The sequence below is a fragment of the Leifsonia sp. AG29 genome (assembly GCF_009765225.1).
Classification (GTDB): Bacteria; Actinomycetota; Actinomycetes; order Actinomycetales; family Microbacteriaceae; genus Leifsonia.
In genome coordinates, this window is sequence record NZ_VMSF01000001.1 from 2,717,889 (window position 1) to 2,942,966 (window position 225,078).

General features: G+C 69.5%; 221 protein-coding genes, 3 tRNA genes and 1 pseudogene (2 of these 225 running past the window's edge). 98 read left to right on the top strand and 127 right to left on the bottom strand.

The genetic code is table 11. The features are described 5' to 3' along the window. Positions 1-159 carry the end of a DNA repair protein RadA gene (gene radA, locus FPT20_RS13160; RefSeq protein ID WP_158865965.1) on the top strand. It extends 1,203 nt beyond the left edge of the window, so only the last 159 of its 1,362 coding nucleotides appear in the window; the start codon falls outside the window, past its left edge; it ends in the stop codon at positions 157-159. Positions 160-201: 42 nt separating this feature from the next. Here radA and FPT20_RS13165 read toward each other — a convergent pair whose 3' ends face one another. The 4 genes from FPT20_RS13165 to FPT20_RS13180 form a co-directional block, all read right to left on the bottom strand. Continuing rightward, positions 202-936: a hypothetical protein gene (locus tag FPT20_RS13165; protein WP_158865966.1), complete on the bottom strand. Its 735-nt coding sequence runs from the start codon at positions 934-936 to the stop codon at positions 202-204. 62 nt (positions 937-998) lie between these two features. Next, a complete protein-coding gene (locus FPT20_RS13170) occupies positions 999-1,511 on the bottom strand; it encodes an amino-acid N-acetyltransferase (protein WP_158865967.1) in 513 nt (170 codons plus the stop codon). 77 nt (positions 1,512-1,588) lie between these two features. Beyond that, positions 1,589-4,114 carry an ATP-dependent Clp protease ATP-binding subunit gene (locus FPT20_RS13175; protein WP_158865969.1) on the bottom strand — a complete coding sequence of 842 codons (2,526 nt, stop codon included), beginning with the start codon at positions 4,112-4,114 and terminating at the stop codon, positions 1,589-1,591. 124 nt (positions 4,115-4,238) lie between these two features. After that, the gene (locus FPT20_RS13180) at positions 4,239-4,670 is read right to left on the bottom strand and encodes a hypothetical protein (RefSeq protein ID WP_233265520.1); all 432 of its coding nucleotides are present in this window, start codon (positions 4,668-4,670) and stop codon (positions 4,239-4,241) included. A 57-nt stretch (positions 4,671-4,727) separates the two neighbouring features. Between FPT20_RS13180 and FPT20_RS13185 the strand changes: the two genes are divergently transcribed. Further along, positions 4,728-5,705 (top strand): pirin family protein, encoded by a 978-nt coding sequence (locus tag FPT20_RS13185; protein WP_158865971.1) that lies wholly within the window; start codon positions 4,728-4,730, stop codon positions 5,703-5,705. 444 nt (positions 5,706-6,149) lie between these two features. On the opposite strand, the gene cls is transcribed toward FPT20_RS13185, so the two are convergent. From cls to tilS, 15 genes are all read right to left on the bottom strand, one after another. Further along, complete coding sequence (cls, locus tag FPT20_RS13190; RefSeq protein WP_158865973.1) at positions 6,150-7,613, bottom strand: cardiolipin synthase; 1,464 nt, start codon at positions 7,611-7,613, stop codon at positions 6,150-6,152. Between the two features lie 71 nt (positions 7,614-7,684). Then, a complete protein-coding gene (locus FPT20_RS17840) occupies positions 7,685-7,858 on the bottom strand; it encodes a hypothetical protein (protein WP_199245782.1) in 174 nt (57 codons plus the stop codon). A 41-nt stretch (positions 7,859-7,899) separates the two neighbouring features. Beyond that, positions 7,900-9,429, bottom strand: a complete 1,530-nt coding sequence (gene lysS / locus FPT20_RS13195; RefSeq protein WP_158865975.1) for a lysine--tRNA ligase — start codon at positions 9,427-9,429, stop codon at positions 7,900-7,902. Between the two features lie 33 nt (positions 9,430-9,462). Then, positions 9,463-10,338, bottom strand: coding sequence for a pantoate--beta-alanine ligase (gene panC, locus FPT20_RS13200; protein WP_158865976.1), 876 nt, complete (start codon positions 10,336-10,338; stop codon positions 9,463-9,465). A 53-nt stretch (positions 10,339-10,391) separates the two neighbouring features. Then, positions 10,392-11,228, bottom strand: a complete 837-nt coding sequence (locus FPT20_RS13205; protein ID WP_158868168.1) for a Rossmann-like and DUF2520 domain-containing protein — start codon at positions 11,226-11,228, stop codon at positions 10,392-10,394. 2 nt (positions 11,229-11,230) lie between these two features. Continuing rightward, the gene (locus tag FPT20_RS13210; RefSeq protein ID WP_158865984.1) at positions 11,231-12,916 is read right to left on the bottom strand and encodes a PH domain-containing protein; all 1,686 of its coding nucleotides are present in this window, start codon (positions 12,914-12,916) and stop codon (positions 11,231-11,233) included. Next, entirely contained in the window at positions 12,913-13,398 is a 486-nt protein-coding gene (locus FPT20_RS13215; protein ID WP_158865986.1) for a PH domain-containing protein, read from the bottom strand. The genes FPT20_RS13210 and FPT20_RS13215 overlap by 4 nt, the downstream gene beginning before the upstream one ends. Next, the gene (locus FPT20_RS13220; RefSeq protein WP_158865988.1) at positions 13,382-13,864 is read right to left on the bottom strand and encodes a DUF3180 domain-containing protein; all 483 of its coding nucleotides are present in this window, start codon (positions 13,862-13,864) and stop codon (positions 13,382-13,384) included. Before FPT20_RS13220 ends, FPT20_RS13215 begins: the two co-directional genes overlap by 17 nt. Then, complete coding sequence (gene folK, locus FPT20_RS13225) at positions 13,861-14,406, bottom strand: 2-amino-4-hydroxy-6-hydroxymethyldihydropteridine diphosphokinase (protein ID WP_158865990.1); 546 nt, start codon at positions 14,404-14,406, stop codon at positions 13,861-13,863. The genes FPT20_RS13220 and folK overlap by 4 nt, the downstream gene beginning before the upstream one ends. Continuing rightward, positions 14,403-14,810, bottom strand: coding sequence for a dihydroneopterin aldolase (gene folB, locus FPT20_RS13230; protein ID WP_233265521.1), 408 nt, complete (start codon positions 14,808-14,810; stop codon positions 14,403-14,405). The genes folK and folB overlap by 4 nt, the downstream gene beginning before the upstream one ends. Next, a complete protein-coding gene (folP, locus tag FPT20_RS13235; protein ID WP_158865992.1) occupies positions 14,803-15,606 on the bottom strand; it encodes a dihydropteroate synthase in 804 nt (267 codons plus the stop codon). Before folP ends, folB begins: the two co-directional genes overlap by 8 nt. Beyond that, a complete protein-coding gene (folE, locus tag FPT20_RS13240) occupies positions 15,603-16,181 on the bottom strand; it encodes a GTP cyclohydrolase I FolE (RefSeq protein WP_158865994.1) in 579 nt (192 codons plus the stop codon). The genes folP and folE overlap by 4 nt, the downstream gene beginning before the upstream one ends. Before the next feature lie 13 nt (positions 16,182-16,194). After that, positions 16,195-18,198 (bottom strand): ATP-dependent zinc metalloprotease FtsH, encoded by a 2,004-nt coding sequence (ftsH, locus tag FPT20_RS13245; RefSeq protein ID WP_158865996.1) that lies wholly within the window; start codon positions 18,196-18,198, stop codon positions 16,195-16,197. A 100-nt stretch (positions 18,199-18,298) separates the two neighbouring features. Then, positions 18,299-18,850 (bottom strand): hypoxanthine phosphoribosyltransferase, encoded by a 552-nt coding sequence (hpt, locus tag FPT20_RS13250; protein WP_158865998.1) that lies wholly within the window; start codon positions 18,848-18,850, stop codon positions 18,299-18,301. 15 nt (positions 18,851-18,865) lie between these two features. Continuing rightward, positions 18,866-19,957, bottom strand: coding sequence for a tRNA lysidine(34) synthetase TilS (tilS, locus tag FPT20_RS13255; RefSeq protein ID WP_158866001.1), 1,092 nt, complete (start codon positions 19,955-19,957; stop codon positions 18,866-18,868). 43 nt (positions 19,958-20,000) lie between these two features. Between tilS and FPT20_RS13260 the strand changes: the two genes are divergently transcribed. Beyond that, positions 20,001-20,492: an inorganic diphosphatase gene (locus FPT20_RS13260; RefSeq protein WP_158866003.1), complete on the top strand. Its 492-nt coding sequence runs from the start codon at positions 20,001-20,003 to the stop codon at positions 20,490-20,492. Positions 20,493-20,574: 82 nt separating this feature from the next. On the opposite strand, the gene FPT20_RS13265 is transcribed toward FPT20_RS13260, so the two are convergent. Together FPT20_RS13265 and FPT20_RS13270 are read right to left on the bottom strand one after the other, a co-directional pair. Beyond that, positions 20,575-21,924, bottom strand: a complete 1,350-nt coding sequence (locus FPT20_RS13265) for a C40 family peptidase (RefSeq protein ID WP_158866005.1) — start codon at positions 21,922-21,924, stop codon at positions 20,575-20,577. After that, the gene (locus FPT20_RS13270; RefSeq protein WP_158866007.1) at positions 21,917-23,218 is read right to left on the bottom strand and encodes a M23 family metallopeptidase; all 1,302 of its coding nucleotides are present in this window, start codon (positions 23,216-23,218) and stop codon (positions 21,917-21,919) included. Before FPT20_RS13270 ends, FPT20_RS13265 begins: the two co-directional genes overlap by 8 nt. Positions 23,219-23,570: 352 nt before the next feature. Between FPT20_RS13270 and FPT20_RS13275 the strand changes: the two genes are divergently transcribed. The 3 genes from FPT20_RS13275 to FPT20_RS13285 all read left to right on the top strand — a co-directional run bounded on the left by FPT20_RS13275 (position 23,571) and on the right by FPT20_RS13285 (position 23,928). Beyond that, positions 23,571-23,643: transfer RNA gene (locus FPT20_RS13275), tRNA-Glu, on the top strand. 41 nt (positions 23,644-23,684) lie between these two features. Beyond that, positions 23,685-23,761 (top strand) — tRNA-Asp (locus FPT20_RS13280). 91 nt (positions 23,762-23,852) lie between these two features. Then, positions 23,853-23,928: transfer RNA gene (locus FPT20_RS13285), tRNA-Phe, on the top strand. Between the two features lie 72 nt (positions 23,929-24,000). Here FPT20_RS13285 and FPT20_RS17845 read toward each other — a convergent pair. Both FPT20_RS17845 and FPT20_RS17850 read right to left on the bottom strand, forming a co-directional pair. Beyond that, positions 24,001-24,390, bottom strand: a pseudogene (locus tag FPT20_RS17845) (tyrosine-type recombinase/integrase); the annotation flags it as partial. A 21-nt stretch (positions 24,391-24,411) separates the two neighbouring features. Next, positions 24,412-25,101: a tyrosine-type recombinase/integrase gene (locus FPT20_RS17850; RefSeq protein WP_199245784.1), complete on the bottom strand. Its 690-nt coding sequence runs from the start codon at positions 25,099-25,101 to the stop codon at positions 24,412-24,414. Positions 25,102-25,265: 164 nt separating this feature from the next. Between FPT20_RS17850 and FPT20_RS13295 the strand changes: the two genes are divergently transcribed. The 4 genes from FPT20_RS13295 to FPT20_RS13310 are packed head-to-tail and all read left to right on the top strand — an operon-like array spanning position 25,266 to position 30,279. Further along, positions 25,266-25,475, top strand: coding sequence for a heavy-metal-associated domain-containing protein (locus tag FPT20_RS13295; protein WP_158866009.1), 210 nt, complete (start codon positions 25,266-25,268; stop codon positions 25,473-25,475). Positions 25,476-25,525: 50 nt separating this feature from the next. Then, positions 25,526-27,838, top strand: coding sequence for a heavy metal translocating P-type ATPase (locus tag FPT20_RS13300; protein ID WP_158866011.1), 2,313 nt, complete (start codon positions 25,526-25,528; stop codon positions 27,836-27,838). After that, complete coding sequence (locus FPT20_RS13305) at positions 27,835-29,943, top strand: heavy metal translocating P-type ATPase (RefSeq protein WP_158866013.1); 2,109 nt, start codon at positions 27,835-27,837, stop codon at positions 29,941-29,943. Before FPT20_RS13300 ends, FPT20_RS13305 begins: the two co-directional genes overlap by 4 nt. 33 nt (positions 29,944-29,976) lie before the next feature. Further along, complete coding sequence (locus FPT20_RS13310; protein ID WP_158866015.1) at positions 29,977-30,279, top strand: metal-sensitive transcriptional regulator; 303 nt, start codon at positions 29,977-29,979, stop codon at positions 30,277-30,279. Between the two features lie 19 nt (positions 30,280-30,298). Here the strand turns inward: FPT20_RS13310 and FPT20_RS13315 are convergent, their stop codons facing one another. After that, positions 30,299-30,592, bottom strand: a complete 294-nt coding sequence (locus FPT20_RS13315) for an SHOCT domain-containing protein (protein ID WP_233265522.1) — start codon at positions 30,590-30,592, stop codon at positions 30,299-30,301. 96 nt (positions 30,593-30,688) lie between these two features. Between FPT20_RS13315 and FPT20_RS13320 the strand changes: the two genes are divergently transcribed. Both FPT20_RS13320 and FPT20_RS13325 read left to right on the top strand, forming a co-directional pair. After that, the gene (locus tag FPT20_RS13320) at positions 30,689-31,156 is read left to right on the top strand and encodes a DUF6153 family protein (protein WP_158866017.1); all 468 of its coding nucleotides are present in this window, start codon (positions 30,689-30,691) and stop codon (positions 31,154-31,156) included. Between the two features lie 86 nt (positions 31,157-31,242). After that, the gene (locus tag FPT20_RS13325; RefSeq protein ID WP_158866019.1) at positions 31,243-31,851 is read left to right on the top strand and encodes a DUF305 domain-containing protein; all 609 of its coding nucleotides are present in this window, start codon (positions 31,243-31,245) and stop codon (positions 31,849-31,851) included. A gap of 166 nt (positions 31,852-32,017) precedes the next feature. Here the strand turns inward: FPT20_RS13325 and FPT20_RS13330 are convergent, their stop codons facing one another. Continuing rightward, positions 32,018-32,191: a hypothetical protein gene (locus tag FPT20_RS13330; RefSeq protein WP_158866021.1), complete on the bottom strand. Its 174-nt coding sequence runs from the start codon at positions 32,189-32,191 to the stop codon at positions 32,018-32,020. A 478-nt stretch (positions 32,192-32,669) separates the two neighbouring features. On the opposite strand from FPT20_RS13330, the gene FPT20_RS13335 reads away from it, so the two are divergent. Beyond that, positions 32,670-34,094, top strand: coding sequence for an MFS transporter (locus tag FPT20_RS13335; protein ID WP_158866023.1), 1,425 nt, complete (start codon positions 32,670-32,672; stop codon positions 34,092-34,094). Between the two features lie 60 nt (positions 34,095-34,154). Here FPT20_RS13335 and FPT20_RS13340 read toward each other — a convergent pair whose 3' ends face one another. Continuing rightward, positions 34,155-34,646 carry a MarR family winged helix-turn-helix transcriptional regulator gene (locus FPT20_RS13340; RefSeq protein WP_158866025.1) on the bottom strand — a complete coding sequence of 164 codons (492 nt, stop codon included), beginning with the start codon at positions 34,644-34,646 and terminating at the stop codon, positions 34,155-34,157. 39 nt (positions 34,647-34,685) lie between these two features. Here FPT20_RS13340 and FPT20_RS13345 point away from each other — a divergent pair, with 39 nt between their 5' ends. The 3 genes from FPT20_RS13345 (at position 34,686) to FPT20_RS13355 (ending at position 36,463) form a co-directional block, all read left to right on the top strand. Next, positions 34,686-35,600 carry a DMT family transporter gene (locus FPT20_RS13345; RefSeq protein ID WP_158866027.1) on the top strand — a complete coding sequence of 305 codons (915 nt, stop codon included), beginning with the start codon at positions 34,686-34,688 and terminating at the stop codon, positions 35,598-35,600. 284 nt (positions 35,601-35,884) lie between these two features. After that, positions 35,885-36,118 (top strand): DUF305 domain-containing protein, encoded by a 234-nt coding sequence (locus FPT20_RS13350; protein ID WP_158866029.1) that lies wholly within the window; start codon positions 35,885-35,887, stop codon positions 36,116-36,118. 204 nt (positions 36,119-36,322) lie between these two features. Further along, the gene (locus FPT20_RS13355; RefSeq protein ID WP_158866031.1) at positions 36,323-36,463 is read left to right on the top strand and encodes a hypothetical protein; all 141 of its coding nucleotides are present in this window, start codon (positions 36,323-36,325) and stop codon (positions 36,461-36,463) included. Between the two features lie 54 nt (positions 36,464-36,517). Here the strand turns inward: FPT20_RS13355 and FPT20_RS13360 are convergent, their stop codons facing one another. Both FPT20_RS13360 and FPT20_RS13365 read right to left on the bottom strand, forming a co-directional pair. Next, positions 36,518-37,387, bottom strand: coding sequence for a hypothetical protein (locus FPT20_RS13360; RefSeq protein ID WP_158866033.1), 870 nt, complete (start codon positions 37,385-37,387; stop codon positions 36,518-36,520). Between the two features lie 22 nt (positions 37,388-37,409). Continuing rightward, positions 37,410-38,348 (bottom strand): DMT family transporter, encoded by a 939-nt coding sequence (locus FPT20_RS13365; RefSeq protein WP_233265524.1) that lies wholly within the window; start codon positions 38,346-38,348, stop codon positions 37,410-37,412. An 82-nt stretch (positions 38,349-38,430) separates the two neighbouring features. Here FPT20_RS13365 and FPT20_RS13370 point away from each other — a divergent pair, with 82 nt between their 5' ends. After that, positions 38,431-39,369, top strand: a complete 939-nt coding sequence (locus FPT20_RS13370) for a LysR family transcriptional regulator (RefSeq protein ID WP_158866035.1) — start codon at positions 38,431-38,433, stop codon at positions 39,367-39,369. On the opposite strand, the gene FPT20_RS13375 is transcribed toward FPT20_RS13370, so the two are convergent. Both FPT20_RS13375 and FPT20_RS13380 read right to left on the bottom strand, forming a co-directional pair. Next, the gene (locus tag FPT20_RS13375) at positions 39,300-39,971 is read right to left on the bottom strand and encodes a hypothetical protein (protein WP_158866037.1); all 672 of its coding nucleotides are present in this window, start codon (positions 39,969-39,971) and stop codon (positions 39,300-39,302) included. The two genes, FPT20_RS13370 and FPT20_RS13375, sit on opposite strands and share 70 nt — an antisense overlap. Positions 39,972-40,096: 125 nt before the next feature. Next, the gene (locus FPT20_RS13380) at positions 40,097-41,488 is read right to left on the bottom strand and encodes an MFS transporter (protein ID WP_158866039.1); all 1,392 of its coding nucleotides are present in this window, start codon (positions 41,486-41,488) and stop codon (positions 40,097-40,099) included. A 37-nt stretch (positions 41,489-41,525) separates the two neighbouring features. On the opposite strand from FPT20_RS13380, the gene soxR reads away from it, so the two are divergent. The 4 genes from soxR to FPT20_RS18240 all read left to right on the top strand — a co-directional run bounded on the left by soxR (position 41,526) and on the right by FPT20_RS18240 (position 44,160). After that, positions 41,526-41,984, top strand: coding sequence for a redox-sensitive transcriptional activator SoxR (soxR, locus tag FPT20_RS13385; RefSeq protein ID WP_158866041.1), 459 nt, complete (start codon positions 41,526-41,528; stop codon positions 41,982-41,984). A gap of 758 nt (positions 41,985-42,742) precedes the next feature. Continuing rightward, the gene (locus tag FPT20_RS13390) at positions 42,743-43,006 is read left to right on the top strand and encodes a hypothetical protein (protein WP_158866043.1); all 264 of its coding nucleotides are present in this window, start codon (positions 42,743-42,745) and stop codon (positions 43,004-43,006) included. A gap of 174 nt (positions 43,007-43,180) precedes the next feature. Next, on the top strand, positions 43,181-43,981 hold the full coding sequence (locus tag FPT20_RS13395) for an inositol monophosphatase family protein (RefSeq protein WP_158866045.1): 801 nt from the start codon (positions 43,181-43,183) through the stop codon (positions 43,979-43,981). Further along, positions 43,978-44,160 (top strand): hypothetical protein, encoded by a 183-nt coding sequence (locus FPT20_RS18240; RefSeq protein ID WP_199245786.1) that lies wholly within the window; start codon positions 43,978-43,980, stop codon positions 44,158-44,160. Before FPT20_RS13395 ends, FPT20_RS18240 begins: the two co-directional genes overlap by 4 nt. On the opposite strand, the gene FPT20_RS13405 is transcribed toward FPT20_RS18240, so the two are convergent. Beyond that, positions 44,135-45,070 carry an AraC family transcriptional regulator gene (locus FPT20_RS13405; protein ID WP_158866047.1) on the bottom strand — a complete coding sequence of 312 codons (936 nt, stop codon included), beginning with the start codon at positions 45,068-45,070 and terminating at the stop codon, positions 44,135-44,137. The two genes, FPT20_RS18240 and FPT20_RS13405, sit on opposite strands and share 26 nt — an antisense overlap. Before the next feature lie 81 nt (positions 45,071-45,151). Between FPT20_RS13405 and FPT20_RS13410 the strand changes: the two genes are divergently transcribed. Beyond that, the gene (locus FPT20_RS13410; RefSeq protein WP_158866049.1) at positions 45,152-45,970 is read left to right on the top strand and encodes an NAD(P)H-binding protein; all 819 of its coding nucleotides are present in this window, start codon (positions 45,152-45,154) and stop codon (positions 45,968-45,970) included. Here FPT20_RS13410 and FPT20_RS13415 read toward each other — a convergent pair. After that, positions 45,961-46,500, bottom strand: a complete 540-nt coding sequence (locus FPT20_RS13415; RefSeq protein WP_158866051.1) for a TetR/AcrR family transcriptional regulator — start codon at positions 46,498-46,500, stop codon at positions 45,961-45,963. The two genes, FPT20_RS13410 and FPT20_RS13415, sit on opposite strands and share 10 nt — an antisense overlap. An 87-nt stretch (positions 46,501-46,587) precedes the next feature. Between FPT20_RS13415 and FPT20_RS13420 the strand changes: the two genes are divergently transcribed. Then, complete coding sequence (locus FPT20_RS13420; protein WP_158866053.1) at positions 46,588-48,084, top strand: MFS transporter; 1,497 nt, start codon at positions 46,588-46,590, stop codon at positions 48,082-48,084. Between the two features lie 228 nt (positions 48,085-48,312). Then, positions 48,313-49,047 carry a hypothetical protein gene (locus tag FPT20_RS13425; protein WP_158866055.1) on the top strand — a complete coding sequence of 245 codons (735 nt, stop codon included), beginning with the start codon at positions 48,313-48,315 and terminating at the stop codon, positions 49,045-49,047. Between the two features lie 32 nt (positions 49,048-49,079). On the opposite strand, the gene FPT20_RS13430 is transcribed toward FPT20_RS13425, so the two are convergent. Further along, the gene (locus FPT20_RS13430) at positions 49,080-49,352 is read right to left on the bottom strand and encodes a hypothetical protein (protein ID WP_158866057.1); all 273 of its coding nucleotides are present in this window, start codon (positions 49,350-49,352) and stop codon (positions 49,080-49,082) included. 272 nt (positions 49,353-49,624) lie between these two features. Between FPT20_RS13430 and FPT20_RS13435 the strand changes: the two genes are divergently transcribed. From FPT20_RS13435 to FPT20_RS13445, 3 genes are read left to right on the top strand one after another with little or no spacing between them, the layout of a single operon-like run. Beyond that, positions 49,625-51,505: a glycoside hydrolase family 15 protein gene (locus FPT20_RS13435; protein ID WP_158866059.1), complete on the top strand. Its 1,881-nt coding sequence runs from the start codon at positions 49,625-49,627 to the stop codon at positions 51,503-51,505. Continuing rightward, complete coding sequence (zwf, locus tag FPT20_RS13440; RefSeq protein ID WP_158866061.1) at positions 51,502-52,926, top strand: glucose-6-phosphate dehydrogenase; 1,425 nt, start codon at positions 51,502-51,504, stop codon at positions 52,924-52,926. The genes FPT20_RS13435 and zwf overlap by 4 nt, the downstream gene beginning before the upstream one ends. Positions 52,927-52,970: 44 nt before the next feature. Beyond that, positions 52,971-54,716, top strand: coding sequence for an FAD-dependent oxidoreductase (locus FPT20_RS13445; protein WP_158866063.1), 1,746 nt, complete (start codon positions 52,971-52,973; stop codon positions 54,714-54,716). A gap of 55 nt (positions 54,717-54,771) precedes the next feature. Here the strand turns inward: FPT20_RS13445 and FPT20_RS17860 are convergent, their stop codons facing one another. Then, positions 54,772-54,939, bottom strand: a complete 168-nt coding sequence (locus FPT20_RS17860) for a hypothetical protein (protein WP_199245788.1) — start codon at positions 54,937-54,939, stop codon at positions 54,772-54,774. A gap of 191 nt (positions 54,940-55,130) precedes the next feature. Between FPT20_RS17860 and FPT20_RS13450 the strand changes: the two genes are divergently transcribed. Continuing rightward, positions 55,131-55,799, top strand: a complete 669-nt coding sequence (locus FPT20_RS13450; RefSeq protein WP_158866065.1) for a GAP family protein — start codon at positions 55,131-55,133, stop codon at positions 55,797-55,799. Positions 55,800-56,032: 233 nt separating this feature from the next. Further along, positions 56,033-56,455, top strand: coding sequence for a DUF7144 family membrane protein (locus FPT20_RS13460; RefSeq protein WP_158866069.1), 423 nt, complete (start codon positions 56,033-56,035; stop codon positions 56,453-56,455). 69 nt (positions 56,456-56,524) lie between these two features. On the opposite strand, the gene FPT20_RS13465 is transcribed toward FPT20_RS13460, so the two are convergent. The 3 genes from FPT20_RS13465 to FPT20_RS13475 all read right to left on the bottom strand — a co-directional run bounded on the left by FPT20_RS13465 (position 56,525) and on the right by FPT20_RS13475 (position 57,740). Continuing rightward, positions 56,525-57,007, bottom strand: a complete 483-nt coding sequence (locus tag FPT20_RS13465; RefSeq protein WP_158866071.1) for a cupin domain-containing protein — start codon at positions 57,005-57,007, stop codon at positions 56,525-56,527. 98 nt (positions 57,008-57,105) lie between these two features. Then, positions 57,106-57,324, bottom strand: a complete 219-nt coding sequence (locus FPT20_RS13470; protein ID WP_158866073.1) for a helix-turn-helix transcriptional regulator — start codon at positions 57,322-57,324, stop codon at positions 57,106-57,108. Beyond that, a complete protein-coding gene (locus tag FPT20_RS13475) occupies positions 57,324-57,740 on the bottom strand; it encodes a hypothetical protein (RefSeq protein ID WP_158866075.1) in 417 nt (138 codons plus the stop codon). The genes FPT20_RS13470 and FPT20_RS13475 overlap by 1 nt, the downstream gene beginning before the upstream one ends. A 163-nt stretch (positions 57,741-57,903) precedes the next feature. Here FPT20_RS13475 and FPT20_RS13480 point away from each other — a divergent pair, with 163 nt between their 5' ends. After that, positions 57,904-58,965: a sodium:calcium antiporter gene (locus FPT20_RS13480; RefSeq protein WP_233265526.1), complete on the top strand. Its 1,062-nt coding sequence runs from the start codon at positions 57,904-57,906 to the stop codon at positions 58,963-58,965. A 24-nt stretch (positions 58,966-58,989) separates the two neighbouring features. On the opposite strand, the gene FPT20_RS13485 is transcribed toward FPT20_RS13480, so the two are convergent. Both FPT20_RS13485 and FPT20_RS13490 read right to left on the bottom strand, forming a co-directional pair. Then, positions 58,990-59,871: an aldo/keto reductase gene (locus tag FPT20_RS13485; protein WP_158866079.1), complete on the bottom strand. Its 882-nt coding sequence runs from the start codon at positions 59,869-59,871 to the stop codon at positions 58,990-58,992. Positions 59,872-59,949: 78 nt separating this feature from the next. Further along, entirely contained in the window at positions 59,950-61,413 is a 1,464-nt protein-coding gene (locus FPT20_RS13490) for an MFS transporter (RefSeq protein WP_158866081.1), read from the bottom strand. A 101-nt stretch (positions 61,414-61,514) separates the two neighbouring features. Between FPT20_RS13490 and FPT20_RS13495 the strand changes: the two genes are divergently transcribed. Together FPT20_RS13495 and FPT20_RS13500 are read left to right on the top strand one after the other, a co-directional pair. Next, entirely contained in the window at positions 61,515-62,399 is an 885-nt protein-coding gene (locus tag FPT20_RS13495; protein ID WP_158866083.1) for a helix-turn-helix transcriptional regulator, read from the top strand. After that, positions 62,396-63,163, top strand: a complete 768-nt coding sequence (locus tag FPT20_RS13500) for an SDR family oxidoreductase (protein ID WP_158866085.1) — start codon at positions 62,396-62,398, stop codon at positions 63,161-63,163. The genes FPT20_RS13495 and FPT20_RS13500 overlap by 4 nt, the downstream gene beginning before the upstream one ends. A gap of 6 nt (positions 63,164-63,169) precedes the next feature. Here the strand turns inward: FPT20_RS13500 and FPT20_RS13505 are convergent, their stop codons facing one another. The 6 genes from FPT20_RS13505 to FPT20_RS13530 form a co-directional block, all read right to left on the bottom strand. Continuing rightward, on the bottom strand, positions 63,170-65,440 hold the full coding sequence (locus FPT20_RS13505; protein ID WP_158866087.1) for a glycoside hydrolase family 3 N-terminal domain-containing protein: 2,271 nt from the start codon (positions 65,438-65,440) through the stop codon (positions 63,170-63,172). Then, positions 65,437-66,471 (bottom strand): ABC transporter permease, encoded by a 1,035-nt coding sequence (locus FPT20_RS13510; protein ID WP_158866089.1) that lies wholly within the window; start codon positions 66,469-66,471, stop codon positions 65,437-65,439. Before FPT20_RS13510 ends, FPT20_RS13505 begins: the two co-directional genes overlap by 4 nt. A 2-nt stretch (positions 66,472-66,473) precedes the next feature. After that, a complete protein-coding gene (locus FPT20_RS13515) occupies positions 66,474-67,544 on the bottom strand; it encodes an ABC transporter permease (RefSeq protein ID WP_233265527.1) in 1,071 nt (356 codons plus the stop codon). After that, entirely contained in the window at positions 67,541-68,353 is an 813-nt protein-coding gene (locus tag FPT20_RS13520; RefSeq protein WP_158866091.1) for an ABC transporter ATP-binding protein, read from the bottom strand. The genes FPT20_RS13515 and FPT20_RS13520 overlap by 4 nt, the downstream gene beginning before the upstream one ends. Continuing rightward, positions 68,350-69,174: an ABC transporter ATP-binding protein gene (locus tag FPT20_RS13525; RefSeq protein ID WP_158866093.1), complete on the bottom strand. Its 825-nt coding sequence runs from the start codon at positions 69,172-69,174 to the stop codon at positions 68,350-68,352. The genes FPT20_RS13520 and FPT20_RS13525 overlap by 4 nt, the downstream gene beginning before the upstream one ends. A gap of 94 nt (positions 69,175-69,268) precedes the next feature. After that, entirely contained in the window at positions 69,269-70,945 is a 1,677-nt protein-coding gene (locus FPT20_RS13530; RefSeq protein ID WP_158866095.1) for an ABC transporter substrate-binding protein, read from the bottom strand. 159 nt (positions 70,946-71,104) lie between these two features. Here FPT20_RS13530 and FPT20_RS13535 point away from each other — a divergent pair, with 159 nt between their 5' ends. Then, positions 71,105-71,776, top strand: a complete 672-nt coding sequence (locus FPT20_RS13535) for a TetR/AcrR family transcriptional regulator (RefSeq protein ID WP_158866098.1) — start codon at positions 71,105-71,107, stop codon at positions 71,774-71,776. A 14-nt stretch (positions 71,777-71,790) separates the two neighbouring features. On the opposite strand, the gene FPT20_RS13540 is transcribed toward FPT20_RS13535, so the two are convergent. Further along, on the bottom strand, positions 71,791-72,816 hold the full coding sequence (locus FPT20_RS13540) for a PrsW family glutamic-type intramembrane protease (protein WP_233265528.1): 1,026 nt from the start codon (positions 72,814-72,816) through the stop codon (positions 71,791-71,793). 100 nt (positions 72,817-72,916) lie between these two features. On the opposite strand from FPT20_RS13540, the gene FPT20_RS13545 reads away from it, so the two are divergent. Further along, positions 72,917-73,663, top strand: a complete 747-nt coding sequence (locus FPT20_RS13545) for a DUF4190 domain-containing protein (protein ID WP_158866100.1) — start codon at positions 72,917-72,919, stop codon at positions 73,661-73,663. A gap of 161 nt (positions 73,664-73,824) precedes the next feature. Then, positions 73,825-74,682: an MIP/aquaporin family protein gene (locus FPT20_RS13550; RefSeq protein WP_158866102.1), complete on the top strand. Its 858-nt coding sequence runs from the start codon at positions 73,825-73,827 to the stop codon at positions 74,680-74,682. Positions 74,683-74,725: 43 nt separating this feature from the next. On the opposite strand, the gene FPT20_RS13555 is transcribed toward FPT20_RS13550, so the two are convergent. Next, positions 74,726-75,280: a CGNR zinc finger domain-containing protein gene (locus FPT20_RS13555; RefSeq protein ID WP_199245790.1), complete on the bottom strand. Its 555-nt coding sequence runs from the start codon at positions 75,278-75,280 to the stop codon at positions 74,726-74,728. Between the two features lie 69 nt (positions 75,281-75,349). Between FPT20_RS13555 and FPT20_RS13560 the strand changes: the two genes are divergently transcribed. Beyond that, positions 75,350-76,312, top strand: a complete 963-nt coding sequence (locus tag FPT20_RS13560) for a DMT family transporter (RefSeq protein ID WP_158866104.1) — start codon at positions 75,350-75,352, stop codon at positions 76,310-76,312. 27 nt (positions 76,313-76,339) lie between these two features. Continuing rightward, on the top strand, positions 76,340-77,308 hold the full coding sequence (locus tag FPT20_RS13565; RefSeq protein WP_158866107.1) for a magnesium transporter CorA family protein: 969 nt from the start codon (positions 76,340-76,342) through the stop codon (positions 77,306-77,308). Between the two features lie 22 nt (positions 77,309-77,330). On the opposite strand, the gene FPT20_RS13570 is transcribed toward FPT20_RS13565, so the two are convergent. From FPT20_RS13570 to FPT20_RS13605, 8 genes are all read right to left on the bottom strand, one after another. After that, on the bottom strand, positions 77,331-77,564 hold the full coding sequence (locus FPT20_RS13570) for a ferredoxin (RefSeq protein WP_158866109.1): 234 nt from the start codon (positions 77,562-77,564) through the stop codon (positions 77,331-77,333). Further along, the gene (locus FPT20_RS13575) at positions 77,561-78,808 is read right to left on the bottom strand and encodes an NADH-ubiquinone oxidoreductase-F iron-sulfur binding region domain-containing protein (protein WP_158866111.1); all 1,248 of its coding nucleotides are present in this window, start codon (positions 78,806-78,808) and stop codon (positions 77,561-77,563) included. The genes FPT20_RS13570 and FPT20_RS13575 overlap by 4 nt, the downstream gene beginning before the upstream one ends. After that, the gene (locus tag FPT20_RS13580; RefSeq protein WP_158866113.1) at positions 78,805-79,377 is read right to left on the bottom strand and encodes a ferric reductase-like transmembrane domain-containing protein; all 573 of its coding nucleotides are present in this window, start codon (positions 79,375-79,377) and stop codon (positions 78,805-78,807) included. Before FPT20_RS13580 ends, FPT20_RS13575 begins: the two co-directional genes overlap by 4 nt. Positions 79,378-79,410: 33 nt before the next feature. Continuing rightward, a complete protein-coding gene (locus FPT20_RS17865) occupies positions 79,411-79,761 on the bottom strand; it encodes a hypothetical protein (protein ID WP_199245792.1) in 351 nt (116 codons plus the stop codon). A gap of 184 nt (positions 79,762-79,945) precedes the next feature. Beyond that, positions 79,946-80,611 (bottom strand): DedA family protein, encoded by a 666-nt coding sequence (locus tag FPT20_RS13590; RefSeq protein ID WP_158866115.1) that lies wholly within the window; start codon positions 80,609-80,611, stop codon positions 79,946-79,948. 112 nt (positions 80,612-80,723) lie between these two features. Beyond that, positions 80,724-81,818 carry an ABC transporter substrate-binding protein gene (locus FPT20_RS13595; RefSeq protein WP_158866117.1) on the bottom strand — a complete coding sequence of 365 codons (1,095 nt, stop codon included), beginning with the start codon at positions 81,816-81,818 and terminating at the stop codon, positions 80,724-80,726. Positions 81,819-81,886: 68 nt separating this feature from the next. Next, entirely contained in the window at positions 81,887-82,798 is a 912-nt protein-coding gene (locus FPT20_RS13600; protein ID WP_233265657.1) for an ABC transporter permease, read from the bottom strand. Positions 82,799-82,803: 5 nt separating this feature from the next. Further along, the gene (locus FPT20_RS13605) at positions 82,804-83,658 is read right to left on the bottom strand and encodes an ABC transporter ATP-binding protein (RefSeq protein WP_158866119.1); all 855 of its coding nucleotides are present in this window, start codon (positions 83,656-83,658) and stop codon (positions 82,804-82,806) included. Between the two features lie 162 nt (positions 83,659-83,820). Here FPT20_RS13605 and FPT20_RS13610 point away from each other — a divergent pair, with 162 nt between their 5' ends. The 6 genes from FPT20_RS13610 (at position 83,821) to mgrA (ending at position 89,661) form a co-directional block, all read left to right on the top strand. After that, positions 83,821-85,425: a sensor histidine kinase gene (locus tag FPT20_RS13610; protein ID WP_158866121.1), complete on the top strand. Its 1,605-nt coding sequence runs from the start codon at positions 83,821-83,823 to the stop codon at positions 85,423-85,425. Continuing rightward, positions 85,422-86,111, top strand: a complete 690-nt coding sequence (locus tag FPT20_RS13615; protein ID WP_158866123.1) for a response regulator — start codon at positions 85,422-85,424, stop codon at positions 86,109-86,111. Before FPT20_RS13610 ends, FPT20_RS13615 begins: the two co-directional genes overlap by 4 nt. A gap of 106 nt (positions 86,112-86,217) precedes the next feature. Next, positions 86,218-87,870: an MFS transporter gene (locus tag FPT20_RS13620; RefSeq protein ID WP_158866125.1), complete on the top strand. Its 1,653-nt coding sequence runs from the start codon at positions 86,218-86,220 to the stop codon at positions 87,868-87,870. Between the two features lie 90 nt (positions 87,871-87,960). Further along, positions 87,961-88,206 carry a hypothetical protein gene (locus FPT20_RS13625; protein WP_158866127.1) on the top strand — a complete coding sequence of 82 codons (246 nt, stop codon included), beginning with the start codon at positions 87,961-87,963 and terminating at the stop codon, positions 88,204-88,206. 93 nt (positions 88,207-88,299) lie between these two features. Next, a complete protein-coding gene (locus FPT20_RS17870; protein WP_199245796.1) occupies positions 88,300-88,458 on the top strand; it encodes a hypothetical protein in 159 nt (52 codons plus the stop codon). 165 nt (positions 88,459-88,623) lie between these two features. After that, complete coding sequence (gene mgrA / locus FPT20_RS13630; RefSeq protein ID WP_158866129.1) at positions 88,624-89,661, top strand: L-glyceraldehyde 3-phosphate reductase; 1,038 nt, start codon at positions 88,624-88,626, stop codon at positions 89,659-89,661. 283 nt (positions 89,662-89,944) lie between these two features. Here the strand turns inward: mgrA and FPT20_RS13635 are convergent, their stop codons facing one another. Then, the gene (locus FPT20_RS13635; RefSeq protein ID WP_158866131.1) at positions 89,945-90,637 is read right to left on the bottom strand and encodes a hypothetical protein; all 693 of its coding nucleotides are present in this window, start codon (positions 90,635-90,637) and stop codon (positions 89,945-89,947) included. Positions 90,638-91,277: 640 nt separating this feature from the next. Here FPT20_RS13635 and FPT20_RS13640 point away from each other — a divergent pair. The 3 genes from FPT20_RS13640 to FPT20_RS13650 all read left to right on the top strand — a co-directional run bounded on the left by FPT20_RS13640 (position 91,278) and on the right by FPT20_RS13650 (position 95,563). Continuing rightward, entirely contained in the window at positions 91,278-92,924 is a 1,647-nt protein-coding gene (locus FPT20_RS13640; protein WP_158866133.1) for a glycosyltransferase family 39 protein, read from the top strand. A gap of 38 nt (positions 92,925-92,962) precedes the next feature. Further along, positions 92,963-93,685 (top strand): SOS response-associated peptidase, encoded by a 723-nt coding sequence (locus FPT20_RS13645; protein ID WP_158866135.1) that lies wholly within the window; start codon positions 92,963-92,965, stop codon positions 93,683-93,685. Between the two features lie 282 nt (positions 93,686-93,967). Next, the gene (locus FPT20_RS13650; protein WP_158866137.1) at positions 93,968-95,563 is read left to right on the top strand and encodes a DUF4082 domain-containing protein; all 1,596 of its coding nucleotides are present in this window, start codon (positions 93,968-93,970) and stop codon (positions 95,561-95,563) included. A gap of 60 nt (positions 95,564-95,623) precedes the next feature. Here the strand turns inward: FPT20_RS13650 and FPT20_RS13655 are convergent, their stop codons facing one another. Next, positions 95,624-96,493 (bottom strand): hypothetical protein, encoded by an 870-nt coding sequence (locus FPT20_RS13655; RefSeq protein WP_158866139.1) that lies wholly within the window; start codon positions 96,491-96,493, stop codon positions 95,624-95,626. A gap of 91 nt (positions 96,494-96,584) precedes the next feature. Here FPT20_RS13655 and FPT20_RS13660 point away from each other — a divergent pair, with 91 nt between their 5' ends. Together FPT20_RS13660 and FPT20_RS13665 are read left to right on the top strand one after the other, a co-directional pair. Next, entirely contained in the window at positions 96,585-97,487 is a 903-nt protein-coding gene (locus tag FPT20_RS13660) for a glycosyltransferase (protein WP_199245798.1), read from the top strand. After that, positions 97,484-98,137, top strand: a complete 654-nt coding sequence (locus FPT20_RS13665) for a polysaccharide deacetylase family protein (protein ID WP_199245800.1) — start codon at positions 97,484-97,486, stop codon at positions 98,135-98,137. The genes FPT20_RS13660 and FPT20_RS13665 overlap by 4 nt, the downstream gene beginning before the upstream one ends. Here the strand turns inward: FPT20_RS13665 and FPT20_RS13670 are convergent. After that, positions 98,121-98,816: a hypothetical protein gene (locus tag FPT20_RS13670; RefSeq protein ID WP_199245802.1), complete on the bottom strand. Its 696-nt coding sequence runs from the start codon at positions 98,814-98,816 to the stop codon at positions 98,121-98,123. The genes FPT20_RS13665 and FPT20_RS13670 overlap by 17 nt on opposite strands. A gap of 79 nt (positions 98,817-98,895) precedes the next feature. Between FPT20_RS13670 and FPT20_RS13675 the strand changes: the two genes are divergently transcribed. The 4 genes from FPT20_RS13675 to FPT20_RS13690 are packed head-to-tail and all read left to right on the top strand — an operon-like array spanning position 98,896 to position 103,241. Then, positions 98,896-99,807: a hypothetical protein gene (locus FPT20_RS13675; protein WP_158866141.1), complete on the top strand. Its 912-nt coding sequence runs from the start codon at positions 98,896-98,898 to the stop codon at positions 99,805-99,807. Next, on the top strand, positions 99,804-101,117 hold the full coding sequence (locus tag FPT20_RS13680; RefSeq protein ID WP_158866143.1) for an O-antigen ligase family protein: 1,314 nt from the start codon (positions 99,804-99,806) through the stop codon (positions 101,115-101,117). The genes FPT20_RS13675 and FPT20_RS13680 overlap by 4 nt, the downstream gene beginning before the upstream one ends. Before the next feature lie 5 nt (positions 101,118-101,122). After that, the gene (locus tag FPT20_RS13685) at positions 101,123-102,022 is read left to right on the top strand and encodes a glycosyltransferase family 2 protein (RefSeq protein WP_158866145.1); all 900 of its coding nucleotides are present in this window, start codon (positions 101,123-101,125) and stop codon (positions 102,020-102,022) included. Between the two features lie 28 nt (positions 102,023-102,050). Next, a complete protein-coding gene (locus FPT20_RS13690; protein WP_233265529.1) occupies positions 102,051-103,241 on the top strand; it encodes a glycosyltransferase family 4 protein in 1,191 nt (396 codons plus the stop codon). Here FPT20_RS13690 and FPT20_RS13695 read toward each other — a convergent pair. The 20 genes from FPT20_RS13695 to FPT20_RS13790 all read right to left on the bottom strand — a co-directional run bounded on the left by FPT20_RS13695 (position 103,211) and on the right by FPT20_RS13790 (position 129,742). Then, the gene (locus FPT20_RS13695; RefSeq protein WP_158866149.1) at positions 103,211-104,959 is read right to left on the bottom strand and encodes a hypothetical protein; all 1,749 of its coding nucleotides are present in this window, start codon (positions 104,957-104,959) and stop codon (positions 103,211-103,213) included. The genes FPT20_RS13690 and FPT20_RS13695 overlap by 31 nt on opposite strands. Positions 104,960-104,963: 4 nt before the next feature. Continuing rightward, positions 104,964-105,218: an acyl carrier protein gene (locus FPT20_RS13700; RefSeq protein ID WP_158866151.1), complete on the bottom strand. Its 255-nt coding sequence runs from the start codon at positions 105,216-105,218 to the stop codon at positions 104,964-104,966. Between the two features lie 32 nt (positions 105,219-105,250). After that, on the bottom strand, positions 105,251-106,477 hold the full coding sequence (locus FPT20_RS13705; protein WP_158866153.1) for a pyridoxal-dependent decarboxylase, exosortase A system-associated: 1,227 nt from the start codon (positions 106,475-106,477) through the stop codon (positions 105,251-105,253). Then, complete coding sequence (locus FPT20_RS13710; RefSeq protein ID WP_158866155.1) at positions 106,474-108,042, bottom strand: acyl-CoA ligase (AMP-forming), exosortase A system-associated; 1,569 nt, start codon at positions 108,040-108,042, stop codon at positions 106,474-106,476. Before FPT20_RS13710 ends, FPT20_RS13705 begins: the two co-directional genes overlap by 4 nt. Further along, positions 108,039-109,388 (bottom strand): glycosyltransferase family 4 protein, encoded by a 1,350-nt coding sequence (locus FPT20_RS13715; RefSeq protein ID WP_158866157.1) that lies wholly within the window; start codon positions 109,386-109,388, stop codon positions 108,039-108,041. The genes FPT20_RS13710 and FPT20_RS13715 overlap by 4 nt, the downstream gene beginning before the upstream one ends. Beyond that, positions 109,385-110,647 (bottom strand): rhamnosyltransferase WsaF family glycosyltransferase, encoded by a 1,263-nt coding sequence (locus tag FPT20_RS13720; protein WP_158866159.1) that lies wholly within the window; start codon positions 110,645-110,647, stop codon positions 109,385-109,387. The genes FPT20_RS13715 and FPT20_RS13720 overlap by 4 nt, the downstream gene beginning before the upstream one ends. 15 nt (positions 110,648-110,662) lie before the next feature. Beyond that, on the bottom strand, positions 110,663-111,856 hold the full coding sequence (locus tag FPT20_RS13725) for a glycosyltransferase family 2 protein (protein ID WP_158866161.1): 1,194 nt from the start codon (positions 111,854-111,856) through the stop codon (positions 110,663-110,665). After that, positions 111,853-113,295, bottom strand: coding sequence for an oligosaccharide flippase family protein (locus tag FPT20_RS13730; protein WP_158866163.1), 1,443 nt, complete (start codon positions 113,293-113,295; stop codon positions 111,853-111,855). Before FPT20_RS13730 ends, FPT20_RS13725 begins: the two co-directional genes overlap by 4 nt. A gap of 14 nt (positions 113,296-113,309) precedes the next feature. Further along, a complete protein-coding gene (locus tag FPT20_RS13735; protein WP_158866165.1) occupies positions 113,310-114,362 on the bottom strand; it encodes a glycosyltransferase family 2 protein in 1,053 nt (350 codons plus the stop codon). Positions 114,363-114,512: 150 nt separating this feature from the next. Beyond that, positions 114,513-115,523 (bottom strand): hypothetical protein, encoded by a 1,011-nt coding sequence (locus FPT20_RS13740; protein ID WP_158866167.1) that lies wholly within the window; start codon positions 115,521-115,523, stop codon positions 114,513-114,515. A gap of 94 nt (positions 115,524-115,617) precedes the next feature. Beyond that, the gene (locus FPT20_RS13745) at positions 115,618-116,310 is read right to left on the bottom strand and encodes a hypothetical protein (RefSeq protein WP_158866169.1); all 693 of its coding nucleotides are present in this window, start codon (positions 116,308-116,310) and stop codon (positions 115,618-115,620) included. After that, positions 116,307-116,951 (bottom strand): acyltransferase, encoded by a 645-nt coding sequence (locus FPT20_RS13750; RefSeq protein WP_158866171.1) that lies wholly within the window; start codon positions 116,949-116,951, stop codon positions 116,307-116,309. The genes FPT20_RS13745 and FPT20_RS13750 overlap by 4 nt, the downstream gene beginning before the upstream one ends. A gap of 48 nt (positions 116,952-116,999) precedes the next feature. Further along, on the bottom strand, positions 117,000-118,535 hold the full coding sequence (locus tag FPT20_RS13755; RefSeq protein ID WP_158866173.1) for a sugar transferase: 1,536 nt from the start codon (positions 118,533-118,535) through the stop codon (positions 117,000-117,002). Between the two features lie 339 nt (positions 118,536-118,874). Further along, positions 118,875-120,074 carry an L-2-hydroxyglutarate oxidase gene (lhgO, locus tag FPT20_RS13760; RefSeq protein WP_325064803.1) on the bottom strand — a complete coding sequence of 400 codons (1,200 nt, stop codon included), beginning with the start codon at positions 120,072-120,074 and terminating at the stop codon, positions 118,875-118,877. Between the two features lie 115 nt (positions 120,075-120,189). Beyond that, positions 120,190-121,311 (bottom strand): DegT/DnrJ/EryC1/StrS family aminotransferase, encoded by a 1,122-nt coding sequence (locus FPT20_RS13765; protein WP_158866177.1) that lies wholly within the window; start codon positions 121,309-121,311, stop codon positions 120,190-120,192. After that, positions 121,308-121,937 carry an acetyltransferase gene (locus FPT20_RS13770; protein WP_158866179.1) on the bottom strand — a complete coding sequence of 210 codons (630 nt, stop codon included), beginning with the start codon at positions 121,935-121,937 and terminating at the stop codon, positions 121,308-121,310. The genes FPT20_RS13765 and FPT20_RS13770 overlap by 4 nt, the downstream gene beginning before the upstream one ends. Beyond that, entirely contained in the window at positions 121,934-123,067 is a 1,134-nt protein-coding gene (locus tag FPT20_RS13775; protein ID WP_158868188.1) for a DegT/DnrJ/EryC1/StrS family aminotransferase, read from the bottom strand. Before FPT20_RS13775 ends, FPT20_RS13770 begins: the two co-directional genes overlap by 4 nt. A gap of 14 nt (positions 123,068-123,081) precedes the next feature. Then, complete coding sequence (locus FPT20_RS13780) at positions 123,082-124,077, bottom strand: NAD-dependent epimerase/dehydratase family protein (RefSeq protein WP_158866181.1); 996 nt, start codon at positions 124,075-124,077, stop codon at positions 123,082-123,084. Continuing rightward, positions 124,074-125,156 carry a Gfo/Idh/MocA family protein gene (locus FPT20_RS13785; protein WP_158866183.1) on the bottom strand — a complete coding sequence of 361 codons (1,083 nt, stop codon included), beginning with the start codon at positions 125,154-125,156 and terminating at the stop codon, positions 124,074-124,076. Before FPT20_RS13785 ends, FPT20_RS13780 begins: the two co-directional genes overlap by 4 nt. Positions 125,157-125,227: 71 nt before the next feature. Then, entirely contained in the window at positions 125,228-129,742 is a 4,515-nt protein-coding gene (locus tag FPT20_RS13790) for a DUF4082 domain-containing protein (protein WP_158866186.1), read from the bottom strand. 135 nt (positions 129,743-129,877) lie between these two features. On the opposite strand from FPT20_RS13790, the gene FPT20_RS13795 reads away from it, so the two are divergent. Then, positions 129,878-130,870 (top strand): malate dehydrogenase, encoded by a 993-nt coding sequence (locus tag FPT20_RS13795; protein WP_233265530.1) that lies wholly within the window; start codon positions 129,878-129,880, stop codon positions 130,868-130,870. Between the two features lie 153 nt (positions 130,871-131,023). Continuing rightward, positions 131,024-131,977, top strand: a complete 954-nt coding sequence (gene pip / locus FPT20_RS13800; RefSeq protein ID WP_158866189.1) for a prolyl aminopeptidase — start codon at positions 131,024-131,026, stop codon at positions 131,975-131,977. 400 nt (positions 131,978-132,377) lie between these two features. On the opposite strand, the gene FPT20_RS13805 is transcribed toward pip, so the two are convergent. From FPT20_RS13805 to recQ, 4 genes are all read right to left on the bottom strand, one after another. Then, on the bottom strand, positions 132,378-134,498 hold the full coding sequence (locus FPT20_RS13805) for an acyl-CoA dehydrogenase family protein (protein WP_158866191.1): 2,121 nt from the start codon (positions 134,496-134,498) through the stop codon (positions 132,378-132,380). 310 nt (positions 134,499-134,808) lie between these two features. After that, positions 134,809-135,294, bottom strand: coding sequence for a DapH/DapD/GlmU-related protein (locus FPT20_RS13810; protein WP_233265531.1), 486 nt, complete (start codon positions 135,292-135,294; stop codon positions 134,809-134,811). Positions 135,295-135,463: 169 nt separating this feature from the next. Beyond that, complete coding sequence (locus FPT20_RS13815) at positions 135,464-137,299, bottom strand: glycoside hydrolase family 3 N-terminal domain-containing protein (protein WP_158868195.1); 1,836 nt, start codon at positions 137,297-137,299, stop codon at positions 135,464-135,466. 64 nt (positions 137,300-137,363) lie between these two features. Then, positions 137,364-139,325: a DNA helicase RecQ gene (recQ, locus tag FPT20_RS13820; protein ID WP_158866193.1), complete on the bottom strand. Its 1,962-nt coding sequence runs from the start codon at positions 139,323-139,325 to the stop codon at positions 137,364-137,366. A gap of 126 nt (positions 139,326-139,451) precedes the next feature. Between recQ and FPT20_RS13825 the strand changes: the two genes are divergently transcribed. Both FPT20_RS13825 and FPT20_RS13830 read left to right on the top strand, forming a co-directional pair. Next, positions 139,452-140,015, top strand: a complete 564-nt coding sequence (locus tag FPT20_RS13825; RefSeq protein WP_233265532.1) for a dihydrofolate reductase family protein — start codon at positions 139,452-139,454, stop codon at positions 140,013-140,015. Continuing rightward, complete coding sequence (locus FPT20_RS13830) at positions 140,015-140,884, top strand: DMT family transporter (RefSeq protein WP_158866197.1); 870 nt, start codon at positions 140,015-140,017, stop codon at positions 140,882-140,884. The genes FPT20_RS13825 and FPT20_RS13830 overlap by 1 nt, the downstream gene beginning before the upstream one ends. 49 nt (positions 140,885-140,933) lie before the next feature. Here the strand turns inward: FPT20_RS13830 and FPT20_RS13835 are convergent, their stop codons facing one another. The 4 genes from FPT20_RS13835 to FPT20_RS13850 form a co-directional block, all read right to left on the bottom strand. Further along, a complete protein-coding gene (locus FPT20_RS13835; RefSeq protein ID WP_158866199.1) occupies positions 140,934-141,404 on the bottom strand; it encodes a MarR family winged helix-turn-helix transcriptional regulator in 471 nt (156 codons plus the stop codon). After that, on the bottom strand, positions 141,388-143,130 hold the full coding sequence (locus tag FPT20_RS13840) for an MFS transporter (protein ID WP_158866201.1): 1,743 nt from the start codon (positions 143,128-143,130) through the stop codon (positions 141,388-141,390). The genes FPT20_RS13835 and FPT20_RS13840 overlap by 17 nt, the downstream gene beginning before the upstream one ends. A gap of 256 nt (positions 143,131-143,386) precedes the next feature. Further along, the gene (locus tag FPT20_RS13845; RefSeq protein WP_158866204.1) at positions 143,387-143,944 is read right to left on the bottom strand and encodes a hypothetical protein; all 558 of its coding nucleotides are present in this window, start codon (positions 143,942-143,944) and stop codon (positions 143,387-143,389) included. A gap of 221 nt (positions 143,945-144,165) precedes the next feature. Beyond that, positions 144,166-145,161 (bottom strand): ABC transporter permease, encoded by a 996-nt coding sequence (locus FPT20_RS13850; RefSeq protein ID WP_158866206.1) that lies wholly within the window; start codon positions 145,159-145,161, stop codon positions 144,166-144,168. A gap of 30 nt (positions 145,162-145,191) precedes the next feature. Here FPT20_RS13850 and FPT20_RS13855 point away from each other — a divergent pair, with 30 nt between their 5' ends. Continuing rightward, positions 145,192-145,662 carry a winged helix-turn-helix transcriptional regulator gene (locus FPT20_RS13855; protein WP_158866208.1) on the top strand — a complete coding sequence of 157 codons (471 nt, stop codon included), beginning with the start codon at positions 145,192-145,194 and terminating at the stop codon, positions 145,660-145,662. A 200-nt stretch (positions 145,663-145,862) separates the two neighbouring features. Here the strand turns inward: FPT20_RS13855 and FPT20_RS13860 are convergent, their stop codons facing one another. Then, positions 145,863-146,534, bottom strand: coding sequence for a TetR/AcrR family transcriptional regulator (locus FPT20_RS13860; protein ID WP_158866210.1), 672 nt, complete (start codon positions 146,532-146,534; stop codon positions 145,863-145,865). Between the two features lie 53 nt (positions 146,535-146,587). On the opposite strand from FPT20_RS13860, the gene FPT20_RS13865 reads away from it, so the two are divergent. Together FPT20_RS13865 and FPT20_RS13870 are read left to right on the top strand one after the other, a co-directional pair. Further along, positions 146,588-147,172, top strand: coding sequence for a carbonic anhydrase (locus FPT20_RS13865; RefSeq protein WP_158866212.1), 585 nt, complete (start codon positions 146,588-146,590; stop codon positions 147,170-147,172). Then, a complete protein-coding gene (locus FPT20_RS13870) occupies positions 147,169-148,218 on the top strand; it encodes an NmrA family NAD(P)-binding protein (RefSeq protein ID WP_158866214.1) in 1,050 nt (349 codons plus the stop codon). Before FPT20_RS13865 ends, FPT20_RS13870 begins: the two co-directional genes overlap by 4 nt. Positions 148,219-148,513: 295 nt before the next feature. Here FPT20_RS13870 and FPT20_RS13875 read toward each other — a convergent pair whose 3' ends face one another. After that, a complete protein-coding gene (locus FPT20_RS13875; protein ID WP_233265533.1) occupies positions 148,514-149,068 on the bottom strand; it encodes a gluconokinase in 555 nt (184 codons plus the stop codon). Positions 149,069-149,074: 6 nt separating this feature from the next. On the opposite strand from FPT20_RS13875, the gene FPT20_RS13880 reads away from it, so the two are divergent. Continuing rightward, the gene (locus tag FPT20_RS13880; protein WP_158866216.1) at positions 149,075-149,362 is read left to right on the top strand and encodes a hypothetical protein; all 288 of its coding nucleotides are present in this window, start codon (positions 149,075-149,077) and stop codon (positions 149,360-149,362) included. Between the two features lie 54 nt (positions 149,363-149,416). Here the strand turns inward: FPT20_RS13880 and FPT20_RS13885 are convergent, their stop codons facing one another. The 7 genes from FPT20_RS13885 to FPT20_RS13915 form a co-directional block, all read right to left on the bottom strand. Beyond that, the gene (locus tag FPT20_RS13885) at positions 149,417-150,289 is read right to left on the bottom strand and encodes an EamA family transporter (protein ID WP_158866218.1); all 873 of its coding nucleotides are present in this window, start codon (positions 150,287-150,289) and stop codon (positions 149,417-149,419) included. A 33-nt stretch (positions 150,290-150,322) separates the two neighbouring features. Next, entirely contained in the window at positions 150,323-151,156 is an 834-nt protein-coding gene (locus FPT20_RS13890) for an aldo/keto reductase (RefSeq protein ID WP_158866220.1), read from the bottom strand. A 4-nt stretch (positions 151,157-151,160) separates the two neighbouring features. After that, positions 151,161-152,222 (bottom strand): zinc-dependent alcohol dehydrogenase, encoded by a 1,062-nt coding sequence (locus FPT20_RS13895; protein ID WP_442786493.1) that lies wholly within the window; start codon positions 152,220-152,222, stop codon positions 151,161-151,163. Positions 152,223-152,237: 15 nt separating this feature from the next. After that, entirely contained in the window at positions 152,238-154,337 is a 2,100-nt protein-coding gene (locus tag FPT20_RS13900; RefSeq protein WP_158866224.1) for an alpha-galactosidase, read from the bottom strand. Continuing rightward, positions 154,334-155,161, bottom strand: a complete 828-nt coding sequence (locus FPT20_RS13905) for a carbohydrate ABC transporter permease (protein WP_158866226.1) — start codon at positions 155,159-155,161, stop codon at positions 154,334-154,336. The genes FPT20_RS13900 and FPT20_RS13905 overlap by 4 nt, the downstream gene beginning before the upstream one ends. Next, the gene (locus FPT20_RS13910; RefSeq protein ID WP_158866228.1) at positions 155,161-155,949 is read right to left on the bottom strand and encodes a carbohydrate ABC transporter permease; all 789 of its coding nucleotides are present in this window, start codon (positions 155,947-155,949) and stop codon (positions 155,161-155,163) included. The genes FPT20_RS13905 and FPT20_RS13910 overlap by 1 nt, the downstream gene beginning before the upstream one ends. A 218-nt stretch (positions 155,950-156,167) precedes the next feature. Next, entirely contained in the window at positions 156,168-157,439 is a 1,272-nt protein-coding gene (locus FPT20_RS13915; protein WP_158866230.1) for a sugar ABC transporter substrate-binding protein, read from the bottom strand. Positions 157,440-157,528: 89 nt separating this feature from the next. Between FPT20_RS13915 and FPT20_RS13920 the strand changes: the two genes are divergently transcribed. After that, positions 157,529-158,338, top strand: coding sequence for a FadR/GntR family transcriptional regulator (locus tag FPT20_RS13920; protein ID WP_199245805.1), 810 nt, complete (start codon positions 157,529-157,531; stop codon positions 158,336-158,338). Positions 158,339-158,346: 8 nt separating this feature from the next. Here FPT20_RS13920 and FPT20_RS13925 read toward each other — a convergent pair whose 3' ends face one another. Together FPT20_RS13925 and FPT20_RS13930 are read right to left on the bottom strand one after the other, a co-directional pair. Further along, entirely contained in the window at positions 158,347-159,840 is a 1,494-nt protein-coding gene (locus FPT20_RS13925; protein WP_233265534.1) for an aldehyde dehydrogenase (NADP(+)), read from the bottom strand. Further along, positions 159,837-160,760, bottom strand: a complete 924-nt coding sequence (locus FPT20_RS13930; protein ID WP_158866232.1) for a dihydrodipicolinate synthase family protein — start codon at positions 160,758-160,760, stop codon at positions 159,837-159,839. The genes FPT20_RS13925 and FPT20_RS13930 overlap by 4 nt, the downstream gene beginning before the upstream one ends. Positions 160,761-160,820: 60 nt before the next feature. On the opposite strand from FPT20_RS13930, the gene dgoD reads away from it, so the two are divergent. Together dgoD and FPT20_RS13940 are read left to right on the top strand one after the other, a co-directional pair. Then, complete coding sequence (gene dgoD / locus FPT20_RS13935) at positions 160,821-162,062, top strand: galactonate dehydratase (protein ID WP_199245807.1); 1,242 nt, start codon at positions 160,821-160,823, stop codon at positions 162,060-162,062. Continuing rightward, positions 162,059-162,931 carry an SMP-30/gluconolactonase/LRE family protein gene (locus tag FPT20_RS13940; protein WP_233265535.1) on the top strand — a complete coding sequence of 291 codons (873 nt, stop codon included), beginning with the start codon at positions 162,059-162,061 and terminating at the stop codon, positions 162,929-162,931. Before dgoD ends, FPT20_RS13940 begins: the two co-directional genes overlap by 4 nt. A gap of 219 nt (positions 162,932-163,150) precedes the next feature. Here the strand turns inward: FPT20_RS13940 and FPT20_RS17875 are convergent, their stop codons facing one another. Genes FPT20_RS17875 through FPT20_RS13950 form a run of 3 tightly spaced genes read right to left on the bottom strand, consistent with a single transcriptional unit; the run spans position 163,151 to position 164,254 of the window. Next, positions 163,151-163,321 carry a hypothetical protein gene (locus FPT20_RS17875; RefSeq protein WP_199246067.1) on the bottom strand — a complete coding sequence of 57 codons (171 nt, stop codon included), beginning with the start codon at positions 163,319-163,321 and terminating at the stop codon, positions 163,151-163,153. Further along, positions 163,239-163,649 carry a TetR/AcrR family transcriptional regulator gene (locus FPT20_RS18245; protein ID WP_442786494.1) on the bottom strand — a complete coding sequence of 137 codons (411 nt, stop codon included), beginning with the start codon at positions 163,647-163,649 and terminating at the stop codon, positions 163,239-163,241. The genes FPT20_RS17875 and FPT20_RS18245 overlap by 83 nt, the downstream gene beginning before the upstream one ends. Continuing rightward, complete coding sequence (locus FPT20_RS13950; RefSeq protein WP_325064795.1) at positions 163,646-164,254, bottom strand: TetR/AcrR family transcriptional regulator; 609 nt, start codon at positions 164,252-164,254, stop codon at positions 163,646-163,648. Before FPT20_RS13950 ends, FPT20_RS18245 begins: the two co-directional genes overlap by 4 nt. A 41-nt stretch (positions 164,255-164,295) precedes the next feature. Here FPT20_RS13950 and FPT20_RS13955 point away from each other — a divergent pair, with 41 nt between their 5' ends. The 6 genes from FPT20_RS13955 to FPT20_RS13980 all read left to right on the top strand — a co-directional run bounded on the left by FPT20_RS13955 (position 164,296) and on the right by FPT20_RS13980 (position 167,761). After that, a complete protein-coding gene (locus FPT20_RS13955; protein WP_158866238.1) occupies positions 164,296-164,844 on the top strand; it encodes an SRPBCC family protein in 549 nt (182 codons plus the stop codon). Further along, complete coding sequence (locus tag FPT20_RS13960; protein ID WP_158866240.1) at positions 164,841-165,566, top strand: SDR family NAD(P)-dependent oxidoreductase; 726 nt, start codon at positions 164,841-164,843, stop codon at positions 165,564-165,566. The genes FPT20_RS13955 and FPT20_RS13960 overlap by 4 nt, the downstream gene beginning before the upstream one ends. A gap of 11 nt (positions 165,567-165,577) precedes the next feature. Then, a complete protein-coding gene (locus FPT20_RS13965; RefSeq protein WP_158866242.1) occupies positions 165,578-165,979 on the top strand; it encodes a hypothetical protein in 402 nt (133 codons plus the stop codon). A gap of 144 nt (positions 165,980-166,123) precedes the next feature. Next, positions 166,124-166,960 (top strand): alpha/beta fold hydrolase, encoded by an 837-nt coding sequence (locus tag FPT20_RS13970; RefSeq protein WP_158866244.1) that lies wholly within the window; start codon positions 166,124-166,126, stop codon positions 166,958-166,960. Between the two features lie 43 nt (positions 166,961-167,003). Further along, positions 167,004-167,546 carry a TetR-like C-terminal domain-containing protein gene (locus FPT20_RS13975; RefSeq protein ID WP_199245809.1) on the top strand — a complete coding sequence of 181 codons (543 nt, stop codon included), beginning with the start codon at positions 167,004-167,006 and terminating at the stop codon, positions 167,544-167,546. 50 nt (positions 167,547-167,596) lie between these two features. Beyond that, complete coding sequence (locus tag FPT20_RS13980; protein WP_158866248.1) at positions 167,597-167,761, top strand: hypothetical protein; 165 nt, start codon at positions 167,597-167,599, stop codon at positions 167,759-167,761. A 405-nt stretch (positions 167,762-168,166) separates the two neighbouring features. On the opposite strand, the gene FPT20_RS13985 is transcribed toward FPT20_RS13980, so the two are convergent. Together FPT20_RS13985 and FPT20_RS13990 are read right to left on the bottom strand one after the other, a co-directional pair. Beyond that, positions 168,167-168,733 carry an SDR family NAD(P)-dependent oxidoreductase gene (locus FPT20_RS13985; protein ID WP_158866250.1) on the bottom strand — a complete coding sequence of 189 codons (567 nt, stop codon included), beginning with the start codon at positions 168,731-168,733 and terminating at the stop codon, positions 168,167-168,169. A 15-nt stretch (positions 168,734-168,748) separates the two neighbouring features. Next, positions 168,749-169,384 carry a TetR/AcrR family transcriptional regulator gene (locus tag FPT20_RS13990; protein ID WP_158866252.1) on the bottom strand — a complete coding sequence of 212 codons (636 nt, stop codon included), beginning with the start codon at positions 169,382-169,384 and terminating at the stop codon, positions 168,749-168,751. A gap of 54 nt (positions 169,385-169,438) precedes the next feature. On the opposite strand from FPT20_RS13990, the gene FPT20_RS13995 reads away from it, so the two are divergent. The 4 genes from FPT20_RS13995 (at position 169,439) to FPT20_RS14010 (ending at position 175,004) form a co-directional block, all read left to right on the top strand. Next, positions 169,439-170,470 carry an MFS transporter gene (locus FPT20_RS13995; protein WP_158866254.1) on the top strand — a complete coding sequence of 344 codons (1,032 nt, stop codon included), beginning with the start codon at positions 169,439-169,441 and terminating at the stop codon, positions 170,468-170,470. A gap of 38 nt (positions 170,471-170,508) precedes the next feature. After that, the gene (locus tag FPT20_RS14000) at positions 170,509-171,024 is read left to right on the top strand and encodes a hypothetical protein (RefSeq protein WP_158866256.1); all 516 of its coding nucleotides are present in this window, start codon (positions 170,509-170,511) and stop codon (positions 171,022-171,024) included. Between the two features lie 420 nt (positions 171,025-171,444). Continuing rightward, the gene (locus FPT20_RS14005; RefSeq protein WP_233265536.1) at positions 171,445-172,287 is read left to right on the top strand and encodes an FAD binding domain-containing protein; all 843 of its coding nucleotides are present in this window, start codon (positions 171,445-171,447) and stop codon (positions 172,285-172,287) included. Beyond that, positions 172,284-175,004, top strand: a complete 2,721-nt coding sequence (locus FPT20_RS14010) for a molybdopterin-dependent oxidoreductase (protein WP_233265537.1) — start codon at positions 172,284-172,286, stop codon at positions 175,002-175,004. The genes FPT20_RS14005 and FPT20_RS14010 overlap by 4 nt, the downstream gene beginning before the upstream one ends. On the opposite strand, the gene FPT20_RS14015 is transcribed toward FPT20_RS14010, so the two are convergent. Next, entirely contained in the window at positions 174,944-176,080 is a 1,137-nt protein-coding gene (locus FPT20_RS14015; RefSeq protein WP_158866258.1) for an XdhC family protein, read from the bottom strand. The two genes, FPT20_RS14010 and FPT20_RS14015, sit on opposite strands and share 61 nt — an antisense overlap. Positions 176,081-176,163: 83 nt before the next feature. Between FPT20_RS14015 and FPT20_RS14020 the strand changes: the two genes are divergently transcribed. Further along, entirely contained in the window at positions 176,164-177,480 is a 1,317-nt protein-coding gene (locus FPT20_RS14020) for an amidohydrolase family protein (RefSeq protein ID WP_158866260.1), read from the top strand. Position 177,481: 1 nt separating this feature from the next. Here the strand turns inward: FPT20_RS14020 and FPT20_RS14025 are convergent, their stop codons facing one another. After that, positions 177,482-178,456, bottom strand: a complete 975-nt coding sequence (locus FPT20_RS14025; protein ID WP_158866263.1) for a PDR/VanB family oxidoreductase — start codon at positions 178,454-178,456, stop codon at positions 177,482-177,484. Beyond that, positions 178,453-179,097, bottom strand: a complete 645-nt coding sequence (locus tag FPT20_RS14030) for a helix-turn-helix domain-containing protein (RefSeq protein WP_158866265.1) — start codon at positions 179,095-179,097, stop codon at positions 178,453-178,455. Before FPT20_RS14030 ends, FPT20_RS14025 begins: the two co-directional genes overlap by 4 nt. A gap of 200 nt (positions 179,098-179,297) precedes the next feature. Between FPT20_RS14030 and FPT20_RS14035 the strand changes: the two genes are divergently transcribed. From FPT20_RS14035 to FPT20_RS14085, 11 genes are read left to right on the top strand one after another with little or no spacing between them, the layout of a single operon-like run. Next, complete coding sequence (locus FPT20_RS14035; protein ID WP_158866267.1) at positions 179,298-180,563, top strand: amidohydrolase family protein; 1,266 nt, start codon at positions 179,298-179,300, stop codon at positions 180,561-180,563. A gap of 8 nt (positions 180,564-180,571) precedes the next feature. Continuing rightward, positions 180,572-181,342, top strand: a complete 771-nt coding sequence (locus FPT20_RS14040; protein WP_158866270.1) for an ABC transporter ATP-binding protein — start codon at positions 180,572-180,574, stop codon at positions 181,340-181,342. Further along, positions 181,342-182,226, top strand: a complete 885-nt coding sequence (locus FPT20_RS14045; RefSeq protein WP_199245811.1) for an ABC transporter permease — start codon at positions 181,342-181,344, stop codon at positions 182,224-182,226. The genes FPT20_RS14040 and FPT20_RS14045 overlap by 1 nt, the downstream gene beginning before the upstream one ends. A 58-nt stretch (positions 182,227-182,284) precedes the next feature. After that, the gene (locus tag FPT20_RS14050) at positions 182,285-183,460 is read left to right on the top strand and encodes an ABC transporter substrate-binding protein (protein ID WP_158866273.1); all 1,176 of its coding nucleotides are present in this window, start codon (positions 182,285-182,287) and stop codon (positions 183,458-183,460) included. Between the two features lie 4 nt (positions 183,461-183,464). Next, the gene (locus FPT20_RS14055; RefSeq protein WP_158866276.1) at positions 183,465-184,229 is read left to right on the top strand and encodes an SDR family NAD(P)-dependent oxidoreductase; all 765 of its coding nucleotides are present in this window, start codon (positions 183,465-183,467) and stop codon (positions 184,227-184,229) included. A 23-nt stretch (positions 184,230-184,252) separates the two neighbouring features. Then, complete coding sequence (locus tag FPT20_RS14060; RefSeq protein WP_158866279.1) at positions 184,253-185,596, top strand: FAD-binding oxidoreductase; 1,344 nt, start codon at positions 184,253-184,255, stop codon at positions 185,594-185,596. Further along, the gene (locus FPT20_RS14065; protein WP_199246068.1) at positions 185,593-186,390 is read left to right on the top strand and encodes a creatininase family protein; all 798 of its coding nucleotides are present in this window, start codon (positions 185,593-185,595) and stop codon (positions 186,388-186,390) included. Before FPT20_RS14060 ends, FPT20_RS14065 begins: the two co-directional genes overlap by 4 nt. After that, entirely contained in the window at positions 186,387-187,007 is a 621-nt protein-coding gene (locus tag FPT20_RS14070; protein ID WP_158866284.1) for a pyridoxine/pyridoxamine 5'-phosphate oxidase, read from the top strand. The genes FPT20_RS14065 and FPT20_RS14070 overlap by 4 nt, the downstream gene beginning before the upstream one ends. Before the next feature lie 7 nt (positions 187,008-187,014). Continuing rightward, entirely contained in the window at positions 187,015-188,334 is a 1,320-nt protein-coding gene (gene allB / locus FPT20_RS14075; protein WP_158866286.1) for an allantoinase AllB, read from the top strand. After that, positions 188,331-189,269: a factor-independent urate hydroxylase gene (gene pucL, locus FPT20_RS14080; protein WP_158866289.1), complete on the top strand. Its 939-nt coding sequence runs from the start codon at positions 188,331-188,333 to the stop codon at positions 189,267-189,269. The genes allB and pucL overlap by 4 nt, the downstream gene beginning before the upstream one ends. Further along, positions 189,266-189,745, top strand: coding sequence for a nucleoside deaminase (locus FPT20_RS14085; protein ID WP_158866292.1), 480 nt, complete (start codon positions 189,266-189,268; stop codon positions 189,743-189,745). Before pucL ends, FPT20_RS14085 begins: the two co-directional genes overlap by 4 nt. A gap of 4 nt (positions 189,746-189,749) precedes the next feature. On the opposite strand, the gene uraD is transcribed toward FPT20_RS14085, so the two are convergent. Further along, positions 189,750-190,562 carry a 2-oxo-4-hydroxy-4-carboxy-5-ureidoimidazoline decarboxylase gene (gene uraD / locus FPT20_RS18250; protein ID WP_158866294.1) on the bottom strand — a complete coding sequence of 271 codons (813 nt, stop codon included), beginning with the start codon at positions 190,560-190,562 and terminating at the stop codon, positions 189,750-189,752. A gap of 41 nt (positions 190,563-190,603) precedes the next feature. Here uraD and FPT20_RS14095 point away from each other — a divergent pair, with 41 nt between their 5' ends. After that, positions 190,604-191,194 carry a nucleotidyltransferase family protein gene (locus FPT20_RS14095; protein WP_158866296.1) on the top strand — a complete coding sequence of 197 codons (591 nt, stop codon included), beginning with the start codon at positions 190,604-190,606 and terminating at the stop codon, positions 191,192-191,194. 223 nt (positions 191,195-191,417) lie between these two features. Continuing rightward, the gene (locus FPT20_RS14100) at positions 191,418-192,269 is read left to right on the top strand and encodes a MurR/RpiR family transcriptional regulator (protein ID WP_158866298.1); all 852 of its coding nucleotides are present in this window, start codon (positions 191,418-191,420) and stop codon (positions 192,267-192,269) included. On the opposite strand, the gene FPT20_RS14105 is transcribed toward FPT20_RS14100, so the two are convergent. Then, positions 192,239-193,534: an allantoate amidohydrolase gene (locus FPT20_RS14105; protein WP_158866300.1), complete on the bottom strand. Its 1,296-nt coding sequence runs from the start codon at positions 193,532-193,534 to the stop codon at positions 192,239-192,241. The genes FPT20_RS14100 and FPT20_RS14105 overlap by 31 nt on opposite strands. Next, a complete protein-coding gene (locus tag FPT20_RS14110; protein ID WP_442786495.1) occupies positions 193,531-194,673 on the bottom strand; it encodes a pyridoxal-phosphate-dependent aminotransferase family protein in 1,143 nt (380 codons plus the stop codon). The genes FPT20_RS14105 and FPT20_RS14110 overlap by 4 nt, the downstream gene beginning before the upstream one ends. Before the next feature lie 188 nt (positions 194,674-194,861). On the opposite strand from FPT20_RS14110, the gene FPT20_RS14115 reads away from it, so the two are divergent. Genes FPT20_RS14115 through FPT20_RS14125 form a run of 3 tightly spaced genes read left to right on the top strand, consistent with a single transcriptional unit; the run spans position 194,862 to position 198,173 of the window. Beyond that, positions 194,862-195,908 carry an acetamidase/formamidase family protein gene (locus FPT20_RS14115; RefSeq protein WP_158866304.1) on the top strand — a complete coding sequence of 349 codons (1,047 nt, stop codon included), beginning with the start codon at positions 194,862-194,864 and terminating at the stop codon, positions 195,906-195,908. Further along, the gene (locus FPT20_RS14120) at positions 195,901-197,463 is read left to right on the top strand and encodes an AtzH-like domain-containing protein (protein WP_158866307.1); all 1,563 of its coding nucleotides are present in this window, start codon (positions 195,901-195,903) and stop codon (positions 197,461-197,463) included. Before FPT20_RS14115 ends, FPT20_RS14120 begins: the two co-directional genes overlap by 8 nt. Beyond that, complete coding sequence (locus FPT20_RS14125) at positions 197,460-198,173, top strand: YoaK family protein (RefSeq protein WP_233265538.1); 714 nt, start codon at positions 197,460-197,462, stop codon at positions 198,171-198,173. Before FPT20_RS14120 ends, FPT20_RS14125 begins: the two co-directional genes overlap by 4 nt. Positions 198,174-198,375: 202 nt before the next feature. Here the strand turns inward: FPT20_RS14125 and FPT20_RS14130 are convergent, their stop codons facing one another. The 4 genes from FPT20_RS14130 to FPT20_RS14145 are packed head-to-tail and all read right to left on the bottom strand — an operon-like array spanning position 198,376 to position 203,463. After that, a complete protein-coding gene (locus tag FPT20_RS14130; protein ID WP_158866309.1) occupies positions 198,376-199,119 on the bottom strand; it encodes a FadR/GntR family transcriptional regulator in 744 nt (247 codons plus the stop codon). Between the two features lie 44 nt (positions 199,120-199,163). Continuing rightward, positions 199,164-200,384, bottom strand: coding sequence for a D-mannonate dehydratase ManD (gene manD / locus FPT20_RS14135; protein ID WP_158866312.1), 1,221 nt, complete (start codon positions 200,382-200,384; stop codon positions 199,164-199,166). Further along, positions 200,381-202,690 carry an alpha-amylase family glycosyl hydrolase gene (locus tag FPT20_RS14140; protein ID WP_158866315.1) on the bottom strand — a complete coding sequence of 770 codons (2,310 nt, stop codon included), beginning with the start codon at positions 202,688-202,690 and terminating at the stop codon, positions 200,381-200,383. Before FPT20_RS14140 ends, manD begins: the two co-directional genes overlap by 4 nt. After that, entirely contained in the window at positions 202,687-203,463 is a 777-nt protein-coding gene (locus tag FPT20_RS14145; RefSeq protein ID WP_199245813.1) for an SDR family NAD(P)-dependent oxidoreductase, read from the bottom strand. Before FPT20_RS14145 ends, FPT20_RS14140 begins: the two co-directional genes overlap by 4 nt. A 142-nt stretch (positions 203,464-203,605) precedes the next feature. Here FPT20_RS14145 and FPT20_RS14150 point away from each other — a divergent pair, with 142 nt between their 5' ends. Beyond that, entirely contained in the window at positions 203,606-204,244 is a 639-nt protein-coding gene (locus tag FPT20_RS14150) for a bifunctional 4-hydroxy-2-oxoglutarate aldolase/2-dehydro-3-deoxy-phosphogluconate aldolase (RefSeq protein ID WP_158866317.1), read from the top strand. Next, positions 204,241-205,191, top strand: a complete 951-nt coding sequence (locus tag FPT20_RS14155) for a sugar kinase (protein ID WP_158866320.1) — start codon at positions 204,241-204,243, stop codon at positions 205,189-205,191. The genes FPT20_RS14150 and FPT20_RS14155 overlap by 4 nt, the downstream gene beginning before the upstream one ends. Here the strand turns inward: FPT20_RS14155 and FPT20_RS14160 are convergent. Genes FPT20_RS14160 through FPT20_RS14180 form a run of 5 tightly spaced genes read right to left on the bottom strand, consistent with a single transcriptional unit; the run spans position 205,181 to position 209,106 of the window. Continuing rightward, positions 205,181-205,873, bottom strand: coding sequence for a DUF1275 family protein (locus tag FPT20_RS14160; RefSeq protein WP_233265539.1), 693 nt, complete (start codon positions 205,871-205,873; stop codon positions 205,181-205,183). The genes FPT20_RS14155 and FPT20_RS14160 overlap by 11 nt on opposite strands. Beyond that, a complete protein-coding gene (locus tag FPT20_RS14165) occupies positions 205,870-206,691 on the bottom strand; it encodes an SDR family NAD(P)-dependent oxidoreductase (RefSeq protein ID WP_158866323.1) in 822 nt (273 codons plus the stop codon). The genes FPT20_RS14160 and FPT20_RS14165 overlap by 4 nt, the downstream gene beginning before the upstream one ends. 21 nt (positions 206,692-206,712) lie before the next feature. Beyond that, complete coding sequence (locus tag FPT20_RS14170; protein ID WP_199245815.1) at positions 206,713-207,867, bottom strand: diaminopropionate ammonia-lyase; 1,155 nt, start codon at positions 207,865-207,867, stop codon at positions 206,713-206,715. Between the two features lie 52 nt (positions 207,868-207,919). Continuing rightward, on the bottom strand, positions 207,920-208,666 hold the full coding sequence (locus tag FPT20_RS14175; protein WP_158866328.1) for an SDR family NAD(P)-dependent oxidoreductase: 747 nt from the start codon (positions 208,664-208,666) through the stop codon (positions 207,920-207,922). Continuing rightward, on the bottom strand, positions 208,663-209,106 hold the full coding sequence (locus FPT20_RS14180) for a GlcG/HbpS family heme-binding protein (RefSeq protein ID WP_158866331.1): 444 nt from the start codon (positions 209,104-209,106) through the stop codon (positions 208,663-208,665). The genes FPT20_RS14175 and FPT20_RS14180 overlap by 4 nt, the downstream gene beginning before the upstream one ends. A 35-nt stretch (positions 209,107-209,141) precedes the next feature. Here FPT20_RS14180 and FPT20_RS14185 point away from each other — a divergent pair, with 35 nt between their 5' ends. The 3 genes from FPT20_RS14185 to FPT20_RS14195 are packed head-to-tail and all read left to right on the top strand — an operon-like array spanning position 209,142 to position 212,504. After that, positions 209,142-210,584 (top strand): gamma-glutamyltransferase, encoded by a 1,443-nt coding sequence (locus FPT20_RS14185; RefSeq protein ID WP_158866334.1) that lies wholly within the window; start codon positions 209,142-209,144, stop codon positions 210,582-210,584. Continuing rightward, positions 210,581-211,816, top strand: coding sequence for a M20 family metallopeptidase (locus FPT20_RS14190; RefSeq protein WP_158866337.1), 1,236 nt, complete (start codon positions 210,581-210,583; stop codon positions 211,814-211,816). Before FPT20_RS14185 ends, FPT20_RS14190 begins: the two co-directional genes overlap by 4 nt. A 1-nt stretch (position 211,817) precedes the next feature. Further along, a complete protein-coding gene (locus FPT20_RS14195; protein WP_158866340.1) occupies positions 211,818-212,504 on the top strand; it encodes a GntR family transcriptional regulator in 687 nt (228 codons plus the stop codon). Between the two features lie 33 nt (positions 212,505-212,537). Here the strand turns inward: FPT20_RS14195 and FPT20_RS14200 are convergent, their stop codons facing one another. The 3 genes from FPT20_RS14200 to FPT20_RS14210 form a co-directional block, all read right to left on the bottom strand. Further along, positions 212,538-214,037, bottom strand: coding sequence for a flavin-containing monooxygenase (locus FPT20_RS14200; RefSeq protein ID WP_158866343.1), 1,500 nt, complete (start codon positions 214,035-214,037; stop codon positions 212,538-212,540). A gap of 115 nt (positions 214,038-214,152) precedes the next feature. Then, positions 214,153-214,980 carry an SDR family NAD(P)-dependent oxidoreductase gene (locus tag FPT20_RS14205; RefSeq protein WP_158866346.1) on the bottom strand — a complete coding sequence of 276 codons (828 nt, stop codon included), beginning with the start codon at positions 214,978-214,980 and terminating at the stop codon, positions 214,153-214,155. Between the two features lie 10 nt (positions 214,981-214,990). Next, on the bottom strand, positions 214,991-216,772 hold the full coding sequence (locus FPT20_RS14210) for a glycoside hydrolase family 3 protein (protein WP_158866349.1): 1,782 nt from the start codon (positions 216,770-216,772) through the stop codon (positions 214,991-214,993). 67 nt (positions 216,773-216,839) lie between these two features. Here FPT20_RS14210 and FPT20_RS14215 point away from each other — a divergent pair, with 67 nt between their 5' ends. Further along, positions 216,840-218,102, top strand: a complete 1,263-nt coding sequence (locus tag FPT20_RS14215) for an MFS transporter (RefSeq protein WP_158866351.1) — start codon at positions 216,840-216,842, stop codon at positions 218,100-218,102. 58 nt (positions 218,103-218,160) lie between these two features. Here the strand turns inward: FPT20_RS14215 and FPT20_RS14220 are convergent, their stop codons facing one another. The 3 genes from FPT20_RS14220 to FPT20_RS14230 are packed head-to-tail and all read right to left on the bottom strand — an operon-like array spanning position 218,161 to position 220,489. After that, a complete protein-coding gene (locus tag FPT20_RS14220) occupies positions 218,161-218,670 on the bottom strand; it encodes a hypothetical protein (protein ID WP_158866354.1) in 510 nt (169 codons plus the stop codon). After that, entirely contained in the window at positions 218,667-219,533 is an 867-nt protein-coding gene (locus FPT20_RS14225) for an SDR family NAD(P)-dependent oxidoreductase (protein WP_158866357.1), read from the bottom strand. Before FPT20_RS14225 ends, FPT20_RS14220 begins: the two co-directional genes overlap by 4 nt. After that, a complete protein-coding gene (locus tag FPT20_RS14230) occupies positions 219,530-220,489 on the bottom strand; it encodes an oxidoreductase (protein ID WP_158866360.1) in 960 nt (319 codons plus the stop codon). Before FPT20_RS14230 ends, FPT20_RS14225 begins: the two co-directional genes overlap by 4 nt. Before the next feature lie 153 nt (positions 220,490-220,642). Between FPT20_RS14230 and FPT20_RS14235 the strand changes: the two genes are divergently transcribed. Together FPT20_RS14235 and FPT20_RS14240 are read left to right on the top strand one after the other, a co-directional pair. Then, complete coding sequence (locus FPT20_RS14235; protein WP_158866363.1) at positions 220,643-221,275, top strand: TetR/AcrR family transcriptional regulator; 633 nt, start codon at positions 220,643-220,645, stop codon at positions 221,273-221,275. A gap of 59 nt (positions 221,276-221,334) precedes the next feature. After that, positions 221,335-222,225, top strand: coding sequence for an N-acyl homoserine lactonase family protein (locus tag FPT20_RS14240; protein ID WP_158866366.1), 891 nt, complete (start codon positions 221,335-221,337; stop codon positions 222,223-222,225). Positions 222,226-222,348: 123 nt separating this feature from the next. On the opposite strand, the gene FPT20_RS14245 is transcribed toward FPT20_RS14240, so the two are convergent. The 4 genes from FPT20_RS14245 to FPT20_RS14260 form a co-directional block, all read right to left on the bottom strand. Beyond that, positions 222,349-223,110, bottom strand: coding sequence for an aldo/keto reductase (locus FPT20_RS14245; protein ID WP_233265540.1), 762 nt, complete (start codon positions 223,108-223,110; stop codon positions 222,349-222,351). 68 nt (positions 223,111-223,178) lie between these two features. Continuing rightward, entirely contained in the window at positions 223,179-224,087 is a 909-nt protein-coding gene (locus FPT20_RS14250) for a carbohydrate ABC transporter permease (protein ID WP_199245819.1), read from the bottom strand. Then, positions 224,087-224,998, bottom strand: a complete 912-nt coding sequence (locus FPT20_RS14255; RefSeq protein ID WP_158866369.1) for a carbohydrate ABC transporter permease — start codon at positions 224,996-224,998, stop codon at positions 224,087-224,089. Before FPT20_RS14255 ends, FPT20_RS14250 begins: the two co-directional genes overlap by 1 nt. Next, positions 224,998-225,078, bottom strand: partial view of an ABC transporter substrate-binding protein gene (locus tag FPT20_RS14260; protein WP_199245827.1) — the end only. The gene runs 1,179 nt beyond the window's last position; 81 of the gene's 1,260 nt are visible here — the last part of the coding sequence; its start codon lies beyond the right edge, outside the window — the gene reads right to left on this strand; it ends in the stop codon at positions 224,998-225,000. The genes FPT20_RS14255 and FPT20_RS14260 overlap by 1 nt, the downstream gene beginning before the upstream one ends.

Genomic DNA, 225,078 nt, shown 5'->3' on the forward strand with positions numbered 1-225,078 from the left:
CGCCCCGTCAGCAGCGGCCGCCAGCGCACCGCAGAAGCCGCCCGCCTCGGGTTCGCTACGCGCGTCGACGACCGCAGCGCCAGCATCCGAGAGGCCCTCCGCCTCGCGTTCTCGGCCGCCTCCACCGAGCGGGAGCGAGAACTCGACGCCGCGTTCTGAGCCTGCCCTCACGTGCTGAAGCGGCGGCTGCTGTGGCGCCCGCTACTTCAGGATGAACTGCTTGGTGTTCGTCGACTGCACGCCGCCCACCGCCGTCTTCAAGTGATACGAAGCGCCGCCCGCGGGCACCTGCGGACGCTGCGCCTGGCACGTCGACGGGCTCGACCGCGTCCGGTCCCACGTGATCGGAGTCTGCGACGAGATCGTCTTTCCGGGCTGCAGCAGCACCAGCGCGTCAGACCGATCCGTCTGGCAATCCGTCGACTGCCAGTAGACGTCCGAACCGCTCGTGATCGTGAACGCCTGCTGGCCCGTCCCCGCATTCACCGTGCACGCCGACGAACCGGTGTTCGTGATCGCGATCGACAAGAGCGGCAACTGCCCGGCCGAATACGAATCCTTGTCGGTGACCGCATCGACGCGCACATCCGACGGGTTGCACTTCGAGTCGCCCGAAGCCGACCCCGAGCCCGCCTTCGACCCGGACGCCGAACCCGACTGACCACCGCTCGACGACGCCGCAGGAGCAGGAGAACCCGAGGTGCCGGCGGACGCCGGCGCCGAAGCAGCAGCCGAGGGTCGCGAAGAAGCCGTCGGAGCCGGCGAACTCGAGCCGGTGTGCGCGGGAGAGACCGGCTCGCCGCTGGACGCCCCCGGCCGCAGGAACAGGAGGACGACGATCGCGACGACCGCGATCAGACCGATCAGGACGACGAGCCGACGGCGCCAGTAGACGCTGCTCGGCTGCGGGCCGACAGGGCGCTTGAACGTCGACATGGCCGCAGCTTAACCAGGGCCGCGTCAGCCGCTCGAAGGCGCGCGGACCGGCCGTCCCCCTTTCAGAGGACCTTCAGCATCCTCGTGTTGCCGAGAGTGTTCGGCTTCACCCGAGCGAGGTCGAGGAACTCGGCGACGCCCTCGTCGTGGGAGCGGAGGAGCTCCGCGTAGACCTTCGGATCGATGGTCTCCGAGCCCATGTCCTCGAAGCCGTTGCGCTGGAAGAAGTCCACCTCGAACGTCAGGCAGAACAACCGGCTGAGCCCGAGCTCCCGCGCGTCGTCCTCCAACCGCGCCAGCAATGCCCGACCCACACCGCGACCGAGCCAGGCGTCGGTGACGGCGAGCGTGCGCACCTCACCGAGGTCGCTCCACATCACATGCAGCGCGCCGCACCCGATCAGCCGGCCGGTCTCGTCGACCGCGACCCGGAACTCCTGCACCGACTCGTAGAACGTCACCGTCTCTTTGCCGAGAAGGATCCGGCGGTGCACGAGCGGCTCCACGAGCTCCTGGATCTGCGCGACGTCACCGGTGCGCGCGCGGCGGATGCTGAAACCGGGTTCGCCACTCACCGCTCCAGCCTACAAGCCGGAGGGCCGGCCTCCCGTCACGGGAGGCCGGCCCTCAGGTCGGTGCGCGAACGCGGCGATCAGTCGCCCGATGCCGCCAGATCCGGCGTCGCCGGGCCGGTGCCGATCGCGGCCGTCGCGTTGATGCCGGCGCCGATCGGCTCCTTGCGGGCCGTCGTGGTGAACACGAAGTCGTTGTCGGCGAAGTCGACGTGGACGTGGTCGCCGGCGTTCAGCTCGCCGTGGAGGATCTTCTCGCTCAGACGGTCCTCGATCTCGTGCTGCACCGCGCGGCGGAGCGGGCGTGCGCCGAGCGTCGGGTCGAACCCGACCTCGATCAGCCGCTCCTTCGCCGGGACGGTCAACTCGATCGTCATGTCACGGTCGAGCAGACGGGTCGAGAGGCGCTTGATGAACAGGTCGACGATCTGCAGCAGCTCGGCCTTGTTGAGCTGCGGGAACACGATGATCTCGTCGACACGGTTCAGGAACTCCGGCTTGAAGTTCTTCTTGAGCTCCTCGTAGACCTTGCCGCGCATCCGGTCGTACCCGGTCTGCGTGTCGCCCTCGATCTGGAAGCCCACCGGGCCTCCCGAGATGTCCTTCGTCCCGAGGTTCGTGGTCATGATGATCACGGTGTTCTTGAAGTCGACCACCCGGCCCTGACCGTCGGTCAGACGACCCTCCTCCAGGATCTGGAGCAGCGAGTTGAAGATGTCGGGGTGCGCCTTCTCGATCTCGTCGAAGAGCACGACGCTGAACGGCTTGCGGCGGACCTTCTCGGTGAGCTGGCCGCCCTCCTCGAAGCCGACGAACCCGGGAGGGGCGCCGAACAGCCGCGAGACGGTGTGCTTCTCGCCGTACTCCGACATGTCGAGCGAGATCATCGCCGACTCGTCGTCGAACAGGAACTCGGCGAGCGCCTTCGCGAGCTCGGTCTTACCGACACCGGTGGGCCCGGCGAAGATGAACGAGCCAGAGGGACGCTTCGGGTCCTTGAGGCCGGCGCGGGTGCGGCGGATCGTCTTCGAGAGGGCCGCGATGGCCTCCTCCTGACCGATGACGCGCTCGTGCAGAGCCTTCTCCATGTAGACGAGGCGGGCCGACTCCTCCTCGGTGAGCTTGAACACCGGGATGCCGGTCGCCTGGGCGAGCACCTCGGCGATCAGGCCCTCGTCGACCTCGGCCGTCGTCTTCACGTCGCCCGAGCGCCACTGCTTCTCGAGGCGGAGCCGCTCGCCGAGGAGGTTCTTCTCCTCGTCGCGGAGGCTCGCGGCCTTCTCGAAGTCCTGGTCCTCGATGGCGGCCTCCTTCTGGGAGCGCACGTTCGCGATCTTGTCGTCGAACTCACGCAGCTCCGGCGGGGCCGACAGGATCGACAGGCGCAGGCGGGCGCCGGCCTCGTCGATCAGGTCGATCGCCTTGTCCGGGAGGAAGCGGTCCTGGATGTACCGGTCGGCCAGGTTCGCCGCGGCGACGATCGCGCCGTCGGTGATCGACACCTTGTGGTGCGCCTCGTAGCGGTCGCGCAGGCCCTTCAGGATGTTGATCGCGTGAGGGAGGGACGGCTCGGCCACCTGGATGGGCTGGAACCGGCGCTCGAGCGCCGCGTCCTTTTCGAAGTGCTTGCGGTACTCGTCGAGGGTGGTCGCGCCGATGGTCTGCAGCTCGCCGCGCGCGAGGAGCGGCTTGAGGATGCTGGCCGCGTCGATCGCGCCCTCCGCGGCGCCCGCGCCGACGAGCGTGTGGATCTCGTCGATGAAGGTGATGATGTCGCCGCGGGTGCGGATCTCCTTGGTGACCTTCTTCAGGCGCTCCTCGAAGTCACCGCGGTAGCGGGAGCCGGCGATGAGCGAGCCGAGGTCGAGCGTGTAGAGCTGCTTGTCCTTCAGCGTCTCGGGGACGTCGCCGCGGACGATCGCCTGGGCCAGCCCCTCCACGACAGCGGTCTTGCCGACGCCCGGCTCGCCGATCAGGACGGGGTTGTTCTTCGAGCGGCGCGACAGGATCTGCATGACGCGCTCGATCTCCTTCTCGCGCCCGATGACCGGGTCGAGCTTGTTGTCGCGAGCGGCCTGCGTGAGGTTGCGGCCGAACTGGTCGAGGATCTGGCTGCCGGCCTGCGCGGTCGCCTGATCGTTGCCTCCGACCTGAACCTGCTCCTTGCCCTGGTAGCCCGAGAGCAGCTGGATGACCTGCTGGCGCACCCGGTTGAGGTCGGCGCCGAGCTTCACGAGCACCTGGGCGGCGACGCCCTCGCCCTCGCGGATCAGGCCGAGGAGGATGTGCTCGGTGCCGATGTAGTTGTGGCCGAGCTGCAGGGCCTCGCGGAGGCTGAGCTCCAGCACCTTCTTCGCGCGGGGAGTGAACGGGATGTGGCCGGTGGGCTGCTGCTGCCCCTGGCCGATGATGTCCTGGACCTGCTCGCGGACGGCGTCCAGCGAGATGCCCAGCGACTCGAGCGCCTTGGCGGCGACACCCTCCCCCTCATGGATCAGGCCGAGCAGGATGTGCTCCGTCCCGATGTAGTTGTGGTTGAGCATCTTGGCCTCTTCTTGGGCCAGAACGACGACGCGGCGGGCTCGGTCGGTGAATCTCTCGAACATGTCTACTCCTCCGACGCGGGTGCAGGGGTCGCGTCGATACAAAGAGAGTAACCACCCCTCCGGCCCCCGTCGTGCCCTGTTCGCCCTGGGCGTTACAGTGTTTCGCCGCCCGGATCCGCAGGGCTCAGCCCGGGAGGCCGGGGAGGGTCAGCGTGCTGTCCGGGAGGTCAATCGTGACCTGCGCTGTCGTCTTCACGCCGCTCGGCGTCGCGAACACGGTCGTGTGCGGCACGTAGTCCCGGGTGCACACGCCGCCGGGTGCGGGAGCGAGCGTCGCCTTGAGCGAGCTCTTCCCCTCCACGCTGATCGACTGGACTTTCGGAGGGCACGTTGAGCTGCCGTAGAGCACGATCCCGAAGTGCTGGCCGGCGTCGAGCCAGGACGCCCAGGAGGAGCCTCCCGCACTGCTCGCCGGAGCCTGGACCCCCTTCGGCTCGCCCGCGTAGTCGTCGGTCGGCCTGACCTGGCTGCTCGTGCAGCCCGTGAGCACGAGACCCGCGAACGCGACGACCAGCGCCCCGGACGCGACGGTCGGGAGGCGGTGTCGGCGGGTCACCCGACCATTCTAGGAAGAGGCGGCCACCCCGGGCTGACCGGCGCCTAGGATGCCGCTATGAGCAACCTGGAGCGCGAGCCGGCCGAGGTCGTCGCGGGGGGCGACCTCCTGACCCGTCCGGACGTCGAGATCCTCGAGCCGCGCGAGGTTCCGCTGGGTGGCCCGCGCGCCATGACCGTGCGACGGACGCTCCCCCAGCGCCGGCGCTCGCTCATCGGCGGCTGGTGCTTCATCGACCACTACGGCCCCGACGACGTCTCGGCGACGGGAGGGATGCGGGTCCCGCCGCACCCGCACACCGGCCTGCAGACGGTCAGCTGGCTGTTCGAGGGCGAGGTCGACCACCGCGACAGCGTCGGGACGCACGCCCTGGTCCGGCCCGGCGAGCTCAACCTCATGACGGCCGGGCGCGGGATCAGCCACTCGGAGGTCTCCACGCCGGCCACCTCGCGCCTCCACGGGGTGCAGCTATGGGTCGCGCTGCCGTCGTCGTCGCGGGACGTGCCTCCCTTCTTCGAGCACCACGCGCCGCGCCCGGCCCTGTTGGGCGGGGCGACCGTGCTGACCTTCATCGGGGCGTTGGCCGGAAGCGGCACGGAGGCGACGGTGTTCTCGCCGCTCGTCGGAGCCGAGATCGTGGCGCCGGCAGGGACCTCGCTCGAGATCCCGCTCGACGAGTCGTTCGAGCACGGCGTGTTGGTCGACGCCGGCGACGTCGAGCTGGAGGGGGTGGCCGTGCCGGTGTCGCATCTCGCGTACCTGGCGCCCGGCCGGTCGTCGGCGACCGTAGTCGTGGGCGACTCGCCTGCGCGCCTGGTGTTGCTCGGCGGTGAGCCGCTCGGTGAGCAGATCGTCATGTGGTGGAACTTCATCGGGCGCAGCCACGACGACATCGTCCGGTCGCGGGAGCAGTGGCAGCAGGAGGTCATCGCCGCGGAGGACCCGGCCGGGCGCTTCGGGACGGTCGACGGCTACGACGGGCGGCCGCTGCCGGCGCCGGAGTTGCCGACAGTGCGGTTGCGGCCGCGCGGCTGACCGGGGCGGCGGCACGGGCGGGCGCGCTGGGCGCCTTGCGTCGCCGGGCCTCGCCTCGCCTCCCCTCGCGCTTGCCTCGCCGGGCCTCTCGCTCGCCTCGCCGCGCCAGGCCTCGATTCGTGCCGAATGTCGTTTCGGCACGGCGCGTCGGCGACATTCGTGCCGAATGTCGCCTTCACGCGAGCCGGCCCCGCACCTCCCCCTTGCCACATTCGTGCCGAATGTCGTTTCGGCACGGCGCGTCGGCGACATTCGTGCTGAATGTGGCCCTCCCGGAAACCGACCCCGCACCTCCCGCCCACCACATTCGTGCCGAATGTCGTTTCGGCACGGCACGTCGGCAACATTCGTGACGAATGTCGCCACGGCGGGACGCGGGCCCGCACCTGCCCTCACCACATTCGGCACGAATGCAGCACCGGGAGGGGCGAAGACGGCCGCGGGTTACTGCAGCGCCGAGGTCAGCCGCGCGAGGTTGTCGAGCACGGTGGACCGCAGCGGCTGCTTCATCCATTCCTCGAGGGTGAGTTCGCGGCTCTCCTTGCGGTAGCCGTCCTCCACCGCGCGCATCTCTTTGACGAAGGAGGCGCCGCGCACCATGAGCACGACCTCCATGTTGAGCTGGAACGACCGCATGTCCATGTTGCTCGAGCCGATGACCGCGACATCGTCGTCGATGGTGAAGTGCTTGGCGTGAAGGATGTACGGCGCCTTGTACATCCAGATCCGCACCCCGGCGCGGAGCAGCGCCTCGTAGTACGAGCGCTGCGCGTGGTAGACGAGAGCCTGGTCGCCGATCTCCGACACGAAGAGGTCGACCGCGATGCCCCGCTGCACGGCCGAGGTGATCGCCATGAGCATCGACTCGTCGGGGACGAAGTACGGGGAGGTGATGACGATCCGCTCCTGCGCGTAGTACAGCAGGGCGAGGAAGAGGCGCAGGTTGTTCTCACCGGCGAATCCGGGTCCGGACGGCACGACCTGCGCATCGAGCTCGTAAGGCTCCACCTCATCGGTGATGGGCTCGGTCTCGCGGCGGAGCAGCTCGTCCGTCTCGCTGTACCAGTCGGTGATGAAGATGGCGTTGAGACCGGCGACGATCGGCCCCTCCAGCCGGACGATGAGCTCCTTCCACTTGAGCCCGCGCCGGATGTTCGACTTCTTGTTGTAGCTGCGATCGATCACGTTCTGCGACCCCATGAAGGCGACGCGGCCGTCCACGATGAGGAGCTTGCGGTGGTTCCGGAGGTCGGGCCGCTGATATTTTCCCTGGAACGGCTTCACCGGCAGCATCAGATGCCAGATGGCACCCATCGCGGTGAGCCGCCGGAGAGTGCGCTTGTAGTCGGGCGTCCGCCGGGAGGCGATGTGGTCGAGGAGGACGCGCACGGTCACGCCGCGCTTCACAGCCTCCTCGAGCGCGTCGAAGAACGGGCCTGTCGTCTTGTCGAGCGTGAGGATGTAGAACTCGACGTGCACATAGCGGCGCGCCTTCGCGATCTCGGCGGCCATCGCATCGAGCGACGCCTGGTAGTCGCCGTTCAGCGACGCGCGGTTGCCGCCCACGAGCGGCATGGCGCCGAGCTTGCGGTTCAGCTCGACGACGCCCTCGAGCCACGGCGGCCAGGGGTGGTCGCGGCGCACTCGCTCCATGCCCTCGGTGCTGTCGATGATGAAGCGGTTGATCTCGTCCTGCTTCTCGCGCCGCTTCTTCGGCAGCTTGTAACTGCCGATCAGGAGGAAGAACAGCACGCCGATGTACGGGATCAGGAAGATGGCCAGCAGCCAGGCCGTCGCCGAGCTCGGCTTGCGGTTGCGCGGCACGACGATGATGGCGATGACGCGGATCACGAAGTCGATGAGGAGGAGCACGACGACGATGGCGGTGGACAGGAACCCGGGGTCCATCGTTCGCGCATCCCCTCGACCGGCCGACGAGGAGCGCGACTGCGTCCTCTGGAGCTACCGTATCGGTTGCGTCAGGGCTTCGGCGCCAGACCGCGGCGTGCCCGCTCCTCCGCCTCGATCCGGCTGTAGGCCTTGCGCTCCGAGCGGTCGGCACGGACGATGGCGCGCATGATCGCCCAGAACAGCAGCCCGACAAGCACGGTCGGCGCGAGCGCCCAGACGATTCCGCCGATCACATCACCCATAACGCGCCCATCGTAGCGCCCGCCCCTGAGAGCGCGCCGCCCTACTTGACCAGCGGGAAGAGGATCGTCTCGCGGATGCCGAGCCCGGTGAGCGCCATGAGGAGGCGGTCGATGCCCATGCCCATGCCTCCCGTCGGCGGCATACCGAACTCGAGCGCCCGCAGGAACTCCTCGTCGAGCCGCATGGCCTCGTTGTCGCCGGCCGCGGCGAGCTTCGCCTGCTCGACGAAGCGCTCGCGCTGCACGACGGGGTCGACGAGCTCCGAGTAGCCGGTGGCCAGCTCGAAGCCGCGCGTGTAGAGGTCCCACTTCTCGACGACGCCGTCGCGCGAGCGGTGGGCGCGGACCAGGGGGCTCGTGTCGACGGGGAAGTCCATCACGAACGTGGGCCGCACGAGGCCCGACTTCACGTGGTGCTCCCACAGCTCCTCGACGTACTTGCCGGCGAGCGGGTGCTCGATCTCGATCCCCGCGTCGGCGGCCAGCTCGCGCAGGCGGGTGATCGGCGTCTGCGGTGTGATCTCCTCGCCGATCGCCTCCGACAGGCTGTCGTACATGCGGATGCGGTCCCACTCGCCGCCGAGGTCGTACTCGGTGCCGTCGGCCCAGGTGACGACGTGCGAGCCGGAGATGGCGACGGCGGCGTCCTGGATGAGCGTCTGGGTGAGGTCGGCGATCGAGTTGTAGTCGCCGTAGGCCTGGTAGGCCTCGAGCATCGCGAACTCGGGCGAGTGCGTCGAGTCGGCGCCCTCGTTGCGGAAGTTGCGGTTGATCTCGAAGACGCGCTCGATGCCTCCGACGACGGCTCGTTTGAGGTACAGCTCGGGCGCGATGCGCAGGTACAGCTCGGTGTCGAACGCGTTGGAGTGGGTGACGAACGGCCGGGCGGAGGCGCCTCCGTGCATCACCTGCAGCATCGGCGTCTCGACCTCGACGAAGCCCCGCTCGGCGAACGTGCGGCGGAGGGACGCCACCGCGGCGGCGCGATCGAGCACGGTCTTGCGAGCCTGCTCGCGCGCGATGAGGTCGAGGTACCGCGCACGCACTCGTGTCTCTTCGCTGAGCTCGTTGTGGAGGTTCGGCAACGGAAGCAGCGCCTTCGAGGCGATCCGCCACGACTCGGCCATGACCGACAGCTCGCCGCGGCGGCTCGAAACGACCTCGCCGAAGACGAACACGTGGTCACCGAGGTCGACCAGCTCCTTCCAGGCGGCGAGCGACTCCTCGCCGACGGCGGCCAGCGACACCATCACCTGGAGGCGCGAACCGTCGCCCGACTGCAGCACCGCGAAGCACAGCTTGCCGGTGTTGCGGAGGTGCACCACGCGGCCGGCGATCCCGACCCTCTCGCCCGACGCCTCATCGGCCTGGAGCGCTCCCCACTTCTCGCGGACGGCGGGGATGGTGGTCGTGACGGGCACGTCGACCGGGTACGCCCCTCCGGCCGCGCTCTGCGCCTCGGCGAGGAGGCGCTCGCGCTTGGCCAGCCGGACCGCCTTCTGCTCGCTGATCTCGTCTTCGCTCGGCTCGAGGTCGGCGAGGTCGGTCGCGGGGGTCTGCGCGTCGGTCATCGATGTCTTTCCGTTCGGCGGTGGGGCACGGTGCTACGCGATCGTGAGGCGCTCGTTGTCGATGAGCCGGGTCGACCCGACGCGGGCGGCGACCAGCAGGAGGGCTGGTCCGCGATAGCCGGGGGCCACCTCGCGGAACGACGCCGGATCCACGATCACGAGATAGTCCAGCCTAACGGCTGGCTCGTCGTCGATGCGCTCCCAGGCGGCGGCGAGCACTGCCTCCACGCCGTCTCCGGCCGCGGCGGCGCCCGCAGCGAGCGCCTGGGACAGCACCACCGCGGCGCGGCGGTCGTCACCCTCCAGGTAGCGGTTGCGGCTCGACAGCGCGAGCCCGTCGGCCTCCCGGACCGTCTCGACGACGGCGATGGTGATCGGGAGGTCGAGGTCATCGACCATGCGCCCGATCACGTGCACCTGCTGGGCGTCCTTCTGGCCGAACACGGCCACGTCGGGCTGGACGATGTTGAACAGCTTCGCGACGACGGTCAGCACGCCGTCGAAGTGGCCGGGGCGGGAGGCTCCCTCGAAGCGGGTGCCCGCCTCCCCCGCGGTGATGCGGGTCGCCGGTTCGCCGTTCGGGTACATCTCGGAGGCGCTCGGCGCGAACACGACATCGGCGAGCCCCTCGAGCGCCGCGACGTCGTGGTCGAGCGTGCGCGGGTAGCGGTCGAGGTCTTCGGCGGGGCCGAACTGCAGCGGGTTCACGAAGACGGAGACGACGACGAAGCCGCCCAGGTCGCGGGCCTGGCTGACCAGGCGCAGGTGCCCGTCGTGGAGAGCGCCCATCGTCGGCACGAGCACGACCCGGCCGACCGGCGCGTCGGCGGGGCCATCCTGCAGGGCCGCCCGCCGTTCCGCGGCGATGCGCTCGCGCAGCTCGGCGATGGTGGTCACGACGACTGGCATGGGGTCCCTCCTGCGCTGCCGCCCGCGTGGGGGTGCGAACGGCCGTGTCCAGGCTACTCGCCGCGCAGGTACCAGCCGCGCCCGTCGTCGCCCGGGTCGGCGGCGTCGGGGTCGTCGTCGTGCAGCGCCTCCATCACCTCGACCTCGAGCGGCGTCGTCGCGCCGGCGCGCGTGAGGGCGTTGTCGACGGCCGAGCGGACCAGCGACGAGAGGAACGAGCCCGGGTTCTCGACGCCGATCGAGCGGAGGATGTCGGTCGACTGGTCGACGATCGAGCGCGAGAAGGCGGTCGCCGTGGCGATGGCCTCGGCGTACGCGGGCCTGTCCTGCTCGGCGACGACGATCGGCTCCCCGCCCATCTCGACGACGAGCGCCTGCGCGATGGGGAGCACGGCGGCCGGGGCGGTGACGGCGAAGTAGCTCTCGGCCAGCCGGGAGAGGTCGAGGCTCGTGCCCGTGAACTCGACGGCGGGATGGACCGCCAGCGGGATCGCCCCCGCCTCCGCCGCCGGCCGCAGGACGTCGACTCCGAAGCCGGGCGCCGTGTGCAGCACGATCTGGCCCGGCTGCCACGTGCCCGTCGCCGCGAGCCCGGCCACGAGCGCGGGCAGTTCGGCATCGGGGACCGCGAGCAGCACGAGCTCGCTCCGTTCGACCAGGGTCGGGACATCCAGGATGGGCACGCCGGGCAGCATCGCCTCGGCGCGCTGACGGCTCGCGGCGGACACCGCGGAGACGCCCACCAGCGCGTGCCCCGCTCCCGCCAGAGCGAGGCCGAGCACCGGGCCGACACGACCCGCGCCGACGATGCCGAGCCCGAGTCGCCCCGAACGGCGGTGCGGAGGGACCGCCGGCACGCCCGGCGGGAGGGGAGGAACGGGGGGTCGCATGCTCATCGGTCGTGCCCTTCCGGGTCGGTCGAGGGCCGCGCGCCGTGCAGCCCTTCCGCCGCCGGAGCGCTGCCCCAGCGATGGCTGCGGTCGGCGCCCGCCGCAACGATCGCCCGCTCGGAGACGCGCTCGAACAGGTCGACGCTGCGCTTGGCGTCGATGGCCGCGAGCCGCGGCCGGACCGGGCCCGACACGGTGTGGAAGCGCGCACCCGCGAGCGACAGGGCGGCGTCGAGCGGCCCCTGCTCGAGTTCGAGGCTCTGGAGGCGCGCCAGCGGCACGATCGCGAGGCTCCGCCACACGAAACCGCGACGGAGGAGCACCGCATCGTCGAGCAGCACGAAGCCGGTGCGCCTCCACGAGAGGGGCCGGATCCAGACGGCTCGGCGCGGACTGCCCACGAAACCGTCCCGGCCGCGTGACGTCATCCCGGCCTCGATCAGCCGCCGGTTCTCCTCCGTCGCGAAGGCCGGGAGGATCAGCTCGAGGACTCGCGCCACGTCGGCCTTGTCGCCGACAGGCAGCATGGTCGTGTTGGGCTGGCCCGCGGCTCCCTTCTCGCGCGAGTGGCCCGCGGTGTCGATCCGGATCTGCCACCAGCCGAAGGGCCGCCAGAGGAGGGGCTGCAGCACCTCCACAGCATGGATGCGGCCGGGCGGCAGGGTCTCGTTGCTCGTGCTGAACAGACCGAATCCCACGCGGACGCCGTCGGGGGTGCCCGCGATCGAGTAGCGCAGGGACTTCGTGAAGCGGCGGACATAGAAGCTCGCCGAGCCCAGCAGGCCCGGGAGGACGACCACGAGCAGCCAGATCGCGCCGCTCGCCGCGCCCCAGATGAGGATCGCCACGACGAACGCGACGAAGACCGTGAACCCGCTCAGGATGAGCGACCCCATGAGCCTCAGCGGAGGGATCCGCACGACCGATTCAGGAGGGGCGGCGTTCGGGTCGAGCTCGGGAGCGAGGAACTCGTTGACGCGGCGCGTGACGAGGTCGCCGACCGCTCCGGCCGCGCCGGAGTTCACAGCGGCTCCCGCGGGCGCCGCGACACCGCCCTCGGGCGGCCCGACGAGACCGGCGGACTCTGCCTCCGCCTCCCGAGCCGCCTCGGCGGCTTCCGCAGCCCGCACTCCGGAGGCCAGTCTCAGCACGTCGGACCTCAGCCCGTCGGCGAGCGCCGACCCGAGGTACGCGAGCTGCACGTTCGCGTCGTGACCGGCCACCGAGATATCCAGCTTGGCGGCACCGAAGATACGGGCGAGGAGCGGGCGGACGACGTTGATGCCCTGGATCCGGTCGAGGCGCGCCTTGCGCTGCGTGCGGAACAGCACGCCGCTGCGCACCTCCACGGCGTCGCCGGTGATGCGGAAGCTGTGCATCCGCCAGGAGACGTAGAAGAGCGCGAGGACGAGCGACAGCACGACGGCCAGCGCGAGCAGCGCCCAGCCCTCCCAGCCGCGGTTGTAGATCGCGTCGATGGGGTCGCCGCCGAGGTCCGGCGCGCCGATGAAGAAGTTCACGATCCGCTCGCGCAGGTTGCTCAGCACGAAGCCGAGCACGGCGATGAAGAAGATCCCGCCGCGCAGAAGGGGCGTCGCCGGGTGGAGGCGGTGCCACTCGCCGTCGGTGAACCGCTCCGCCGCCCTCTCCTCCGCCGACAGGGGGCCGCCGGGGATCCGCGTGGTCACAGCCCCGCCCGTCTGCTCTCCGCCAGCTCGACGAGCCGGTCCCGCAGCTCCGCGGCCTCCGGCTCCGGGAGACCGGGAACCATGACGCCGGTCGAGGCCGCGGCGGTCACGAACTTCAGATCGGCGAGACCCAGGAGGCGGCTGACCGGGCCGCGGTTGATGTCGATGAGCTGCATGCGGCCGTAGGGCACCGACACGAACCGCTGGAACATGATGCCGCGGCGGAACAGGAGGTCGTCCTCACGGAGGCGGTAGCCGATCGAACGCGCCCGGCGCGGTGCGATGACCAGCGCGATCACCGACACGACGACCACCGCGGCGAGGAGGATCCAGCCCCAGGTCCAGCCGGCCACGAGCCAGAGGAACAGCGACGCGGCGGCGAGCACCAGCCCGCTGATGATCGTGCTCACGATGACGACCACCACGTACTTCGGCGAGACGCGCCTCCACTCGCCGACGGTCAGGTCAATGCGTTCCGGCACGGACGCTCTCCCGGTGGTCGTCGTCGCCGTCGTCGGGCGGCAGGGTGCAGAAGAGCTCGGCGACGAGGCCCGCGATGAGCAGCACGATCGCGCCAGCCGTGCTGAGCGCCGTCAGCAGGATGGCGTTGCCGCCGGGGATGACGTCGCGGGTGAGCAGGTACGCGAGGAGGCCCGCCCCGGCCCCGGTGAGCAGGGCGCCGCTCAGGCTGCACGCCTTCGCGAGCACCACGATGCGCATCGCCTGGAACGGGTCGATCCGCTTGGTGCTGCGGCCGCGGACGGCGCGGCGGATCGGCACGGCGAAGGCGACGAGAATGATCGACACCGCCAGCAGGGTGATCGGCAGCGTGAGCGGTGGGATGAACACGGCCGCGCCGAGGCTGGAGGCGGTGAGCTCGGCGAGGAAGCCGACCACGAGCCCGAGGACGACGAGTCCGATGACCGTCGTCGGCCTGGTGCGGTTCACGATGTCGCCCTCTCGTCCCACCGGCGGACCGGATCGGTAGCCCGGGCCGCGAGCTCGGCGACCCGGCCGTACCCGGCGAGGGTCGCCTCCGGGTCGACATCGAGCCACGGGACGAGCACGAAGGCGCGCTCGTGGGCGCGAGGGTGCGGCAGGGTCACGCGCGGGTCGCTGGACTCACGGCCGTCGTAGTCGACGATGTCGATGTCGATCGTGCGGTCGCCCCAGCGCTCGGCGCGCTCCCGGCCGAGCCGGTCCTCCACGCGGTTCACGGCCGCGAGCAGCCCGAGCGGGTCGAGCAGCGTGTGGATGCGGGCGACCGCGTTGAGGTACGCAGGCGCCTCGTGGTCGATGCCGCCCACGCGCAGGGCGGGTGTCTCGTAGAGCGGCGAGACCGCCTCGACGGAGATGGCCGGCTCGCGCTCGAGCTCGGCGACGGCGGCACGGATCGTCGCAGCCCGGTCGCCGAGGTTGCTGCCGAAGGCGAGCACGGCCGGAACTCCGACCCGCATGCGGCGCGGACGCGGCACGACACCGCCGCTCATGACCGGCCCCGGACGATCCGGACGGCGACGTCGCCGAACGGGACCGAGATCGGCGCCTGCGGTTTGTGCACGGTCACCTCGACGCTGTGGACGGGAGGGTGTGCGAGCACGACGCCCGCGACACGCTCGGCGACGGTCTCGATGAGGTCGACCGGGTCGCGCTCGACCGCCGCCACGACCTCTTCGGCAAGCTCGCCGTAGTGGACCGTGGCCGCGAGGTCGTCCCCGGAGGCGGCGGGGCGCAGGTCGAGCCGGGCGGTCACGTCGATCACGAACTCCTGGCCGTTCTCGCGCTCGAAGTCGAAGACGCCGTGGTTCGCCCGCACCCGCAGGCCCGTCAGGACGACGGCGTCGACGGGGGCTTCGGCCGGCTCGGCGGCGAGGGAGGGCATGGGGTCAGTCATCCCGACCAGCTTGCCACGCGCGGACGACGTCGATCGCGATGCGCGTCGACGGCACGTCGTGCACGCGCACCGCCCAGGCGCCCGCCTGCGCGGCGAGGGCTGAGACCACCGCCGTCGGCGCGTCGCGATCCACCGCCGGTGCCCCCTCGGGGAGGAGAGCACCCAGAAACCGCTTGCGCGAGGCGCCGATGAGCACGGGGAAGCCGAGCCGTTCGATCTCGGGGAGCCCGGCGAGCACCTGCCAGTTGTGACGGGCGTTCTTCGAGAATCCGATGCCGGGATCGAGGATGAGCCGGTCGGGGTCGATGCCGTGCTGCAGGAGGCGCGTGACCCGCTGCGAGAGCTCGCGCCGCACCTCGGCGACCGTGTGCTCGTAGACCGCCTTCGAGTCGGCCGCGTCGAGCCTCCCGCGCCAGTGCATGACGACGTACTGGAGGCCCGTCTCGAGGACGGCGTCGGGCATCGTCTCGTCGGCCAGGCCGCCCGAGACGTCGTTGATGATGGCGGCCCCGGCCTCGGCGGCGGCACGCGCGGTCGCGGCGTTCATGGTGTCGACGCTCACGGTGATCCCGCGGGAGGCGAGCTCGGCGATGACCGGGACGACCCGGGCGCGCTCCTCCTCGGGGGCGACGTACAGGGCGCCCGGCCGCGTCGACTCGCCGCCGACGTCGATGATGTCCGCGCCCTCGGCGACGAGCTGGAGGCCGTGCTCGACCGCCGCCTCAGGCTCTAGCCAGAGCCCGCCGTCGCTGAACGAGTCCGGTGTCACATTGAGGACACCCATGATGAGCGTCACGCCACGCCCCGCCCGATGAGGGTGATGAGCTCGGCACGCGCGGCCGGCTCGGTGTAGGCGCCGCGAGCGGCGACGGTGACGGTGGTGGAGCCGCTCTGCCGCGCGCCACGCGTGGTGACGCAGGCGTGGGAGGCGTCGAGGACGACCAGCACGCCGCGAGCGGCCGTGGCCGCCACGAGGGTGTCGGCGATCTGCTCGGTCAGGCGCTCCTGGACCTGCGGCCGGGAGGCGAGCGTCTCGATCATCCGCGGGATGCGGCCCAGGCCGACCACGGTGTCACCGGGCAGGTAGGCGACGTGCGCCGTGCCGATGAACGGCAGGAGGTGGTGCTCGCACACGGACCGGAACTCGATGTCGCGCAGGAGAACCGTCTCGGCCGTGAGACCGTCCTCGAGCGGCACCGGGTCGCCGAGGTCGTCAGCCGCGTCGCGGCCGATTCCGGAGAAGAACTCCGCGTAGGCCTCGGCGACGCGCGCGGGCGTCGTCTCCAGCCCCGGACGCGCCGGATCCTCGCCGATGGCGGCGAGGATCTCGGCGACGGCCGCGGCGATACGGTCCCGGTCGACGGCGCTCATGGGCGCGGCGGCCCTAGGCGGTCGCCGGCCGCGGCTTGATGGCGGGCGACCGCTTCGGCTTGGGCGACGGCGGCTCGGAGTCGACGCCTCCGTCGACCGCGCCGGCGTCGATCGGCGCCTTCGGGAAAGCGATCGGAGGGAGGTCGGAGATCGGTCGCTTGTCGCTCGAGAGCCACTGCGGGCGCTCCGGGAGCTTCTCCACGTCGGCGAAGATCTCGGCGATCTGGTTGTGGTCGAGGGTCTCGTGCTCGAGGAGGGACGCGGCCAGGCGGTCGAGGATCGCCCGGTTGTTGTTGAGCACCTCCCACGCCTCGTCGTGAGCCTTCTCGATGAGCGCACGCACCTCGGCGTCGACGCGCTCGGCGATGCGCTCCGAGTAGTCGCGCTGGTGGCCCATGTCGCGGCCGAGGAACATCTCGCCGTTGGCCTGGCCGAGTTTCACCGAGCCGATGTCGGCGCTCATGCCGTACTCGGTGACCATCTTGCGGGCGATGGAGGTCGCCTTCTCGATGTCGTTGGAGGCGCCGGTGGTCGGGTCGTGGAAGACGATCTCCTCCGCGACGCGGCCGCCCATGGCGTAGGTCAGCTGGTCGAGCAGCTCGTTGCGGGTGACGGAGTACTTGTCCTCCAGCGGCATGACCATCGTGTAGCCGAGGGCCCGGCCGCGCGGCAGGATCGTGATCTTCGTCACCGGGTCGGTGTGGCGCATCGCGGCGGCCGCGAGCGCGTGGCCGCCCTCGTGGTACGCGGTGATGAGCTTCTCCTGGTCCTTCATGACCCGGGTGCGCTTCTGCGGACCGGCGATCACGCGGTCGACGGCCTCGTCGAGGGCGCGGTTGTCGATCAGCTGGGCGTTGGAGCGCGCTGTGAGGAGCGCGGCCTCGTTGAGCACGTTGGCGAGGTCGGCACCGGTGAAGCCCGGGGTCTTGCGCGCCAGCACCTCGAGATCGACGGAGGCGGCGAGCGGCTTGCCGCGGCCGTGCACCTCGAGGATCTTCTTGCGGCCGAGCATGTCGGGGGCGTCGACGCCGATCTGCCGGTCGAAGCGGCCCGGGCGCAGCAGCGCGGGGTCGAGGATGTCGGGGCGGTTCGTCGCCGCGATGAGGATCACGTTGGTCTTGGGGTCGAAGCCGTCCATCTCGACGAGGAGCTGGTTCAGCGTCTGCTCGCGCTCGTCGTGACCGCCTCCGAGTCCGGCGCCGCGGTGGCGGCCGACGGCGTCGATCTCGTCGATGAAGATGATGGCCGGCGAGTTCTCCTTGGCCTGCTGGAACAGGTCGCGGACGCGGCTCGCGCCGACGCCGACGAACATCTCGACGAAGTCCGAACCGGAGATCGAGTAGAACGGGACGCCCGCCTCCCCCGCGACGGCGCGGGCGAGCAGCGTCTTGCCGGTGCCGGGAGGACCGTACAGGAGGACGCCCTTGGGGATGCGGGCGCCGACCGCCTGGAACTTGGCCGGCTCCTTCAGGAAGTCCTTGATCTCCTGCAGCTCCTCGATGGCCTCGTCGGAGCCCGCGACGTCGTCGAAGGTGACCTTCGGGGTCTCCTTCGTGACGAGCTTCGCCCGCGACTTGCCGAACTGCATGACCTTGTTGCCGCCGCCCTGCATGCCCGAGATCATGATCCAGAAGAAGACGCCGATGAGCAGCGCCGGGATCAGGAAGCCGAGGATGTTGACGAACCAGTTGGGCTGCGGCACCACGTCGTCATAGCCCTTGGCGAGGTTGGCGTTGTCGACCGCCTTGACGATGTCGGCGCCGCGCGGGGTCACGTAGTAGAACTGCACCTGCGTGCCCAGGTCTCCGTCGGCCTGCTTCAGGGTGAGGTCGACGCGGTTCTCACCGTCGACGATCTTCGCGCTGGAGACCTTGTCCTGGGCCAGGAGGTCGAGCCCCTGCTGGGTGGTGACGCTCTTGAAACCGGACGCCGTGATCAGGCTCGAGCCGATCCACACCGCGATGATCGCGAGAACGACGTACAGGATCGGTCCGCGGAAGATCTTCTTGACGTTCATGGTGCGACCACAGTACCGCCTGGGCGCTGTGGGAGCGCTGCGTGTTCGCTCTGGGCGCTCTGGGCGCGAGGCGGCCCGCTGAGGCGGCCTTCCGAGGCGGTCAGCTGTAGACGGCCGGGGCCAGGATCCCGACCCCGCGGAGGGTCCGGTAGCGCTCCGCGTAGTCGAGGCCGTAGCCGACCACGAACTTGTTCGGGATATCGAAGCCGACGTACTTGACGTCGATCTCGACCCGCGCCGCCTCGGGCTTGCGCAGCAGCGTGAAGATCTCGATCGACTCGGGGCCGCGGCTGCGGAGGTTGGAGAGCAGCCACGACAGGGTGAGGCCGGAGTCGATGATGTCCTCGACGATGAGGACCGTCTTGCCGCTCAGGTCGGTGTCCAGGTCTTTGAGGATGCGCACCACGCCGCTCGACTGGGTGCCGCTGCCGTAGGAGCTGACGGCCATCCAGTCCATCGTCACGGGGAGCTTGAGCTCGCGCGACAGGTCGGCCATCACCATCACGGCGCCCTTCAGCACACCGATGAGGAGGACGTCCTTCCCGGCGTAGTCGCTCTCGATCTGGCGGGCGAGCTCGGCGATGCGCGAGGCTATCTGCTCCTCGGTGATCAGAATCTCGGTGAGGTCGGCCTGAACGTCCGTGAGTTCCATGGGGTGGCGCTGTCCTTAGGAGGTGTGGGGATGGGCCGGATCGGGTCGGAATTCGAGCAGCCCGTTCCGCCTGACCACTCTAACGCCTGGCAGATCGACGGGTCCCTGCCCGTGCCAGTCGGTGATGAGCGCCGCGACGGCGAGCGTGTGCGTGCGCGAGAGCGAGACCCCGAACTCGGTCGAGACGACCAGGCGGATGATCCGCTGGCGGAGGGCGGGAGGGTCCGCGGCCAGCCCGCGGACGTCGAGCGTCACCGCCCCGTCCTCGGCCTGGCTGACGAGCTCGAGCGCCCACTCGAGGGCGAGGCCGTCGAGCGCTTCGTCGTCCTCGCGGAGCTGCTCGGCGGTGCGGGCGAGCGCCTCCGCAACGCCCGGTCCGAGCTCGCGCTCGAGCACGGGCAGCACCTGATGGCGCACGCGCACGCGCGTATAAGAGAGGTCGTCGTTGTGCGGGTCGTCCCACGGCTCCAACCCGCTGTCGGCGCAGAACGCGCGGGTGGTGGCCCGGCGGAGGCCGAGGAAGGGGCGGAGCAGGCGGCCCGTGTCGGGAAGCATGCCTTGCAGGCTCGACGGGCCGGAGCCCCTCGCGAGGCCGAGGAGCACGGTCTCGGCCTGGTCGTCCAGCGTGTGGGCGAGCAGGATGCGGTCGGCTCCCGTCGCTGCCGACGCGCGGTCGAAGGCGGCGTGGCGGGCGGCACGCGCGGCCGCCTCCGGGCCCCCGCGCGCCTCCACGGAGACGCGTTCGACGATGACCGGCTCGAGCCCGAGCGACCCGGCCTGGGCGGCGGCGCGCTCGGCCACCTCGGCCGACCCCTCCTGCAGACCGTGGTCGACGATCACCGCGCCGGCGCGGTAGCCCGCACGCGGCGCTTCGAACGCCGTCGCGGCTGCGAGAGCGAGCGAGTCGGCGCCTCCGCTCAGCCCGACGAGCACGAGCGCTCCGGGAGCAAGGGGCCCGGGCCGGGCCGGCCCGTGGTCGTCACGGGGGTCGACGGCCGGCAGCGCGGAGGCCGCGGCGAGCGCCGTGCGGACCGCGCGACGCGCGTCGGCGATGGCCGGAGTCAGGCGCGGACGGCGCTGAGCTGCCGGGGAACCGTTGGGGGCCACCTAGTAACGTTAGACCGAGTTCACGACCACAAAGGAGCACGGCATGGCCGAATACGACGTCGTCATCGAGATCCCCAAGGGGAGCCGCAACAAGTACGAGGTGGACCACGAGACCGGTCGCGTGTACCTCGACCGCGTGCTGTTCACGAGCTTCGTGTACCCGACCGACTACGGCTTCTTCGAGAACACCCTGGGCGACGACGGCGACCCGCTGGACGCGCTGGTGCTGCTCGAGTACCCGGTCTTCCCGGGCGTGGGCGTCAAGGTGCGGCCCGTCGGCGTGCTCAACATGAACGACGAGGCCGGCGGCGACGCGAAGATCATCGCGGTGCCCTACAAGGACCCGCGCTGGCAGCACATCCAGGACGTCGCCGACATCCCCGAGCAGACCCGCAAGGAGATCGAGCACTTCTTCGCCCGCTACAAGGACCTCGAGCCGGGCAAGTTCGTCAACATCGAGGGCTGGGGCGACGCCGCCGAGGCGGAGCGCATCGTCGAGGCCGCGATCGCGAAGCTCGCCGCCGAGGGGCACTGACCCGTCCCCCTCCCGGTACACGGAACGCCCCCGATCGCTCGGGGGCGTTCTCGTTTCCGCACCGGTGCTGAGCGGAAGCGGGTCAGGCGGAGGGTCGCGCGACCATCCCCCACGGGCTGCCCCACACGGACTGGATCTTCACGACATCGCCCTCGGTCGGCGCAGCGATCATCATGCCGCCGCCGATGTAGATGCCCACGTGGTAGAAGCTTCCCGGCCCGCTGCCCCAGAAGATGAGATCACCGGGCTGCTTGCTCCAGTAGGAGACCAGCTGTCCACGGTTCGCCGCCGTGTAGTACTGGCTGTTCACCGAGTGCGAGCCGATGTAGACGCCGGCGTAGGCGTACGCCTTCATGGTGAGACCGGAGCAGTCGTAGCCGACCGGGCCCTCGCCGCCGAAGATGTACGGCTTGCCGAGCTGCGCCCGCGCGTACGAGATCGCAGACTGCACGACGTTGCCGTTGGGAGCGGCGGGGGCGCTGCCGCCGCCGCTCGACGAGGAGGAGGACGAGCCTCCGCTCCCGGCCTGCTGCGCCTGTTGCGCCGCCTGCTGCTGCGCCGCCTGCTGCTGGGCCTGCTGTGCTGCCGCTGCCGCGGCCGCTGCCGCCCGCTGCTGCGCCTCCTCGGCGGCCTTGCGCGCCGCCTCCTGCTGTGCCCTGATCTGCTCGCCCTGCAGGTACGCGGCCTCCACCTGAACGGAGGTGTTCTTGAGCGACGCGAGCTGTGCGACGAGCTCGGTCGACTTGGCCTGCTGAGTGGCCAGGGCGGCCTGCGCCTTCGCCTGGGCGTCCTTCGCCGCAGCGAGCGCGGCGGTGGCTTCGTCCGCGAGCTTGGAGCGTTCCGCCTTGGCGACCTTCGCCTGTTCGCTCAGGGATGCGGCGGTGTTCTTATCGCGGGTGGCCTGATCGTAGACGGCCTTCGACTGCTCGGTGAGCTTGCTCATCGTTCCGAGCTGGAACAGGAGCTTGTCGGCGTCGGAGCCGGAGCCTCCGCCCTTAAGCATGAGCTCGGTCGTGAGGTCGTTGCCTCCCCCCGATTTCGCCAGGTGCGACGCGAGCAGGCCGGCGCGCATCTGCGACGTCTTCGCCTTGTCGGAGGCGGCTGCCGCCTGCTTCTGGAGGTCGTCGGACTTGGCTGTGGCCTGGTCGAGCGCGTCCTTGGCCTGGAAGTAGGCCTCCGCCGCCTTCTCGGCATCGACGCGCGCCTGGTCGACGGAGGTCTGGAGGCCGCCGATCAGGGCCGTGATGTCGTCGATCATCTTCTGCTGGTTGGCGACGTTGGCCTTCGCCTGCTGCACGTCGTTCCAGGAGGGGTAATCGACCGCCTGGGCGGGGGTGACGATGCCGATGGAGGCGGTGACCGCCCCCATCACGCCCGCCCCGATCGCGATGCCGGGGTGGACGCGGGAGGTCTTCTCGTTCGCGTTAGCCAAGGGGTGCCTGCCTGTCTCTCATGAACGGGATCCCGTCGATCTTGGTCCCGTTGATGCGCACCTCGAAGTGGAGGTGGCAGCCGGTGGACGCGCCGGTCGAGCCGACCCGCGCGATGGGCTGGCCGGCGCCGACGCTCTGGCCGATGCCGACGAGGATGCCGCCGTTGCGGATGTGCGCGTAGCCCGTGTTCACACCGCCGCCGTTGTCGAGGAGGATGAAGTTGCCGTAGCTCCCGTCGGGGCCGGCGTAGATCACGGTGCCGTCGTGGGCGGCGTAGATCGGGGAGTTGCAGCCCGCGCCGATGTCGATCCCCATGTGGTAGGTGCTTCCGACGCCGTTGCCGGGCGACGCCCGCGGGCCGAAGCCGTCGGTGATGGGGCCGGCCGCGGGGACCGCCCAGCCCTGAGGGCCGACGTAGCCGCCGGGGAGGCCGCCCGCGCCCCGAGCGGCCGCTGCTGCTGCGGCTGCGGCTGCTGCCGCGGCGACACCCGCCTCGTAGCCGGCGACCGTCTGCGCGGTCTTGTCCTGCAGCGCCTTCAGCTGGGCCTGCATGATGACGATCTGCTTCTGCTGTTCGGCGAGCTTGTCCTGTGCAGCCTTGGCGGCCTCCACCGCGGCCTGCAGCGCCGCTTGCGCGGCGACGCGGAGCTTCTCCCGCTCCGCCTTCGCCACCTCGGCTTGGTCGGAGAGGGACTTGGCGGTGTTCTGCGCCGTCTTCGCGTCGGTGTAGACCTTGTCGGACTGCTGGACCAGCTTCGACATGCTGCCCAGATCGGAGAGGAGCTTGTCGGGGGAGGTCTTGCCTGCGCCGTTGCCCGAGAGGAAGAGGTTGGCGGTCAGGTTGCGCCCGCCCGTGCGATAGAGCTGCGCGGCCAGCTTGCCGGCCTGCGCGCTCGCGGTGTCGGCCTTCAGCTTGCTCTCTGCGGCGCGCTTCTCGAGGTCGAGCGCGCGCATGGAGGCGTCGTCGAACTTCGCCTCGGCGGCCTGGAGCTCCGCTCCCCGCTGCTCGGCCGCAGCCTGCGTGGACGCCACCTCTCCGTTCAGCTGCGTGATCAGGCCGTTGATGCGATCCACGGTGGCTGACGCGGCAGCCTCGTTCGACTTGGCGTTCTGGACGTCCTGCCAGCTCGGGTAGGCGTCCGCGTAAGCGGGCGCGGCGACCGACCCGGCGGCGACGATGGCGGCGAGAGCAAGGGAGGCGATGCCTCCGCGGAGCCCGGCCTGGAGAGTCCGACGGGTCGCCGGGAGACCGTCGCCGCTCGACGGTGTCCTGGTGCTCGTGTGCCGTCTCATCGCTTCCTCGACCCGCTCACTTCTGCATCGTCAGTCACACAAGTCACACGGGTCCCGTAGTCAACAGTTGCCACTGTAGCAACAGCGACCCCGTCTGCCCAGGTCGGCGGGGAGGGATCGAACGGAGGGAACGGCGCGCGGCTCGCGCGGGCGGCCGGGGGTGACCGCCTGCCCGGAGACTACGATCGCCTCCCCCGCATGCGGCGGATTTCCGGTGGCCCGTCGCCCGATTGGAGGCGTCCCCTGACCCCGGGCGCGCCCGGGCTGCGCCTCGGATTGGCATTCTTCGCGGGATATCCGTATGCTTGACCGTCGGTGGTCATCGGAAAGCGAAAGCGATTCGGGACGATCCGGCCCCATCGTTTAGCGGCCTAGGACGCCGCCCTTTCACGGCGGTAGCACGGGTTCGAATCCCGTTGGGGTCACGTCCAACGGTGTCCACTACAATTCAAGAGCAACACAATCAGGCCCTGTAGCGCAGTCGGTTAGCGTGCCGCCCTGTCACGGCGGAGGTCGCGGGTTCAAGTCCCGTCAGGGTCGCCACGGCGAGAAGCCCTTCCCCACGGAAGGGCTTCTCGCTCAACCGGCCACCTGTGGTCGGTGCCGCTCATGCGGCACAGCCGGAAACGGCAACGGCTCTGTAGCTCAGTTGGTAGAGCGTTCGACTGAAAATCGAAAGGTCACCGGATCGATGCCGGTCGGAGCCACCAAGAAACCCCCGGTCCTATTCGGAATCCGGGGGTTTTTTGTTTGCTCGTCGAGGCGGTCGAAATGCCGTCTGACTACGTTTTGACTACAACTGATTTCGCAGCCTGGGCATCGAGCGCGTTCGCAACGTCGTCAAGGTCATCGTCGAAGAGGTCGGCGTATACATCGAGAGTCATCGCGGCCGAGGCGTGGCCGAGCATCCTCTGGACCGACTTCACGTTCGCGCCGGCTGACACGGCGAGTGATGCGGCGGTGTGCCTGAGGTCGTGGAGGGTGAGCCGCGGAAAAGTGTCGTCCTTCTCCATGCATCGTGCGACGGCAGCGTTGAAGACGCGGTTCCGATAGTTGCCGGCCCGAAGAACCCCACCGTCTGCGCCAGTGAAGACCGGTTCCTCCGGATCCCGCCCGGCGCAGCGCGCTTCGAGCGGTGGAGTCAGCAGGTCGGGGAATGGTACCGACCGTCGCTCGTGGTTCTTCGGCGTTCCCTAGATGATCACACCTCGGGGCTCCGAGACGGCGCGGGCTACATCGAGCCGACGGCGAACGAAGTCGACCCGGTTAATCCGAAGGCCGGCCATCTCGCCCCAGCGGAGCCCCGTGTAGGCGAGAAACAGGACGACATCACCTTGGTCACCGCATTCCGTCGCCAGCGCACGCACTTGCGAGTGTGTCAGATAGCCATGCTCGCGCGATGCCAGCCTCGGTAGTTGAATCCCGTCCGACGGGTTAAGGGTGAGGCGTCCATCACGGATCGCGTACTTCAGCACGCCAGCCAGCACGAGATGTATCTGCCGCACCATCGAGGGGCCGAGGGTGGTCGAGAGCTCTCCCACCCACGTTTGGACGTCGCTGTGGCGCACATCCACCAGTCGGGTGTTACCCCAGCGAGGAAGAACGTACTTGTCGAGATGGAAGCGGTAGCCCGAGCGAGTCGTCGGTTTCACCTGCACCTGGGCACGAAACCACTCCTCGGCCACGAGCGAAACCGGAGTGCTTGCCTTCGTAGGGTCGACCCACTCACCCTTGGCTTGCGAGACGTTGACGGATGAGAGGAAGAACTCAGCGGCGCGCTTCGTGGTGAAACCGCGCTTCATCGTGTTGCGATGGTCAGGCGTCCGGTATTGAACTCGATATCGCTTGCCCGCCGCGGTCTCGTAGGGCTCAATCGATCCCATGTCCGACACCCCCTAAACGAATGAGTCGATTATCCGCCGGGCTACTGACAAGAACCTGTCGCCCCTCTATCGGGTTGTTTCGACAATCCCGGAATACCTTCTGGGGGTATACGTGTTATCGTGATTGTTATACCCATTGGGGGTATACAACGAGAGGATCGACGATGAGCGAGAACGTGTACCAGGTGACCGGGATGACCTGCGGCCACTGCGAGATGTCCGTACGCGAAGAAGTCGAGCAGGTGGCGGGCGTGACCGCCCTCACTGTGAGCGCGCAGACCGGGAAGCTGGTCGTCACCTCGGCCGAGCCGATCGACGACTCTGCCGTGCTGGCCGCCGTCGAAGAGGCCGGGTACTCCGCTGTGCGCGCCTAAAGACCCAGCACAGCGACCCGCGCACAACGCACTCTGATCGAGGAGGTTCAATGAGCATCACGACCCCGGCTGATGAGCCGAACACCGCAGTAGAGCTGGAAATCGGCGGGATGACCTGTGCCTCCTGCGCGATGCGGGTCGAGAAGAAGCTGAACAAACTCGATGGCGTCACCGCGACGGTCAACTACGCTACCGAGAAGGCGAAGGTGACCGCTCCTCGCGGGTACGAGGTCGCCGCGCTGATCGCGGAAGTGGAGAAGGCGGGCTACACCGCCGCCGTGCCCGCGCCGCCGGCTCCTCCTGCCGAGCTGGCTGCTGCGGAACCGGTCGACGCGGAGCTCGCTTCCTTGCGCACGCGATTGCTGATCTCGGCGGTGCTGACCGTGCCGGTGGTTGTCCTGGCGATGGTCCCGGTGCTCCAGTTCACGTATTGGCAGTGGGCCTCCCTGACGCTCGCGGCGCCGGTCGTGGTTTGGGGTGCGTGGCCGTTCCACAAGGCGGCGTGGACGAACCTCCGGCACGGTGCGGCGACGATGGACACCCTCATCTCCTTGGGTGTGACAGCCGCCTTCCTCTGGTCGCTGTACGCGCTGTTCCTCGGCACGGCGGGTATGCCCGGTATGACACACGCTTTCGAGTTGACGCTCGCGCCCTCGGACGGCGCGTCGAACATCTACCTGGAGGTGGCCTCCGGGGTGACGGTGTTCATCCTCGCCGGGCGCTACTTCGAGAAGCGGGCGAAGCGGCGGGCGGGAGCGGCCCTGCGCGCACTGCTGGAGCTGGGCGCGAAGGAGGTCGCGGTGCTCCGCGACGGGGTGGAGTCGCGGATCCCCGTCGAGAAGCTGCGGGTGGGTGATGAGTTCGTGGTCCGCCCTGGGGAGAAGATCGCGACCGACGGCGTCGTCGTCTCCGGCAGCTCGGCTGTCGATGCGTCGATGCTCACCGGCGAGTCGGTGCCCGTCGAGGTCGTCGCCGGCGACGCGGTGGCCGGTGCCACCGTCAACGCGGGCGGGCGCTTGGTCGTCCGGGCGACCCGCGTCGGATCCGAGACGCAGCTGGCACAGATGGCTCGGCTCGTGGAGGACGCACAGACCGGCAAGGCGGAGGTGCAACGGCTGGCAGACCGGGTCTCGGCCGTCTTCGTGCCGATCGTTATCGCGATCGCTATCGTGACCCTCGCAGCCTGGCTGATCGCCGGGTACCCGGTCGCCGCCGCCTTCACCGCTGCGGTCGCCGTCCTCGTGATCGCCTGCCCCTGCGCACTTGGACTGGCCACGCCGACCGCCCTGCTGGTCGGCACCGGACGCGGAGCCCAGCTGGGAGTCCTCATCACCGGACCCGAAGTCCTCGAGTCCACTCGCACTGTCGACACCGTCGTGCTCGACAAGACCGGCACGGTCACCACCGGCCGCATGACCCTCGTCGAGACGATCGCAGAGGCCTGCACCGACCGTGACGAGCTGCTGCGGCTCGCCGGAGCGCTCGAACACGCCTCCGAGCACCCGATCGCGCAGGCGATCGCCAAGGCCGCGACCGAGCAGGCCGGCGCTCTCCCGCCCGTCGACGAGTTCCAGAACATCGAAGGCCGAGGCGTTCAGGGCGTCGTCGAGGGGCACGCTGTGCTCGTCGGCCGCGAACCACTCTTGGCAGACTGGTCGCTCGCACTCAGCCCGGAACTCGCCGCCCGCAAAGCGGCGGCCGAAGCCGGAGGCAAGACGGTCGTGACCGTCGCGTGGGACGGCCAGACCCGCGGCATCCTCATCGTGGCCGACACGCTCAAACCAACCAGCGCCGAAGCGGTCGCCGACCTCCGGAAACTGGGACTGACGCCCATCCTCCTCACCGGCGACAACCAGGCCGTCGCCGAGCGGATCGCCGCTGAGGCGGGCATCGACCGGGTCATCGCCGAGGTCCTCCCACAGGACAAGGTGGCTGTGATCGCCGGGCTGCAGAAGGAGGGACGAATCGTCGCGATGGTCGGCGACGGCGTCAACGACGCACCCGCCCTCGCGCAGGCCGACCTCGGCCTGGCGATGGGGACCGGCACCGACGCGGCCATCCAGGCCTCGGACATCACCCTGGTGCGCGGCGACCTGCGCGGCGCGGTCGACGCCATCCGGCTCTCCCGGAAGACCCTCCGGACGATCAAGTCGAACCTGTTCTGGGCCTTCGCCTACAACGTCGCCGCCATCCCGATCGCTGCCCTCGGGCTGCTGAATCCGATGCTCGCCGGGGCGGCAATGGCCGCCTCCAGTGTGTTCGTCGTCGGCAACAGCCTGCGCCTGCGCAGCTTCACCAGCATCGTGCCGAGCACGGTGTCACACTCGAACAAGAGCATTCGCACAACGGAAGTGACCTCATGACCGACCCGCACGCTCACCACCAGCACACCGAGACCGCCGAACCCGCGGCTCACGACGCGCACACCGCCGACCACGCCGCCATGGATCACAGCAGCATGGACCACGACGGCCATGCCGGCCATTCGGGCCACGGCGACCACGTCGGGCAGTTCCGGCGTTTGTTCTGGATCAACCTGATCATCGCCCTCCCGGTCGTCGCGACCTCGCAGATGTTCGCGATGATCCTCGGCTACACCGTGCCGGGCTGGGCGCTCTGGATCGCGCCCGTTCTCGGCACCGTCATGTACGTCTGGGGCGGCTGGCCGTTCCTCAGCGGCGCCTACAGCGAGCTGAAGAGCCGCACGCCGGGCATGATGCTGCTGATCGGGCTGGCGATCACCGTGGCGTTCTTCGCCTCCTGGGGAGCCACCCTCGGCCTGCTCGACCACGAGCTGGAGTTCTGGTGGGAGCTCGCCCTCCTGATCGTGATCATGCTGCTCGGGCACTGGATCGAGATGCGCTCCCTCGCACAGACCAGTTCGGCGCTCGACTCCCTCGCCGCTCTCCTCCCCGACGAGGCGGAGCGGGTCGAGGGTGACACCACCGTGAAGGTCGCTCCCGCGGATCTCCGTGTTGGGGATGTGGTGCTCATCCGGCCCGGCGGCAGCGTTCCCGCCGACGGCCGGATCGTGGACGGTCGCGCGGAAATCGACGAGTCGATGGTGACCGGCGAATCCCGCCCGGTCTCCCGCGGCGATGGGGACGCGGTGACCGCCGGGACGGTGGCGGTCGATTCCGGCCTCCGGGTCGAGGTCACCGCCGTCGGCGACGACACGGCCCTCGCCGGAATCCAGCGCTTGGTCACGGAGGCGCAGAACTCCTCCTCCCGCGCTCAGCGCATCGCGGACCGTGCCGCCGCACTGTTGTTCTGGTTCGCCCTCGGCGCCGCGATCATCACCGCGATCGTCTGGACCCTCGTCGGCAGCCCCGACGACGCGGTGGTGCGCACCATAACGGTGCTCGTGATCGCCTGCCCGCACGCGCTCGGGCTCGCCATCCCGCTGGTCGTCTCCATCGCGACCGAGCGCGCCGCCCGCGGCGGTGTGCTGGTGAAAGACCGGCTCGCGCTGGAGAGCATGCGAACCGTCGACACCGTCCTGTTCGACAAGACCGGCACCCTCACCAAGGGCGAGCCGACCGTCACCGCGATCGCACCCGTCGGCACGCTGACGGAGGACGAGGTCCTCGCCCTCGCCGCCGCAGCCGAGGCCGACAGCGAGCACCCGTTGGCTACGGCTATGGTCCGCGCCGCACGCGAGCGCGAGCTGACCCTGCCGACCGCCTCCGGCTTCACATCCTCTCCGGCTGTCGGCGTGACCGCAACGGTCGACGGAGCAGAGATCCGCGTCGGCGGCCCCCGCCTGCTCGAAGAAGCAGGAGCTGCGGAGGTCTACGAGGCAGACGTGTGGCGGAGCGAAGGAGCGATCATCCTCCATGTCCTCCGCGACGGCACCCTCGTCGGCGGGCTGAAGCTCGCCGACGAGATCCGCCCGGAATCCCGGGAGGCCGTTGACCTTCTCCACAAGCTGGGCATCCAAGTCGTGATGATCACCGGCGACGCCGAAGCGGTCGCGAACGCGGTCGCCGCCGAACTCGGCATCGACCGCACCTACGCGCACGTGCGCCCGGAGGACAAATCCAGCACGGTCGCCGAACTCCAGAAGGAAGGCAGGAAGGTGGCGATGGTCGGCGACGGCGTCAACGACGCACCCGCCCTCGCCCAAGCCGACGTCGGCATCGCGATCGGCGCCGGAACCGACGTCGCAATCGCCTCCGCAGGTGTCATCCTGGCCAGCTCCGACCCCCGCAGCGTGCTCTCGGTCATCGAACTCTCCCGCGCGAGCTACCGCAAGATGAAGCAGAACCTGTGGTGGGCCGCCGGCTACAACCTGATCTCGGTGCCGCTGGCCGCCGGCGTGCTCGCCCCGATCGGCTTCGTACTGCCGATGTCCGTCGGTGCGATCCTCATGTCGCTGTCGACCGTCGTGGTCGCCCTCAACGCCCAACTGCTCCGCCGGCTCGACCTCGCCCCCGAGGTCAGCACCCGCGGCATCCTCACCCGCTGAGGCCGTCCTTCTCCCACTCATGAAAGGCCCCCGATGACCGAGCACGACCACACCGAATACGGCTACATCACCGACAAGGACAAGTACCTCAACCGCCTGAAGCGCATCGAAGGCCAGGCGCGGGGGATCTCACGAATGGTGGACGAGGAGCAGTACTGCATCGACATCCTCACCCAGATCAGCGCTCTCACCAGCGCCCTGCAAGCCGTCGCCGTCGGCCTCCTCGACGACCACCTCAAGCACTGCGTCGTGGACGCCGCACGACTCGGCGGCGACGAGGCGGACATCAAGATCAAAGAGGCGAGCGACGCAATCGCCCGCCTCGTGCGCTCCTGAACCCATCCCCGGCCGGGGCCTAACCGCCTGACCGCCCGAGCTCGTCCCGTCGCCGGATGTACTCCTCGTGATCGATCTCACCCCGGGCATACCGCTCATCGAGGATCGCCCTCGCCGAGGTATTCGGCGGAGGAACGGTGCCGGCACCGCCAGACGGGAGGCGCCGGGTCAGCGTGACGACCAGCACGACGACCACTGCGATGATCAACAGCGGAACCAGCAGCCACACGATCCACCAGGCCCCCGCGCCGCCCATCATCCAGCCGTGCATGAACGCCTCCTCCGTCGAGTTCTGCGACCAGCGTGAGCTCACTGCGAGGCGGTACAGCGGGCACAAAGTCCCGTCCACATTAAACCCCCGGTGGGTATTCAGGCTGCGCCGCTAGCTTGGTACTCAGAAGGAGGACGCATGCTCGACGACTGCCTCTCCGCGCACACCCGCACGTGGCGCTGCGTGCTCGTCCTCCTCGTCGCGGTCGCCGGCATCGTCACCGGGATCCTGGCCATGCACGTGTTCAGCACACCCGTGAGCCCACCGCATGCGATGGCTGCGTCCCACGCAGAGGCCGGCATGAGCGACGCCGGACAGAGGCACGTGGTCGACGCACAGCCGGCGACGCAAGCCGCATCGACCTCGGCATCGGGGATGACCGGCGGGTGCGCCGCCGGTGGCTGCGACCCCACGCATGACATGACCGCGATGGTGTGCACCTTGGCCCTCCTGGGAGCGACGATCCTGCTGATCGGGTCCGCTCTGACCCGCGCCGCGCTCGGCATGGGTCGGCGCGCTGCACCCGCCACCCTGATCCGGTCGCTCGCCCGCACCATCTGGGCGCCCCCACCCTCCCTTCTGGCTTTTTCCGTCGATCGCAGATGACGCACGGCGCACCACTCCGCGCACGCGCGGCGGTGCCTCACCATGCCCCCATCCGCACATCCACACGACGAAAGACACCGAAACCCATGAACACCAGACTGATCGCTCTCACCTCCGGCGCCCTCCTGACCGCCGCCGCCCTGGCCGGCTGCACCGCAACCTCCTCGGACGACGACGCGCGCATGGGGAACATGCCCGGCATGGACCACAGCGACACGCGCACCGACACCTCCACGTCGGACCACAACCAAGCCGACATCGCCTTCGCGACGATGATGGTCCCCCATCACCAGCAGGCCATCGAGATGTCCGACACCCTGCTGGCCAAGCCGGGCGTCGACGCCCGGGTGACCGAGCTCGCGCAGAAGATCAAGGCCGCTCAGCAGCCGGAGATCGACACGATGAACGGCTGGCTCGACGCCTGGGGGCAGAAGTCCGACATGGGCGGCATGGACATGGGCGGCGACGGCATGATGTCGCAGCACGACATGGACACGCTGAAGAACGCCTCCGGCGCTGATGCGGCACAGCTGTTCCTCACCCAGATGATCGAGCACCACCAGGGCGCCATCACGATGGCCACGACCGAGACCGAGAAGGGGAAGTCGACCGACGCCGTCGCGCTGGCGAAGAAGATCGTCGCCGCGCAGACCGCCGAGATCGCCACCATGCGGCAGCTCCTCGCCAGCCTCTGACCGGCGGGTCGCACCGAACGCGGGCGCCGTCACGCCTCACCGCGTGGCGGCGCCCCGCGTCTGCGCCTCCAGTGTGACCTGACTGGATGCGCGCGATGCGGGTGCCTCAGCGTGGAAACCTGCGCGCTCCCGAACCGCGGTATCGGCCATGCGCTGGTTCACCACATCAGTCGGCATCGGCGCTGTGATCGCGCAGCGTCCCGGGGGCATGGAGGACTCGGATGAGGGTGCTGGAATTGCGGGAGAGCATCTCGACGCTTAGTAATCCGGCGTCGCCGAGGAAGATCCTCGCCTTGGCAGCCTCCTCGCGTGACACGCGGGCGCGTGCAGCGAGGTCCAAGGCGCTCAGGGTGGTTACCCCCATCCGGCCGGGCCGAGCGCGCCTCCGCGCTCGCGACCCGAATGACCTGATGCGCGGTGATGCCGAGGCCTACGAGTGCGGCCGCCTGAGACGGAGCCCGCAGCACTGAGTCGACGGCCTGGAGCCATGACTCCGTCGAAGGGAAATCAGGAATGGACACGGAGCTCCTCGCAGCGTTCCCGCGATCGCCTCAGACATGCGTTCCTCCTACGGGGCCGCTCTGTGCACGTTCACAGTTGGCGGCATAACGGGGCACGAATGCCAGAGCCCCCGCCGTCGCGCGGTCGCGCTTCGGGGGGCTCGTTTCCGATGCGGGTCGAGCCGAACCGAGCGTATCCACCACCTCGAACCGGCGTCAAGCTTAGGGCCCTAACTATTTTCACCCGCCCCAGGGAATACCCTGGTGGCGTATCGTGTATACCCATAGGGGGTACCTGTATCGAAAGGAATGTGCACCATGTCAACACACTCGTCGAGTTCACGTCGCTGGCTCGGATTGACGCTCATCGCAGCGGCCCAATTCGTCGTCATCATGGACACCTCGATCATCGGGGTCGCCCTCCCGGGCATCCAGCGCGACCTGGGATTCACGCCCGAATCCCTGTCGTGGGTGTTCAACGCCTACGTGATCGCGTTCGGCGGCCTGCTCCTTCTCGGCGGACGCCTCGCCGATATCTTCGGAGCGCGGAAGATCTTCGCGCTCGGCTGGGTGACCCTCATCGCCGGCTCGGCGATCGCCGGCGCGGCGACGAACGTCGGCGTCGAGATCGGCGGCCGAGCGCTCCAGGGCGCCGGCGCCGCACTGATCGCCCCGGCCGCCCTCGCGCTGCTCATGACCGTGTTCGGCACCACCGCGGACCTGCCTCGGGCGTTCGCGGTCTACGGCGCGGCGGCTCCGATCGGCGGCACGGCGGGCGTCTTCCTCGGAGGGGTGCTGACCGAAGTCGCCTCGTGGCCCTGGGTTTACTACATCACCATCCCGATCGCGGTGCTCGTGCTCGCTCTCACCGCCACGGCGCTCCCCCGCACGCCGAAGCGGTCGTCAGGTTCGATCGACCTCGCGGGCGCTCTGACGGCGACCGGCGGACTCGCGGCGCTCGTCTACGCAGTCGTACGGGCACCCGAGGAAGGCTGGAGCGCGGGCACCACACTGGTCACCCTCGGAGCGGGAATCGCTCTCCTGATCACCTTCTTCATCATCCAGTCCCGCTCACGGATGCCCTTGCTCCGACTGGGCCTTCTGCGCTCCCGGCTTATCGCGGCAGCGAACACCGCGCAGTTGCTCCTCGGAGCGGCGTGGGTCTCTATGTGGTTCTTCCTCAACCTCTACATCCAGCAGGTGCTCGGGGCCGGGGCCTTCGTCGCCGGAGCGGCCCTCCTGCCGATGACCGGGCTCATCGTGCTGGGGATGGTGCTGCTGGCGCCGCGTCTCCAGCGGCGACTGAGCACCCAGACGATGGTGTCGTCTGGCCTGGCGCTCCTGGGCGCCGCGCTCGTGTGGCTCTCCTTCGCCCGGCCGGATGGGAGCTACCTCGTCGACGTGGTCCCGGCATCCCTGCTCGCAGCGCTCGGCATGTCTCTGGCATTCGTCCCCTCCCTGGGCACGGCGATCAGCGCCGCCCTACCCGCGGAGGCGGGGGTCGCGTCCGGCCTTGTGAGCACCAGTTACCAGATCGGCTCGGCGATCGGACTGGCGGGCTTCACGGCGCTTGCTGTCGCCGTCACGGGAACCGAGACGGACCTCGCCGCGCTGACCCGCGGCTACTCGGCCGCCTTCCTCGGCGCAGGGCTTCTCGCCCTGGTCGCCGCCATCGTGTCGGCCATCGCGCTGCGCACCCCTCACCGCGCGCAGGAGCCGCTCGCGGCGGAGGAGCCCGCCTGACTCGGTTGACTTCAGCGGCCCGGCCGCCCGCCGGGGCGGCCGGGGCGGTGGATCACCCACTCACTCGAAGTGCGCCAGCCACTCCCGGAGGATCCGCTCGAGCGCCCTCCGATCGCGAGGGCCGACCAGCTCCAGCAGCCGGTGCTCGTTCGCGATGTGATCGGTGAACGCCGCGTCGATGACTTCGCGCCCGCGCTGCGTCAGCGACACCACCCTCGCGCGACCATCCTGCACACTGGGACGCCGCGTGACCAGCCCATCCCGTTCGAGCCTGTCCAGGCGCTTCGACATCCCCCCTGTCGTGACCATGGTCCAGTCGGCCAGCTCTCCGGCGCTCCGCTCGAAAGGCTCCCCGGCTCGCCGCAGGGTCGCCAGCACGTCGAAGTCGGCCTCTGAGAGACCATGACGCCGGTATACGGCGCTCAGCTCCTCCGTCAGGCGAGCCGCGAGTCGGTGCAACCGGCCGAAAACGGCCTGGGGCGCCACATCCAAGTCGGGACGCTCTCGGGCCCATTCGGCGGCGATCCTCGCCACACGATCCATTTCCCTCATATCGGGAATATACCTTGCTAGAAAGCCATTTTACCTTCCATGGAAGATATTCGCAGATGGCTTCCCCTCGCTGCGTTCGCGCCGATCGCCTGGGGAAGCACCTACTTCGTCACCCGGGAGTTCCTCCCCGACGCTCCGCTGTGGGGCGCGACCATCCGAGCTCTGCCCGCCGGGCTGCTCCTTCTGGCCCTGGTACGCAAGCGCCCCCGGGGGTCCTGGTGGTGGAGATCCGCCGTACTGGGGACGCTCAACGTCGGTGCCTTCTTCGTGCTTATCTACGCGGCGGCACATCTGCTGCCCACGAGCATCGCGTCCACGATCATGGCGTTTTCACCCGTCGCCCTCGCCATCATCGCGTGGCCCCTCGTACACGAACGACCCAACGGGTTGCGGTTAAGTGGCGCCGCGGTCGGCGTCGCAGGGGTGATTCTGATGTTGTGGGGTGGCACGAACACGGTGAACGTAGCCGGCATCGCCGCCTCCGCAACAGCGATGGTCATGTCCGCGGTCGGCTTTATCCTCGCCAAACGATGGAACCCCGAAGTCGGGGCGCTCGCCTCCACCGCGTGGCAGCTGACAGCAGGCGGGCTGCTCCTGCTCCCGGTCGCCGCGATCCTCGAGGGGCCGCCGCCAGCCATGGACGCGACAACGATCGGCGCCTATGCCTACCTCACCCTGGTGGCGACGGCTCTGGCGTACGTCGCATGGTTCACCGCCCTTGCGCATCTGCGGGCGGATTCCGTCGGGCTGGTGGGCCTCCTCAATCCTGCCGCCGGCGTGCTGCTCGGCGTCGTCGTCGCGGGCGATATCCTCGATGCCCGCCAGTGGGCAGGACTGGCGGTCGTCCTCCTCGGAGTGGCCGCACCATTCGCTGCGAAGCTCGTCCCCTGGCCACGGCAGGGCCTAGGTCGCTTTCGAGCGCCAGAGCATCGCCGCGAGCCCGGAGTCGGATGAAAGGCTGCGGATTGCGTGTCCCAACCCGCCCGGGCCGTGCCCGACACTCACCTCACCGAAGGGGACAGGTACCTCGGCGCCCTGCAGTGCGTCGAAGCGCGTATTCGCGTCGTATGTTCCCGATCCTTCACACGAAAACAGACCCGAAATGAGAACCAGAATGGTGACTCTCGCCACCGGTGCCCTTCTGAGTGCGCTGGTCGGATGCTCCGACGGTTCAGCCGACGACCGAATGCCGAATCCGGCTTCCCGCGCTCACACGTCTCAGATGGACATCTCGGAACATGGACGGCATGACGAGCCAAGCGGACATGGACGCCCTCCATAGCGCCACCGGCGACGGGGCTTCGGCTCTCTTCCTCCTGCAGATGATTCAACATCACAGCGGTACCGTCGCCATGGCCACGACCGAGATCGAAAAGGGGCGCTCGCCCGACGAGGTCGCGTTGGCGTGCAGCCTCGTCGCCGCGCGGACCGCCGAAGTCGCCGTGATGAGGGGACTCCTCGCGGATCTCTGAAGCGATCCGGTCGCTCCAGACGCGGGCATCGTCACGCCGCCTCCCGATTCGAGGCGCCCCCCACCCCTCCGATACTCAGACTGCGTCGCCGGCCTTCATAGCGGGGCGCGTCATGGACGGCCTGGCCCTTCACATCCTGGTCAACGATATTGCGACGATGCTGGGGCGTCGAGGACATCGCCGAGCACTGCACCCACGGCCAGAATGGTGGTCGAAGCCATAGCCGTCGTCGACATCGTGGCCGGCCTAGCCGGACTCGACACCATCGCATACAGCATCGGCTCGATCACTGGATGGGCCAACGAATACTTCAGGGTCATCCGCGACGCAGCCGCGCGTGTGTGACGATAGCGCACACGCTCGCAGAGATCGTCGTGGAGCGCGGTTAGCCGCTCCGTCTCATTGAACTAGGTGGCTTGCCGCGAATTGCTGGACCCGTTCGCGCGTCGTTACCGGGTCCTCGTCAGCCGTGCGGATCCGGAGAGTCGGGATGCCGAGTTCTGGGAGGAGTCGGAGTTCCATCCAGCGGCGCATGCGCACGAATTCGATGTAGCCTTCGAGGCCGGCGAGGCCTTGTCGGCGACCGTAGCCTTGACCCGTGTGGTAGTCGATGACATGTTCGACCCACCAATTGGGGCGCTCGGATGCGGCGCGACGCAGCACGGGTTCGGGGTCTCCCGGGTCCAGATAGACCACGATCGGGTTGCGAGTCCGCACCGTATCGATCAGGCGGCGCACGTGGACGGCGAGCTCCAGTGCGGGACGGTCCAACCGGGCGATGAAGGCGCAGGCCGGGTTCTGCATCAGGACACACTCCCAGATCTGCACTCCCGCGTCGCGGCGACCGGCACCGTAGTCTCTCCAGCTCTCCAAGAGAACTTCGGCGTGGGTGGCTGAATCGATGTCGCCGTCGTAGACGTCGGCGCGGCGCAGTTCCGCGGCGACCGGTTCCGAGACGTCCAGCCGATCGACGTTTCGGACCAGCCAGCCCGACGACCGCGGCTCGGCCCTCGCCTGGACGAGCCGCCCGGACTCGGGATCGAGCTTGAAGAGTCGCTGGAGGGCCTCGTCGGACATCAGCGAGACATTCTCGACATCGACCGGATGGTTCGGGCGCCCCTCCGGCCAGTGATCGACGTCCGCGCCGCGGCTCGACAGCCACTCCGCTAACGCGCGGGCGTTGGTGGACTTGCCCGAACCCGGCACCCCTTCGAACAAGACGATTCCGTCCGCTCGCTTGAGGGCGGGGCCGGAGGACGACACACGCACGGGCACCCTTTTTCCCATCACGTCACAGCTCTCCCGTCATCCCTGTCCGCGCTCCGACAGACCTGTCGAGCCGAGGCGTCCGCGACCGCCGGTGGCGACGCTCGATCCCCTGACCCGCGTAGCTGGCCGCCACGACGAGGGCGGCTCCGGCAATTCCCGCGCCGCCGATGCTCTCTCCGGCCAGAGCGACGCCGATGAGCAGAGCCCAGACGGGCTCGGTCCCCATCAGGATGCTCGCGCGTGATGCGGAGGTGCGGCGGACGGCCCAGAGTTGCACCACGAAGGCGAACACCGAACACAGCAACCCGAGGAAGAGCACGTCGAACCACGCTCGCAGGGTGAGCTGCATGACAGCCGCCGGGAGGGCGTCGCCCGCCCCCACCCCGAACACCGTAGCGCACACCGTCATCTGCACCAACACCACTCCGAGGCTGCCGGCCGAGTCGCTGCGGAGCAGCCCAGCGCTGGCCGTGACGTGCACGGCACGCACCACGGCGGCCGAGATCACCAGCAGGTCTCCGACGCTCGGAGGCCGGAGGCCCCCGTTCGAGACCAGCAGGCCGACGCCGACGATCGCGGCGAACGCGGCGACGAAGTACTGTGCCGGGAGCCAGGTGCGGGAGGCGAGTCCCTCGAGGAAGGGCGTGAGAATCAGCGACAGACTGATCAGAACGCCCGCGTTGGTCGCCGAGGTCCCGTGCACGCCCGCCGTCTCCAACGCGATGACGGCCGCCTGCGACAAACCGAGGCCGAGTGCGACGACGAGCGCTCGGCCCCGCGGCAGCTGCTCCCTGCGGAACAGCACGACGAGGCCCAGGGCCACCGCAGCCACCAGGAACCGCAGCGCCAAGGTGGCGGGCACGCCGACGGCGGCGGTGAGGTCCTTCGCGGCCAGGAAGCTGCCTCCCCACACCATCGCGACCCCGATCAGGAGCGCGTCGACGAAGAACTCAGGGCGCATCCGGGACATCATGCGACCAGTCTCAACAGTGAGACCATGAAGAACAATGAGCGGTTGCTATACCGACGTGTAAGAATCTCTTATGGATCCGTGGCGTCTGCGATTGCTCAGAGAGCTCGGAGACCGGGGAAGCGTCTCCGCGGTGGCCGCGGCACTGCACATCACCCCCTCGGCCGTCTCGCAGCAACTCGCCGCCCTTCAGGCCGGCATCCCCGTCCCCCTGACGGAGAAACGAGGCCGTGCTCTCGCTCTCACGCCGGCCGGCGAAGCCCTGGCCGCCGCATCGAGGCGCGTCGAGGAGTCCCTCGCCGCCGCCCAGGATGCGGTCGCCTCGTTTCTCGACGACGACCGAGAGCCCATCAGCGTCACGGCATTCCACAGCGCAGGGCTTGCCCTCTTCGGCCGCCTCCTCGCCGAGCTGGATGCCGACCTCACCGTGAAGCTCACCGACGCCGACGTGGCGCAGCACGACTTCCCGCGCCTGACCGCGGACTTCGACCTCGTCATCGCTCACCGGCTGGCGCACGCGCCGGAATGGCCGACGGAGCGTCTGGCCGTCATCCCGCTGTTCACGGAGCCGTTCGACATCGCGATGCGGGAGGACCACCCGCTCGCCGGACACGCCTCGATCCGCCCGCAGGACCTCGCGCACGAACACTGGATCTCAGCGCACGAAGGGTTCCCGCTCGCGGGAGTCGTCGAACACCTGGGAGCGCTCGCCGGACGGCCTCCGCGGATCGATCACCGGGTCAACGAGTTCTTCGTCGCGGCCGAGATCGTGCGCACGAGCCGTGCGATCGCGGTGATGCCGCGGCTGACCGCTGCTCCCCTCGCGGTGAACGGACTCGTGCTCCGCCCGCTCGAGGGAACGACGGTCGTGCGCCACGTCGACGTCCTCGCGCGGCTCGACTCCGTCGCACGAGCCCGGACCCGCCGCGTGATCGCCGCGCTTCACCGCGCCGCGGAGCCGGCGCCTCCCGGAGCGGATGTGCGGCGCTCGCGCAGCACTCCGATGCCGTAGACCACGGCGCCCGCGAGGTAGAGCAGCCCGTGAGCGACCCGCAGCGGCTGGCCCACGAAGAACTGCGGAACGAGCAGCACCAACGCCACCGCCACGAGGACCGAGCCGAGCAGCGACACGCTCCTCGGTCGGGTCGTGAAGATTCCGACCACCGCGCCGACGGCCACGCACAGCGCCCCCGTCAGGAACACGAGAAGACCGACCCCGCCGCGCACGTCGGATGCCAGCGCGACCAGCCGAGCCGCCGTCGCCGGGGACGACCCCTGCGCGGCCACCCCCAGCGCGTGCAACCCGTACGCCTCGGCCCCGTAGAACGGGAAGATCAGACAGACACCCACCACTTGGAGGAGCCAGGCGACCCTGGCCGAAACCGGCCGTCGCCACGCCTCGGCATACGTTCCCGTGGCGGCGATCAGCAAAGCAGCGAACGCGACGATCGCACTGAGATGCGCGACCAGCCACAACGCCGAGCCGAAGGCGCGAGCGCCCTCCAAGCCGGTCTCACTCGAGAAGGGTCGCAACGCCGGGTACAGGGCGAAGGCCGCCCCGGACACGATCCACGCCGCCCCGGTCGCGCCCCGCGACATCAATCTCACACTCATGCCTGGCCTCTCCACTCCATCGATCCGGACCGGCCCAGGGCCGATCGGTTCTGCTCGTCCAGCCGCACCGGCGCAGCCGACCCTATCTGTGCGCACGCTCGAACGCTGCGCCGAAAGTCCCGCGCTCACCGGCGGACCCTCGGGCCGACCAACCAGGCGAGCACCACCAGTACGACGGTCGGAGCGATCGCTGCGGCGAACCGCCAGCCGCCGGCCGTCGCGCCGACCCCCGTGAAGATCGCGGACGCGACAACGAGGGCGATCGGCGAGAACACCGCGTCCGCGATCGCTCCGGCCGAGCTGTTGAAGCCCTGGTCGGTGTCCGTCGAGTACCGCAGCGTGAGCACTTCGAGACGCGGGTAGAGAATGCCCATCCCTGCGCCCGCAAATCCCCATCCGGCCACCACCACGACCGGGGCGAGGCCACCGACCGCCACCGCGACGAGTACCGCGAGCGCGATGGTCAGCCCGCCGAGACCGAGCCGCGCACACACCGCGTCGGTGAGCGACGGCGAGCGGCCCTGCCACCAGGACGCGGCCGCCCAACTGAGGCCTCCCGCGGTCAGAGCCAATCCGGCGACGGCGGGCGAGAATTCGAACTGGGATACGAGCAGCAGGGGCACATACACCTCCGCGGCGAAGAAGGTGCCCGCCATGAGCGCCCGAAGCAGGATCACGCTCGGCAAGCCTCGGCGGCCGGTCAGCGTTCCGGACGGCAGCAGCGGCATGAGCGCGACAACGACGGCCACGAAAGCGACCGCGGAGACGATCCACAGAAGCCCCCCGTGGACCCACTGCGAGCCGGACGCGAGCACCAGGATCGCTACAGCCAAGGCGAAGGCCCACATCAGCCGGCGACGACCGCCCGCTGAGCGCGTCCCTCCCGGACCGTCGATGCCTCGGACCGCCGTGGCAACCATGCACGACGCGACCACGGCCAGAACGAGCGCACCGACGAAGACCCATCGCCACCCGATGGTCTCGGCCAGCAGCCCGGCGAGGAACGGTCCCACGAGCGACGGGACCACCCAAGCGGCCGCGAATCCTGCGAAGATCTTCGGGTGCAGCCGCGACGGGTACCGGCGCGCGACGACGACATAGAACGAGACCGTCAGCGCGCCCCCGCCCAGACCGTGGAGGAGGCGCCCCGCGATGAACACGGGCATCGCGGGAGCGGCGGCGACCAGCGCCGACCCTCCCGCAAACAACGCGATCGCCACGAGGAGGATCCCGCGGGGTGACCGCAGGTCGCACCACGCGCCGGCGAAGGCCATCCCGACGATGCTGATCGCCAGCGGACCGGCGAAGGTGAAACCGTAGAGTGTCGCTCCGTCCAGCTGGCGGCTCACGAGCGGCATGATCGTCGTCACGCCGAGCGACTCGAAGGCGGAGATCGCGACGAGCAGGCACATTCCGATCGTGGCCCACCGGAAGCGGGCACCGAGAATCCCCTCCGGCTCGGCGGCGCTACCGAGGGGTGTGGGTTCGAACGAGGTGTCGGCTGCGGAAAGAGGCATGGACCGACCGTAAGACCTCAACTAATGTTGAGGTCAAATGTCGTCTGCAACCGCCATCCTCACCGTCGGCGAGGTCGCCGCCCGGAGCGGCGTCGCCGTCTCGACACTCCACTTCTACGAGCGGGAACGCCTCATCGCCAGCGAACGCACGCCGGGCAATCAGCGCCGCTACCGCCGCGACGTCCTCCGGCGGATCGCTTTCGTCCGCGTCTCACAGCGCGTCGGCATCCCCCTTGCCGACATCCGGACCGCGCTCGACTCCCTCCCGGAGGGGCGGACGCCGACCAAGAAGGACTGGGCGCGGCTCTCCCGCCTCTGGCGCGACGAGCTCGACGAGCGGATCCGGCAGCTGGAGCATCTCCGCTCCGACTTGACCGACTGCATGGGATGCGGCTGCCTCAGCCTTCGCACCTGCTCCCTCCAGAACCGGCAGGACAGGCTCGGCGCGAACGGGCCCGGCCCCCAGCGATGGGTGCCGGCCGGCAACGGGGGCTAGCCCCGACCAGCGGTCCAGCCCAGCGCGCCTCACGGGACAACACACTCGCGCCCGTCCACTCGCGAGCTCCTCATCGCGGAGCGATGGCCAGCGACGGTTGCCGTCCTAGCCTGGACGGATCACACCGGCCTCACGGAGCACGGTGAAGTGGTGGCTGGCCCAGACTCGAGAAGCAACGCCCCCGTCGAAGACAGTGCACTCACACTCCCGAACATCGAGTGTCTATGAGCGCTTCGCGAGGCAAACGCTGCGGGGCAAGCCGGCACAGGCGAACTGACGATCAGAGGAGACGACACGATGAAGCACGAACGACGAACCCAATAATCGAAAGATCACACTTCAGCAAGAAAGATCAACGCCGATGGAGAGCTAGAGCCGAGTAGGAGACAGCGAAAGCGAATGCACGCAGGCACTTTAAGTGGACCACTCCTCGACGCCCGTGATGACGGCGGTCACGTGTAAACCAGGTTGCGTGGTGAATCGGGGGTTAATCCACTACGCGACGCGGAACACGCGCGGCGGCGACAAGCGAACCAGACTGGAGCGATCCGACACGGAAGACGGTCGGCGAGAAGCCGCGAAACGGCACGCCGCCGACGCGCTAGCGAGGCTGCACTTCAAATGGGGCTCGGCGCGCCGACGCCCTCGATCGGCGGCAGACGTTCCCAGATGGGGAAGTCCCCCCGGAGAGCTCCCAGCCATTGTCTAGGCTTGGCTACTAGGCTACTTTGGTACCACCCCAACGAGAGACTGGAACAATGTCCGCCACCCAGAGTCCCGTAAAGGTCGATGCGACCACCGACCGGCTTATCAGCGACGCTGCACACTTCCTCGGTCGAACGAAGAAGGACATCGTCAGCGACGCTGTCCGCGAATACGTTGAGGTGCACCGCGACGAACTGAACGCGGCGATCAAGGAGTCGTTGTCGCGCTTCGACGGATCGAAGTCTGCCGCAGTGTCGGTATTGACCGGCATGAGCGCAGCCGAGCTCGAGGAGCTTGGCGGACTCCCGACCGAGTAACCCGTGGCCGACACTTCGCCCGTTCGCCCGACCAGGAGGGCACTCTCGGATCTGCGTATCGATGTGCTGCCGATGAGCGATTGTCCGCCGGACCGCTGACGAGAAGGTCTCGTCCCTTCCGCAGCCCTGCGAATCCCCGATTCTGAGGGAGCCGCGGTGTGAAAGCATGCCGCTATGACGTCAGACGCACCTTCGATCCTCCCCGGCATCCAGGACGACGAACTCATCCTCGGCATGGCCTCCGCCGCACGCGCCGTCGGCACAGCGCTCGCGCAATCCGCGCCCCCGCGGCCTCCCCGGGATTGGGAGGAGTTCCGCGCCTCGTTCGCCGCCGTCGACGACCCTGCGGCCGAAATGCTGCGGGGCCAACTCGAAAAGGTATCGCCTGGGCTGGACTGGATCGATGGCGACACGAGCGAGGGGCGGTCAGGCTGGTTCGCCGACGTGACCGATGGCGCTGTCCAATACCTGCAGGGCCTCCCCCACTGGTGCGTGACCGTCAGCCTGCTCGACCAGGGTCGCGTCCTGGCTACCGTGCTCGACGCCGTCGAGCGGGACCAGACCTTCACCTCGAATGGCGCACGTGCCGCGCTCAACGGGCGTTCCATCTCCCCATCCGGCAAGACCGACCTGGGCGTCTGCATCGTCGCGGTGAACCACCCGCCTTTCGCCGCATCACAGCAGGGGGTGCCCGAGAAGACGGGCAGCACTGTGACGGCTCTCCTCCATGAGGTGGGCGCGGTCCGCGGGTTCGGGCCGACGTCGTGGCAGATCGCCGAGACTGCCGCTGGACGAATCGACGCCTTCGTCCAGCACGGTCAGGACGAGGAGAACCTGCTCGGCGCCGCGGCGCTCGCGCAGCTCGCAGGCGCTCTGGTGACAGACGTTCACGGGGAGCCGTGGCACAGGGGTTCCGACTCGATCCTCGTCGCTCCCCCGCAACTCCATCCCCTTCTCATCGACCTCCTCTCGTGACGCCACCAGCATCTCTCGGGAGGTGGAGCCGCGCGGAGGCGCAGGGCGCGGCGCGGTCCGCCGCCGAGGCGATCGCGATGCCCGCGTCCGCGGTCGCCGGCGCGATCGGCTACGCCATCTCCCAGCCGGACGACGTCGATGGGAACGAGATCGTCATCCGCCCGACGCACCAGGGCTGACGACCTCGGCGACATCCTCACCGCGCGCCCGCTGCCTCCAGCGACCGGGCGCGAGCCCGTGGTGGCGGCGGAAGGCGGTGGCGAAGGCGAACGGATTGCTGTAGCCCACCGCCGTCGCGATCTCGCCCAACGTTGCGTCCGTGTGACGCAGCGCCTCCTCGGCCCGTTCCATCCGCACGGTCGTGAGGTAGGTGGCGGGCGGTACGCCGACCTGCCGGCTGAACCGGCCCGCGAACCCGGAGCGCGACATCCGTGCGACCCTGGCCAGCTCGGGCAGGGTCCACGGATCGGCCGGCCGGGCGTGGATCGCCTCGAGCACCCGGCGCAGGTCGGGGTCACCGAGCGCTGTGAACCACCCCGGAGCGGTCCCGGCCGAGTGCAGCCACCAGGCGCGCAGCGCATACACCAGGTTGGTGTCGAGCAACCGGTCGAGGAGAGCTTGCTGGCCGGGCGTCTCGCGCGCGGCCTCCTCGGCGAGCAGCTGGATGGCCAGCCGGTGCGTCGGCTCCTGCCACGACGGCGGGATCACCACCGGCCGCGGGAGGTCGGCGAGCACGGCGGCCGCGACGCTCCCTTCGAGCGTGTAGGCGCCGCAGAGCACGGTCGCCGAGGGGCCGGTCTCGGCGACGGTGCCCGCGACCCGGGCGTCGCGGATGGCCTCGCGCCGCGCCCCGGGCTCGCTCACGATCGCATACTCCGTGCCCGACGTCATCAGCAGCACCGCGTGCTGCTCCAGCTCGACCGGCTGCTCGCCCTCCCGTTCCAGCCACGCGCGCCCGTCCAGCAGGATGTGCGCCGTGAGCACCCGGGAGCCGCCGAACAGCAGACCCCACGGTTCGACGCGCCTGAGCACCGAGAAGACCGCACCCCTGGCCCGGGCGCGTTCGAGCACATCGCTGAGGACGTCCATCCACCGATCTTAGACGATCGCGTATCGATCAGGGCAGAATGGACATTTCCCGTCCGCGTCGCCGCGACTAGCGTCATCGACATGTCAACACTCCTCCTCCTCGGCGGCACCGGGAAGACCGGCCGCCGTCTCGCCGAACGACTCGAAGCCCAGGGCCACACCGCCCGCGCCGTGGGCCGCAGCACCACCCCCCGATTCGACTGGCGCGACGAGAGCACGTGGGCGCCGGCGCTGCAGGATGTGGACGGCGTCTTCATCGTCGGCCCCGGCTCCGCCTCCGACTGGAGCCCACTCCTCGAGCGCTTCCTGGCGACTGCCGCCGAGCAGCACGTCCGACATGCGGTGCTCCTCTCTGCACGCGGCGTCGAGTTCCTCCCCGACGGCGCCGTCGCACGAGCCGAGGCTGCGCTGAGCCGGAGCCCGCTCGGGTGGACCATCCTCCGGCCGAGCCATTTCGCCCAGAACTTCACCGAGGCCATGTTCGTTCCCGACGACGACGGCGCCTTCTACGCCCCGGTCGCCGACGGCCGAGAGCCGTTCATCGATGTGGACGATATCGCCGACGTCGCCGCGGTCGCGCTGACCACTGACGAGTACGGCGGTCGCGTCCTCGAGCTCTCGGGCCCCCACGCGATCGACTTCGAGGAGGCCGCGCGCATCCTCACCGAGGTAACAGGTCGCACGGTGCGCTACGTCTCCGAATCCGACGACGCGCACATCGCGCGCCTGCGCGCCCAGGGACTGCCCGAGGGCTACATCGAATGGCGGATGGCGATGCTCCGCGGGATCGCCTCCGGCTCGGACGCCTACCTCAGCCACGATGTCGAAGCAGTGCTCGGACGGCCGGCGACGTCGTTCGAGGAGTGGGCGCGGCGCGAGGTGCCGTCGCCTCAGCGCTGAGTCCGGAGTCCGTCGAGGCACACCCCGACGATCCGATCGAGTTGCCCCTCGTGCGGATAGTCCGCGAGGCCGATTCCGCTCAGCATGCGAAGGATGTCGTCGGCCGTCACGTCGGGGCGCACCTCGCCGTCCGCCTGCGCGGCCGCCAGCAGCGGTTCGACGGTCGCATAGATGCGGCGCCTGGCTGCATAGACGATCTCCGTGTCATGCGCCATCTCTTCGGCGAACGCTCGCTTTCCGATGATGAAGTCCACGAATCGACGCAGCCAGTCACTGAGGGCCTGGAGCGGGGAGGCCGCCGCGCTCGACGTCGGCGCGAGCAACTGATCGACCTGGTCCGAGTAGACGGCCTCGAACAAGGCCGCTCGGGTCGGAAATCGCCGGTACAGCGTGGCGCTCCCGACCCCTGCGCGCCGAGCCACCTCCTCGAACGATGCCGAGGCGCCGGCTTCGGCGAAGACCGCCGTCGCCGCTTCGACGATGCGTTCGTGGTTCCGACGCGCGTCGGCGCGGAGCGGACGATCGGACACCTCTACCTCATTCCTGGAATAAGTGGGGAGGTCACTCCGTTTGTGCTATAACCGGAGGGATCCCCCCACTAATCCTAAGGAGTGCACATGCCTTCCACAACGTCGGCGCCCAGATGGCGCCGTACCACGGTGCTCGCCCTCATCATGGGCGCGCAACTCATGATGGTCCTGGACACCTCGATCGTCACCACTGCCCTACCGCACCTGGTCGCGGACCTGGGCTTCTCCCCCACGTCGTTGTCGTGGGTACAGAACGCGTACGTGCTCGCTTTCGGCGGCCTGCTGCTCCTCGGCGCGCGTGTGGGCGACCTGGCCGGGCGCCGGCGCGTCTTCGTGATCGCCGTCGCAGTGTTCGCCCTCGCCTCACTGCTCGCCGGGCTCTCGTTCAACGTGCCGAGCCTGCTCGCCGCTCGCGTCCTGCAGGGCGCGGCCTCGGCGTTCGCCATCCCGTCAACCCTGGCACTTCTGGTGGGCGCGTACCCCGAGCCGGAGCAGCGCAGCCGCGCGATCGCCACCTACAGCGCGGTCATCGGGGCAGGGGCGAGCGTCGGAATCATCGTCGGCGGCGTCTTCACCGATCTGCTCTCGTGGCGCTGGGGCCTTCTCATCAACGTTCCCATCGGCCTCCTCGTCGTCCTGCTCGCGCCGCGCTTCCTCACCGAGACCGCTCGTCGACGCGGCAGCTTCGACCTGGTTGGCGCTCTGACGATCACGGTCGCGATGACCGCGCTCGTCTGGGGTCTGATCGAGTCGGGCACACTCGGCTGGACCTCGCCGATCGTCCTCGGCAGCCTGACCCTTGCGGCCGCGCTGGTCGCGGTCTTCGTGCTCGTGGAACGGCGGAGCCCGGAGCCGATCGTCCCCCTCGGGCTGTTCTCGAGCGCGACCCGCTCCGGCGCCTACATCGCCCGGATCCTCATCGTGGGTGCGATGTTCTCGACGTTCTACTTCCTCAGCCAGTACCTGCAGGAGGTGCTGCACTTCAGCGCCCTGCTCGCGGGCTTGAGCTTCATCCCGCTCACCGGCATGTTCTTCGCCACCGTCTACATCGTTCGGCCGCTCGTGCGCCGCATCGGACAGGAGCGGCTCCTGATCGCGTCCCTGGTGGTCGCTCTGGTCGGTATGGGATGGGTGTCCACCGTCGGCGCGGACACGGCGTTCCTTCCGTGGGTGCTCCTGCCCCTGTTGGTCCTCGGAATCGGTCAGGGCATCGCCATCATCCTGCTCACGCAACTCGGCATGGCGGACGTGCCCGACGCGCAGGCCGGCGCCGGCTCAGGCCTGGTCAACACCGCCCACCAACTCGGCGGCTCCGTCGGCCTCGCGGTTCTCGCCAGCGTCTTCGTCGCCATCACCGACCACCATGCCGGTGTCGCCGCTCAGGTCACCGGCTTCCAGACCGTGTTCCGTGTCGCGGACGGCTTCTACGCGCTCGCCATCCTCGTCAGCGCAGTCATGCTCGTCGCCGCGCGGAGGTCCCGCGCCGGCTCCACCGCCGGTGCGACTGCGGCGGCCGCCGCGAGCCGGCTCCCGGTCAATCCAGCCGGCGTTCAAGCACCGGTCGGGGCCAGTCGCCGACAGTGAACTGATGGGCGGGCGCGCCTCCGCCCGCTTCCGCTAATCGGTGAGGACGTGCCTCTCCCGCTGCCGGGGCAGCCGGCTCGTACCGGACCTGTAGCCGGGGCGCACCCAGCGCAGGCGCCCCTTCCGGTCGAACCGTCTCCGTACCGCCGCCTTACATTCCTCGAACACGGCACTCGCAGGCTGAGGAGTGTCAGGAAACCCCTGACGTCTCGCCCTGAACGGAGAACCATGTCCCACCGATCTGTCACCATCGCGACCGTGGCCTCGGCCGGCGTCGTCGCCTACGCGGCGCTGGTCGGCGCACCCGCATTCGCGGACACGACCGCGACGCCCACGCCGACCCCGACCTCCTCGCACGCCCCGAAGTCCCTCGCCGACATCCAGGCCGCGGGCGCGAAGGCCACCTCGGATCGCGAAACCAAGCTGACCGCCGCGATCAGCAAGGTCACGGACGACAAGTACCTGACCTCGTCCGACCGGTCGACCCTCCTCGGGACGCTGAACGCCGACCTCGCGGCCATGAAGTCCTCGGCCTCCACGATCGCCGCAGACACCACCGCGACGCAGGCCGCGGCCGACCTCAAAGAGGTCTACAGCAAGTACCGCGTCTACGCCGTCGCGCTGCGCCAGGCTCACCTCGTTTCGGAAGCCGACCGGCTCACCGGAACCACGCTGCCCGCACTGACCAAGGAGCAGTCGAACCTGTCGGCCCTCCTGTCCGGCAAGGACAAGGGCAAGTCGACCGACGCCCTCCAGTCGGCTCTGAAGGACATGTCGTCGCAGATCTCGACCGCGTCGCACGATGAGAGCGGCGCCGCCTCCGCGGCCCTCGCCGTCACGCCGAGCGCCTACGACGCGAACCACTCGGTCCTCTCGTCCGTGGAGTCGTCCTCCAAGGCCGCCGCCGCCGCGGTCAAGAAGGCTCACGCCGACGCCAAGGAGGTCCGCCAGGCGCTGAAGTAGACCGACAGGTCGGGGTGCGCGGCCCCCGCGGCTCATGCGCCGCGGGGGTCCTCTCCCGCGGCGAGCCCCAAGAGCGCGGTGACCGCCTCATCGACGGTTCCCGCATCGATGTCTCGGATGCCCCCGCAGGGCCGAGGTTTCCAGAAGCACTCGATGCTGAACTGCGATTTGCGCCGGCTGACCGAGCCGACGAGCGCGGCTTCATCGCCGAAGTCCTCGAACAGGTTCCATACGGGGTCGGGTTCGATCTCCCAGAGCTCGTAGGCGTGGCCGTCGCGCTCAAATGCGCGTTCCGGTCCGGACATGGTCCCCCTCCGTCCACAGCGCGAGTTCGGGAGGGATGCTCGGAGGTTGGGGCGCGGATTTCTGCGGCGACCGGGTCATGGGGTCCGACTCACACAGTCTCTCGAACACGATTCTAGGCCTGTGGGGAGAGAGAAGATACTAGCCAGGCTAGGCAAATAGACCACGACGTCGCGCTGCGTTCCTACTCCCCGTCCGCCCTGCCTCCACAGGACCTTCGCCCCGCCCTCCCGAGCCCTCCCCTGCGACCCTGCAGAGGACGACGGAGGCAAACATGCGTGACGATTATCCGGACATCAGCGGCCATGGGATCATCGGCGACCTGCAGACCGCGGCGCTCATCGACTCGGAGGGGACGGTCGACTGGTTCTGCTGTCCGAGGTTCGATTCGCCGAGCGTCTTCGCGTCGTTGCTCGACGCCGAGCAGGGCGGCTTCTTCCGGATCCGACCGGCCGATGAGGGCTACGTCACGCGGCAGCTCTATCTGCCCAACACGGCCATCCTGATCACGCGCTTCCTCACGGAGGCCGGAGTCGGCGAGGTCATCGACTTCATGCCCGTGGCCGGCAAGACGGCGACCGAGCGGCACGAACTGGTGCGCATGGTCCGGGTGGTGCGCGGTTCCATGCGCTTCGTCGCCGAGATCCAGCCGCGGTTCGACTACGGGCGAGCGCCGCACACCATCGAGGCCAGAGAGAACGGCGCGGTGTTCACCTCCGAGTCCCTCACCCTCACGATGCACCGGATCGGCGACGCGGTCCTGCATGGCACCGAGCGCGCGGGCCATGCGGAGGTGCTGGAGCACGGAGTACGCGTCACCATCTCCCTGGACGCGGGCGAGATGACCGGGGTGGTGCTGGAATCGGGCGGGGTCGAGCCTCGGCAGATCTCCTTCGACGAGCTGCGCCAGACGTTCGAGGAGACCCGCAGCTACTGGCGCAACTGGAACTCCCGCTCGACGTACACCGGGCGATGGCGCGAGATGGTGTCCCGCTCGGCGATGACGCTCAAGCTCATGACCTACGCGCCGACCGGCGCGCTCGTCGCGGCGCCGACCTCGGCCCTCCCCGAGCAGGTGGGCGGCGAGCGCAACTGGGACTATCGCTTCACTTGGGTGCGGGACGCGTCGTTCTCGGTCTACGCGCTGCTCGGCCTGGGGTACACCGATGAGGCCGAAGCGTTCGTGGGCTGGTTGATGGACCGCATCCGGGAGAGCGTCGGGACCGGATCCGGACCGCTGAAGATCATGTACCGGGTCGACGGTTCCTCGGACCTTGTCGAGGAGACGCTGGACAAGCTCGAGGGCTATCGGGGCTCGAGCCCCGTGCACGTCGGGAACGGCGCAGCCGATCAGCTCCAGCTCGACATCTACGGGGAGGCGATGGACGCGATCCACGTCGCGGACACCCACGGACTGGAGCTGCCGCACCAGGGCTGGGCCCAGATCGTCGACATGCTGAACTGGGTCTGCGAGAACTGGGACCAGCCCGAGGAGGGCATCTGGGAGACCCGGGGAGGACGGCAGGATTTCACCTACGGCCGGTTCATGTGCTGGGTCGCTCTCGACCGCGGAGTGCGGCTGGCGCGGGGGCACGGCCGGCCGGCACCCCTCTCCGCCTGGATCGAGCAGCGTGATCGGATCTACGACCAGGTGATGACCCGAGGATGGCATCCGGATCGCGGCGCCTTCGTGCAGCATTACGACACCGACGTGCTCGACGCCTCCCTCCTGCTGATGCCGCTGATGGGATTCGTCGCGCCGCGCGACCCGATGTGGCTCTCGACGCTCGACGCAATGGAGGGCGAGCTCGTCTCGGACAGCCTGGTGTACCGCTACGACCCGGCCGCGTCGCCGGACGGGTTGCGCGGCTCCGAGGGCACGTTCACCCTCTGCTCCTTCTTCTACGTGGACGCCCTCGCACGGGCGGGGCGTCTCGACGAGGCTGAGCTCGTCTTCGAGAAGGCGCTCACCTACTCGAACCATCTGGGCCTGTACTCCGAGGAGATCGGTCTGACCGGCGAGCAGCTCGGCAACTTCCCGCAGGCCTTCAGCCACCTCGCTCTGATCAACGCCGCCGTCAACCTGGATTATCAGCTCGACCACGGCTCAGGCGATGTGGAGGCGGTGCTCCACAAGGGACGGCGAGCGGAATGACCGCCGGCACGGGCGCTCGGGGCGACGCGCTGGTCGTCTTCGGGATCACGGGTGACCTCGCTCGGGTGATGACCTTCCGATCCCTCTACCGGCTTGAGAAGCGCGGAATGCTCGACTTCCCGATCATCGGCGTGGCCTTCGACGACTGGACCATCGACCGTCTCATCCGCCGTGTCCGCGAATCCGTCGCCGCGACGGGAGAGGTGATCGACCCGGTCGTTCTCGAGCGGCTTTGCGGGCGGCTGAGCTATGTGCACGGTGATTTCGCCGACGAGGGCACCTACGAGCGAGTCGCCACGGCCGTCGGCACAGCGACCGCTCCTGTCTATTACCTCGAGACTCCGCCCGGCCTGTTCGGGACGGTCGTGGAGGGGCTCGCGAATGCGGGCCTCGCCGCGCGAGGCCGATTCGTGATCGAGAAGCCTTTCGGACACGATCTCGCGTCGGCCCGGGATCTCGCCGCCGACCTGCATCAGTACGTCGACGAGTCGCAGCTGTACCGGATCGACCACTACCTCGGGAAGATGGGGCTCGAGGAGATCATCTACCTTCGGTTCGCGAACGCGATGCTCGAGCCCGTGTGGAACCGCAATTACATCGACTGCGTGCAGATCACCATGGCCGAAGACTTCGGCATCGCGGGGCGCGGAGGCTTCTACGAACCGGTCGGAGCGCTGCGCGACGTCGTCGTGAACCACCTCATGCAGCTGCTCGCTGCCGTGGCGATGGAGGCGCCGTCCCACGGCGACGTCGGCACCTTCAAGGACATGCAGACCTCGGTCTTCCGCTCGATGGTGGACGCCGACCCCGCACGATATGTGCGCGGTCAGTTCTCGGGATACCGCGAGGTAGACGGGGTCGCGGCCGATTCCACCACCGAGACCTTCTGCGCGCTCGAGCTGCAGATCGAGAACTGGCGTTGGTCGGGCGTCCCCTTCTTCATCCGCACCGGCAAGCTGCTGCCCGTCACCCAGACCGAGGTGCGGCTGGTGTTCAAGCACCCGCCCCGGCTCGGGTTCGGGCTGCGACGCACCGACAGCGAACCCGACCAGTTCGTGATCCGGCTCGACCCCACCACGGGCCTCCGCATCGTGCTGAACGCGCAGCGCGCGGACGCCGAGACGCCCAGTCCGGTGGAGTTCGATATGGAATTCGCGGCGGAAGGCGGCGAGGGCCCGACCCCGTACGAAGTGCTTCTGCTCGCTGCGATCGAGGGCCGCGCGGGACGCTTCGGCCGCCAGGACACGGTCGAGGAGGCGTGGCGCGTCATGCAGCCGCTCATCGACGCCCCGCCGCCCGTGCAGACGTACGCGACCGGGACATGGGGACCAGACGGATCCGCTGCGCTCGTGGCCGAGCACGGCGGATGGCGCAACCCCTGGATCCCACAGCCCGGCGCGCCAGAAGCGCCTGTGCGGTGACCGATGTTGAACGACGAAGTACTGACTGAGCGAGGAGAAGTCCGATGAAGGTCATCATCGTGGGTGGAGTGGCGGGCGGCGCTTCCTGCGCCGCACGTCTGCGGCGGTTGGACGAGGATTCCGAGATCATCATGGTCGAGAAGGGGCCGTACGTGTCGTTCGCGAACTGCGGACTGCCGTACCACGTCGGCGACGTGATCGAGCACGAGTCGGATCTGCTCGTAGCGAGCGAGCGATTGTTCCGCGAGCATTTCCGCGTGGATTGCCGCACCGGGTGCGAGGCGGTCCGCGTCGATCCTGAGGCCAAGACCATCGACCTGCGGGATTCCGCCACCGGCCAGGTGACGACCGAGTCGTACGACAAGCTGGTTCTGGCACCGGGGGCTCGGTCGATAAGACCCCCGATCCCCGGCATCGACCTGGATGGAATCTTCCAGGTCCGAACGGTGCCCGACGCGCGGGAGATCCGGCAGTGGATCGAGCGCGGGACCAGCTTGCTCGCCGGCATGGAGAAGTACTCCGGATTCCAGACCGTTCGGCCCAAGATGCACGCCGTCGTCGTGGGCGGAGGATTCATCGGCCTCGAGATGGCCGAGAACCTCGTCGCTCGAGGATTCGATGTCACGGTCATCGAACTGGCCGATCAGGTGCTCGGCCCTCTCGATCCCGAGTACGGCAACCTCGTGCGCGACTTCCTCGAGTTGCACGGCGTCCATGTCGTGGTCGGGGACGCGGTGGCGCGGTTCGACCGGAATGACGGGGGCGAGGCGATGACCGTCACGACTCAGTCAGGCTCGTCCCACCCCGCCGATCTCGTGATCCTGTCCCTCGGCGTCCGTCCGGACACCGAGCTCGCACGCCAGGCCGGCCTCGACATCGGCGAGCGCGGCGGCATCCGGGTCGACGAGCACATGCGCACCAGCGACCCCGACATCTTCGCGGTCGGCGACGCCGTCGAGGTGCGCGACTTCGTGACCGGGGAGTGGAGCCTCATCGCCCTCGCGGGACCGGCGAACCGGCAGGCGCGGATCGCGGCCGACGTCATCGCAGGACGCGACTCGGCATTCCGAGGCACGCAAGGCACCTCGATCGTGGGGCTGTTCGGCGACGCGATCGCCTGGACGGGCGCGAGTGAGAAGACCCTGAGGAGGCTCGGAGACAGCGACTACGAGAAGGTCTACCTCTACCCGAATTCCCACGCCGGGTACTACCCCGGGGCGAGACCCATCGCGATGAAGCTCATCTTCCGCAAGTCCGATGGGCGCGTGCTCGGCGCGCAGGCCGCCGGTGAGGACGGGGTGGACAAACGCATCAGCCACATCGCTCTGGCGATCCAACTCGGGGCGACCGTGTACGACCTCGAGCAGGCGGAACTGTGCTACTCGCCGCCGTACGGAAGCGCGAAGGACCCGATCAACTTCGCCGGTATGGTGGCGGCCGATGTGCTGCGCGGCGACTTGCCGGTGAGCCACTGGGAGTCCATCGGAGAAGGATTCGTGCTCGACGTGCGCGAGCGTCCCGAGCTGGCGGTCGAGAGCGTGCCGGGAGCGCTGAACATCCCTGTGGGCCAGCTCCGCGAGCGAATCGACGAGGTGCCCCGCGACCGGCCGGTGAACGTGGTGTGCCGCTCCGGACAGCGCGCCTACACCGCCTCCCGCATGCTGCGCCAGCGCGGTATCGATGCCCGTGTGATCTCGGGTGGCATGCTCTCGCGGGCGATCGTGAACGTCCCGCGCGGCGACCGCGGAGGGCGCGGCGCTGACCGCACCGCTCCGGTTCAGAGTGCGTAGCGGCCCCGGGCTCTGCCAGGGCGTCGATGGTGACGAACAGGACCGTCGGCCTGTGTCAGACGGACTTCTTCCTCCGCGCGCTCCGCCGGACGAAACCGAAGACGAGCGTGCCGATGAAGAGGATGATGCCGATGATCGCGAGCCAGAGCAGACCTTTGATGGCGAACCCGACGACGGCGAGCACGGCCCACACCACGAGAAGGATCACGATCACTGTCAACATGATGCTCACGGTACGCGCGAAACGGTCCGCTGGTGGCCATCGCGGCAAGATCGGGATCTCTCTGCCGCGCAGCAGTCGGCACGATCGCTCGAGCCGTGCCTGTTCGCGCCCGGCATCGCTGCCGTAGCCTCGGGGCAACACGGCTCGGCGCGGACGCGGTGTCGCTACGGGCTTCCGGCGGAAGGGGTCGAATGCTGGGCGTCATCGGGCAGCTGCTGCCGTTGGCGATCGCGGTCGCGCTGAGTTCCGTCCCGATCTTGGCCGCGCTGGTGCTGCTTCTGGAGGCGAAGCGGCCGCTGGTGCCGACCCTGTTCGTCGTCGGCTACCTGGTCGGCCTGGTGGTGATCACCTCGCTGTTCGCGATCTTCCTGCACGCCGTGCCGGCCGACACGTCCACCGGTGCCCCACCGGTCGTGGGCGTCCTGGAGATCGTTGCAGGCATCGCCCTGCTCGTCTATGCGGGGATCGAGGTGCGGCGGCGGCGACGGAAACCGGAGCGCGAATCGCTCCCGCGCTGGATGGTGGCCCTCGGCCGGATGCGACCGGCGGCCGCGCTGGGACTCGGCCTCGCTCTCACCGTCCGGCCCAAGTCCATCCTGCTCGCCATCGCCGCGGGACTGGTGATCGGGCCGGCTCAACTCCCCGCCGCGCAGGATGCCGTCGCCATCGCTGTGTTCGTGGTCATCGGGGCGAGCTCCGTCGGCGGCCCGGCGCTGTTCGCCGTGGCCAGACCGGACGCGGCGCGACCGGCGCTCTCCGCCGCGCAAGGGTGGCTGCTCCGCAACGACACCACGGTCGCGATCGTGGTCGCGGCGGTGATCGGGACCGTCATCCTGGGCAACGGCCTCACCCGCCTCTGACCCAGGCGCAGCTGGTCTGGCCGAACCCCGAACTCTTCATCGACTCCCCCGATCCGCAGCTCAGGAGCGGGATCGGCGTCAACCTCGACCCCGCGCGCCGCTGACCGCTCCGGCGACAGCCGGGACCTTTCATCGGCTGACCTGGGTCTTTGGTCCCTGCCCGCACGTGCCCGCGAGCGCGACCATGGGGGTGCGGCCACCAGGTCGTGAACGGCGGGTTGAAGGAGATCATCATGGCCGGAACGAACATGAATACACGACGTGAGCCGACCGAGGTCACGGGGTGGACGGGATGGATCGCGTTCGCCTCCTTCGTCATGATGCTGAGCGGAGCGCTCAGCCTGCTCACGGGCTTCTTCGCCGTGATCCGCAACAACTGGACCATGTGGAACAACAACGGCGCGCCCTTCGGCACGACCTACTGGTGGGGCTGGTGGACGATGATCGTCGGCGTGGTCGTCATCGCGATCGGCGCAGCGCTGATGCGCGGGAGCATGTTCGCGCGGACGGTGGCGGTCTTCGTCGCCGGCGGCAGCCTGATCAGCCAGTTCCTCTCGCTGAACGTGGCCCCGTTCTGGTCCCTCACGATCATCGCCATCGATGTCGTGGTCATCTGGGCCGTCATGATGCACGGGCGGGAGTTGCGCGACGCCTGATCCCGCCGCTCCTCCGATCACGGCAGACCGATCACGGCCGCCGCTGCACCTGCAGCGGCGGCCGTGATCTTAGTTCGCGTCCGCTGCGTGCCGGTCGGGCTCGCCTTCGCCTGATTGAACGGTCCACGCCGGCGGCTCGTCCGCCCCGGACGACTCGTCCCGCGCCGCGTCCGCGCTGGTCCGCTGGACCACTCCGGCCGCGTGGTGCGGCGGCGCGTAGACCGTGTAGAGCCGCAGCGGTCCGTCGCCGGTGTTGATGACGTCATGCCAGGTGCCGGCGGGGACCTGGATGGACCAGCCGTCGGTGACGTCCTTCTCGAAGTCGAGCCGGTCCTCGGCGGGGCCCATGACCGCGCGCCCGCGTCCGTCGTCGACGCGGAGGAACTGATCCGTCGCCGGGTGGCACTCCAGACCGATCGATTCTCCGACGGGAATGGTCATCAGCGTGACCTGCAGATACTCGCCGGTCCACGCGACCGTTCGGTAGGTCTCGTTGTCCGTGGTGGCGCGTTCGATATCGAACGCGTCGGGTCGTGGCCCGATGTCATTCATGGGCGTTCTCCTGTCTCTCGTGGTGAACACCGCACCGCACGCGCCCACCCGCCGGTCAGAGGCGAAGGTCCCCCTCCCCCCGATTCCGCCGGCCAGCCTCAGCGACGGAAGGGCCCGTTGTGATCAGGTCCGGGGCTGAAGAGCTCCTCGATGGGCTTGCCGAATACGGCGGAGATCCGGAACGCGAGCGGGAGGGACGGGTCGTATTTTCCGGTCTCGATCGCGACGACGGTCTGACGTGAGACGCCGAGGCGCTCGGCGAGCGCCGCCTGGGTCCAGCCGCGCGCCTCCCGCTCGGTTCGAACGAGGTTGTCCATCAGGCGGTGGGTGCACCGACGAGGAGATTGGTGACCTCCCACGACAGCACGCCCACCACGGCGATCAGCCACCCGCCGTTCGGCACGGGGAGGCCGGTCGAACCGAGCGTCCCCAGGGTCACGGCCGCGACGGTCGAGACGGTGAAACCGACGGCCAGACCCGGGAAGAAGAGCTTGCGCTGGTATTCGTCCATCTCGCGGACGCGTCGCGCGACGATGACGACCATCCAGATCAGCGGGAGGATCGGCAGAAGCGCCCAGAGCACGCGCCACGAACCCGAGGCGTGGCCCCAGAAGTACAGCGCGACGTTGGTGAGCAGGAGGAGCGCGGCCGCCGCCCAGAGCTGCACCCGGAACCGCCGCCGACGGCGGAGTTCGGTCGGCGACTCGTCACGTGTGTCAAGTTTCTTTGTCACGTTTCGAGGGTAGGCGCGGTCCACCCAAAGAGTCAAGGTTCCTTTACATGGTGCATTCTCGGCCGATTGCGCAGATGCAACAGTTGCATATCGCACATATCGGTATTGAGTGGAAGGGGCCCCGGGCGTTCCGTGGGCCCCTGAAGGAATGGAGGTGCACGGCGTGCCACTGTGGCTGCTCCTGGTTCTGTTCGTCGTCGGCGCGGCGGTGATCTGGGTCGCGGGGGTGTACCTCTCCAAGACCACGGACGTTCTCGACGACCGGCTGCATCTCGGCAGCGCGTTCGGCGGCCTGATCGTGCTCGCGGTCGCGACCAATCTGCCCGAGATCGCCATCACGGTGAGCGCGGCCGCCTCCGGTTCCCTGGAGGTGGCTGCGGGGAACATCCTGGGCGGCATCGCCCTGCAGACCGTCGTGATCGCCGTCCTCGACATCTTCGGCCGGCGCAGACACGGGGTGAAACCGCTCACCTACCGGGCGGCGTCCCTCGGGCTGGTGCTCGAGGCGATCGTCGTCGTGGCGGTTCTCGCGGTGGTGATCGGAGGGAGCCAGCTGCCGCCCGGTCTGGTGTTCGCCCGGCTCAGCCCGGACGTGGTCCTCATCGCGGTCATCTGGGTCGTCGGACTCCTCCTGGTCCGGCGGGCGGACAAGAGCCTCCCCTGGCACGAGGACGGCGCAGCACCGGACACGAACACTCCTCATCCGCGCGGCCACCAGATCCGCAAGCACGAGGATTCCGATCGGATGAGCACAGCGAAGGCGGCGATCATCTTCGCGATCGCCGCCCTCGCGACGCTCGTCGCCGGCGTGACCGTCGAGCAGGCGGGCGACGCGGCCTTCGGACAGCTGGGGCTCTCGGGCGTCCTCTTCGGCGCCACCGTCCTCGCGTTGGCGACGTCCCTCCCCGAGATCTCCACAGGCCTGCAGGCGGTCCGTCAGGGAAACGACAACCTGGCGATCTCGGACATCTTCGGCGGCAATGCGTTCCTCCCGGTCCTCTTCCTGATCGCGACCCTGATCTCTGGAAAGTCCGTCCTGCCTCAGGCGAACGCGTCGGACGTGTTTCTCACGGCTGTCGCGGCCCTCCTGACCCTCGTCTTCGCCGTCGGCCTGATCTTCCGACCGCACAAGCGAGTGGCCGGAATGGGCGTCGATTCGCTGACCGTGATCGTTCTCTATCTGATCGGGGTCGGGGGACTCGTGGCGATCGCCACCGGCGGCTGACCCGCGCGATGATCTCTCCCCTTCTCACGCCTCCGGGATGACCATCGCGAACCGCTCGGTCCGCATCTGGTCGGGGTCGGGGCCGTTTCGCACGCCCGTGTCGAGGTCGTCGATCCGCGCCAGGTCGTCGGCGGTGAGCTCGAAGTCGAACACATCGAAGTTCTCCGCGATGCGCTTCGGGTTCACCGACTTCGGGATGGCCGAGCGTCCCTCCTGAAGGTGCCAGCGCAGCATCACCTGCGCCGGGGTCTTGCCGTGCGCCCCGGCGATCCCGGCGATCGTCGCATCCTGCATGACGTTCTTGCGCTCCTCCCCCCATCCCGGGTAGAAGGTGATCCCGCCGATCGGCGACCACGCCTGGGTCAGGATGCCGCTGGCGGCATCCGCGGCCTGGACATCCGGCTGGGTGAAGTAGGGGTGCAGCTCGATCTGGTTGACGGCGGGGACGACGTCGGTCTCGGCGAGCAGCCGCTCCAGGTGGTGCGGCATGAAGTTGCTGACACCGATCGAACGGACGCGCCCGTCAGCGAGGAGCGCCTCCAGAGCCTTGTAGGCGGCGATCGTCTTGTCGAAGACACCGGGCGCGGGCTGGTGCAGGATGAGCAGGTCGAGCCGCTCGACGCCGAGCTTGCCGACGGCCTTCTCCCACGCGTGGAGGGTCTCGTCGTAGCCGTAGTCGGACACCCAGACCTTCGTCTCGATGAACACGTCGTCGCGCGGCAGGCCCGAGCGGCGGATGCCCTCCCCGACCTCGCGCTCGTTGCCGTAGGCGGCGGCGGTGTCGATGTGGCGGTAGCCGGTGGCGAGGGCCGCCTCGACCGCAGCGGTGGTCTCCTCCGGCGGTGACTGGAAGACGCCGAGGCCGAGAGCCGGCATCGTGATGCCGTTGTTGAGAGTGAGTTCCATGACCATGCCTTTCACGGTAGGAGCGTCCGCGGAGAACAGGGAGGCCACGTCAGTACCTCCCTGAACGCAGGACGCGGTTCAGTCGGCGACGGGGACGCGGCGAACGGATCCCGTGGTGGCCGGCGCAGCGCTGCGTCGGGCGGCGAGGTCGGCCGGGACGATCAGCACGAGCGAGACGATCAGGCTCAGCAGCAGGAGCACGCTGCCGGCCGTCAACGCCAGTCCGACCTGCGCCGTCATCGTGGCCGCCGCCGATCCCCCGGCCGGCGCTGTCGCCGCCGCAGCGACGGCGATGCCCAGGCCGAGGCAGGTCCCCACCTGGTGAAAGGTGTTGACCAGTCCGGAGGCGGCGCCGGCATCCGCGGCGGGTGCTCCGATGATCCCGAACGAGGTCAGCGGCGCGAAGGCGAGCCCCTGGCCGGCGCCGATGAGCACCATGGGCAGCGCCACGGCCAGCCAGTAACCGGCGCCGGCCTCCGCACGGCTCAGCCAGAACATCCCGGCGAGCGTCAGCACGATGCCGGCGACGAGCGGCACCGAGCTCGGCAACCGCCGCGCCAGCCGGGGGATGCTCATCGCGACGGCGAAGTTCACGGCCGTCATCGGCAGGAAGCCCAGCCCGGCCTGCAACGGGTCGAAACCGAGCACGTCCTGCATCAGCTGCGTGGTGAAGAAGAAGAACCCGATCATCGCGCCCAGGTACAGGAAGCGCGACAGGTACGCGCCGGTGCGGCGACGACTGGCGAACAGCCGTAGCGGCATGATCGGCTGCGCCGCTCGCGCCTCGATGAGCACGAACCCGACGAGCAGGAGCACCCCTGCGGTGAGCGAGCCGATGGTCACCGGGGAGAGCCAGCCGGCGTCCGCGCTGTCGATGATGCCGAACACCAGCGCTCCCACCCCGAGCGTGGCGGTCGCCGCACCGGCGACATCGAAGCGGCCGCGGGAACGACCCGTCTCCACCAGGAAGCGGGGCGCGAGGACGATCATCGCCGCGCCGATCGGGACGTTCACGAAGAACCCCGCCCGCCACGAGATCCAGTGGGCCAAGGCGCCGCCGATGACCAGGCCGAGGCTTGCCCCGATCCCCGCGGTCGCGCCGTACCAGGCGACCGCGCGGGTGCGCTCCCGTCCCTCCGGGAAGCTCGCCGTGAGCAGCGACAGGGATGTCGGGGCGACGATCGCGGCCCCGATGCCCTGGATCGCGCGGCCGGCGATCGCCCACCACGCGGTCGGCGAGCATCCGATCGCCAGTGATGCGAGCGCGAAGACCACCAGTCCGAACACGAACACGCGACGCCGGCCGAGCAGGTCGCCGGCCCGGGCGCCGAGCAGGAGGAGCCCGCCGAAGACGAGCGTGTACGCGTCCTGCACCCACGACAGCTCGCCGGTCGACAGGCGCAGATCGGCCTGCAGACTCGGGAGCGCGGTGAAGATCACCGAGTTGTCCAGCAGGATCATGAAGTAGCTGATCAGCACGATCGCGAGAATCGCGGCCGGGTGTGCGGGGAGGTTCGAGGAGCGGTTCGACGTGGGAGGCATACCTCCATGCAACGGCGTAGGCCGCCCGCTCGGGAGTCCCGGGCGTTCCAGGTAATGGGAGGCCCTCCCTCCCTCGCGGCGCGCAGCGTAGCGTCGAGGTCATGAGCAACAGCGATGATGTGCGGGAGTTCCTCACCTCTCGCCGCGCCCGGATCACCCCCGACCAGGCGGGCCTCCCCGCCTACGGCGGAAACCGTCGCGTGACGGGGCTGCGGCGGGAGGAGGTCGCGATGCTCGCCGGCCTCAGCGTCGATTACTACACGCGGCTCGAGCGCGGAAACCTCTCGGGTGCTTCCGACAGCGTCCTCGAGTCGCTCGCCCGTGCCCTGCACCTCGACGACGCCGAGACCTCGCACCTCTACGACCTGGCGCGGGCGGCGGATGTCGCACCGCGCGTCCGTCGGCGCCAGAGCCCCAAGAGCGTGCGGCCCAGCCTGCAGCGGGTCATCGACGCCATCACCACGGCGCCGGCCTGGGTGCGCAACGACCGCGGCGACGTGCTCGCCGTCAACGAGCTCGGACGCGCCCTCTACCTCGACCTCATGGCCGAGGAGGTGCAGCCGCCCAACAACTCCCGGTTCACCTTCCTCAACCCGAAAGCGCGTGAGTTCTACTCCGACTGGGAGCGGGCGGCCGACGACATCGTCGCGATCCTGCGTCAGGCCGCGGGCCGCAACCCCTACGACAAGGACCTCACCGACCTCGTCGGCGAGCTCAGCACCCGCAGCGAGGAGTTCCGGACGCGGTGGGCGCGCCACGACGTGCGTCACCACCGGACGGGTCGCAAGCGCATCCATCACCCGATCGTCGGCGACCTCGACCTCGCCTTCGAAGCGCTCGAGCTGCCCGGCGAACCGGGTCTGCGTGTCAACGTCTACACGGCGGACCCGGGGACACCCTCCGAGGACGCGCTGAAGCTCCTCGCGAGCTGGGCCGCGACGCAGCGGCAGGCATCCGCGGCCGAGTCCGACCTGGAGAAGTCATGAACGACCGCCCCACCAGCGTCCTCATCGTCGGCGCCACCGGCAGCGTCGGTCGCTACGCCGTCGCCGAAGCCCTCCGGCAGGGCTACCGCGTTCGCGCGCTCGTCCGCGATGGCGCCCGTGGCCGCCGCCTGGGCGACGACGTGGAGCTCGTACTCGGCGACCTGACGCGTCCGGACACGCTCACCGCCGCAGTCGACGGAGTCGACGGGGTCGTCTTCGTCCACGGCACCACCACCCGCGAGAGCGACGTGCGAGACGTGGACTACGCCGGCGTCGCGAACATCCTGAAGGCGCTCGGCGGCCGCCGGGTGCGGATCGCCCTGATGACGGCGATCGGAACCACGCGGCCAGGGGTCCCTTACGCCGAGTGGAAGCTCCGCGGCGAGCGGCTCGTACGTGCCAGCGGCAACCCGTATACGGTCGTTCGGCCCGGGTGGTTCGACTACAACGACGACGGGCAGCGCCGGATCGTGATGCTCCAGGGCGACACCCGGCAGTCGGGCACCCCGCGCGACGGCGTCATCGCCCGCGACGAGATCGCCCGCGTCCTCATCGATTCCCTCAGCAGCCAGGCCGCCGACCGCAAGACATTCGAACTCGTCGCCGAGACCGGTCCGGAGCAGCGCGACCTCACAGGTGTCTTCGCCGCTCTCGAGACGGACGCGGCCGGTTCCCTCGACGGTGCGACGGACGCCGCCGTGCTCCCGCTCGACCGCGAACCGGAGACCTTCCTCCGCGACCTGGACGCGATCGGCACCCGCTGACCAGGTTCAGGCACGCACCTCGAATCCCGCCGCCAGGAGATCACTCGGGCGCGACGACGGGCCGACCAGCAGTTCGAACGCGCCCGGTTCGACGATTCGGTTCCCGGCCGAGTCCACGATCGTGCACTCCGTGACCGGGAGGGTCAGGCGCACCCGAGCGCTCTCACCCGGCTCCAGGTCCACCTGACGGTGCGACTTCAGCTCGCGGTCGGTCCAGCTCACGCTCGTGACGGTGTCGCGCACGTAGACCTGGACGGTCTCGCGCACCGGACGACCTCCGGTGTTCCTCACGGTGACCTCGGCTTCGATGTCGTCGCCGACGCCGAGTTGCGTCCGTGCCAGGGCGAGGTCGGAGTATTCGACCGTCGAATACGACAGCCCCTCCCCGAACGCCCACGCGGGCGCCTGGCTGAGGTCGGCATAGCGGTCGCCGTGCTGACCCCGGATCTGGTTGTAGTACGTCGGCTGCTGGCCGACATGGCGCGCGAAGGAGATCGGGAGGCGTCCGGAGGGCTCGATGCGGCCGGTGAGCAGTTCGGCCAGCGCCTGGCCGCCCCGCATGCCGGGGTTCGCGGCCCAGATCACGGCCGCGGCACGGGCGACCGACGGAGGGAGGACGAGCGGCTTCGACGCCAGCAGGATCACGACGACAGGCTTTCCGGTCGCGATCATCGCATCGAGCAGAGCGTTCTGGCCGCCGATCAGTTCGAGCGTGGCGGTGGAACGACCCTCGCCGACCAGCTCGATCCGGTCGCCGACGACGGCGACGACCACGTCGGATGCCGCAGCGGCGGCTACGGCCTCGGCGATCAGTCGCTCATCGGGGGCGCACGGCACCACCACCGGAGGTCTCGGCTGGCCGTCGGGGAAGGTGGCCCCGCGAGGATCGTCCTCGAGCGTCAGGATGTCGGCTCCGCGGGCGTACCGCACGGTGATGCCGTCCACGGCACGGAGCCCGTCGAGGACGGTGGTGATCATCTCGCGCGGCTGGCCGTCCAGCCAGCCGGCCTGGCCCGACCCTCCGGCCCAGTCCCCGAGCTGGGTCTGCGCATCGTCGGCCAGCGGGCCGACCAGCGCGACTCGGACCGGCGCGCCCATCTCGAGCGGCAGCGTCCCGTCGTTCTCCAACAGCACGATCGACCGTCGTGCGGCTTCGAGGTTGAGCGCCGCGTGCCCGGCGCTGCCGACCACGGTGCCCAGCTCGGCCGCCGGCAGGCGCGGGTCCTCGAAGAGTCCGAGCTCGAACTTGAGCGTCAGGATCCGCCCGACAGCCGCGTCGAAGGCGTCCTCGGCGAGCATTCCCCGGGCGACCGCCTCCAGCGCGCCCTCGAAGAAGAGGGGCGTGGTCATGACCATGTCATTCCCCGCCCGGACGGCGGCCGCGGCGGCGTGCGTGTGGTCGGGCTGCACCTTCTGCTCCCAGACCATGCGGCCCACGTTGTCCCAGTCGGTGATGAGCGTGCCGGTGTATCCCCACTCTCCGCGGAGCACGTCGCTCAGAAGCCAGTCGTTGACGGTGATCGGCACGCCGTCCGTGCTCTGGTACCCGAGCATGAAGGTGCGGCATCCTTCCCGGGCCACGCGCTCGAACGGCGGCAGGAACCAGCTCCGGAGCTTCCGCCGCGAGATGTCGGCCTCGCTCGCGTCGCGGCCGCCCTGCGTCTCCGAATATCCGGCGAAGTGCTTGGCCGTCGCGAGGATCGCGGTCGGGTCGTCGAGCCCCTCCCCCTGATAGCCGCGGACCATCGCGCTCGCGAGCTCCCCGATCAAGTAAGGGTCTTCGCCGAACGTCTCGCTGACGCGTCCCCAGCGGAGGTCCCGGGCGATGCACAGGACGGGCGAGAAGGTCCAGTGCACGCCGGTGACGGCGACCTCCTCGGCGGTCGCGCGCGCGACGCGCTCGACGAGGTCGGCGTCCCACGACGCGGCGAGACCCAGCTGCGTCGGATAGATCGTGGCGCCGGGCCAGAACGAATGCCCGTGGATGCAGTCCTCGCCGACGAGGAGCGGGATCCGCAGCCGCGTCTCGGCCGTGAGCCGGTTCGCCTCCAGGATGCGCTCGGGCGACGTGTGGAGGATCGAGCCGACATGGCGCCGCAGGATGTGGTCGCGGAGGTCATCGCGTGCGTCGAGCTGGAGCATCTGCCCGACCTTCTCCTCCACCGTCATGCGGGCGAGGAGGTCGGCGACGCGCTCGGCGGTCGAGAGCGTCGGGTCCTGGTAGGGGAGCACCTCCTTCGGGGTTCCGGTCGTGGTGTCGGTGAGGATCGAGGTCATGCGGTGGTGCTCTCCGGTGAGGTGTCGGCCGGTACGGCCGCGGGGGATTCGGTGCGCACCTGGGTGACGGCGGTGGTGAGGTTCATGCCCTTGCGCTTCATGGCGCGGGCGCGCTCGCCGGCCGAGCGCAGGCGCGGGTTGACGTATTCGTCGATGCCGAAGTTGATGAGGGCCAGCGAGACGCCGAGCAGCGCGATGCACAGACCGGCGGGCACGTACCACCACCAGTAGTCCGGGAACGCGTTGTTCTGCTGCGCCCAGAAGAGGATGGTTCCCCAGTTGAGGTTCGACACCGGGATCACGCCGATGAAGGCCAGCGTGGTCAACCCCAGGACGGCGGCCGTCATCGTGCCGACGAAGCTGGAGGCGATGATCGCCATCAGGTTCGGCAGCATCTCGACGAGGATGATGCGGTGCAGCGGCTCGCCGTTGGCCCGTGCGGCCTGGATGAAGTCGCGGTTGCGCAGCGACATGGTCTGAGCCCGCAGCACGCGCGCGCCCCACGCCCAGCCGGTGAGGCCGAGGACCGCGGCGATGAGCGCCAGCGGCGGGTCGTCGAACTGCGACGCGACGATGATCATCAGCGGGAGCCCCGGGATCACGAGGAAGACGTTCGACAGGGCCGAGAGCGACTCGCTCTTCCAGCCGCGCAGGTAGCCCGCGGTCACGCCGACCACGATCGCCACGACCGTGGCCATGATCGTCGCGAGGAAGCCGACGACGAGCACGCCCCGCGTGCCGTAGACGAGCTGGCTGAAGACGTCCTGGCCGATGTGCGTCGTGCCGAGGAGGTGGGTGAACGACGGCGGCTGCAGCGTCTCGTCGAGGTGCTGCGCGTTCGGGTCGTAGGGGGCGATCAGCGGGGCGAAGATCGCGACGAGCACGAACACGCCCAGGATGATCAGGCCGGCGGCCGACTTGCGGTTGCTGAACATCGCCAGCGACGCCTTGAGCTGCGACCAGAAGGTCGCCCGCGTCTCGGTGCTCTTCGCCGGCACGGCCTTCAGGTGGAAGGTGGAGGGAGTGGTCATGGTCAGGCCTCCGTCTGACGGGTGCGCGGGTCGAGGATGGCGTAGGCGATGTCGGCGATGATGTTCGCGATCAGCACCGCCAGCACGAGGACGAGGAAGATGCCCTGCATCAGCGCGTAGTCCTTCGCGTTGGTCGCGTTGAGCAGCAGCAGGCCGATGCCCGGGTAGGAGAAGACCATCTCCATCACGATGGTGCCGCTCACGATGAAGCCGAGCGCCAGGGCGAAGCTCTGGATCTGCGGGAGCACCGCGTTGCGAGCCGCGTAGCGCCACAGCACGCGCCGGTTCGGCATGCCCTTCGCCTGCGCGACGGTGATGTAGTCCTCGTCGAGCACGGTGAGCATCATGTTGCGCATGCCGAGCACCCAGCCGCCGAGCGAGACGATCACGATCGTCGCCATCGGGAGGGCCGCGTGCGAGACGACCTGGCCGATGAAGTCGCCGTTCCAGCCCGGGTCGACGCCCAGCTCGTAGGCATGCCCCGCAGGGAACCAGCCGAGGGTGGTCGAGAAGATCGCGATGAGGATGAGACCGAACCAGAAGTAGGGGATGGTCCCGAGGAAGGTCGTGATCGGCACGAGCACATCGAGCCGGCCGCCGCGCTTCCAGCCGATGACCGCGCCGAGTGCCGTGCCGATGAGGAACGACACGATGGTGGCGAAGCCGACGAGTCCGAGCGTCCACGGGAGGGCCGAGGCGATCGCGTCGCCCACGGGCGCCATGCCGGTGGAGATCGAGACGCCCAGGTTGCCGTGGAGCAGCATGTTCCAGTAGTCGAGGTACTGGTGCCAGAGCGGCACGGACGTGTCCACTCCGAACAGCAGCCGCAACGCCTTCTCTGCCTCCGGGGTCAGCTGTCCCTGGCTGCGGGCCATGTACGAGGAGACCGCGTCGCCCTTCATCATGCGCGGCAGGAAGAAGTTGATCGTGATGGCCGCCCAGAGCATGAACGCGTAGAACGCCGTGCGGCCTCCGATGAACCGCCACGGGATGCGCGCGCGGCCGCGCTCGGCGCGAGTGGCGGTCGTGCCGACGAGCGTCGGGTCGGCGGGGGTCGTCGCTTCGGCGCTCACAGCGCACCTCCTGCGGTCGGGGCGGTCAGCGCCCGGAAGTGGTTCTCCGGGTCGGGGGACGCGGCGCGGAGCTCGCGCGTGTAGGGGTCGCGCGGACGGAGGATGACGTCGTCGGCGGCCCCGTGCTCGACGATCCGGCCCTGGTTCAGCACGATGATCTCGTCGCTGAAGTGGCGGGCGGTCGCGAGGTCGTGGGTGATGTAGAGCACGCCGAGCCCCTCCTCCCGCTGGAGGTCGGCGAGGAGGTTGAGCACGCCGAGGCGGATCGACACGTCGAGCATCGACACCGGTTCGTCGGCGACGAGCAGCGCCGGCCGCGAGGCGAGCGCCCGCGCGATGGCTACGCGCTGCCGTTGGCCGCCGGAGAGCTCGTGCGGACGACGGTCGATCACGGCGTCGGCGTCGAGCCGGACGCGGTTCAGCAGGCGCCGCACCTCGGCGTCGACCTCGGCGCGCGGCACGACGCGGTCGAGCCGGAGCGGGCGCTCGATGTGGTGGCGGATCGAGTGCGAGGGGTTGAGCGAGGCGAACGGGTCCTGGAAGACCATGCGCAGCTGCTGGCGGTACCGCCGCAGCCGTTTGCCGCTCCGCGGGACCGGTGAGCCGTCGAGCAGCACCTCGCCGCGCGTCGGCGTCTCGAGCTGCGTGAGGATCTTCGCGATCGTCGACTTGCCGCTGCCCGACTGGCCCACGAGTCCGATGGTCTGGCGCGGGCCCAGCGTGAAGCTGACGTCGTCGAGCGCCTTGAGCTGCCCGGAGCCGCGGACGTTGTAGATCTTGGTGACGTTCTTGAACTCGAGCGTGGTCATCGGACGACCACTCCTCTCTCTCCCGTGAGCCGGGGAAACGACTGCAGCAGCTTCTGCGTGTACTCGTGCTGCGGGTCGGTCCAGATCTGCTCCGCCGTGGCGAGCTCGACGATCTCGCCCTCGCGCATGATCGCGATCCGGTCGCTGATCTCCAGCAGCAGCGGGAGGTCGTGGGTGATGAAGACCACCGAGAAGCCGAAATCGTGACGCAGCTGCGAGATCTGCTTGAGGATCTCGCGCTGCACGAGCACGTCGAGCGCGGTGGTGGGCTCGTCCATGACCATGAGCTGCGGACGCAGGGCGAGCGCCATGGCGATCATGACGCGCTGCCTCATGCCGCCGGAGAGTTCGTGCGGGTAGGAGCGCACCCGCTGGGCGCCCACCTTCACGATCTCGAGGAGTTCCACCACGGCGGCCTTGCGCTCGGCGCGGCTCATCCCGGGGCGGTGCACGAGGAAGACGTCCTCGAGCTGCGCGCCGATGGTCGCCACCGGATTGAGGGCGTTCATCGCGCCCTGAAAGACCATCGAGATCTTGTCCCAGCGGAAGCGGCGCATCTGCTCGGCGTCGAGCGCGTTGACGTCGACGTCCTCACCGCTCTCGTCGTGGAACACGACGCTGCCGGTGGTGATCACCGCCGGGGGCTTGAGGAGGCGCTGCACGCCGTAGGCGAGCGTCGTCTTGCCGCAGCCGCTCTCGCCGGCCAAGCCGACGATCTCGCCGCGCTTGATGTCGAGGGTGACGTTCTTGACCGCCGCGACCGGCGGGTCGACGTCGTACACGACCGAGAAGTCGCGCACGGAGAGCAGGGAGTCTGTCATCGGGGTGTCGCTTTCGTCCTGTCCGCGGATCGCCCGGGGCGGGCGCGGGCTCGAAGGAGCCTCCGCCCGCCCCGGACGGTTGAAGGGCTGACGCTTACTTGCCCGCGGGCTTCAGCTTCATCAGGACCTGAACAGCCGACGGCTGGGTCGGATCGGCGGTCGCGTACTGGTCCTGCTCGCTCGGCCAGCCGGTGAACTTCCGGGTGTTGTACTGGGCCAGCTGCGGGTGGGTGCCGATCGCGATCGCCGGGACCTGCTCGACGAAGATCTTCTGCAGCTTCTCGAGAGCGGCCGAACGGGCGCTGTCGTCGGACGCCGCGGCGTACTCCTTGAGCAGGGCGGTCGCCTCCGGGTTGTTGTAGCGCCCGAAGTTATCCGAGACCTTGCCGTCGGCGGCCTGGTCGAGGTAGCTGCCGTTCATGACGTCGTCGTAGATGTGCCACGGGTTCGAGCCCGAGCCGGTCCAGTGGAGGGCGGCGTCGAAGTTGCCCGAGGCGACGTTGGCGAACCAGGTGTCGGCGTCCGGCGTGGCGACCTTGGCGTCGGCACCGAGCGTGGTCTTGATCTGCGTGGCGACCAGCTGGATGCCGGTGACGTAGTCGTTCCAGCCCTGCGGGTCCTGCAGGGTGAACGAGACCGGCTTGCCCGACGGATCCGTCAGGGCGCCGTTGTTCCAGGTGTAGCCCGCGTCGCTGAGCACCTTCTTGGCGCCGTCGACGTCGATCTTGAAGGTCTGGTCCTTGTACTCGGAGGCGATGTACTGGTCACCCGTCGGCTGCGGGATGCCGGTCACGTTGGTGAGCTCGGGGCCGGCGTTGCCCCGGGCCTTCTCGGCGTGCGCCTTGCGGTCGACGACCATGTTGACCGCCTTGCGGAACGCGACGTCGTTGAAGGGGGCCTTGGTGGTGTTGACGACGATCATGTCCGGGCTGAGGACGTTGGCGCCCCAGAAGACGTTGTGCTTCGGGTCCTTGTCGACGTAGTTCTTCTTGTAGTCGGTGATGAAGATCTGAGCCCAGTCGGTCTCGCCGCTCTGCAGAGCGCGCAGCAGGCCGGTGTTGTCGTTGTACTCGAGGTACTTGAGCTGGGCCACCGGCACCTTGCCGCCCCAGTAGTCGGTGCGCGCGTTCAGCACGACGCCCTGCGACGAGAAGCTCTTGATCGTGTACGGGCCGGTGCCGACCGCGTTCTTGACCGCGTCCTTGGTGGGGTCGGAGATGCCCTTCCACAGGTGCTCGGGGACCATCGCGACCTGGAGCACGTCGCCCTGCTTGACGAACTTCGACTCGCCGAACGTGAGGACGACGTTGTCCCCGTCCTTCTTGATGTCGGAGAGCTTGAGGCCGCCGAGGTCGAGCGCCGGGGTGTTCTTGATGAGGGTGTACGTGAAGACGATGTCGTCGGCGGTGAACGGCTTGCCGTCGCTCCACTTGACGCCCTTGCGCGGGGTGACCGTCAGCTGCGTGTAGTCGGAGTTCCACTCGACCTTCGACGCGAGCCACGGGGTGGTCTCGTTCTTGCCGACCGGGTTCACGATCGCGAGGGGCTCGTAGATCATCCGGTCGTAGCCGAGCGACATGCCGGAGCCGGTCGTGATGAAGGGGTTGTTGATCTCGGTCGCCAGGATGGCCGCGCCATCCGGCTTCGCCACGGTGAGCGACCCGCTCGAACCGCTCGCGGCGGCCGACCCGCTCGACGAGCAGCCCGTCAGCGCCAGGGCGCTCATGGCCGCGATCGCGGATGCCGTGATCAGGTATTTCCTAAGCCTCATTGCTTCTCCTTCGTGGCGGACACATGCGGCGTGCCCTGGGTGGTGCTGCGGAATTGCGGTGCCTTGCTTACCCGTCAGAAAGTGACGAGCTGGTGTGAGGTTACTGGCTGGTAAGCTCGCACGCAACCAGCCCGAGTGAGAAGCACCACGGAAGAGCCCATGAGCAGCGGCACCACCCACCCGCGCCCCGAGACGGAGCGCAAGCGCAAGGAGATCCTGCAGGCAGCGATCGAGACGTTCGGGACGAAGGGCTCCGTGAACGGGACGCTCGCCGACGTCGCCGAGCAGGTGGGCATGACCCATGCAGGCGTCCTCCACCACTTCGGATCGAAGCAGAACCTGCTGCTCGAGATGCTCGAGTTCCGCGACCGCGACGACGTCGCGCACCTCGCCAGACGCCGCATCCCTGACGGCCCGGCCCTGTTCGCGCACCTGGTCGCCACCGCGCAGCGCAACGCCCTGCGCCCCGGGATCGTGCAGGTCTACACCGTGCTCTCCGCGGAGTCCGTCACGGACGACCACCCGGCGAAGAGCTTCTTCGAGGACCGGTACCGCGTGCTCCGCGGCGAGGTCGACGCCGCCTTTCGGGAGCTCTGCGCCCAGGAGGACGTGACGGACACTGCTGCGATCGAGAAGGCATCGGCGTCGATCCTGGCCGTCATGGACGGCCTGCAACTCCAGTGGCTGCTCGACCCCACGGCGGTCGACCTCGCTGAGGCGAGCGAATTCGCCATCCAGGCGATCGTGAACGGCGTTCTGCACCCGGGCCCGGGACTGTCTTCGTACCTTCCCGACGCCCGATCGGCGAGTGGCGGATCAACCGCCTCCTGAACCTCACCGACCGCTCACGTCGGTCTGACGGTCCGCCGGATCCGCCGGGCGACCAGGAGCCACACCGCCCCGCTCGCCGCCATGAAGAGCAGCGTGAAGGCGATGACGAGGAGGCCGCGCACCGCCGCCGGCCACGACACCGTGTCCATGAGACCGACGAACCCGTCGTAACCGCCGTGCGCGACCACCACCCCGAGGAACGCCAGCACGGCGCCGACCGTCAGCCGGAATCGGCCGGCGCGCGCCCCTGCGAACACCGCCGCGGCGAGGACCGCGGTGAAGACGGGGTGGAGGAACGGCCCGGTGATCTCGCGCATGACCGTCACCTGGATGAAGGAGCCCAACCCGTTGCCCTTGGCGGCCTCTCCCCGCGCATAAGCCTCGAGGAGGTAGCCGAGGTTCTCGACGACGCTGAAGCCGAGCCCCACCGCCCCGCCGACGAAGAGGCCGACGCGCGCGTCCTTCACGGGAAGCCGGAGCGAGAGGAGCACGACCGCCGCGATCTTGACCGTCTCCTCCACCACCCCGGCCAGGAGGAGCGCGAGCTCGCTCGGGTGCGTGGCGGTCCCTCCTCCCAGCACGTCGATGAGCGAGTTCACCGGACCGGCGATGAGCGTCGCGGCCAGTCCGCCGAGGGCACCGATGAGCAGCATGCGCGGCGCCGAGAGCCCGTCATCGACTCGCAGCTTGTACGACATGGTGTAGAGGAGAGCGAGTGCGGTGGTGGCCGCTCCGGTCAGCAGCAGGAACGGCGAGAGCACCGCAACCTTGTCGTGCATGGCAGGAGGCGCGATCGCGGACAGGAGGAAGCCGGTGGCGAAGAGCCAGACCCAGATGCCGGCGCTGCCCGCCACGATGATCCAGGCCCCGAACCGGCCGAGCCAGCGACGCGCCGGACGGGGCGGCCGCACGGGCTGCACCGGGACGACCGGGTAGGTGTAGGCGGTCCACTGCACGCCGCTCCACCAGCGGACGAACCGCGCGTCCTGCGGATCGGGGTACCAGCCGCTCGGCGGCGTCAGGGGCGGGGCGTAGGTCACCTCGTCAGCATAGGAACTCCCGGCTTTCAGCGACTCACCCCAGAACGCGCCACAGAGCGCGGACCCGGCATTGGCCCGCGATGCGCCATAATCACGAACGATGTCGACTCTTCCGCCGCCCCCGCCCGAGCCGCCGGTCCATCCGGAGGGATCCTGGCCTCCGCCGCAGCCGGCGCAATACGCGGCGCCCGCCTACCCCGCGCCCGGTCAGCCGGCGCAGGCGTATCCTCCTCCCCCTTACCCCTACCCGGCCCCGCCCCGCACCAATACGCTCGCTCTGATCGGGTTCATCGGTTCGTTCTTCGTCAGTCTGGTCGGAATCATCTGCGGGCACCTGGCGCTCAGCCAGATCCGGAGGACCGGTGAGGGCGGCCGCGGGCTCGCGCTCGCCGGGCTCATCATCGGCTACGTCTCTGTGACGCTGGGCCTCCTCGTCGCGGTCTTCGTCATCCTCGTTGCGGCGATCGGGGCTGCCAGCGGCTCCTCGGGCGCAGTCGTCCCGCGGAGCGCCCCCGTCTCGAGCGACGACACCGCGACGGTCTCGAGCATGACCACCGCGCTGGGGTCCTCGCTCGACTCGATCGGCTCCTCGATGGTGGGATCGCCCGGATCGGCGCGGGACGAGCTGAGTGCCGCGTCGGAGGCGTTCAAGACGAGCGAGACGAACATCCGGGATTACTCTCTGCAGAGCGATGCGCAGACGGTCTCCGAAGACCTCGACTACTTCAGCGGCGACCTCGCGGATTACCAGTACGCGAGCGCCGGCAGTCGCGATGCGTCGCAGATCAAGACCGACCTCGCCCAGCTGAAGGACGACCTCCAGACGCTCACCGACGACGTGCGCTGAGGTCGAGGCTCGAACCCTCCCCTGCGAGCGTTCGGATATAGCCAGAGAGGCTTGTTCGAGAGCACCATGTAGCCGCCGCCGGCGGAACGCACGACGGCCCGCGGGGCAGCACGAAGAGGATCCCAGTCGCCCCTGCGGCGGCTGATCGGGAGGAGCCTCTCATGACCGAACCATCCACACGGGCGCGCCACGAAGGGGCGCCCCGCGTCGACCTCGCCGACATCGTAGCGGGGCGCGTCAACCACGAGCCCGAGACCGCCGCCACCGCGGTCGCCCGCTTCCACGACCCCGAGCTCGAGTGGCGCCGGCTGTTCTCCGAGGTCTTCGGGACCTTCCTCCTCGTCCTCGCCGCTGCGGGCGGCGGGATGATGGGCGCGCTCTTCCCGGGCTCGGTGTCCCGCGCCGCGGCCGTGACGGCGCCCGCCCTCACCGTGCTCGCGGTGATCCTCTTCATGGGGAAGGTCTCCGGCGCCCACCTGAACCCCGCGGTGTCCGTGGCGTTCGCACTCCGCGGCGACTTCCCCTGGATCCGGGTCCCCGGCTACATCGTCGCGCAGCTGCTCGGCGCGACTCTGGCCGCCGGGCTCCTCCGCGTGGTCCTGGGCGTCTCCGCCTCGAACGGCTCGAACTACCCCACGTCCGCCCTGCCGGAGTGGGCGTCGCTGGTGATGGAGCTGGTGCTCACCTTCGGCCTGGTCTCCGTCATCCTGGGCACCGCCTCCGGGGCTCAGAACATCGGCACCGTCGGAGCGTTCGGCGTCGGCGGCTACATCGCGCTGGCGGGGCTCTGGGGCTCTCCCGTCTCGGGCGCGTCGATGAATCCCGCCCGGACCTTCGGGCCCGACCTGATCTCGGCCGACTTCCGCGGCTACTGGATCTATATCCTCGGGCCGCTGGCAGGGGCGATCCTCGCGGTCATCACGGCTTATGCGCTGCGCGGTCGCGGAGGGGGCCGCTCCGGATCGGAGGCGGCGCAGGGCGCGATCGACACCCAGGTGGCGCGGCCGGACAAATCCTGAGGACGTGCCGGGCGAGACCCGCGCGTCGGACAGGGACGCCGGGTTACGCCTCCTGCTCCTTGCGGGCGCGGAAGGCGATCATGTTGACGCGGTTCCCGCAGCGCACGCTGCAGAAGCGCTTGGAGCCGTTGCGGGAGAGGTCGAGCAGGAGCCCGTCGCAGTCGTCCGCGGCGCACACCCGGAGGCGCCCGGTCTCGCCGGAGCGGATGACGTCGACGAGGGCGAGCGCGATCTCGACCCGGATGCGCTCGGCGAGCGGGGCGTCCTGCGCGGTCGCGTGCAGGTGCCAGTCGAAGCCGTCATGCCGCATGAGGTACGGGAGCGCCCGCGCCTCCGCGAGCATCGCGTTGACCTCGAGGGCGGCGGCGTCCCGATCGAGCGTCCAGGCCTTGTGGAGGCGCCCCCGCGTCTCGATGACGTCGCGCAGCTCCCGCTCATCGCCGTCGACCCGTCCGGAGTAGCGGTTCTCGGTGAGCAGCGCCAGGAGCTGCTCCGGGGTCGCGAGCTCGTCCTCCCCGCTCCGCGAGGCGCCCGGCGCCGTGTTGCACAGCACCACGGCGAACTCCAGAGCATCCACCGTGTCAGGGGCAAAATGCAAGTTGACTCCTTACTCCGAGCGGCGGTAGCGTCAGGACCATCATCCCGCTCGACCCTGACAGGTGACCCCATGACCCACCGGCACCCGGCGACGCTCGGCCTCCTCATCGCTGTGCTCGCCGCCGCGACGTTCGGCATGTCGGGTGCGTTCATCAAGCCGCTCCTGGAGAGCGGCTGGTCGCCCGTCGCCGCGGTCACCGCCCGCGCCCTCATCGGCGGCCTCGTCCTGCTCCCCGTCGCGCTGCTGTCGCTGCGTGGCCGGTGGGCGGCCGTCTGGAGGGGGCGCTGGCGGCTGCTGGGGATGGCTCTCGTCGGCGTCGCCGGCACCCAGGTGCTGTACTTCGGCGCCATCCAGCGCATCCCGGTCAGCACGGGGATCCTCGTCGAGTACCTCGCACCGGTGCTCCTGGTCGGGCTCGTCTGGGCACGCACACGCCGGGTTCCTCGCGCGGTCGTCCTCGTGGGCTCGGTTGTCGCGATGGTCGGGCTGGTAATGGTCGTGGCGCCCGGAAGCGGAGTCGCCCTCGATCCGCTCGGGCTCCTTCTGGCCGTTCTCGCCATGACGGGGTGCGCGGCGTTCTACGTCATCGCGGCGCGGCCGAGCGACGGCCTGCCTCCCGTCGCACTCGCTTCCGGCGGCCTGCTGGTCGGTGCCCTGGCGCTGGCGGCCGTAGCCGCGACCGGCCTGCTTCCGGTCACGGTCAGCTTCTCGGACGTTCCCCTGTTCGGGCAGTCGGTGTCCTGGTGGGTGCCTCTGGCCATCGTGGGCGTCTTCGCGACGGCGATCGCGTACGCGGCGAGCATCACGGCGACCGAGCTGCTCGGATCCCGGCTCGCCTCGTTCACCGGGCTCCTGGAGGTGGTGGCTGCGACCGTCTACGCCTGGCTGCTGCTCGGCGAACGGCTTGGCCCGCTCCAGCTCCTCGGCGGGGTGCTCATCGTCGGCGGCATCGCCCTGGTGAGAGCCGAACGCCCGGAGGCCGAGGCGCTCGAGGACGCCGATCCCGTGGCTCCGGCGCGCGCGAAGGTGTGACGCATCGCCTCCGAATAGCATGGCCGGATGATCCGCACGCGTCTCTACCGCGGCGGCGAGCTCGTCCTCTCGGACTACCCCCTCGCCGACGTCTCCGACTACATCGAGGACGATGAGGCCACGATCTGGGTCGACTTCCTCGACCCGACCCTGGCGGACCTCGCCGCGCTCGAGGAGGAGCTCAGCCTCCACCCCCTGGCCGTCGAGGACGCCGTGCACGAGCATCAGCGCCCGAAGCTCGACAAGTACGACTCGCACCTCTTCCTCTCCGCGTACGGCGTCTCGCTCGACGAGGCGACCGGGGAGCTCTCGACCCGCGAGGTCAAGGCGTTCATCACGCCGCGCGCGCTCGTCACGGTGCACGGCGAGGAGTTCGACATCGGCGCCGTCGAGGCCCACTGGGACAAGCAGCCGGACCTGATGTCGCGCGGCGTCTCCTTCCTCCTCTGGGGCCTTCTCGACACCGTGGTCGACGGCCACTTCGAGGCGGTGCAGCAGCTCGACACGGCGATCGACACCCTCGAGGACGACCTCTTCGACTCCGGGCCCCGCGGCCTGGACATCCAACGCAGGTCGTACGAGCTGCGGAAGTCGCTCGTCCTCCTGCGCCGGGCGGTCCTCCCGATGCGGGAGGTCGTCAACACCTTGATGCGCCGCGACCTCGAGGCGATCGACCCCACGATGACGCCCTACTTCCAGGACGTCTACGACCACGTCCTCCGCGCCACCGAGTGGACCGAGTCCCTCCGCGACCTGGTCACGAGCATTCTCGACACGAACGTCGGGCTGCAGGGCAATCGCATGAACCTCGTCATGAAGAAGGTCACCAGCTGGGCCGCGATCATCGCGGTGCCGACGGCGATCACCGGTTTCTACGGGCAGAACGTGCCGTATCCGGGGTTCTCGACGGTCTGGGGCTTCTGGACCTCGAGCGCCCTGATCGTCGGCATCTCGGTCGCGCTCTACGCCGCCTTCCGGCGCAACGACTGGCTCTAGCCGGCAGACGCGGCGAAGCCGTTCAGCGGCGGAGAAGGCGCAAAGCCGCGACAGGGCAGAGCGCGACGGCATCCTCTGCAGCGTCGAGCTCGTCCGACCGGAGCGGGACGTCGGAGCGCAACGCCTCGTCGCCGCGCACCGCCACCGGGTAGCCCCAGTCGTCGCGCCGGATGGCGTGGTCGAGGATCTCGGCGCACAGGCCGCGGCCCTCGCACCGTGTCCAGTCGATGTGCAGGAGGGACGGAGCGGCCTTCACCGGGCGCTCCGCGTGCAGCGCCCGGAGGCGTGGGCCCGCATGTCCGCGCCGAACACCTGGACCGCGCTCCGCACCAGCCTGACCGTGCCGTCCGGGTGGTGGCACGCGCCGCGACCCACGACGAGGTCCGACACGCGCTTGAGCTCGGCGGAGTTCGCCTTCACCTCGGACCCCGTAGCGATGGAGGCGAGACGCGCCGCCATCGTCGGGAGGCCGAACATGCACGGTCCGCACTGGCGGGCGGACTGGCCCGCGAGGTAGTCGACGATCTCCGCCGTCGCGGCGAGCCCGCAGCGGTGCGAACCGAGGACGTGGAGGATGCCCGCACCGGGCTGCGCACCGAACGGATCCAGCGCGCGCTTGGTCAGCGCGGTGCCGAACGACCGCGCCGGCACCCACGCGCCGTGGTACCCGCCGACGAGCACCGCCGCGGCCGTGGAGAGGTCGAGTCCGACGACGCGGAGCACATCCTCGAGGACCGCGTCGGTGCGCACCTCGTAGACGCCCTCCTGGGGCACGTCGCCGCTCACCGACACGAGGCGGGTGCCCGGATCCTCCGGGTCGCCGACCTCGCGGAACCAGGCCGCGCCGTAGCGGGCGACGAGGGCGAGGTGGGCGAGGGTCTCGACGTTCTGCACGACCGTGGGACGCCCCTTCAGCCCCGACTCGGTCAGTCGCTTGGTGTGATCCCTCGGCCGGGGGTCGGCGTTCTCGATGGTGTTCACGATCGCACTGGCCTCGCCCGCGACGAAGCCGTCCCCCGCCTCCACCAGCTCGATCGGGTTGGCATCGGTGCGCTCATCGATGGCCCGCTGGACGAACGGCAGGGAGGCGCGGTCCGCGACCAGCAGCACGTTCCGCGCGCCGATGGTGCGGGCGGCGGTGAGCAGTCCGTCGATGACGAGGTGCGGCGCATTCCGCAGCAGGACCGCGTCCTTTCCGCTGAGGGGCTCCCCCTCCGATCCGTTCGCGATGACGATCGGAGCACGCGACCGCCCGCGACGCGTCCCGGAGTCGACCGCCGCGGAGAGCTTCGTCGCGATCGGGAACCCGGCGCCGCCGCGGCCGGTCAGCCCCGACTTCTGGAGTTCGGTCAGCATGGCGCCCGGATTGCGCTTCGGGAGCGCCCCGAAGGTGCGGACGTGCGACTCGAAATCGGCGTCGGCGCCGGCCGACAGGAGCCTGCGCTCCGTCGCCGCCGGCCCGGTCGTGCCTCGTGCGGAAGGGTTCATGGTGATCGTCATGCGCCGTCCTTGAATCCTGCGGCGGAGCGCCGCGTGCGGGAGTGCTCGAGATAGCCGGACGACAGCCTCCACGCCACGGCCGCTACGACCAGGACACCGGACGCCGCCGTGAGCAGGAGGAACCATCGGCTCGTGCCGTTGGTGCCGTTGCCGATCGCGTGGAGGACCGCGATCGGCCACATCGCATAGGTGAACCAGTGGACGAAGCGGAAGGCGCGCTGGCCGATCCGGCGCCGCAGCAGCGCGGTGATGACGATCGCCACGATGAGGTCGAAGGCCACCGTGCCGAGACCCTGCCAGAACGGCTTGAACGAGCCGGCGAAGGGCACGACCACATCGAGGAGGGACAGCTTGGCGTACGAGTCGAACATCAGGGTCCCGATATGCAGGACGAGGAAGACCACCGCCAGCAGCGACACGTTCCGGTGGAGGAGCGAGACCGAGAACCGCGGCATCCCCGGCAGGGGGCGGCCCGACCGCGTGACGATGCCGAGCACGAGCGTCACCGTGAACAGCAGCAGCGCGATCAGGCCGGAAGCCCGGCCGAACGCCCAGAGCACCTCATCCATCGCGGTCCCTCCCTCTCCTCGTCGTCGTGCGCGTCAGGAGCCGGAGCTCTGCCCGCTGACCGAGCCTCCCTGGCTGGGCTGGACGGGAGCGGGAGCCGGGGCGGGCGCCGGGGCTGCCGGCGCGGGCGCCGGCACAGCGGGCGCCGGAGCCGGAGCCGCCGAGGACGGTGACTCGCTGGGGCTCGGCGCGGCCGACGTCGGCGCGGGGGACGGGTTGACCGTCGCCGGGGCGGTGGGCGCCACGGATGCCGGGGCGGCCGCGTGCTTCGTAGGCGTGCTCGCGAAGAGAACCCCCGACGCGAGCCCGGCGCCCGCCACGCTGACCACGCCGACGAGGCCAGTCGTCCATCCCACTACCCGCTTGCCGCGCATCCAGGTCGTCATCCCGCCTCCGATCGATCAGTCGTTCCCTGTCTGCCTTTCACACTTCCCGCGAATTCTTGCCGGATTCTTACACGACGTGGGTATCGCCTGATGATCCCCAAGCATTCCCCGAGGAATCCCTCTACGCGCGTACAGAATGCGGACACGCGATCGCCGCTGCGAGCGCCTGCGGGACTTTGCCTCCTCAGTTCTCGGCGCGCGACTCGGCGCGGGACCGCCGGCGCATCGCCACGAGCCGGATGAGGAGGGGCACGACCGAGATGACGACGATCCCGATCAGCACGAGGTCGAGGTACGACGAGACGAACTGCGCCACCCCGGGGACCTGGCCGAGTCCGTAACCGATCAGCACGACCGCGGTGGCCCAGATCGCGGCGCCGACGATGTTGTAGACGGTGAAGTGCAGCCAGCGCATCTTCCCGACGCCCGCCGCGACCGGCGCGAGCGTGCGGATCACGGCGATGAACCGGGCGATCATGACCGCTGCGCCGCCGAAGCGGTCGAAGAAGCCCTGCGTGCGCGCGACGCTCGCGCGGCTGAAGAGGCCCGCCTCCTTGCGTTCGAACACGGCGGGACCGGCGCGGCGCCCGATCACGTAGCCCACCTGATCCCCCAGCGCCGCGGCGATGACGACGGCGACGATGATCAGCCACAGCGGCTGCGGGAACGCGCCCGTCAGGGCGAGGACACCCGTGAAGAACAAGAGGGTGTCGCCCGGCAGGAAGAAGCCGACCAGCAGCCCCGTCTCGACGAACACGGCAGCACAGACGGCGAGCAGCGCCCACGGGCCGGCTGCCTGAATGAGTCCTTGCGGGTCGAGGAACCCGAGATGCGCGATCACTCGCGTCACCGTACGCCTCCTCCCTGGCAGCCCGAGTCGGGGGATGGAGCGGCGGCGGCACGCCGGCCCGCCAGAGGTCGTCTGGCGGGCCGGCGGGGTGCTCAGCGGAGCGGCGGCGGGGTCAGCCGTCCGCGCCGGCCGGCGTCGTCGTGGTCTTGAAGCCCTCGAGCTTGTTCGCGGCCTCGGCGTACTTGTTGGTGAACGTGTCGGAGATCTTCACCTTGGAGGTGTCGACGCCGATCGTCTTCTCCATCTCGAAGATGGTCTTCGGGCCGCCGGCGGGCATGATGCCATCCGGCAGGAACTGGCCCTTGTCAGTGGTCAGCCCGTCGATGTACTGCTGCTTGCTGATCGTGCTGTTCTGCACGAAGTCCTGCGGCAGCTTGTTCGCGATGTCGGCGGCGGAGTGCGTGTTGATCCAGTGCATCGTCGCGACGAGGGCGTCGACGACCTTCTGCGCGGTTTCCGGGTTCTTCTTGACCCAGTCGGCGCGGGCGAGGAGGCCGGCAGCCGGCCATGCTCCGCCGAGGGCCTTGGTCGCGCCCTTCGTGCTGGCCAGGTCGATCGCCGAGGTGGCGAGCTTCTGCGTGGTGAGCGCCCCGACGGTCGGCTGCGTCGTCATCACGCAGTCAGCGGTGCCGCGCTGGATCGCCGCGATGGCGGTCGAGCCCGCGTGGACGGCCACGGTGTTGTACTGCTTCTTGTCGACACCCGCCTTCGCCGCGATGAACTGGGTGAGCTCGTCGGTGCCCGAGCCGAGGTCGGTGACCCCCATGTTCTTGCCCTTGAAGTCGGCGCCCGAGCTCACCCCGGCCTTCGGGTTGCACATCACGCGCTCGCCGGGCGCGCCCGAGAGCTGCACCAGGTTGATGACGTCCTTGCCCTTGGACTGGAAGTCGACGGTGTGCACGTACCAGGCGCCCGCGAGGTCGACCTGCCCGGACGCCATCGCGTCCTCGGCTCCGACGCCGCCGTTCTGCTCGGTCGAGAGCTCCATGGTGACGCCGTACTTCTTGTAGTAACCGAGCTGCTGAGCCAGCTGGTACGGGAGGTAGATCTGCTTGTCGATGCCGCCGACCATCATCTTGACGGTGGGCATCGGGCCGGAGCTGCTGCCTCCGGCGGCTGCGGTGCCGCCTCCACCGCCGCTGCAGGCCGCGAGGCTCAGGGCCACGAGTCCCGCTGCCGCGAGGGCACCGATGCTGCGCTTGTTCATGGGGGTGTTTCCTTTCGTCGTGCCGGACGGGCCGGCGGTCTGCTTCGTTGCAGGACAGGTGGGGTGGGTCAGATCGCCTGGGCCTCGGAGCGGCTCGGCGGCCGCCACTTGAGGAGGGACTTCTCCAGCAGGGTGATGAGGTACTCGGCCGCCAGGGTGACGACGGCCACGATGACCATGCAGGCGAAGACCGTGTTCGGGTCGAAGTTGCCCTGGGCCTGGCTGATGATGAGGCCGACGCCGTGCTGGGCGCCGAGCACCTCGGCCACGAGCGCGCCGATGATCGCGAACCCGAAGGCCGTGTGGAGGCTCGCGATGATCCACGTCATGGCCGACGGGATGGTCACGTGGCGCGCCACCTGGAACGGCGAGGCGCCGAGGACCCGGACGTTGGCCACCAGGTTCTGGTCGACCTCCCTCACGCCCTGGAAGGCGTTGAAGAAGACGACGAAGAACACGAGCACGGCGGCCAGCAGCACCTTCGGGAAGACGCCGAGACCGAACGCCACGATGAAGATCGAGCCGAGCACGATGCGGGGGATCGAGTTGACGATCTTGATGTAGGGGCCGAAGACGTTCGCCAGGTAACGGTTCGAGCCGAGCACGATGCCGAAGACGACGCCGGTGACCGTTCCGAGCAGGAAGCCGAGGAACGCCTCCTGGACCGTGATCCAGAGGTTCTCCCAGATCGTGCCGAACGCGGTGCCCTGCGTGAACAGGTGCACCAGGCTGTCCCAGATCCCGGAGGGCTGGCCGTAGAAGAACTTGTCGACCCACCCGGCGGCCGTGAACCACTGCCAGCCGCCGATGACGATGATGGCGAGCACGATCCGGCCGGTCCACACCCAGGCGGTCCGGCGGCTGTGGGCCCGTCTGCCCGCCGCCTGGAGATCGAGCTGCCGCTCGGCTGTGCTCGCCGCGGGCGCCGTCGTCTGGCCGAGGGTGTTCTCTGTCTTGTCGGTGTTCTCTGTCATCGCCATGGTGGTCACGCCGCCGCTCCTGCCGTCTGCTCGTAGGCGCGGGTCACTTCGTCGCGCAGCGACTCCCAGATGCGCCCCTGGATCTCGAGGAAGCGCTCCTCGTGGCGGATCTCCTGCACGTCGCCGCGCGGGCGGGGCAGGTCGACGTCGAAGACGTCCTTCACGGTGCCCGGGCTGCTCGTCATGATGACGACGCGGTCCGACAGCGCGACGGCCTCGTCGAGGTCGTGGGTGATGAACAGCACGGAGGGGCGCAGCTCCTCCCACAGCTGCAGCAGCTCGGTCTGCATGATCGCCTTCGTCTGAACGTCGAGCGCGCCGAACGGCTCGTCCATGAGGAGGATGCGCGGGTTGTTGATCAGGGCCGCGGCCATGGCCACGCGCTTCCGCATGCCGCCCGAGAGCTGGTGCGGGTAGCGGTCCTCGAACCCGGCCAGGCCGACGCGGCGCAGCCAGTCGCGGGCCAGGGCCGTCGCCTCCTTCTTCGGGGTGCCGAGCAGGATCGGCCCGATCATCACGTTGGCGAGCACCGTCTTCCAGGGGAAGAGCGAGTCGGCCTGGAACATGTAGCTCACGCCCGACGTCACCCCGTCGACGATCCGTCCGCCGACGCTGACCGAGCCGGCGCTCGGGCGCTCGAGCCCGGACACCTGCGCCAGCGTGGTGGACTTGCCGCAGCCCGTCGGGCCGACGATCGCGCAGAACTGGCCCGGCTCGACCGTGACGGTCACATCCTGGATCGCCGTGAACGTGTCGCCGCGCGGGGTGAGGAAGCGTTTCGTCAAGCCGACGATGTCGATGCGGGCCGATCCGTCGGAGCTCTGGGCTCCGGCGGCACCGCCGTGTCTTTGTGCACTCATCTGCAAGACCTCTCTGTCTTCGTGCCTGTGGAGGTTGATGCTCGCCGAGCCGCACCTGCCGTGTCTCGCTTCTGCCCTATTCGCCCGGTTCTGTGCGTTGCGGAAGGTTTTGGGCGTTCTGCGCGGGCGCCTTTCCCGGCCCCGGATGGGACAATCGCTGTGATGCGACGACGGATCAAGCGACTCTCGAGCCAGATACTGCTGGCTCAGCTCGTGATCCTCACTGCCTCCATGGCGATCGGTTTCGCCCTGTTCGCGCAGACCGCGCGCAGCAACCTCGACGCCGACTACCAGGCTCGCGCCGCGGCCATCGCGCAGACGTTCGCGGGCATCCCGGCGATCCAGACCTGCATCAGCACCGGCGGCCCGGACTGCGCCGCCACCGTGCAGAACCTCGCGTCGCAGACGGCGAATCGGACCGGCGCGGCCTACGTCGTCACCATCGACAGGAACCGGATCCGGCACTCGCACCCGAATCCCGCTCTGATCGGCAAGCAGGTGTCGGAGCCGCTCGTCGCTCAGGACGGCCGGGTGCACCTGGGCATCAACTCCGGCTCCACGGGTGTCACGGCCGCCGCGCGCGTCCCCCTGTTCGCACCCGCCTCGACCACCATCGTCGGTGAGGTCTCGGTGGGCATCCGCGAGAGCTCGGTCTCCCGCGAACTGCTCGCGCAACTCCCTTCCTACGCCGTGTGGTTCGCGCTGGTCCTCGCCATCGGCACGCTCGCCTCCTTCGGTCTCGCCAGCCTTCTGAAGCGGCGCACCTTCGGGCTCGAACTCGACGAGATCGCGCGCCTGCTGCAGGAGCGCGAGGCGACCCTCCACGGGATCCGGGAGGGGGTCATCGCCATCGACCCGGCCGGCCGCATCACGGTGGTGAACGACGAGGCGCAGCGCCTCCTGCGCCTGCCGGAGGGCGCCCGCGGGCGCTACCTCGAGGACGTCCTCGTCGCGACGCCCGTGCGCGACGCCCTCAGCGGCACGACGGCCGTCAAGGACGCCATCGTCGTCACCGACGACGACGTCCTCGTGGTCAACCGGATGCCCGTCACGCTCGCCGGGCGCCCGCACGGCGCCGTGGTGACCCTCCAAGACCGCACCGAGGTGACGGGCCTGACCCGCGAGCTCGACGGCGAGCGCAGCTTCACCGAGTCGATCCGGGCGCAGCAGCACGAGTTCGCCAACCGGATGCACGCGGTGTCCGGCCTACTGGAGCTCGGCCGCATCGAGGAGGCGAAGCAGTACCTCGACGAGATCCGGGGCACGACCGCCGACCTCGACTCGACCCTCCGCACCCACATCGGCGCGCCGATGATCGTCGGGCTGCTGCTCGGCAAGGCCGCCGAGGCGAACGAGCGCGGCATCGAGCTCGTGATCTCGCCCGACACCGATCTCGGGGAGGCGCCGGGCCGGGTCCAGGCGCTCACAACGGTGCTCGGCAACCTCATCGACAACGCGTTCGACGCCCTCGCCACCACGCCCGGTGCGAGGCGCGTCACGGTGAGCGTGATCGAATCCTCGGACGCCATCACCGTCCGGGTGAGCGACAACGGCCCGGGGGTGCCGAACGGCGACCTCCCCCGGATCTTCGAGAACGGCTACACCACGAAGCACGGCTCGCTCGAGCGCCACAGCGGCCTCGGGCTGTCGCTCGTGCACCGCACCGTCACGAAGCTGGGCGGGACGATCTCGGTCTCCTGCGACCACGGCGCCACGTTCGAGGTCGTGCTCCCCCGGGTGCCCACGGCGGCGGAGGCGGTGCGATGAGCGACGAGCTGTCGGTGCTCGTGGTCGACGACGACTTCCGGGTCGCGAGCGTGCACGAGGGTTTCGTGGAGGCGACGCCGGGCTTCACGGTCGCCGGGAAGGCGCACACCGGGGCCGAGGCGCTCCGGCTGGCGGCGTCCCTCCACCCGGACCTCGTGCTCATGGACGTGTACCTCCCCGACGAGGACGGCCTCGACGTGGTCCGCTCCCTGCTGGCCGAGCCGGCGCCTCCCGCCGTCATCGTCATCTCGGCGGCGAACGACGTCGCGACGGTGCGGCGGGCTGTCCAGCTCGGGGCCCTCCACTACCTGGTCAAGCCGTTCGGGTTCTCGGAGCTCGCGCAGCGGCTCACGGCCTACCGGGAGGCTCAGGAGGGGCTCGCCGGGTTCCCCGCCGAGGCGACTCAGCAGGACATCGACCGGTTCTTCGAGCTGCTCCGGCCCGGTTCGTCGGCGCCTCCCGACACGCTGAGGAGACTCGCCCCGACCCTGCAGGCCGTCTTCGACGCCGTGGCGGCGAGCGCCGCGAGCGTCTCCGCGAGCGAGGTCGCCACGACGATCGGGGTGAGCCGGACGACGGCGCAGCGCGCGCTGACGCAGCTGGAGCAGAGCGAGGTGCTGCGCCTCGAGCTGCGGTACGGCTCGACCGGGCGGCCCGAGCACCGGTACGCCGTGAGGCGCCGCTGAGCCCGGGCGGCTCCCTCCGCGATCGTCCCTCCCGATTGCCCCCTGCCCCGCGCGCACAACCCGGCGCTAGCATCCGCTTGCGGTGCGACGACACGGGAGGTGCGGCATGGCGAATCGGTGGGGTGCTGTGACCGTCCTGGGGGCGGCGCAGTTCGTGATGGTGCTCGACAGCACGGTGATGAACGTGTCGATCTCGACCGTCGTCGACGACCTCCACACGACGATCGCCGCCATGCAGACGACGATCACGTTCTACACGCTGACGATGGCGGCATTCATGCTGCTGGGCGCGAAGCTCGGCGACGTGTGGGGGCGCAAACGCGCGCTCGTGATCGGCGCGATCGTCTACGCCATCGGCTCCGGGACCACGGCGATCAGCCCGAACATCGTGATCCTGTTCATCGGCTGGTCGGTCGTGGAGGGGCTGGGCGCGGTCCTCGTGATCCCGGCCATCGCCGCGCTCATCGCCGACAACTACGAGGGGCGGGCGCGCGTGACCGCGTTCGCCGTGATCGGCGCGGCCTCGGGGGTCGCGGTCGCCGTCGGGCCCCTCATCGGCGGGTTCCTGACGACCTACGCGAGCTGGCGGTACGTCTTCGCCGGCGAGGTGGTCGTCATGGCGATCGTCCTCATCTTCAGCTTCCTCGTGGGCGACCATGGCGGCCGCACCCCGATCCGCATCGACGCGCTGTCCGTGCTGCTCTCGGCGGCCGGGCTCGTGCTCGTGGTCTTCGCGCTGCTGCAGGCGAAGACCTGGGGCTGGATCCTCCCGTCCGGCGGTGCGCCGTTCACCATCCTCGGGCTGTCGCCCGTGCCCTTCCTCATCGCTCTGGGAGTGCTGCTGCTCTGGCTGTTCTTCGACCGCCAGCGCCGGCTCGTCGCCTCCGGACGCCCTCCCCTCCTCGATGTGAGCCTGCTCCACCTCAGCCGGCTCCGGGCCGGGGTGGGGAGCCTGGGCGTCCAGTACACGGTGACGGCCGGCCTGTTCTTCATCATCCCGATCTACCTCCAGCTCACCCTCGGCCTCAACGCTCTCGAGACGGGGCTCAAGATCTTCCCGCTGTCGGTGTCGCTCGTGCTGTTCTCGATCGCGGGGACGGTGCTCACGAGGTGGCTGTCGGCGCGGGTGATCGTGCGGATCGGCCAGCTCGTCCTCGTCGCCTCCTCGCTCCTCCTCGTCGGCTCCGTCGATCCCGAGCTCAAGAGCGCGCTCTTCGCTGTCGGGATGTTCTTCTCGGGCGCGGCCCTCGGGCTGATGGCCTCCCAGCTCGGCAACGTGACGATGTCCGCCGTCGGGGAGTCCAAGCTCAGCGAGGCCGGCGGCATCCAGGGCGTGTTCCAGAACCTCGGCTCCTCGCTCGGCACCGCCCTGATCGGCTCGGTGCTGATCGCCAGCCTCTCCAGCGGGTTCGCGACGGCCGTCGCCTCCAGCTCGCTGTCCGAGAGCGTGAAATCGTCGGTCGCCTCCCAGACCGAGGGAGGGATCACGCCCGTGGCCGTCTCCGACGTCCCCGAGATCGCCCAGAAGGCGGGCCTCAACGAGGAGGACTCGAAGACGCTCGCCTCCCTGTACGAGCAGGCGCAGCTGGACTCGATCCAGCTCTCGCTGGCCGCCCTGGCGATCATCTCGTGCGCCTCCCTGTTCTTCTCGCGCAACCTGCCGAGGGAGGTGCTGGGCCGCACCAAGACGCCTGCCGCGTCGGAAGATACTCCGCCGTCGCGTCGCCGCCAGAAAGTGCCCCGGACGACCGGCCGGTAGGATGGCGTGGGCGGGTCCCGGCTGTTGTCGGGTCTCACCTCGTGCGGGAAGGCCATGGCCGGCCGGCACGCGGAGTGACGAGGAGAGCGGATGCCCAATCGCGGTGCCTGGTGGTGCGTGCTCGGCTTCGCGACGGCTGTCGCCCTCGTCTCCTGCGGACTCTTCTGGGCGCCGGGCGTCGATCACGGGCTGGCGACGGCGAAGGGCATGCCGACCTCCCAGCTGAGCCGTCACGAGTGGTTCGACCTCGCCGTCGCCGTCGCCGCGGCCGCCCTCGCCGTGTTCGCGGTCGTCCGGCTCTCGCTCACGCGACCCTCCCGGGTGAAGGCCTCCTGAGAGGTCCCCGAGAGTTCTCACCACGAACGTCGCACGTTTTCAAGCCCCGCGTGAGCGCTTGACCGCGGGCGGCACCGGGGGTCAGATGGCTGCATGATTGCACTCATCGTCATCCTGCTCGTGATCTGGGCCGTGCTGGCCATCCTGGGGTTCGCCATCAAGGGCCTCATCTGGCTGGCGATCCTGGGGATCGTCTTCTTCATCATCACCGCCATCGTCGGCTGGATGCGCCGCGGTGCGAGCCGCACCTGATCCGCTGACCGAGACACGACCGCGGCTACGTCCCTTCCGGGGGCGCGGCCGCGGTTGTGCGTTCAGCGGCCGTCGTGCGGTGAGCGCCGATCGAGCAGCCGGACCGCTGAATCCGATCGCCCGGAGTCGTTGGACAACAGCGGGTGACAGGGCGAAGGTGGAGGCATGGCCTACGTCGCAGACCCCTCCCGCTATGACTCGATGACCTACCGCCGCACCGGCCGCAGCGGCCTCGACCTTCCCGCGCTGTCGCTCGGGCTCTGGCACAACTTCGGCGACGACCGCCCGTTCGAGACGCAGCGAGCCATCGTCCGCCGAGCGTTCGACCTCGGCATCACGCACTTCGACCTCGCCAACAACTACGGTCCGCCCTACGGCTCGGCCGAGATCAACTTCGGGCGCATCCTGGCCGACGACCTCCGGCCGTACCGCGACGAGATCATCGTGTCGAGCAAGGCCGGCTGGGACATGTGGCCCGGCCCGTACGGTCAGGGAGGCGGCAGCCGCAAGTACGTCCTCGCGAGCCTGGACCAGTCGCTGAAACGGCTCGGCCTGGACTACGTCGACATCTTCTACTCCCACCGGCCCGACCCCTCCACACCCCTCGAGGAGACCATGCAGGCCCTCGACACGGCCGTCCGCTCGGGGAGGGCGCTGTACGTCGGAATCTCCTCGTACGGGCCGGAGGAGACCCGCCGCGCGGCCGAGATCCTCGCCGACCTGGGCACGCCCCTCCTCATCCACCAGCCGTCGTACTCGATGCTCAACCGCTGGATCGAGACGGAGGGCCTCCTCGACACGGTCGAGGAGCTCGGCGTCGGAGTGATCGGCTTCACCGCGCTCGCCCAGGGCATGCTGACCGACAAGTACCTGAACGGCATCCCGGAGGGATCGCGCGCCAGCAAGGACAGCTCCCTCGACAAGGACTGGCTCACCGACGACGCCATCCGCCGCCTCCGTGCCCTGAACGACATCGCACAGGCGCGCGGCCAGTCGCTGGCCCAGTTCGCGCTCGCCTGGGCTCTGCGCGACAGGAGGGTCACCTCCCTCGTCATCGGCGCCAGCCGGGTCGAGCAGCTCGAGCAGAACGTCGCCGCACTCGACAACCTCGAGTTCAGCCCGGAAGAGCTCGCGGCGATCGACGAGCACGCCGTCGACGCCGGCGTCGACCTGTGGGCGGGCGCCCGCCGCGGGGAGCTGTAGGGCGGCGGCGCCAGGCCGGGCGCCGCTGCGGTGGGCTCCGATGTCCCGCGGAGCCCACCGCGCTGGTCATTCCTCCCGGCGCCGCACTCGGAACCACGCGACGACGCTCCCCAGAAGGAAGGCCCCGCACGTGATCCACGCCGCGCTGGCGAACCGGGCCGGGGCAAGCTGACTCGCCATCGCGCTCGCGCCTGCGAGGAGCGGAAAGGCGACGAGGAGACGCCGGCCGATGCGGCGCCGCGGCGAGCGCCGATGTGAAGGGGACTGAGTCACGATTCGGTCCTCACGAGTAAAGGTTCGCGGTCGTAATGCAATACGAGACGGTGCCGCTGAATCCCGCCGACGCCGCGCCAAGGCACGCGATACAGCCAATGCCCGCCGTGACAACACACACCGCCGCACAGGCAATAGAGATCCCGGTGATCACCCAGGCCGCAACACCAGCATTCGAGAGGCACTGATTGAAGTTGCCCCACCAATCGCCCTTCTTGTAGGCCATTGAAGTTATCCGCGGCGCATCAGAATCTGGAGCCGAGACTGTCTGATCGATCACTAGCGATCCGTTCAACCAAGACTGAACTCGGCCAGAGTTCGCGGAATGAGGCGTGAAGACCCACTCGCTGGAGCCGACAACTGTATCGTCATTGGCGAACATCACGGTGAGCGAACTCTGAGAGAGGACACCCTGACCGAGGGCTACCGGGAGCCGGAGGAGGCGCACGTCTTCGCTGACACGCCAGGCGACCGCGCCTCCCGTGTCAAGAGAAAGGCCAGCGCTCGGCTTGACGCCGGCTTCCGCCACCCAACCTAGAAGCGCTTCGGTGGCGGGTTGGGCCAATCGGCGCCAGTCGCGCACTTCCTCATCCATCTGGACGAGGCTCGCCGTCGTTGCTTGCGCGGACGGAGGAATGAGGGGCAATGCAAGTCCATCTTCCTGTGCCGTGGCCGGAATCGATGTCGTCAGAGCGAGAAGCATTGATGCTGCAAGGGCGACTGTCGCCGCTACGCCCGCTCTAAATCGCAAATTCATACTGACCTCCAATATGTCAATGTTAGATCTCAATCTACGGCGGAACCCGCCAGAGAACTAGAGCGTCGGCACTCGACGGTGGTCGCCCTAATCGTTCCGGCTTCCGCCTGGCCGGCCCCGATGGACGTGGCCGGCGACTGTTATCCACAGGTCGGGCCGCGGTTGAAGGGTTGAACGGTCGCTTCTGGCCCTCTCCGGTCGGAAATCGGGCCGCGAGGGGGCCATTAGTGACCGTTCAACGCTCGAGGGCGGCGCGGGGAGCGGGGCGGAGCGGCGCGGAGCGAAGCGCCTACCACCGAGGATGACTCCTGTCATCCCCTGCCGCGCGGGGTGCGTTCCGCCTAACCTCCTTCGTAGCGCGCTGGATGCGACGGACGTGGCTCATGGGTCCTCCGGTCTTCCTGGCGTGTGTGGGGCGGGTCCCGAGCGTCGCCGATGCGCGTACGCTCGGGATCCGGCACAGTCGCGTCTGCGGCGGCCGGCGGGGAGGGCTGGGTGTGAGTTTCCGTATCCGTCGTCCACGGGTCCCCAAGGCTTCTCTGGTTGGGTGGAGGGTGTTCACGTCCTGCGAGGAGAAGTGGCTGAGATGACCGTTCTCACCGACTCACACCTTGCGACCCGCACCGCGCCGCTGCGAGCGGTGCGCCCCTGGACGATCGCGGCCGCCTTCGGGCTGATCGCGACGGTGGTCTGCGCCGCCGGGAGCTGGATCCCGTCGCTCTGGGGCGACGAGGCCACCTCCCTCCTCTCGGCGAAACGGCCGATCGGCACGCTCCTCCCGATGCTCACCCACGTCGATGCGGTGCACGGGCTCTACTACCTGCTGCTGCACGGCTGGATCCGGCTGGCCGGCGAGAGCCCGTTCGCACTGCGGTTCCCGAGCGCCGTCGCGATCGGCCTGGCCGTCGCCGCGGTGACGCTCATCGCCGGCCGGCGCGGCGGCCCACAGGCGGCGGTGGTCGCCGGGATCGTCGCGACCGTTCTCCCCCGCCTGACCTACGCCGGAGAGGAGGCGCGGTCCTACGCGGGATCCGCCGCGCTTGCGGCCTGGCTCACGCTCCTCATCCTCTGGCTCATCGACGGGGGCGGACGCAACGCCGACCCCCGAGCGCGCCGCGCGGCATGGATCCTGTACTCGATCGGGACGGCGGTGTCCGCGTACCTCTTCCTGTACTCGGCGTCCCTCCTGCTCGCCCACGCCGCCCTCATCCTCGCCACGCGGGCACCGCGGCGTGTCTGGCGCGCGTGGGCGATCGCTTCGGGGTCCGCCCTGATCGCCGCGATGCCGCTGATCGTGCTCGGCTTCCTCGAGCGCAACCAGATCAGCTACCTGCAGAACGACGGCGACGACCCGACGCAGTACTACTACCAGCTCTGGTTCGGCATCCCGCTCGTGGCCGTCGTCGCGTGGCCGCTCGTCGCGGCAGCACTGGCGCCGGCTTGGGCGGCCTGGAGGCGCGAACGCGGAGTGCGGCTCGGCAGGGACCCGCGAACCATACCGCGAGCCGAGCTCGGGGAGGCGCCGGAGCGGCCGCTCAGCGCCACCGTCGTCGGCGCTGCCTGGCTGTTCGTCCCGACGGCGGCTCTCCTGCTCGTCAACGCGGTCTTCCCCATGTACACGGCTCGGTACTCGACCTTCGTCGCCCCGGCAGCGGCGCTTCTCGTCGCCGAGGGCGTCCTGGTCGTCGGCGCCTGGGCTGGCGAGCGCCTCCGCCGGCGAGGGGTCGCGGGCGACGCCCGGTGGCACGGGGAGCGGGCGACGGTCGCAGCGACCACGGTCGCGGCCCTCCTCGTGATCGCCGCCTGCACGCCGGCGTACATCCTCCAGCGCGGGCCCTTCTCGAAGAATGACAGCGACTGGGCGCAGGTGAGCGCCGCCGTCGGCGAGTACGCCGCCCCGGGCGACGCGGTCGTCTTCGACGAGAGCACCCGCCCCTCCTGGCGCCCGCGGCTGGCGATGCGCACCTATCCGGCGGGGTTCTCGGGCGTACGGGACGTCACCCTTGAGACCCCCTATTACCGCAACATCGGGTGGGCCGACCGCGCCTACTCGGTCGAGCAGGCCGCGGAGCGCGACCGGTTCGACGGGGTGACCCGGGTGTGGGTGCTCGAATACTCCTTCCAGGGCGTGGAGCACACCTACGGGCTGAGCTCTCTCGAGCGCCTCGGCTTCCGGCAGACGGGCGTGCGCCTCCAGACCCACCGCACGCTCATCCTCGAGCTGCGACGCTGACCCCCCACGGCGTCGGTCGCCGCCGGTACGCTGCAACCATGTGCGGACGTTTCGCTCTCGATCAGGAGACGGATGAGCTGATCCAGGAGTTCGTCGCGGCCGGAGGCGACTTCCGCGAGTGGCGGCCGACGTACTCGCTCGCCCCCACCGACCCGGTCCCGATCGTCCGCGAGCGGGTCGACGGCGAGACCGGCGAGCTGCGCCGGACGGTCGACGAGGCGCTGTGGGATTTCCACCCGGCCTTCATGCGGGAGTCGAAGCGGCCGAACTTCAACGCACGACTCGAGACGGTCGCGAGCAACGGGCTCTGGAAGGGGGCCTTCGCCTCATCGCGCGCGCTCGTCCCCATGCGCGGCTATTACGAGTGGACGGGCGAGCCCGGCCGCAAGCGCGCCCACTTCCTGCATGCGGCCGACGGCGAGCTCCTCGCGGCCGCCGGGCTGTACACCGCCCGCAAGATCGACGACCACTGGCAGCTCTCGACCGCGATCATCACGCGTCCCGCGCGCGACGCTTCGGGCGAGATCCACGACCGCATGCCCGTGTTCCTCGAGCGCTCGGTCTGGGAGCGCTACCTCGATCCGGCCAAGCTCGACGACCCCGGGAAGGAGGGGATGGTCCGGTTCCTCGCGGCCGAGTCCGACAAGGTCGCGGCCTCCATCACGAGCTACGAGGTCGACCGCCGGGTCAACAACTCGCGGACGATCGACCCGGCCGACCCGACGCTCATCGACCCCCTCCCGGACGAGGAGCAGACATGAGAACACAGATTTTCTTCACGGCGCTCCCGCCCGGCGGGCGTCACCGGGCAACCCAGGGAGGCGACCGCTGGCCCACTGATATCCGCTGGAACCGGGAGGCGAGGGCCACCTCCACGACACCCGTTCTGGGGCGCCCCGAGAGCGGTTTTTCGTTTGCCCCGGGTAGAGCGTGACCCTACTATGGGTGACATTCCGGCCCCCGGTCGGGCCCCCACCCCCACAACGACCAGACGACGGCCAGGAACCGCCCCCCGGTTCCGCAACCGAACGGAAGATCCACCCATGCCCCAGCACGCCCGCCCCCGCCGCGCCATGACGGCGCGGCGATGGACGACAGCCGCAGCCGCGGCGCTCGCCACCCTCACGACCGCGGTCGCCGCGGTCGTCCTCGGCTCCACCGGCGCCACCGCCGCCACCACCGGGATCTTCCCGGACGACCTCAAGCCGCAGATCTCCGCGGCCAGCGACACCAACTCGGTCAACCTCGGCGTGAGGTTCACGCCGACCCAGTCCGGCCGGGTCACCGCGCTGCAGTACTACCAGGGCCCGCGAGACTCGGGCATCACCAAGGCCAGCCTCTGGTCCTCCTCCGGCACCGCGCTCGCGACCGTGTCCGTCACGCCGACCCGCGTCGTCGGATGGCACTCGGTCACGCTGCCGAAGGCCGTCACGCTGCAGGCCGGCACGAGCTACACGGCTTCGTACCTCGCCACCAAGGGCGCCTACGCCGTCACGCAGAACGTCTTGAACACGGCGCGCACGACGAACGGCTTCCGCCTCCCCGCCAACGCCGGCGTCTTCCGGTACAGCGGCACCTCCGCCTTCCCGCGTGACACCTACAAGGGCTCCAACTACATGGTGGACATCCAGTTCGCCGCCGACGGGACCGCGGCCGCCGCGCCGACGACCACTCCGAAGCCCGCCGTGACGCCGGTCCCGACGCCGACGGCCACGCTCACGCCGACGCCGACCCCGGCTCCGACGGCCACCCGCACCCCCACCCCGACGCCCACCCCCACGGCGTCCACGCCGCCCGCGGCGCCGGCCCCCGCCGGTGGCATCACGGCGCTCGGACGGAGCTTCCCGTCGCCGTCCACCACCGGGGTCCCCGCCGGCACCGCGCTGACCGCCTACACCGGGCCGTGCACGATCCAGACGCCGAACACCGTGATCGACGCCAAGATCATCAACTGCGACCTCCGGATCCTCGCCAAGGGCATCACCATCACCCGCTCGAAGATCGTCGGCAGCGTCTACGCGGACTACAACGACAACGTCGGCTCGTTCACGATCAGCGACAGCCTCGTCGACGCCGGCACGACCGGCCCCGGCACCGGCATCGGCGACGCCTACTTCACGGCGACCCGCGTCCACGTGACCGGCGGTTCCCGCTCGATCAACTGCTACGCGGACTGCACGGTCCAGGACTCCTACGTGGCGGGTCAGTACACCGACAACACGGGCGTCAACCACGAGTCCGGCATCCGGGTGAACACCAACAGCCACCTCATCCACAACACCATCGGCTGCACCGCCCCCGATGTCGCCCCCGACGCCGGCTGCTCCGCGGCGATCACCGGTTACCCGGACTTCGACCCGGTCCAGGGCAACGTCATCCAGAACAACCTGATCCTCGCCGGGTCCGGCGGCTACTGCTCCTACGGCGGTTCGACCGCGGGCAAGCCGTACTCGGGCCAGACCAAGAACATCACGTTCAAGGACAACATCTGGCAGCGCGGCACCCAGATGGGCGCCGGCAACCGCGGCTATGTCTGCGGCTACTGGGGTCCGATCACCTCGTTCGACATCAACGCACCGGGAGCGGTGTGGTCGAACAACCTGTACGACGACGGGACGCCCGTAGCGCCCGCCAACTGATCCAGGCCAGCAGAGTCCCCGTCACCGGCACCCGGTGGCGGGGACTCCGCCGTTAAGACCTCACCACTCGACCAGAGCGAGCTCGCTGTAGAGGTAGTCGATCCCCGCCGCGTCGACCTCCTTGCTGCGGACCATCTTCGGCCGGTTCTCGACGAAGCGGCCGGGCCCGGGAGGCGCGAACCCGAGCACCCGGCGCTCGGCGAGCGTCAGCGGGAAACCGCGACGCAGGAGGTGAGCGCCCACCTGCGGCCAGGCGCTCAGGAGGAGCTGACGGTCGCCTCCGACGTGGAGCGGCACCGCGAACAGCGGAAGGCGCTTCCGCCGCTCCCGCCGGTACACGAGATAGGCGTAGTTCTCACCGTCGTCCACCAGGAGGTGCCGCGCGGCAGGCGCCTCCCGGTGGTCGCGGTATGCGACCGCTTCGGCGCCCTGGAGCGTCGCTGCCAGGTCTCGCGGTTCCTCGGTCACCCGCATCGTGCCGCGAGACACGGCGGGCACGTTCGCAACGAGGCGCGCGGCCGTGTCCAGGCGCCGAAAGCCCAGGCGTTCGTTCATGGCGACCACGTTGCCGCTCGGCGAGAAGTCGGTGAAGACGTAGCCGCGTTGCGCGAGAAGCGCACGGACCAGGCGCACGCTGTGGGCGCGGTGCTCCTCCAAAACGCAGAACGCGGCGAGATTGCATACGTCGCGCTCGGAGCCGTCGAGGGTCCGGCGCGCGTAGACGGCCGCGTAGACGCCGACGATCCGCTCCTCGTCCACCAGCTGGAACCCGCGGTTGGGAGCAGTGTCGTCGCCCCACGGGGGAAGGAGCAGCCGCGACCACTGCTCGGCCGAGACCCGCGGGTTCAGCTGCTCGTGCAGGAACGCGGCGGCGCGCGGAGCGTCGGCCGTCGTGATCGGCCGGACCTCGGGTCGCCCGCTCGTGCTCACGCCGTACACACTAGCGGCGAACGCTCGCGGATCGGGGCGCGGTGCCGAGCCCGTTGCCGCTACGCTGTGCGCAGGCCGTCAACATCGTCGCGTGGACAGCGTAAGGGGGTCGCCCGTGCCGAGCGTCGTGATCGCCGCGCACAACGAGGAGAACCTCATCGGCGCGACGCTGCAATCCTTGGCCGGGCAGGACCTCCCGGGGGGCGTGGAGGTGGTGGTCAGCGCCAACGGCTGCACCGATCGCACCGCCGAGGTCGCGCGGGCCGCCGGCGTCGCCGTGGTCGATCGCCCCGAACCCGGCAAGCCGGGAGCACTCAACGCGGGCGACCGGGTCGCGACCTCGTTCCCGCGCGTATACCTCGACGCCGACATCGTGCTCCCGCAGCATGCCCTGCGCGCCTTCGTCGCACGACTCGCCGCCGAGCCGGCGCCGCTCGTCGTCATCCCCCGCCGCCGTCTCGTGACGACCGGCCGCCCGTGGCCGGTCCGCGCCTACTTCGCGATCAACGAGCGCCTCCCCGTGTTCCGGACGGGCCTGTTCGGCCGCGGGGTCATCGTCCTCTCCGAGGAGGGCCGAAAGCGCTTCGGCGAGTTCCCGACCCTCGTTGCCGACGACCTCTTCCTCGACTCGCTGTTCACCGACGAGGAGCGCGCGGTCGTCCCCGACGTGGAGGTCTCCGTCGAGGCCCCGTACACCACCCGCGACCTCTTGCGCCGGCTCGAGCGCGTCCGCCGGGGCAATGCGCAGATGCGCGAAGCGGGCGAACGCAGCGGGCTCGGCCTCAGCGTGCGGCGGTCGCGCCGCTGGTCGTGGCTGACCGATGTCGTGGCCCGCGATCCGCGACTCATCCCGGCGGCGATCCCCTATGTCGTGATCACGCTCGCCGCCGCGGTGCGCGGGCGGCGCCGCGTTCCGGACCCGGCACGCAGCTGGGGACGCGACGAGAGCACCCGGGGCGGCACGCGCGCTCCGGACGGACGAGGAGTCACGTGACGATCAACATCTGCTTCCACGGCATCGGCTCGGGCGAAAACGAACGCGAACCGGGCGGCGAGAAGTACTGGATGCGGCGCGAGATCTTCTTCGGCGTGCTCGACGAGCTGCGGGAGCGTCCCGACGTGCGGATCAGCTTCGACGACGGCAACGCCTCCGACATCGAGATCGGCCTCCCTGCTCTGCTCGAGCGAGGGCTGCGGGCCACGTTCTTCCCGCTCGCCGGGAGGCTGGACGACGCCGGCAGCCTGAGCCCGGCCGATCTCCGCGCCTTGCGGGAGTCGGGCATGGCCATCGGCTCGCACGGCTGGGCGCACGTCCCGTGGCGCGGCCTGTCGCCGGACGACCGGCGACGCGAGCTCGTCGATGCGCGCGAGGCGATCGCCGAAGCCAGCGGCGGACCCGTCGATGAGGCCGCGCTCCCCCTTGGGAGGTACGACCGCCGGCTCCTCGCCCACCTGCGCGACGCCGGGTACCGCGCCGCGTACACGAGCGACCGGTACCCGGCCCGGCCCGGAGAGTGGCTGCAGCCGCGGCACAGCGTGACCGTGGCCGACACCGTCGCGTCCGTGCGCCGGGTCGTCGAGCACCGGACCGGGCCGGCCGACCTCCGTCACCGCGCCTCGAGCATGTTCAAACGCCTTCGGTGACCGGTTCGCGGCTCCGCCGGGAGGCGGGCCTCGCGAAGACGGCCTCTCGGCGCCGCCTGCTGATCCCTTCCACGGCGATGACGGCACCGGCGGTCACGCCGAGGCCGAGCACGAGGGCCATTCCGAGGGCGCGAGGCCTGCTCCCCCCGACGTGATAGATCACGGTCGAGCGGGGAGCCGTGGTCACGGTGATGTCGTTGATCGGCGCCACGTGCTTCTCGCGCTGGATGGCGTCGAGCTCCTTCTTCACCCGCTCGATCAGGTCGGTCTGACGCCGCTCCACCGTGGCGCGGTCCGGGGCGACGATGTCGAGGTTGAGGATCTGGCTCTCGAAGTTCGTCCCCCACTGACCGCCCGTGTCGGGGACCACCAGGGACCAGCCGTCGCGGATGCCGATGCCGATCAGGGTCACATCCGGGGACGCGTACTTGGTCTGCTGCCCCGGCCCGGTGATCCGCTTCGCCACGACGCCGGCGGTGTCGATGATGTCCTCGGACTGGGTCGCCAGGGTGTTCGGGTAGTAGGTGCTGCTCGGGGCGAGGAAGACGAGCTGCGTGCGCGTGTAGTAGACGCCCTTGTCGCTGATCGCGAGATAGCCGGCGAGGACCGTGCAGAGCAGCCCGACGAGCACGATGGGCCAGCGTCGGAGGCACGCTCGAAAAAAATCCCACAGAGTCATGAGTCTCCCTCGATTAGACTAACCCGTACTCGCTTCCCGGTCGCCAGTGGTGACGGGCCCACCTCTGAGGGGGTACATCGTGACACGCGACGTGATCCGCGCGCTGGGGCGCCGCTGGTACGTCATCGTCGTCGGCCTCCTCGTCACGGTCGGGCTCGCGTGGGGCGCGTATCGCATCACGCCGCCCACGTACACCAGCAGCGCGCTCATCCTGCTCCTTCCTTCCGAGACCACCGTCGGACCGGGCGGGAATCCCTTCCTCGCCCTCTCGAACCTGGATCAGCCGGCGGGAATCCTCGTGGCCTACTTCTCGGGCACCACAGCACAGGCCCAGGTGAAGGAGCATTCGCCCACGGCGCAGTACACCGTCGCCATCAACAGCTCCACGCGCGGCCCCATCATCGAGGTCGACGTCACCGACAAGACGTCCGAGGGCGCGCTCAGCGCTCTCGACTACATCACCGGCCAGATCCCGGCCGAGCTGAGCAGCCTCCAGAAGCAGGTCGACGCGCCGGCGAACGCCGTCATCACCTCGATGCCGCTCACCGTCGACCAGAAGGCGAAGGCGGACTACTCGGGAACCATCCGCATGGTCATCACCGCGGTGGTCGTCGGTCTGCTCGCGACCGGGCTCATCGCGTTCGCCCTGGACGGCCTGCTCCTCAGCAGACGCGCGAGGCGGCAGGCCCGCGCAGCGCGCGAGGCACCCGGGACGGGGACGCCGGGACCCGCCGAACCGAGGGGCAGGCGGCAGCCGCGCTCCGCGCGCAGGCGCGCCGAGAAGCCGGTGCCTGCGCCAGAGGCCGCGGTCGAGACCGTCCCGCCTCCGGAGGGCAGTGCCGACGAGGCCAGCGCCAACGAATCCCGCGCCGACGAGGCCAGCGCCGACGAATCCAGCGCCGACGAATCCAGCGCCGACGAACCCAGCACCGACGAATCCGCCGCCGGCGAGGTCGCGGTCGTGGCCGCCGACGCCGGGCGGGAGACGTGACGACCAAGCTCGCGCTGCCGGATCAGCGGCTGGTGGCGAGCCAGGTCGATGCCGTCGGGTGGCTCACGGTCTACGTGGTCCTCCTCCTGTTCGTGCCGACGCGCCTGGTCTTCGGTCCGCTCGGCAGCGCCGGAGCACCGTCGATGCTCTTCGGCCTCGGGAGCCTGGTCGTGTGGTTCTGCCTCCGCCTCGGCGCCGGGCACTCCTCCTGGACGGACAGCCAGCCGATCCGGATCGCGCTCGGTGTCTTCCTGGTCTCCGTCGGCATCACTTACGTCCTGGCGATGTCGGCCCCGATGCCCCAGCCGGAGATCAGCCCGGCGGATGTGGCCCTGCTGGCGCTCGCGTCCTGGAGCGGGACCCTCCTCCTGACCCACGACAACGTCCCGGAGCGGAGCCGGCTCGAGACGCTGATCTGGCGCATCTGCGTCTGCGGGGCGATCATCGCCCTGCTCGGCATCTTCCAGGTCCTCACCCGGCAGGTCTGGGTCGACCGCATCTCGATCCCGGGGCTCACCGGCACGCCCGGGTACGGGCTCAACGCCCGCGGCGGCTTCCCCCGGCCGGCGGGAACGGCGACGCACCCGATCGAGTACGGAACGCTCGTCACGATGATCCTCCCGATCGCGCTGTACGTCGGGTTCAACCAGAAGAGCCGGCCGCTGCTCGTCCGCTGGCTTCCCGCCGCCGCGCTGGGCGCCGTCGTCCCGCTGACCTCCTCCCGGTCCGCCTACCTGGGCGCCGCCGTCGGGCTGATCGTGTGCCTGATCGGCTGGAGCCGGGCTCGCCGGCTGCGGGTGCTCGCAGTCGTCACCGTCGGCGTCGCGGCGATGAGCGTCGTGACGCCGAATCTCTTCAAGTCGATCATCGGGCTGTTCGCGGGGGCCTCGAACGACCCGAGCATCGCCTCCCGGACCGACAGCTACTCGCTCGCGGGGGAGTTCCTCGCGCGGAAGCCGCTGTTCGGGAGGGGGCTCGGCACGTTCCTCCCGATCTACCGCATCTTCGACAACGAGTACCTCCTCCTGCTCGTCACCGTCGGCGTGATCGGGACGGCGGCCTTCCTCGCGCTCGGCGTCACCGCCTTCGTGTCGATGATGCGGCTGCGCTCGCGGGTCCCCGACGAGGGGTCCCGCGACCTCGCCATGGCCCTCGCGGCCGCGATGGCGACCGGCTTCGTCTGCCTGTTCACCTTCGACGCCTTCGCCTTCCCGATGACGATGGGGCTGCTGTTCCTCATCCTCGGACTTGCCGGCGCGCTGAGACGCATCGAGAATGCGGGAGCGAGTTTTCCTCGTCTTGTAGGATGAGCGCCATGCGCGTGGACGTCGCCGCCGTGGTCGTGACCTACAACAGCGAGGACCATGTGGCCGAGCTGCTCGACAGCATCCCCGCCGCGGCCGGGGGGCTCACGTATTCGGTGGTCGTCGTGGACAACGGTTCCACCGACGGCACGCTGGAGCTGCTCGACCGGCGCACCGACTGCACCGTGGTGCGCTCGACCAACCGCGGCTACGCGGCGGGGATGAACACGGCCGTGGCGGCGTCGCCCGAGGCCGAGTCGATCCTGATCCTCAATCCCGACGCCAGCCTCGATCCGGACTGCATGCCGCGCATGCTCGAGGTCCTCCGGAAGCCGGGCGTCGGCATCGTTGCGCCACGGGTCCGGGAGGCGGACGGCAGCCTCTCGCCGACGCTCCGCCGCGGGCCGACGCTCGGGCGCGTGGGCGGCCTCAGCTTCACGGGCCTTCCGGCGTTCGCGGAGCGCATCGAGGACCCGCGCGAGTACGAGACCGAGCACGAGGTCGAGTGGGCGGTCGGCGCCATCCTCCTCGTCCGGGACGAGTGCTACCGCGAGCTCGGCGGACTCGACGAGTCCTACTTCCTCTACTCGGAGGAGACGGACATGAGCCTCCGCGCGAAGGACGCCGGCTGGGCCACCGTGTACACGCCGGCGGCGGGGGCCATGCACATCGGCGGCGGCTCGGGCGAGAGCTCGACTACGCACACGATGAAGATCCTCAATCGCATCCGGCTCTACCGTCGCCGGCGCGGCCCGCTGCTCGCGTGGCTCTACTGGGCGCTGACGGTCCTCACCGAGCTCCGTCGGGCGCTCCTCGGTCACGACAAGTCCCGCCCGACGGTGCGGGCACTCATCCAGCCGTCGCGGCGGCCGCCGCAGCTCGGTGCCAACAGCACGCTGATCCCGCGCTGACGTGACGGCGTCGATGAGAGTCCTGCTCGTGGCCCCCACGTGCGACGGCGACGACGTGGGCGAGTCCTGGGTCGCCTACCAGTGGGCGAAGCTCCTGTCGGCGCGGTTCGAGCTCACACTGCTGACGACCTACAAGCGCGGGCACCGGCCGCCCTCGGAGCAGCTCCCCGGCGTCGAGGTCGTCGAGTGGGAGGAGCCTCCCGGCGTCGGCCGGTTCGAGCGGCTCAACAGCCTGATGCAGCCCGCCTACGCCCTCTTCCTGCTCCGGGCGCGCCGCTGGCTGAGGCGCCGGCTCGCGGAGGGCGTGCGTTTCGACGTCGCCCACCAGGTCGTCCCGGTCGCCATGCGCTACCCGTCGCCGGCGGTCGCCCTCGGCGTGCCCTTCGTCATCGGGCCGGTCGGAGGGAGTCTCGCCTCTCCGGCGGCGTTCGCCGACGAGGAGGGTGCCACGCCGTGGTACCAGCGCCTCCGGTCGCTCGACTCGTGGCGGATCCGGAGGGACCCCCTCCTCAGGCGCACCTACGAGAAAGCCGACTGCGTGATCGGCGTCGCGCCGTACGTCGAGGAGTTCCTCGCCGGGCTCCGGCTCCAGCGGTTCGAGACCATGAGCGAGACCGCCATCCACGAGGTCAAGCCGCCCGTCGACCGTTCGGGGAGGCAGGGGCCGGTCCGGCTCCTCCACGTCGGCCGGACCGTGCGGACGAAGGGGCTGCGGGACGCGATCCGGGCGCTCGACCGCGTGCGCGATCTCGACGTCGTGCTCGACGTCGTCGGCGACGGCAACGACCGCGCCGCGTGCGAGGCCCTCGTCGCCGAGCTGGGCCTGGAGGATCGGGTCACCTTCCACGGCGCTCTCCCCCGCGCGGCCGTCGACGCCTTCTACGAGCGCGCGGACGTCTTCGTGTTCCCCAGCTACCGCGAGCCGGGCGGCAACGTCAGCCTCGAGGCGATGGCGTACGGCCTCCCCCTGATCGTGTGCCGTCGCGGCGGCCCGGGCGCTAACGTCGACGACACGTGCGCGTTCCGCCTCGACGCCGCGTCGCCGGAGCAGCTGGCCGCCGACTGCGCGGCGGCCATCCGGCGATTGGTGGAGGACCCGGCCCTGCGGTCGCGCATGGGAGCGGCGGCCCGTGGGCACGCCGAACGGACCCACCTGTGGCAGTCGCGCCTCGAGCGGGTCAGCGCTCTCTACGGGGAGCTGGCCACGCGCGCCGGCTGAGTCGAAGCGACGACGAGGTTCGTCAGGAAGCCGACCGAGCTCGGTCGCGGGTCGATCTCGCCGGCGAGCATCCGGCCGACCCAGGCCTGGTCGAGGACGTCGAGCGAGCTGAGGGTCTCGCCCACCGCCGGGTCCTGCCGCCACCACTCGACGACCTTCTGCGCGAGGACGTCGCCTCCCGCGGGAGGACGGTTGCCGCGCCGGACCCGCTGCAGCGCCTTGCGCGCGAGACGGGTGCCGGTCCGTGCGGTCTGCGCGACCGGGTGGAGGAAGGACGGGTTCGCGTACGCGGACGGGCTGGGCCGCCCCTCCAGCGGGATGCTGCCCAGCTCCGGGTCGAGTTCCATCTGCAGCGCGGCGAGGAACCGCGAGTGCGCCTTGTCCTGCGGGCTCAGCGCCGTGCAGATCGCGAGGAAGTCGTGGTCCAGCATCGGGTTGACGACGACGCGCTGGTAGCCGACGGCCGTGTCGGTCGCGCCGGCCCAGCGCTGCATGCGGTCTCGGAGGTAGAGCGCATCCGTGGCGCGGAACCACTCGTCGCCGCCGCGCCGGAGGGAGGCGTACACCTCGCCGTTCGCCGCATCGCGCGCCCACTCGGCGAACTCGGTCGTGAGGAGGCCCGGCTCGACCGCCTCGTTGACGAACATCCGCCAGGCGGCCAGCTGCTCGGCGTCTTTCCGCGTGTACGGCCGATCGCGCACCCGGCCGACGTAGTAGAAGCCGCGCGCGACCTCGCCCCCGAGCCCGGAGATCCGCACGCCCTGCTCGAACCCGCGCTCGCCGACGCCGAGAGCCGCGAGCGCCACCGGATCGGACATGCCGTCCAACCGCAGCGCCGCCTCGCGGCACAGCTCCCACGCCTCCGCCGGGTCGATCCCGCCGAGGTCGGCGAGGCCGTGCACCCGGTGCTCGATGCCGTAGCGGGCGCTGATCCCGCTCGCGATCTCGACGTCTCCACTGCCGGGCACGCTCAGCGTCATCGCGCGCAGCCCGCGTCGCCGGGAAGCGGGGATCGCGCTCAGCAGCAGGCGGGAGTCGAGCCCGCCGGTCAGCTGGAGCACCGCCTCCGGGTGCTCGTCGAGGAGGGACGCGAGCGTCGTCCTGAGTACGGCGGCGGCTTCGGCGACCGCGTGGTCGAGCGGCCGCGGCTCGCCGGCCGCCTCCTCCGACGACGTGACCGTGACGCCGCCGGAGCCCAGCCGCGCCGTCGCCCCGGGCGCGAGCTTCCGCACGCCCTCGAAGAGCGTGCGCTGACCGAGCTGCCAGCCGAGCAGCGACTGCACGCCGACCGCGACCCGATCGAGCTCGGCGCCCCGGGCCCACCCGGCGAGCAGAGCCGACGTGGAGAGCACCGCGCGCCCCGCCGAGTGCGGCCGGCTGCGGAACAGCTGCCGGAAGCCCATCGAGTCCGCGACCATGACGACGCTGCCGTCGCGGACACCGGCCGCCGCGAAGGGAGGAAGCAGACGCGTGAGCGCGTCGGTGTCGGTTCCCAGGAGGGCGGCGACCTCGGACTCGTCGACCGCGCCTCCAGCCCGCCGCGAGACGCGGGACAGGACCAGCGTCCGCGGGTCGGACGTCGGCGTGAGACCCCAGTGCGCCAGTCGGACGGCGCCGGCGGCGACATCGGACGCGTCGCTCCCGATGGCTGCCGTCACGGCCGCCGGGAGCGGACCCTCCTCGTACGCGAGGATTCCGGGGAGCGCGGCCGCCGGCATGATGCTAGGCCGCCAGCTTGGCGTCGACGAAGTCGGTCAGCGAGCCGACGGTCTCGAAGAGGTCGGCCCCGAACTCGTCGTCGTCGATGACGATGTCGAAGCGGTCCTCGATGGCCGCGACGAGCTGCACGACACCGAAGGAGTCGAGTTCGGGGAGCGCCCCGAAGAGGGCCGTGTCGCGAGTGAGGTCGCCGGGGCTCTGCGACAGCTCGAGCGTGTCGATGAGGACCTCGCGGACGGTGTCGACGGTTTCGGTCATGGGCTGGTTCTCCATTCGGTGCGGGTCGGGTGTCAGACGAGGACTTCGGCGGGTGCCGGGTGGCCGAGGAAGGCGGTCGGGCTGGCGGTCAGGCCGTAGGCGCCCTGCTGGAAGATGACGACGAGGTCGTCGATCCCGGCCGCCGGGAGGGCGACGTCGTCGCCCAGGAGGTCGAGAGGCGTGCACAGGCAGCCGACGACGGTGGCGTTCTCGCCCTCCGGGCGGTCGACGCGGTTGCCGACGACGAGCGGGTAGTTGCGGCGGATGGCCTGCCCGAAGTTGCCGGACGCCGCCAGCTGGTGGTGCATGCCGCCGTCGACCACGAGGTACGTCTTCCCCCGCGACACCTTCCGGTCGAGGACGCGGGTCACGTAGACGCCGCACTCGCCGACGAGGAATCTCCCGAGTTCGATCACGGGAACCGCCTCGGGCAGTCGCTCCGCGATCGGGCCGTCGACCAGCTCGTGGAGGTTCGCCGCCACGGAATCGAGGTCCAGCGGCCTGTCCTTCTCCGTGTAGGGGATGCCGAACCCGCCGCCGAGGTTCAGATAGCGCAGCGGCGCCGGGAGGTGCTCGCTCAGAGCGGTGACGAGATCGACGGTGCGGCGCTGCGCCTCCCCGATGATCGCCGCGTCGAGGTTCTGCGAGCCGGCGAAGACGTGGAATCCGAGGATGTCCAGTCCGGCGGAGGCGTACTCGCCGAGCACCTGGGGGATGCGCTCCGAGTCGATGCCGAACTGCTGCGGCCCTCCCCCCATGCGCATGCCGGAGCCCTTGACCGCGAAGTCGGGGTTCACGCGGACGGCGATGCTCGGTGTGAGGCCCAGCTCCTCCCCCGCCGCGATGACCCTCTCGATCTCGGTCGGCGACTCCACCTCGACGATGATGCCCGCCGCGACGGCCTGGCGGATCTCGGCGGGCGCCTTGCCGGGCCCCGCGAAGCTGACCCGGTCCGGCCGGATGCCGGTGTCGAGCGCTGCGCGGAGTTCGAGCCCGGAAGCGACGTCGATGCGATCGACCGCGGCGGCGACGTGCTGGACGATGGCCGGCATGGGGTTCGCCTTCATGGCGTAGCTCAGCTCCACCCGATCGGGGAGGGCGTCGCGGAGGCGCGCGATGCGCTGGTCGAGGAGCCCCCGGTCGTACGCGAAGAACGGCGTCGAGCCGACGCGGGCGGCGAGGCGCGACAGCGGCATGCCCCCGACGCGCAGCTCGCCGTCGATGGTCCCGAACGCTTCGACGTGCTCGGCGGGCCTCATGCGGACACCTGCGCTTTCATCAGGACTCGGTCGAACTTGCCGTTCGGCGAGCGCGGCAGCTCGTCGCGCAGTTCGACGGCGGAGGGCACCATGTAGTGCGGGAGGGACTGACGGAGCGCCCCGAGCAGGGTGGCGACCTCGAGCTCGGCGGCGATCGCGGCGACGACGAGCACGATGCGGTGCCCGATCCCCGGCTCGTCGACCCCGAGCGCGACCGCGTCGCGGACGAGACCGGTGGCGTAGGCCGCCTCCTCGATCTCGGACGGGCTCACCCGGTAGCCGGAGGTCTTGATCATGTCGTCGGTGCGCCCGACGAAGTAGAGGTACCCCTCCTCGTCGGCGACCACGGTGTCTCCCGACCACACCGCAAACTCCGGGGCGCGCCAGGGCTGGTCCGGACGGTGCACGGGCCGGTACCGCTCCGCTGTGCGCTCGGGGTCGTTCCAGTAGCCGAGCGCGACGAGAGGACCGCGGTGGACGAGCTCGCCCTCCTCGCCGGGTGCGCAGCGGGAGCCGTCGGGGCGCAGCACGAGCACCTCGGCGTCGGGGATCGCCTTGCCGATCGAGTCGGGGCGGCGGTCGACCTCGCGGGGGTCCAGGAAGGTGGAGCGGAACGCCTCCGTCAGCCCGTACATGAGATAGGGGTCGGCCTCGGTGAAGATCGAGCGGAGCTTGTCGAGGAGGGTCCGAGGCATCCGGCCGCCGGTGTTCGCCCAGTAGCGGATGCGTCTCGCCGTCTCCTCCGGCCACGGCACCTCGGCGATCTGCAGCCACAGCGGGGGCACGCCGGTGATCCCGGTGACCGCGTGCGCCTCGCAGAGCCGGGGCACGTCCCTCGGGAGGAGGTAGTTCATGAGGACGCAGTGGGCGCCGACCGCGAACGCCGTCGTGACCTGGCTGAGTCCGGCGTCGAAGCTCAGCGGCAGGACGCTGAGGATGACGTCGTCGGCGGTGTTCTTCAGATAGGTGCTGACGCTCTCGGCGCCGACGATGAGGTTCCGGTGGCTGAGCACGACGCCCTTGGGCTTGCCGCTGCTCCCCGAGGTGTACAGGATCGCGGCGGGGTCGAGGTCGATCGCCGTCGTGGCCGGGGCGGGCGCGTCCGGCCGCGTCTCGGCCCAGGCGTGGACCGTGAGGCCGTGAGCCGTGCCGGGATCGCCGCCTGCGCTCGCGGAGCCCACGACGACGACATCGGTGACCTCCGTGGCGGCCAGCTCGGCCGCCAGCTGGCTGAGCCGGTCGCCCGACGTGATCAGCACCCGGGCTCCGCAGTCACGGAGGATGTGAGCAACCTGGGCGGGCTTCAGCACGTGGTTGATCGGCACGCAGATGGCGCCGGCGACCGAGGAGGCGAAGAGCGCGACGACCGTCTCGACCCGCTTCTCGAGGTACACGGCGACGCGGTCCTCGGCTGCGACACCCGCCTCCCCCAGCTGAGCGCCGACGGTGCGCGCCGCATCCCACAGCTCCCCGTAGGGGACGGTGCGGTCCCTGTAGGTGATCGCGGGCCGGTCGGGCGCTGACTCGGCGGCCTGCGCCAGGAGGTCGTGCCAGCGTGTTCTCATGACCGTGCCCTCCTCTCGCGCACGAAGCGGGCGAACTCCTCGGCGTCGTCCAGGTCGACGTACCGGCGGCCCTGCTCATCCGTCTCGGACGCGACGCCGTCGTCGGGCACGGCCGGGCCGGGCCGGGAGAAGCCGGAGACCTCGTCGAACACGCCGACATACGCCTCCGCCTGCGGTCGCCAGTCGAGCTCGGAGACGACCCGCTCACGGCCCTGCGTTCCGAGCCGCACCCGCAGGCCGGGATCGTCGATCAGCCGCTCGATGGCGTCGGTGAAGGCGCCGATGTCCCCGGAGGGCACGTAGATCAGGCTGTCGCCTCCCGAGACCCGGGTCTCGACGAGATCGAACGAGACGGAGGGGAGGGCGTACGCCATGTACTCCATCGTCTTGTTCATGGTGGAGAGGTCGTTGAGCGGCGTCTTGAGGTCGGGGCACAGGCCGATGTCGGCGCGGCTCAGGTACTCGGCGATCGCGACGCGGTCGACGCGGCCGGTGAAGGTCACATACTCGTCGAGCCCGAGCCGCGTGCACTGGGCCTGGAGGTCGTGGAGGCAGTCGCCGAAGCCGAGCAGCGTCGCCTTCACGTCGGTCCGGCCCCGCTTGTGGACGAGCTCGTCCATGACGAGCAGCACCTGGTCGACGCCGTCCTGCGGGCCCATGATGCCGAGATAGGCGAGCACGATCTCGCCCGCCGGGCGGGGGTTCGCCGGGTAGATCGGGCGCATCCGCCGAGTGTCCGGGCCGCTTCTGACCACGGTGACGTGGCCCGGCCGCCGTCCGCCGCGGCGGACGGCGATCGCCTTATAGGACTCATTGGTGGACAGGACGCGTTCCGCCGTCCGGAAGGTGCGCCGCTCAAGCCACTTGAGGGCGAGGAACTCGAGCTTCTGAACGATCCTGCGCGGCCGACCGAAACGCGAGATGAACAGCTCCGGGTTGAGGTCGTGGTGATCGAAGACGAAGCGGACCCCGCGGGAGCGCCACAGCAGCGCCAGCAGCCAGTACGTGTCCGGCGGGTTGCACGCCTGGATGATGTCGAACCGGCGATGCCGCCACACCGCCAGTGACAGCAGCGCGGTTCGGATCCAGCTGGAGGCGAACTCCCACGCGAACCCGGCGAGGCCGACCGCCTCGGGCGCCGGGTGGTACTTGTAGATGTCCACGCCCTGCAGGTGCTGCCGGGCCGGGTCTCCCGGCCCCTTCGGGCAGATCACGCTGACCCGGTAGCCGCGGTTGACGAGCGCCTGGCACTCCAGCCAGACCCGCCGGTCGAGCGGTACCGGCAGGTTCTGCACGATGATCAGCACGTGCGGCGGCGCCGCCGGTCCGGCTGCGGACTCCGTCATTCCTGTCCCCCTCGGTCGACGAGTTCGGTGTGTGTCGACGCCAGGGTGCCGGTCCCGTAGACCTCGTCCTCGACGATCGCGACGAGCGCGCGGCAGGTCGGCTCCCACGAGCGCCCGACGACGGAGGCCGCCGCGGCGGCAGCGCGCTCGGACACATCCGGCGCGGAGACCGCCTCGCCGAGAGCACGCGCCAGCGCCGCTCCCGTGGGCTCTGCCCAGCGGACGTGCTCGTTGGGGAGCACCAGGTGGGCCAGCGCCATGTCGTTGACGACCGGGATGTTGCCCGCGGCGAGCATCTCCTCCGCGACCAGCGTGATGTTGGTGAACGACATCGCCAGGCCGGCGATGGTCCGCCCGTAGAGATCGTTGAGCTGCGCGGTCGTGAGCCGGCCGTGGAAGGTGACCGGGATGTCGAGCCCGCGCGGCCTCGCCCCGTACACGTGGATCTCCTGCTCCGGGTGGGCCCGGTGGAACTGCCGGAGGGCGACGCACGCCAGTTCGTACCCGCGTCGCGGGAAGTCCGGCCGGCAGTAGAACACGACGCCGCTCCGCGGGACCTCGGGCTGGGGCGGCCGGTACACCTGCGAGTCGCAGCCGAAGGGCACGACGTCGCTGCGGAGGCCGGTGTGCTCGGCGATCATCGCATCGAGCATCTCGCCGAGGGCGATCCGGCGGAACGGCAGCCGGTACGTCATGGCCGCGAACTCGTGCTCGGCGCCGTGGCCGTAGAAGTACGGCTCGTAGTCCTGCATGAAGTAGAGGCGCCGCATCGGGGCGCGGCCGTACGTCACGATGACGTGAGCCGACTCCCAGGAGGTGGCGACCACCGCGTCCACGTCGCGGATGCCCGCCCGGGCATCCCGGAACTCCGGGTGCACCCACGGCCAGTGCTGCGCCGCCGATTCGGTCAGGCGTTCGACGTCGACGCCGTGCTTGTCGTAGATGAAGACGACGCAGCGGTGGCCGCGCGCCTCGAGCGCTGCGATCATCCGGAAGAGCGTCGTGTGGCCCCCCGAGCCGGGCGCCGGCGGCGTCATCACCCAGCCGACGGCGGCGGGAGCGCCGGGCGCCAGATGCCGCGACGGGAGCGGGAGCGACTCGGGCAGCTCGGGGAGGATGTCATCGAGGTCCAGGTTGAAGCGGAGCTCGGCGGCACCGGTTGCGATGTAGGCGCGCTGAGCAAGCCGCTGCGCCACGCCCCGGACGCCCACGTCGCGGGCCCTCCGCGCCTTCGACGCGACCCCTCCGATCCAGCTCATCGCTCCGCCTCCCCCTCAGACACCAAAGACCATCCACCGCAGGTAGTACGACTCGTCCCGCACCCTCCGGCGCAGGCGGCGCGCGGTCGCTCCGACCCGCCCCACGCGGCCCGACTCGCGCTGCGCCCCGAGGCGGCGGACCGACCTCCAGGAGGCGCTCTCCGGCCAGGTGCTGCGAGCGAAGTCGACGAGCTGCTCCGACAGCGACGACTCCCGGCGCCGGTCCTGCGCCGCGGATGCGAATCGCAGGGCGTCGGCGGCCAGGGCGCGGCGCGCCAGCGCTTCGAGGCGCGCCGCGTCCGGAAGACGATCAGCCGTTGCGGCGAGCGCCCGGCGGAAAGCCTCGGACCGCGCCTCCAGGTCGACGAGCACCCCGGCTCCGTCCGTCTCGCTCATGCTGCTCGCGTGCTCGCGGTGCAGCGCCTGGTCGGCCCCGCGGATGTAGCCGATGTCGCTGACCGCCGCGATCCGCAGCGAGATCTCCATGTCGGGCGCGTACGGCACCGCCGGGTCCATGGGCCCGAGCTCGCGCAGCAGGGAGCTCCTCAGCACCATCTCCGGGTTCGTGATCGCGCTCACCCCGAGCCGGCAGCGCTCCTCCAGCCAGCGATGACCCGCCCACACGTCCCACCGGACCTCGGAGACCCGGCCCTCGGGAGGCTCGGGCGTCGAGAAGTGGTACGGGTGGCCGTACACGAGGCCCAGCTCGGGGTGCGCCTCGAACAGCGCGACGGCGCGGCCGAGGGCTCCGGGGGCGAGCAGGTCGTCGGCGTCGAGCTTGACGACGTACTCGCCGCTCGACGCCTCCCACCCGGCATTGAACGACCGGACGTGGCCCGAGTTCACCTCGTTGACGATGAGGCGGACCTCGGGATGCTCGGCGGTGATCCGCCGGGCGACCTCGCGGCTGTCGTCCGTGGACCGGTCGTCCACCACGATCACCTCGACATCGACGCCGGTCTGCTCGAGCGCGCTCCCGACCGCCTCCGGAAGGTACCGGCCGTAGTTGAAGCACGGGATGACCACGCTGACCGTCGCTGGCCCCTTCGGGACCACACGTCTCGCGGTTTCGGTCGACGCCCGGCTCGGGATGCCGCGCGCGAGGCGCGCGGCGGTCCGCAGCAGCCGGTCGTCCAGGAGGTGTTCCTCCTGATACCGCCGCCAGCGGCCGGCCGGGTGCGCGGCCGGTGCCGCCGTCCGGGTGCTCATGCGGGTTCTCCTTCCGGTTCGGCGGCGGGGAGGCGCTGCAGGTGCCGCCGCAGCCACGGGAGCACCAGCGCGGCGTAGACGCCGACCGCTGCGAGACCGCCCGCGAGGAGGGGCAGGAGGTCGCCCGGGATGAACTCCCGGGCGAGCAGCGCGACGGCCACGGCGGGCACGGTCGCCACCGTCGGCCACCACGCGGCCCGGAGCAGGCCCCCGAACCTCACGCCCGTCGGCCGCAGCGCCACGGCGTAGAGCGGCAGGATCACCACGAACGCGACGACGAGGTGGACCCAGGCGGCGCCGATGATGCCGTACATCCGCGTGGCGAAGATCATGCCCACGGTCAGCGCGACCAGCCACACGATCTGGATCCACAGCACCGGGCGCGATCGGCCGAGGGCGTAGAGGTAGCCCGCGAAGATGTCGAAGGCGACCCGGAGGCTCCCGTACAGGCCGAGAGCCGCGAGAACCGGTGCCGCGGGCAGCCACTTCGTGCCGTACACGACCGAGATCAGCGGCGCGCTGAGCGCTGCGAGGACAGCACCGACCGGCAGGGCGCCGGCCCACGCGATCGCGGTCAGCGTCGCGAGCTGGTCACCGCCTCCCGACCGGGCCCGCGAGAAGTACGGCAGCGAGATGGAGCGCACCACCTGGGACAGCGCGCTCATCGGCCAGCCCGAGATGTTGAACGCGAGCACGTAGTAGCCGAGGAGGGTCGCTCCGGTCACCCGCGCGAGGACCACGTTGTCGACGTTGAGGAGCGCCCAGGACAGCAGATTCGCCCCGGCGATCGGCAGGCCGAACGCGAGGACCCGGCCGACGACGGAACGGTCGATCGAGTACCTCGGCTTGACCCGCGCGAACGCGAACTGCATCGCCGACGAGACCAGTTGCGCTGCGACCCGGCCGATGGCCAGCCCGAGGACCCCGAAGCCGAGTCCGACGAGCGTCAGCGTCACGACGGTCGAGACCACGAAGTCGGCGACACCGACGAAGAACATCTCCCGCTGCTGGAACCGCCGCTGCAGGTAGCCGAACGGCACCACCGTGGCGCCGGAGAGCACGAGCGTGAACGCGAGCACAGCGATCGCCGGTCCTGCGGACGGACTGCCGAGCAGCGATGCGAGCGACGAGCTCGCGGCCATCGTGACAGCGGCCATCACGGTCCCGCTGGCGAGGCCGAGCGTGGCGACCGTCGGTGCGATCCGGTCGGGCTCGTCGGAGCGGATCAGGTCGGCCGAGAGGCCGAGGTCGGCCACGGTGATCAGGATGGACTGCACGGTCAGCGCGACGGCGTACACGCCGAACTGCTCCGGCGCCAGGATGCGCGCCAGCACGATGCCGACGACGAGGCCGCCGAGGCGGAGCACGATCGTGCTCACGCCGCTCCACGCCGCGCCGCGTGCCGCTCGGCGGCCGAGGGAGGGCTGGGCGTCGGCCATGTCGGTCCCGTGCGTCACAGTCCCACCGCCGTGTGGCGACGGGAGCGGATCTTCCAGCGGACGTCCTCGACGAGCCGGACGAACCGGGCCGAGTCGAAGCGGGCGCCGTCGCTGGAGGCGAGATCCGCCCAGCGCCAGGCCGCCGACCCGACCGACCGCGGGCTGGTCTCGCGGGCGAAATCACGCAGGGCCGAGAGGACGGCGGCCGGTGCGCCGTTCGACTCGAGGAGGGCGGACCGGAGGAGCGCCTCCCTCGCGACGGATCGGCGGGAGGCCTCGACCAGGGCGTGCGCGTCCCGGAGGCGTGCTCCCTCCCGGGTGAAGAACCGCTCGTAGACGTCGCGGACCTGCGCCATGTCGTCCGTCGCACCAGCGAAATCCGTTGAATGCATGTTTTCACCGTGATCGCGATAGCAGGCCTGGCGGGGGCCGCCGACGAAGCCGATGTCGGCGAACGAGGCCGCCTGCAACCACATGTACATGTCCGCGGCGTGCGGGAAGTCGGGGTCGTAGCCCCCGGTGCGCTCGTACACCGTGCGGCGCAGGACCACCTCGGGGTTCACGATCGAGTTGCGCCCGCGGCGGACGACACGGCGGAGCCAGTCCTCGCCGTTCCAGATCCGCCACCAGACCCGCCCGGAGCGCACGGCCGGCACCTCGTCGTGGAAGTACTCGACTCCGCCGTACACCAGGCCGACCCGGGGGTGCGCCTCCATGAGCGCCGTCGCCCGGGTGAGCGAATCGGGCGTGAGGGCGTCGTCGGCCGAGAGCAGGACGACGTAGTCCCCGGTCGCGCGCGCGAGCCCGTCGTTGTACGTGCGGATGTGGCGCAGGTTGACCTCGTGCTCGACGAGGGTGACGCGATCGTTCTCGGCGGCGATCCCGCGCGCGACCTCGAGGCTGCCGTCGGTCGACCTGTCGTCGACGATGATGACGTCGACGTCGACGCCCTGCTGGTCCAGCGCGGAGGCGACCGCCGTCGGCAGGTAGCGTCCGTAGTTGTAGTGGGGGATGACGACGGTGACCGAGGGTCGCCCGTCCAGCGCCCGCGGAGGCAGGATGCTCACGATCGCCGCCCCCTCATCTCGGACTGAGTCATTCTCACCTTTGAAGGGTGTCATAGCGTTTTGCGAACCGTAAACCCCCTCATCCGAGGGGGCGTCAGCCGGGCGCGAGCGCCGGGCGCTGCGCGGGAACGTGATCATGTCCGTCCCTCCTCAGCGCACGACCGACGGCGACCAGGCGTGCCGGAGGAACACCGCCGGGGGCGCCGACCCGTCCGCCTTGACGGAGTACACCGTGCTGTCCCCGGGCGCTGCCGGATCGGCGAGACCGTAGAGCAGCGTGCCGTCGTCCAGCCACTCGACCTGGTCGTCCACGCTGACGGAGGCCGGGATGGGCAGCTCGCGCTCGACGCCGGTCGCGAAGTCGAGCACAGCCAGCGTCCAGTGCTTGGTCGCGGTGGTCGAGATGTTCTTCTTGTAAGCGACGCGCGTGCCGTCGGGCGACAGGGAGGGGCACTCCGCGCCGTCCTTGATCGCCACGAGGGCGCGCGCCCGGAGATTCCCCCGGGCCAGCCAGAGGTGGCCGCCCGATGACACGGTCGCGAAGAAGGTGTTGTCGTCCGACGCGAACGTCACTCCCCAGATGATGCGGTCGGCGGTCACCTTCTGGCCGTCGACGAAGAGCGAGAAGCCCTCGAGGTTGCCGTAGTCGACCCCGTTCACCGCCGAGATGGTCGTCCTGGTGTCGAATCCCGCCGTTCCATAGGAGGAGCCGGTGACGAACGACGTCTGGGCGACGAGCGATGAGTCGGGCGAGATGCGGGTCCGGCTCGGGAAGCCGGGCAGCGGCCACGACTTGAGAGAGTCGCCCGCAGCGTCGTACAGGGTGGCGCCGAACGACGTCACGGCGCCCGCATCGGTGTGCAGGCACATCAGGTCCTCGTGCGTGGCGTACACGCGATCGCAGTGCACACCGAGGGAGGTCCGCACCGCCGAGGGGTCCGAGAGCGGCACGGAGGCCACCTCGCCGTAGTGCGCGCCCGGCGACGTGTCGCGGAAGATCAGCACCCTCCCTCCCGGGACCACCGGTCGGGGTGTCGACGCGGCGACCGCGGTCGCGCGCGATTGCAGCCCGGCGATGGCGACGCCCGCGTACGCGATCGCCGCACCCAGGGCGACCGCCGTCAGCACCCCCAGCGCCCAGGTCAGCCGTCGCCCGTTCACGGCGTCATTCTCCGCGGCGCCGGGAACCGGCCGCAACCACGCATGCCTTCTGCTCCCCGCCGCTGCGCGACGGGGGTCCACGAGTACCGCACGGTCAGCCCTGTGCCGTGAAGGCGGCGTACAGCGTGTAGGTCGTCCCGCTCTTGCCGGTGGAGGCGGTCAGCGTCACCGAGTCGCTCCCCCGGCTGAACAGGAGGGACGTCGCTCCGGAGAGCGCCGGCGCTGCCGTGTCGTACATGCCGTACTTCGCGAGCGCGGAGCGGTAGAAGGCTAGGACGTCGGTCACGCCCTGCGTCGACGTGGCGGTCAGCGTCACCTGGAGACGGTCGCCCTGGGCCGCGACCGAGCTCGTCTGGACCGCCGAGCCGGGCGCCTGCGGCAGCACCGCCGCCGGATACCCGGTGACCAGCTTGCCGACCGCCGAGGCGGATTTCGGCAGCGGGGGCGCGATCGGGTGCGGGAGGGCCGTCGACGGCGGAAGCGCCGGTGCCGTTGCCGGCCCCGCCGGGATGACCTCGGTGGTGTACCGCTTGGTGGCGGCCGGCGGGGTGGCCGGCGCGGAGCCGCCCTTCTGCTCGCCCGAGCCGCTCTGACCGCCCGGATCCGAGCCTCCCGCCTGCCCGGCCGCCGAGGACGGCGACGACGAGTGCGTGGGTCGGGAGGAGCCCGCAGCCACCTGTGCGGTCGATCCGACCGGCACCTGGGACAGAGCGAAGGCGCCGATCGCGATGACGGCTGCGGCCGAAAGCCCGGCGATGATCCAGGTGCGCTGCGAGGGCCGCTTCATGACCGTGCCCCCTCAGCCGCGAGGAGCCCGTCGACCTCCCGGTAGAGGCGCCCGGTGCGCGGGCAGCGCCACGCTCCGTCCCCCGCGGAGACCAGCGGGAGGCCGGCCTCGCCGACCCAGCCGATCCGGCGGGCCGGCACCCCGGCCACGAGGGCGTGGTCGGGGACGTCGCTGCGCACCACCGAGCCGGCGCCGACCAGCGCCCAGCGGCCGATGACGACCGGCGCGATGCAGACGGCGCGGGCGCCGATGGAGGCTCCGGTGCGGACGGTGACGCCCACCGCCTCCCAGTCGTCGGCCGACTTGAGGGAGCCGTCGGGGTTCACGGCCCTGGGGAACACGTCGTTCGTGAAGACGGCCGCGGGTCCGACGAACACGCCGTCCTCGAGGACGGCCGGCTCGTAGACGAGTGCGTAGTTCTGCAGCTTGCAGTTGTCGCCGATCCGGACGCCGGGGCCGACGTAGGCGCCGCGGCCGAGGATGCAGTCCGCTCCGACGACCGCCCCCTCCCGGACCTGGGCGAGGTGCCACACGCGGGTGCGGTCGCCCACCTCCGCTCTCGGATCGACGTCGGCCGTCGGCGCGATCGCCGGCGGCGCGGCCGGACCGGCCGCGCTCTCTGTGCTCGTGATGGTGGTCATCGGCGTCGCCCCCAGGTCGTCGCTCGGGTGATGGTGGTGCCGGCGCCGTCAGTAGGCGCCGGTGGGATGCAGGAGCACGCGGACCGTGCGCCAGAGGATCGCCAGATCGCCCGTGAGCGACCAGTTCTCCACGTAGTACAGGTCGAGCCGGACGCTCTCCTCCCAGGAGAGGTCGGAGCGGCCGCCGACCTGCCACATCCCCGTGAGACCCGGCTTGATGTACAAGCGGCGGTGGACGTGGCTCTCGTACCCGTCGACTTCGCGCGGCAGCGGGGGCCGCGGGCCGACGAGGCTCATGTCACCGACGAGGACGTTCCAGAGCTGCGGGAACTCGTCGATGGAGAACTTGCGGATGATGCGGCCGACGCGCGTGACGCGCGGGTCCGCCTTCAGCTTGAACAGCACGCCGTTGCCCTCGTTGCGCGCGTTCAGCTCGGCCAGGCGCGCCTCGGCGTCCATGACCATGGAGCGGAACTTCAGCATCGTGAAGGTGCTGCCGTTGCGACCGACCCGCTGCTGGCGGAAGAGCGCCGGACCCGGGTCGTCGATGCGGATGATGAGCGCGACGATGAGCATCGGGATGGCGAGCACCAGCAGCGCGGTGCCGGACAGGACGACGTCGAGCAGCCGCTTGAGCACGTGCTTGCCGCCCTCGAACTGCGGGATCTCGACGTGGATGAGCGGGAGGCCCTCCACCGGACGGAAGTGGATGCGCGGCCCGGCGACGTCGGTCAGCCGCGAGGCGAGGACGAGATCGGTGGCGGTGCCCTCGAGCGCCCAGCCGAGATTCCGGATGAACCGGCTGCCTCCGTGCGGCTGGCCGGCGACGATCACCGTGTCGACACCGAGCCGGCGCGCCGCCTGGGTGACGTCCGACATGCCGCCGACGACCGGGAGGCGCTCGGAGCCGACATCCAGGACGTCCTGCTCGATGTCCTCGAGCGCCACGCCGACCACGTGGTACGCGGCTCCCGACTTGGCCTGGATCTGCGCGGCCACGTACGCGACGTCTTCGCGTGCGCCGACCACGAGGGCCCGGGAGAGGTAGTGGTCGTACCGGCGCTGGCCCATCAGCCAGCGCCGCCACATCCAGCGGCTGCCGACGAGGGCGACCGCGCCGACGGGCAGCGCGAGGATGAAGTACCCGCGGGCGATGTCGACCTTGCCCACGAGGAAGACGATGGCCAGGAGGCCGAAGGTGAGAGCGCTGGCCGAGACGACCCTCCGGTACTCGGCGACCCCCATCCCGCAGACGCGAGCGTCCCGGGTGTGCCACGCGGAGAGGGCGATCGACCAGCTCACCGCGATCAGCAGCGAGATCAGGAGGTACGGGACAGGGAAGCCGGAGACGTTGGTGGCCACGTCGTCGGGGCCGAAGCGGACGACGAAGGCGGCGGCGATGGACCCCAGGATGATGAGCGTGTCGGTCACGACCAGGCGGCGCTGGTACGCGTGAGACCAGGGCCGCGGGTGCGCGGCCTCCGGGACGACCGGGGACGGGATGCGCTTCCACGACCGGGGGCGCCGGGCTGTGACGGTGCCGGGGACACCGCCGGAGACGGTGCGAGGGCGCAGGACGGTCATGCGACGCTCCGTCCTGCGCCACTCTGTCCGGCGGTGCCGGGGCGGACAGGGCCGGCGACGGCTGGGGGAAAGCCGTGGTCTCGAACGACTTTGCCGTCGCCGGCCCCGCGCAGGGGGACGGCCGTGACGAGCGCTGACGCGCGGTGCAGGCCGCGGCGTCGGCTCGGATTTCTCGGGTTCATTACGACTCGTCCCTGCTCATCGGGTTTCACAGGTGCTGCAAAAGTGATTCTTCCTCACCTCTACGAAAGTGAGGATACATCGTCTTTTGATCGGAACCCTATCCCCCTTCTGGGGGGCTTGGCCGGGACGGGACCCCCGGGGCCGGAGAAGGGGCGATCAGGCGGGGACGCCGGCCTCCGCGACCAGGTGCGCTGCGATCTCGAGGGCGCTCGTCGCCGCGGGCGAGGGGGCGTTCAGCACGTGCAGCTGGTGCCCCGAGCGCTGGATGACGAAGTCGTCCGCAAGCGAGCCGTCGCGGCGCACCGCCTGGGCCCGCACCCCCGACCCGGCCCGCACGATGTCGCGCGCCTCGATCCGCGGCACGAGGCGCGCCAGGCTCGCGGCGAAGGCGGACCGGCTCAGCGAGCGGGCCACCTCCCGGATGCCCGTCTCGACGTTGTGCGAGGCCATCCGCAGGAAGCCCGGGTAGGTCAGCGCCTCCGCCGCGTCGTGCAGATCGATGTCCCGCCAGCGGTAGCCCTCGCGCTTCAGAGCCAGCACCGCATTGGGGCCGGCATGCACCGAGCCGTCGATCATCCGCGTGAGGTGGACGCCGAGGAAGGGGAGGTTCGGGTCGGGAACCGGGTAGATCAGCCCCCGCACGAGATCGCGCCGCTCGGGCACGAGCTCGTAGTACTCGCCGCGGAATGGGACGATCTGCACGTCCGGCTCGATCCCGGCGAGCCGCGCGATGCGGTCGGCCTGGAGGCCCGCGCAGTTGACGAGCTGAGCGGCCCGCGCCTCCCCACCGGCGTGCTCGACCACCACGCCGTCGCCGCCGTCGTGGATGGCGGTGACCCGGGCGCCGGTCAGCAGGTCCGCGCCGTACTGCTGCGCGATGTCGGCCAGGGCGACGCAGACGGCCGGGTAGTCGATGATGCCGGTCGTCTCCACGCGGAGCGCCTCCACGGCGTACACCTCGGGCTCGTACTCGGATGCCTCGTCTGCATCGATGAGCCGGCACGGGACACCGTTCGCGAGCGCGCGCCGGTAGAGCTCGTGGAGCCGGTCGCGCTCGGCCTCGTCGGTCGCGACGATCAGCTTCCCGGGGACGGCGTGCGGGATCCCGTGGTCGCGCGCGAACGCGATCATGGAGGCGTTCCCCGCCGCGCACATCCGCGCCTTCAGCGACCCGGGGCGATAGTAGGGGCCGGCGTGCACGACGCCGCTGTTGTGCCCGGTCTGGTGCGCGGCCCAGTGGTCCTCCTTCTCGAGGAGGGTCACCTTCCGCCCGAGCTTCGCCGCCCGGGCGGCGACGGCCAGCCCGAGGATCCCTCCACCAACGACGACCAGGCTCGGTCCCATCGAATCCTCCAGCTCGGTCGCTTGATAGGGCGGTGCGTGTTACGGGACGGTACTAAACATGACTGATTCTCATTTTGCCTGACCGCACGCCGTGACCGACACCCCTCCGACCGAAAATGAGGATCAATCACCCCCGGACTGGGGTGCTCTCAACCGCCGCGAGCAGCTCCTCGGCCACGAACTCCTGCTGATCCGCGGTGATGTGCGGGTAGATGGGGAGCGAGAGGATGCGCCCCGCGGCCGCCTCAGCGACGGGGAAGGCGCCTCGACCGAGCCCCAGCCCCTCGTAGGCGGCGGTCAGGTGGAGCGGCGTCGGATAGTGGATGGACGCCCCCACACCGGCCTCGTTGAGCCGGGCCATGGCCCTGTCCCGGTCGTCGACCCGCACCACGTACAGGTGCCAGACGTCGAGGTTGCCAGGGGCGCTCTGCGGCAGGCGCACTCCCTCCTCCCCCTCGAGGAGGGCCGCGTACCGGGCCGCCGCCACGCGACGCCGACGGTTCCACTCGGCGAGGTGGCGCAGCTTGACCCGGAGGACCGCCGCCTGGAGGGTGTCCAGCCGCGAGTTGAAGCCGACCACCTCGTGGACGTACTTGTGCTCGCTGCCGTGGGCGGCGATGAGCCGCACGGTCCTGGCGACCTCGGGGTCGCCCGTGGTGACGGCGCCCGCGTCACCCGCGGCGCCGAGGTTCTTGCCCGGGTAGAAGGAGGTGGAGGCGACGAGCCCGAGACTGCCGGCGCGGCCGTCCGCGCTCTCGGCGCCCTGCGACTGGGCGCCGTCCTCGACGATGGGGATGCCGCTGCCGCCGAGCGCCGCCCGGATGGCGCCCACCGGCGCGACCTGACCGAACAGATGCACCGGCACGACGGCCTCCGTGCGCGAGGTGACCGCGGCGGCGACGGCCGCGGGATCGAGGAGCAGGCGCTCGTCGTCGACGTCGGCGAAGACCGGGACGGCGCCGATGCGCGACACCGCCTCCGCGGTGGCGATGAAGGTGTTGACGGGGAGGATCACCTCCCCGCCCGCGCTCACTCCGGCGGCTCGCAGAGCGAGCTCGAGCGCATCCGTCCCGTTGCCGACGCCGATGCAGTACCCGGCGCCGGTGGCCTCCGCGTACTCGTGCTCGAAGGAGGCGACATCGCTGCCGCCGATGTAGGAGGCGCTCGCGAACACGGCGTCGACGGCGGCTCGGATGTCCGTCGCCGTCTCCGTGTTCTGAGCGACCAGATCGACCAGTGGGACCCTCACAGCCTTACCCCCAGTTCTCGTGCGGGCACGCCGGCCCAGGTCTGTCCGCGGGGCACGTCGTTCAGCACGACGGCCCCCATTCCGATGGTCGCCTCGGCGCCGATCGACACCCTCTGGCGCACCGACGAGTTCATGCCGAGGTACGCCGCCTCGCCGATGCGGGCCACGCCTCCCACCGAGACGCCCGCCGCCAGCGTGGCGTAGTCGTCGACGATGTCGTCGTGCGTGAGCGTGCAGTTGGGCATGAGGACGACGTGCCGGCCGACGATGATGTCGGCGGTCAGCACGCAGCCGGCGAGCACGATCGTCCCGGCGCCCACGAGGCTGTTCTCCGAGATCCGGGCGGACTCGTCGACCAGGGTGGCGTAGCGACCGTCGTCGATCCCGAGGGAGGCGAGCCTGCGCACGATCGAGCGCCGGGCCGAACCGGCGCCGACGCAGAGCGCGAGCGAGGCCGGGATCTGCGCCGCTAGCTCGAGGCCGCCGAGCACCTCGACGCCCCCGATGCTGTGCCCGTGGAGAGCGGGATCGTCGTCCAGCACCCCGATGACGCGCATGCCGGACTGGCGCATCGCCATCACTTCGCGCGCGAGCCCGCTCGCCGCGATCAGGAGGAGGTCCCTCATGCCGCACCCCGCAGTTCCGACGCTTCGCGGAGCGCGTCCACGACCCTCTGCTGCTCGCCCTCGGTCAGCTCGTGGAAGAGCGGGAGGATGAGCGTGCCGTCCGTCAGCCGCTCGGTCACCGGGAGCGGGACCGAGCCGGTGTCGCGGCCGCGGTACGCGGGCTGCCGGTGCGCGGCCATGATGCCGCGCCGGGCGGAGACGCCCGCCTCGGCCAGCACCTCCATCGTCGCCTCCCGGGTCGCGCCGAACGCAGGCTCCACCTCCACCCAGTACGACTGGAAGTTGCCGGTGCCCCACTCGGGATCGGTGACCGGCCGCAGGCCCGGGAGCGGCGCGATCAGCTCGGCATAGCGCGCCGCGAGTTCCCGCCGGCGAGCGACGATCCGGGGGAGGCGCCCGAGCTGCACGATCCCCACAGCGGCCTGCAGATCGGTCATGCGGTAGTTGAAGCCGATCTCGGAGTACTCCTCCGCGGGGGCGAGGACGCTCGCCTGACGGTCGGCCGCCGAGATGCTCATCGCGTGCTCGCGCAGCTTCCGCGCGCGGTCTGCCCAGGCCCGGTTCGCCGTCGTCAGCATGCCTCCCTCTCCCGTGGTGAGCAGCTTGCGCGGGTGGAACGACCACGCGGTGACATCGGCTCCGGCCCCGACCGGGCGGCCGCGATAGCGCGAGCCCGCGCCGCACGCGGCGTCCTCGATGACGACGATGCCGCGCGGGTCGCACACGGCGCGGATCGCGTCCAGGTCGGCGGGGACGCCTCCCTGGTCGACGACGATGACCGCGCGCGTGCGCGGGGTGATCGCCTCCTCCACGGTCGCGGCCGTCAGGTCGCCCGTGGTGGCGTCGACGTCGGCGAAGACCGGCCGGGCCCCGACGTACGTCGGGGCGTTCGCGGTCGCGATGAAGGAGAAGGACGGGACGACCACGTCGTCGCCCCGCCCGATCCCGGAGACCACCAGGGCGAGATGCAGGGCGGTCGTGCAGTTCGAGGTGGCGACGGCGAAGGGCGCCTCGACGGCCGCGGCGAACTCCTCCTCGAAGCGGGCCACGCGGGGCCCCTGCGCCACCCACCCGGAGGCGATGACCTCGGTGACGGCGGCGATCTCCTCCTGGCCGAGCCACGGCTTCATGACGTTGATGCGGTTCACGAGTGCACCAGGGCCCGTCCGGCGGCGATCTCCTCGCGGAGCGGACGCCACCACTCGACCAGTTCCCGGAGGCCCTCGGTGAGCGGGACCTCGGCGGTGAAACCGAGGTCGCGACGCGCCGCCTCCACATCGGCGAGCCGGCGCGTGACGCCGTTCACCGCGCGTTCCGGGCCGTGCTCGACCTCGAGGTCCGAGTCCATCGCCTCGAGCAGCGCCTCCGCGAGCTGGAGGAGGCTCGTCTCGGTCCCGCTCGCGATGTTGTAGGCGCCTTCGCGGACATCGGCCGTCGCCGCGAGGATGTTCGCGCGGGCGATGTCGCCGGTGAAGACGAAGTCCATCGTCTGGAGACCGTCGCCGAAGATCAGCGGCGGCCTGCCGTCGGCGATGCGCTCCATCCACCGGACGAGGACCTCCGTATAGAGGCCGTGGACGTCCATCCGCGGTCCGTAGACGTTGAAGTACCGGAGCACCACGTAGTCGAGGCCGTTCATCGCCCGGAAGCTCCGGAGCATCCCCTCGTTGAACGACTTCGCCGCCCCGTAGAAGGTGTCGTTGTTGTGGTGGTGGTGCCGCTCGGGCGTCGGGAACTCCTCCGCGAGGCCGTAGACCGAGGCGCTGGAGGCGCTGACCAGCTTGTCCACGCGGTGGCGCACGGCCGACTCGATGACGTTGAAGGTGCCGTCGACGAGCACCTCGAGCGCGAGTCGCGGCTCCTCGGCGCACTGCGTGATGCGGATGGCGGCCTCGTGGTAGACGAGGTCCTTCCCACGCGTGACGTCGTCCACGAGGTCTCGGTCGCGGAGGTCGCCCTCCACGAGCGTCACCCGCCCCGACGCCAGCGCGTCGTCCAGGTTGGCGCGCCGGCCGCGCACCAGGTTGTCGAGCACATCGACGTGGGCGACGCCCGCGTCGAGCAGCTGGTCGACGATCTGCGAGCCGATCGTGCCGGCGCCCCCGGTGACCAGGACGTCGGCTCCGGCGAGCGCGGTCACAGCGCACCCGCCAGCTGCTCGGCGCGGGTCGCTTCGTCGGCGCGCTCGTCGACCGGGACGACGGCTCCGTTCGCCGCCAGGCTCCGGGCCGTGGCCTCGAGCACCGAGAGCACGCGGAGCCCCGCTTCGCCGTCGGTGCGCGGCGGACGCCCTTCGCGGATGCTCTCGGCGAACTCGGCGGCCATCTGGCCGAGCGCCTCCCGCTCGGGGAGGGCCGGCGACCAGGTGTCGCCGAGCCGATAGGAGACGGTGGCCGCGGTGCGCTCGACGCCGTCGACGGCCTGGAGGCCGAGGTCGACGCCGCGGTCGTAGACACTGAGGCGCTGCTGCGGGTTGAGGTCGTCCCAGACGAGGGTGCGCTTGGTGCCCCCGATCACCATCTGGCGGATCTTGGTGGGGCTCAGCCAGTTGACGTGGACGTGGGCCATCGCGCCTCCGGCCAGCGGGAGCACGAGGTAGCCGACGCAGGACTTGCCGGCGCCGAGCGGGTCGGCGCCGTGCGCCGACAGGGACTGCGGCTTCAAGCCGCCGGGGAGGATGAAGTCGATGATCGACAGGTCGTGCGGGGCGAGGTCCCAGAACACGTCGACGTCCGGCTGGATGAGACCCAGGTTGATGCGCGTGGAGTCGATGAACAGGATGTCGCCGAGCGCACCCTCCTCGATCAGCTCGCGGATCTTGAGCACCGCCGGCGTGTAGCAGTACGTGTGGTCCGCCATGAGGACGAGACCACTCACCGACGCCAGGTCGACCATGGCGCGACCTCGGTGGCCGGCGTCGGCGAGCGGCTTCTCGACCATCACGTGCTTGCCGGAGGCGAGCGCCTTGATGGCGAGAGCGTGATGCGTCCGGGCCGGTGTGGCGATGGCCACGGCGTCGACATCGTCACGCGCGAGCAGCTCGTCGACGTCGGTCACGACGTCGACGCCGCCGACGCGGGCGGCGAGACCTTCCGCCCGGTCGCGGTCGAGGTCGCAGATCGCGACCAGACGCCAGTCGGGGCTGACCGAGAAGTTCCTGGCCAGGTTCGGACCCCAGTAGCCGGCGCCGATCACCGCTATCCGCAGTTGTGGTTCCATGAGTGCCCCCAGCACCTTTCTTGTCGTCGGGACCGTCTTCGGGTGGCGGTCCCGGGCTTGTTGCACAGCTGCTACTGCGACGCGACGAAGTGGACGTCCACCCAGTAGTTGTGCGAGACCGTGTTGTTCGGGAAGTTCTGCGAGTAGATGTAGATGCCGCCCGTCGCCAGCGTCGACAGCGGCCCGTTCGTGACCGGGTTCGTCAGCGCGTTCGGATCGACCGCGTAGGTGAGTCCGGTCGTGTAGTAGCTCGCCCGGTACTCGGTGTTGGCGGCGATCGTCACGGGGGTCGTGAAGTACACGTCCTGCCAGCCGCTCGCCGTCTCGTTCGTGGAGACCGCCGTCGCCAGCTGCGTCCCGGTCGCCGACCACAGGTAGACGGTGTGCGTCGCCGTGTCGCCGGTCCCCTTGTAGAAGCGGAGACCGGTGATCGTGCCCGCCTGCGTCGAGGTGAAGCGGACGCCGAGCTGGACGGGAGCGCTGTCGGGCCACGCGGTGTTCGCGGGAACCGCCGTCGACGGGAAGATCGAGACCCCCGGGTTGGGCGTGGTCGTGGTGCCACCGCTCGTGGTGGTGCCGCCGCCGGTCGTCGTCGTGCCGCCGCTCGTCGTCGTGCCTCCCGAACCGCTTGCGCTCGGCGCGAAGACCACGTCGACGAAGTAGTTCGTCGACCCGTACGAGTAGGTCGGGAACCCGCCCGAGCCGTAGAGGTACAGGCCGTTGTTGCCAGCGGGAGCACTCAGCGGCCCCGACGTCTTGGGCTGCGCGAAGTAGTTCTGCGTGTACGAGTAGTTGCCCTGGGGCGCGAGGTACGACACCACGTAGCTCGTGCCCGCGGTGACGGCCAGCGGTGTGCTCAGCTGCGCCGTCTGCCAGCCGACCGCGGTCTCGCCGCTGAAGGTGACGGAGGCGAGCTTCGTCCCGGTGGACGACCAGATCGATCCCACGTGGGTGCCCACATTGCCGGAGCCCTTGAAGAAGCGGATCGCCGAGATGGTTCCGCTCTGCGACGGCGTGAACGCCATCCCGAGCTCGACCGAGGAGGAGTCGTTGGTCGCGTCCGTCACGGCGGGCGTCTCGGTTCCGAGCAGCGTGTAGTTGGTGACCGTCGCCGCCTTCACTGTGAACGACCAGGTCTGGGTGGCGAGACTCGCCCCGGCGGTCGACTTCGCACCCGACAGGGTCGCGGTGACCACCGCACCGGCCGGCAGCGCGGCCGACGGCGTGAAGGTGATCGTTGTCCCGTCGGTGGACTGCGAGACCGCGCCCGCCACCGCCGTTCCGCCGATCGTCGCGCCCATGGTGTAGCCGCTCGCGATCGCCGTCGAGAGGGTGATCGAGACGGGCGACGCCGGGTCGACCTCCACCGCGCCGTTCGCCGGGGACTCCGCGACGACCGAGACCGGGTCGGGAGCCTGGTTGAACACCAGGTCCACCATGTAGTTGGTGGTCGACGTCGACGACGGGAAGCCGGTTCCGTAGGTGTACACGCCGGTCGAGTTGCCCGCGACCAGCGGTCCGTTCGTGATGCCCGAGCCGGAGAAGGTGCCCGGCGTCACCGAGTAGCTGCCCGTCGTCGTGCGGTACGAGACCACGTAGTCGGTGTTGGCCGCGATGTTCACCGGTGTCGAGAACAGCAGGGTCTGCCAGCCGGCCGTGGACTCGCCGCTGAAGGTGCCGGTCGCGAGCTGCTGGCCGGAGGCCGACCACAGCGTCCCGACGTGCGTCCCGGTGTTGGCCGAGTTCTTGTAGAACTTGACCCCGGCGACCGCGCCCGCCTTCGTGCTGTAGAACTTCACGCCGAGGGTGACCGGGTTGTCGTTCACCTGCAGGATCGACGGGACCGTCGAGTCGGAGAACAGGCTGCATGGGCAGACGCCCGGGGCAGGATCCGGTTTGACGGTGGTGAAGCTCCACGCGCCTCCCGACGACAGCGCCTTGCCGTAGAGGTCCTTGGCCGTCATGGCGACCGAGTAGTTCACGAACCCGTTGAGGGCCGCGGTCGGCGTGAAGGTCGCGGTCCGGGTCGAGGAGGCGTAGCTCACCGTCCCGCCCACGCTGACGCCATTGGCGTCCTTCACCGTGAAGGCGATGCTGGCCGGGTCGACCGCTTTCGACATGACCGCGCCGATGGTGGTGCTCAGGGGGACGCTGGAGGATCCGGGGAGCGGCCATTGGCCGGAGGCGGTCAGCGGTGAGTTGTCGACGGTGGTGAAGACGGCGTCGACCCAGTAGTTGGCGTTGTTGTAGCTGCTCTGCGGGTAGGTGCCCGGCGACGAGCTGTACACACCAGCCGCCGGGGCGCCGAAGCCGCCGGCGACCGAGTAGACGTTGTCGGAGAGTCCGCGGTAGGCGAACGCCCATGAGGTTGCCGAGTAGTGGCCGGCGGGGGCGGAGTACGAGACCACGTACTTGGTCCCCGCGGTCACGGCCACGGCCGAGGTGAAGGAGGCGGTCTGCCAGCCGGAGGCGCTCTCACCGGAGAAGGTCACGGTCGCGAGCCGGTTGCCGGAGGTGTCCCACAGCGATCCGGTGTGGGTGCCCGTGTTCGTGGAACTCTTGTAGAAGCGGACACCGCTGATGAAGCCGTTCTGCTGCGCTGTGAATTGCAGGCCGAGCTCGACGGCGGAGGCGTCGCCCGAGTCGGGCACGGCGGGCGCCGTGCTGCCGAAGATAGACGTCGGCCCGGTCACCGTCGTCGACACGGAGACGGGCGTGGAGGTGTTCGCACTGTCATCGGTCGCCCGCACCTTGATCGCCTGAGCGCCGAGACCGTTCTGTACGTAGCTGTACGACCACGAGGTGGTGCCGGTGGCTGGGTGCCAGCTCGTGCCTCCATCGGTCGACACCTCGACCCCGGCGACCACGCCGCCGACATCAGAGGCGGTGCCCGTGACGGTGACGGTCGAGCCGTTCGCGATACTCGCACCGGCAGCCGGTGCGGTGACCGTGACCGTCGGCGCCGTCGTGTCGGTGCTCTTGGCAGCCGCCACCAGGCCCGACTGCAGGCTGCCCGGCTGGGCGCCCATGTCGGCCATCAGGTTGACCTGGGCCTGCTGCATGCGCGGGTCGGCGGCCGCGCCGGTTCCGTCGTGCGTGGCGTCGAGGCCCCACGACCACTGCACGCTGCCGGCCGAGAAGACGAGCGCACCGCTCGAGGCGCGGTAGAGCGTGACGTGATGCGTGGTCGTCCCGGGGGCGACCGTGTTGCCGAAGTCCTGCAGGTACTGGGGGACGGCGCCCGTGGTCGTCGACAGGTCGACGAGCCCGGCCGGCCTAAACCCGTTATCCAGGTCCTCGTCCGACTCGTACCCGACGGTATGCGCGGCCAGGGCCGCCTGCGTGCCCGCGGCGAGCGAGGTCAGACTGGTGTTGCGCCAGAGTCTGGTCTTGCCCTGCGCGGCCGTGACGGTGATCGGCAGGTCGGAGAAGTTCGACATGTACATCGTCCCGGTGACGCCGTTCTCCGGGAGCCCGGCTCCGTTCGCCGTCGAGGCGAACCGCGGGTCCCGCCAGGTGCCCGTCCAGGTCGTGGAGGGGTCGATCTTGGCGTTGGCCCAGGTCTCCTTGTAGGTCACCAGGGTGCGGTAGCTCGTGGAGGTGCCCGCGACGGAGTTCTCGTACCGGGTGTGCCAGTACATCTCATTGCCCGAGAGGAACTGGGCGTTCACGCCCGCGTTGATCGCCGCCTGCACATTCGCCCGCTGCCCGGTGCTCCAGTACTCGTCGTGGCCGACCGAGAGGAACACTTTGTGGTTCAGTAGCTGCGAGCCGTACCGGTCGGTGTCGACCCCGCTGAAGTACGACATGTTGTAGCCGTTCTTCTCCAGGAACCGCACCTCCGGGTACTCGGCCCCGAAATAGAAATCCCGGCCCGCGTTGTTGCCGCGGGTGGCGAAGGGGCGGTTGTAGCTCACCTTGTACGCGCGCCCGTTCGCGGCTCCCTGATAGAAGTCCGAGCCTCCATAGGTGTTGTACGCCTCCCAGGTCGGGTCGGAGGTCTGATACAGCACGTCGGAGTGGCTGGCGTCGTTGCGGACGACGAAAGTGATCTGGCTGTTGTCGCCGTTGTCGGGCCGGGTGAGCAGTGCCACGTACACGCCGGAGACGGCCGAGGGAGGGACGGTCCAGGAGGCGGACTGCGCCCAGTTGCCGCAATCGGTGAGCTCGACCGTCGGGTCCCAATAGCACGCCGGCTGCGTCTGCGGCAGCGAGACCGACGGAGTCACATCGGCGATCTTGCGTGCGCCCAGACCCTGGTAATACCCCGTCCGGAAGATCTGGATGGTGTACGCCTTGGCCGAGGTGTTGATCTTGAACCCGATCGTGCCGCCGATGTTCACGCTGATATCGGTCGAGAACCCTTGGATGTCGCTGTCGCCCGAGCCCTGGATGTCCCAGACGGAGGGATCGGTGCCGGGGAGCGCGTTCTCGCAGACGATGGGGTTGGCGGCCGCATTGCAGCCCTGATCCGCTCGAGCAGGAGAACTCGTGACGAGGGAGACCCAGGCGAACAGCGCGAGCACCACGACCGTGGCGATGGTCGCCAGAGTGATGCTGCGCCTCGCGGGGCGGTCGGGTCGCATACCCACAGATTGAGCTTTGCTCATATCTGAGAGATTGTCACAATTTTCCAGTCGGCGCTCACCCCCCAATAGGGGGCGACTCGATCGACCGCCCTGGCGGCTGCGCGCGAGGAGAGGGACGGCTAGGCTCGCGGCGTGAGCACCACCTCCCCTCCTGCCGTGACTGTCACCGTGACCGGCGCGGGCGGCCAGATCGGTTACGCCCTCCTGTTCCGCATCGCGTCCGGCCAGCTGCTCGGTCCGGATGTCCCGGTCCGATTGAAGCTCCTCGAGATCCCCCAGGGGCTGCGGGCCGCGGAGGGAACGGCGCTCGAACTCGAGGACGGCGCCTTCCCCCTCCTCCGCAGCATCGAGGTCACCGACGACGGACGCGCCGCGTTCGACGGCACGAACATCGCCCTGCTGGTCGGCGCCCGGCCGCGCGGGCCGGGAATGGAACGGGCGGACCTCCTCGAGGCCAACGGGGCGATCTTCGGCCCCCAGGGCGAGGCGATCAACGCGGGAGCGGCGGACGACGTGCGCGTTCTGGTCGTGGGGAACCCCGCGAACACGAACGCCCTCATCGCGGCCGCGCACGCCCCCGACGTCCCCGCCGAGCGGTTCACGGCCATGACGCGGCTCGACCACAACCGCGCGGTCGCCCAGCTCGCCCGTCGCGTCGAAGCGCCCGTGTCATCGGTGGAGGGCGTCATCATCTGGGGCAACCACTCGGCGAGCCAGTACCCCGACATCACCCACGCCACCGTCGGCGTCCGGCGCGCGACTGACCTCGTCGACGAGCAGTGGCTGGTCGACGAATACATCCCTCGAGTGGCGAAACGCGGCGCCGAGATCATCGAGGTGCGCGGCTCGTCCTCCGCCGCGTCCGCCGCGAGCGCGGCCATCGACCACGTGCGCGACTGGGTCGGCGGGACCGGCGAGCGGTGGACGAGTGCGGCCGTGCCGTCCGACGGGTCCTACGGCGTGCCCGAAGGGATCGTGTCGTCGTTCCCGGTACGGGCCGTCGGGGGCGTGTGGCGGATCGTGCCCGGTCTCGAGATCGACGCGTTCTCGCGGTCGCGGATCGACGCCTCCGTGGCGGAGCTGCTCGAGGAGCGGGAGGCGGTCCGCGCGCTCGGTCTGATCTGAGGCGCGCTCCCGTCCCGTAGCTCGGCCTCAGGGCTCCCTCGACGCGTGGAGGCGCTCCCATCCCGTCGGGGTGCTCGCAGGTGTCGCGAGCGCGCGGCGTGTCGCAGCATCAACGAGCACCTCGACACTCGGGCAGCCCGTTAGCCTCATCGCATGCGGACCTTGTACCCCGAGATCGAGCCCTACGACACCGGAATGCTCGACGTCGGCGACGGCCAGCAGCTCTACTGGGAGGCGAGCGGCAACCCCGAGGGCAAGCCGGTCGTCTTCCTCCACGGCGGCCCGGGTGGAGGGACGACCCCCGCCCACCGTCGGCTGTTCGACCCCGAGAAGTACCGCATCGTCCTGTTCGACCAGCGCGGCTGCGGCCGGAGCCTCCCGCACGCCAGCGATCCCGCGGCCGACCTGAGCGTCAACACCACGTGGCACCTCGTCGCCGACATCGAGCGGCTGCGCGAGGAACTCGAGGTCGAGCGCTGGCAGGTGCTCGGGGGATCGTGGGGCAGCGCTCTCGCCCTCGCCTACGCCGAGACGCACCCCGACCGCGTGACGGAACTGATCGTCCGCGGCATCTTCACGCTGCGGCCGGAGGAGCTCGACTGGTTCTACGAGGGAGGCGCGGCCGCGCTGTTCCCGGACCTGTGGGAGGACTTCGTCGCCCCCGTCCCTCCCGGCGACCGCGGCCGCCTGATCCAGGCGTACAACCGCCTCCTCTGGCACCCGGATGCCGAGATCGCCGAGCAGGCCGCCGTCGCGTGGTCGCGCTGGGAGTCATCGACGATCACGCTCCTCCCCCGGCCGGACCTCATCGAGAGCTTCACGGAGCCGAAATACGCTCTCGCGTTCGCGCGGATCGAGAACCACTACTTCGTCAACCGCGGCTGGTTCGAGGAGGAGCAGCTGATCCGCGACGCCGGTCGGCTCGCCGACATCCCCGGCGTGATCGTGCAGGGGCGCTACGACGTGTGCACGCCCGCGATGACGGCCTGGGACCTCCACAGGGCGTGGCCCCAGGCGGAGCTGCGCATCATCGACGACGCCGGCCACGCTTTCGACGAGCCCGGCATCCTCGACGCCCTCATCGAGGCGACCGACCGCTTCGCCTGACGGCGCGCGCCTCCCTGCCCTCCGCGGCCGTACATTCGGGCCGAATCCCGCCCACGGGCCCCCGAAGCCCACATTCGGCACGAATCTCGGCAACCACCCCGCGCTCCGCGCCGCGCCGCGCAACACATTCGGGCCGAATACCGCCCTCAGCACCCCCGAGGCCCACATTCAGCACGAATCTCGCCGACCACCCCGCGCCCCGTGCCGCCCCGCGCAACACATTCGGGCCGAATACCGCCCCCAGCACCCCCGAGGCCCACATTCAGCACGAATCTCGCCAACCACCCCTGCGCCCCGCCACCCCCCGCGCAACACATTCGGGCCGAATGCCGCCCTCAGCACCCCCGAGGGCCTCATTCGGCACGAATCTCGGCCCGCCGCGCGAGCGCCAGCGAGCGCATCAGCGCTTCTTCGTCGACTTCTCCGGCTCGGGCAGCGTCCCGGCGGCGCGGCGCTCGGCGTAGTACGCCCGCGCTTCCGCCTGCCGCTCGGCCTCCGCACCCGACGCGATCTTCGCGCGCACGAGCTCCGGCCCGTACCCGAACGCGTCGACCAGGTCGACCGCGTGCGGCCGGATCCGGAGGAGCAGCCGGTCGATGTACGCCGACACGGCCTGGGCGCGCTGCGGCGACAGCCGGCCGTTCATGAGGTACCACGCCAGGTGCTTCTCGATCAGGCCGAAGCCGAACAAGTCCCGCAGCCAGGTCAGCACCTGCCGGGTGCCCTCGTCGGGCGCCTGCTCGAGCGCCTCGGTGAACGCCTCCCATTGCAGCAGCTCGCCGTGGGCCCGCGCCGCCTCGATGAGCTCGTTCTGCTGCGAGTTGAAGAGGTCGGCCGACGCCTTCTTCCCCAGCTTGGAGGCGGAGCGCAGCCGGCCGCCGATCTGCGACACCATCGTCTCGACGCGGTCGGTGAGCAGCTCGCGCTGCGTCGCCGACTCCTGCAGCCAGTTGACTGCGCGCGCCGTCGAACCGAAGTCGCGAACCGTCTGCGCGACGCTGCGCATGCCCGAGCCGTGGTAGGCGCGGCCCGCCGCCTGGGTGACGACGTACCGCGCGAGCGCGCCGGCGTCGGCCTTCGCGAACTTGCGGCTGAAGTCGGTGAGGAGGCGCTTCGCGACGAGCTGCAGGAGCACGTTGTTGTCGCCCTCGAAGGTCACCCAGATGTCGAGGTCCTGCCGGAGGGACGTGATGCGGTTCTCGGTGAGGAACCCTGCGCCGCCGCAGGCCTCGCGCGCCTCCTGGAGGGTCTCGAGCGCGTGCCAGGTGCTGAGCGGCTTCAGCGCTGCCGCCATCGTCTCGAGGTCCTGACGGTCGGTGTCGGTGTCGGCCTTGCCGCTGAACACGTCGTCGAACTTGTGGAGGAAGACCTCATGGGCGAAGCTCGCGGCGTACGTCGTCGCGAGGAGAGGCAGGAGCCGTCGCTGGTGGCGCTGGTAGTCGAGCAGCACCTCCTCGTCGGTGTCGCTGCCCGCGGTGAATTGCCGCCGCTGGTCCGCGTAGGTGAGCGCGATCTTGAGGCCGATCTTGGAGGCGATGGTCGCCGAGCCGTCGAGCGACACACGCCCCTGCACCAGCGTTCCGAGCATCGTGAAGAAGCGCCGGCCGGGGCTCTGGATCGGCGAGGAGTAGGTGCCGTCCTCGGCGACGTCGCCATAGCGGTTCAGCAGGTCGGTGCGCGGGATGCGCACCCCGGTGAAGTGGAGGCGGCCGTTGTCGATGCCGTTGAGGCCGCCCTTCTGGCCGTCGTCCTCGCCGCCGATCCCGGGGAGGAAGTCGCCGTTCTCGTCCCGGATGGGGACGTAGAACGCGTGCACGCCATGGTTCACGCCCTTGGTGATGAGCTGCGCGAACACGACGGCTGCGGTCGCGTCCACAGCGGCGTTCCCGAGGTAGTCCTTCCACGCCCCGCGGAACGGGGTGTCGATCACGAACTCCTGCGTGTCAGGGTCGTAGGTCGCCGTCGTGCCGATGCTCGCGACGTCCGATCCGTGGCCGGTCTCCGTCATGGCGAAGGCGCCGGGAACGTCGAGCGACATGATCCCGGGCAGGTACTTCTGGTGGTGGGGCTCGGTTCCGAGGTGCATGACGGCCGCGCCGAACAGCCCCCACTGCACGCCCGACTTGATCTGGAGGGACGGGTCCGCCGCCACGAGCTCCTCGAACGCGGCGATGTTGCCGCCGTGGTCCTCGCGGCCTCCGACCGACTTCGGGAACGCTCGGTGCACCTGGCCGTTCTCCACGAGCAGCTTGAGCTGCTCGAACACGCGCTTGCGGTGGTCGGCGACCGAGAGCCCCTCCACCTTCTGGACCTCGGGCCGCTTCGCGAGCTCGCGGGAGGCGAGACGCGCCTCCGCCCAGTCACCCAGGAGCTGTCGGCCGAGACCCTCCACGTCGACACGAGGTGTCGCACCAACCGGGGCGGGCACCCCGGAGGCGGGGCGCGTCGGCGCGGGTGCAGCGGGAGCGGACTGGGGCGCGGCGGGTGTCGTCGGTGCGGTGCTCTGAGCGGTGTCGACCATGACTCTCCTTCGGCAGGACTCGGGATCGTGCTCACGCTACGACGGGCGTCGCGCGGAAGGAAAACGTCGGTGCGGCGCCTACAAATCGGGCGTTCCGACCCCGGACGGGCATTGTGGAATGCCACAAACGAGGGAGGCGCGACCTGTGCACCCTCGACAGAGCGCGCTGAGGTTCGTGCGGGAGGTACGACAAAGGGCGGGTCGCGCTGGAAGCGACCCGCCCTTCGGAGCCGGTGAGCCGGGTGGGCCGATCAGCCGACCGGCCGATCAGCCCATCACGGCGCAGACCTGGCGGCCGTGCGGCCGGCGGTCACGCCGCGCGGCGGCGCGACGAGCGCTCCTCCCGGACCTGCGGACGCGTTGCACGCGGCGCGTGCAGCGGCGTGGTGAGCGCCGCACGAGCGGCGGCGGAGCCCTTGAGCTCGATCACGGTTCCGGCGGCGACGGTGGCGTCGCGCTCGATCCGCGCGCCGTTGCCGATCATCGCTCCCTCGCCGAGCTTGGCGTTGCTCCCGATCTTGACGCCGCTTCCCACGACGCACCCGGCGCCGATGTGGACGTTGGCGCCCACGAAGGCGCGGTCGCCGACCGTCGCGCCCTTGTCGATCCAGCTTCCGGCGCCGACGTACGCGTCGAGCCCGACCCGGGCGTCCGCCTCCACGTACGCCGTCGGCTCCAGGTACGCCGAGTCGGCGACCCGTGCCGTCGGGGAGACGAGTCCACGACCGTTCGCGTGCCGCTTGTACTTGATGACTGCGCCGGTCTCGTCCTCGAGCTCCTCGATCATTCGCGCCATGGCATCCTCCTTAGAGATCGCGCGGTTATCGTCTGATTCCATAACGCTGGACGACCAGGAAGAATTCCCTGGTCGCCTCACGGAAAGGGCACAGTACGCCCATGCTCGCCGGGGCAACAGGGGAAGCGCTGAATTCGTGCTGAGACGACCCTGGGAGGCGGGGACCGCCCTAGTAGCGGAGCCCGTGCCCGAAACGGAAGAGCGGCGCCTCCGTGTCGAACGGGACATCCGACCGGCTGGCGCGGACCGCCTCCATCGACGACGGGAGCTCCATCGGCAGTCGCCCGCGCGGAGACGCCGCCCCGAACAGCACATCCAAGAGGGCGTGCTGGTCAGCGCCGAAATCGGCCGCGATCGCCGCCGCCTCGGCGACGAACGGCGTGAGAATGGCCGGCCGGTCGAGGAACACCTGCAGCACCGTGGGCACGGCCCGGGCGACGGCGAGCACCTCCTCCACGGTCTCGGCCGGGAAGTCGAGCGAGCCGGCATGGAAGAAGTTCTCGAACATCGTCGGGCGCTGCTCGTACGGGGCGTGGAGGCGCACCAGGGCCGCGTCCGCCTCCGCCGGGCTCGAGACCACGGTCGCGTACTCGCCGACGATGGCCGCATCGAAGCCGTGGACGTAGACGCGGGCGCCCCGCGCGAGCGGCAGCGTGCCGTCGTTCTGCAGGAGCGTGATGGAGGCGCGCTGCGCCTCCGCTCCGGCCGCCCGGAACTCTGCACGACCGACGATCGCCTCGGCGCGCTCCGGGTCCACGAGGGGCGCGTCGAACAACCCGAGCCGGAACTTCTCGCGGAGGAGGCGGCGCGCCGAGACGTCGAGGCGCTCTTCGGAGACCTCGCCGCTGCGCACGAGGTCCACGAGCAGGTCGGGGATGTCCTCGCCGCCGAACTGGTCGGCGCCGGCCTCGAGCACCTTCTTCATCCGCTCGCGCGGACTCAGGTGCTCGACGCCCCATGCGCGCGCCGGGAACGGGTCGCCGCCGATCTCGTGATCGGAGATGAGGCCCCAATCGGTGCAGACGACGCCGTCGAACCCGTAGCGCTCGCGCAGCAGCCCGGTGATCACCGACTTGTTGAAGCCGAAGCCGACCTCCTCGTGCTCGGTCCCGACCGGCATGCCGTAGTACGGCATGATCTGGCTCGTTCCCGCTTCGAATGCGGCCTCGAACGGCTTGAGGTGCGTTTCGAACATGCCTCCCGGGTAGACCTGCTCGCGGCCGTACGCGAAGTGCGGGTCTTCGCCGTCCTTCTGCGGGCCGCCTCCCGGGAAGTGCTTCGTCATCGTGGCGACGGAGTCGGGACCGAGCTGGTCACCCTGGAAGCCGCGGATGTAGGCGGCACCGAGGCGGGAAGTGAGCTCGGGGTCTTCACCGAAGGTCGCGAGTTGGCGCGCCCAGCGGGGCTCTGTCGCGAGGTCGACCTGCGGGTGGAGCGCGACGCGGATGCCGACCGCGGTGTACTCCTGCCGGGCGATGTCGCCGAACCGCCGGACGAGCTCCTCATCGCCGATGGCCGCGAGCCCCAGCGTCTCGGGCCACTGCGAGAACGGGCCCGCGAAGATGGCGGCACCCGGGTTCTCACTGAAGGAGTGACGCGGGTCGGTCGAGAGCGTCACCGGGATGCCGAGGCGGGTGCTCGCCGCGAGCTCCTGGAGGCGGTTCTGCCATTCGGCCATCTGGGTCGCCGTCGACGCCGAACCGAAGACGTTGAAGTGCGTGATGTGGTGGTTCCGGACCAGCTCGACCGTGTCGCGGATGCCGAACGCGTCGACGGGCCCTGCTAGCTCGCCGCCCTCACCGATCGTGATCATCGTGTGGAAGAAGAGTCCGGCCTTCTCTTCGAGCGTCAGCTGACCGAGCAGGTTCTCGACCCGCTCCTCGATCGGGAGGGACGGATCGCGGAACGCGGGATCGATCGGCGGCTGCTCTGCGCCACCCGCGGTGTTCTGGTCGGGAATCAGGTCGGTCACGCGCACTCCTTCGGGCGGTCCGCCCGCGCGCATCGCAGGCCGGTTCTTCATCCTAAACCGATCGATACTAGGTTTTCGTGCGTGCCGTCCCGGCTTCTCAGCCTCCGCTCGCGCCCGCGACCACCTCGAGCAGCGCCTCCCCGTACGCCTCGCGCTTCTTCGCTCCGATGCCGGTGATGCCATCGAGCGCGCTCATGGTGGCGGGGCGCGCGGCGGCGACGGCGCGCAGTGTCGCGTCGCCGAAGACGATGTACGCGGGAACGCCCTGCTCGCGGGCCTGCCCGGCCCGCCAGCTCCGCAGCGCCTCGAACAGCGGCTGGTCCTCCACCGCCAGGTCGGCAGACGCCACCGACCGCGAGGAGGAGCGGGAGGAGCGCTCCGGCCGTTCCGGCTCGGTGCGGAGCACGACCGTGCGATCTCCGCTGAGCACCCGGGCGCTCTCCGGCGTCAGCCCGAGCACGCCGTATTCGCCCTCGGGCTTGAGCAGCTCTTGGGCGATGAGCTGGCGGGCGACGCCCCGCCACTGGCTCTCGCTCAGGTCGGCGCCGATGCCCCACGTCGCCAGCGCGTCGTGACCGTGCTGATCGACGCGCGCTGTGCGCTTGCCCCGCAGGATGTCGATGAGGTGCCCGGCCCCGAACCGCTGGCCGCGCTCGCGCTGGAGGCGCACCACCGTCGACAGCAGCTTCTGCGCCGGCACGGTGCCGTCCCAGCTCTCAGGAGGCGTGATGCAGGTGTCGCAGTTGCCGCACGGCTCGGACCGCTGCCCGAAATACCCGAGGAGATTGACGCGGCGGCACTGGACGGTCTCGCACAGCGCGAGCATCGCGTCGAGGTGCTGCGTGAGGCGACGCCGGTGGGCGAGGTCGCCGGGTGAGTCGTCGATCATGCGGCGCTGCTGCACGACGTCTTGCAGGCCGTAGGCCAGCCAGGCGGTCGAGGGGAGGCCGTCCCGGCCGGCGCGCCCGGTCTCCTGGTAGTAGCCCTCGACGGACTTCGGCAGGTCGACGTGGGCGACGAAGCGCACGTCGGGCTTGTCGATGCCCATGCCGAAGGCGATGGTGGCGACGACGATGACCCCCTCCTCGCGGAGGAAGCGCGCCTGAGTGCGGGCCCGGACCGGCGCCTCCATACCCGCGTGGTACGGCAGCGCCGTGAGCCCGTTCGACGAGAGGAACTCGGCCACGCGCTCGACCGAGTTGCGCGAGAGGGCGTAGACGATGCCCGCGTCTCCGGCGTGCTCGCCGGTGATGAAGTCGAGGAGCTGCCGCCGGACGTCGACCTTGGGGACGATGCGGTACTGGATGTTCGGCCGGTCGAAGTCTGCGACGAAGTGCTCGGCCGCCTCGAGCCGCAGCCGGCTCGTGAGTTCGCGATGCGTGGCCTCGGTCGCGGTGGCGGTCAGAGCGATGCGCGGCACTCCGGGCCAGCGCTCGGCGAGCTCGGAGAGCGCCAGGTAGTCGGGACGGAAGTCATGACCCCACTGCGACACGCAGTGAGCCTCGTCGATGGCGAAGAGGGCGACGGTTCCGCGCTCGAGGAAGCGCTTGGTCGACTCCGACGCGAGCCGCTCCGGAGCCACGTACAGGATGTCGAGCTCGCCCGAGACGTACGCCCGCTCGACGGCGGCGCGCTGGCCGCTGTCCTGCGTGGAGTTGAGGAAGGCCGCCCGGACGCCGACCGCGGTCAGCGCGTCGACCTGGTCCTGCATGAGCGCGATCAGCGGCGACACGACGACGCCGGTGCCCTCGCGCACGAGCGACGGGATCTGGTAGCAGAGGCTCTTGCCGCCGCCGGTCGGCATCAGGACGACCGCGTCTCCGCCGGCCACGACCCGATCGATGACGGCCTGCTGCTGGCCGCGGAACTCGTCGTACCCGAACACCGTGCGCAGCGCCTCTGCTGGAGTCGCGTAGCGGGAGGGTGCCACCGCCGGCACCGGCCTGCCGCCCGTCCCCGCCTCCGCGAACGCGCCCCGGTACTCGTCGTAGGGCGGCTCCTCGTCGAGGGGAGGGGCGTCGCGGTCGTCCGGCACCCACTCGTCGGTGTTCCAACTCATGCTCCGATCGTAACGACCACCCCCGACCGGGCCCTGGGCGCGGGAGAAGCTGTGGAGGGAGTCGCTCCTCCACATCTCAGCACACCTGTTATGCCCAGCAGCCGCCGACTCGGATACCATCGCGGCATGCGTCCCCTCATCGTCAGCGAGTTCATGACCCTCGACGGTGTCGTGGAGGCGCCCGGCGGCGAGACGACGCATCCTCACGCCGGCTGGAGCATCCCGTTCACCAGCGACGAGGTGATCGCCGCGAAGCTGCAGGAGACCCGCGAGGCCGGGACCCTCCTCCTCGGGCGCCGCACCTTCGACCAGTTCGCCGGTGCCTGGCCGTCGCGCGACGGCGAGCTCGCCGACCTGATGAACGGGCTGCCGAAGACGGTCGTCACGAGTCGTGCCGGCGACCCGGGGTGGAACGGAGAGCGGCTTCCCGAGCCGGTGCGCTCGTCGATCACGACGCTCAAGCAGGGCGACGGCGACCCGATCCTGGTCGTGGGCAGCGCCTCCCTCGTCCGCGCACTGCTCGTCTGGGGGCTGGTCGACGAGCTCCGCCTCCTGGTCTGCCCGGTCATGGTCGGGGGCGGCCTGCGGATCTTCCCCGACGATCGCGAGGCGTGGCGGTTCGAGCTGGCGCGGCTGCAGCGCTTCGACGCCGGCGCCGTGCTCCACACGTACCGTCTGACCGGAGGCTGATGCCGGCCGCCGTCATCGGGCTGCTGAGCGCCTTCGTCTACGGTTCGGCCGACTTCGTCGGCGGCGTGGCGTCGCGCCGGCTGGGCCCGATCCGTGTCACGGCGATCGGGGCGGTCGCCGGGTTGGTCCTGCTCCTCGCCGCGTGGCCGCTGGTCGGCGGCCGGATCTCCCCCGCGGCGATCGGCTGGGGCGCGGCGTCGGGCCTGGTCGGGACGCTCGCCGTGTCCCTCCTCTACGCGTGTCTCGCCATCGGCCCGATGAGCATCCTGTCGCCGCTGACCGCGCTGGTGTCGGCCCTCGTGCCGATGGCGTGGGGGCTCCTCGGCGGCGACCGGTTCGCGCCGATCGGCTACGTCGCCCTGGGGCTCGCGCTCGTGGCCGTCGTGCTCGTCGGGTTCGTCCCGGAGAAGGGCGCGGTCCGCCCGAGCGTGCGGGCGCTCCTGATGGCGACTGCGGCCGGTGCGCTGATCGGCGTCTTCCTGATCATGCTCGATCAGACCCCGGACGACTCGGGGGTCGTCCCGCTCATCGCGAACCGCACCGCGAACGGAGCCGTGATGTGGTCGGTCGTGGCGCTGCTCGCGCTCCGCACGCGGGCGCGGTCGCGGTCGCGGTCGCGAACGACACCGCTCTCCTCCCGCTGGACGCTCGTCGCGGCCGGCGGCGGCCTGCTCGACGCCACCGCGAACGCGCTGATCCTGATCGGCCTGCGGGTGGGCGACCTCACGACCATGTCGGTGCTCGTCGCGCTCTACCCGGCAGGCACGATCCTCCTCGCGGCCGTCGTGCTCCGTGAACGCGTCGCGCCGGTGCAGTGGGTGGGGCTCGTGCTCGCCGTCGCCGCGGCGGCCCTCCTCGCCGTCAGCTGACTCGGTCGCGGGTGCCGCCGACCCGGCCGCGGGTGCGGCTCGGCCGGACTCAGCGCTTCGGCGGGTGCGGGACCTGGGCCGCGTCCTCCAGCGCGGGAAGGGCGGCGCGCAGCGCCTCGACCTGATCAGGCCGCAGTTCGGCGAGGATCTCCGACACGGCCCGCGCCCGGTCGGAGCGCGCCTCCAGCAGGAGTCTCTGGCCCGCCTCGGTGCCCGACACGAAGAAGGAGCGACCGTCGGCGGGGTCGGGCGCACGGGACACGAGGCCTCGCGCTTCGAGGTCGGAGACGACCCGGGTGATCGTGGGCGCCGCCGCTTTCTCGACGGCGGCGATCTCGCTGGGGCGGAGCGGCCCCTGCCGGACGATCGTCGACAGCGCTGACAGCTGGCCGTGGCTGAGACCTCCGGTCGACGAGCGGAGGCGGCGGTTCAGCCTCCCGACGGCCAGGGCCAGGCGGCCGGGGACGTCATCGTCCGCACCGGTCGCCGGCCGCTCATCAGCGTCATGCGCGGGTCGCACCGACTTCCTCGCCTTCTTCGGTGACCTGCCTCGGAGCGGGCGAGGTCTCCTCATGAACATACTTGGCTCCGCCTGCGAACGAGGCGACAGCGCCGATGAGGCTCATGACGGCGGCGGCGATGAAGACGACGACGAGCCCATCGTGGAACGGCCCGGAGATCAGCTGCGGGAAGAACTCCTTGCCGGTCAGCGTGGCCGCGTCGACGTGCGGGGACTGCAGGACACCGGTCGGTCCCAGCAGGCTGGCGATCGGGTTGTAGCCGAGGAAGGCCGCGAAGAGGCTGCCGACCGGAGGCGTCGCGCCGACCTGCGCGGCGACCTGCTGCGGCACCCCGTGGCTGGTGAGCCCGCTCGTGAGCGCGGTCGGCAGGGCGACCGAGAGGCCCGCGATCATCAGCGAGAAGAAGATGCCGATCGAGAGCGAGCTTCCGGCGTTCAGGGCGACGCCCGCCATGCCGGAGGCCGCACCGCGCTCGTTGGCCGGGACGCTGTTCATGATGGCCGTCCGGTTGGGCGACGAGAACAGACCGGAGCCGATGCCGTTCAGGCCGGTCAGCACCGCGAACTGCCAGTACTCGAAGTTCACGGGGATGAGCAGCAGCCCGATAAAGGTGAGCGCGACGAGCACGAGACCGACGGTGGCGAAGGCGCGCGAGCCGAAGCGGTCGGAGAGCGCCCCCGACATCGGCCCGGCGATGAGGAACCCGATGGTGATGGGGAGCATGTAGATGCCGGCCCAGAGCGGCGTCGACTCGTAGCTGTAGCCGTGGAGGGGCAGCCAGATGCCCTGCAGCCAGATGATCAGCATGAACTGCAGGCCGCCTCGGCCCACCGCCGCGAGCAGGCCCGCGAAGAGCCCGGCCGAGAAGGGACGGATCCGGAACAGCTTCATGTCGAACATCGGCGACGGCACGCGCCGCTCGACGAAGACGAAGGCGATGAGGAGGAGGATGCCGGCGATGATCGAGCCGAGCACCCACGGGTTCCCCCAGCCCTGCGAGGCGCCGCCGTAGGGCTGGATGCCGTACGTGATGCCGGTGAGCAGGGCGATCAGGCCGATGCCGAAGGTGGCGTTGCCGAGCCAGTCGTTGCGTCCGGGGTTCTTCTGCCCGACCTCGTGCAGCGACTTGTACGACCAGATGGTGCCGATCACGCCGAACGGCACGGACACGAAGAAGACGGCGCGCCAGTCGATCTCGGCGAGGACGCCTCCGAGGATCAGGCCGAGGAACGACCCGGCGATCGCGGCGACCTGGTTCAGGCCGAGCGCGAAGCCGCGCTTGTTGGCTGGGAAGGCGTCGGTGAGGATGGCTGTCGAGTTGGCGAACAGCATGGCGCCGCCGACACCCTGGACGAACCTCCACGCGATCAGCCACATGGCGCCGGCACCCGAGGTGAACGGGTCGAGGCACAGGGCGATCGCGGCGACGGTGAAGATCACGAAGCCGAGGTTGTAGATCCGGACGCGCCCGTACTGGTCGCCCATGCGTCCGAACATGACGACGAGCACGGCGGTGACGAGCATGTAGCCCATCAGCATCCACAGCAGGTACGAGACGTTGCCCGGCTCGAGCGGGTTCAGCTTGATGCCGGTGAAGATCGCGGGCAGCGAGATGATGACGATCGACGAGTTGATCGTCGCCATGAGCATGCCGAGCGTGGTGTTCGAGAGTGCCACCCAGCGGTAGTGGGGGTGGTCTTTGGTGAAGATGCCGGTTCGGGCCACGGGAGTCCTTGTGCGTTTCGTATGGAGGCGTGCGTTGTTTATATGCGTTAACTATATATCCAGCGGGAAGCGTTTCCGAACCGGGGTCGCTCCTGACAGTTGCGGAATTGTTTGGGACTCTCCGCTTCAATCTGACACTCTTCACCGTGAAATGACATCTTGCGCGCCGAGTGACATCGACTCGCGTGCGGCTCGGAAGGCAACGAATGGCATGCGCTACCCGCGACGGCCCGGTCTTCCGCCTCAGGGTGCGGGTCTAGCGGGGAGACCGACCCCGAAGGACCACGGCGCACGGCAATTCTGCGAGTGCGGTCAACTCAATACCGGCACTGGCGGGTCGAATCCGCCAGTGCTCGGGGTCTCCAACGACGATGTCCCACTCCTCCACCCGCCCCCGCAGACCGACCGGCACAGGGAAGACCTGACTCCGATCGCCTCCGCGCCGCCACGCTCCGATGAGCGCCTCGCCATCCGCTTCGAGACCGAGCGCGGTCCATGAGGCGTCCCACTGCGGCACGCCCAGGGGCCAGAACGGCGTGCTGCGTGCGATAACCGGCCGGATCTCCTTGTAGTTCCGTATAGCGCCCGCGATGAGGTGGAGTTGATGAGCGTTCATCCCATCCAGGTGCCCGGACAGATAGAGGCGGCCGAGAAAGCCGTTGGCCAGGGTGAAGAGAATCTCCCGGTCATCCATTTCTGGTTGCGGATGCGCCCGATTGCCGCCCTGCTCCGGGAGCATGGCGATCGGTGCTGCCGCCGCGATCGGCGGGTACTTCTCGTAGCGCTCTTGATCCGAGGTCGATTGCGAGCGCACGCAAAGTCAACCGGGAGGTGGCGGGTGCGGCGCCTCCTTCCGCTGGGCGTCATAGTCCGCCACCCTCGAACCAGTGATCCTGCCACCGCCAATCGATGGGGGCAGGACCTGAGGTTCTCAGTGCCCGCACTGCCTGCCGGGGCGCGATGGCGAGGATCGGCATGAACCTAAATGACCGATATGGCGCCCTACCCAACCTGAGAGCGCCGCCCCTACGCCGGTCACCGCGAACCCCCGCCGATCGCTCTTGCCGCCTTCGGCGCCCAGCCCCTCAAAAGCACTAGCGCGAAAGCGACAGCCGCCCAGAGCGCGAGCACGACAAGAGACGACCAGGCCGACGCTCCATGGAAGTACCCGAACTCGGTGACTGCTCGCACAGCTGCCCCCGGCGGCAGAGCGGCGGATATCGGCCGAGCCCAGCCGGGGAGCAGGTCGAAACCGATCATCGCACCACTGACTGCGTTCCCAACAGTTGTCATCATAAGGATGGCAAGCGCGAACCCCACTGCCCCGAACCATGCCCCGAGCGCCTTCGTTGTGAAAGCCACCGCCGCGGACAAAAGAGACAGAGTGACGGCCAATGCGATCCAAGGCGCCGGCAGGGCCCCGAATACAGGACCCGCAATAGTCGCGGCCACCGCGCCGATGGCCAATGCGAAGCCCAGCATGGCATACAACCGGTGCCTCAGCCGGATCTTCTGGGCAGCAGCCGTCAGCCCCTGCGTCAAGACGAACGATGAAAGGGTCACGCCGAACACCACATAGAACGACGCAAGTCCACGGCTGTCGAACGACACAAGCGGCACAGCGTCTTTGACTGATTCCGGCTGCCCTGAACGAGCGGAGAAGGCCTGGATCATCGCCAGGGCGGCCGAGCTTTCACTCAGCCCCTTTGCGCCTGCATACTCGACCGTGACCCGGCCAGAAGAAGAGCCCACGACGGCGTCGTAGCGGCCGGCGTCCAGACCGCGCAGCGCCTCAGATAGAGACGACGACCTCGTCACCGCGCCGGCGCTTCCCAGTGCGCGTTGCATGGAGGCGGCGAGGCGATCGCCCACAACCGCGATGGGCACGTGGTACGGCGCAGGTGACCGCTGAAGTCCGACGTAGACACCGATGAAAGCGATTCCAATCACGAAGCCGGTCAGTACCAGCGATATCCACGCGCGATGACGCGTACGCAGCCGAGCCTGCGTCATTGCCGAATGCTTGTGCATGCGATCCGCTCCTTACCTACAATGGTTTGGATGCCAAACCAAGCACAATCTACCTCACCCGGTTTGAAAAGCAAACCTGTTGACTCGCTGACGTTCGCCGTGGACGCAGTGAGCGACCGATGGTGCCTGCACGTCGTCCGCGCTCTGGTCTCTGGCGCCTCGCGCTACACGGAGATCCTGCGAATTGTCGGCGCCCCTCGGGACATACTGGCCTCACGCCTGCGAAAGCTCATCGATACGGGGATCATTGAAGCCGGCGACGCTGAGCCGTCAAGCCGAGCTGGCTATCGCCTGACAGCCAAAGGGAAGGATCTCGCTGCGGTTCTGCTCGTGCTGAAGGGATGGGGGGACAGATACCGACCCGACAGTGTGCCGCGGGCAGAACTGATCCACCAGACGTGCGGCCACCACTTCACACCCGAGATCCGATGCGCTGCCTGTGGCGTAGCGCTCGCTGACTCGGAGACGGTCACCGTGCGTGCCGCGGCCTCCACCACGTAGCCATCTCCTCGACCTCGCCACCCCAGCGGCACGACGACCGAGTCGCAGGCCGCTACGGGGTCGTCGCAGCAGTCAGCGCGGATCGCCATGAACTCGCGGGCGACTCGCTGAAACGGGTGCTAACCAGTACTGAGCCCCCTGGGAGACAGGGATCCCCCCTATCCCAGCCGTAGGCGAATTGTAAACTCAGGCCTCGTCACTCACAGCCATTCATCCCTCCCTGAGCTGGCGGATGCGACACCAGAGACGATCATCGCAATCACCGCTCGCTCGGCCGCGGCCGTCTCCGCCCGAGAGAGGGTGCGTAGAGGGCCCCGCGACTGGAGCTCAGCAAGGCCGTGAACCCCCGACCAGGCTGCGACCAGGGCGCCATCGAAGTTCGCGGCTGCGACGATTCCCAGCCGCACCAGCTCTTCTATCACCGACCCAAGAATCTCAAACGGCCCTTGACTGTTCGGCCCGTTGCGGCCAGCGGTCGCGTAGTCGAGGTGGTTGGGGACCGCAAAAGCAGCCCGGAACAGGCCGTTCCGCTCCCGAGCGAACCGCAGGTACGCCCGAGAGACGGCCGCCAGACGATTCTTCGCCGCCTCCGGAGCAGACGGCCCCGAAGCGACCTCGTCGACCTCCTCCCTCATAACCTCCGCAAGCTGCTCCATGGCAGCATGACAAACAGCAAGGAGCAATTCGTCTCGGTCCGCGAAGTGTCGGTATGCGGCGTTCGGAGCGACTCCTACCCTTCGGGCCACCTCGCGGAGCACGACCGCATCGGGGCCACCGTGCCGAGCAAGTTCCACCGCCTCGCGAACCATCGCCGCACGAACAGCGCCGCGAACTCGTCGCGGCCGATCCTCCGCCATCAGATCTTTCTCCACCCCCCGATTCTGACGGAAGAAGAGAGTTGTGGACAGTGTTCACTTCGGCTAGCGTGAACACCGTCCACATTTTGTGGACACTGTCCACAGGAGTCTACGTGCAACCCCACAACATCGAATCGCTTGTCGAACGCAACGCGACGTTCGCTAGAACCATGTTCAACGGCAACCAGGGTCTCCGACCCAAACTGTCGGCATTAATCATCACGTGCCTGGACCCCCGGCTCGATCCTGTGTACGTACTCGGTACGCAACCCGGGGATGTGGCCGTAATCAGGAATGTAGGGGGACGTGTAACCCCTGACGTCCTACGCCAACTGGCCCTTCTGGACGCAATGACACCGTCGGCCGGCGCCCAGCCGGCCGCCGACCCCTTCGCCATCGTGGTCATGCAGCACGACGACTGCGGCATCACGCGGATGGGGTCCCGGCCCGAGGAACTGGGCGCATATCTCGGCCTGAGCGCTCCAGAGATCGACATGGGGAGCATCTCCAATCCCCCGAACACGCTCAGCCATGATGTCTCGGCCTTGCGAAAGTGGAGTTCCCAGTTCGGCACCCGGTATTTGGTCACGGGTGTGCTGTTCGATGTGGAGACGGGTCTGATTCGCAAAGCATCCCCTGAGGAGGACGCATGAATGCATCACCGACCGTGCTGGTCACCACGGCGAACGGGGGAATCGGGCAAGCCACCATCCGCGCTCTGCTCAAGCATCCCGGCATGCGGGTGCGGGCGGTGGCGCGAGCTGATGATGCACGAGCGCGAGCTCTCAGCCAACGAGGGGTGGATGTTCGGATAGGGTCCCTGAACGACTTTCGATTCGTCGAGGCGTCTATGAGAGGTGTCGACCGAGTCTTCCTGGTCACCCCCTTCTCGCCCTCATCACTGGACGTCGGAGTGAACGTGGCAGCGGCCGCGGACAGCGCGCGAGTCGACACAATCGTAACGCTCAGTCAATGGCTGTCCGACCCCGACCATCCCTCCGTGCATACTCGGCGGACGTGGCTCCTCGACCGGGCTCTGTCTTGGCTGCCTCACACCAGAGTTGTCACCCTCGACCCCGGATTCTTCGCGGCAAACTATATGGCAGCGCTTCCGGCAACTGCGGCCACAGGGGTCTTTCTCAGCCCATACGGGATGGGCCTCAACGCACCTCCATCGAACGGCGACATCGGCGCCGTGGCCGCAGCGATCTTGTCGAACCCGGAACCGCACACCGGGCGCCGTTATCGCCCCACGGGCCCCGAACTGCTGGACCCGCCCCAAATGGCGGCCATCATCGCCAACGTCTTAGAGCGGAAAGTGCGACACCGTGAAGTCAGCTTCAGAACCTTTTCACGGTTCGCCGCCGTCGCAGGGTTCGACGACTTTACTCTCGCGCAAGCTCGCTGGTACGCACGAGAAGCCGCCCAGGGCTCATTCGCAATCGGCGCACCAACCTCCGTGGTGGCCGACTTCACCGGCGCTCCAGCAGAGGACTTCGATACCACCGTTCGAAGCTATGCCGATCGCCTCAGCCACACCAGCCGGCTCGCTCGCTCCATCCGTGCTGCAGGTCTCCTCGCCGCCGCCCTCACCGCGCGGCCCCTTTCCGAGAGGAGCTACCACGAGCGTTTCGACTTAACCTCTGGAGAGGTCAGAACTCTCTCGCTTCAAAGCGAACGGTGGATCGCAAAGCACTGACGCCGACCCGTACCGCGCCCCCCATGTGACCTCGCCGGGACGACGAAACCCGAGGTCAGCTAGGCGGAACAGTGCATCACAACTCGAACGAGGAGGAAGCCAACCGGACGATGAATTCGCCCCTGGCAGCGAGGTGACGGAAGCTCATAGCCAGACGCTCTAAATACCGATCGGGCCCGATAGCCCAAGACACGATCTAGGAGACCAACGAGCGTCGAACGTCCGGCACAGAGTGGGCGGTCTTCCCACGCCCGCGGGCGGCGGCGCCGCGTGCCACCCAGCGGCGGAGTACGGCTCACTTACCCGCCCGAGCGTCACCTTCGCCATAAACAGTATCGTGAGACCGCTTATCGACGGCGGGCCATACTCCGAATCCCCGGCTCGGCCGAAGACCACCTGAAGACGAGCCGCCATTCGGGCCACTCGGGTGAGCGCTCGTCGCCGCTAGTGCCTTCGCGATATCTGCTGTCAGCTCTGCGGGCGGTCGCGCGAGATCAAGCCGCATACCGGCTTCGTCCGGCTGGAGGCGTTCGAGGGTGGCGAGCTGCGAGCCCAGGAGCGACACCGGCATGAAGCGGCCGGGTCGCGCGGCCATCCGGGCGGCCAGCAGCGCGCGGTCGCCGCCGAGCTCCGCGAAGACAGCGTCCGGAGCCTCCGCCCGGATGAGGTCGCGGTACGCGCGCTGCAACGCCGAGCAGGCGACGACCACCCCCTCCGGGGAGGTCCCTGCGAGCGTCTCCCCGACGGTCCGCAGCCAGGGCGCACGGTCCTCGTCGGTCAGCGGCGTCCCGGAGGCCATCTTGGCGACGTTCGCGGCCGGGTGCAGCGCATCCCCGTCGATGAACGGCACGCCGTGATGTACCAGGCGAAGCACCACACTGATGCGTCGGCCGAGCTGGTCCAGCTCAGCGGCGTCGGCATGCGCGGCCTGGTGGACCTCTTCGCCGCCGGTCAGCGGTCCGGCGACCTGCGCACCGACCAGTCACCGCAGGAGCAGGCGCTCGTGGCCTTCGCCGCCGTCCACGGCGTGGCCACCCTCGCGACGGACGATCTCCTAGACGGCGTCCCCTCGCAGACGGCGGCGCGGCTCACCCTCGAATTCCTCTGGCGCGGCGTCACGGCATCGCCCCGTGGCGCCCCTTAGCCCACCGTCGTCTCACCGGGGGTCCCTTCCCCTCACCTTCGCGTCTCCGTATGGTCAGAGGACGGCGGCACCGCCGCCTACCACCGCGGCGCTCAGACCTGCCAGCTGTGCTGCCGTCAATCGTTCACCGAGCAGGAGGCGGCCCAGCAGTGCAGTGATCGCCGGGGCGAGGGCTCCCATGAGCGCCACGAGCACCAGGTCACCTGTCGCGAGCGCCAGCGTGAGCAGTATGTTCGCAGCGCCGTCGGTCACACCCGCCATCGCGGCGGCGGCGAAGGAGATTCTTCGGGATGAATTCGATGCGTCGGCGGGGACGGACCCGCGTTGCCTGAGGCCCACGAGCGCGACGACGACAACGACGGGCGCGAGAACCCCGAGACGTGCCGCGGCGACGGTCCAGAGCCCGGCGTCCTTCGGGGCCAGGCCGATCGTGATGATGAAGAATCCGAAGGCCAGTCCGGCCAGCGCGCCGTACACCGGCCCTGCCCCCATGCGCCTTGCCGACACACGGCGCGTTCCTTGTCGGGGCTCACGGCAGATGAGCACGATCGCCGCCAGGGACAACGCAAGGGCGGCAAGACGGAGAGCGCTGATGCCATGCTGGACCACCGCCCCCGCCAGGGTGACCATGATGGTGCTCGCGCACTGGGTTGCGGCAGACACTGCCCCAACGGGCCCCATCGCAAGACCGCGATACGACAGGATGAGCCCCAGCCCACCCACCAGGCCGGCGACGAAACCCCAGAGCAGCGCTGGGCCGCTCGCCTTTCCCGGCACGGCGAACGCTATCGGAACGACCAGTGACAGGCTTGCGGTCGCGGAGATGAGGAGCACCTGGACGACCGGCCTGCTTCTGCCCGCCACGCCCGCGCTGAAGCTGCTCAAAGCGACGAAGACCGCGTCCAGCGCAGCGAAGATGCCGGTCACGGCGTGACTGCGAGGGTCCGATGGGACGGTCGTTCAGCCGCGGTCATCCGGATCCACCCCGGTGCGGCGCCCGTTCTCCAAAGAAGCGATCGCAGACATGTCAGACCCGTCGAGCCGGAACCCGAAGACATCCAGATTCTCGCGCATCCGCTGGACGGACGCCGATTTCGGGATGGCCAGATTTCCCGAATCGAGCTGCCACCGGATGACGACCTGAGCGGGGCTGACACCGTACTTCTGCGCGACGCCCCGAAGAACCGGCTCCTCCAGAACGAGGCCGCGCGCCAGCGGCGACCACGACTGCGTCGCGATTCCGTGCTCGACGTGGAATCGTCGGAGCTCACGTTGCGGCAGCCACGGGTGGAGCTCCACCTGGTTGACCACGGGGACGGTCCCGGTTTCCCGGAAGAGCCGTTCCAGATGATGGACATGGAAGTTCGCGACCCCGATGGACGTCGCCCGGCCTTCATTGCGCAGCGCCTCAAGCGCGCGCCAGGAGTCGACGTAACGGTCTGACGCGGGGGCCGGCCAATGGATCATGTAGAGGTCCACCGAATCGAGCCCCAACCGGGCGAGGCTTGCATCGAAAGCCCGCAGCGTCGAGTCGTAGCCGTTGTCGGTCCACCAGGCCTTGGTGGTGATGAAGATCTCCTCCCGCGGAAGGCCTGACCGGCGGATTCCCTCGCCGACACCGACTTCGTTGTCGTAGAAGGCCGCCGTGTCGACGTGCCGGTATCCGCTCTCGATCGCGGCGAGAACCGCGCTCGCTGCTTCTTCTTCGGGAATCTTGTAGACGCCGAAGCCCAACTGCGGAATGCGTCGGCCGTCCCGCAACTCGCGATCGGGAACACCAGAGAATGTGGTCATCGCCTCATTCCTGTCCTGAGATTCGAACGAGCATTTTCCAGGGAGGACGTCCCTCGTCCAGTCGCTCGAAGGCGAGAGCCGCATCCTCGAGCGAGACTGCTTCGGAGATAAGGGGCTCGACCTCGACCGTGGCAGAGCCGAGAAGGCCCACCGCGACGGCCACGTCGTCGTCCCACATGTGCGCGGCAGAGCCGATCAGCGTCTTCTCCTTGAGAACCACCTCGAGGGTGTCCAGAAGTTCCTGCTCTGCCGAGACCCCCAAGAGAACGATGCGTCCCCCGGGGCGTACCAAGGAGACCGCACGCGAAAGGACTCCCGGCGCGCCGGCAGCTTCGATGAGGATGTCCGCGCCTCGTTCCGGCATGACCCGGCGCACGCGATCGGCGAGTTCCGCCGAGTCTTCGGCCCACAGCGGGGTGGCGCCGAACCTGGCGAGCAGCGCGTACCGTTCCGGATCGGGCTCCACGACCGCGACCTCGTGTGCGCCGACGCTCCGAGCCACCTGAGCGACCAGCGCCCCGACGGTCCCGCCTCCGATGACGAGAAGGGTGGCGCCGATGTCGAGACCGGATCGCCGCACAGCGCGCACGGCGACGGCGAGCGGTTCGGACAGCGCCGCCGTCCGGAGCGGCACGCGCGGAGGGACCTCGATGAGTCGGTCGGCGCGGCCGACCACGTACTCGGCCAGACCGCCGTCAATCTGTTGGCCCGTCACCAGAAGGTGCGAGCAGCGGCCCTCCTCGTGATGACGACAGTGGAAGCACTGTCCGCAGCCGGTGACGACATCGACGACGACCCGAGCACCGATTCCCGGCCCGGAGCCGTCGCGCGCCGGCACCGCAACGATGCCCGCTATCTCATGGCCGAGGATCACTCCTGGTTCGATGACGACCGGGCCGTGACGCCACTCCTCCAGGTCGCTGCCGCACAAACCCACCCACGCGACCTCCACCAGCGCCTCGTCATCGCGAAGCGAAGGGACCGAGACGGGCCCAATCTCCAGCCGCCTCCGGCCACCCCAGCGGGCAGCCAGCATCGTGTCCCCCGGTCGTCTCGCGAAAGTCATACTCGTGGGCTGACGTCACGCGAGCTGCGGCGGAAGAGAAAGGTCGAGGACGAGGCCCCCGGGCGACTGGGCGACGCGAACCGTCAGCGTTCGGCGATCCTCGTCCCAACGCCATTCGTCGCTCTCTTCCGCGCCGAGCGGCGCGGAAATAGTCGGCGAGACCAGCCCGCCGCCGAGCGGGATGTTCAGCGTATCGATGCCACCGCTGCGGCGAGCGACGACGACGCGCAATCGGCTCGGCATCCGCAGTCCGACCACGATCCAGTCGTCGGACCACCCCGGCAGACCGACTGGCCAGACCGGATAGGAGCGGACGAGCTCACTGCGAACCGACTTGTGCGCCTCGACCGCTGCTGCCAGAAGCTCTTGCTGCTGCTCGGAGAGCTCCGATACGGCGCCGGATAGGTGAAACCGACCGATTAGCGCTGTCCCCAGGGCCATTCGCGTCTCGGAATCGCTCGTCCCGGCATCGGGGTAGGTCCACATGGCGAGCTGCTCCGGCGGGATCGCGGTCAGCCCGGCAGCCGAGATGGGGAGCACGAGAGCCGTGTTGTCCTGATCGCTCGACTGCTGGAGTTGGACATGCTTCAGCGTTTCGGCGTCGGCTCGCATCCCTCCCGATCCGCAGTTCTCGATGATGAGGCCGGGATGCCGGTCGAGCAGTTCCTCGAGCCAGTCCAGGTATGCGCGAGCGTGCTGCAGCCGTCCGTCACCGGGACTGCGATCGCCGGAGTCAGTACCGTGGGCGCCCGCGATGTTGTAGTCGAACTTGAAATAGCCTGCGCCGAGGTCGACGAGGCGATCGATCACTGCGGTCGCGTGCGCCCGCGCGGCGGGATGTGTGAAGTCCAGGTGATATCGGCCGTGCTCGACGATTCGCCGGCCGCGACGCAGGAAGAATGCCCCGTCCGGCAGTTCGTTGGCCAGCGGGCTGCGCACGCCGACGACCTCCGGCTCGACCCACAGCCCCGGCACCATTCCCGCATCCCGGATCCGCTGCAGTGTGAGCTCGATACCGTCCGGGAATCGGTTGCGCGAGGGTTCCCATGCCCCCACCGTGTCCCACCACCCGCCGGACTCGTCGTCATACCAGCCGGCGTCGATGCAGAAGATGTCGGCACCCGCTGCTGCGACGGAGTCGATGAGCGGCTCGAGCTTGTCTGCGGTGGGATCGCCCCACAGGGCCTTAAGGAAGTCGTTATACACGACTGGCGCGTCGAGGAAGGCGCTGTGGGCCGTCCGAGACGATCGCCGATGTTCGGTCAACGCGGCGACGGCGTCCTGCCAGTCACCGGCGGCGACGGCATAGGAGGCGCTGACGGTCGTGAAGACATCACCGGGGTCGAGCACATAGTCCCAACCACCGTCGACGTCGGTGGGTCCTTCGAGCCCGATGTAGAAGAGCTCCGGACCGAGCTCGCCGATCTCCCAGCGCCAGGCTGCGGGCGACTCGACCTCCCAGGCGATCGCGCCGCCGCTGGACCGTTCGATGATTCCCATGGGCAGGTGGGCACGCGTCGCCCACTGGCCTTCCGACCGGATAGATGAGGCGTTCAACCCGAAGTACTTCGCGCCGGGCTGGAATGCGCGCGGCAGCACCTGAGCGAGGGGGCGGCTCTGCCAGCGGAACTCGGCGGTCCAGTCATCGTCCGCGTGCCGCAGGGTGACGTCCTCGCGCGGCCAGGCCACGGGCAGGACCGCACTGCTGACGGCGAAGAGCACCGTGGGCTCGTCGCCCTCGTTCCGCACGTCGACGGTGGACCGGACAGCCCGGACACCATCGAACGAGCTGAGGTGCTGGGTCACGAGGATGCCCCGTTCGGCGTCGCACAGCTCGAGGCTGAGGTCGTGACGTCGCCCACTGGTCTCCTCCCGGTGCTGCCGGTAGCGCAGACGGGAGCCGACGAGGCTGTCGACGACGCGTCCCGTCGAGCGGTCTGCGCCCTCCGCCTCGGTTCGAACCTCGACGAGCGGGGTCGCGCCACCCTCCACGCGGTAGCGGCCCTCGGGCGTCTCGGTCTCGATCGAGACCAAGGAGACGGACCCGTCGGACGCCACAGCGATCTCGACGGTGAGGGCACGGTGGCCCCAGCGGATCGTCCGCTCCGGGGTCATCGCACTGCTCCCACGGTCAGGCCGTCTCTCATCTGCCGCTGCACGAACAGATAGATCACCAGCAGGGGAAGGGACGCCAGGACCGCAGTCGCGGTCAAGGTGCCGTAGTTGGTCACATTCGCTCCGATGCTCTGAAGAAGGGCAAGGCTCAGGGGTTGCAGTGCCGGGTCATTGATGAAGGTCACGGCGGCGATGAACTCGCCCCACGCGGTGATGAAGGTGAGCACGCCGACGACCAGCGCACCGTTGCGGGTGAGCGGCAGGACGACGGACCGCAGCAGGCGGAGGTTGCCCACTCCATCGACCTCCGACGCGTCGAGGACCTCCGTCGGAATCCCCGCACAGAACGGCACGAGGAGCAGCACAGCGAACGGCACCGCGGCGGCCGCGTCGACCGCGATCAGTCCCGGGATGGTGTTGAGCAGTCCGAACTGGAACAGCAGGCTGTATTGCGGGATCAGTGTCGCCGCGGCCGGCACCAGCTGGAAGACGAGGAGACAGGCGATGGCGAAGCCGAAGGCACGGCCGCGCAACCGGCTGATCGCGAAGGCGGCGGGCATGGCGAGCGCCATCACGATGGCTGTCGTGCCGAGGGCGATCGAGACCGTGATGCCGGTGGCGCGGAGCAGATCGGGAGTGAACGAATCCACGTAGTTCTGGAACGTCGGGATGAAGAACAGACCGGCGGGATTCTTGTTGACCTGCGCCGGAGTCTTCAGCGACGTGGCGAGCACGTACAGCAACGGACCGACGTAGGCGATGAGGACCAGGATCAGAAGGCCCGCCGACACGCGCCGCGGAAGGATGGTGGCCGAGTACGCCATCAGTCTGCGCTCCTCTCGCTCATGCGGATGTAGATGGTGGCGAACACGGCCACGAAGGCCAGGCATATGACAGCGGTCGCCGAGCCCGAGCTGAAGTCCAGCGTGCCGAACGACTGCTGGTACGCCAAGTACGGCAGCGTCGTCGTCGCGTTGCCGGGGCCTCCGGACGTCATCACGTAGGGGAGGTCGAACGCCCGGAAGCAGTAGATGACGGTCAGGAGTGCCTGTACCGCGATCGCCGGCCGCAACGCCGGCAGCGTGATGTAGCGGAAGACGTGCCAGGTGCTAGCCCCGTCGACCACGGCCGCTTCGATCTGGCTGCGGTCCCTGCCCAGGATCGCGGCACGGAAGATCAGCGATGCGAATGCCGATCCGACCCACGCGACCACCATGGCGACGGCGAGCAGGGCTCCGACGTCGTTGGTGAGCGGGGACTGCGGTCCTTGCGGGCCTACCCCGACCCCCGTCATCCCCAGCAGCTGCGGGACGGGCCCGTCGCTGGCGAGGAGGAACTTCCACACGAACCCGACCACCAGGGGCGGTAGGGCCCAGAGGAACACGAGGAGTCCCTGGGTCACCAGGTTCGCCCGATTGTTGCGTTCCAGGACGGCGGCGATGAAGAGCCCACCCAGCACGGTTGACACGGTGCTGATGAGAGTGATGAGCACTGTCGCCCGGAGCGCCGGCAGGAAGTCGGTGTTGGTGATGACGTGGATGTAGTTGTCGATCCCCACCCACTTCCATGCGCCCTCGACGATCTGGGCGACGCCGACCTCGCTGAAACTCATCCGGAAGAGCTGGACGAGGGGCCATGCGCTGAAGAGGAGAACGAACGCCGCGGCGGGGGCGAGAAAGAGAGTCGCTCGCCCCCGCCGGATGGTCCGACCTGGCCGCCGGCGACGGCTGGTTCCTCGTGTCACTGGCCGCGGGGTCACCGCAGTGCCTGCTTCCGGTTCGGGAACCTGTTGCATGCCGTCCTCACTAGGGCTTGTGTCGGTCGACGTCATCATTTGCTGACGAACACGCCCTTCAGCGAATCCGCGAGCGTGCTTGCCGCGGCGTCGGGCGTCGTGGTCCCCTGTCGGAGTGCCGACCACTGCTGACCGACGGCCGTGGTGGCCTTCAGATAGTCTGACGGGTCCTTGAACTCGGATCGTGTCCCCGTGTCCTTCAGCTCGGTCGTCCAGGCCACGATGTTGGGGTCGTTCGCCACCGACGGATCGGCCTGTGCGTCCTTACGGGTCGGAATGCTGCCCGACATCTCGAACGTCTGGACCTGTCCTGCTTTGCTGAGCCACGTGCTCGACAGATAGTCCCAGGCGAGCGAGCGGTTCTTCGAGAAGGCGCCCAGTGCCTGGCCTTCGCCACCAGGAGCGACCTTGCCGCCCGGAAGAGGCGCGACACCCCATTTGAAGGTCAGGTCCTTTGCGGACTGGTACTGCCAGTTGCCGTTCTGGGTGAACGCATAGTCGCCCTTGGTGAAGGCGGACCACGCGTCCGGCTGCGTCCAACCAACGCTGTCGGCCCCCAGAGCGCCGGCCTTCCCAAGGTCGTACCAGTCCTGGAACACCTTCTTCACGTCGGGGCTCTGGAAGTCGTTGTAGTTCCCGCCGTTTCCGAGGATCCAGGCGACCGCCTGGGTCTCGCACTCGCTGGTGGGGGCGCCGCACTGTGCGATCCCCTTGAAGCCGGCACCGACGACCTGCTTCAGATCGCTTTGCAGCTCCTCGAACGTGCTGGGCGGGTTCGATATCCCCGCTTTGTCCAGGATGTCCTTGTTGTAGTAGAGGGCTGTGGTGTTGACGTAGGCCTGCGTCGAATACGTCTTACCGTCGATCACGCGGGTGGCATACTCGGGGAATTCCGACTTGTCCTTGAAGCCGTCCCATTCCTTGGTGATGTCGGCGAGCGCTCCGGCCTGGACCAGACTGGCCGTGTTCGCGGGGTCGTACACGATCAAGTCGGGGCCGGTGCGCGTCGACGCGGCAGTGATGATCTTGTTCGTCAGCTGGTCGAAAGGCACCACCAGATACTTGATGGTGACGTCCGGGTGCGTCTCTTTGAAGTCGGACTCGAGCTTCTTGATGAAGGGTGCCTGCTTCGGGTCGGCGTACGTCCAGATGGTCAGCGTATTCGAGCCGGCGCTGGAACCGCTCGAGCTCCCGGACGACGAACACCCCGTGGCCAGGCCGGCGGTGGCAAGCGCGATCGCTGCGACCATTGCTGCTCGACGGACGAGCGCTGTGCGTGGTCGCAGACGAGAGGAGGACAGCTTCATGGTGATGACAACTCCTTCGTTGAGGGCACCCCGGGCTGAAGGTGCTTTCCGGCATCATCGCATCATCGGATGATTGAGTCAATAGTCGGATGAAAGTTGCAGCACTGGCAGGAAGGGCATGTTCGTGCGATGATCAGTGGATGGTATCGACACAGCTACTCCCGCCTGAAAACGCCCAGGAGCGGCTGGCCCTGCACAAGACGATGCACGGGCATGTGGTCGATCAGATCGGGCGGATGGTCGTGCGAGCGTCACACGAAGGAGTGGAAGCGCTACCCACCGAGCCCGAACTCGTCGAGATGCTCGGGGTCTCGCGTGGTGCTGTCCGCGAAGCCGTGAAGTCGCTCGTCAGCAAGGGCATGATCGACGTCCGGCCGCGGACGGGCACGAGGATGCGACCGCGGCAGGACTGGAACATGCTCGACCCAGCCGTGCTCCGCTGGAGCATCGACGGCGGGTATGGAGAACGCTTGCTCGCGGACCTCGCGGGTCTACGCGCCGCCGTCGAGCCGCCGGCCGCGTCTTTGGCGGCGATCCACGCCGAACCGGAGGCGGTCGCCCAACTCTGGCGAGAATTCATCGCCATGGAGTCCGCCGCGATGTCCCAGAACAGAGCCGAATTCGTGGCCGCGGATGGGCGCTTCCATCAGCAACTCCTCCAGGTGGGCGGCAACGAACTCTTCGGCTCCCTGGGCAAGGCGGTGGAGGCGGTGCTGTACAGCTCGTTCACTCTCACGTCCGCCACCCACGCGGCTGTGATGGCCAGCGTTCCTCTTCACCGAAGCGTGCTGCTGGCCGTCTCCAGTCACGATGCGGCAGGGGCGGCGGACGCTATGCTCGCCGTCGTCTCGGCCGGGAACACCCTGTGTCTGAGTCCGGTCGAGTTCCAGGCGAGTTGACGCACGCCCTAGTCGACTGGGGACGAGCCCGCCGCGCTCACGACCTGACGCGGAATCCTTAGCGGGTTCGCCTCGGCGACCTCGGCGGGGAGGAGCTCCTCGGGAAAGTTCTGGTAGCTCACCGGCCGTAGGAACCTGAGGACGGCGGTCGCGCCCACGGATGTGTATGCGCTCGTCGAAGACGGGTAGGGTCCGCCGTGCTGCATGGCCGGCGAGACAGTGACCCCGGTCGGCCATTGATTCCACAGCAAGCGCCCCGCCCGTCGCTCGAGCTCGGGCAGGATGTGCGGGACCAAGTGGTCGCCAACCCTCTCCGCGTGGATGGCAGCGGTCAGAGTGCCCTCGTGCCGTCGCGCGATGTCGATCGCCTCGCCCGGACTCGAGTACTCCACGATGACAGCGCTCGCTCCGAATCGCTCTTCCAGCATGATCTCCGGATCGCGCAAGGCTGTTTGGGCGTCGGTGAGGAAGAGGGAGGGAGCGTGCGGAGTGGCGTCGCGTCCACGCAGAAGGGTTTGGACACCGGGGCGGGTGGCCATGTCCTCCTCGGCGGCGAGCAGTCTCTCGGCCATCTCGTGCGTGAGCATCGGCGCAGGAGGCACCGCCGCCGCTGTTTCCGCCGCGAGAAGGGGAATCCGGGTTCCTGCCGGGATGACGAGGACACCGGGTTTCGTGCAGAGTTGCCCGGCGCCCAGTGTGTACGAATCGACAAACCCGGCCGCAATCCCGCCCGGCCGGGCTTGCACCGCCTCAACCGTGACGAAGACGGGGTTGATGCTGCCGAGCTCACCGAAGAACGGGATAGGCACCGGCCGTGCGGCCGCCGCATCATAGAGCGCCCGGCCCCCGTGGGTCGAGCCGGTGAAGGCTCCGGCGGCGATCGACGGATGCCGGACGAGCGCTATCCCGGCCTCGAATCCCTCGACTAGTGCGAAGGTCCCTGCAGGAGCGCCGGCATCGGCCAGCGCCCTCGCGACAATCTCCGCTGTCGCTCGGGACAGGTTCGGGTGCCCCGGATGCGCTTTGACGATCACCGGACACCCCGCGGCGAGGGCGGACGCGGTGTCACCCCCCGCTACCGAGAATGCGAAGGGAAAGTTGCTCGCCGCATAGACGGCTACAGGGCCGAGCGGCCGATGAACGCGTCGGAGATCGGGGGCGGGCGTTACCGGATGGCCCGGATCGGCGTGCTGGATGATCGCGCCGCTGTACTGACCACTGCGGATAGCGGGGTCGAAGGAACGGAGTTGATAGGTCGTTCGACCCAGCTCGCCACGCAGCCGTGCCTCGCTGAGATGGGTCTCCTCTTGTGCGAGCGCCACAAGGGTGTCCGCGTGCAGGTCCAGAGCGTCGGCGACCAGGCGGAGCCAGCGGCCTCGCTCCTCGGCCGTCGTGGCCCACAGCGCCGGAACGGCGTCGGCGGCCGTGAGCGCGAGAGAGTCGAGGTCGGATGCGGTAGTCATGTTGGTCTCCTGCCGGACGATTCGCCCATCGGTGCTCACGAGCGCCCCCATGTGAGCGCGAGCGGCTGATGGCGCCGCGCGAGCTCGAGCAATCCTGCCCGGCTGGCGTGCGGAACGGGATCGAACGGCGCTCGCGTCCGGTCGCTCGCGATGACCCCGCCCGCCTTGAGGACGACTTTTGCGGCAGCCAGGCCGGCCTGCCGATTTTCGTAGTGGATGAGCGGGAGGATCGACTCCCATTTCACTTTCGCGGTACCCCACTCACCAGCCGCGGCGAGTCGAACGACCTCCCCGAGGACCTCGGGCACGAGGCAACTGCTCATCGTGCCCAGGGCTCCGGCCTCGAGATCCGGGATAGCGGTCACCCCTTCTTCGCCGTCGAACACGCCCGGCAGGTCGGCTCCCGCAGCAGCGATGAGACGCCTGATCTTTTCGGCGGCCCGGGCAACCTCGACCTTGGCGTAGCGCACCTGGGGCACTTCACGGGCGATGGCGGCGAGGGCATCCACCGAGAGCGGTGTCGTGCTCATCGGCGCGTCCTGGATCATGATGTCGATCGCAAGGCCGTCGGCGACACGCTGGAAGTACTCGACCAGAGCCGATTCCGGGACCCGCATCGTCGCACCGAAGAACGGGGGCATCAACATGACCATACGTGCGCCGGCCGCTTCGGCGCGGCGAGCGCGCTCTGCCGCGATCCGGGCGCTGTAGTGGCTGGCGGTCACGATGACGGGGATCCGCCCGTCCGCTCGGGCCATGGTCACGTCGATGATCTGGTCGCGTTCACGATCCGTCAGCGAGAACTGCTCGGAGTAGTTCGCGAGAATACACACGCCATCCGCGTGGGCATCGACGAGAAAGTCGACGACGCGACCTTGACCTTCGAGGTCGAGGTCCTCGTTGTCGTGGAACACCGTGGGGGCCACCGGGAGAATGCCGGTCAGGATGCCGTGGCTCATGATCACCTTAAATCGAGTGTCTGATTGACCATTCCATCGAATCATACAATGATTGTCGCTATGAGCAACGATGCCTTGGATGAGATCTCCTCCGACACGACCACCGAGCGGAGCTTCGGCTCGTCGCGCCGTCAGCGAGGAATGAGGATCGAGTCCGTCGACACCGTCGTGGTCAACGCGCAACTCCGCAACTGGGTCTTCGTCAAGGTGACCGCCACCGACGGGACGGTCGGATGGGGTGAAGCGACTCTGGAGTGGCAAGCGCGCGCCGTGGCCGGAGCCGTGGCCGATCTGTCGCCGATCCTGGTCGGGCAGGATCCGCGCCGGATCGAACACCTGTGGCAAGCGATGTACCGGGACCACTTCTTCAAGGGCGGCGTGGTGACGATGAGCGCGATCTCCGGAATCGACCAAGCGCTGTGGGATCTGAAGGCACGTCACCTGGGCGTGCCCGCCTACGAGTTGCTCGGCGGAGCGGTGCGCGACAGCCTGCGGATGTACGACCATCTCGGAGGAGGCGACAGCACGGCTGTTTACGGCAACGCCAGCATCGAAGGCTTCGGTGCCGCGGCCCGGAGAGCCGTCGAGGATGGTTTCTCCGCCCTCAAGATCCTGGCCGTGCCGAGCGGTGGAGGACTTCCGTCGAGCGCGGATGTCGCAGGCGCTGCAGAACTGATGCGCACGGTGCGCGAGGCGGTGGGCAATGACGTCGACGTCATGGTGGATCTGCACGGGCGCACGACCGCGGCCGGAGCCTTGGCCTATGGCCGCGCACTGGCCGAGTTCGACCCGTGGTTCTTCGAGGAGCCCTGTGCGCCCGGCAACCCCCGCGAAATGGCGGAGGTCGCGCGCGCCCTCCCTTTCCCCGTGGCGACGGGCGAACGCCTCATCGCACTGGGCGAGTTCCGGGAGCATCTCGCGCTCGGGGCGTGCGCCATCCTTCAGCCAGATATCTGCCATGTCGGCGGCCCCACAGGGCTCAAGAAGATCGCCGCGTTCGCGGAGAGCCACGAAATCCCGCTCGCCCCGCACAATCCGCTCGGCCCGATCGCGACCGCGGTGAACCAGCATGTCGCCTTCGCCACCCCCGGTGTCATCATTCAAGAGGTCATGCGATCCGATGTGCCCTGGCGCAATGACGTCGTCACCGGCACCTTCCCCATCGTCGGCGGGCGCATCGGCCTTCCCGATGGCCCCGGCTGGGGCATCGAGGTGGACGAGGAAGCGGCCGCGCTCCACCCCTACAAGCCCGAGTCGCAGATCACCACACGCAACAATGACGGATCGGTGGCGGACTGGTGAGCACCCTCCTGTCCGTGCCCGCGCGGCCGGCCGAACAGTTCACCGACCCCATCGCCGACCATGGCGAAGGTCCGGTGTGGTTCGCGGCCGAGGGACTGCTGCGGATGGTCGACATGCTGGCCGGCGACGTAATCACGATCTCGCCTCAGGGCGCTCTTCTCCACCGCGAGCACGTCGGGACAGTCGCGGCCGCGATACGTCCACGCTCCTCGGGCGGGTACGTCGTGGCGACCGAGCGAGATCTCCGCGTGATCGGTGACTCAGGAGAGACTCACTCATTCGGACCCGCTTTCGACGACCCGGCCATCCGTTTCAATGAAGGAGGCTGTACGCCCGACGGAGCGTTCCTCTGCGGGACGATGGCGTACGCCAATACGCCATCCGCCGGCACGCTGTACCGGCTCGAGCCGGGAGGGGCGGTCAGCGTCGCGCTCTCCGGGGTGACGATCTCGAACGGCCTGTCGTTCACCGCGGACGGCACCACGATGTTCTATACCGACAGCGCCACGGGACGGGTGGATATCTTCGACTATGTCGGCGGCGATCTGCGCGATCGGCAACCGTTCGCGGTCGTCGATCGCGAAGACGGAGCGCCAGACGGGCTCTGCGTGGACGCCGAAGGGGGCGTCTGGGTGGCCCTCTGGGGAGGCGGAGAGGTCCGTCGTTACGATGCCGATGGGAGAGTCGACGACATCGTCACGGTCCCCGTGGCGCAGGTCACCGCCTGCACCCTCGGCGGCGCCGACCTCACCCAACTCTTCATCACCACATCACGATACGGAATGAGTGACCCCGAGCCGCTCGCGGGCGCGGTGTTCCGGGTGGACGTCGACATCCCCGGCACCGACGTTCTCACCTTCGCCGGCTGACCCCGGCGCATAATCGTGGAGCCCGGCTCTCCCCCCGGAGCCGGGCTTCACTTCCGATGTCGGGGACGGTCAGCGGAACCGGTTCACGATCGACTGAGCGAGTATCTCGGCCTCGGGGGCTTTATGAGGACCGAGGATACCGGAGATGCTCAGATCGAGCAGTCCGTGGACCGCGCTGAAAAGCATGATCGCGTCCACGTTGCGTTGCCGCTCGTCGTTTCAGCCGGATAGTATCGCGACCTCGACCCGCTCGAAAGCAGACTCGGCCGCGCGCACGGACATTCCGGACTTGTCCGAGATGACGGTGTCACTCACCATCAGCTTGTAGCGGCGAGGATGCGCGATCACCCAGCCGACGAATGTCCCGACGATGCCGGCGGAGCGCATCATCGCTGCGCTCCGCCTCGGCATCCATCGCATCGGTGAGCTCTTCGTAGTAGCGGACGGCCAACGCGGCGAGCAACGCATCCTTATCGACGCAATGCCGATACGGCGCTTGACGCGAGACGTCCGCGATAGCCCCCACGGCCCGCAGGGTGACCGCGTCAAGGCCGTCTCGCTCGAGGAGTCGGTCCGCCGCGTCGAGAAGCGCCGCTTTCGTCCCGGCTCCGCGAGAAGTGTTCGACGTGACTGGAACTGTTGACATCGCCACCCTGCTCCCATGCGCTGACGTCGTCAACTTTAGCGCAGCGGCCGCGCGTGTCGGCCACTCGATCATGCAGCGCGGGAACCGCGGACAAGGAGCCGCACACCGACAACCGCCGACTCGACGGGGTCGGACATCCCTTTCGCGGAATCGGTGTGGCCGGAAAGCGCCAGCATGACCACCCCGTGCAGATGAGCCCAGACGGCGGCTGTGGTCTCTAACGCTTCGGCTTCATCGACCAACGGGGCGAGCAGCGTGCGCAACCACTCCAGCGCCGCGACCCCGACACCTTTCAGAGTCACTGAGGCCTCCAGCGTGCGACTGAAGACGAGGGCGTACAGTTCGGGCTCCTCCAGCGCTGCGGTCACATAGCCTCGGACCGCGTCGGCCAACTTGCGTTCCGCCGAGGCGGTGGCGACCACTGCCAGGGAGGCGCGCTCGATCATCCCTCCCAGTCCCGCGACCGCTAAGGCCTCGAGGAGCTCGACCTTGTTGCGGAAATACGAGTAGGGGGCCTGCCGACTGAGTCCCGCGCGCGCACCGATCGACCGCAGCGTCACACCGGACAGACCGTCGGCGTTCAACACCTCGAGTGCAGCACGTAGGAGCAGATCCCGCGTGGGTGCCGGTGCATTCCCAGGTTCATCGCTTGACAAAGTCAACCCCTCCGCTGCCAAGATGATCTTGACTTAGTCAAGTCTACCTGAAAGGAGGGCCCATGCCCGGCATCAACCCGACCGACGGAACCGTTCCCGTGGTCGTGCAAGCTCGCTCCCGCTATACGCCCGAGATCTGCTTCGAGCTCATCGCACCGATCGACCTCGCGCGGATCTTCCAAGGGTGGGGACCCTTCCCGGCGGTCAACGGAGCCAGTGGTCAGACCGGGCCGTGGAACGCGGCGGGCCGGACTCGCCACCCCCAGCTCTCCGACGGTTCCACCGCGACGGAGAGTCTGACCGAATACACCGAGCCGTCATCGTTCGCATACGAGCTCTCCGGCTTCACCGGGAGCATGCGGCATCTCTTCCGCGTCGTCCGTGGCGAATGGACCTTCACGCCGGACGGGACAGGGACTCTGGTGCGTTGGACATACGAGTTCGCTCCATTGCGTGGGAGGCTGCTTCTGAGCCGGGCGCTGGTCGGTCCGCTCTGGCGCCGCTATGCGACCCGCGCGCTCGAACTCGCCCTCGCCGCGGTCGAGGAGGACGCCGGCCGGATCGGCGGCCACAGCGCACCGACACCACGCACGAAGGGGAACCGCCGATGACGCCCGGTGGGCTCGTCGTCATCACGGGGGGCACCAAGGGCTACGGTCGAGCGCTCGCCGCTGAATTCAGCGCGCGCGGCGCCGACGTCATCGCCACCGGACGACAGATCTCGGCTCAGGATCGACTACCCGGCATCACCTATGTCTTCGGCGACATCACGTCGCCCGAGCACAGAGACGAGGTCTTGGCCGTGGCGCGAACCAGAGGGGCGCCCCGTCTCCTCGTCAACAACGCCGCGATACAGACACCCATACCTGTTCTTTCCACCGCCCCCGGCGAGGCAGCACGACTTGTGCACCGCGAGTTCGCGGTGGATCTGATCGCCCCTCTCGACCTCACACTCCAGTTCCTCCCCGACATGGTGGCCGGAACCGAGCCCTCCCGCATCGTTTTCATCACCAGCACACTTGCCTTCGCACCCAAGAGGTCCACCCCCGGCTATAACGCAGCCAAAGCGGCGTTGAGCGCCTTCGCTCGCTCGCTCGACTATCAGCTGACACCGACACAGGTGTCCGCCGTCAGCGTCACTCTGCCTCTCGTCGACACGCAGATGACGGCTGGGAGAGGGGCACGGAAGCTCACACCCCAGGAGGCCGCCCGGCGAACCATCCGAGCGCTCGAGCGCAACGCCGCCGCTGTGGACATCGGGGACGCCCGCGCGTTCCGACTTCTTCATCGCATCGCGCCGCGCCAGGCCGAGCGCCTCACGCGGGACAGCTGAAAGGAACGCACATGACGAGGACTCCGATCGACCAAGGGACCCGCTTCTCCGGCAGTCGGCGCATCGCGTTACGCCTCGGGTACGGACTGGCCGCGATGGCGGTGCTGGGATGGGCCATCTGGTCCGGACTGCCGTGGGCGCCCGCTCTGATCGCCTGGGCCCTGATCGACATCCCTTCGATCCTCGCGGGCTGGAACCAGCCCCATGAGCCCCGGATGATGCCCGAGCGCGCGGTGCCCTACTACAACGCCCTCCACTACCTGCTGCCGCCCGTCATCGCCACCGCGGGGGCCGCCTTCGCACCCTGGCCCGTGTTGACCGCCGCCTTCGCGGGGTGGCTGCTTCATGTGCTCCTCGACCGGACCGTCGGATACGACCTCCGAAACGCCCGCGGGGAGATCCGCACTCGATAGCGTCCGATACCCCTTCGGGGGGTGAGGCCGCCTTCTAGCGACCTACGGAGTTTTTCATCGATTCCCAAGAACCTGTCATGGACAACTCAAGCTAGTGCCATTAGTTTTACAGCTATTGCTATTAACCACATGACGGAGTGCACAATGACCGAATATCTCAAGCTGGCTGAGGGCACGATCGCCTACGACCTGGAAGGTACCGGGCCCTTGGTCGTCCTGGCCCACGGCATGGGCGACAGCCGCCACGCGTATCGATTCGTAGTCCCGCGCCTGGTCGCCGCGGGGTATCGCGTGGCCAATGTCGACCTCCGAGGATGCGGCGACTCGAGCGTAGGTGAATGGTCATCGTTTACTCGCACCGACATCGCCGGAGACCTGGTCGCTATCGTCCGCCACCTGGGCGGCCCCGCCGTTGTGGTGGGCCAATCGATCTCCGGCGGCGCCGCGACCATCGCGGCCGCGGATGCTCCGGACGAGGTGGCCGCCGTAGTCGAGATCGGGTCCTTCACGAGGAAGCAGTCGATGTCTTTCGCCGATCTTCGCGTACGCCGGTACCGGCAAGGAATGCTGCAGCTGGCGCTCATGACGATGCTGGGCAGCGTGCCCTGGTGGCTCCGTTATCTGGACACCGCATATCCCGGCATCAAACCGGCCGACTGGAACGAACAGCTGGACCGCATCTCTTCGAAGCTGCGTGAGCCCGGCCGGATGAAGGTATTGCAGTCCATGGGCCGCACCACCCCCGTCGACGCGGACGCGAAGCTCGCGCAGGTGCGTTGCCCTGCCCTGGTGATCCAGGGCACGCTCGACCCGGACTGGGGCGACCCGAAGGTCGAGGGCGAGGCGATCGTCAACGCCATCGGCCACCATCAAGCGCGACTCCAACTGATCGCGGGTGCCGGCCACTACCCCCACGCGCAATTCCCGGCCGAGACGGCCGAAGCCATCCTTCTCTTCCTGAAAGAGCACACCCGTGCCTAGGTCAGGCCTCACCCCGGACCGCGTCGCCGAGGCGGCTGGGGAGGTGGCCGATCGGATCGGCTACGACGGACTGACCATGAGCCGGGTGGCCGACGTGCTCGGCGTTCGCACACCCTCCCTGTACAAGCACGTGAGCAGTCTCGAGGACCTGGGAAGCCGCCTGGCGACTCTTACTCTGCTGCAGCTCGATACCGAGGTGGGCCGGGCGGTCCAGGGGCGCGCCGACCGGGACGCGCTACTGGCGGCATCCTGGGCGATGCGGGAGTACGTGGCGTCGCACCCCGGACGTTACTCGGCCACCCTGCGGGTGGGCCTGGGGGGCCGGGGAACGGCTGAACAAGCCGCGGCCGCCGGCTTGCTGAGAACATTCGGGGCGATTCTGCGAGGTTACGATCTATCACCCACAGCTACTGTCCATGCCCTGCGGATGCTGCGCAGCGCCATCCACGGTTTCTGCTCCCTCGCCGCCGCGGGCAGCTTCAGGCTAGGTGGGGACGTCGACGAAGACTTCACCTGGATGCTCGACTTCATCGACGCCGGCCTGCGTAATGACGCTCCTCCCCGTTCGGGCCCTGCTTCGTCTTAGAAGCGTCTCGCGAACTCCAGTCCGTCGGGTCGGGCGTCGCAATGATCGCATTGGCCATCCTCGACCGAGGGGAGGACGACACCCGGTTCTGCAATATCGGGAACATGAAACCAGCGAGCGGAGCACTTGCCTCGCTCGGGTCATCGCGTCGCCACCTCGGCCGCGAACTCGGCCTTGTGATGATCGGCGCCGCTGCTTCGCTGTTCACCGACTAACGTTCTACATCTCCATACGCGTGCTTGGGTCGCCGTCGGTGCCTTTGCCATCATCGGCATTTCCGCACGCGCCAAGTCGGCAGGATTTATAGCAGTGACCCTCGCGGCCGTAGCTCTCGGGACGATAGCCGCCGCGGCGTCCGCCGTCTACGTGGCCCTGCACCGCCACCCACCCTTAGGTCTAGAGATGTCGGCCGGTTCGACGAGGTTAGACGGGGCCGGCAGTGAAGGTTCCGGCGAGAGCACGCCCTAGCTGCTCCGGCTGGCGGAGGTGAAGGGTAGCGCCGTGCACGCCGAAGCCGCGGTGAGATGACAGGGCGGCGATGAAGTCTCCGATTTGCGCCCCCGGTAAGCGGGGATCCGTGCCTCGCGCCTTGCGGCCCGATGAACGCCCATAGGACCACGTCATTCACCCGGGGATGTCCGCGCGTTTCGGCAGCTACCGCCTGGATGAGGCGGTTCTGCGCCGCTCCTGTTACAGAGATCGCCCCAGTACGCCGGTTGTGGCAGCCCAGCGAAAGCAGCCGGGCCGTTGATGGCGGTGTACGCACCGTCGGGCGCGAGCAGCGGCACGAATGTCTCAGCGGCGAGGAAGTGTGGGTAGAGGCGCGTATCAATCACAGTCCTGAAATCAGCGAATCCGGCGCGCAACATCGAGGAACTCTGGTGCCAGCTCGCAAGCGAAGCCACTACCGCTCCGAGCTCTCCGCTAACGGCTGCCACTTCATCGCGGATACGTCTGGCACCGTCGACCGAACCGACGTCGTCCAATATCGGCTTGATGCGCTGTGCCTTCTCCGGCCCCAGGCGCTGCAGGAGGCGCTCCGGTCTTTCCGATGACCGTGTGGGGACGATCACCCGCGCGCTACCGGCCCGAATGAAGCCGTCGACGAGATAGAAGCCGACGTTACCGGTCCCACCAACGACGAGCGTGTCACTATTCCGAAGCTCGGACCCATCGAGGGGATTCAAGAACTCATCCCCTACCTAGCTCCTGCGCGGAAGCGCTGTGAACGAGTTGACAATGTATTGGCGCAGGTGCGCGGATTCCGCGCTCTGGGGTAGGCGTCCGCGGGTGCAGGGAGCATCCAATAGGCCCAGCTGCCATCCGATCAGTAAAGCAGCAGCAGCAGCGACCCCCCACCGGAGATCAGCGTCATCGACCGCCGGATAAAGCAACCGCAGCGCCTCGACGAAGCGCTCGTTGACGTCCGCTACCGGCTGCAGCGCAACTCGGTCGGCGTGACGCGCCGGATCCGCCATGAGCCAGGCAAGGAAGCGCTGAGCGGCCTCCGCCTCCGGTCCATAGTGCAGTGCAACTAGAGGATCGACGTAGGCGGCAACGATTCCCTCGAGCCGCTGCGACTCCGTAAGGAGAGCCGCTGCATCCAGCCGCGAAAGACGTTCAGCCTGAACGGGACCCAGGAGGCGCGCTCCAACGGCGGCGAACAGCTCTTCCTTGCCGCCGAAGTAGTAGTTGATCGCGGAGGCGTTCGCCACATGGGCCCGGTCAAGGATGTCCCTCACCGACGCCTGATCGAAGCCGCGTTCCGCGAATAGGGCCTCAGCTGCATCCATCAGTCGGACCGGAGTCGGGGGGGAGACAACGTGCTTGCGCGCCATGTGATGCACTGTATCATGCATAGGTTCAATGCGTCGCATTACTCGGAGGTAGCAATGACATCGAGTTCCGCACTCGACCCGCAACTGACCGCGGGACACCCTAGCCGGTGGCGCATCTTGCCGATCCTGTGCTTGAGTCTCCTGCTTATCGGACTTGACAACCTGATCATCCTGGTGGCTCTACCGACCCTGGCGGAGAAGCTGAACGCCTCCGGTGCCCAGCAGCAGTGGTTCGCCGACGCCTATGGAATGACGTTCGCTGGTTTCCTCATCTTCGCCGGCAGCCTGGGCGACCGCTTCGGTCGACGCCGGCTGCTTCTGACCGGTTTCGTGCTCGTCGGTGCGGCATCGTTTCTTGCGTCCGTCTCTGGAAGCGCCGAGTTGCTGATAGCAGCGCGGGCAGCCATGGGGCTCGGAGCGGAGCTGATCATGCCCTCAAAGTTGTCGATCATCACGAATGTCTTCGCCGCGGAGGAGCGGCAAAAGGCGATCGCGATATGGGCGGCGGCTGCGTCGATCGGAATTCCCCTGGGCCCCATCGTCGGCGGGGCATTGCTACAGACGGGGTGGTGGGAGCTGATCTTCCTGATCAACGTGCCGATCGTGATCATCGCGCTTGTCGCAACCGCCCGACTGGTGCCCGAGTCGCGTAGTCCAAATTTGACCAAGATCGATATTCCGGGGGCGGCGCTGTCTGTGCTCGGGATGGCGGCACTCGTCTACGCGGTGATCGAGGCGCCCACCTTCGGGTGGAGCAGTGGCCAGACTCTTGGTGTACTCGCGGCCGCACTGGTCTTTTTGGCCCTGTTCGTGATGTGGGACCGCCGCGCCGCACAGCCTCTGCTTCCGGCCGCGATGCTCCGCAATCGCAATGTCAGCGTGGCATCGCTCGGGATCCTGCTCAACCAATTCGGAGTTTTCGGCGCAATCTTCCTCCTGACCCAATATCACCAGTTCGTCCACGGACACAGCCCGCTGATCGCTGGACGCTCACGCCGATCCTCGCCGTCGTCATCGGCGCTGCCCTCTTCACCGCCCTCGCGCGAAAAGCGGGTACCAAGTGGGCGCTTGCCGGCGCTCTCCTAGCCGCAACGGCAGCCATGCTCATCCAAAGCACTGTGGGCGTGAACGATGAGACACTCTCGATCTGGGCGTTCGCCCTCGGCGGCATCGCCATCGGCGGCATCGCACCGACGACGGACCTCATCATGACCTCTGTCACCGACGGTCGCTCCGGCGCCGGCTCGGCGCGGGCGGACACTGCGATCCAGCTCGGGGGCTCGCTCGGGATCGCCGTCATGGGAGCCGTTATGCTCACGACGTACCGTGCACAGTTGCAAGGCAATCTCACCGAGTATCCGTCGTTCGCCGCTCGCGCGGCTCAAGACTCCATCGCCGGCGCCGCGTCCGCCGCAAAGGCGCTAGGGTCGCGAGGCCCCCAACTTCTCGGTCAAGCCAGCGAGGCATTCGTTCACGGTACTCAGACTGCATACCTTGTCGCCGCCTTGGTCGCCATAATGGGGGCGGGGCTAGCGGCTTTCCTTCTTCCGGGGCGAAGGAGCAGGAAGACAGAGCAAGCCGCATCGACCGACAAGTCATCCCCTCTCCCGGAGACCGGGATGTCGACGGCTGACAAGTAGGTGCTGCTCGACGCCGTTGGGGAGAACTAGCTCTCGGCGCATGCAGGCCCTGGCGGATCAGGAAGCTGTCCACTGAGGTTGCAGTGACGAACTTCCTCGACGCCGGCCTGCGTAGTGACGCTGCTCCCCGTTCGGGCCCGGCTCCGTCTTAGAAGCGCCTCGAACTCCAGCCCGTCAGATCCCACAGGCGAGACTGTCAGCGGTTCACCGGTCGTCGCGTGACGAGTCGTCCTTCCTCCGGTCGAGGATGGCCAAAGCGATCATCGCGACGCTCGTGAAGGCCACCAGAAGCCACGCGGCGAGCGCTGTATCCATCACCCTGTAATTCCTAGTGGATGCGGAGGCACGAGGAGCCGGAGTTATTCCAGCTGTTACATGAACGCGAAAGGTTTAACACGGCCGAAATGATCCTCATGTTGAATGGATCAACATTTGGGAGGCGGCTTCGTGGACATCAACACCGTGCACCGTTACCGCTGGCCGACGCGTCGGAATGACCTGCGTCTGGCACCGGGCGAGACGTTTCTGGCGGGCGGCTCCTGGCTCTTCTCGGAGCCGCAGCCCGCCGTGACCGGGCTCGTCGATCTCACTGCGCTCGGGTGGCCGCCCGTCGAGACGTCCGCCCGCGGCCTGCGGCTGGCGGCCACCTGCACATTGGCCGAATTGGCCTCGCTCAGCGGCACCGGATGGACCGCGGAGCCACTGTTCCGCGACTGCTGCCGGGCTCTGCTCGGCTCGTTCAAGGTGTGGAACGTCGCCACGGTGGGGGGCAACCTCTGCCTGGCGCTGCCCGCCGGCCCGATGATCGCGCTCGCTGCCGCCCTCGACGGAACACTGGAGATCTGGCGTCCCGACGGCACGCAGTACACGCTCGACGCCATTGACTTCATCGTGGGTCCGAGCCAGACCGTCCTCGAGCGCGGCGATCTCCTCCGGGCCGTCGACCTACCCGCGAGGGCCTTGACGGGGGCGACCGCGTCGCGAAAGGCGTCGCTCCGGCCGTTGGGGCGCTCGGCCGCATTCGTCGTCGCGCGTCGCGACCCCGATCGGCGATTCACCGTCGTCGTGACCGCCGCCACCCGCCACCCGCACCGTTTCCGCTTCGACGACCTACCGAGCCGACACGAGCTCCGGGCGGCGCTCGACACCATAACGACGTGGTACGACGACCCGCACGGGAGCCCCGACTGGCGGAGAGCCATCACGCTGCACCTCGCCGAGCAGGTCCGTGCCGATCTCGCAGAGGAGGCTGTGCCGAGATGAGTGCCCGCATCATCCGCTTCACGGTGAACGGGGCGGAGCAAGAGTCCACGCCCGCTCCGGGGCAGTGCCTGCGCACGCTTCTGCGCGAGCACGAGCACTTCGAGGTGAAGAAAGGGTGCGACGCGGGAGACTGCGGCGCGTGCACCGTACTCGTCGACGGGGACCCGGTGCACTCCTGCATCTTCCCGGCGCAGCGCGCAGCCGACCGGGAGATCACGACGGTGGCCGGGCTCGGGTCGCCCGGCGACCTTCACCCCCTCCAGCGGGCGTTCGTCGACGCCGCTGGTTTCCAATGCGGCTTCTGCACAGCCGGGATGATCGTCACCGCATCCGCACTCGGCGATGTCCCCACCGAGGAACTGCCGGAGCGGATGAAGGGCAACCTGTGCCGGTGCACCGGTTACCGTTCGATCGGCGACGCGCTCTGCGGCCATGTCAACGTCGACCGCGAACCGGCCGGGGGCCCCTTCGGCGCCTCCGTCGCCGCACCCGCAGCCGAACGCGTAGTCACCGGCCGTGAGCCGTACACGCTCGACTTCGCGACGGAGGGTCTGCTGCACCTTGCCGTCGTCGGCAGCCCCCACGCGCATGCACGCGTGGTAGCCGTCGACTCCTCGCAGGCGGAGGCACTTCCTGGGGTCCGGCTCGTCCTCACCGCCGCCGATTCGCCCGGGGTGCGCTACTCGACGGGCCGCCACCAGAATCGTACGGACGACCCCGACGACACGCGGCTCATCGACACTGTGATGCGGTTCCACGGTCAGCGGGTCGCCGCGGTGGTGGCCGACTCCCGCGCCATCGCCGAAGAGGCCTGCCGGCTGATCAGGGTGGATTACGACGTCCTGCCCTCCGTCCATGACCCCGAGGAGGCCCGCTCCCCTGGCGCGCCCCTCCTCCACCCGGAGCGCACGCCGGCCGAACGCGTGGACGAGTCGCACCGCAATGTCATCGCCTCCCTGCATGACGAGGCGGGGGATGTGGCGGCCGCGCTCGCGACGTCGGCCGTGGTCGTCGAGGGCGAGTGGAGTACCCAGCGGGTCTCGCACGTCGCGCTCGAGACCCACGCGGCACGGGGCTGGGTCGACGACGACGGCCGGATCGTGCTCCGGACGAGCTCGCAGGTGCCCTGGCTGGTACGTGACGAGCTCTGCCACATCTTCGGGCTGACGCGCGATCGGCTGCGGGTGAAGACCGCCCGGGTGGGAGGCGGATTCGGCGGCAAGCAGGAGATGCTCGCCGAGGATCTCGTGGTCGCGGCGGTGCTCCGGCTCGGTCGGCCCGTTCAGTGGGAGTTCACGCGCGAGGACCAGTTCGCGGTCGCCCCCGTGCGGCATCCCATGCGCGTGAGTGTCCGGGCCGGCGCGGATGCGGAAGGTCGTCTCACCGCGATCGCGGTCGAGGTGCTCTCGGACACCGGGGCATACGGCAACCATTCACGCGGTGTGATGTTCCACAGCGTCGGCGAGTCCCTGGCCGTCTACCGCTGCGCCAACAAGCGCGTGGATGCGGAGGTGGTCTACACCAACAACCCGCCGTCCGGGGCGTTCCGCGGGTACGGCCTCGGGCAGGTCGTGTTCGCGGTCGAGTCGGCGATGGACGAACTCGCCCGGAAGCTCGGTTTGGACCCGTTCGAGTTCCGCCGGCTCAACGTGGTGCGACCGGGCGACGCCATGACGGTCACCGACCCGGAGGAGGAGAGCGATCTCCGCTTCGGCAGCTATGGACTGGACCAATGCCTCGACCTCGTCCAGGAGGCGCTGGCACGACCGGGCGTCGACGGCCTCCCCGAGCCCGCGGGCGGGAACTGGCGCGTCGGCGAGGGGATGGCCCTCGCGATGATCGCCACGATGCCCCCGCGCGGGCACTTCGCCGACACCTCCGTCGGGCTCCTGCCGGACGGCCGAATCCGCGTGCGCGTGGGCACGGCGGAGTTCGGCAACGGCACCACCACAGCGCACGCGCAGTTCGTGGCGAGCGTGCTCGACGCCGACCTCTCCCGCATCGTCGTCGAGCAGTCGGACACCGACGTGACCCCGTACGACACGGGAGCCTTCGGCTCGGCGGGCACGGTCGTCGCCGGCAAGGCGCTCGTACTCGCGGCGGAGCGGCTGCGCGCCCGCATCGTGTCGGTGGCAGGCGATGGCGAGTTCCTGCCGGACGGGGTCCGCACCGGCGACGGCATGCTCGACTGGGCGGCGATCGTGGGGGCGGCGGCCCCCGGCGAGGAGGCCCTCGTCGCCACGGGCTCGCACGATGGCACCCCGCGGTCCGTGACGTTCAATGTGCACGGCTTCCGGGTCGCCGTGGACGAGGCGACGGGCGAGGTCCGCATCCTGCGGTCGGTCCAGGCAGCCGATGCCGGCGTGGTCATCAACCCCGAGCAGCTCCGTGGTCAGATCGAGGGGGGCACCGCTCAGGCGATCGGGACGGCATTGTACGAGGAGGTCCGACTGGATGGCGCCGGACGAGTCGTGACCCGGGCACTGCGTGACTACCACATCCCGCAGTTCGCGGACGTGCCGCATACCGAGGTGCTGTTCGCGGACACGGTCGACGCGATCGGGCCCATGGGCGCGAAGTCGATGAGCGAAGCGCCGTACAACCCGGTCGCCCCCGCGTTGGCCAATGCGATTCGCGACGCCATCGGCGAGCGCCCCTATACGCTGCCGATGGGGCGAGAACGGGTGTGGAGGCTCGCCGGCTCGTTGGGGGCGTGATCCCGGTGGATGGGCCCGTCGGTTCCGCTGAGCGAGCGCCCGGATGCGCCTTCACGGACGGCGATCACCTCGGCGAGGATGGAAACCGCAGTCTCGGCCGGAGTGGAGGCTCCGATGTCGAGCCCGATCGGCGAGCGCAGGCGCTCGAGGTTCACTTCGGGCACGCCGTGCTCGCGCAATGCGCGCACGCGGCGCGCGTGGGTCCGGCGGGAGCCCATGGCGCCCACGTAGGCGACCGGGAGAGCCAGTGCGAGCTCCAGCAGAGGGACGTCGAACTTGAGGTCGTGGGTGAGGACGCACACGACCGTGCGCTCGTCCACCGCCGTCCGGGCGAGGTAGACGTGCGGCCAGGCGCTCACCACCTCGTGGGCCCCGGGAAACCGCTCGGGTGTCGCGAACACGGCACGCGCATCGCAGACCGTCACGTGATAGCCGAGCAGACGCCCCGCATCGGCGAGAGCGGCGGAGAAGTCGACAGCGCCGAAGATCAGCAGCCGGGGCGCCACGACTGCGACGTCGGTGAACACCGACAACTCAATCGGGCCGCATTGGATGTGCCAGGTGACGCTGCGGCCGGACCGGGCGTGCGCATCATGCTCAGCGCGTATCCGGGCGGCGGAGATGTTCTCGGCACCGCTGTCCCGCAGCTGGGCGTCTGTGAGCTCGGCGACCCTTGTCCCGATGAGCCCGCGCGGCCCGGCGATGATCGTCCCGACGCTGACCGCCGCGCCATCCCGTGCCGCCGCCAGCGCCGGACGGTCCCCCGCGGGCAGCCGTTCGATGTAGACGTCGAGGTCGCCCCCGCACATCAGCCCGACCCCCATCGCGGCCTCGTCGCTGATGCCGTAGCGCACCACCGCGGGGTCCGCTCCGTCCAGCACGGCGTGGCAGGCCTCGACGACCGCACCTTCGACGCAGCCGCCCGAGATGCTTCCGACGACGGCGCCGTCCGCGTCGACGAACATCGTCGCCCCGACGGCGCGTGGAGCGCTGCCGTCGATCGCGACGACGGTAGCGACGGCGAGCGGCCGGCCGGCAGCGGCACGCTCGGCCAGAGGACGAGCGAGTTCAAGCATGCGGCGAGGCTACGCGGGGGATGTGACCGGGACGTTTCCAGCGTGAGACGCGCCCGACACAATCGGCTGATAGACACACGGTCATGCTGACAGTACGTGACGCCGACCTCATCCTCATCGACTCCCGGACCACCGCCGAAGGCGACCTCCGCATCTCGGACGGCGTCGTGTCGGCGGGCACCCCGGCCACCATCGGCCAGGAGTCCGAGGAGCTCGACGCGTCCGGGTGCGTGGTGACGCCCGGCCTGGTCAACGCGCACCACCACCTTCTGCAGAGCGCGTTCCGGACCCTGCCGGGCACCCGCGGAGTGCCGATGGCGGACTGGCTGCCGACGATGGCGGCGGCGTATGCGCGCGCGGGCGTCGACCCCGAGCTGTGTGCCGCGGCCGCGTCCGTCGGTGTCGCCGAAGGCCTCCTGTGCGGTGTGACCACCGTGGCCGACCATCAGCTGACCTGGCCGGCCGGTCTCGCGGCAGAGGCGTCCGCCGAGTTGGCCCGCGCGGTCGCCGATTCCGCCGCCCGGCTCGGCTCCCGGCTCGTCTTCGTCCGCGGGTCCGCTCGCGACGACCCGCAGGAGGCCGCCGCCTCGGCGGAGGCGGTCGTGCAGACGCTGGTCCCCGGCGCCTCCGGCGGCGTCAGCGCCGACGGGATGCTGCAGGTCGCGGTCGGTCCGGCGGGAGTGCATAGCGACGCCCGCGAGACGTTCGAGCTGCTCGCGGAGGTAGCGGGCCGCCACGGGCTCCGGCGGCGGACCCAGGCCAATGAGCAGGTCGACGTATCGATCGCCGCCGAGAAGTACGGACGGCGTCCCATCGAGCTGCTTGACGAGTGGGGATGGCTCGGTCCCGACGTCACTCTCGCCCACCTCTGCGGTGTTACCGCCGACGAGATCGCCCGGATCGCGGAGACGGGCACAACGGCCACCCACGCACCGGGGTGCGACCTGCCGATGGGCTGGGGCATCGCCCCGGTGGCGGCACTGCGGGCGGCGGGGATCCCGGTGGGGCTCGGCACGAGCGGAGGCGGAAGCAACGACGCGGGACACCTCCTGGCGGACGCACGACTGGCGATGCAGGTCGCGCCGCTCGTCGGGCCGCCGCTTGCCGCGATCGACGTGCTGGGCATGGCGACCGCGGGCTCGGCCGCCGGCCTCGGCCGCGGCGAACTCGGCCACCTGCGCCCCGGGGCGGCCGGGGATCTGTGCGTCTGGGATGTGTCGGGCGTCGCCGACGCCGGGGTGGCCGACCCGGTCGCGGGACTGCTCTGGGCCTCCCCCGGCCGCCGCCCGCGGCATGTCGTCGTCGCGGGGCGCGTCGTCGTCCGCGACTACCGCCTCGTCGACGCGGCCGAAGCGGACCTGGTGTCGGCCCTCCGCGAGCGGATGGCCCGGGCGAGCTAGGTCAGAGCTCCAGGACGAGACGCGGGCAGGCCGCACGCGAGACGCAGATCATCATCGCGGTGTTGGACGCCTGCTCCGCGGGGGTGAGCACCGAGTCCCGATGGTCGACGACGCCCTCGATCACCGGCGTCTCGCACGTCCCGCAGGTGCCCTCTCGGCACGAGGACAGCACCAGCGCTCCCGCCTCCTCGACGACCTCGAGCACCGAGCGGTCGGCGGGGACCGTCAGCGTGAGTCCGGACAGCTCCAGCTCGACCTCGAAGGCGACATCGGGTGCATGCTCCTTGACGGTCTTCGGCTCGAACCGTTCGCGGTGCAGCGTGTCGGCGGGCCAGCGCGCGCTCAGCGCCTCCACCTCGTCCACCATGCGCGTGGGCCCGCAGCAGTGCACGGGCACGCCGTCCGCCGCCGCAGCGGTCCAGGCGGCGAGATCGAGTCGGCGGCCCTCGTCGGCGGCGAACACCTCCACCCGGTCCCCGTGGAGAGTGCTGAGCTCCCGCGCGAACGCCATCGTGGCCCGGGACCTCCCGGCGTAGGCGAGGCGCCAGTCGCGGCCCGCCGCCTCGGCAGCCGCGATCATCGGCAGGATCGGCGTGATGCCGATGCCGCCCGCCACGAACAGCACCGGGCCGTCGCCCCCGGCGAGGGCGAAGTGCGAGCGCGGACCCCGGATCACGAGCCGGTCGCCGACCGCGACCGCATCGTGAACGCGTGCCGAGCCGCCGCGGCCCTCGCGTTCACGCAGGACGCCGATGCGCCAGACGGAACGATCCGCGGGATCTCCGCACAGCGAGTACTGCCGCTCGAGGTTCTCGTGGGGCGTGGCGCCCGGCACGAGGACGACGTCGATGTGGGCGCCGGGGGTCCACTCCGGAAGGTCCGCTCCATCCGGACTACGCAGCTCCAGCAGGACGATGTCCTCCGCGGCGGGCGTCCGACGGGTGACGACGACCTCGAACTCCGCTTCCGCGATCACTCGTCCGCACCCTTCTGCTTGACCAGGAAGAGGTGATAGCCCTCCTCGTTGAGTGAGCTCCACCGGTGCGGAGTGCCGCCGTAGTAGTAGATGGAGTCACCCGCGTCGAGGACGAAGCGGCCCCGGTCGGCGAAGTCGACCAGGACGCTTCCGCGCATCACGTAGATGAACTCGTCCTCGTCGTGCTCGTAGTAGTCGCCGGGGTCGGCGTTCGCGCCCACGAACTCCATCGGCTCGAACCCGCGTGCTCCGTGCGCCAGGAGCCGCGCCTCGCCTTCTGCGAACGCGCCGCGAACGCCCTCGCTGGCGCGCAGGATGTCGGGCCGGGTGTCGCCTGGCCGCCGTCGTTCCGCGTCCGCCGCAGCCAGCAGTTCGACCTGGCTGCTGCCCAGCGCGCGTGCGATCCGCTCGAGCGAGACCATGCTGGGCCGCGCATGACCCCGCTCGAGCTGGCTGAGGAACGGGTGCGACAGTCCGGTGAGCGCGGCGAGCTGGACGAGGGTCATCCCGTGCGCACGACGCAGCGTACGGATTCGCGACCCGATACGCGCCGCCTGCTCGTCGATGACGCGGGGGCCTGGGCCCGTGTCCGGCGCCTCGCCGTCCTGCGGTGTCGCTCGGTCGGTGGGTCGGTTCGGCATGGGGTTCAACTTCCTCCCTCGGTGCTCCGCGCCGGGCGCGGCGCGACTGGCAATTAACAATCGGAAATGACTGCGTTACGTGCGGGAAACGCGCCGTGCGTAGATTCCTAGATGTTGAGGGCATCAACATTCTGCCACGATCGTTCCGCCGTCGCGACGATCGGCTCCCGGGCCGCTGATACCGCGAAGGAGGTCCCCCCGTGACCACGCAACTCCCCCGGACCCTGACCCTGCTGCGCAACGCCACACTCCCGAGCGGGGCGGTCGTGGATGTCCGCATCGAGGACGGCGTCGTGCTCTCGGTCGACCCGGCTCAGGGAGGACCGACCGACGACGCGGCCGACGACGAGACGCTGGACCTGACCGGCCATGTGCTCCTCACGGCACCCGCGGAACCGCACGCCCACCTGGACAAGGCGCGCTCCTGGGACCTGATCCGGCCGCCGATGGGCGACCTGCGGTCCGCCATCGACTCCTGGATGGAGTATGCGGCGACCATGTCGGTCGAGAGCGTCGCCGACCGCGCCCGCACCCAGGCGCTGGCGATGCTCTCCAACGGCACCACCGCGATCCGCTGCCACGTCGACGTCCTCGTCGGCCCCGAGCCGCTGCGCGGGGCGGAGGCGCTGGTGCAGGTGCGCGACGAACTGGCCGGGCTCATCGACATCGAGCTGGTCGCGCTCGCCGGCCCTCTCTCGGCCGATGAGGACCTGGAGGCGGTGCTCGACCTCGGCGTCGACCTGGTGGGAGGCGCGCCTCACCTGGCCCCGGATCCCAGCGCCGATCTCGCGCGGCTGCTGGCCATGGCGGAACGGCGCGGTATCGGCGTGGACCTCCACACCGACGAGAACCTCGACGGTGCGGTCACCCTCACGCAGTACGCGCGTGCGGTGCGGTCGTGGCCCGCGGGCACCTCGCTCTCCGCGGGGCACTGCGTCCGCCTCGGCACACTCGAGGCCGCCGAGCTCGCGCCGGTCATCGCCGAGGTGCTGGCCAGCGACATCGGGATCGTGACACTCCCGATCACCAACCTCTACCTCCAGGGCTGGGAGCGCGAGCACTCGGTCCCGCGCGGCCTGACGGCGCTGCGCCCCCTCCTCGACGCGGGCGTGCGGGTGGGCGCCGGCGCCGACAACGTCCAGGACCCATTCAACCCCGTCGGCCGAAGCGACGCGCTGGAGACCGCGAGCCTGCTCGTCACCGCGGGGCACCTCACCCTCGACGAGGCGTATGCCGCGGTCAGCGACGGCGCGCGGTCGGTGATGCACCTCCCGCCAGCCGGAGCCACTCCGGGGGCGCGCGCCGAATTCCTCGCCGTGCGCGCCGCCACCCTCGCCGACGCCATCGCCAACGCTCCCGCCGACCGCTTCGTGATCCACGCCGGCCGGCTGGTCGCGCACAGCGAAACGCGACGCACCGTCGCCGCGCCCCTCACCGCTCCATCGCTCCTTCTCGAAACGAGGTGACCGGTCGCATGACCCTCACAGAATCGCCCGCACCACCTACGACGACGGCCCCCCTGCTGGACTTCCGCAACGTCGAGATGACGTTCCCGAACGGCACGGTCGCCCTCCGCGGCGTCGACCTGTCCGTCTCCCGCGGTGAGTTCGTCAGCGTGGTCGGCCCGTCCGGCTGCGGCAAGAGCACCCTGCTGCGGATCGCGTCCGGACTGGAGTCCGCGTCCGACGGCACGGCCGAACTCCGCACCGACCGCATCGGCTACGTGTTCCAGGACGCGACCCTCCTGCCGTGGCGCACCGTCAACGCGAATGTGCAGCTGCTCGCGGAACTCGGCGGCGTCCCGCGCGCCGAGCGTGCGGTCAAGGCCGCGAAGGCCATCGAGCTGGTCGGACTGAAAGGATTCGAGAAGCACCTGCCCAAGCAGCTCTCCGGCGGCATGCGGATGCGCACCTCGCTGGCGCGCTCGCTCACCCTCGACCCCGAGCTGTTCCTGTTCGACGAGCCGTTCGGCGCACTCGACGAAATCACCCGCGAGCGCCTGAACGATGAGCTTCTGCGGCTCTTCGCCGAGCAGCAGTTCGCCGGGCTGTTCATCACGCATTCCGTGTCGGAGGCGGTGTACCTCTCCACCAAGGTCGTCGTCATGTCCGGCCGTCCCGGGTCGATCGTCACCACCTTCGACGTGCCGTTCCCGATGCCGCGCGACCCGGACATCCGGTTCACCCCCGAGTTCGCCGACCTCGTCGGACAGGTATCGCATTCCCTCAGAGAAGGGCACAACTGATGACGAACGTCACAGAGACCCTGGGCGCACCGGCGGAGACCGCCGCCGCTCAGGCCGCATCCGCGGAGACGAGCCAGCGCGCCGCCCGGGAGACCCGGATGCGCCGGTCTTACACATCGCTCCAGTGGTGGCAGCCGCTCGCGGTGCTCATCGTCCTCGTCGGGCTCTGGTACGCCGCGGCCGCGTATTACGCATCCCAGCAGCTCGCCTTCCTGGTGCCGTATCCGCACCTGGTCCTGGTGTCGATGTTCGCCGATCCGTTCTTCACGCCGCAACTGGTCTCGAACCTCCTGAACTCGACGGTCGTCGCGCTCACGGGACTGTCGGTCGCCATCGTGATCGGCGTCGCGTGGGCGGTACTCATGTCGCAGGCCAAGTGGATCGAGCGCTCCCTGTACCCGTACGCGGTCATCCTGCAGTGCATCCCGATCCTCGCCCTGGTGCCACTGATCGGTGCTCTGTTCGGCTACGAGTTCCTCTCCCGGGTGATCGTCACCGTGATGATCTCGATCTTTCCGATGGTCTCAAACACGCTGTTCGGTCTGCAGTCGGCCGACCGCGGCCAGCGCGAGCTGTTCCAGCTGCAGGGCGCCGGGCGGTGGACGCGACTGACGAAGTTGCAGTTCCCGGCTGCGCTGCCGTCGATCTTCGTCGGCCTGCGCACGGCGGCCGGCCTCTCGGTCATCGGCGCGATCGTCGGCGACCAGTTCTTCCAGCGCGGCACTCCGGGCCTCGGTGTGCTCATCCAGGTGTCGACGTCCCGGTTGAACGGGCCGGGCACGTTCGCCGCGATCATCACGGCCTCGCTCCTCGGCGTCGCCGTGTTCCTCCTCTTCGGCCTGCTCGGAAAGCTGGCCGTTGGCAAGTGGTACGACTTCGGCTGATCCGGCCGGTCGCGACCCCCCACCCCCTGCACCACCCCCTGTATCGAACGGAGTCCTGATGCACCGAACAGCACGACGCTCCACCCTGACCGGAGGTGTGATCGTCGCCGCGGCGGTCGCCCTGACCGCCTGTGCCGGTGGCGGCGCGGCCGACGAGCCCTCGTCGACCTCGACCGCCGCGGCCGTCGACCTCTCCGGCGTCTGCCCGGCGACCGTCACCATCCAGACCGACTGGAACCCGGAGGCCGACCACGGCCACCTGTACCAGCTGCTCGGACCGAACCCGAGCATCGATGCGAACCAGAAGTCGGTGAGCGGCGACCTGTACTCGCAGGGCAAGCCCACCGGGGTCAAGGTCGAGATCCGCTCCGGCGGCCCGGCCATCGGTTACCAGACGGTCAGCTCGCAGATGTACAAGGACAAGAGCATCACGCTCGGCTACGTCACCACAGATGAAGCGGTGCAGCTGTCCAACAGCCTCCCGACCACCGCGGTCTTCGCCGAGAACGACATCTCGCCCCAGATGATCATGTGGGACCCGAAGACCTACCCGGACGTGAAGACCGTCAAGGACCTGGGTGCGGCCCTCCAGAAGGACGGCGGAGTGGTGCGCTACTTCAACGGCGCCGCCTACATGGCCTACCTCCAGGGCGCGGGAATCCTCCCCGAGTCCGTGACCGACGGCAGCTACGACGGCACCCCGGCCAAATTCGTGACTGCGAAGGGCAGGGACGGCCAGCAGGGATTCGCCACCGCCGAGCCGTACATCTACGAGCACGAGGTGTCCGCCTGGGGCAAGCCGGTGAAGTTCCAGCTCGTCAACGACACGGGTTACCCCATCTACCCGGAGGCGATGTCGGTGCGTACCGGCGACCTCGAGAAGCTGACCCCCTGCCTCAAGAAGCTGGTGCCGGTCCTGCAGCAGGCGGATGTGGACTACATCCACAACCCGTCCGCGACGAACAAGCTGATCGTCCAGCTCGTGAACACCTACAACAACGGCTGGGTATACGACGAGCAGGTCGCCGACTTCGGCGTCTCCCAGATGAAGAAGCTGAAGATCGCCACCAACGGCTCCAACAGCTACGTCGGCGATTTCGACGAGACCCGCGTGCAGAAGGTGATCGACATCTCCACCCCGATCTTCACGAAGTCGGGATCGACGCCGAAGGCGGGCCTCAAGCCCTCCGACCTCTACACCAACGAGTTCCTCGACACGTCGATCGGATTCTGACGCCATGAGCACCCCACCGGTGACGGCGACGGCCGCACGACTGACCGGCAAGCGCGCCGTCGTCACCGGTGGGGCGCGCGGGATCGGGGCGGCCATCGTCCGTCGGCTCGCCGCCGAAGGCGCGACGGTCGCCCTGCTCGACCTCCTCTCGGACCCGGGCGAGACGGTCGCCGCCGACGTCGGCGGCCGTTTCGTCCCGGTCGACCTCTCCGACACGGAGGCCACTCGGGCCGGGCTCGCCGACGCGATGGACGACTTGGGCGGCATCGACATCCTCGTCAACAATGCGGGCATCCTGCGCTTCTCGCCGCTGCTGGAGATCCCTGTGGAGGACTGGGACCTCATGTTCGCCATCAACACCCGGCCCATGCTCGTCACCACCCAGGTCGCCGCCCGCCGGATGATCCGGGACGGCGGCGCGGGCACGATCATCAACCTCGCCAGCATGGCGGGAAAGGCCGGCGGCGCCGGACAGGCGCACTACGCCGCGTCGAAAGCCGCCGTCATCGCCCTCACCCGGGTGACCGCGCTGGAGCTGGGGTGCCATGGGATCACCGCCAACTGCCTCTGCCCCGGCTACGTGCTGACCGAGATGGGCGCGGACACCCGGACCAGTGAGGATATGGAGCTCTGGTCCTCCTACTCCCCGCTCGGCCGGCTCGGCGAACCCGACGACGTCTCCGCCGTCGCCGCTTTCCTGGCGTCCCCGGACGCCGCCTACCTCACCGGCCAAGCGTTCAACGTCACCGGCGGAATGGTGATGCATTGACCACTCGAACGACAGGACCACGAATGAACGACACCACCTCCATCGCCCCCGCCATCGCGCCGGACGTCGCCGCACTCGAGGAGGAGTTGCGCGCGCTTCTCGGCGATCGGGGCGTCGCCTCCGACCTCGCAGCGAGGGAGAAGGCCTCCATCGACGGCTCGCACCTCTCCCCCGTGATCAGCTCCAAACTCCCGCTCGGCCTGGCCGACCTCGTCGCCTTCCCGTCGACCGCGGAGGAGATCGCCCTCGTGGTCGGTGCGGCCGTGCGGCACGGCGTGCCGATCACCCCGCGCGGCAAGGGTACGGGCAACTACGGCCAGGGCATCCCGATGCAGGGCGGCCTGGTGCTCGACACGTCCCGGGCGCGCACGATCCTCGAGGTAGGAGACGGCTTCATCACCGCCGAGGCGGGAGCCACGATGGTGGCGCTCGAGCAGGCCGCGAACAAGGCCGGCCAGCAGATCCTGATGTACCCGTCGACGGCACAGTCGACCATCGGCGGCTTCCTGTCCGGCGGGTCGGGCGGCACGGGATCGATCAAGCACGGGATGCTGCACACGGGCTTCGCGCTCGCGCTCGATGTCGTCCATGCCGTCCCCGACGCCGAACTTGTCCACGTCGAGGGTGAGGAGGCCGAGCCGTACATCCACAATTACGGGACGGCCGGGATCATCGCCCGCGCGACGGTCAAGCTGGAGCCGCTGCAGGAATGGCGCGGATTCTTCGCGAGCTTCGACGACTTCAGGCAGGCGTTGTCCGTGATCCGGGAGTTCGCCGAACTCGAACCGACGCCGCGTCTGGTCTCCGCCGATCTCCCCACCTTGGCAAACGCCCTGCCCACTGATCCTGCGATACCGGCCGACCGCGCCAGCCTCCGGGCGATCCTCGACATCGCGTCGATCGACGACGCCACCGCTCTCGTCGAGAGCGCAGGCGGCCGCGTGGAGGACGTCCGCGACGGTGCCCAGGCGACCATGAAGATCAGCATGATCTCCTACAACCACCCGATCGAGTGGCTGCAGAAGGCCTACCCCGGCACCTACTTCCACGTCGAAGTCTGGGGGGACGCACTGGTCGACCGGATCGACGAGCTGCACGACGTGTATCCGGGCGGCATGCTGCACATCGAGGCCCAGCGCGGACGCCCCATCGGGATGATCGCCGGCGTCTACGAGAGCGAGGAGCAGGTGTACGCCGGCTTCGAGCGCCTCAACGAACTCGGAATCGGCTACCACAACCCCCATCAATGGTTCGTCGACTACCAACCGGAACGCACGGCCGAGCTGGCCGAGCGGACCGATCCGGCGGGCCTCCTGAACCCCGGCAAGCTCGAGCGTGCCGCGGTCGACACGGGCAGTCAGCTGTGAGCGTCGCTCCGGGCCGCAAGCTGGCCGAGCTCTCCGGCCCGGCGGCCGCCGCGGCGCTCGGACCCGAATCCATCGTGGTCGTGCCGACGGGAGCGGTCGAACACCACGGCCCGCATCTCCCCCTGCTCACCGACTACCTGCTTGCCGACGTGATCGGCAACGCGGCGGTCGAGCGGGCGGCGACGGAGGGGGTCGACGTGTGGATCCTGCCCACGCTCGCCTACACCAAGTCCGACGAGCACAGCTGGGCCCCCGGGACCATGTGGCTGCGCTGGGAAACCATGATGGAGACAGTCGTCGATCTGGGCCGCTCGATCGCGGCGACGGGTGCGACCCGCATGGTCTTCCTGAACGGGCACGGCGGAAACGTCGCGCTCCTGCAGGTGGCGCTGCGGGAGATCCGCCGGCGGTTCGGGCTGCGCACCTTCCTCATGCCGTCGCTCGTGAACACCCCGTCACCGGACGGCCGCGGCGCCGACGAGCGCGGGCTCGGCATCCACGGCGGCACGACGGAGACCTCGGTGCTGTTGCACATCCGTCCCGACCTGGTCGACCTGTCGCTCGCAGACCGTTGGGTTCCGGAGCACATCGCCGACTTCCAGTACATCGGCTTCAACGGCATGCCCGTCAGCTTCGGCTGGCTCAGCGACGACTTCGGGCCGGCCGGGGTCGTCGGAGACGCGCTTCAGGCGGACGCGGCATACGGCGCTCTGCTGTTCGAGCACTCGGTCGGGCAGGCGGTCGCGTCGCTGAAGGAGATCGCGGCGTTCCACCCCACGGAGCCTCCGGCGTGATCACCTCCAGCACCGCCTTCGGGCAGGACAAGGACGACATCGACGAGGTGGACCCGGAGCCGCTCGGCCTCCTCGGCCGATGGCTGCCGCCGAGTGCGAGCGAGCTGCGGCCGCTCATGACGGTGTCGACCCTGGGGCTCGACGGCTTCCCGGACGCGCGCAACGTGCTGCTGAGCGCGTACGACGGCACCTCGCTCTCCTTTCACACCGACAGCCGCTCGCGCAAGGCACGCGAGCTGGCCGCCGACCCTCGGGTGGCACTCACACTGGTCTGGCCGGACGCCGGCCGCCAGGTCGTGGTGCAGGGCTACGCGGTTCAGGCCGACGCCGCCGCCTCCGAGGCCGCGTTCGCCGAGCGGTCGCGCTACCTGCAGCTCCTCGCCTGGGCCAACGACGCGCCGACCGCGGCGCTACCGCGGCAGGCTCGGCGGGAGCGCTGGGAGCGTTTCGGTGCGGACCACCCGGACGGCGCGCTGAGCGCCCCTCCCACCTGGGTCGGCTACCGCGTCACCCCGATCCGCGTGACGTTCTGGAGGGGGGACACGGATGGACCGAGCAACCGCATCGAGTACCGCCGCAGGGGCGACGGCTGGACCGTCAGCCACCTCCCCGGTTGAGCGCGTCATGGACCTCGTGTTCCGCGGGCGCGCGATGATGCCGGACGGTGTCCGCACCGTCGCCGTCGGCGTGCAGGCGGGACGGATCGCCCTTGTCGCGGACGCCGATGCACCCCTCGTGACCACTACCGAGGTCCTCCTCGCCGACGACGAAGTGCTGTTGCCGGGGGTCGTCGACACCCATGTCCACGTGAACGAGCCGGGCCGCACGGAGTGGGAGGGCTTCGCCTCCGCCACGGCCGCCGCGGCCGCGGGCGGCGTGACGACGATCATCGACATGCCCCTCAACAGCATCCCGCCGACGGTCGACCGCGCAGCACTGGAGGTCAAGCGCGCCCGGGCTGGAGCGGTGGCACGCGTCGACGTCGGGTTCTGGGGCGGCGCCATCCCGAGCAACCTCGGGCGGTTGCGCGACCTCCACGATGCGGGCGTCTTCGGGTTCAAGGCGTTCCTCGCGCCGTCGGGGGTGGACGAGTTCCCGCACCTCAGCGTGGACGAGCTGGAGCGGGCGCTCGCCGAGGTCGCCTCGTTCGACGGCCTGCTCATCGTGCACGCTGAGGACCCGGTCGTTCTCGAGGCGCATCCCGGTCGCGGCGGCAGGTCGTACCCGGCGTTCGTCAGCACGCGTCCTCCCGAGGCGGAGGCGGTCGCGGTGCAGCGCGTCATCGACGGCGTCCGCCGCACGGGCGCTCGGGCGCACATCCTGCACGTCTCGTCGTCCGCCGTACTGCCGCTTCTGGCCCGGGCGAAGGCCGACGGCCTGCGGATCACCGCGGAGACGTGCCCGCACTACCTGACCATCTCCGAGGAGGAGGTGCCGGAGGGCGGCACACAGTTCAAGTGCTGCCCTCCGATCCGCGACGCCGCCAACCGCGACCTCCTGTGGGCGGCGCTGCTCGACGGCACGCTCGACTGCGTGGTCACGGACCACTCGCCCAGCACGGTCGCATTGAAGACCGCGGGCGGGGGCGACTTCGACGCGGCCTGGGGCGGCATCGCCGGACTCCAGGTCGGCTTCGCCGCGACCTGGACCGAGGCGGAGCGCCGCGGCATCCCGCTCTCGCGGGTGGTCTCGTGGATGACCGCCTCGACCGCCGATCTGGCCGGTCTGACGGCGAAGGGACGCCTCCGCGAAGGCGCCGACGCCGACCTCGTCGTGTTCGCCCCCGACGAGACCTTCCGGGTGGACGCCGCCTCCCTGAAGCACAAGAACCCCGTGACGGCCTATGACGGGCGGCTGCTCCGCGGCGTCGCCCGCGACACCTATCTGCGCGGCCGGCCGACCGGGGGAGCGCCGCACGGCACCCTCCTCAGCCGCACGGAATGACGACCACGAATCAGAAACGGAGCACCATGTCGTACACCCTCCAGAGCCATCAGTACGGGAAGGCCGAGACGCGCCTGGTCCGCATCTACCGCGATGCGCCGCGACACGAGATCCGCGATGTGAACGTCACGACCGCGTTGCGCGGCGCATTCGAGGACGCGTACCTGACGGGCGACCAGTCGAAGGTCCTCCCCACGGACAGCCAGAAGAACACGGCGTACGCGTACGCGAAGGAGCACGGGCTGGGGTCGATCGAGGACTTCGGTCTCCTGCTCGCCCGCCACTTCGTCGACGACATCGAGCCCGTTTCGGGCGCCCGCATCGAGATCGAGGAATTCGCCTGGCGGCGCGCAGTGGTCGACGGTGCCGAGCACGACCACACCTGGCTGCGCACCGGGCCGGAGGTCCGTACCGCCGCAATCACCGTCGAGGGCGGGGGCGCCGACCGCCGCGAGCATGTGGTCGGCGGCGTCAAGGACCTCGTGCTCCTGAAGTCGACCGGGAGCGAGTTCGCCGGCTTCCTCAGGGACGGATACACCACGCTGGCCGAGACCCACGACCGGGTCATGGCCACCTCCGTCGTCGCCACGTGGCGCTTCGCGACGGTCGATACGGACTGGGAGGATTCGTACAGGCGCATCACGTCCGCCCTGATCGCCGAGTTCGCCACCCTCCAGTCGCTGGCCCTGCAGCAGACGCTCTGGCACATGGGCACGGCGGCGCTGGATGCGGTGCCCGAGCTGGCGGAGATCCGGCTCGCGGCCCCGAACAAGCACCACTTCGTCGTGGACCTGACGCCGTTCGGCTCGGAGAACCCCAACGAGGTCTTCTTCGCCGCCGACCGCCCTTACGGGCTGATCGAGGCGACAATCGTGCGCGACGGCGCGCCGGCTGCCGGCGACGCCTGGCGCGCGTCGGCGGCGGGGCTCGCATGAGGACCACGGCGGCGGACGTGCCCTGGCTCGACCTCGCGGTGCGGCTGGCGACCGAGAACGTCGCCGCCGGCGGCGGACCGTTCGGGGCCGTCATCGTGCGGGACGATGCGCTGATCGCGACCGGGCAGAACCGAGTGACCCGGGACAACGACCCGACCGCGCACGCCGAGGTGACGGCGATCCGCGCCGCCTGCTCGGCGGTGAGCGACTTCTCGCTAGCCGGGGCGACGCTGTACACCTCGTGCGAGCCCTGCCCCCTGTGCGCGTCCGCCGCGCTGTGGGCGCGGGTGGAGCGCGTTGTCTTCGCCGCGGACCGGTACGACGCCGCACGGGCGGGCTTCGACGACCGTGAGTTCTACGAGCTGTTCGCACGCGACCGCACGACCTGGCCGACGCCGGTGGTGGAGCTGCGGGTCGAGGCGGCTGCCGAGCCGTTCGACGCCTGGCTGGCAGACGCTGCCCGGACGGACTACTGAGCCGTCAGCTCCCCCGGTATGTCGAGTAGCCGAACGGGCTGAGCAGGAGGGGGACGTGATAGTGCGCCTCGGCGTCGCCCAGCACGAACACCACGAGGACTTCGGGCAGGAATGCTTCCGGACCGAGATAGGCGGCCGTCGCGAACGTCAGCCGGTACCGGCCGACCGCGAGCTCGGCCGGTCCGAGGTGGGCGACGCGCCCGTCGGCGTCGGTCGCGCCCGACGCGATGCGCTGCCAGCCGGCGCTGGTCCAGGAGTCCAGGTGCACGGGCACTCCCGGAACCGGCCTCCCCGCCGCGATGTCGAGCACGTGCGTGGTGACACGGCTCCGCGGCGTCGCGAGCAGGGTGCGCAGCCGCAGGGCCGCGATCTGCCGCAACTGTTCGGCGACCTCGGCAAGCTCGACCTCGGCCGGGTTCCCGAGCCGGCGCTCGAGCTCCGCCAGCACTTCGCGTCGCGAACGGCCTGCAGCCCGGATGAGGAACACGCGCCCGAAGCGCTCCTCGTAGGCGCGGTTCCCCGCGGCGATCGCCGCCGCGAGCTCGGCGTCGTCCGCGTCCGTCGCCTGCTGCTCCTTCCGGGAGAGCTGCTGCGACGCCCCCTCGCCCGTCGGGCGTTCACCGATCCGGGGGTGGTGGGCCAGTGCCTGGTCGATCTCGGCCTCACTCAGCGGCGTGGCCGCGGCGACCGCCGCCCCCACGAGGGCGTCGAGGGTGTCGTACGGCGCGCGCGCGATCACGTCCTCCACCCAGCGGGGGACGGCGAGCGCCGTCGGCAGGAGGGGTCGCAGCGCGTCGGCGTCGAACGTCGGGGTCATCGGTCCTCCGTAGGGTCGGTCTCGTGGTGTTGACTGGCGGGATGGATCAGGCGGGCATCGTACTGGCGGCCGGTGCGGGCAGCCGGATGGGGGCGCCCAAGGCGCTCCTGCGCACGCCCGACGGCGAGCCGTGGTCGGCGCGAGCGGCCCGTCTGCTGCTCGACGGCGGCTGCTCCCGCGTGGTCGTCGTGCTCGGGGCGCGCTCCGAGGAGGCCGTCCCGCTGGTCCCCGCGGACCCGCGCGTCGGCACGCTGGTCGTGGCGGGGTGGGAGGCGGGCCTCAGCGTCTCCCTGCGGGCCGGACTGCGCTGGGCGGAACGACTCGCTCCCGCGGCGGCCGTCGCGGTCGTCACGCTGGTCGACCTCCCCGGCCTCGCGCCCGAGGTAGTCCGCCGTCTGACGGAGGACGCGGGCGAGGACACGCTGCGCCGGGCGGCATACGACGGCCGGCCGGGGCACCCCGTGGTGCTCGGGAGGAGGCACTGGTCGGCGCTGGCGCAAACCCTTCGCGGCGACGAGGGGGGCCGCCGCTACCTGAGCGCGCACGGGGCCGAACGTGTGGAGTGCCGGCGATGGGCCGACGGTCGCGATGTCGACACGCCGGACGACGAGCTGCCGCCCGCCGCCTTCTGACGGGGTGATGTTCGCGATGGTCGTCTCGTCCCTTCTGTGCCCCTCTCCCACGACGCTATCGACCCGGCCGGGTCGCAACGGCCTGAGAGGCGCCACGGGGGCGCTTCGTCGCAGATGTTTTACGCAGCGGAAACAATCGCACAGGACGGTCTCCCGGCCTCGCCCGGTGGGTTAGGGTCGTGATGGCTGCGCCCCCGCAGCGACCCCGACCGCGAGGAAGGCCATGACCACGCCGACCACGAGCAGTCCCGGCGGCCCCATCGACCGGCGGATCGAGCGCGTCTACGCGGACCTGCCGCCTAAGTCGCAGCGCGTGGCCGACGTGGTGCTGGACCACCTCGGCGACATCGGCACGTACAGTGTCGGCGAGCTGGCCCACCTGAGCAGCACGTCGCAGGCCACGGTCAGCCGGCTTTTCTCCTCGCTCGGCTTCGAGGACTTCGCCGCGGTGAAGGCGCACGTCCGGGCCCTGCGCACCGCGGGCGTCCCGATCAGCAGCACGGTCGGGGCCGGAGCCCTTTCGGAGCACGTCACGCGTGATACAGGCAACCTCCAGCGTCTGCTCGAGATCATTGATGACGGCGTCCTGGAGCGGGCGGCCGAGGCCCTCGCGCACGCCGAGTCGGTGCTGACGATCGGCTACCGCAATAGCTATCCGGTCGCGCTGCACCTGCGGACCGCGTTGCTGCAGTGCCGCCCGCACGTGAGCGTGCACCCGCAGCCCGGCCAGTCGATCGGCGAGGAGCTCGCCCAGCTGACGGCGAGCGACGCCGTGATGGTCGTCGGCTTCCGTCGGCGCCTGTCGACCTTCGGCGAGCTGATGCGCGTGGTGGCCGCGTCGCCCGCGACGGTCGTGCTGCTCGCGGACTCCAGTGCGCGCAGGTACGCGACGCTGGCCGACCTCTGGTTGGAGTGCCCGCTCGAATCTGCCGGGGCGTTCGACAGCTACGCGACGGCGATGAGCCTGGTCAGCGCGCTCGCCGACGCCGTGCTCGAGGCGAGCGCCTCCGCCGGCAACCGCCGCGTCTCCGCGATCTCCGCGGTCTACGAGGACCTCGGCGAGCTCGACGCCTGAGCGCAAGCCAGCACCTCCACTGTCCGCTCCAGCGCGTCGACCGCGGCGACGACGTCCTCGAGGGTGACCGCCTCGTCGGCGTGGTGGCTGATGCCGCCCTCGCAGCGGACGAAGGTCATTCCGACGGGCGCGATGCCGGCGACGGCCATCGCATCGTGACCTGCGACGCTGAACAGCCGGGGGATCGGACCAGCGGCGCCTTCCGGCGCCAGCGAGCCGACGGCCTCAGCGATCGCCTCCTGGAGCCGCGCATCGCAGAGGACCGCTGGGGCGCGGTGGGTGTCGTGCCGTTCGAGGGTCAGACCGAGCTCCGCGCAGATCTCCGCGAGCCGCTTCAGGATGGCGTCGAGGGCGGCGTCCCGGCTCTCGTCGGTCTCTGCCCGGAGGTCGAGCGACAGCGTCGCCGTACCGGGGATGACGTTGACGGCCCCCGGCGCCACCTCGATCCGCCCGACTGTGGCCATCGCCCCCAGGGACCGGGCCGCGCTCTCGATGGCGACCACCGCCTCCGCGGCGCCGAGCAAAGCGTCGTGCCGGCGGTCGTACGGTGTGGCGCAGTGTCGCGCCTCGCCGTGGAAGGTGAGCGACATGCGCCGGGCGGCGGCGATACCGGTCACCACGCCGAGCGGGAGGCCGAGGTCCTCCAGTCGCGGTCCCTGCTCGATGTGGGTCTCCAGGTACGCGAACACCTCACCGTCGCGGTTCGCCTCCCCGATGCGGGCAGGGTCGAGCCCGAAGCGCTCGAAAGCCGCGCGCAGCGTGACGCCGTCGCGATCCGTGAGGTCCCACCATTCGTCGCGCCAGGCGCCCGCGACGGCGGCGCTGCCGAGCAGGGTCGTGCCGAAGCGCGTGCCCTCCTCATCGCCGAACGCCACGACCTCGACAGCGAACGGGAGGGTTGCGGCCCGCGGGGCGAGCCTCCGCACGACCGCGATCGCGGAGAGCACCCCGAGGATGCCGTCGTAGCGGCCCGCGGCGGGCACTGTGTCCAGGTGCGAGCCCAGCAGGAGGGCGGGCAGCCCCGGGCGGCCACCCTCCAGCCGTCCGACTAGGTTGCCCGCGGCGTCCTGACGAACGGCCATGCCGGCCTCGGCCATCCACTCGGCGGCGCGCGCGTGCGCCTCAGCGTGCTGTGGCGACAGGTAGACCCGCTCGATGCCGGTCGTCGACGACGAGATCGCCGCCAGCTCGTCGCACCGCGCGAGGAGTTCGCGGGCGTCGCGGGTCGCATCGGCCAGCGGACCGGTGGTCGCCTCGGTCGTCACGGAGCCACGTCCTCGTAGACGGCGAGCGCGGCTGCGACACCGGCGTCGGGGGGAGCCGCGAAACCGGCGCGGCGCAGCGTGCTGTCGAGTGCGCTGAGCGTCGTCAGCACAGCGTCGCGGCGCGCGTTGTAGCCCATCACCCCGATGCGCCACACCTTCCCGTGCAGCGGCCCGAAGGAGGTGCCGATCTCGATGCCGAAGTCGGTGAGCATCGCGGCCCGCACGGCGTCGCCGTCCACACCGGCCGGGATGTGGACGGCCACGACGTTGTTCATCCGGTGCTCCTCGTCCCCGAAGACCGTGAGCCCGAGCCCCTTCAGACCGGTGAGCATCGCGGCGCCGTGCAGGCGGTGTCGCTCGACGGCGGCGTCCACGCCCTCCTCCAGCAGCACCGCGGCGCACTCGCGGGCCGCATAGAGCATGCTCGCCGCCTCGGTGTGGTGGTTGAGACGCTGCTCGCCCCAGTAGTCGAGGATCATCGCGAGATCGAAGTAGTTCGAGTGGATGCGCTGCTCCGAGACCGCAGCACCCGAGGAGGCGATGCCCGCCTCCACGCTGCGGCGGCGGTCGAGCGCCGCGACGGCCGCCGACGACAGCGAGATCGGAGCGCTCCCGGGCGGACCGGAGAGGCACTTCTGCAGTCCAGCGGTCGCGACATCGATCTGCCATGCGTCCTGCTCGAACGCATTGCCCCCGAGGGAGGCTGTCACGTCCGCGTAGACGAGGACGCCCTCCTCCCGGCAGACCGCGCCGACGCGCTCCATCGGCTGCAGCATGGTCGTCGACGTGTCGCCGTGCACGAGCGCGAGGAGGGTCGGGCGCACGCGGAGGACGGCGTCGATGATCGCCTGCTCGTCGAAGACCGTGCCCCACTCGGTCTGGATGGTGTGCACCTCGGCGCCGCAGCGCCCAGCGATCTCGGTCAGGAGCAGCCCGAACCGTCCGAACACGGGAACGAGGACGCGGTCGCCCGGCTGAATGAGCGAGACCAGGGCGGCCTCGATCCCCGCTCGGGACGTGCCGTCCACGAGCACGGTGGCCTCGTTCCTGGTGCGGAAGACCTCTCGATAGGCGGCCATGACCTCGTTCATGTACGCCGTCATCGCCGGATCGAACTGGCCTACCAGGGGAGCGGACATGGCCCGAAGGACGCGCGGGTGGGCGTTGATCGGGCCGGGGCCCATCAGAAGGCGGGGCGGTGGGGAGAGCGGCGGAGTGCGGATGGGATCCTCCCGAATGCAAGAGTTGTTTCTTCAGACCACGATACGGAATGATTGTTTCATCCACATGTCGCCGACGACACCGAACGAGATCGGAGGGCCGCGACATGAACGCGCCGGACATCGAACCAGCCCCCGCAGCAGTCGAGCTTTCTGCCGAGCCGGGAACCATCCTCTGGGGGCGCCTCCCCTGCGAGAGCGACTCGCCGGTGCTGACCGTCCGGCCGGGAGACGCCGTCACCATCCACACCGTCAGCCACGAAGGGCTCCTCCCGGGACAGGGGTCGGATCCCATCGCCTTCTTCGGGTCGTACGGCTTCGAGCCGGATGAGGTGTTGCCGGAAGCCGTCCGCATCGTCCGGGAGTCCACCCGGTCGTCGGACGACGGTCCGCACGTGGTCGTCGGCCCGATCGCCATCCGCGGTGCGGAGGTGGGCGACGTGCTCACCATGACGCTGCTGTCTGCACACCCCCGCGTCCCGTACGGCGTCGTCTCGAACCGGCACGGCAAGGGTGCCCTCGCGGGCGAGCTGCCGCTGGGAGGCGCGGAGCGTAGCGTTCTAGCGGACCTGCTCGGGCCCGACCGCGCGACGCTGCGGGTAGAGGCCGGGCGCGCGCCCGTGTTCCCGATCGATCCGTTCCTGGGCATCATGGGGGTCGCGGTCGCGGGATCCGTCCGGCCGCACTCGGTCCCGCCGGGCCCGCACGGCGGCAACCTCGACATCCGCCTGCTCACCGCGGGCTCACGGCTCCACCTCCCCGTGCTGGTCCCCGGTGCGCTCGCGTACGTCGGAGACCCGCATTTCGCCCAGGGCGACGGCGAGGTGGCACTGACGGCGGTGGAGGGGTCGCTGACCGCCACCGTGCGATTCGACCTCGTGCCCGCCGCCGAGACCGCCCGTCGGTTCGGGGCGCTGGGCGGCCCGCTCGTAGAGACCGACGACTACTGGGCTCCTGTCGGCCTCGACGAGGACCTGGACCTCGCGGTGCGCCACTGCGTCCGCGCCGCCATCGACCTCCTCGCCGCGCAGTACGGCCTGGACGAGGCTTCTGCCTACGCCTACTTGAGCGCGGCGACCGACTTCGACATCTCGCAGGTCGTGGACGGCGTCAAGGGCGCGCACGCGCGCATCCGGAAGGCCGACTTTGCCTAGGCCGGACGTCGTCTCGCTCGACGGGAGCGCTGTCCCCGACGGCCTGGTGGAGGCTGCGCTGAGCTACGAGCAGGCTCTCGCCGATGACGACGTCGCGCTCCTTGACGCGTTCTTCGTCGGCGGTCCCGCCGTCGTGCGCACGGACGGGGACGGAGTGCTCACGGGACAGGACGCGATCGCGCGCTTCCGACGACTGCGCGGCGGCGCGCCCGCTCGCGAACTCGAGTGCCTCGACGTGGTCGTGCTCTCGGCCGAGGCCGCAGTCACCGTCGCGACGACATCGTCGGCCGGCCGGAGCGCCGCCCTCACGCAGGTCTGGCGACGCACGCCCGACGGGTGGCGGATCGCCGTCGCCCACGTCGGGGCGCCCGCCGTCGCCCTGGACGAGCGCGTCTGGCGTGTGGCCGGTGCGCCCCTCCTTCCGCCCGCGATGCCGGGCCCGCTTGACGGAATGACCGTCGCGGTCAAGGACGTCTTCGCAGTCGCCGGGCAGCGGCTCGGAGGAGGCGTGCCCGCCTACCTCGCCGAGCGCGAGCCGGAGACCGCGAACGCGACAGCGGTGCAGCAGCTCGTCGACCGCGGTGCCGCCGTGCGCGGCGTGGCGGTCACCGACGAGTTCGCGTACAGCCTGACCGGCGTCAGCCCGCACCATGCCCCCACCCCGAATCGGCTGCACCGCGGCCACCTTCCGGGCGGCTCTTCGAGCGGACCCGCAACCGCGGTCGCGCTGGGCGAGGCCACGATCGGGCTCGCCACCGACACCGCGGGATCCATCCGGGTGCCCGCGTCGTATCAGGGGCTCTGGGGGCTGCGGACCACACACGGCGCGGTGGACAGAGCCGGGATGCTGCCGCTCGCCCCCAGCTTCGACACGGCCGGGTGGCTCGCCCGCGACGGCCAGACACTCCTCCGGGTGGCCGAGAGCGTGCTCGGTGCGCCAGCGCGGACTCCGGGCCCGCGCCCGAGTTCCGGCGCCGGCCTGGTGACGCTCGGCGATCTCGGCCTGAACGAACCGGTCGCCGCCGCCTTCCGAGCCGTCCTTGACCGCCTCGGCCCCGTCCGTCGGGTCGCTTACCCGCTGGATGACCTCGCCGCCGCCTTCCGCACCGTCCAGGCCGCCGAAGCGTGGCGGACGCACGGCGCCTGGATCCGCACGCACCCGGGCACGCTGAGCGCCGACGTCGCCGCGCGGTTCGACGCCGCAAGCCGGGTCACGACCGACGACGAGACGACGGCCCGGGCGTCACTTGACGCGCACGCCCGACGGCTGCGCAACCTCCTCGGCGACGACGTGTTAGTCCTCCCCTCCACCCCGACGACACCGCCCCCGCTCGACATCGAACCGGCCGCGCTGGATTCGGTCCGCGCGGCGACGACCCGCCTCACCTCGGTGGCGGGAGCACTTCGGGCACCGGCCGTCAGCGCCCCGCTCCTCGGACCTCGCGGGGTCGCGGGCGGCCTCTGCCTGGTCGGCACGCGCGGCGACGACGTATCCGTCGTCGCCCGCATGCTCGACCTCGCCGCCGAACTCGAGATAGACCGAACAGAACGATGACGATCCCGCTCGCCGGCCCGCCCGCGACACACCGCCCGTCCATGCTCTCCCGCCTGGCCCACCTCGCACCCATGCTCGCGCTCACGTTCACGACGGGAATCGTCGACGCGGTCGGCTACCTCGGCCTGGACCGGGTCTTCACCGGCAACATGACCGGCAACGTCGTCATCCTGGGGATGGCGCTCGCCGGAGCCGACAACCTCCCGATCATCGGACCGGCACTGGCGCTGGCGGCGTTCCTGGTCGGCGCGGTCGTCTCCGGTCGGATCCTGCGCACGGCCGGAACCGGCTGGACGCGGCGCACCACGACGATGTTCGCCATCGTCGCCGCGCTCGTCGCGGCAACGGCGGTGCTCGCCGCCGTCTCCGGACGGGCCGCCGAGCCGGTCGCGCTCACGATCACTGGCGGACTCGCCTTCGCCATGGGAGCCCAGGCGGCGGCCGCGCGGCACCTGTCGGTCGCCGACGTGACCACGGTGGTCGTCACCTCAACCATCACGGGGCTCGCAGCCGACTCCTGGCTCGGTCTCCGCACCGGACAGCGCTGGCCGCGCCGGGTCCTCGCCATCGCGCTGATCGCGGCCGGCGCCTTCACGGGCGCCCTCCTGCTGCGGGTCCACCTGTCGGCCGGCCTGTTCGCCGCCGCCGCTCTCATCACCGCGGCGACCGTCTTCGGCCACGCCGTCACCGCCCGCGACGTCAGGGGATGACGGGGCCCTCGAGGTCCATCCGCGGTACCGGTCCGGCGAGAAGGGTATGGACGAGGCGGGGCAGTTCCGGCTCGAAGTCCACGCACGCCGACGCGAGGTCCTCGTCCGCTCGGAGAGCCGCGCACCAACTCCATGGCCAGGTTCCGGTGCGGGTGCGTGGAATGGGATGCGCTGTCGGTGCTGATCGTGATCGAGTGAGAGCTTATTTCGGGAGGCCGCGAGAGGTGAGGACGTCGAACAGGGTGCGGTCCAGGTCATCGCCGTACAGCTCCAGCGCGAGCTGCAAGTGTCGCCTCATCAGCGAGACGGCCTCCTGAGGATCGCGACGCTTGATCGCCTGCACGATGTCCTCGTGCAACGGATCACCCGCCTCCCGCACGCGGCCGTCGCTGTGGCTGCGGAGCATCAGCTGGTAGATCTGCTCGCTGATCGCCCCGAACATGAGCAGCAGCACGGGATTCCCCGACGCCGCGGTGATCGTCTGGTGGAACTCCAGGTCCGTCCGCGCCTGCGCCTCCAGCGACACGGCGGCGTTGTGCCGACGGAGGGCCTCCTCGATCTCAGCCACGGCGGATTCGTCGGCCCGCGCGGCCAGTTCGACGCTGGCGCTCTCGAGGGCGACACGAGCGGCCACCAGATCACGTGCGGTGGTGCCCGCGCGGGCCGCCGCCCGGGCCATCGGCCGGGAGAGCTCGTCGGGCGCCGGCGGGCGCACATACGAGCCGCGCCCGGGGACGACGGCGATGAATCCGCCTTCGGCCAGGCTGGCGAGGACCTCTCTGATCACCGGACGGCTGACACCGTACTGCAGACACAGCTCACGCTCCGACGGGAGTTGCTGCCCCGGGAACAGCGCCCCGTCGAGGATCTGCGACTGCAGATCCTCGAGGATGTCCGACTTGCGGGGCGGTGCACCCAGCGCCTGCCCCAGATCCGGTCCCGTCATCTCACTCCTAACGATCTCACCGTACCCGCCGCCGTGGCCCGATCTCACCAATCGTGCATGGTCCCGTCCACGAGTCGCGCCACCGGAAGATACGCGGCTCGGTATTCGCTCTCCTCGGCCGCGGCGACGTCGAATTCGACCCCCAGGCCCGGGGCATCGCTCACATGAAGGTGGCCGTCCTGAAAGAAGTGCCCCACCGAGAACAGCTCGAATACCCGCTCGGGATATCCCATGTACTCCTGGATCCCGAAGTTGTGGATCGCCGTATCCAAGTGCAGGGCGGCGGCGAAGCCGACCGGCGAGATGTCGCTCGGGCCGTGAATGCCGGAGCGCACGTTGTACACGCCCGCGTAGTCGAGCAGCTTCTTCATTGCGGTGAGGCCGCCGGCGTGCGTGACGGCGGAGCGCGCGTAGTCGATGAGGCGCTCCTCGAGGAGCGGACCGTAGTCCCAGATCGTGTTGAACACCTCGCCGATGGCTATCGGCGCCGTCGTACTCTGCCGGAGCTGACGGAACAGCTTTGCGTTCTCGGCAGGGGTGGGATCCTCGATCCAGAACGGGTGATACGGCTCAAGCGACCGGGCGAGGCGGGTGGCCTCCGTCGGTGTGAGCCGATGGTGCACGTCGTGCAGTAGAGCGACATCGTCGCCGACATGCTCCCGCACGGCCGCGAAGACCGAGGGAATGTGGAGGAGGTACCGTTCGGTATCCCAGAGCTCCTCGTCGGGACGCTGGAATCCCTGCGCTGGTTCGTACGCCGAGGACGCGCCGGGATCGCTGACGACGCCGTAGGATTTCTCCAGCCCGGGCACACCGACCTGCACGCGCACGGCGGTGAAGCCTTCGTCCATCCGCTGCCGGACCGAGCGGAGCAGTTCTTCCGCGTCCCGCCCCTGCGCGTGACCGTACGCGCGGAGGCGGTTGCGACTCGCCCCGCCGAGCAGCTGGTACAGGGGCATCTCCGCGGCTTTCGCCTTGATGTCCCAGAGTGCAACGTCGACGGCGGCGATCGCCGCCATCGTGATCGGGCCCCGCCGCCAGTAGGCGCCGCGATAGAGGTACTGCCAGGTGTCCTCCGTCGCGAACGCGTCGCGGCCGATGAGCAGTGGCACCAGGTGGTCGCGGAGGTACGACGCCACCGCGAGCTCACGGCCGTTGACGGTCGCGTCCCCGAGACCGACGATGCCTTCATCGGTGTGTACGACGAGGGTGACGTAGTTGCGTCCCGTGCCGGTCACATGCACGTCGGCGCCGGTGATGATCATGCGGGCAGCACTTCGCGCGTCAGGAAGCGAGCCTGGAACGGCTGGAACTCGATCCTCGTGGTGCCGGTCGCGCCCTCGAACCGGTCGCCGCTCAGCGCATCTGTCCACGGGGCCGCTCCCAGAGCCGTCAGCGCCACCTCCGCGGATGCCGCATCGCGCGAAACGTTCACCAGGAGGACCGAGTGCACAACGCCGTTCAGGCTGTGGCTCACCGAGAAGATGTCGGCGGCGACGGACGGCACACCGTAGTGGTGCTCGCCGGAGGCCAGCTCGGGCTGCGACCGACGGAGCCGGTTGACCTGCTCGATGGCATCCTCGAGCCCGACCTCACCGCCCACGAACATCATGTACGGCCCGCCCAGGAGTGCGAACAGTGTCATGAATCCACGCGCCCCGTCCAAGCCGAACTGCTCGCGCCGCCACTTCTCGCCCGGGAGCGGCCACCAGAACGAGTCGTGCGAATCGATGTGGTGCGCCGTGACCGATCCGGGCGGAAGGGACCGGTCGCGACGGTGCATCCACAGGGCGAGCTCCGAGCCGTTGCGTACCCGGCTCTCGGGGTTGTCGCCGCCCGACCCCGCGACCGAGTCCAGCAGCCAGGCCTCGTCGTAGTTGTAGTTGATGTCGAGAGCCTGCCGCCACAGCGGGCCGCTGGGCTCCGTGTACATCATCAACTCGGGATCCTTGTCGTGAAGCGTCTCGCGGAGATGATCGAACAGCTCGACCGCACCGAGCGTCTGCAGTCCCGGCCGGGTGGCGGAACGCGGCGACCAGTTGGGGAACTCGTTGTAGCCGGGCGCATCGAAGCGGAAGCCGTCGATGTCGAGACGGTCGATGAGAGCGATCATCTTGTCCGAGAAGTAGCGCTGCCATCCCGGGTGGGACATGTCGAACGCCTTGGTATAGATGCCGATGATCTTGCCGCGCGAATCGCGGCAGAACCACTCGGGGTGCTCGTCCGCGAGCGCGTGACGCTCGGGCGACCCGGACAGCCAGGCCTCCTCGAAGTCGAGAATGTGGCGACTCCAGGCGAGGTCGTACACCTGCTCGGACGAGATTCCGAGTGCGCGGATCTCGTCGGCCGTCGACGTGATCCGCTCCGCCCAGGGCCCGCGCCTCACCGCGTCGACCACGTCCCGGAAGGACTCCCGATCGATGACCCCGTGCAGAAGAACGTCGAGGATGACCCGCATGCCGTGGTCGTGAGACCAGGCGACGATCCGCCGGATGTCCTCCTCCGCGCCATAGCTGGCGTCGACATCGTCGTAGTCGATCACGTTGTAGCTCGGAAACGGCTGCCGGGGCATGATCTGGATGGTGTCGAAGCCCAGCGCATGGATACGCGGCAGATCTGCGAGGAGGTCGCTCGCCTCCGGATAGGGCGAGTAGGTCCATGTGCCGCCCCCGAAGATGGAGGTGCCGATCTGGGCCTCGTAGATGGTCGCACCGCGGGTCCACGCGGGACGGTCGATGGGGGTCGTGATCCCCGCTCTGCGGTACCAGCGCGAACTGTTGCGGAGGGGGTCCGGATCGACGACCAGGTCGATCGCCACCGTCTCGAAGTCGAGGCGGTTTCCCGGGGCGGCGACTCCCGCGACATTCGTCCAGTACTCCACGCCGGCGGTCTCCTCATCGACGACGAAGGACAGCGCGCCGATCTCGTCGTGCGACCGCGGCCACACGATGACGGACGCGTCGGACGGGGTGTGGGTGAGCGCGATTATCGCGCTGGAGCCGAACACTCCGCCCATCGTCGGCACCGTCGTCGACGGCGCCAGCGCCTCCAGCGGCGCGTCCGACCGGATCGTCGCCCCGGGGATGTCGACCGACCATTCCCCCTTCGCGGCCGTGCGCACCCGGAGGTCGAGCACGAACTCCCGCAGGTCCTCCGCACCCTCCGCCGGCCACCACGACCAGGACCACTCGAGCTGGGGCGTCGACATGCGGAACGTATAGCGGATCTCTCCGGCCCATCCGCTGAGCCGGACCGGGATGGTGAAGACGCGGCCACCGCGCACGAGGCGCGAGGTCGGCTCTCCCGCCGCGACCACGGCGTCGCTGGAGCGGGCGTCATCGTATTCGAGCCGTCCGAGCGGACCGCGGCGATCCTGCCCGCCGGTGAGGAGCAGCGCGGAGGCGATGAGTTCGACCCTCGTCTGCGGCCCGTCCGAACGCGACAGAGCCGTCGGCAGGCCGGTGGTCGCGGAAACGTGAACAGAGAGCGTGGAGAACTCGGACGTCAGGATCAGCTCGCCCTGCTCCGGTTTCGCCGCGCCGGCCGAGGCGCTGCTGGTCGTGGTGGTCATCGGTCGATCTCCTCATCATCCATGGGGTAAAGACTTGCTCCGCCGTCGACCAGGAGTGTCGAACCGGTCATATAAGCGGAAGAGCTGCTCACGAGAAAGGCCACGGCGTCTGCGAATGACTGCGGCGTCTGCAGCTCGCCCAGGGGGACGGCTTTCCGGGCCCGCGCACGGTAGTCGGGTTCGGTCTCCCACTGGTGCAGTGCCATCCCGGCTCCGACGATCCCCGGTGCGACCAGGTTGGCGCGGATACCATGGACGGCCAGCTCGCGGGCGAACGAGCGGGCCAGCGAACGCATCGCCGCCTTCGACGCCGAGTACGGCGCGATCCCGGGCCACGGGACGTCCTGAACCCAAGACGTCGTGAAGATGAGGTTGCCGCGCTGTCCCTCGTCGATCCAGGCACGGCTCGCGGCCTGCGCCAGGGCGAAGGCCGCCAGCGTGTTCGCGCGGAAGACCTCCTCGACGTCCGTCAGGGAGAAGTCGAGGATCGGCGACGACTTGACAATGCCTGCATGCAGGCAGACCACGGTGGGGAGGGCGCCGAAGGCCTGGCTGGCGTCGGTGATGATCTCCGCCGCGCGTCCGTCGGCGGCGTCGCCGGCGACGTAACCGTCGATCGCTTCGAGGTCGCGCTCCACCGTCTCGCGTGGCACGAGGTCGTTGACGACCACGCGAGCACCTTCAGCGGTAAGCGTTTGGGCGGCCTGCCAGCCCAGCGCTCCCAATCCCCCGGTGAGCAGCACGCGCTGCCCCGTCAGATCCAGTCCCGTCACCTGCGACTCCTTGTCTACTGGTCTGACCAGTTTTACAGGCTACGTGCGACCCGAGTCAACGGTGGGTTTGGTCAACGTTGACAGGAGAGCCGGCATCTGTCACTGTTCCGGTAATACCAGACTGACCGGAGCGAATATGTCATTGCCGAAGACGCCTGAATCCGTCGTATCCGGGGTGGTACCCCTCGCCGTACTCGAGTCCCCGAGCGAGGCTGAACGACTGGCGGATGCTCTGGTCTCCGCCGGCGTCGCCCAGGTCGAGGTGGCCCTCCGCTCGGAGGGTGCATGGGAGGCAGCGGCGGCGATACTCGCGCACGGCGGCGTATCGGTCGGCGTCGGCACCGTGACGACCGCCGAGCAGGCGCGGCGGGCCGCGGGCCTCGGGGCCTCCTTCGTGGTGAGTCCCGGCTTCGTGCCCGAGGTCGCGGATGCGGGCGCAGAACTCGAACTCGCGTACATCCCGGGTGTGGCGACGCCGACCGAAGCGATCAGCGCACGAGCCGCCGGGTACGGCCTGCTCAAGGTGTATCCCGTCGAGGCGTTCGGCGGGCTCGCCCTGGTGGAGGCTCTCGCGGCGGTGCTTCCGGGCGTCTGCTTCATGCCGTCCGGCGGAGTGAACGCCGCGGTCGCTCCGCGGTACCTGGCGCACCGCGCCGTCGTGGCGGTCAGCGGCAGCTGGATGGTCCCGCGGCGACTGATCGACGACGGGAACTGGGACGCGATTGCGACGCTGTGCGCTGAAACCCGCGCACTGGTGCGGACCGAGGCGGTGACAGGATGAACCGCATCCACGTCTGCACGCTCGGGGAGACCCTCGGACTGCTCTCGACCGAGGACCCGGTCGGACTCGAGACGGCGACGGCGGCCCGGATCAGCATCGGCGGTGCCGAGTCCAACGTCGCGATCGGCATTCGTCGCCTCGGATTGAACGCCCACTGGATCGGCCGGGTGGGGGACGATTCGCTGGGGCGACGGATCATGCGGGAGCTGCGGGCCGAGGGGGTCACGCTGGGCGCCACTGTCGACCCGGTAGCTCCGACAGCCGTCATGCTCAAGGAGCGGCGCAGCACAGGGCGGACGGCCGTCCACTACTACCGCAGACAGAGCGCAGGGAGCCAGCTGAGCGCTCGCCACGTCGATCCGGGCGTCGTGACGGAGTCGGCCATTCTGCACGTCACCGGCATCACGCCGTCGCTGTCGGCGAGCGCCGAGGAAGCTGTTCTCTTCGCCATGTCGATCGCGAAGGGCGCAAGAAGGACCGTCTCGTTCGACGTGAACCACCGCAACGCTCTGTGGCGAGAGGGTGATCCAAGAGATCTCTACCGGAGGATCGCCTCCGCCAGCGACATCGTCTTCGCCGGCCTGGAGGAAGCCGCCCTCCTCCTGGGCGAGGAGCTCGCACCGGAGGAGGCCTGTGAACGGATCGCCGCACTCGGGCCCCGCCAGGTGGTGATCAAGCTCGGCGCGCTCGGCGCGCACGCCCTGATCGGAGGCGTCCATTTCGACAGCCCGGCTCTCTCGGTCACCGTCGTGGACTCGGTCGGTGCGGGGGACGCGTTCGTCGCCTCCTACCTGTACGGCGTCCTGATGGCCTGGGACCCCGAGGCTCGACTCGCCGCCGCCAATCGCGCGGGTGCCATCGCCTGCACCGTCCCTGGTGACTGGGAGAGCCTCCCCAGGTTGGAGGACATCCTCGTCGATGCTTCCGGCGACCCCGTCATGCGGTGACGGCGGAGCGCCGCCCGAGCGAGTGACCGGCCAGGCAGCACCCGGCCGTCACTGCGATCGCCGCACTCAGGGCGATTCCGAGCCCGAAGCGGAGCAGAAGCGCACCGACAGCGGCTCCCGCCAGCAGCAGCACGATGGCGGCGGCGCGGCGCGGCCACGGCTGACCGGCACGGGCTCCGAACCACGAGTCCGCCGCCATCCCGGTGATCGTCGACGTCACCACGACCGTGGTCACGTCCTTGACCGCGACATGCCGTGCCGCGGCGGCCTGCATGCCCATGGCGGCGGCCAGCATGGCGGTGACGGCGAACGCCCAGCTCTGCTCATGCGGCCGCCACAGCGCGACCCCCGTCGCGACGACGAGCAGAGCGGCCACGGCGGCCAGCAGCCAGGAGACGCGGATGTCCCAGCCGGGCACTGCGCCTCGCAGTCCGCGTCCGCCGATCGCGGCACCGAGCATGAACGCTCCCAGGGCGATGAGCGGCCCGATGACCGGCAGCCGGTTGGCGCCGGTGAGCGCCATTCCCAGGATCACGACATTACCGGTCATGTTGCCGGCGAAGACCTTGTCGAGGCCCAGGTATCCTACCGCGTCCACGATCCCCGTGGAGAACGTCAGGGCGAGCATCACGCCGAGATGCGCCCGGGCCGGCTCGGGACGAGTCCGGCGGCGCGCGCTCACCCGACCTGCCAACCGCCGTCGAGGACGAACTGCTGACCGGTGATGTACGAGCTCCGCTCGGAGGCCAAGAAGACGAAGAGCTGGGCCACCTCGTCCGGCGTGCCGAGGCGCCCCAGGGGGATCCGCTCCAGGAAGCGGCCGCGCTCCGCCTCAGCCGAGGTTCCCCGCTCCACCGCCCGCTCTTCGAAGAGCGTGTCGAGCATCCGGCTCTCGATCTGACCGGGACACACGCAGTTGACCCGGATGCCGGCCGGTGCCAGATCTCCGGCGAGGCTCTGGGCGAGGCCTATCACGCCGAACTTGGTGGCGGAGTAGGCGGCATTCCCTGCCCCGCCCCGGACGCCGAACAGCGACGAGGTGAAGGTGATGGAACCGGTCACCGACCCGTCCACCATCCGTTGGGCGAACGCTTTCGCCGTGATGAACGAGCCCGTCAGGTTGACTCGGATGGTGCGGTCCCATTCCGCCTGGGACAGCCCCAGGGCATGGGCGTGCGAGAGCAGCCCCGCGTTGACCAGGACGGTGTCGCAGACCCCGAACTCTGCGGTCACGCGGTCCGCCACCTCGTCGACGGCAGCTGCGTCGCTGACATCCACGGTCACGGCGAGCGCATCGATTCCCGTCTCAGACCTGACCTCGGCTGCGAGTTCCTCGGTGGTCTTCGGATCGAGGTCCGCGATGACGAGGCGCGCCCCTTCCTCGGCGAACCGCCACACCAGGCTTCGGCCGAGATGCCCGGTCGCGCCGGTCACCAAAGCGGTTCGGCCGCGGAGCTCCCCTGTGCTCTCCGTGGATGCCTCTTCAACTGTCGTGGTCATGTCTTCTCCTTCACGGTCCAGTCAGATGCGGTTCGTGCCCGTGCGGTCGTGGCGCAACGCCGCCTGCGACGCCGTCGTCTCCGGCGACTCGCCGACCTGGAGCCGGTAGTTGACGGGGTCGGTGGCCGCTTCGGTGTTGAAGACCAGCACGGTCGAGTCCGGCCCGAGGCCGAGGGCTGCCCGCTGGTCGTCGTCCAGGGCGAGCAGGGCGGCGAGCCCCGCAGCTCCGGATTCGCCGGACACCACCCCGGCGTCGGCGAGAGTCCGCATGGCGCGGTGCGTATCGTCGTCGTCGACGGTGGCGTACGCGACGGCGAGGGAGTACACCACGGGCCAGGCGAGCTCAGACGGAAGTCCACAGTTCAGGCCCGCCATCGTCGAGGTGTGCGGGCCCGGGGCCGCGACCATGCGGCCCTCCTCGGCGGAGCGCATCAGGCAGTTCGCCCGCGTGGGCTCGACAATGACACCGACGGGCATCGCGCCGTCCGTCCGGTCGTAGTGCTGCAGGGCGGAAGTGGCGAAGGCGCCGACGCCGGCCTGCAGGAACACGTGGCTCGGGCGGGCGCGGCCGGTCGCCGCCAGACGTTCGTCGACCTCTTCGAACAGGGTCGAGTAGCCGTTGATGACGTCGGTGGGCGTCTCGACGTATCCCGGCCACGATGTGTCGGAGATGACGAGCGAGTCGCGGTCCTCCTCGCGCGCAGCGCGGATGATGGCGTCGTCGTACGACCCGGGCACCACCTCGACGCTCGCGCCCTCGCTCTCGATGCCGCGGATGCGGGCGTCAGCGGTGCCTTCCGGCACATAGATGTCGCACGCGAGGCCGAGCAGCCGAGCCATCCGCGCCACGCTGCGGCCGTGGTTGCCGTCCGTCGCTGCGACCAGCCGGCGTGGCGGCCCGGTTTGCACCAGGGCGGCGAGGCCGTCGAGCGAGAGAGGGGTGTCCTGGCTCCCCCAGCTGCGGCGGATCGCCCGGGCCGTGGCCCAGGAGGCGCCCAGCATCTTGAACGCGGGCAGGCCGAGGCGCTCGCTCTCGTCTTTCACCAGCACCTCGGCAATACCGAGCTGCCGGGCGACCTGCGGGAGGGAGTAGAGCGCGGTGGGCTCGTAGCCGGGCAGCGATTCATGGAACCGCCGGGGGTCTCCCTCCGCGACGGCGGGGAGTGAAGCCCTCATCCTCGTCGCCTCTGTCTTCGCTAGACGAAGTGTCATGTCGTTCCTCTTCCGGTCAGACGGCGGAGTATCCGCCGTCGACGATCAGTGCTTGGCCGGTCATGTATGCGGACGCCTCCGATGCGAGGAAGGCGACGGCCCCCGAGAAGTCCTCCGGCGTCCCCTGCCGGCGCAGCGGGATGCGGGAGACCAGTTCCTGCTCCGCCCGGGTCGGGTCTGGTTGGCTGCTCCAGAACGGGTCATTGAACGCCGTCTCCACCCACCCGGGAAGCAGCGCGTTCGCCGTGATCCCCCACGGCCCCCATTCGTCGGCCAGCGCGCGAATCAGGCCGAGCAGTCCGGACTTGGTGGCGTGATACGCGGGCATCCCCGCGTGCCCGCGCAGAGCACCCGTCGAACTCGTGACGATGAAGCGGCCGGCGGCCGACGCCTTCAGCGCACTATCAGCGGCCACGGCCGTGAGGAACGGCCCGCTGAGATTGACGGCGACCGATCGGCCCCAGTCCGCGGTGGTCCATTCCGGGAGCGGATGCGAGATGAGCACGCCCGCGTTGTAGAAGACGACGTCGATCGTTCCGCCGCCGAGCTCGCTCGCATACGCCACGGCTCCGCGCGGGATGTCCGGGTCGGCGAGGTCCGCCTCGATCGCGAAAGCGTCGGGACCGAGGTCCTCCGCCGCGAGGGCGCGCGCGGAGTCGAGGTTCCGGTCGGCGATAACGACCCGGTGGCCGGCGCCCCGGAGCGCACGAACCCCGGCCGCGCCGATGCCGGTCGCGCCGCCCAAGACAAGCGCGACGCTCACGGCGTGGTCTCCAAACCCAGAGAGCGTGCCACTGCGGTGGCGATCTCCTCGTCGACGGCGCTCGCGGTCCCGGATACCCCGACAGCACCGACAAGCGATCCGGCCGCGAACAGCGGCACTCCCCCCGCGACGGGCGTGATCCGGCCCTGCAACGCGCCGGCGAGTCCCCAGTCGGAGCCGCCCGGAGCGGTCGACGCCGACCAGCGGGAGGATGGCGCGGAGAAGGCCACAGCGGTGAAGGCCTTGGTGAAGGCAAGCTCGGACGCCGGCAGCTGTGCCGCGTCGAGGCGCAGGGAAGCGACGACGGACCCGCTTCTGTCCACGACGCACACCGCCAGGGCCAGCCCCCGACCGGCGCACTCCGTGCGAAAACCGTCGATGAGTGCACTGGCCAGCGGTTCGCTCATATCCGCGACGAGCCGCGGTTCGGGATGCGTCATCTCGATTCCTCCACAATTTTGTATAAACTATACGCATGGATCAACACGTCGCAAGCGGAGGCGCTGTCGCAGCCGCACACCCCGCGGCGGTGCAGGCCGCTCTCGACACCTACGGACGGGGCGGCACAGCTGTCGACGCGGCGATCGCCGCGCAGGCCGTCATCACCGTGGTCATGCCGGAGGCCGCCGGTCTGGGGGGCGACATGCTGGCCCTCGTCCACCGCAACGGCGAGCCGCTCACGGCCATCAGCGGCATCGGCTCCACCCCAGCGGCCGCCCCCGAGCGCTGGCTCACGGACGGCGGCTCGTCGGTCACCGTCCCGGGCCTCGTCAACGGCTGGTTCGCCCTGCACGAACGGGGCGCCCGCCTGCCGATGTCCGCGCTGCTGGAGCGGGCGGTGACGCTCGCCCGGTCGAGTCCCGTCGAGGATTCCCTCCTCGAGACCGTCGGAGCGCACGCGCGGCGTATGCGGCAGTACGGCGCCTCCGCCTGGCCTCTGCTGTGGCTCCGCCCGGGTGACGACTGGCGCCAGCCTCGGCTCGCGGCCGCGCTCGAAGCGATCGGATCCGATGGGCCGGACGCCTTCTACACCGGCGATTCCGCGGCGGCGATCGTCGCCGCTGTGGCCGCGACCGGCGGATCGCTCTCCGCCGCAGACCTCGCTGAGAATCGGGCTCAGGTGGCCTCGCCGGTCACCGTCCCGTGGGGTTCCGGCCTCCTGGCCGTCCAGCCGCCGCCCAGCCAGGGAGTGCTGCTGGCGATGTGCGCCGAATGGCTGCAGGCCCAGTCCGACGCCCCGACGGATCACATCCTGATCGAACTCCTGGAAGCGGTCTTCGCTTCTCGATCGCAGGCGGCCAGCCGCGGCAGGGAACTCCTGGGCCAGACGCTGGCCGTCGACCCCGAGCGCGCATCGCTACGGGGAGGTCCGCGCGCGTATCTCCACACGGCCGGAGTGGCGACAGTCGATCGCGAGGGCACCGTCGTCTCATCGCTGGTCAGTGTGTTCGACGACTTCGGCTCCGGTGTCTACGTGCCCGAGCTCGGCATCGTGCTCAACAACCGCGCGGGCGGCTTCACGGACGGCGACAACGCGCCCGCACCCTCCGCCTTCCCGGTGCACACTCTGGCGCCGTCGATGCTGATCGACGACTCCGGACGCGCGGTGGCGCTCGCCACCCCGGGCGCGGACGGGCAGATCCAGACGCTGCTGCAGGTGCTCGCCGCGCACCGGTACCACAGGGCCTCCTGGTCGGAGGCGGTCCAGCGACCCCGGTGGCGCGGCCAGAGCGGCGAAATCCTCGTCGAATCACGGCATCCCGCCATCGCGGATCTCGACCGGCGCGGTCATCGCGTCGTGCCGACGCCTGATGCCGCGGATGTGTTCGGCGGAGTCGTCATCGCCGGCCTCGGCGCCGACGGCCCTTTCGCGGTGGCGGACCCTCGACGGAACGTGCGATCAGGAGAGACGGTATGAACGAGATCGACCAGTGGGACCGGATCATGTCGGATGCGGAGGGCGAGCGGGAGTCTCTGGTCGATCTCTGCCGACGGCTCGTGGCGGCCGTCAGCGTCAATCCCCCGGGCGACACGCGCGGCGCCGCGGCGGCCGTCACCGATTTCCTGACAGCGCGAGGCATCGTGTCCGAACAGGTCGCGGCGGTTCCGACGATGCCGTCGGTCGTCGCAACCGTCGATTCGGGGCGCCCGGGGCCGCACTTGGTCTTGAACGGGCACCTGGACACCATGCCCGCCGGCGAGGAACGACTCTGGAGCGTCGACCCGTACACCCTGACCCGCGTGGACGGCCGCCTCTACGGCCTGGGCATGGGGAACATGAAGGGCGGCGTCGCCGCGCTGGCGCACGCGCTCGACCTCCTCAACCGCAGTCGCGAGACCTGGACCGGACGGGTCACGTTGACCGCGGTCAGCGACGAGGTCGCCTTCGGAGACCACGGCGCCGCGCACCTGCTGGCGACCCGGTCGGATCTGCAGGCGGACGCCCTGCTCTGCGCCGAGGGCCCCGGCTTCCGGCGGCTCGCGATCGGCGAGAAGGGCCTGGTCTGGCTGCGACTGGAGGTCGCCGCCGACGGGGGGCATTCCTCAGCCGCTAGCCGCGGGACATCGGCGGCGGCCCGCCTCTCCGCCGCCGTCACCGCTATCGACGGACTCACCGGTATCCGCGGGCGGCTCCCCGGCATCCCTCTTGCCGACGAGGGGTCCTCTCTCGAGCTCACGGCGAATGTCGGCACGCTGGAGGCAGGCACCTTCATCGGACAGATCGCCGTTTCCGGAGCGGCGGAGATGGACCTCCGCATCCCGCCCGGCATCACCGCGGCAGAAGCGGAGGAGCTGACCCGCGGGGCGATCGCCCGCGCCATTCCGGATGCCGACTTCACGCTGACCCGCATCAAGGGCTGGGACCCGAACGCCACGTCGCCCGACAGTAGGCTCGGCCGCGCCTTCCGAGCAGCGTGGGGAAAGCTTTTCGGAGGCGGCCCCGAGTACACCATCCGTCTGCCCGCCAGCGACGCCAGCCGGTGGCGCGCGCTCGGCACCGACGCCCTGTGCTTCGGCCCTCAGCCGACCCACTCCGCGGGCATCGACGACTACGCCGACGAGGACGAAGTCATACGGTGCACCGCACTGTACGCCGCGACCGCTCTCGCCTATCTTGGCGGCACGTCCCCGACAGGCGAAGATGGGTAGCGTGACACTTCAGCTCCCGCCATCCTCCGCAGATGCGGTGGTCGGCGGCACCCTCCCGGCTCAGATCCACGGGCTGCTCGAAGAGGCCATCATCGCCGGAGAGATCCCCCCAGGAACGCGGCTGCGCGCCGACGATATCGCCGCTCGATATGGGATCAGCCGCATCCCGGTGCGCGAAGCGTTGAGCGCCCTCTCGGCCGCCGGCTGGGTCGACATCCGCCCCCGCTACGGCGTCTATGTGCGGGATCGCAGCCGCGAGGAGCTCGTCGAACTCTTCGAAGCCCGCGCCGCGATCGAGGAGGAGCTCGCCCGGCTGGCGGCCTCGCGGCGCGATCAGGACGACCTCAGCCGCATGGAGGATATCGTCGGCGCCAGCACGACGGCCGCGGTGGAGACGGACGCGCGAGCTCTCAACCTGGCGGCGGAGCAGTTCAATGTCGCCCTTCGCCGGGCATCGAAGAACTCCGTGCTGAGCGCCGTCTCACTGCTCCTGGAGAAGCGTGCGCGCTTCTACTTCGCCCCCGTGGCCGACCGGCTGGGCGGCGAATGGGCGACGGGTCAGCGCCGCCTGCTCGAACTGATCCGCAAACAGGACGTGTCTGGCGCGGCCGCCTCCGCCCGCCGCCACGTGACCGAGACCGGGGAGGCGGTCGCCTCCCTGCTCTCGTCGGACGCCTTCACCCGCTAGTCGGGAGCCGCGCCCGGCTGCGCTCGAGCCGGTCTAGTGACCTGCTGCACCTTCGCCCGACAGTGCAGTGGCGGCCTCGCGGCGGTGGAGGGTGGCGCCCCGTGGGCGCACGTCGTAGTCGCTCCAGCGCACCCGCCGGGTCAGCCACCAGTACGCTGTGGCGAGCCCGGGCCAGTTCTGGGTGTTGCGGCCGGACGGGGTCGTGTACCAGTTCGTGCAGCCGGTCAGCCACACGCTGCGCGATGACCGGCGCTGGAGAGCGCGATTGAACCGCTCGGTCGCAGCGCGCGTCACGCTCACCGCTGCCGGGCCCTGGCGGAGCCAGCGCTTGGCGAACAGCGTGATGTAGTCGGCCTGCCACTCGAGGAAGGTCAGCACCGAGTTCCAGGCCGGGTTCGAGTTCGGCCCGTACATCACGAAGAAGTTCGGGAACTCGGGCACGCTCACCCCGAGATAGGCCTGCGGTTCGTCCCCCCAGACCTCGGCGAGGTTCGCCCCGTCGACGCCGATGACCTCCACGCCGTGCAAGAACGACCGGGTCTGGAACCCGGTCCCCAGAACCAGGACGTCGGTGGGTACCCGTCGGCCGTCGGACGCGACCACCTCGTGCTCGGTCAGGGCGCCGACTTCGGAGCCCACGAGTTCGACGTTGTCGCGACCGAGGGCCGAGTACCAATCGTTCGACACCAGGATGCGCTTGCACCCGAGTCGGTCAGACGGGAGGACCTGCTGCCGCAGCGCGGGGTCGCCGACTTGCTCCTGCACGTAACGGCGGAAAGCGCCCTCCTGCTTGGTCAGCAGGGAGGGCCAGCGAGTGAGACGCGGTGTGAACCACTCCTTCTGTGCGTACGAGATCGCGCGCTGCAGGCGGGCGACCCGAGGCGATACAGCGGCCGAATAGGCATGATCGTCCTTGGACAGCACGTATCCCGGCGAACGCTGCAGCACCGTGACCCGGCCGGCCACCTCGGCGATCGCAGGAACAACCTGGACGACGCTGGCTCCCGAGCCGACCACCGTGACGCTTCGACCATCGAGCTCGACCGAGTCGTCCCAGGCCGACGTGTGGAACACACGACCCCGGAACTGCGCGGCTCCGGGAATGGTCGGGATGTGCGGTGTGCTCATCTGGCCGGTGGCGGTGACCACCATGTCGGCCTCGAAGGTCGCACCCGAGGCGAAGGCGAGTCGCCAGACGCCGGCCTCCGCGTCCCAAGCGGCCTTGTCCAGCGACTCGCCGAAACGGATCAGGCCGTCGAGGCCGAGGCGCCGGACAGTGTCCTGGATGTAGCGGTGGATCTCGGGCTGCGGCGCGAACTTGCGGCTCCAGTCGAACTTCTGGGCGAAAGAGAAGGAGTAGAGGAACGACGGCACATCGCATGCCGCGCCGGGATAGTGGTTGTCGCGCCACACGCCTCCGACGCTGTCCGCGCGCTCGAACACGGTTACCTGAGCGCCCGCAGCGCGAAGCCGATATGCCGCTGCGATGCCTGCGAAGCCCGCCCCGATGATCGCTACCCGAAGTGAAGCCACCCGACTCTCCTCTCTAATAATTTATACGATAAGCGAGGAACCGTCTCCGGTGCAAGTGGGAAAGCGATCATGCCAGCGATGCGGGCGCCCCCGTCCACGGGGCGCCCGCGCCGCGTCACATCCGATTGAGTCCGGCCTGTCGGCTCACCATCGCGTCCCAGGTGCCGATGGGCAAGGAGCGCCGGAGGAACGGCATCACGTGCGCCACCGGCCCCACCTTGTAGCGGGCCCGTGGTCGCGTCGCCGACGCCGCCCTCACCACCACGGCCGCGACCTGCTCGGGCTTCAACAGGGCACGGCTGTCACGCATGTTCGCATACGTCTCGGCCATATGCTCCGCGGCGCCGCGGTAGGGACTCTCCTCCGCGACCACGACATTCGCCGCGGAGTCCGCCATCGGTGTCCTGACTGGTCCGGGCTGGACCAGGGCCACCTTCACCCCGAAAGGCTTCGCCTCGGCGCGCAGGGCATCGGTCAGCGCCTCGACTGCGTACTTGCTCGCGTGGTAGGCGCCGCCGAGAGGGGTGGTGAATTCACCCCCCATCGAGCCGATGTTGATGATCGTTCCCCCGCCTTGTCGTCGCATCACCGGCAGCGCGGACCGAGCGAGCGCCGCCGGACCGATGACATTGGTAGCCAGGATCGACTCCCACAGCTCATCGGAGGTCTCCTCGATCGGGGCGAGCGGCCCGTAGCCCGCGTTGTTGATGAGGACGTCGAGCCGGCCGTGACGCGAGACGACGTGCTCCACCGCATTGGCACGGGACTCGGCGTCGGTCACGTCGAGTGCGATCGTGTCGGCGCCGGCGTCGTGCAAAGGGATCAGCGCCGGGGTGTTCCGGGCCCCTGCGACCACCGTCGCCCCCCGTGTCAGCAACTGCAGGGCGGTGGCGCGTCCAATGCCGGATGAGGCGCCCGTGATGAGGACGACGCGGTTGAGCATGACGTTTCTCCTATCTCTTGTCGGCGTCCGAGCTCGCACGCAGCTCGGCGGCGTGTCCAAATCGGAACAGGGGGTTGATCGTGTCGAACGGAACATCGGGTCGGGAGGCGCGGACGGCGTCCATTGAGCGGGGCAGATCGAACGGGAGGCGTCCACGCGGCTCGCGGTGGCCGAACAGCACAGCAGCGGCAGCGGCATCGTCAGCTCCGAAATCGGCGACGACGGCGGCGGCGACGGGGAGGATCGGGGTGAGGATGGCGGGACGATCGAGGTACACCTGCACCACCGTGGGCACCGTCTCGCACAAGCGCCGGATGCGAGCGATCTCCTCCTCGGGGAAGTCGAGGGAACCGGCGTGGAAGTACGCCTCCACCCCTTCGGTGCGCTGCTCGAACGGCGCGTGGATGCGCAGGATCGCGACGTCCGCCTCCTCCGGCGAGGCGACGACCTCGGCATACTCTGTCACCGCGGCTGGCGCGATCCCCTCGGTGTAGACCCGGTATCCCGGGCGCAACGGAAGCAGGCCCGGGTTGGCGATCACCGTCATGGCCTCGCTCTGCGCCTGATGTCCCGCATACATCGCTGGACGCGCGCCAACGATCGCGTCTGCGGCACCCGCATCGACGAAGGGGTCGGCGAACAGACCCATCCGGTACTTCTCGCGGAGGATCCGCCGCGCGGACTCATCGACGCGGCTCTCGGACACTCGCCCGCGATCCACGAGCTCGAGGAGTAGATCGGTGCACACCTCACCGCCGATCTGGTCGACGCCGGCGTCGATGATCTTCAGTAGTCGGCTCGCCCGATCGAGCTGCTCGACACCCCAGGCACGCGCCGGCATCGGCACGCCCATGACATCCATGTCGGTGATGAGGCCCCAGTCGCTGCAGACGATGCCGTCGAAACCGAGTCGTTGGCGCAAGAGCCCGGTGATCACGGACCGGTTGAAGCCGAAACCGACCTCTTCGTGTTCCGTGCCGACAGGCATGCCGTAGTACGGCATCACCTGGGAGGCGCCCGCATCGAGAGCCTCCTGGAAAGGGCGCAGGTGGTGTTCGAACATGCCGCCGGGGTATATCTGCTCGCGCCCGTAGGGGAAGTGGGGATCCTCCCCGTCGCGCTGAGGGCCGCCGCCGGGGAAGTGCTTGATCATCGCAGCAACGGATTCGGGGCCCATGACCGGGCCTTGCAGTCCGCGGACGTATGCGGCGCCCAGCTTCGACACGAGCGTGACATCCTCGCCGAAGGTGTGGTTTGCGCGCGCCCATCGCGGTTCCGTCGCCAGGTCGATCTGTGGGTGAAGGGCGACGCGGATGCCGACCGCGAGATACTCCCGACGCATCGTGTCCGCGAATTCGAACGCGCGCTCCTCCGAGCCGATGGCTCCGAGACCGAGCGGTTCGGGCCACTGGGAGAAGGGGCCGGCCATCGCGGCGGTGGCGGGGTTGTCCGAGAAGGCGTGCCTGGGATCGGTCGAGAACGTCACCGGGACGGGGATCTCGGCGCGAACCGCGATCCGCTGCACCTCGTTGTGCCATTCGGCGAATTCGCCGGCAGTCGGGGTCGTGCCGACGACATTGAAGTGGGTGATGCGCCGCTCTTCGATGAGCTCGCGGATCGACGGGAGGGAGAAGAACTGGTTGGGCTCGTCGATCGCGCCGGCCACGACAGGAGCGTGGAACAGCAGGCCGATCTTCTCTCGCAGCGGCATCGTCGCGAGGAGGGCGTCTGCGGACCGGGTGGCTGCGTCGTCTGCCGGACCGAAGGTTGAAATAAGGTCTGTAGCTGTCATGATGAAAACTATACATTTGGAAAGCAGTGACGTACAGTTTCTTTCCAACCCGATTCAGGAGGTAATCATGACAACGACGTCCGCCACCGCTCCGGATATCCCGGCCGACCCGCAGACGCCCCCCGCCCGGCTCCGACGACTCTTCCGCTGGATCATCCCGACGACCGTCTCTGTTCACATCATCTGGGGCGCCGTGGCGGCCCTGCTCCTTCCTCTGCAGGTCCAGCAGCTGGACCCGGCAGCGAAGGTGTCGAATCTGGCCATCATCTCGGCGATCGGCGCCACCGTGGCGATGGTCGCCCAGCCGATCGCCGGCACCATCTCCGACCGGACCCGCAGCCGATTCGGCCGGCGGGCACCGTGGATGGTCGGCGGCGCGTTGTGCGGCGGCTTGGCCCTGGTGGGCATGTCATTCGCGAACACGCTGCTTCCCCTCGTGATCGCGTGGGTGATCGTCCAGATCTCCTACAACTTCGCGCAGGGGCCGCTGAGCGCGGTCATGCCGGATCGCGTCCCGCGCGCACGACGCGGCACCTTCTCCGCCCTGATGGGCGTCGGCGTCATGTTGGGCGCGCTGGGCGGTCAGGTCGTCGGCGCGGCTCTGTCGTCCAACATCCCGCGGGCGTACCTGATCCTGTCGGGACTCGCGATCACCATGCTGACCCTCTTCGTCGTGTTCAATCCCGACCGCTCGAGCCGCGACGACGTCCATCCCCCGTTCCGGCTGAAGGATTTCCTCAACACCTTCTGGGTCAGTCCGCGGCGCCACCCCGACTTCTTCTGGGCGTTCCTCGGCAGACTGCTCCTCTACACGGGCTACTTCGCGGTGACCGGATACCAGCTGTACATCCTGCAGGACTTCGTCGGTCTGGGATCCGGCGCTGTGGCGCTGGTTCCGGTTGCCGGCATCATCAGCGTCGCCTGCATGATCATTGCGACCGCCGTGTCGGGCCCCATCTCCGACCGGTTGCAGCGTCGCAAGGTCTTCATCATCATCGCGTCGGTCGTCATGGGAGTCGCCTTCCTCATCCCGGTCGCTCTGCCCAGTGTGACAGGGTGGATCATCTTCTCGGCGCTGTCGGGCCTGGGCTTCGGGGTGTTCCAGGCTGTCGACACAGCCGTCATGAGCGAGGTGCTCCCGTCGGTCGACTCGTTCGCGAAGGACCTGGGCGTGGTCAACATCGCCGCGACGCTCCCCCAGGCCGTCGCCCCCGCTCTCGCGGGGGCGGTGGTCGCCGGGCTGGGCGGCTACATCGCCCTCTTCCCGGTTGGCTTGGTGCTCGCGGTCGCCGGTGCGCTCGCGATCCTCCCGATCCGCGCGGTGAGGTAGGAAGGCGCAGCGAAGGGGCTGCGTCGGCCTCGCCGACGCAGCCCCTTTCGTGTGTCCCCTACCGGGACGCGCCAACCAGCTCCGCGATGTACGGCTCGCTCCGCGTGGAGCCGAGCACGTCGATGCTCAACGTCAGGACGCTCCCCAGCGCCACCCCGGCGGCGATCCCCGCCAGCAGAGGGCGCCGACGGCGGAAGACGACGAACAGGATGACCCCGACGAGGATGAGCGGCACCCACACGAAGCCCATCAGCACATACAGCCGATCAACCCCTGGTCGCATGCGGGCGAATTCGGCCGACGCCGCCGCGGCCTGATCCGACTCGAACGCCGCCGGGACGGTGGCCAGGAGATTCTGGATGGTTCCGATGTAGCTGATGCCACCGAAGAGTGCAAGCAGACCGAACAGGACGACCGACGACCCGATGCCGATCAGCAGTCGCCTCCTCCGACGCGCTCCGACGATGATGGCGACGACGGCGGCGATCACGACGACCGCTCCCGCGACGATGATCCCGATTCCAGCGGCGAGTTCGCCCTGGAGGAACCGCTCAGCGATGTCTTTCATACGTTCTTCCTTTCCTCGGTGCGTGAAACAGGGGTCGGGGTCGTGGCAGCTTTCCGCTGGCCCAGCTGCGAATAGAGGAGCGCGTCCATGGCACCGTCGCTGAGCAGTCGTCGCGCCATGAGGTAGCCGCCGGCGGTGAGTCGCGGGACGGGGTAGCGCGACCGAGGCCGGCGCGACTCGACGGCGTGGCGCACGGCGCGCGCGACGCCCGCCGGGCCGGCGGCGCGGCGGTAGTTGGCGCGGACCGCCTCGCCGAAGGCCCGGGAAGCAGCCGCGTAGGCCGGCGTGCGGGCCGTCTCGTGCAGCATGTCAACCGCCGTCGCTTCGAACCCGCTGGTGATGGCCGCAGGTTCGATCAGGCTGACTTTGAGCCCGAACAGCCGCACCTCGAGGCGGAGAGCGTCGTGGAGCGCTTCCAGAGCGAACTTGCTCGCCGCGTACCAGCCGGCGAAGGGCGTGCTCATCTTCCCCGCCACCGACGACACGGTGACGATGCGCCCGCTGCCGCGCTCGCGCATGGCAGGAAGGACCTGCCTGCACAGCGAGGCGACTGCGAAGACGTTCACGTCGAACTGACGGCGGGCTTCTTCGTCGGTGACATCCTCCAGGGCTCCGTACTGGCCGTACCCGGCGTTGTTGATCAGAACATCCAGTCCACCGGCCCGTCGGTCGATCTCCTCGAGTGCCCCCGCGATGGCGGCAGGGTCCCGCACATCGAGTGCCAGGGGCACGATGGCCCGCTCTCCGTCGAACCGCTCGGGCGAACGGGTGCCCGCGAAGACCATGTGGCCTCGCCGGGACAGATCTTCGGCGATGAACCGCCCGATCCCGGAACTCGCTCCCGTCACCAAGACCCTGCTCATCGCGGGACTCGCGGCTTCTTGCGACCCTGCGCAGGAGTTGCGAGGACGTCATAACCGACGCCGGTGAGAGCGACGGATCGCGTCCAGAGCTCGTCGATCACATCGTGTTCGACCGGCAGCTCCTTCGAGCCGATGACCTCGGGGCGCCCCTTCAACCCGTTCAGACGGCGCGGACTCACGTACGAGCCGCCTGCGACCGCACCGGTCGCGGCGAACAGGATCGGCTGAGCGCCGACCTCCGGCGAGTGGCCCAGCGCGAGGTTGCTCACCGCGATCGCCGCCCGCTCGAAGAGACCGGCGTCGCGGCCCGGTCCCAGGTTCGTACGTGTCCAGCCAGGCTGCGCGCTGACGCTGACGGCGTCGAGGCGGGCGGCCCGCAGCCTCCGGTCCAGTCCGACCGCGAAGTACAGGTTCGCGGTCTTGGCACGCTCGTACGCGCGATAGCGATGATAGTTCTGCTCGGACTGGAGGTCCTCCAGCGACAACCGCCGCGGTTGGCGCGGGCTTCCGCTCGACACGGTGACGACTCGGCCCGGATGAGCCCGGAGAAGCGAGGGCAGGAGCAGCCCGGTGAGGGCGAAGTGGCCGAAGTGAGCGACCCCGATCTGCATCTCGAACCCGTCGACGGTCTCGCGACGCGGGATCGCGGCGACAGCGGCGTTGTTCACCAGGATGTCGATGGAGGGGTGGCGCTCGGTGAGCTCCGCGGCGGCACGACGGACCTCCGTGAGGTCCGCCAGGTCCAGCCGTTGCACCGAGGGGACTGCGTTCGGGTAATGGCTTCGGATCTCGGCGGCGACCTGCTCGCCCCGCGCGGTGTCGCGCACCGCGAGAACTGTCGTCGCCCCCGCCTCGGCGAAAGCCGTGGCGGCCGCGCGGCCGACGCCGCTCGTCGCACCCGTCACGACGACGGTCTTTCCTGCGAGATCAGGCCTGGGTAGGTATTTCCAGCTCATCGGCTCCTCCTTCAACGTCACAAATGAGAGCTTTTTATTTTGTAACATGATGCCGTGATTTTTTCAGGAGCGCTCGGTAAATTCTCGGAAGCGGTTCAGGCGTCGCGGGCATACACCCCCTCTCTGCCGGAAATGGGAAGCTATGATTACGGAATGAGCAGTAACACGGCACAGATGAAATCAGAGAGCCGGAAGCGCGGGCAGCGGCACGGAGACCTCCCGGACGCCCTCCGGGCCGCGGCACTCGCACTCATCGACGAGAAGGGGGCGCGCGGCTTCACCATGAGCGAAGTGGCGCGCGCCTCAGGCGTCAGCGTGAGCGCCCCCTACAACCACTTCGAAGACAAGAACGCCCTCCTCGCCGATCTCGCGACGCGAGCGTTCGGGCTGATGACGGAGACGTTCACGGCCGAGGCGCGGCGCGTCCGACCGGAGCAGCGGCTCGCCGCGGTCGCGCGCGCCTACGTCACGTTCGCTCTCACCCACCGTGCCGAGTTCGACGCCCTGTTCGGAACCAGCTACGCGAAAGGCCAGTATCCGGCTCTGGTCGAGGCGGGCGCACAACTGACCGGCGTGCTCGCCGACGCCTCGGCGACGGCCCTCGGCCGCGCGGTCGACGACGAGGCGATCGACCTCGCGGTCGAGGTCATGGCGCTGGCGCACGGCTACGCCGTGTTCCTGCTCCGGGGCAACCTCGGGGACCCGGACGAGGAACTGCCACGCGTCCTCGAGCGCGTGACGCGCGCCACCGACATCCTGGTCTCGGTCGCCGCGGCGGAACAGTAGAGCCACCCGAGCGGCGATGCGGGCTTCCGCCTTCAGCCCCGTGGTTTATACTTTATTATATGATTCCATCCCCCTCCCCCGCCCGCCTGCCGGACGTCGACGGAACGGCCGAGCGGATGTTCATACTTCAGCTCGGGGCCGAGCACGTGCAGAAGGCCCTCTCGATCGAGGGCGGCGGGAGCGCTCTGTACTGGGAGCCGTTCCTCGCCGTGGTCGTCGAGACTGCGGAAGGCTGTGTCCTCTTCGACACCGGGATGTCCCGCGCCGCATCGGAGTCGGCGGACATCGCCCGGGCCTACGGGGCCGACAGCGCCGGCGCCCTAGCCGGCGAGAGCCGCTGGCACCTGGGTCCCCCGCCGCAGGATCCTCGGGGCTGGTCGTGGGTGCTTCCCGGCGATCCACTCGTCACGGGATTGGCGTCGATCGGTCTGGAGCCCGAGGATATCTCGACCGCCGTCGTATCGCACCTGCATGTAGACCACTCCGGCGGGATCCCCACGCTGACCGCCGCGGGGGTCCCCGTGGTCATCGGACAGTCGGAGCTCGCGTTCGCCCGGTCCGGCCAGGTCGGCGAATCCGAGGGCTTCCATCCGCCTGACTGGACGCACCCGGCGACCACGTGGCGTGCGGTTGCGGGCGACACGCGGATCGCACCGGGAGTCTCGGTGATCTCCACCCCCGGGCATACGCCCGGTCATCTCTCGCTCGCGGTGTCGCTGAGGCGATCCGGGACCTGGGTCTTCTGCGCCGACGCCAGCGATCTGGGTCAGAACCTGCTCGATGGTCTCCCGTGCGGATCATGCACCCCCAATTCCGAGGACACGCGCCGCCTGGCACGCGTCTCCGCTGAGCGGCTGCACGGCTTCTCGCGCGCCGGCGCGCGCGTGGTGCCGGGACACGACCCGATCGTCGCAGCCCTCGTGCGTCATCCCGACGGCGGGATCCTCTGACGCACGCTGACGGAAGGGGAGACATCACAGGCGAGATCGCGGCGCTCCTCGTCGGCGTCGAACTCGGCGGTGCTCCCACGTGGCGCGCTCACCGCCCACCACATCGACTCGGGGTGCGGGCGGTCACCCGCGGTCGTCGGGGTCCACTCCCGTGCGATGGCCGTTCTCCAGCGCAGCGATCGCGGCCGCATCCGACGCGTCCAGACGGAAAGAGAAGACGTCCAGGTTCTGACGCATGCGAGCAGGTGTCGCCGACTTCGGGATCACCAGGTTCCCCAGATCCAGCTGCCATCGGATCACCACCTGCGCGACGCTGACGCCGTGCTTCTCCGCAATCCGCAGCAGAGCCGGCTCATCCAGCACCAGACCGCGTGCTAACGGAGACCAGGCCTGAGTCGCGATTCCGTGATCGTCGTGGAACCGCCGCAGCTCCCTCTGCGGCAGCCACGGGTGCAGCTCGACCTGGTTGATCACCGGCACCGTCCCGGTCTCCGCGACCATACGCTCCAGATGATGAGTGTGGAAGTTTGCCACTCCGATCGACCGAGCGCGTCCTTGCTCGCGCAACACCTCCAGCGCCCGCCACGAATCGACATAGCGATCCGAGCGCGGGGCGGGCCAATGGATCATGTACAGGTCCACGACGTCGACACCCAACCGCTCTGCACTGGCGTCGAACGCCCGCAGCGTCGAGTCATACCCGTTGTCCGTCCACCACACCTTGGTGGTGACGAACACCTGGTCACGCGGGACACCCGAGCGCCGGATACCTTCGCCGACACCGCGCTCATTATCGTAGAACGCCGCCGTGTCGATGAGCCGATACCCGCTCTGGATCGCCGCGACCACCGCGCCCACAGCCTCATCGTCCGGAATCTTGTACACCCCGAACCCCAGCTGCGGGATGGACCGGCCATCCCGCAGCACACGATCCGGGATGACCGCCCCCGCGTCTATTTGACGGCTCCGAGCGCCAGGCCGCCCACGAAACTCCGCTGGAAGACGAGGAACACGATGACACACGGGAGAGCGGCGATGACGGTCGCCGCGGCGATCAGATTCCACTGCCCGCCGTACTGGCCCATCAGGGAGAGCACGGCCGCCGTGATGGGGAAGTTGGTATCTGTCCGCAGCAGGGTGAGCGAGAGGAGAAGGTCGTTGAAGATCCACGTGAACGACAGCGCGCCGAGCGCCGCCAGCGCCGGTCGGCACAGCGGCAGAATGATCTGCCAGTACGTCCGCAGCACGCCCGCTCCGTCGATCGAGGCCGCGTCCTGCAGCTCCGTGGGGATCGAGCGCATGAAGCCGTAGAGCACGAATGTGTAGAAGCCGAGGCCGAGCGCGACCTGGGCGATGATGACGGCGAAGAGAGTGTCGTAGATTCCGGCGCCCTCGGCGATCCGGACGAGAGGGATGAGCAGGATCTGGGCCGGCAGCAGGTTTCCTGCGAGCATGATCAGCAGGATCGTGCGGCGGAAAGGGATCTTGTACCGGCTCAAGCCGAACGCGGCGAGCGACGCGAGGGCCAAGCTCAGGATCACCGTCGGAATGGTGATCATCAGGCTGTTGATCAGCGCCTGGCCCATTCCGGCGGTCACCCACGCGTTCGGGTAGTTCGTCGCGGTGAAACTGCCCGGCAGTGCTCCGACGCCTCGGCTGGCGATGTCGTCGAAGGGGCGGATCGACATGAGAAGGACCAGCACGATCGGGATCACCCAGAGCACGGCGATGATGGACGCCGTCGTGTGGAACGCCGCAGTCGCCACCGGGCGGCGCCACGAGCGCCGCCGAGCGGGAGCGGGAGCAGGTGGTGCGGGCCGCTCCTCGTCGAGCATCACGCGCGCATCGTCGATGAGTGCCATCAGTCTTCCTTACTCTCAGAGAACGCCCGTACCAGGTAGGAGATGATCACGCCCACGGCGAGCAGGAAGATCACGACGGCGAGCGCCGAGCCGTAGCCAAGCTGGCGGGACGTGAAGGCCGTGGAGAACATGTACGTGCTGAGCAGTTCGGTCGACCGGTAAGGACCGCCGCCCGTCATGGACCATACGATGTCGAACGAGCGCAGTGCGTCGATCACGAGCACCGACAGGACCACCAGGTTCACGCTGCGCAGCTGCGGCAGGACGACGTAGCGGAGCCGCTGTCCCCAGTTGGCGCCGTCGACGCGAGCGGCCTCGATGAGGGACGGGTCGATCGCCTTGAGTCCCGCAATGAAGAGGATCATGACGTAGCCGATCTGTCGCCACAGCGCCGCGACGATGACCGCGTACAACGCGGTCGACGGGTCGCCCAGCCAGACGTGCTTGAGGCTGCCGAGCCCGACCGCGTCGAGGAGGGTGTTGAGCATGCCGTTCGGCTGGTAGATGGCGTTCCAGATCATGGCCGTGACGACCAGGGAGAACACGATCGGGAGGAAGAGCGCCGTCCGGTAGAGCCCGACCCCGCGCCGCTCGGACTGGAGCAATAGCGCGGCGGCAAGGCCTCCGACGAAGGAGATGCCGCCGAAGAGGACCAGCCAGAGGCCGGTGTTCTTGAGCGCCGTGAAGAAAACCGGGTCGGAGAACATTCGGGTGTAATTCTCGAGCCCGACGTTCTGGGGCGGGGCGAAGCCGTTCCACTTCAGGAACGAGATCGCGATCCCGTTGATCGCCGGCCAGAAGACGCCGACGGCTTCGAGGAGGAAGGGGACGAGGACGAGAAGAACCACCACCGGCGGCGGGACGGAGACCCGCCGCCGGTGGATGGTCCGCTCGAGAGTGAGCTGGGTCATCAGTTACGCGCTTTTCGAGCCTGTTCAGCGTCGGACTGCCACTGCGTGAGGATGCTGGAGAGATCCGAAGCGCCGGCGAG

Coding starts and splice junctions, on each gene's coding strand:
- FPT20_RS13165 (WP_158865966.1), bottom strand. CDS start 936: ATGTCGACGTTCAAGCGCCCTGTCGGCCCGCAGCCGAGCAGCGTCTAC.
- FPT20_RS13175 (WP_158865969.1), bottom strand. CDS start 4,114: ATGTTCGAGAGATTCACCGACCGAGCCCGCCGCGTCGTCGTTCTGGCC.
- FPT20_RS13185 (WP_158865971.1), top strand. CDS start 4,728: ATGAGCAACCTGGAGCGCGAGCCGGCCGAGGTCGTCGCGGGGGGCGAC.
- cls (WP_158865973.1), bottom strand. CDS start 7,613: ATGGACCCCGGGTTCCTGTCCACCGCCATCGTCGTCGTGCTCCTCCTC.
- FPT20_RS17840 (WP_199245782.1), bottom strand. CDS start 7,858: ATGGGTGATGTGATCGGCGGAATCGTCTGGGCGCTCGCGCCGACCGTG.
- lysS (WP_158865975.1), bottom strand. CDS start 9,429: ATGACCGACGCGCAGACCCCCGCGACCGACCTCGCCGACCTCGAGCCG.
- panC (WP_158865976.1), bottom strand. CDS start 10,338: ATGCCAGTCGTCGTGACCACCATCGCCGAGCTGCGCGAGCGCATCGCC.
- FPT20_RS13205 (WP_158868168.1), bottom strand. CDS start 11,228: ATGCGACCCCCCGTTCCTCCCCTCCCGCCGGGCGTGCCGGCGGTCCCT.
- folK (WP_158865990.1), bottom strand. CDS start 14,406: ATGAGCGGCGGTGTCGTGCCGCGTCCGCGCCGCATGCGGGTCGGAGTT.
- folB (WP_233265521.1), bottom strand. CDS start 14,810: ATGACTGACCCCATGCCCTCCCTCGCCGCCGAGCCGGCCGAAGCCCCC.
- folE (WP_158865994.1), bottom strand. CDS start 16,181: ATGAGCGCCGTCGACCGGGACCGTATCGCCGCGGCCGTCGCCGAGATC.
- ftsH (WP_158865996.1), bottom strand. CDS start 18,198: ATGAACGTCAAGAAGATCTTCCGCGGACCGATCCTGTACGTCGTTCTC.
- hpt (WP_158865998.1), bottom strand. CDS start 18,850: ATGGAACTCACGGACGTTCAGGCCGACCTCACCGAGATTCTGATCACC.
- FPT20_RS13260 (WP_158866003.1), top strand. CDS start 20,001: ATGGCCGAATACGACGTCGTCATCGAGATCCCCAAGGGGAGCCGCAAC.
- FPT20_RS13270 (WP_158866007.1), bottom strand. CDS start 23,218: ATGAGACGGCACACGAGCACCAGGACACCGTCGAGCGGCGACGGTCTC.
- FPT20_RS17850 (WP_199245784.1), bottom strand. CDS start 25,101: ATGGGATCGATTGAGCCCTACGAGACCGCGGCGGGCAAGCGATATCGA.
- FPT20_RS13295 (WP_158866009.1), top strand. CDS start 25,266: ATGAGCGAGAACGTGTACCAGGTGACCGGGATGACCTGCGGCCACTGC.
- FPT20_RS13300 (WP_158866011.1), top strand. CDS start 25,526: ATGAGCATCACGACCCCGGCTGATGAGCCGAACACCGCAGTAGAGCTG.
- FPT20_RS13305 (WP_158866013.1), top strand. CDS start 27,835: ATGACCGACCCGCACGCTCACCACCAGCACACCGAGACCGCCGAACCC.
- FPT20_RS13310 (WP_158866015.1), top strand. CDS start 29,977: ATGACCGAGCACGACCACACCGAATACGGCTACATCACCGACAAGGAC.
- FPT20_RS13320 (WP_158866017.1), top strand. CDS start 30,689: ATGCTCGACGACTGCCTCTCCGCGCACACCCGCACGTGGCGCTGCGTG.
- FPT20_RS13325 (WP_158866019.1), top strand. CDS start 31,243: ATGAACACCAGACTGATCGCTCTCACCTCCGGCGCCCTCCTGACCGCC.
- FPT20_RS13335 (WP_158866023.1), top strand. CDS start 32,670: ATGTCAACACACTCGTCGAGTTCACGTCGCTGGCTCGGATTGACGCTC.
- FPT20_RS13340 (WP_158866025.1), bottom strand. CDS start 34,646: ATGAGGGAAATGGATCGTGTGGCGAGGATCGCCGCCGAATGGGCCCGA.
- FPT20_RS13345 (WP_158866027.1), top strand. CDS start 34,686: ATGGAAGATATTCGCAGATGGCTTCCCCTCGCTGCGTTCGCGCCGATC.
- FPT20_RS13350 (WP_158866029.1), top strand. CDS start 35,885: ATGGACGGCATGACGAGCCAAGCGGACATGGACGCCCTCCATAGCGCC.
- FPT20_RS13355 (WP_158866031.1), top strand. CDS start 36,323: ATGGTGGTCGAAGCCATAGCCGTCGTCGACATCGTGGCCGGCCTAGCC.
- FPT20_RS13365 (WP_233265524.1), bottom strand. CDS start 38,348: ATGCGCCCTGAGTTCTTCGTCGACGCGCTCCTGATCGGGGTCGCGATG.
- FPT20_RS13370 (WP_158866035.1), top strand. CDS start 38,431: ATGGATCCGTGGCGTCTGCGATTGCTCAGAGAGCTCGGAGACCGGGGA.
- FPT20_RS13375 (WP_158866037.1), bottom strand. CDS start 39,971: ATGAGTGTGAGATTGATGTCGCGGGGCGCGACCGGGGCGGCGTGGATC.
- FPT20_RS13380 (WP_158866039.1), bottom strand. CDS start 41,488: ATGCCTCTTTCCGCAGCCGACACCTCGTTCGAACCCACACCCCTCGGT.
- soxR (WP_158866041.1), top strand. CDS start 41,526: ATGTCGTCTGCAACCGCCATCCTCACCGTCGGCGAGGTCGCCGCCCGG.
- FPT20_RS13390 (WP_158866043.1), top strand. CDS start 42,743: ATGTCCGCCACCCAGAGTCCCGTAAAGGTCGATGCGACCACCGACCGG.
- FPT20_RS13395 (WP_158866045.1), top strand. CDS start 43,181: ATGACGTCAGACGCACCTTCGATCCTCCCCGGCATCCAGGACGACGAA.
- FPT20_RS13405 (WP_158866047.1), bottom strand. CDS start 45,070: ATGGACGTCCTCAGCGATGTGCTCGAACGCGCCCGGGCCAGGGGTGCG.
- FPT20_RS13410 (WP_158866049.1), top strand. CDS start 45,152: ATGTCAACACTCCTCCTCCTCGGCGGCACCGGGAAGACCGGCCGCCGT.
- FPT20_RS13420 (WP_158866053.1), top strand. CDS start 46,588: ATGCCTTCCACAACGTCGGCGCCCAGATGGCGCCGTACCACGGTGCTC.
- FPT20_RS13425 (WP_158866055.1), top strand. CDS start 48,313: ATGTCCCACCGATCTGTCACCATCGCGACCGTGGCCTCGGCCGGCGTC.
- FPT20_RS13430 (WP_158866057.1), bottom strand. CDS start 49,352: ATGTCCGGACCGGAACGCGCATTTGAGCGCGACGGCCACGCCTACGAG.
- FPT20_RS13435 (WP_158866059.1), top strand. CDS start 49,625: ATGCGTGACGATTATCCGGACATCAGCGGCCATGGGATCATCGGCGAC.
- zwf (WP_158866061.1), top strand. CDS start 51,502: ATGACCGCCGGCACGGGCGCTCGGGGCGACGCGCTGGTCGTCTTCGGG.
- FPT20_RS13445 (WP_158866063.1), top strand. CDS start 52,971: ATGAAGGTCATCATCGTGGGTGGAGTGGCGGGCGGCGCTTCCTGCGCC.
- FPT20_RS17860 (WP_199245788.1), bottom strand. CDS start 54,939: ATGTTGACAGTGATCGTGATCCTTCTCGTGGTGTGGGCCGTGCTCGCC.
- FPT20_RS13450 (WP_158866065.1), top strand. CDS start 55,131: ATGCTGGGCGTCATCGGGCAGCTGCTGCCGTTGGCGATCGCGGTCGCG.
- FPT20_RS13460 (WP_158866069.1), top strand. CDS start 56,033: ATGGCCGGAACGAACATGAATACACGACGTGAGCCGACCGAGGTCACG.
- FPT20_RS13465 (WP_158866071.1), bottom strand. CDS start 57,007: ATGAATGACATCGGGCCACGACCCGACGCGTTCGATATCGAACGCGCC.
- FPT20_RS13470 (WP_158866073.1), bottom strand. CDS start 57,324: ATGGACAACCTCGTTCGAACCGAGCGGGAGGCGCGCGGCTGGACCCAG.
- FPT20_RS13485 (WP_158866079.1), bottom strand. CDS start 59,871: ATGGAACTCACTCTCAACAACGGCATCACGATGCCGGCTCTCGGCCTC.
- FPT20_RS13490 (WP_158866081.1), bottom strand. CDS start 61,413: ATGCCTCCCACGTCGAACCGCTCCTCGAACCTCCCCGCACACCCGGCC.
- FPT20_RS13495 (WP_158866083.1), top strand. CDS start 61,515: ATGAGCAACAGCGATGATGTGCGGGAGTTCCTCACCTCTCGCCGCGCC.
- FPT20_RS13500 (WP_158866085.1), top strand. CDS start 62,396: ATGAACGACCGCCCCACCAGCGTCCTCATCGTCGGCGCCACCGGCAGC.
- FPT20_RS13505 (WP_158866087.1), bottom strand. CDS start 65,440: ATGACCTCGATCCTCACCGACACCACGACCGGAACCCCGAAGGAGGTG.
- FPT20_RS13510 (WP_158866089.1), bottom strand. CDS start 66,471: ATGACCACTCCCTCCACCTTCCACCTGAAGGCCGTGCCGGCGAAGAGC.
- FPT20_RS13520 (WP_158866091.1), bottom strand. CDS start 68,353: ATGACCACGCTCGAGTTCAAGAACGTCACCAAGATCTACAACGTCCGC.
- FPT20_RS13525 (WP_158866093.1), bottom strand. CDS start 69,174: ATGACAGACTCCCTGCTCTCCGTGCGCGACTTCTCGGTCGTGTACGAC.
- FPT20_RS13530 (WP_158866095.1), bottom strand. CDS start 70,945: ATGAGGCTTAGGAAATACCTGATCACGGCATCCGCGATCGCGGCCATG.
- FPT20_RS13535 (WP_158866098.1), top strand. CDS start 71,105: ATGAGCAGCGGCACCACCCACCCGCGCCCCGAGACGGAGCGCAAGCGC.
- FPT20_RS13545 (WP_158866100.1), top strand. CDS start 72,917: ATGTCGACTCTTCCGCCGCCCCCGCCCGAGCCGCCGGTCCATCCGGAG.
- FPT20_RS13550 (WP_158866102.1), top strand. CDS start 73,825: ATGACCGAACCATCCACACGGGCGCGCCACGAAGGGGCGCCCCGCGTC.
- FPT20_RS13560 (WP_158866104.1), top strand. CDS start 75,350: ATGACCCACCGGCACCCGGCGACGCTCGGCCTCCTCATCGCTGTGCTC.
- FPT20_RS13565 (WP_158866107.1), top strand. CDS start 76,340: ATGATCCGCACGCGTCTCTACCGCGGCGGCGAGCTCGTCCTCTCGGAC.
- FPT20_RS13575 (WP_158866111.1), bottom strand. CDS start 78,808: ATGACGATCACCATGAACCCTTCCGCACGAGGCACGACCGGGCCGGCG.
- FPT20_RS13580 (WP_158866113.1), bottom strand. CDS start 79,377: ATGGATGAGGTGCTCTGGGCGTTCGGCCGGGCTTCCGGCCTGATCGCG.
- FPT20_RS17865 (WP_199245792.1), bottom strand. CDS start 79,761: ATGACGACCTGGATGCGCGGCAAGCGGGTAGTGGGATGGACGACTGGC.
- FPT20_RS13595 (WP_158866117.1), bottom strand. CDS start 81,818: ATGAACAAGCGCAGCATCGGTGCCCTCGCGGCAGCGGGACTCGTGGCC.
- FPT20_RS13600 (WP_233265657.1), bottom strand. CDS start 82,798: ATGGCGATGACAGAGAACACCGACAAGACAGAGAACACCCTCGGCCAG.
- FPT20_RS13605 (WP_158866119.1), bottom strand. CDS start 83,658: ATGAGTGCACAAAGACACGGCGGTGCCGCCGGAGCCCAGAGCTCCGAC.
- FPT20_RS13610 (WP_158866121.1), top strand. CDS start 83,821: ATGCGACGACGGATCAAGCGACTCTCGAGCCAGATACTGCTGGCTCAG.
- FPT20_RS13615 (WP_158866123.1), top strand. CDS start 85,422: ATGAGCGACGAGCTGTCGGTGCTCGTGGTCGACGACGACTTCCGGGTC.
- FPT20_RS13620 (WP_158866125.1), top strand. CDS start 86,218: ATGGCGAATCGGTGGGGTGCTGTGACCGTCCTGGGGGCGGCGCAGTTC.
- FPT20_RS13625 (WP_158866127.1), top strand. CDS start 87,961: ATGCCCAATCGCGGTGCCTGGTGGTGCGTGCTCGGCTTCGCGACGGCT.
- FPT20_RS17870 (WP_199245796.1), top strand. CDS start 88,300: ATGATTGCACTCATCGTCATCCTGCTCGTGATCTGGGCCGTGCTGGCC.
- mgrA (WP_158866129.1), top strand. CDS start 88,624: ATGGCCTACGTCGCAGACCCCTCCCGCTATGACTCGATGACCTACCGC.
- FPT20_RS13635 (WP_158866131.1), bottom strand. CDS start 90,637: ATGCTTCTCGCTCTGACGACATCGATTCCGGCCACGGCACAGGAAGAT.
- FPT20_RS13640 (WP_158866133.1), top strand. CDS start 91,278: ATGACCGTTCTCACCGACTCACACCTTGCGACCCGCACCGCGCCGCTG.
- FPT20_RS13645 (WP_158866135.1), top strand. CDS start 92,963: ATGTGCGGACGTTTCGCTCTCGATCAGGAGACGGATGAGCTGATCCAG.
- FPT20_RS13650 (WP_158866137.1), top strand. CDS start 93,968: ATGCCCCAGCACGCCCGCCCCCGCCGCGCCATGACGGCGCGGCGATGG.
- FPT20_RS13670 (WP_199245802.1), bottom strand. CDS start 98,816: ATGACTCTGTGGGATTTTTTTCGAGCGTGCCTCCGACGCTGGCCCATC.
- FPT20_RS13685 (WP_158866145.1), top strand. CDS start 101,123: ATGCGCGTGGACGTCGCCGCCGTGGTCGTGACCTACAACAGCGAGGAC.
- FPT20_RS13695 (WP_158866149.1), bottom strand. CDS start 104,959: ATGCCGGCGGCCGCGCTCCCCGGAATCCTCGCGTACGAGGAGGGTCCG.
- FPT20_RS13700 (WP_158866151.1), bottom strand. CDS start 105,218: ATGACCGAAACCGTCGACACCGTCCGCGAGGTCCTCATCGACACGCTC.
- FPT20_RS13705 (WP_158866153.1), bottom strand. CDS start 106,477: ATGAGGCCCGCCGAGCACGTCGAAGCGTTCGGGACCATCGACGGCGAG.
- FPT20_RS13710 (WP_158866155.1), bottom strand. CDS start 108,042: ATGAGAACACGCTGGCACGACCTCCTGGCGCAGGCCGCCGAGTCAGCG.
- FPT20_RS13715 (WP_158866157.1), bottom strand. CDS start 109,388: ATGACGGAGTCCGCAGCCGGACCGGCGGCGCCGCCGCACGTGCTGATC.
- FPT20_RS13720 (WP_158866159.1), bottom strand. CDS start 110,647: ATGAGCTGGATCGGAGGGGTCGCGTCGAAGGCGCGGAGGGCCCGCGAC.
- FPT20_RS13725 (WP_158866161.1), bottom strand. CDS start 111,856: ATGAGCACCCGGACGGCGGCACCGGCCGCGCACCCGGCCGGCCGCTGG.
- FPT20_RS13730 (WP_158866163.1), bottom strand. CDS start 113,295: ATGGCCGACGCCCAGCCCTCCCTCGGCCGCCGAGCGGCACGCGGCGCG.
- FPT20_RS13745 (WP_158866169.1), bottom strand. CDS start 116,310: ATGAAGCGGCCCTCGCAGCGCACCTGGATCATCGCCGGGCTTTCGGCC.
- FPT20_RS13750 (WP_158866171.1), bottom strand. CDS start 116,951: ATGACCACCATCACGAGCACAGAGAGCGCGGCCGGTCCGGCCGCGCCG.
- FPT20_RS13755 (WP_158866173.1), bottom strand. CDS start 118,535: ATGACCGTCCTGCGCCCTCGCACCGTCTCCGGCGGTGTCCCCGGCACC.
- FPT20_RS13770 (WP_158866179.1), bottom strand. CDS start 121,937: ATGAGGGACCTCCTCCTGATCGCGGCGAGCGGGCTCGCGCGCGAAGTG.
- FPT20_RS13775 (WP_158868188.1), bottom strand. CDS start 123,067: ATGAAGCCGTGGCTCGGCCAGGAGGAGATCGCCGCCGTCACCGAGGTC.
- FPT20_RS13785 (WP_158866183.1), bottom strand. CDS start 125,156: ATGGAACCACAACTGCGGATAGCGGTGATCGGCGCCGGCTACTGGGGT.
- FPT20_RS13790 (WP_158866186.1), bottom strand. CDS start 129,742: ATGCGACCCGACCGCCCCGCGAGGCGCAGCATCACTCTGGCGACCATC.
- pip (WP_158866189.1), top strand. CDS start 131,024: ATGCGGACCTTGTACCCCGAGATCGAGCCCTACGACACCGGAATGCTC.
- FPT20_RS13805 (WP_158866191.1), bottom strand. CDS start 134,498: ATGGTCGACACCGCTCAGAGCACCGCACCGACGACACCCGCCGCGCCC.
- FPT20_RS13810 (WP_233265531.1), bottom strand. CDS start 135,294: ATGGCGCGAATGATCGAGGAGCTCGAGGACGAGACCGGCGCAGTCATC.
- FPT20_RS13815 (WP_158868195.1), bottom strand. CDS start 137,299: ATGCGCGCGGGCGGACCGCCCGAAGGAGTGCGCGTGACCGACCTGATT.
- recQ (WP_158866193.1), bottom strand. CDS start 139,325: ATGAGTTGGAACACCGACGAGTGGGTGCCGGACGACCGCGACGCCCCT.
- FPT20_RS13825 (WP_233265532.1), top strand. CDS start 139,452: ATGCGTCCCCTCATCGTCAGCGAGTTCATGACCCTCGACGGTGTCGTG.
- FPT20_RS13830 (WP_158866197.1), top strand. CDS start 140,015: ATGCCGGCCGCCGTCATCGGGCTGCTGAGCGCCTTCGTCTACGGTTCG.
- FPT20_RS13850 (WP_158866206.1), bottom strand. CDS start 145,161: ATGCACAAGCATTCGGCAATGACGCAGGCTCGGCTGCGTACGCGTCAT.
- FPT20_RS13855 (WP_158866208.1), top strand. CDS start 145,192: ATGCCAAACCAAGCACAATCTACCTCACCCGGTTTGAAAAGCAAACCT.
- FPT20_RS13870 (WP_158866214.1), top strand. CDS start 147,169: ATGAATGCATCACCGACCGTGCTGGTCACCACGGCGAACGGGGGAATC.
- FPT20_RS13880 (WP_158866216.1), top strand. CDS start 149,075: ATGTACCAGGCGAAGCACCACACTGATGCGTCGGCCGAGCTGGTCCAG.
- FPT20_RS13890 (WP_158866220.1), bottom strand. CDS start 151,156: ATGACCACATTCTCTGGTGTTCCCGATCGCGAGTTGCGGGACGGCCGA.
- FPT20_RS13895 (WP_442786493.1), bottom strand. CDS start 152,222: ATGACTTTCGCGAGACGACCGGGGGACACGATGCTGGCTGCCCGCTGG.
- FPT20_RS13900 (WP_158866224.1), bottom strand. CDS start 154,337: ATGACCCCGGAGCGGACGATCCGCTGGGGCCACCGTGCCCTCACCGTC.
- FPT20_RS13905 (WP_158866226.1), bottom strand. CDS start 155,161: ATGGCGTACTCGGCCACCATCCTTCCGCGGCGCGTGTCGGCGGGCCTT.
- FPT20_RS13910 (WP_158866228.1), bottom strand. CDS start 155,949: ATGAGTTTCAGCGAGGTCGGCGTCGCCCAGATCGTCGAGGGCGCATGG.
- FPT20_RS13915 (WP_158866230.1), bottom strand. CDS start 157,439: ATGAAGCTGTCCTCCTCTCGTCTGCGACCACGCACAGCGCTCGTCCGT.
- FPT20_RS13920 (WP_199245805.1), top strand. CDS start 157,529: ATGAAAGTTGCAGCACTGGCAGGAAGGGCATGTTCGTGCGATGATCAG.
- FPT20_RS13930 (WP_158866232.1), bottom strand. CDS start 160,760: ATGAGCCACGGCATCCTGACCGGCATTCTCCCGGTGGCCCCCACGGTG.
- dgoD (WP_199245807.1), top strand. CDS start 160,821: ATGAGCAACGATGCCTTGGATGAGATCTCCTCCGACACGACCACCGAG.
- FPT20_RS17875 (WP_199246067.1), bottom strand. CDS start 163,321: ATGATGCGCTCCGCCGGCATCGTCGGGACATTCGTCGGCTGGGTGATC.
- FPT20_RS18245 (WP_442786494.1), bottom strand. CDS start 163,649: ATGATCGAGTGGCCGACACGCGCGGCCGCTGCGCTAAAGTTGACGACG.
- FPT20_RS13955 (WP_158866238.1), top strand. CDS start 164,296: ATGCCCGGCATCAACCCGACCGACGGAACCGTTCCCGTGGTCGTGCAA.
- FPT20_RS13960 (WP_158866240.1), top strand. CDS start 164,841: ATGACGCCCGGTGGGCTCGTCGTCATCACGGGGGGCACCAAGGGCTAC.
- FPT20_RS13965 (WP_158866242.1), top strand. CDS start 165,578: ATGACGAGGACTCCGATCGACCAAGGGACCCGCTTCTCCGGCAGTCGG.
- FPT20_RS13970 (WP_158866244.1), top strand. CDS start 166,124: ATGACCGAATATCTCAAGCTGGCTGAGGGCACGATCGCCTACGACCTG.
- FPT20_RS13990 (WP_158866252.1), bottom strand. CDS start 169,384: ATGGCGCGCAAGCACGTTGTCTCCCCCCCGACTCCGGTCCGACTGATG.
- FPT20_RS13995 (WP_158866254.1), top strand. CDS start 169,439: ATGACATCGAGTTCCGCACTCGACCCGCAACTGACCGCGGGACACCCT.
- FPT20_RS14005 (WP_233265536.1), top strand. CDS start 171,445: ATGGATCAACATTTGGGAGGCGGCTTCGTGGACATCAACACCGTGCAC.
- FPT20_RS14010 (WP_233265537.1), top strand. CDS start 172,284: ATGAGTGCCCGCATCATCCGCTTCACGGTGAACGGGGCGGAGCAAGAG.
- FPT20_RS14015 (WP_158866258.1), bottom strand. CDS start 176,080: ATGCTTGAACTCGCTCGTCCTCTGGCCGAGCGTGCCGCTGCCGGCCGG.
- FPT20_RS14020 (WP_158866260.1), top strand. CDS start 176,164: ATGCTGACAGTACGTGACGCCGACCTCATCCTCATCGACTCCCGGACC.
- FPT20_RS14030 (WP_158866265.1), bottom strand. CDS start 179,097: ATGCCGAACCGACCCACCGACCGAGCGACACCGCAGGACGGCGAGGCG.
- FPT20_RS14040 (WP_158866270.1), top strand. CDS start 180,572: ATGACCCTCACAGAATCGCCCGCACCACCTACGACGACGGCCCCCCTG.
- FPT20_RS14045 (WP_199245811.1), top strand. CDS start 181,342: ATGACGAACGTCACAGAGACCCTGGGCGCACCGGCGGAGACCGCCGCC.
- FPT20_RS14050 (WP_158866273.1), top strand. CDS start 182,285: ATGCACCGAACAGCACGACGCTCCACCCTGACCGGAGGTGTGATCGTC.
- FPT20_RS14055 (WP_158866276.1), top strand. CDS start 183,465: ATGAGCACCCCACCGGTGACGGCGACGGCCGCACGACTGACCGGCAAG.
- FPT20_RS14060 (WP_158866279.1), top strand. CDS start 184,253: ATGAACGACACCACCTCCATCGCCCCCGCCATCGCGCCGGACGTCGCC.
- allB (WP_158866286.1), top strand. CDS start 187,015: ATGGACCTCGTGTTCCGCGGGCGCGCGATGATGCCGGACGGTGTCCGC.
- pucL (WP_158866289.1), top strand. CDS start 188,331: ATGACGACCACGAATCAGAAACGGAGCACCATGTCGTACACCCTCCAG.
- FPT20_RS14085 (WP_158866292.1), top strand. CDS start 189,266: ATGAGGACCACGGCGGCGGACGTGCCCTGGCTCGACCTCGCGGTGCGG.
- uraD (WP_158866294.1), bottom strand. CDS start 190,562: ATGACCCCGACGTTCGACGCCGACGCGCTGCGACCCCTCCTGCCGACG.
- FPT20_RS14095 (WP_158866296.1), top strand. CDS start 190,604: ATGGATCAGGCGGGCATCGTACTGGCGGCCGGTGCGGGCAGCCGGATG.
- FPT20_RS14100 (WP_158866298.1), top strand. CDS start 191,418: ATGACCACGCCGACCACGAGCAGTCCCGGCGGCCCCATCGACCGGCGG.
- FPT20_RS14110 (WP_442786495.1), bottom strand. CDS start 194,673: ATGTCCGCTCCCCTGGTAGGCCAGTTCGATCCGGCGATGACGGCGTAC.
- FPT20_RS14115 (WP_158866304.1), top strand. CDS start 194,862: ATGAACGCGCCGGACATCGAACCAGCCCCCGCAGCAGTCGAGCTTTCT.
- FPT20_RS14125 (WP_233265538.1), top strand. CDS start 197,460: ATGACGATCCCGCTCGCCGGCCCGCCCGCGACACACCGCCCGTCCATG.
- FPT20_RS14130 (WP_158866309.1), bottom strand. CDS start 199,119: ATGACGGGACCGGATCTGGGGCAGGCGCTGGGTGCACCGCCCCGCAAG.
- manD (WP_158866312.1), bottom strand. CDS start 200,384: ATGATCATCACCGGCGCCGACGTGCATGTGACCGGCACGGGACGCAAC.
- FPT20_RS14140 (WP_158866315.1), bottom strand. CDS start 202,690: ATGACCACCACGACCAGCAGCGCCTCGGCCGGCGCGGCGAAACCGGAG.
- FPT20_RS14155 (WP_158866320.1), top strand. CDS start 204,241: ATGAACCGCATCCACGTCTGCACGCTCGGGGAGACCCTCGGACTGCTC.
- FPT20_RS14165 (WP_158866323.1), bottom strand. CDS start 206,691: ATGACCACGACAGTTGAAGAGGCATCCACGGAGAGCACAGGGGAGCTC.
- FPT20_RS14170 (WP_199245815.1), bottom strand. CDS start 207,867: ATGAGGGCTTCACTCCCCGCCGTCGCGGAGGGAGACCCCCGGCGGTTC.
- FPT20_RS14180 (WP_158866331.1), bottom strand. CDS start 209,106: ATGACGCATCCCGAACCGCGGCTCGTCGCGGATATGAGCGAACCGCTG.
- FPT20_RS14185 (WP_158866334.1), top strand. CDS start 209,142: ATGGATCAACACGTCGCAAGCGGAGGCGCTGTCGCAGCCGCACACCCC.
- FPT20_RS14190 (WP_158866337.1), top strand. CDS start 210,581: ATGAACGAGATCGACCAGTGGGACCGGATCATGTCGGATGCGGAGGGC.
- FPT20_RS14205 (WP_158866346.1), bottom strand. CDS start 214,980: ATGCTCAACCGCGTCGTCCTCATCACGGGCGCCTCATCCGGCATTGGA.
- FPT20_RS14210 (WP_158866349.1), bottom strand. CDS start 216,772: ATGACAGCTACAGACCTTATTTCAACCTTCGGTCCGGCAGACGACGCA.
- FPT20_RS14215 (WP_158866351.1), top strand. CDS start 216,840: ATGACAACGACGTCCGCCACCGCTCCGGATATCCCGGCCGACCCGCAG.
- FPT20_RS14220 (WP_158866354.1), bottom strand. CDS start 218,670: ATGAAAGACATCGCTGAGCGGTTCCTCCAGGGCGAACTCGCCGCTGGA.
- FPT20_RS14225 (WP_158866357.1), bottom strand. CDS start 219,533: ATGAGCAGGGTCTTGGTGACGGGAGCGAGTTCCGGGATCGGGCGGTTC.
- FPT20_RS14230 (WP_158866360.1), bottom strand. CDS start 220,489: ATGAGCTGGAAATACCTACCCAGGCCTGATCTCGCAGGAAAGACCGTC.
- FPT20_RS14235 (WP_158866363.1), top strand. CDS start 220,643: ATGAGCAGTAACACGGCACAGATGAAATCAGAGAGCCGGAAGCGCGGG.
- FPT20_RS14240 (WP_158866366.1), top strand. CDS start 221,335: ATGATTCCATCCCCCTCCCCCGCCCGCCTGCCGGACGTCGACGGAACG.
- FPT20_RS14250 (WP_199245819.1), bottom strand. CDS start 224,087: ATGGCACTCATCGACGATGCGCGCGTGATGCTCGACGAGGAGCGGCCC.
- FPT20_RS14255 (WP_158866369.1), bottom strand. CDS start 224,998: ATGACCCAGCTCACTCTCGAGCGGACCATCCACCGGCGGCGGGTCTCC.